We start from the raw sequence: 188,325 nt of genomic DNA, 5'->3' as shown, positions 1-188,325 counted from the left end.
TATTAAACTGTCTATTTTTAAGGGTACAGTTCATATGAAGACTTTCTTTCTACCTTATTAGTGACAGCCACAGTTTTCAGCCGAACCTGTCGTTCCACGTAACTGATCGCCACCTGTTGATTCAATAATTTCATCGGTAACCGTGTTAGAAATCGTATGCGAAACCATTTGCAAAATATCATTCACATCTTCTTGTGATTGCTTAAACTGTTGCACAACGGGAATCTCATCCATTTCTTTCATCATCGCATCAATTTTAGCTTCCACTTCTTTATGAGCTTCTGCTTTTCCGTAATGCTGAAGATTAACTGCTTGCTTTTGCAACGATTTAATCGAAGCAATCAGCGTACTTACTGACTGATTTCCATTGATTTGTGCTTCTGCTTTTTTAAAGAAATCTACTTCTTCAGTTGCTGCAATCATTTGTGCAAGTTCTTTTGCTTTATCAAGAATTTCGCTTTTACTATACTTCATCCTTCGATCACTCCTGCCGTCTCTTCTAGTAAATTGCCACGTAATGTCCACGTTTTGGCATCTGTAACATGTACTTTTACAATCGTTCCGATCAAATGCTTCGGTCCTCTGAAGTTGACGACTTTATTCGATGATGTATGGCCCGTGAGCACGTCTGGGTTCTTTTTACTTTCTCCTTCTACGAGCACTTCAACAACGGAATCGATGTAGGCTTCGTTTTTGGAAAGAGAAATTTCATTTAGTGTGGCATTTAAGCGCTGCAAACGTTCTTTTTTCACTTCTAATGGCACATTATCAATCATTTTTGCAGCTGGCGTGCCTTCACGCGGTGAATAAATAAATGTATAGGCGGCATCGTATTGTACTTCCTTCACAAGCGACAGCGTCTCTTCAAACTGCTCTTCTGTTTCATTAGGAAAACCAACGATAATGTCTGTTGTTAGCGCCGCATGTGGAATGGCTTGTTTGATCTTACCAACAAGCTCCATATAATGCTCTCGCGTATACTTTCGTGCCATTAACTTTAGAATTTCACTATTACCATGTTGCACTGGTAAATGAATGTGTTCAACAAGGTTGCCACCCTTTGCTAATACTTCAATTAAATGATCGTCAAAATCTCGTGGGTGACTCGTTGTAAAACGAACGCGCGGAATATCAATTTTGCGCATTTCATCCATTAAGTCGCCAAGACCATATTCCATATCTTCAAAATCTTTTCCATACGCATTCACATTTTGACCGAGTAATGTTACTTCTTGATAGCCATTGCGAGCGAGATGACGTACTTCTTCGATAATGTCTTCGGGACGACGACTGCGTTCTTTCCCACGCGTGTAAGGAACGATACAGTACGTACAAAACTTATCGCAACCGTACATAATATTTACCCAGCCTTGAATGTTCCCTTTACGAACACGCGGCAAGTTTTCTACGATATCGCCTTCTTTTGACCATACTTCCACGACCATTTCCTTTGAAAGGTACGCTTCTTTAATAATTTGTGGCAAACGATGAATGTTATGGGTACCAAAAATCATATCAACTTGATCATACGTTTGCAGTATTTTAGTAACAACAGACTCTTCTTGCGACATACAGCCACAAACGCCAATTAGTAAATCTGGTTTTTCTAATTTTAACGGCTTTAAATGGCCCAGTTCGCCAAACACTTTATTTTCTGCATTTTCACGAATCGCACACGTATTCAGAAGAATAACATTCGCCTCTTGAACGTCTGTCGTCGGTTCATAACCCATTTCTGTAAAAATTCCTGCCATCACTTCTGTATCATGCTCGTTCATTTGACAGCCGTATGTACGAATATAAAATTTCTTGCCAACACCGATTCGTTTTAAGTCTTCTTCCAAATCATAATCTTTTAAAATTTTAACCGCTTCTTTACCACGTTTTTTAGCATCTTTTAAAGAAGGTGGTTGATAGGTTGATTGAAAGTAAGACGCATAGTCCTTATGATCTTTCATATCTTTCACAGGAACATCTCCTGACTCTTTCATTGTACTTCCTCCCTTGCAAACAGCGAAACTAGAGGTATTCACTCATAACTTCAATATTATAACAAACTTTTTCACGCAATGGAAATGTTCCTTCCTCTACGAAACATAAAGTCCGCAAAAAAAAGCGACTCAATTTCTGAGCCGCTCTCTTTCTGTATTACATGAACTCGGAAACAAGCTCACTAAATGTGTCTTCATCCATTTTTAAATCTGCTTGAGATAAAGCATCTTTGCTATAACCATGCGCTAACTCTTGATACGACGGCTTTTGTGTGTCTTGATAAATAATCCCTTTAACAAGACCATCGTGCTCCATGAGTGTTTGCATCGCTTGAACACGATTAGAAGGATCATACCCTTCGATCGTCCCAAGACTTGTTAAATGTTCTTTAAACCAATCATACGTATTGATTTTATTATACGTAACACATGGTGAAAATACATTAATGAGTGAAAAGCCTTTATGCTGAATGCCCTGCTCTATAATGGACGTTAATTCTTTTAAATCGCTCGAAAAACTTTGAGCGACAAACGTAGCACCAGCTGTTAGTGCTAATTCCATAACATTAATCGCTGGTTCAATGGAACCTTCTGGCGTACTTTTCGTTTTAAAGCCTGTCGATGAACGTGGAGATGTTTGCCCTTTTGTTAGACCGTAAATCTGATTATCCATAACGATATACGTTACATCAATATTACGGCGAATCGCATGAACAGTATGACCCATCCCAATGGCAAAACCATCACCGTCACCACCTGAAGCGATCACCGTAAGATCACGATTTGCCATTTTCACCCCTTGAGCGATTGGGAGCGCACGGCCATGAATGCCGTGAAAACCGTACGATTTAATATAACCGGAAATTCGCCCGGAGCAACCAATCCCAGAAATAACGGCTAAATCGTCTGGCTCTAAACCAACGTTTGCTGCTGCCCGTTGGATGGAAGCTTGTACGGAGAAATCACCACAACCGGGACACCAGTTCGGTTTTACTGAGTTTCTAAAATCTTTAAACGTCGCCATTTAAACCAGCTCCTTGCATTTGTTAAAAATATCCGAAGGCAAGAACGGATTTCCGTCATATTTAAGCACACTTTCCATTTTGTCATGCGCCGCAATATTCATTTTAATAATGCTTGCTAATTGACCCGTTGCATTATTTTCAATAACAACGACTTTTTTCGCAGAAGCGACCAAGTCTGCCATTTCAGCGGTTGGAAATGGATGAATCAGACGAATGTGTGCATGATGAACTTTAAGACCCGTTGCTTCTAAACGCGGAATCGCTTCTTCAATAGCACCACGTGTCGAGTTAAAGCCGACGAGTAAAACGTCCGCCTCTTCATGTGGCGTATACGTCACGATTGGCGTATTAAAGGACAGCTGCTGCAATTTTTTCATGCGCTTATCCATTTGAGCTTGGCGATTGCTTGCTGCTTCAGAAGGCTTACCTGTTTCGTCATGTTCGACACCGGTAACGTGATGAATACCATTTTTCATGCCTGGTATGACGCGCGGTGAAATGCCTGTTTCATTTAATTCATAGCGTTTAAAGTACGAACCATCGTGATCTGGAAGTTCAACATTTTCTTGAAGCGCTCCACGACGAATTTCTACTTTACTATAATCAAGCGGTTCAACGGATTGTTTTCCTAACGATAACTGAAGATCGCTTAATAAAATAACAGGACATTGATACTCTTCGGCAATATTTAATGCTTCTACTGCATCATAAAATGCTTCCTCTGCTGTACTTGGAGCCATTACAACCTTTGGAATTTCTCCATGCGTACCATAGATCATCGCCATTAAGTCCGATTGCTCTTGCTTGGTTGGCAATCCTGTTGATGGTCCACCACGCTGTGTATCAACAACTACTAATGGTGTTTCTGTCATACCGGCTAGTCCGATTGCTTCCATCATAAGCGATAAACCTGGTCCTGCCGATGAAGTAATCGTTCGCACACCCGCATAGTTCGCACCAATAGCCATCGTACATGCAGCAATCTCATCTTCTGTTTGAATGACTGTACCACCGAATTTTGGTAGTTTCTTAATAAGATACTCCATAATTTCTGAAGCTGGCGTAATCGGATACGCCGCCATAAAGCGAACGCCTCCAGCAATAAAACCGAGCGCAATCGCATCATTACCAATCATAAACATACGTTTTTGACCGTCTGCTTCTTTTAATTGGAAGCCTTCTAATTCACCACCGGCTGCTTCTTTAAAGTATTCAGCGCCTTTTTTAATAGCTTCCATATTCTTTTCTACGACTTTCGCTCCTTTACGGGCAAAAATCTCTTCGACTACTTCTATGTAAGCATCTGTCGATAAATTTAAAACGGCACTCGTAGCACCAATGGCTACCATGTTTTTCATGAGAGACGTACCTAACTCATTAGCGATTTCTGTAAACGGTACAGAAAACAAAGCAACATCCGCATCTTCCGGAACAACGGGCTGAAACTTCGCATCACCAATAACAACGCCACCTGCACGTAATTCATGAATATTTACATCAATGGTCTCTTGATCAAATGCCACAAGAATATCAAGATCGTCTGAGATGGAACGCGTCTGCTGTGTGCTTACACGAATTTTATTGTTCGTATGACCACCTTTAATACGAGAAGAGAAATGACGATAACTATATAAATAATAGCCGAGACGATTTAACGCCATCGCAAAAATCTCACCGGTACTGTCAATTCCTTCTCCTTGCTGTCCACCAACTTTCCAAGAAAGCTGATCTATCATGAACTCCACCCCTTCTTTCATTATATCAACTAACAGCTTTCTTTGGTTTTTGTGTAAAACCAAAAAGATCATGTATAAAAATGCGCTCATTTCTAAGGAAATTAAGCGCTGCTGTACAATGCTGTATTATAAAGCTGTTACTTAAAAATATGTACTAAACGTCTACAATTCTAGACCTAAACCTTTAAAAAATCAAGCGAAATGGCAAATTCCTAGAAAACGCTCTACTGGTTCAATAGAAGGAATCTTTTAAAAAAGAAGAATCCATCCATCCTCTCACTGTAAAAAAACCTGTCTGCACTACGAGCAAACAGGCTTTTATACATTTAATGTCCATTAGCGTGGCTCAACAATAAGTTTAATCGCTGTACGTTCTTCTCCATCAATCATAATATCAGTAAAAGCAGGAATACAAATGAGGTCAACTCCACTCGGCGCTACAAATCCTCGCGCAATCGCTACTGCCTTTACGGCTTGGTTCAATGCACCGGCCCCAATTGCTTGTATTTCAGCCCCGCCACGTTCTCGAAGGACTCCGGCAAGTGCACCAGCTACAGAATTAGGGTTGGATTTTGCTGAAACTTTTAATATTTCCATTTCTTTGTACCTCCTTAGAGATCTGATACCCATTCTACTATATTCATTGAAAAGGGCCCGTATTCCTGCACCAAAGAAAAGATAACTGTCACAATCTACAAATTTATTTGCCCCTGCTTAATCGGACACTAGTCAAAGAATGGTTGATCGTCATTTATCAATATAGTAGAAATGTTTTTAGCAACTCCGGTGGCAGGATCACATTCTATTAGTACAGCACTTAACTGTTCCCGTCCTGAGGCTACTTCAAACCTAACAGGTAAGCTCGTTAAGAACTTCTTCATCACCGCTTCTCGGTCCATTCCTAAGATGCCATCATAGGGCCCTGTCATGCCAACATCTGTCAAATAAGCGGTTCCGTTTGGTAAAATGCGGCGATCATTCGTTTGAACGTGTGTGTGTGTACCCACAACCGCAGTTACTTTACCATCTAAAAACCAACCCATCGCTTGTTTTTCACTTGTTGCTTCTGCATGAAAATCAACAAAAATAATGGGCGTACGTTTCCGCATTTTTTCTACAAGTCTTTCAGCAGTTTCAAATGGACAATCAAGCGGTGGCAAAAATGTTCTTCCTTGTAAGTTGATAATCCCAACTTCTAGCTGATTCATTTTCAAAATAGCCGAGCCGTTCCCTGGTGTTCCTTTTGGGAAATTGGCCGGACGAACAAGTTGAGGTGTCGTATCAATGACTTCAAATACTTCACGATTATCCCATGCGTGGTTACCAAGCGTAATCGCTTGCGCGCCTGCTTCAAAAAAACCTTTGACGATTTTTCCGGTAATCCCTCTACCATGAGCAGCGTTTTCGCCGTTTACAATCGTTACGAGTGGCTGATATTTCTTTTTTAGTTTTGGCAAATACGTATCGATCATGTTACGGCCTGGAGCGCCTACAACGTCTCCAACAAATAATATTTTCATGTGGTTCTCCTTTATTTCTTCTCATAAAAACAAAATAAAGTGGTATAAACCACTTTATTTTGCGTACTCAACAGCTCGCGTTTCGCGAATCACTGTTACTTTAATATGTCCTGGGTAATCCAGTTCATTTTCGATTTTTTTCGTAATATCTCGAGCCAGTCGGTATGAAGCAACATCGTCTACAAGATCTGGTTTCACCATAATGCGAATCTCGCGACCTGCTTGAATAGCGAATGATTTTTCCACACCTTCAAACGATTCGGAAATCTCTTCAAGCTTTTCAAGACGACGAATGTATGTTTCAAGTGTTTCACGACGGGCACCTGGACGTGCTGCTGACAACGCATCCGCTGCTGCAACAAGTGTAGCAATGATTGACGTTGGTTCAGTATCACCATGATGCGAAGCAATCGCGTTAATAACAACCGGATGTTCTTTATACTTCGTTGCTAATTCCACACCGATGTCTACGTGACTTCCTTCTACTTCATGATCAATCGCTTTTCCAATATCATGTAGCAATCCGGCACGACGCGCTAAATGAACATCTTCACCAATTTCAGCGGCCATTAATCCTGATAAATAAGCGACTTCCATTGAATGTTTAAGAACGTTTTGACCATAGCTTGTACGATATTTCAGACGACCGAGAATCTTAATAAGATCCGGGTGAAGACCGTGAACACCAACCTCAAAGGTTGTTTGCTCACCTACTTCGCGAATGTATTCATCCACTTCACGGCGAGATTTCTCTACCATCTCTTCAATGCGAGCTGGGTGAATACGACCATCTTGAACGAGCTTGTCCAAAGCCATCCGCGCAATTTCGCGACGAATTGGATCAAAACCAGATAAGATTACCGCTTCCGGCGTATCATCAATAATCAAGTCAATGCCTGTTAACGTTTCAAGCGTACGAATATTACGTCCTTCGCGTCCGATAATGCGACCTTTCATTTCATCGTTTGGTAAGTTAACGACAGAAACAGTCGTTTCAGCAACGTGGTCAGCCGCACATCGTTGGATCGCAAGCGAAAGAATTTCTTTCGCCTTTTTATCTCCTTCTTCTTTCGCGCGATTTTCCATCTCTTTTACCATAATGGCCATTTCGTGGGAAACTTCATTTTCCACTTCTCCCATAATGATGAGTTTCGCTTCTTCACGCGTGAATCCAGAAATTCGCTCCAGTTCCTTTTGTTGCTCTTTAAGCAGCTCTTCCACTTTGCTTTCAATTTCTTCGATTTGTCGCTGTTTTTTGGTGAGAGACTCCTCACGTTTTTCTAGTGATTCCTCTTTTTTATCAAGGGTCTCGCTTTTTCTGTCAAGAATCTCTTCTTTTTGAACCAATCGTTGTTCTTGTCTTTGAAGCTCATTTCTGCGTTCTCGAATGTCACGCTCAGCTTCCGAACGAAGTTTATGAATATCATCCTTCGCTTCAAGGAGCGCTTCCTTCTTGCTCGCTTCACCGTCTCGCTTTGCATCTTCAATAATTTGAGATGCAGCGCTTTCCGCGCTTGAAATTTTTGCTTCGGCAATCTTCTTGCGGACAAGATATCCGACAACTGCACCGACACCAACTGAAAGCAAAATGGAGATGATTAAAATTGCGTTATCCATGTTTCCACCTCCTCTTGCTATCTGCATTTTTTACTGGGTCATAAGCATCAATCGTGTAACAAAGTGTTGTGCACAAGTCATGCCAATTTTTAATTCAGTAAGGTATCTTTTAATTTCATAAGAAATCAAAGGTTATCTTCATTTTATAAAGGAATACAGATGATGTCAAGAGTTGTCAAATTATCTATCATAAATGTTCCTTCAAAAATTGGCAAGTGTTATTTAACACCATATTTTAGCAAAAATCATCTTCTACGTTTCATTCTATTACTGAACGCCGTCAAGATCAGCTAAAAACGTCTACTCTTTATAGAAAAAAACGACCGTTTGATCAACGGTCGTTTCAGCACTATTCCGTTAGTTCTAGTGCTTGTTCTTCTGCTTTATCCGACGTTTCAACTTGATTTATTTCTTCGCCAAGTTGATAGTACGTACGAATTTGTGAAACGATTTCTTCAGCAATATCTCCGTTTTCCTTTAAAAATTGCTTAGAATTTTCTCGTCCTTGGCCGAGGCGATCCCCTTCGAACGAATACCAGGCACCGCTTTTTTGCACGATATCAATGTCAGAACCAATATCAAGAATTTCCCCTTCTCTTGAAATTCCTTCACCGTACATAATATCGACTTCTGCTTGTTTAAATGGCGGCGCTACTTTATTTTTAACAACCTTAATTCTTGTTTTATTACCGACCATGTCTGTTCCTTGCTTCAACGTCTCGGCACGGCGAACCTCTAAGCGCACCGAAGAATAGAATTTAAGCGCACGGCCACCTGGTGTTGTTTCAGGATTTCCAAACATAACACCAACTTTTTCACGAATTTGGTTAATAAAGACTGCGATCGTTTTTGATTTATTAATCGCACCAGAAAGTTTACGAAGAGCTTGTGACATTAAGCGCGCCTGCAAACCAACGTGCGAATCACCCATTTCACCTTCGATTTCGGCTTTTGGTACAAGTGCTGCTACAGAGTCAATAACTAAAATATCAACCGCTCCACTACGAACAAGTGCTTCAGCGATTTCTAAAGCTTGTTCGCCTGTATCTGGTTGTGATAAAAGAAGTTCATCAATATTAACGCCTAGCTTTTGTGCGTATACAGGATCGAGCGCGTGCTCTGCATCGATAAAGGCTGCTTGTCCACCATTACGTTGCACTTCGGCAATCGCATGAAGAGCGACCGTCGTTTTACCAGAAGATTCTGGTCCGTATACTTCAATTATGCGTCCTCTCGGATAGCCGCCTACCCCAAGCGCAATATCAAGTGCTAATGATCCACTTGAAATCGTCGACACTCGTTGTTCCGCTTGCTCCCCAAGCTTCATAATCGATCCTTTTCCGAACTGTTTCTCAATTTGGCGCAAGGCCATTTCTAAAGCCGCTTTGCGGTCGCTCATGAAATCACTCCTCAATAAATATATAGATATGCACGATGTACATGATGTATCTTTAATCTCATACGTCTATTCTACTTCTTTTTTGATCGTTTGCCAATCTTTTTTACGAACATTTATTCGATTTTTTATTGACCTTTTTTGACCATATCCATTAAATAAAACAACCCGTACTTAATGGTGCGTGCTCGAATGGCTTCACGAGAGCCTGAAATATGCACTTCATGAACCGTTGTTTTTTGATTTGTTGAGAGACCAATAAAAACCGTACCTACTTCTTTTCCTTCACTTTCTTGTGGCCCTGCAACGCCCGTAAAACTAATTCCAATATCTGCACCTGTTTTCGTACGCGCGCTTGCTGCCATAAGCTCCGCACACGCTGCACTCACAGCGCCTTCTGTTTTTAATAGAGAAGACGGAATATCAAGAAGAGCTTCTTTCATCTCATTGCTATAACTTACGAGGCTTCCTAAAAAGTAAGCCGAACTCCCATCAAGTGACGTCATCTCAGCTCCAAAGCCGCCTCCTGTTAAACTTTCCGCCGCGGCAACGGTTAAACCCTTCTGAACGAATAACTGAGCTGCTTCCTTCATTAAGGTCGTCTCATCATAGCCGTATAAAAACTCACCAACGCGTTCCGTAATTCGATGTTCCAACTGATCGAGTGCCAGCAACGCCTCTTTTTGATCATGAAACTTTGCCGATAATCGTAACGTTACTTCATGATTTCCCGCAAGAGGGGCAACCGTTGGATTTTGTTGTTCGTCAATAATATCTTGGAGCGTTGCTTCTAATAACGACTCCCCAATGCCGAAGAAACGGAGCACTCTTGACGTAATAGGAGCTGCTTCTGGTTGAAGCGCTGCTAAATAAGGAATGGCATAGTTTACAAACATCGGACCCATTTCTTTTGGCGGTCCCGGTAATAAAATATACGTAATGCCCTCTACTTGCAAGGCCATGCCAGGCGCCATGCCAAACTCATTTTTCAACACATGGCACCCATCTAATACGAGTGCTTGCTTACGATTATTTTCTGACATTTGTCGTTTCGAGCGCTTAAAATAGTCTTCAATGTGTTCCATGGCATCCTCATCATATGTTAGTGGTCTTCCTAACAAAGAAGCAATGGTTTCTTTCGTTAAATCATCTTTCGTCGGCCCAAGGCCTCCTGTAAAAATAATTACATTCGAGCGACGCTGTGCCGTTTTAATCGTCGCTGTTAATCTCGTGCTATTATCGCCCACTGCCGTATGATAAAAAACATTTACACCTAGAGTGGCTAACTCCTTCGAAATAAATTGGGCATTACTATTTACGATTTGTCCTAGTAATAATTCACTTCCAACAGCAATAATTTCAGCATTCATTTTGGTCCCTCCACTAAATTTTATACGTTAATAACAGGAAAAACAGGAGAAAAGGTTCTCCTGTTTTTCTGCTCATTTCGATGATAGCATAACTTCTTTATTTTTAATAAAATATTCCCACCCTGAATAGAGCGTAATAGCTGTTGCTAACCATAAAGCTATTTGGGCAAACGGGATCTGAATCCAAACAAACGGCATGTTATTCAACAGTAACGCTGAGATGGCCACAATTTGAATCCATGTTTTTATTTTTCCTAAATTGCTGGCAGCAATAATCGCACCTTCTGCTGCAGCCACTAAGCGGATGCCTGTGACAGCAAACTCGCGACTTAAAATAATGATTACCATCCACGCTGGTGCATACCCAATTTCAACCAACGCTACGAAGGCTGCTGTTACTAACAATTTATCCGCCAATGGATCCAAAAATTTCCCGAAATTCGTTACTAGATTTAGCTTGCGTGCATAATACCCATCGACCCAATCCGTACAGGAGGCAATAATGAAAATAATCGCCGCGACCAGTTGCGTAACCGGCAGAGAGGCGCCGAGTATATGAACCGTTCCCCAATGAAACGGGGCTAACAATACAATCATGAATACAGGAATAAGCAAAATCCGAGAAATGGTAATTTTATTAGGCAAATTCATTTTGTTTCCTCCAATTATGACACATCACGACTTTAATTCCCAGCAGTGTTGTTATTAATGACGATTCGTTGGTGAATGCCGCTATTGACGGAAGGCAGCGGATAAGAAAATGCTTGATCATTAATTGTCATTTTTGCATTATTGGTGGCGCCTATATTAATGGATACCTCTTTGTCTTTTGAGACGTCAAACTCAACCGAATCGCCTTTTTTATATGTTTTTACTGTTTTTTTCTGCCCTGTCGTGATTTCTAAATACACTGGACCTGTCATTTTAAACCCAACTACTAAGCTTTTACCTTTCGTAAAGTCATACGTTGTTACAATACCTTCAGTTCCTTTTTTTACAAGCTTTCCACTAGTGTCTTTCTTCTTGTCTTTCTGTTCTTGCTTGTCCTCTTGTTGCTTTTGATCTTTCTTTTTGTCTTGCGCTTTGAAATCTTTTGATTGTTCGACTTCCGCATGATTCGTTGTGTTATGTGGAGCTGAATTGCCATCATCACTGCCAAGCTTTACATACAAGAAATAAACAATAACACCAATAACAATAATACCAGCAATGATAAGGAGCTTCGGTAACCATTGCGCCAGTGCTGCACTGCCTTGTTGGTCGTTTTGTTTATCGCGTTCACTTCGCGGTACAAATTCTGTCGGTTCTTTTTCCGCTTCAGGGATGTCTTGTTTATACTGCTCAGCAATCTCATCATAAGACAAGTGAAGCGCTTCTACATATTGTTTAATAAATGCGCGCACATAAAAAGGTCCGGGCAAAACCCCATAATTCCCTTCTTCAATTGCTTGCAAATATCGCTTTTGAATTTTTGTTTTTGTTTGGAGCTCATCTAATGACAAGCCTTGTTCTTTTCGTTGTTCTTGCAAAAAATTCCCTAGTTCTGTCACGTTAACCACCTTCCACTCTTTTCACTCAATCAAATGCGGAAAATCCGACATCTTTTTCGATTACTTCGTATGTAATAGTTTCATTTGGATCGTTGCGCAGTTCGATGATGTAATCGAAATCATCTAACGTATATTCCGTTTGTTGCACAAAAACATCGGGATGTTCAATCACTTTTGCGGATGGAAGACGCATAATTTCACGAATTAATTGCCAATGTTTTTCATTGGATCGGCGAACAGATACAATTCCATCAATGATATATACATGATCAGAACTATATTCATCTTCTGCCATTTGCGTACGAATGGTTTGTCGTAACAATGTAGAAGAAATGAATACCCACTTTTTGCTTGCACACACACTTGACGCAACGATTGATTCTGTTTTACCAACGCGAGGCATCCCACGAATCCCAATCAGTTTATGACCTTCCACTTTATACAGTTCCGCTAAAAAATCAACGAGCAAACCAAGCTCGTCTCGAACGAATCGAAATGTTTTCTTATCATCTGCGTCTCTTTGTATGTATCGGCCATGCCTAACAGCGAGAATATCCCGTAGTTTTGGCTTACGGAACTTCGTAACAGTAATGTTATCCATCGATTGAAGGATGGATCGAAGTCGCTCGACTTTCTCTTGTTTGTCTACATTAAGAAGCAAGCCGCGCCTTCCATTATCTACTCCATTGATGGTGACGATATTAATGGCAAGCATACCAAGAAGAGAAGAAATATCGCCTAAAAGCCCGGGGCGGTTTTTATTAATTTCATACTCAAGATACCAATCTTGGTCCCCCATAGTCATTCCCCTTTCTTGATTGACCCGTCTTTTGAACCGCTTCATTAATTAATAATATCCGATTTCAATTTATTATGAAAGAAAAAATAGAAGGATGGCAAAAATAATTCGCCATCCTTCTTCGCTCTTTTACTTATGGGATTGAACAAGTTTGACCATCATATGGGCGATGGCATGCTTTTCTTCGTCGTTTGCAACGTTCCAAAGATCAGCAAGCACTTTTTCTTCCGCGTTTTTTGGTTCAACGTTTGTTGCCAAATAACCGCCGATTTCAGTCGCTAAATTAGAAACAGTAGCTTCATCCATTCCTTCACCTTGAGCATGATCTAAGCGATCATTTAAAAATTCTTTCCATTGCCCGAAGTTATCTAACACTGACATGCAATCTCCTCCTTAAAATGTGATACACCTATAATATTTCAAAAAGAGGCTTTGTTTATGCATACCGTGCTTAACTTTCTTTCAATTACCAACCACCATTTGCATCAAGAATATGACCATTAATATAGGAAGAATGCTGAGATAGTAAAAATAAAGCAATGGAAGAAATTTCATCAGGTTGTGCTAGGCGCCCCATCGGAATGTCTTGGGCAAGTTGCTGTAGCTCTTCGTCTGTAAAGTCAGCCATCATCTTCGTAGCGACTGCACCAGGGGCAATAGCGTTTACACGAATATTTGATGGGCCTACTTCTTTTGCTAAAGACTTAACGAAGGTGTTGATTCCACCCTTTGTTGTTGAATATACGACTTCACATGATGCGCCTCGCTCACCCCAAATAGAAGAAATAAACAAAATGGTACCAGCCTTTTTTTTAATCATCGCTGGAAGCAATTGTTTCGTTAGTAACATGGGACTGAGTAAATTAACGTGAAGGATTTTATTTACTTCATCATCACTCATATCTGGCAATAAACCGTAGTGCGCAATACCACTGTTATGAATGATCGCATCTATTGGCATATAAAGAGCGTTAACAAGGTCACTAACGCCTTTTAGCGAGGAAAAATCCGCGGCAACAACTTCCATTTCAATAGCATGTAGCGCAAGAAGCTCTTTTTTTAGCTCTTGTAGCGCATCTACTTGTGTATGCCCATGCATCACAAGGTTATAACCAGCTGCTGCAAGCGTTCTACATAAACTTTCCCCAATCCCACCGCTTGCACCCGTCACCAATACCCATTTCATATGTATACTCTCCTTCTCCATATGGAAAGCCACCTTGGTAAGAAGGTGGCTTTTTAGCTTACTGTTTTTTCTTCACTTGGCAAATTGTTAATTGGCTTTCTTGGAAGTGACTCGCTAACACTTCTTGCAACCCTTCAACACGCAAGCCTTCGAACGTTGGAATAACATCAAATAAATTCATATCATTAAATGCATAGCGCGTAAACTGATTTGCAATAAACTCCGGAGAATTTAATGCTCGTAAAAAGGCACCAATTTTCTTTTTTCGCACACGATCTAATGCTTGTTGTGAAAGCGGTTCTTTTTTAAATGTTTCCACCATCGTTGCTATTTGTTCCGCAAAACGATCTGGATCCGTTGTATCTCCACCAATCATCGAGAAGCCAAAACCGCTTTCTTCTGTATAATCAAAAGCAAATGATGGGTCAATTAACCCTTCACTGTAGAGTGTTTCATAATTTTTTGAGCTTTTGCCAAACATCATTTCAAGCAGGACATTAACCGATAGCTCATGCTGTAGCAATGCTTTTCCTTGGCGATTCGGCTGTGCTTCCTTATATCCCATATAACATTTCGGCGTTTGTACTGGCATATAAATGACATCTTTTTTCTTAGCAGGCGTCGATGGTTCTTCATCAAAAAAGCGCGTAACCGGCGGCTGATCGCTATAAGACTTGGCTTGTTGATTTTCTTCCACCATGCTCATTATTTCATTCGCGTCAACTGGACCTACAATAAAAAGCAACATATTACTTGGATGATAAAACGTATGATAGCATTCATACAAATCATCTTTTGTTATGTCTGTAATGGATGCTACCGTTCCTGCTATATCAATTTTAACAGGATGACGATGATACATATTGGCAATTAAACCAAAATACACACGCCAATCCGGATTATCATCATACATTCTAATTTCTTGAGCAATAATCCCTTTTTCTTTTTCTACAGTCTTTTCCGTAAAGTACGGAGCTTGCACAAAATCAATAAGCGTTTGTAAGTTTTTCTTTACATCATCCGTTGTGGAGAACAAATACGCTGTTCGATTAAAGGATGTAAACGCATTGGCAGATGCTCCTTGCTTACTAAAGTCTTGAAACACATCGCCATGTTCTTTTTCAAACAATTTATGTTCCAAAAAGTGAGCGACCCCGTCTGGTACCGTTACTTTTTCCTGTTTTCCTAACGGTATAAATTGCTGATCCACTGAACCATACTTTGTTGTAAACGTTGCATACGTTTTGTTAAATTCCGGTTTTTCTAAAATATATACATTCAACCCATTTGCTAATGTTTTAAAATGCAATGTTTCTTCTAATTGATCAAACTGAAGCTGCTTCAACTTTATTCTCCTCCTTTCCTTTTAAGAAATAAATCGTATCCAGCTGAACTTTCTTCGCCACTTCAACAATTTGCTTTTTCGTTACCGCTTCAATCCCATCAAGCCATTCTTCAATCGTACGTTTATGACGGGAAATAACCTCGTGATACAGGACTTCTACAAGACCCGTTGCATCATCAATTGTTTCTAGAATTTGATTGCGAATCATCGCTTTTGTTTGCGCTAGTTCTTGATCAGAAAAATCACCCGTCACGATGGCGCTTAACTGTTCACCAATAATTTTAACCGTTTGCGCATAGTTACCTGTCTCAATACCTGACATAACAAAAATGATACCTTTATGACTTTCAAAACGAGAGGCCGCGTAATAAGCTAAGCTTGCCTTTTCACGTACATTGATAAAAAGTTTTGAATGAGAAAAGCCTCCAAAAATACCATTGAATACTTGCAACGCTAAATAATCATCATCTTTATATGTTGTATGCGTTCGATAACCAATATGAAGCTTTCCTTGTTGTACTTCTTGCTCTTCGAAAATTTCTTTTACTTTTTCTACATTTCGCGAAGAAACTTCTGATTGAACGTGTTGCTCTCTACGTGCTAACGAAAAATGCTTTTTCGTTAGCGTTTGCAGTACCTCTTCTTCAAGATCACCAACTACATACAAATCAAATTCATCTTCAGCAAGAACGTTTTGATAATACGCATACAAAGAAGCTGGCGTTATTTCATCTAATGCTTGCTCGTCTCCGTAGACGTTAAATCGATACGGTTCATTTTCAAACATCAATTCTATTAGCCGTTTATTAGCATAGCGCATCTTATCATCATAAATGGATTGAATTTGTTGACGAAGCGATCGTTTTTCCTTAGACACTACATCGGCAAGGAATGCATCTTTCTCTTGAGCAGGATGTAAGACAACTTCAGAAAGTAAAGCAAATGCTTCCTCTAATAAGGGGGTACGATCACTTAAAAACTTTTCGTTCGCCACTTCCATGCGAAAGCTAATAATTTGATATTCACCTTTTTTTGATAAATCTACATGTAACGTAGCTCCATACAATTGGTCAAGAGCTTCGCGTAACAACTGTGCACTTGGATAACGTTTTGTGCCGCTTTGTAATACATACGGTAATAGCGCACGTTTAGTAACTTCTTCTTCGATGATGGGTCGTTTGACCTGAAGAGTAATAGAAGTGGTTTTATACTTTTTTGTCGGAATTGTATGTAAGGTAATGCCTGGTAATGATTGTACATGGTGTTGAACAAGCGCCATGAGTGTTCCTCCTCATCATTAAAAATCTATCCTAGTGTACCCACATTCCATAGTAAACATGTCTTTTCCTTCCTGTAAACTAAAACGATGCTAAAAAAAAGCGAGAAATAAAAAAAAAGCGCTCTCGACAAAGGGCGAGAGCAACTTTTTTTAGCATTAACGCTTTCCTTTTTCGTATGGTTTTCCAGATGCTTTTGGCGCATCTGCACGCCCTACAAAACCAGTTAGCGCAAGAATGGTTAATACATATGGCAAAACGAGAAGAATTGCATTTGGGATTTCTTTTAAATACGGAATTTGTTCTCCGGTAATACTTAAGCTCTGTGCTAAACCAAAGAACAAGGCCGCTCCCATAGCACCGAGTGGATGCCATTTCCCAAAAATCATCGCTGCTAGCGCCATAAACCCTTGTCCTGAAATCGTTGAGGCGCTAAAGTTTCCTGAAATCGTAGCGACGTAAATAGCACCACCAAGCCCAGCAAATGCACCACCTAAAATGACAGAAATATAGCGTGTTTTTATAACATTAATCCCCATTGTTTCCGCCGCCATTGGATGTTCACCGACAGAACGAATGCGTAAACCAAATGGTGTTTTATAAATAACAAACCAGACAATGACCGCTAACGCAACGGCAACAAAAGAAGTTACGTAAGCACTAGAAAATAACCAATCTCCTAATAAAGGAATCTTCGATAAAAAAGGAATATCGCCTTTATTAATACGCTCTTGAATATCAGGCGTTTGACCCGCGTCAAAAATCTTTTTCGTTAGGAAGACAGAAAGTCCAGCTGCTAAAAAGTTCAGCGCAACCCCACTAACTACTTGATCAGCTTTTAACGAAATACTTGCAATTGCGTGTGGAATGGCAAAAATCGCGCCAGCAACAATCGCTGCTACAAAACTCATCCAAGGAGAAGCAGCGCCTAAGCCCCATTCCTGTCCATAGTACGTAAAGAGAGCACCAATAAACGCTCCAAACATCATCAAGCCTTCAAGACCGATGTTAACAACTCCCGATCGCTCACTCAGCACACCGCCTAGTGACGTTAAAATAATGGGAGCTGCTGAAACAATTGCAGCAGGAATGATCAGGGCAAGGATTTGTAGAAAATCCATTATAGTTTACCCCCTTTAGTAAAACGGTTAGTCAGCCAGTGAACAAGATAGCTACATGCAACAAAGAAGATAATTAACGCAATGATGATTCCGACAAGTTCAGTCGGAACACCTGCTGCTGAAGACATTTCGAGCGCTCCTTGTTTCAATCCTCCGAATAAGAACGCGGCGACAATAATGCCGATCGAACCGTTCGCTCCAAGTAATGAAACGGCGATTCCGTCAAAACCAACTCCTGTAAAGGCGTTGTTAATCGACATGTACTGGAAAGTGCCTAACCCTTCCATCGTTCCTGCTACTCCTGCAAAAGCTCCTGAAATCGCCATTGCAAGGATGATGTTTTTCGAAACATTAATTCCAGCATATTGCGAGGCATGTTGGTTAAATCCAACAGCACGAAGCTCATAGCCTGTTGTTGTTTTCCATAAGATAAACCACATGATAACAGCAACAATAATAGCAACGATTAATCCATAGTGCATACGAGATCCTTCCGTTAGTTCTCCTAAGAAAGCAGAGCCTAACGAGGCAGACGATTTAATGTCCTTCGTTCGCTCACCAGGTTGCAATAAATACGCACGAATGATGCCATTTGTTCCATAAAGAGCAATATAGTTCATCATAATTGTCGTGATTACTTCATGGACTTTAAACTTGGCCTTTAATAGACCTGGAATCACACCCCAAATCGCACCAGCCAGGGCTCCTGCAAGGATCGCTAGCGGCAAATGAATAACCATCGGAGCATCTAATGAGATTCCCACATAAACAGACGCCAGCCAGCCTACAAGGACTTGTCCTTCTACCCCGATATTAAAGAGCCCTGTTCGAAAAGCAAAGGCAACCGCTAACCCCGATAAAATAAGCGGTGTTGCTGTTCGTACGGTTTCTCCTAAATTATAGCTATCTCCAAACACACCTGTAACGAGTGCACCGTAGGCAGCGATTGGATCATAGCCACTTACAAGCATTATAATGGCACCAATAATCAACCCTAAAATTACCGAAAATACAGGAACGAGTATTGGAAAGAAGCGCCCCTTCATCATTTTCATACTTTATCACCCGCTTTATCTTTCTTACCACCAGCCATTAATAGACCAAGTTCTTGTTCTGTTGTTTCTTTTGGATCGACAATGGCAACGATTTTCCCTTCATAAATAACGGCAATGCGATCGCTTACATGCATAATTTCATCTAGTTCAAAAGAAACGAGTAAGACCGCTTTGCCTTTATCACGCTCTTGAATGAGCTTAGAGTGAATAAATTCAATCGCTCCTACATCCAGTCCACGTGTCGGTTGCGCTGCAATCAAAAAGTCTGGACTGCGGTCCACTTCACGCGCAATAATCGCCTTCTGCTGATTGCCGCCTGAAAGTGCACGTGCCGGTGTATGAATACTTGGTGTTCGCACATCAAACTCATCAATTAATGCTTTTGCTTTATTATGAATCGTTTGAAATTTAAGAATTTTGTGTTTAGAAAACGGTTGTTGATAGTACGTTTGCAATACCATGTTCGTACCAATTGAGAAATCAAGAACGAGTCCATGTTTATGGCGATCTTGTGGAATGTGCCCTAATCCTGATTGCGTTACTTTTCGAGGTTTCTGGTTCGTAATATTTTCGCCGTTTAACGTAACCGTGCCGCTTTTTACTTTGTGAAGCCCTGTAATCGCTTCAAGTAACTCGGTTTGTCCATTTCCGTCTACCCCAGCTATTCCTAGAATCTCTCCACTTTTCACTTGAAGATTTAACTCATTAACGACTGGAACTTTTCGTGAATCTTCTACGACTAGATTCGTTATTTCTAAAACAGCACCTTTGGGTTGTGCCGGTTGCTTTTCGACTTTAAAATTAACTTCTCGTCCTACCATCATTTCCGCTAAATGGCGTGGACTTGAGCTAGCAACGTCAACAGTACCAATGCCGCGACCTCTTCGGATAACGGTACAGCGATCACATGCTTCCATAATCTCTTTCAATTTATGAGTGATTAAAATAATCGACTTACCTTCAGCAACTAACTTTTTTAAGATTTCCATAAGCTCATGAATTTCTTGTGGTGTTAACACCGCTGTCGGCTCATCAAATATTAAAATTTCAGCGCCGCGATATAATGTTTTTAAAATTTCAACACGCTGTTGCATACCAACAGAAATGTTTTCAATTTTCGCATATGGATCTACACGCAATCCGTATTGATCAGATAACTTCTGAATTTCTTTTGCTGCTTTTTTTAGGTCAATTCTACCGCCAGTCGTAATTTCGCGCCCTAAAATAATATTTTCGGTAACGGTAAAGTTTTCAACGAGCATAAAGTGTTGGTGAACCATGCCAATTCCTAGATTGTTAGCAATATTAGGATCAGTAATATCCACTTTCTCACCTTTAATGTAAATCTCACCTTGCTCTGGTTGATATAAACCGAATAAAACGTTCATTAATGTCGATTTACCTGCTCCATTTTCACCGAGCAGCGCATGAATTTCCCCTTTTTGTACTTGCAGCGTCACATTATCATTTGCGACAATGCCAGGAAATTCTTTGCGAATGTTTCTCATTTCAATGACATACTCCACGTATGCTTCACCCCTTATGAAATGCTAGCGTCAAAGGTATCCATGCCCTCCCTTGTCCGGGAGTCGGAAGTCTAACCTTTCTTGGCGTAAATAAAGGCTAGTACGTCAATACTAGCCTAAAAGTGTGGGCAAACCGCTAAATCACTCATAGCTGGTCGCTTACAGGCTCATTACCACCGCGTAAAAAGTCTGCTAACTGTTGACCTTACTACTACTGTATACAAAGAGATTTGCCCTGTTTGTATGACAAGATTGCAGTCAATACTAGCCATTATTCATTTTTTATTATTTTTTAAGCGTTTTCAAAAATTCTTCATACTCTTTATCGTCTTTTGGAACTTTTAATTCGCCATCTTTAATTTTTTTCTTGAACTCGTCCACTTTAGCAAGCGCATCTTTAGATACGTTTTCTTTGTGTGGCGCGATGGAAACCGCGTCTTTATCAAGACCAAATTCTACAACTTTTCCACCTGGGAAATGACCTTCTTTTGTATCTTTAGATACTTGTTGTACTGCGATGTCTACACGTTTAACCATAGATGTTAACGTTACACCTTGTGGTTGACCTTCTTCAAATTGATCGCGGTCCACACCAATTACCCATACTTTTTTGCCGTTTTTCGCACGGTTTTTTGCTTCTGTAAAGATCCCTTTTCCTGTTCCACCTGCTGCATGATAGATAATGTCTGCGCCTTTACCGTAGAACGTGTTTGCAATTGCCAATCCTTTTTCTGCTTTATTGAAGTCGCCTGCGTATTGAATCATGATTTCAGCTTTCGGGTTTGCCATTTTGACACCCGCTTTAAAACCGTTTTCAAATTTCTTAATCAGTGGGCTTTCTACACCGCCAACGAAACCAACTTTATTTGATTTTGTTTGCATACCAGCAATTAAGCCAACTAGGAAGCTTCCTTCGTTTTCTTTAAATACGATACTTGCAACGTTCTTTTTATCTACTACTGTATCAACGATTGCTAGCTTTCCTTTTGGTTGTTGATCCGCTACTTTTTTAATGTCATTTTCCATTAAAAAGCCAATGCCGTATACAATATCATATTTGTCACGAACGAGCTTGTTTAAGTTTGGTGCATAATCGCTCGGTGAGTTTGATTGAAGATATTTGAAATCGCTTCCACTTTTAAGTTTGTTATCTGCGCCGAATTTTTGTAAACCTTCCCATGCAGATTGGTTGAATGATTTATCGTCGACACCGCCTGTGTCGGTTACCATAGCCACTTTAAACTTTTTGTCATCCGCTGCCTTATCATCCTTACCACATGCTGTTAACAGCGTTCCTGCTGCCAATGCGAGACTTAGCATAACTCCAGTACGTTTCTTCAATTTCAGTTCCCCCTAATTTTTTTATGCAGATCGTGTCATGACGCTAGTTCTAAAGAATTCGGCACATCACCCCCTAAAAGTAGTCAACGCTATAAGCGTTTACGAACGACTGTGAAATTGAACTTATCCGCTCTAAAGTAATTGCAAGAATATAAAATCGGTTCATCGTGTTGATCGTAATGAACTTGTTTTAATACGAGTAAAGCTGCTTCTTCAGGACATTGCAATACTTCGGAGATGCGATCATGATAACCTAAAGGTTCAATATTTGTTACGGCATACATGATGCGCTTGCCAGCCTCTTTTTCTAACATTTCTAATAGTGAAACGTATTTATGTTGGACCCCTTCTGGCATAAGCGCTTCCGGTATATGATCGATACAGTAGACAACCGGTTCCCCATCCGCGGTCCTCACCCGTTCGATTACATGAAGCATTTCTTCATGATCCATATTGAATTTATTCTTTAACTCATCAACGGCTGGTATAGAAACAGACGATATAAAAACAGTGGCTGCTTTTTTTCCAGCTCGTTCAATCATTTCCGTTACGCTAAATAATTCTTCAATTCCAGATGAAAAAAGAGCTCGCGTCCGAACAAATGTCCCAACACCGTGTTTGCGGATGAGTACGTTTTCATCTTCAAGAATGCGAAGCGCTTCACGCAACGTTGCTCGACTAATACCGAGCTGTTTCGACAGTTCGAATTCAGACGGAAGCTTCTCTCCTTCTTCATACTTACCTTCTTCAATATCAGCTTTTAATTTTTCTATGACTTTTAAATATAAGAGACGATGGTCCGTCTTAATTGACACGTTTATCTTCACCTCAACAACCTACAAAAACTAAGTCTAAATACCCAGTTTTTTCGTTGTAATCTTTTTGTACTATGGATTTATCAGAATCGACATAAATATATCATTTTTTTTATGAGAAATAAATACTATTTTTATATATTTTTTTAATTGGTTAAATTAACCGAAAATTTAAAATCATCTGATGTCTTACTTCTTTTCATAAAACCCTTTGTTATCAAGGACTTTTTTGATTTTTCTAACATGTTGTCACGTTTTCAAACGCTCGCTGAATGAAAAGAGGACATGCTTTTCTAACAATAAAGCCACAGAACTTCAAACGAAGTGTTTGAAGTTCTGTGGCGATTGTTAATGATTTGATGCTTGCGAAGAATCTGGTAATGAAGTAATAAGAACCTCACGTGGCTTACTGCCTTCGTATGGTCCGATAATTCCTTTAGCTTCCATGGCATCGACTAAGCGCGCTGCTCTTGAATACCCTACGCGAAAGCGCCGTTGCAGCATGGACACCGAAGCCGTTTGCATGTCAACTACGAGCTTGACAGCATCGTCAAATAACTCATCTTCGTTCTCAGTTGCCATAACTGTAGGCTCATCGGTTGGAATCATTTCTTTTTGATATTGTGCTTTTTGCTGAGAAATGACAAAGTCCACTACTTTTTCGACTTCCTGATCGGATAAAAAAGCCCCTTGAATGCGGGTTGGTTTAGACGAACCAGATGGTAAAAATAACATATCTCCTCGTCCAAGAAGCTTTTCAGCGCCTCCCATATCTAAAATGGTTCGTGAATCGGTTTGTGAAGACACACTAAATGCAATTCTAGAAGGGATATTCGCTTTAATTATACCGGTAATAACATCAACACTTGGTCGTTGGGTGGCAATAATTAAATGAATTCCAGCGGCCCGTGCCATTTGTGCTAAACGTATGATTGCATCCTCTACATCACCGGAAGCGACCATCATAAGGTCAGCAAGCTCATCTACAATAACGACAATATAAGGCAGAGTAGGCTGCTTCCCTTCGTTTTCTTGATTATACCTGCGAATGCTATCGTTATAACCTTCAATATTTCGTGTGCCACTATGTGAAAATAAATCATACCGACGTTCCATTTCTGAAACAACCCGTTTGAGCGCTTGTGCCGCTTTTTTCGGTTCCGTAACAACCGGTGCTAATAAATGAGGCACACCATTGTAAACGTTTAGTTCTACCATTTTAGGATCAATCATCATCATTTTCACTTCATGAGGCTTTGCTTTCATAAGGATACTTGTAATAATGCCATTAATACAAACACTTTTACCGCTTCCCGTCGCACCAGCTACTAGTAAGTGAGGCATTTTTGATAATTCTGCTACGATGGGCTCACCCGAAATATCACGGCCTAATCCAATGGAAAGAGGGGTAGATTGCGTTTGAAATTGATTCGATTCTAACACTTCTCGCAATGTAACCATCGATACTTCTTGATTAGGTACCTCAATGCCTACAGCAGACTTTCCAGGAATAGGTGCTTCAATACGAATATCTTTAGCGGCAAGTGCAAGCGCGATATCATCGGCTAAGTTAACGATTTTACTCACCTTTACCCCAACATCAGGATACACTTCATACTTCGTAACCGCTGGACCGAGATGAACCTTTAACACTCGCGCTTTTACCCCAAAACTATCGAATGTTTTTTCCAGCTTTTTCGCATTGCTTTTACTTGAAGCATGCTGTCGTTCTTTATGTTGTCCTGTTGCTTTTGGACGCAATAATAACTCAAGAGATGGTAAATGATAATTCTCATTATGTTCGGCTTCTTCAAGAAACGTTGCCGCCGGGATGACCATTTCTTCGGGTGAGACCGCTTGCTCTTCTTCAAAACCCTTTGAACCAAACTTTAATTGCACAGCGGACTCCTCTTGCTGCATGTCATTGCGTGTAAAATCTTCAATAATCGGTTCATCGTAATCATGTGCCGTAATCACCTGTTCAGCAGGAGATTCTTCTTTCGCTCTGGTCGTTGATTTTGGTGTAGGTGGTTCTTTTTTTGCTTCTTTACGGGCTTTATTTACCTCTTGTAGTTTTTCATATGTAGTGGATAACCCTTTATTTAATCCTTGTGCAATGATAGAAATAACACCGGATAGTGATTTTCCCGTTACTAATATAACAGCCACAATCATGATAAAGAGTAAGATGACGGCAGATCCTTTTGTGCCAAATAAAAAATGAAAAGTGGCAAATCCAAGTGCGCCAATCATTCCGCCTCCTAAATCACCTGTACCTTGATGGGACAACGCGTTCCAATATAGCTCCCATGTATTGCGAAGCACAGAACGTTCCTGCCATTTTCCTGTTGCTGATAGCAATGAAAATAAACGCAAATGGCTAAATATGAGCATAGCGCCGTAAAATAAATAGACACCTGCTAAGCGTCGATTCCAAAGTGGAGGCGTAGCGCGCTTCCAAATTAAATAAATGGCAATAACTAGCGTTCCAACAAGCAATACACCGTACCATTCTCCACTAAAAAACCGTAAGAATTGTACAAAGGCAAGTCCAACTTTACCCATCTTTGCTAATGCAAGCAGCGTTAATGCTAAAAGCAACAGTCCCGCCAACTCAAAGCTTAGCTGCTCTTTCCAGGCGGATGCTTTCTTTTTGGCGCTTTTTTTATTTCGTTTCGCCATTCCCTCACCTCCGTCTTAAAACTAACGAAAGCAGCCACGAAATACGAGGCTGCTTTTCTTCTAGTATAGCATGATGTCCTATTCTTTTCTATTGCTTACTGAAAGGGAGGAAGAAATAATCGTACCCGGACAGCATGATGACAGTAAGTAATGAGCGGGATCGGTACTCATCACCCGAACAATTTGATAGTGGTCCGGTGATGTTTGAACGACTGTCACTGGGACCCCTTTATACGTCAACCACTGCTCTTGTTGTTGCTTACTCTCTGTTTGATCAGCAGGAAACAATACATCGTGTGGCATCATCGTATATAAAATCACTGAACCACCTCACTTGCATCATCGCGCTCTTTTTTATACGCTTCCATCAGTTCATTTAGCTTAGCAATCGCTTGGCCTACTCCTCCTACTTCGTTAATAAGACCGTAAGCGACCGCATCTTTCCCAATAACGTTTGTTCCAATGTCTCTCGTTAAATTTCCTTTTGAAAACATAAGTTCTTTGAATTTTTCTTCTGTAATGCCTGAATGACTCGTTACAAAGTTAATGACGCGTTCTTGCATCTTATCTAAATATTCAAATGTTTGTGGAACGCCAATGACGAGGCCCGTTAAACGGACTGGATGAATCGTCATAGTAGCGGTTTCAGCGATATAGGAATGGCGAGCAGACACTGCAATTGGAACGCCAATGGAATGGCCGCCTCCTAATACGAGCGAAACCGTTGGCTTTGATAAAGACGCAATCATTTCTGAAATAGCCAGTCCCGCTTCGACGTCGCCGCCAACGGTATTTAATATGATTAATAAGCCTTCGATTTTCGGATTTTGTTCAATAGCTACAAGCTGTGGAATTAAATGCTCATATTTCGTCGTCTTATTATTTGGCGGAAGCTGAACATGTCCTTCAATTTGGCCGACAATCGTTAAACAATGGATATTGGAGCCTTCCATTTGTGGAACATTCGTTTGACCGAGTGATTGCAGTTTTCCAATTAAACTATTCTGATCCGGTTGTTGCTCTTGATTTGGCTGTTTAGGCTCTTGTTCCTCATTGCCCATCTCATCTGGCATACATGAACCCCCTTTATACTTTCTTTTAGTATGAACGTGGGATTCTTTTTCATGCATTTGCTTCCAAATAGAAAAAGAAAAAACCTACATCTCTGTAGGTTTTCTCACATTAGATTTCCATAATAATCGGCATAATCATTGGACGACGACGCGTTTTTTCAAATAAATATTGACTGAGCGAATCACGCATATTGGACTTTAGTGACGACCAATCTTTTACCTTTTCTTGCATACATTTAGCTAACACTTCTTTAACAAGTGCATTTGCTTCTTGCAGAAGTTGCTCGCTTTCTCGTACATATACAAATCCACGCGAAATAATTTCGGGACCAGAAATTATTTGGTTACTGGCTTTGCTAATCGTTACAACGACAACGAGAATCCCATCCTGTGATAGCAATTTACGGTCGCGTAACACAATATTACCAATATCACCAACGCCAAGACCGTCTACTAACACATTGCCCGAAGGAACTTTTCCGAAACGTTTGGCGACACCATCCGTAAATTCAACGACTTCACCTTTTTCCACAATAAAAATATGATCTTCTGCTACGCCTACTTCAAGCGCTAAAGATTTGTGAGCCATTTGCATTTTAAACTCTCCATGCACTGGAATAAAATACTTTGGTTTCATGAGGCTCAGCATTAACTTTAGTTCTTCTTGACTACCATGCCCAGAGACGTGGACTTTTCGTTGACCAAAAATGACCTCCGCTCCAGTGCGCATTAATAAATCAACAATGCGTGCTACAGATCGTTCATTGCCCGGAATCGGTGTCGCTGCAATCACAATCGTATCACTATGACGAATCGCAATTTGTCTATGCGCTTTATGAGCCATTCTAGAAAGGGCCGCCATCTGCTCTCCTTGACTTCCCGTCGTTAAAATAGCAATGCGATCTTCTGCATAGTTATTCATTTGATCAATTGAAATAATACTATCTTTTTCAATGGTTAAGTAACCTAAATCAGAGGCAATTTCAACAACCTTTATCATGCTCCGCCCTGTAATCACTACTTTACGATTACTTTTTGCAGCTGCTGTAAAGATTTGTTGAACACGGTGAACATTCGAAGCAAACGACGCAATAATGACACGTCCTTTTGCTTGTGCGAATACCGAATCAATTTCATGACCAACTGATTTTTCAGAGCCTGTCATGCCAGGTCGTTCGGCATTTGTGCTATCGGATAATAAGCAGAGAACACCTTTATTAGCGAGCTTAGAAATTCGCGCAAAATCAGTATGTTTACCATCAATTGGTGATTGATCAATTTTAAAATCGCCCGTATTTACAACAATTCCCTGTGGCGTATGAACAGCAATTCCAACAGAATCAGGAATGCTATGGTTCGTACCGAAAAAGGATACTTTGTTCGCGCCAAACGGAAGGACCGTTTCTCGCGTAACAAGCACCGTTTTTGTGCTTCTATGAATGCCAGCTTCTTTTAGCTTAGCCTCTACAAGACCCAACGTTAGCTTCGTACCATACACAGGTACAGATAGTTGTTTTAAAATATAAGGAAGGCCGCCAATGTGGTCTTCATGAGCATGCGTAAGAAAAATCCCCTTCACGCGTTCTTCGTTTTGAACAAGATACGTTACGTCAGGAATGACAATATCAATTCCGAGCATTTCCTCTTGCGGAAACATGAGGCCTGCGTCTAGAACAAAAATGTCTTCGCCTGACTCTACAACGTACATGTTTTTGCCGATTTCTCCTACTCCGCCCAGTGCAAAAACTTTTACTTTATCCATATTTGGTTGTTTAGTTGTCAATGTAATAATCCTCCTAGTTGTAAGTGTTATGTATCTTATGTCGTTATCCGTTCACATCACTTAGTTATATTATAGCGTATGTTGGAAAGCGAATACAAGGAGAAGCACATTGTCATTATAAAAAAGAGCAGCCAATGGCTACCCTTTTTTCAGAGTCTGATGATCTCTTATCTTAGTCTGTTTACGCTTTTATTTTGAGTGTGTCTAATACCGTTGAAAGTGCGGTTCGTTGTTCTTGATTGAGTGGTAAAAGCGGCAAGCGGACACTGCCAACGTCTAAGCCACGCAGTTGCAAGGCTGTTTTTACAGGTGCAGGACTTGGTGCTTTAAATAGCTCATCCATTACCGGCAATAATTTACGGTGAAGCGCTGCTGCTTCTTTTACTTGACCTGACTCAAAGTGAGCAATCATAGCTTGCATCTCATCACCAATGACGTGTGAAGCAACGGATACAATTCCACTAGCTCCCACAGCAAGAGCAGGCAATGTTAGCCCGTCATCACCACTGTATAAGTTAAAATCTTCTGGCGTTTGTTCAATAATTTGACTCATATCTCCTAAGTTACCACCTGCTTCTTTTACCGCAATAACGTTAGGAAGCTTTGCGAGAGCTACAACTGTTTCTGGCGTCATGCTAACAACCGTGCGGCCGGGAACATTATACGCCATAATCGGTAGCGTAACTGCTTTTGCAATGGCTTGAAAATGAGCAATAATACCTTCTTGGCTTGGCTTATTATAATAAGGCGCAACGATCATAATCGCATCAACACCAGCTTGTTCTGCTTTTTGAGAAAGTTCAATCGATGCTTTCGTATTATTGCTACCAGTTCCTGCAATTACTGGCACACGCTTGTCTACTACCTTGACAGCATGTCGAAACAACGCGAGCTTCTCCTCATTAGAAAGGGTTGGAGACTCGCCTGTTGTTCCTGCAATCACAAGGCTATCAGAGCCGTGTTCAATTAAGTAATTAATCAGTTTCGTTGTTTTTTGAAAATCAATATTTCCTTTGCTATCAAACGGTGTCACCATTGCCGTACTTACTTTTCCAAAATGCATCATCATTCGCTCCTTCGATTCTTTAGTTTTCCTCACGTATTACAACGGTTGTGAAGGTTTTTTATTCAAGTCGAATACACGATGAAGCGCATTAACGGCATTCACCATATCCTCTTGTTTAACAAGCACCCAAATGGTCGTATGAGAGTCAGCAGATTGCAAAATATCGATATCTTCCTCAACGAGAGCCGCGACAATTTTTGAAGTAACGCCGGGTACGCCCGACATGCCCGCGCCAACAGCTGAAACTTTTGCACAATTTGGTGTAATTTCATACTGATAATCTAGGCGCTTTAAAACGTCTTCTGCATGAGCGGTTTTGTCTCCCATCACCGTGTAGTGAATACTTTTCGGTGAAATGTTAAAAAAGTCTACAGAAATTTGCTCGTGAGCCATCGCCTTAAATACATTATTATGCAGCTCATAATTAGAGTCTTGAGCCGTTACTTTAATTTGGGTCACGTTAGGAACGTGAGCAATCCCCGTAATAACATGCTCGGCTACGTCACTTCCTGCTCCACCTTTTCCAACAGCTGCTGTGACAAGTGTCCCAGGCAGTTCAGAATATGTGGAACGAATGCGCAAAGGAATCTTTGCTTGCATGGCAATTTCCACTGCACGCGGATGAATGACTTTAGCGCCTTGATAGGCCATATTACAAATCTCATTATACGTTACCGCCATTAACGGACGTGCGTCTTTTACAATGCGTGGATCGGCTGTCATGACGCCTTCTACGTCTGTGAAAATATCAATAAAATGAGCACCAAGAGCCGCACCAAGTGCTGATGCAGACGTATCGCTGCCTCCGCGACCTAGTGTTGTCGTGTCACCTAATTCATTTTCTCCTTGAAAGCCGGCAACGACAATAACATCATGTTCTTGTAACATTTGCACTAGACGCTCGCATTTCATCGCTGTAATCCGTGCATTCATATGGTCATTACTCGTTGTAAATCCTGCTTGCGCTCCTGTCATAGCTGATGCTGTCAGTGATTTACTTTGCAATAAATTTGAAAAAACGACCGAAGAAATCACTTCACCACAAGATAGCAGCAAGTCATATTCCCGCGATTGTAAAGTTTGACCAGATGTTTTCGTTAATCCTAACAACGTATCAGTTGCGTACGGATCGCCAACACGGCCCATCGCTGACACGACACATACAACTTTATATCCTTCTTTTACTGCACGAACAACGTGTTGCGCAGCCATTTCTCGGCTTGAACTGTCCTTTAAGGATGTGCCTCCGAATTTTTGGACAATGATTTTCATGAATATAGCACCTTCTTTAATTAGTTCAACAAACCTAACTTCACTAAACTTTCAGCAATTTGGACAGAATTCCAAGCAGCACCCTTTAATAAATTGTCAGATACAACCCATAGATGAAACGCATTTTCACGATCAAGATCTTTACGAATTCTTCCTACGAATACATCATTTTTTCCAACAGCATCAGCTGGCATCGGATAGATTTGAGAACTAGGATCATCCTGCAACGTAATTCCTTCTGACGATGCTAGTAACTGCTGTACGTCTTTTACAGAGGCGTGCCCTTTTTCTAGTTCTACATAAACCGATTCAGAATGACCTGTTTCAATAGGAAGTCGCACACATGTAGCAGCAACTTCTAAGTGCGGCATATGCATAATTTTCTTTGTTTCATTGATCATTTTCATTTCTTCAAACGTGTAGCCATTTTCTTGAAACTTATCAATTTGCGGTACAGCATTAAAGGCAATTTGATAGTGTTTTTCGTCGCTAGCACACGGTAAAATGTTTGGCGTAAACGGTTTTTCTTCAAGAATAGCCGCCGCTTGTGTTTTTAACTCATTAATGGCCTGTGCCCCTGCACCTGAAACGGCTTGATAAGTGGACACAACGACTTTTTTCAAACCATACTGCTCATGAAGTGGTTGCAGGGCAACGACCATTTGAATGGTTGAGCAGTTAGGGTTTGCGATGATTCCTTGATGATCGAGCAGATCCTTTTCATTTACTTCTGGAACGACTAAAGGAACATTTTCTGTCATACGAAAAGCGCTCGTATTATCAATAACAATTGCTCCACGCTTTACAGCTTCTGGCGCTAGTCTTTGAGATATAGCTCCTCCAGCAGAAAATAAGGCAACATCTACCCCTTCAAAAGCTTCTGGTACCGCTTCTTGTAACGTATACGTTTCACCTTTAAAAGTAACTGTTTTACCAGCGGATCGTGCACTTGCAAGAAGCGAAAGTTTGGAAATAGGGAAATTTCTTTCCTGTAATGTTTTTAACATCTGTTGTCCAACCGCTCCGGTAGCACCGACAACAGCTACATGATATCCTTGATTGCTCATTTGCTGTATCTCCTTTAACTTATAATCCATTATTCATATCACGACAGAAGGAGAAACGATATGGTTTCTCCTCTAAAGAGAACCACAGATGATGTGTTTCTCTCCTTTTACATATAAGGTTATTTCACATTTTAACATACTTCCAGCTTCATAGCCCTATTTTTCAGCAATCATTTTAATGAGAATCATACATTCGCAACACGGGCTGAAGTTGCTGTCCTTCAAGAGCGGCTTCAATTGTTTCTACTACATAAGCCATATGTGCAACGAGCGAATTTTGCTTTTTCACATGATCGTCTTGACCAAATGGTACAAAATAAACATTTTTTGTAGATAGCAGGCGCATGATGTTTACGCCATTTAATCCAAGGCCATCATTTGTAGAAATGGCAAGAACAACTGGACAAACATTACGCATCGTTGCCTTCGCTGCCATAAGCACAGGTGAATCCGTCATAGCATTGGCAAATTTGCTGATGGAGTTTCCTGTTAATGGCGCAATCACCATGCAATCGAGCGGTGTTTTCGGACCAAAAGGCTCCGCATCGACAATCGAATCAATCGGCTTGATGCCCGTTACATCTTCAATTTTTTGCAACCAATCTGCACCTTCTCCAAAGCGTGTATCTGTTTTAGCAACAGTATGCGTAACAAAAGGCGTTACTTTCGCCCCCTCATTAATAAGACGCTCAATCTGTGGATAGACGTCACCATACGTACAATGCGAACCCGTCAAACCAAAACCGATATGTTTTCCTTTAACGTTCATCTCGCTGTCTCCTTTCATCCAACATAAGCTGCGCTAAGACTTTTCCTAGTATTTGCCCGGCTGTTTTTGGCGCGACAATGCCAGGAAGTCCTGGTGCTAGTAAGGCTTTAATGCCCCGCTTTTCCGCATATTTAAAATCCGTTCCACCCGGTTTGGAGGCCAGATCAATAATAAGCGTATGAGGTGGCAACTTGGAAATCACTTTAGAAGTTAAAATCAATGATGGAATCGTATTAATGCACACATCCGTTGTCGTCATCTCTTTTTCCAACTGATCAAGGTGAAACGGCGTTAAACCCATTTCACTAATACGCGCAAGATGTTCAGGTCTACGTGCCCCTACTTTTACTTTCGCTCCAAGCGCAGCAAACGCTCTAGCCACGCTCACTCCTACTCTCCCAAAACCAAGAATAGCAGTCGTTGATTGATGAATGGTCGTATCCGTATTTTGAATGACCATCATAATCGTACCTTCAGCGGTAGGAATGCTATTGTAGATGGCTACATCGTCTCGTTCAAAAAGTTGAATATGCTTTCTGCCACTTTCTTTTATAATGCCATCTAAATAGTCGTTAGTGATCCCTGAAAACACACAGCAATGTTGCGGTGTTTGTTGTAATTGCTGCACTGTTAATTGAATTTTTTTATTCGAAAAAATCGTATCTATTTCACCATGAGGTCCCGTAGCATTTACCGGAAGAATGATAAAATCTAACCGAGAAAAGTTCACTTCCGTTATCTCTGTTTTTGAAGCACCTGTAAATCCATGATCTAATTGATCAAAACCAATAAGAATCAGGTTCGCATCAAGCTGAGATAACTTCCTTATGACTTCCAGCTGTCTTGCATCGCCTCCTATTACGGCGACTTGACAATCTGTTAACATAATTCAAGCCCCTTTCTTTCCACCGTAACAAACAGGGGATCATTCTTTACAGTCGCAACACCATGTTATGTAACGACGTTTGTTCTGGTGACTCCGAGTTATGTTCCCACTGTTTACTACCGCTTTACATAAGCAGTATATTCGTGACGGTTAGAAAATGATTGAAAGATTTTATAAAAATACGCCCGTTTTACCGAAATGCTTCTGATCGCTTTTTGCACAAAAAAAACGAATGAAAGCGCCATATTTCGCGCATTCATTCGTTTTTACACTATTGCAATCGTTTAGGTAGCTCGCCTGTTGGACTTACTAATGAGGCCGAACAAGGTGTACTAAAGATTTGTCGTGCTAATGCATTGACGGACTCAACGGTCACTTCATCAATTAATCCCGTCATTTCATCAAGTGTACGATGACGATTTAAAATCAATTCATTTTTACCGTTACGGCTCATACGACTATTCGTACTTTCCAAGCTTAGCATTAAACTTCCTTTAATTTGCTCTTTTGAATTTAGCAATTCTTTTTCGGTAATTCCATTGTCTTTCAGATCATTTACAATTTTTTCAATCGTATCATATAATTCATCAAGTTGATGAGGAGCCGTACCTCCATAAATGGTAAAAAGACCATTATCGCGGTAAGCTGAGTGGTAAGAAAAGACGGAATAGGCTAAACCACGCTGTTCCCGCACTTCTTGGAATAAACGACTACTCATGCTAGAACCGAAGATGTTATTTAAGACAACTAATGAAAAAGAGGACGGATCTTTCAACGCAATACCAGGATACCCAAGACATAGATGGGCTTGCTCTGTTTCTTTCACACGCGCAATACGACCACTTGTAAAAGTAGGTGCTTGTAGTGGTGCATCACTCGCTTCACCTTGATAGGAACCAAATAATTCTTCAATTTCTTTAATAAAAGAATCATCGACATTTCCTGCTACTGAAACAACAACATTTTCAGGTGTATAATGGTGAGACATATACTCACGCAATGCATCCCCATTGAACGTATGCAACGTCTCTTCTGTACCGAGAATAGGATAAGCTAACGGATGATCTGTAAAGCTAGCACGACTTAACATATCGTGTACGATGTCATCGGGTGTGTCTTCGTACATTTTAATTTCTTCTAGCACGACATTTTTTTCTTTTAATAATTCTTGCTCATCAAACGTTGAATGAAAAAACATATCGCTTAAAACATCTAACGCACGCGGCGCATGCGTATCTAATACTTTTGCATAGTAACACGTATACTCTTTTGACGTAAATGCATTCACTTGACCGCCAATGCTATCAAATGACTCAGCAATTTCTCGCGCACTTCTCGTTTTCGTTCCCTTAAAGAACATATGCTCTAGAAAATGCGAAACACCATTGGTTGCGGGCACTTCAAAACGAGACCCCGTGCCAATCCACACGCCAATAGCTACAGAACGAACGGTCGGGATCTTTTCCAATACGACGCGAACGCCGTTTGGACATGTATGTTTAATTATCAAACTTGTTTCCTCCTAGCTGTATCACTCAATCGATCAACATTCTTAGGAACAATATACCATTAACCTCTCTATCATACAACCATCTCTCATTTCGTTCGCAAACGCTTTTCATCCATTAATTGCGTTACCGTTCCAATGCTATATCCTTTCGCTTTTATTCCTGTAATCATGCGTTCCATTCCTTTAGCCGTAGCCTCCGTTGGGTGCATTAAAATCATGGCACCCGGGTGAACTTTTCGCAAAACGCGCCCTACCATTTCATCTGCTTGGGGTTTTCGCCAATCGACGGTATCAACACTCCATAAAATCGTCTTCATTCCTAAACTGTTCGCTACGTTTACAACCTCATCGCGAAAACTTCCACTCGGTGGAGCAAACCAAACCGGTGTATGAGCCGCCCCCAGTGTTGCCGTAATAACTTGGTTTGTATTTTCCAGTTCTTCAGTAATTCGTTGCTTTGTTAATTTTTTTAAATCAGGATGTGTATACGCATGATTACCAATCTCATGCTGTTCATCAACAATCATTTTTGCTAAGCTTGGATTCTTTTTCACCCATGAACCATCTAAGAAAAAAGTCGAGGTGACATGATGTTTTTTCATCGTTTCAAGCAACAGCGGTAAGTATTCATTGCCCCATGCCACATTAACGAGTAGAGATACCATTGGCTTTTGTGGATTTCCTTTGTAAATGGGCGCAGGTGGTAAGTCTTTGAGTGAAACAGCTGGTGATGTTTGTCGAAGCACAAGCTTCTTTTCATCAAAGGTTTGTTCTTTTTTCATGTTTTTATAGGATGCTTCAACATCAAGAGAAAGACCATTATAACCAGGTATCGCTTTCCAAACAGGATCAATCACTGCATTCGTTGGCGGTTTATTCATAAGAGACGCTTTTTCTTGCAACGTTTGATATAAATCATCTTTATCTTTCGGTTGATTCATAACAGCTATGGCGAGTGTTTGTTCTTTTAACTCCTTTACATAAGCCGATGTAAACGGATTGTAAATACTAACGGCTGCTATGATCATAAGCGAAGCTAGTCCGCCTTTAACGAGCCATGATTTTTTCATACGAGTCCCCTCCCCGTATCACTATATGTACTATCACATCTCATTAGACCGTAAAGGAAAAAACACAAAGAAAAAAATCCGCTCCATAGACGATTGTCTACGATTCGGATTTTTTTAATAACGCTTTTAGTTTTGTTCTTGTTGCTCTTGTTCTTTCTTTTGTTCTTTAAGAACAACTTTTCTTGAAAGATTGACACGCCCTTGATTGTCAATTTCCATTACTTTCACTTTAATCATATCACCAAGTTTTACAACATCTTCAACTTTTCCGATGCGTTCTTCGGCAAGTTCTGAAATGTGCACGAGTCCATCTTTACCGCTAAACAGTTCAACAAACGCGCCAAATTTTTCAATGCGTTTTACTTTACCGTCATAATATTCGCCAACTTGTACTTCACGAACGAGATCAGCAATGATTTTTTCCGCTTGCTCGTTCATTTGTTGGTTACTAGATGCAATAAAGACCGTACCATCTTGTTCAATGTCAATTTTAACGCCTGTTTCTTCGATGATTTTATTAATCACTTTACCGCTCGGTCCAATAACATCACGAATTTTATCCGGGTTAATTTTCATTGTTAAAATTTTCGGAGCATATGTTGAAAGTTCACGACGTGGCTCAGCTAACGTTTGCATCATCGAAGAAAGTATGTGCATACGTCCTTCTTTTGCTTGTGTTAACGCCTGTTCAAGTATGTCACGATTGATTCCAGAGATCTTAATGTCCATTTGAAGTGCTGTAACACCTTGATCTGTACCAGCCACTTTAAAGTCCATATCGCCAAGGTGATCTTCCATGCCTTGAATATCTGTTAATACAGTAACATCTTCTCCGTCGCTTACGAGTCCCATCGCAATACCAGCAACAGGCGCTTTAATTGGCACACCTGCATCCATCATCGCTAATGTACTTGCACAAATACTTGCTTGAGAAGTCGAACCGTTAGATTCTAACACTTCTGAAACGAGACGAATGGTATAAGGGAATGACTCTTCTGAAGGAATCACCGCTTCTAATGCTCGTTCCCCAAGGGCACCGTGACCAATCTCACGACGGCCTGGTCCACGCATAAAGCCTGTTTCACCAACACTAAATGGCGGGAAGTTATATTGATGCATAAAGCGCTTAGACTCTTCAACACCAAGACCATCAAGTACTTGCACATCGCCTAGTGCACCTAATGTACAAACGCTAAGTGCTTGTGTTTGTCCACGCGTAAACAATCCTGATCCGTGTGTACGAGCCAATATGCTTACGTCAGAAGCTAGCGGACGAATTTCATCGACTTTACGACCATCTGGACGAATTTTATCTTTAAGAATCAGACGACGTACTTCTTTTTTAATGAGGGATTGAAGTGCTTCTTTCGCTTCTTCTACACGCTCTTCGTCTTCTTCTTCGTATTTTTCTACAACGCGCTGTTTAAGCGCATCTAGTGCGTCTTGACGTTTCTGTTTTTCGATCACAGAGACAGCATTTTTTAAATCATCTTCAACAAATGTTTGTACCGCTTGCAAAAGTTCTGGATCTAATTCATGAAGTTGAATGGTCATTTTTTCTTGACCTACTTCAGCAACGATTTTCTCTTGAAAAGCAATTAACTTTTTAATTTCTTCATGCGCAAACATAATGGCTTCAAGCATGACTTCTTCAGGAACTTCTTTCGCTCCTGCTTCTACCATGTTAATTGCTGCTTTCGTACCAGCAACTACAAGGTGAATATCACTTTTTTCATTTTGTTCAATCGTTGGATTGACGATAAATTCATTGTCAATACGACCAACTGTTACACCAGCAATCGGTCCTTCAAATGGAATGTTTGAAATAGAAAGTGCAACAGATGAACCGATCATGGCTGCCATTTCAGATGAACAGTTTTGATCTACACTCATTACTGTACTTACAACTTGCACCTCATTACGGAAACCATCTGCAAATAACGGACGGATTGGACGGTCAATGAGACGGCTTGCAAGGATCGCTTTTTCACTCGGACGACCTTCACGTTTAATGAAGCCGCCAGGAATTTTCCCAACTGCATAAAGACGCTCTTCATAGTTGACCGTTAGAGGAAAAAAGCTTAAATTTTTTGGTTCTTTTGAAGCAACAGCTGTAGATAATACGGCTGTATCTCCGTAACGGACAAGGACTGCACCGTTTGCTTGCTTAGCAAAGCTACCGATTTCAAATGACAGTTCACGACCTGCCCAGTCCATAGAAAAAATACGTTTCTCTTGTTCCATTTCTTCTGGTACTCCTCTCAACAGTAAAGCAATTATTTATTCTTTTATTATATCCTAAACTCCGTCTTCCTAAAAAGAAAAACTAGTTTCATTTCCAAAATTAAGGAACGTTTTAAACTCCCCATTTATGTAATGGTTTATTTACAGAAAAAAAGCGGGAAAGAAATTCCCGCTTTTTCCGATTATCGACGTAGTCCAAGCTTGTTAATAAGCTCGCGATAACGTGTAATATCTTTGTTGCGCAAGTACGTTAATAAGTTACGGCGCTTACCTACCATTTTCAAAAGGCCACGACGAGAGTGGTGGTCTTTCTTATGCGTACGCAAATGGTCATTTAGAGAGTTAATGTTCTCTGTAAGGATAGCAATCTGAACCTCTGGAGATCCAGTATCAAGATCATGAGTTTTGTACTCGCTGATCAGTTCGTTTTTACGTTCTTGTGTAATAGCCATCCTGTTCACCTCCTTCATTTTCAATCCCCGACAACTGAGCATGCGTCGGTGAGTCGCAATGCCAAGCAACGGTTCTTTATGTCTGTACATTAAAGTACAATTATTACATTAACTCTTTTTCATCAAGAATGCAAGAAGAAGCTTGCGTTTTATGAAAAAAAGTTAGCGCAGTTTCTTTGTCTTTTCCAATTTGTTCAATGAGTTCTTCCACGCCATTAAATTTCTTTTCACTACGAATTCTCTGATGCCATGTAACTTCAACATGCTTGCCGTAAATGTTTTTTTGGAAATGAAACAAATGTACTTCAATGGACGGTTCTCGAACACCAGCAAAGGTAGGTTTCGTTCCGATGTTGGCCACGCCATGATACTCCGTACCATCGACGGTCGCTGACACTACGTATACCCCATTTGCAGGAATCATATAGCCGTCTGTTTCCCCGATATTAGCTGTTGGGAAGCCAAGTGACGTTCCTCGGCTTTCTCCATGAACGACGATACCTGTAATCGTATACGGACGTCCCAAGTACGAAGGTATGTCCGACACATCTCCATGTTGAAGTAAGGAGCGAATCAGTGTCGAACTTACTTTTTGTTCGTTCATTTCTAACTTTTCAATGACGGTTTGTGAAAAAGCCCCTGCTGCTTTTTCTGCCATCATCGCCATGTCCCCTTTACCGAATTGACCAAATCGATAATCAAATCCAGCGACAACATGATGAACGTTTAACCCAATTAAGTATTGGTCGATAAATTCTTCAGGAAGTAACGCTGCAAAAGACGGCGTAAACTCAACAACGTAAAAAAGATCCACGCCCATTTCTTCCAAGAGCTTTTTTTTCATCGCAAGCGGTGTAATGTATGAAACATGCGCTTGTTTCTTTCCTAAAACGACCGATGGGTGAGGATGAAAGCTCATAACGGCAGACACTGCATCTTCTTGCTTAGCAAGAGCAATCGCCGTATCGATGACTTTGCGATGTCCTTTATGGATGCCATCAAAATACCCAAGCGCCATGACCGTTCGAGGTTGTTCATGTTTCATCATTTGTAGAGGATGCGATAACGTTATAGTTTTCAAAAATCCACCTTCTAACTCTTTCCGTTAGTCAACGGCTAACACTTTTTCTGGTTTCATCATATCCGGCTTGTCTGGATGAACTTTATACAACGCCAAACATGTACCGTTTTTATTATAAACGCCAAACGGACTTTTTTGCACCTCTTTTGGTAGAGGCAATACCGAACCGTTACGCACTTTCGCTTCTGTTTCTTCATCCACCGTAATACGCCCAAAATGAGCAATTGCTGTTTCAAGTGGCAGTAATAACGCTTCTTTTTGATCTGCTGCTATTCTTTCTTCAATTTCTTCAAAAGTGAGGCAATCCTCCAGCTTAAAGGGACCTGAAGATGTTCTACGCAGGTGAGACATATGGGCAGGATAACCTAATGCTTTCCCCATATCAACTGCTAACGTACGAATGTACGTTCCTTTTGAACAAGATACAAAAAAAGAAAAGGTTGGATCCGGTCCAGGTAGATGAGACGCAGTTGTTGTTACAGACAATTCAAAAATAGTTGCTTGCCGGACTGGTCGCTCCACTTCTATCCCTTCACGAGCGTATTGATAAAGCTTTTTGCCATTTACTTTTACAGCCGAATACATTGGTGGTACTTGTTTAATTTCCCCTACGAACGAGGAAGCTACCCGCACTACATCTACAAGCTCAAGGCCCTCAGGTACAGATTGCTCTTCTACCTTTTCACCATGAGCGTCTTCTGTCGTTGTAGACCATCCAACCGTCACTTCTGCTTCATAAGCTTTCGGATAATCAGACATATATTGCGCCACTTTGGTCGCTCGGCCAATGCAAATTGGTAGGACTCCCGATACTTCTGGATCAAGTGTCCCAGTATGGCCTACCTTTTTTGTTTTCAATAACTTTCGTAACCGCGCCACACAATCATGCGACGTCATGCCTGCTGGTTTTAATAACGGTAAAATCCCTTGAAGCTGCTCCGCCATGTTTACATATACCACCCTTTATTTAACCTCATGAAAAAGAAAAGACAGACAAACCAATGCCTGTCTATCTTTGTTCTTGATCATCGTCCGGAGCTTTTAAGTCCGTAAGCAATGATTCGATTTTACTTCCGTATGCGATCGATTCATCGAATTTAAACGAAATTTCCGGTGTTTTACGCAAGCGAATGCGTTTACCAATTTCTGTACGAATAAACCCTGACGCTTTTGCTAATCCACGGAGTGTTTGTTCCTTTTGATCGTCATTTCCAAACACAGAAATATAGACTGTTGCTTGTTGAAGATCACCAGTTACTTCTACACCTGTTACTGTAACAAACCCAATACGGGGATCTTTTAGCTTGCGGCCGATAATATCGCCAAGCTCTTTTTTCATTTGTTCGCCAATACGATTGGAGCGAATGCCACTCATTGTCTGCACCCCGTTTCTTTCTAACTTATAACCACTCGATGTCTGCTCTTGTTACTTCAAGCTCAACAAAGCTACTAATAAATTTAACGGCTTTTTGAAGCTCTTGCTCAACGATCACTTTATCTTTAGAAATCGAAACAATACCAAGTTCTGCGCGTTGCCATAAATCATGATAATTCAATTCTGAGACAGCAAGGTTATGATGCTGTCTCAGTCTTTGAATGATTTTTTTTAGTAGCGAGCGCTTTTCTTTTAGTGAATGCGATTCGTAAATAAAGCACTCAACGGTGAGCAATCCAATCATGTACGAGCGATTTCTTCCATGATGTAGGCTTCAATTACATCGCCTTCTTTAATATCATTAAATTTCTCTAAAGTTATACCACACTCATAGCCTGTGTTAACTTCTTTTGCATCGTCTTTAAAACGTTTTAATGCGTCGATTTTTCCTTCGTAAATGACAACACCATCACGAATAAGACGAACGGTAGAATCACGTGTGACTTTACCTTCTGTAACGTAACAACCAGCAATTGTTCCTACTTTTGAAACTTTAAAGGTAGTACGAACTTCAACTTGACCGATTACTTTTTCAGCAAATTCTGGATCAAGCATTCCTTTCATTGCTGATTCAATTTCTTCAATTACGTTGTAGATAATGCGGTGTAAACGAACGTCTACTTTTTCCGCTTCTGCTGTACGTTTAGCGTTATTATCTGGACGAACGTTAAATCCGATAATGATTGCGTTAGATGCGGAGGCTAAAATAATATCAGACTCAGTAATCGCACCTACACCTGTATGAAGGATTTTAACTTTTACGCCTTCTACTTCGATTTTGCGAAGAGACCCAGCGAGTGCTTCCGCAGAACCTTGAACGTCAGCTTTAATGATGACATTAATTTCTTTAATGTCGCCTTCTTTAATTTGGTTGAATAGATCTTCCAAATTCAATTTAGAGCTTTCTTTACGTTGTGCTTCTTGTTGTTTTTTCGAACGAGCTTCACCAATTTGGCGGGCTTTTTTCTCATCAACAAACACCATGAATTGATCACCAGCTTGTGGCACTTCATTTAAGCCTGTAATTTCTACCGGCGTTGAAGGTCCTGCTGTTTTCACACGACGACCAAGGTCATTGACCATCGCACGCACGCGACCAAATGTGTTTCCGACAACGATCGGGTCCCCGACATTTAACGTTCCGTTTTGAACAAGAAGGGTTGCAACTGATCCACGACCTTTATCAAGCTCCGCTTCAATAACCGTTCCTTGTGCAGCACGATTCGGATTCGCTTTAAGTTCTTCCACTTCTGAAACTAACTGAATCATTTCAATCAAGTCATCGATTCCGTCGCCTTTTAACGCCGAAACGCTCACAAAGATTGTATCGCCGCCCCAATCTTCTGGAATCAGACCATGCTCCGTTAATTCTTGCATCACACGATCAGGATTCGCACTTTCTTTATCCATTTTGTTAACAGCTACGATAATAGGTACTTCAGCCGCTTTCGCATGGTTAATCGCTTCAACGGTTTGAGGCATAACGCCATCGTCAGCTGCAACGACAAGAATTGTAATATCCGTTACTTGTGCTCCACGCGCACGCATTGTCGTAAAGGCCGCATGTCCTGGTGTATCTAAGAAGGTAATTTTCTTACCCTTATCTTCAATTTGGTAAGCTCCGATATGCTGTGTAATTCCACCAGCTTCACTCGCTGTTACTTTCGTGTTACGAATGGAGTCAAGCAGCGTTGTTTTTCCGTGGTCAACGTGACCCATAATCGTAACAACTGGCGGACGAGTTTGTAAATCTTCCTCTTTATCTGCATTTTCATATGCTTCAAATTCAGTTTCATCGATGATGATTTCTTCTTCTACCTCTACGCCATAGTCGCCCGCAATGAGTTCAATGGATTCTTTATCAAGCTCTTGGTTAATCGTAGCCATTACCCCAAGAAACATAAGTTTTTTAATGATTTCAGATGGTTCTTTCGTTAGTTTTTTAGCCAGTTCACTAACGGTAAGCGTATCTGTAAATGTAATCTTCGTCGGCATTACTGGAGCCGGTTTCGGCTGTGGTGGTGCCGCTGGTGTTTTTGCACGATTGTTGTTGCGGTTGTTATTATTTTTGTTGTTTTTATTTCCTGCGTTGTTAGTGTTACGGTTTCCTGGTTTGCCACCTTTTTGGTTTGCTTTCCCCTGGTTACCACCTTTAGCTGGTGTTGCATTCGTCGTCTTTTTAGCTGTATCGTCTTTTTTTATTTTCATAGTATTCTCTTTTTTACTCTCTTTTTTATTTTCGGCTTTATTTACATTGGATGTGTTCTTTTTCTGTTCTATTGTCTGTTTCTCCTCTGGCTTTTGACTTTTGGGTTGATACGCGTCATTCAATCTACGGATAGCGTCTTCGTCGATCACGGACATGTGATTGGATACATCGACGTTCATTGTCTTAAGTTTATCAATAATATCCTTGCTTTGAACATTTTGTTTTTTTGCATATTCATATACGCGCATTTTACTCATATGTTCACCCCCGATTGGTTTAATCAAGCAAAGTTTTTAACTTTTTCGTAAACCCTTCATCGGTTACGGCTACGGCGACCCTATAATCTTTGCCGACGGCGTTTCCGAGGCTGTAGCGGTCTTCTACCCATTTCACCGGTACGTTGTAATACGTACACTTATCTGTCATTTTCTTTTTTGTATTGGAAGAAGCATCACTAGATACTAAAACAAGTCTTGCCTTTTGTCGTTGAATGGCTTTAATGACAAGCTCTTCTCCTGTAATGCACTTCCCCGCCCGATTTGCTAATCCTAGTAACGATTGCCATTTACTATTCATCCTTGTGATCGGCTTCCTTTTTCTAGCTGTTCAAAAACGGTATCTGGAACGGCTACTTTTAGCTGATTGCTTAAGCTTCCTTTCTTTTTTGCAAGAGTGAAGCAAGCTGTATCGTTGCATAAGTAAGCTCCTCTACCTGATTTTTTTCCAGTAAGATCAACGAAGACCTCTCCTTCAGGGGAGCGCACGACGCGAATTAGTTCTTTCTTTTCTTTCATTTCTTGGCAAGCAACACATTTCCGCATAGGAATTTTTCGGGTTTTCACCGGTCACACCACCCTAATTTCTTTACATGTCTTCTTTAACTTCTGAGTAGCTATGTGCTTCTTCCATTTCTTCTACTGCTTCGCCACCATGATATACGCCAGCTTCTTCAGCATCCGTTTGACTCTTAATATCAATCTTCCAACCTGTCAATTTCGCTGCTAGACGCGCATTTTGACCGCGTTTTCCAATGGCCAAGCTAAGTTGATAATCTGGAACGATGACTGTTGTCATTTTTTCTTCTTCATTAACGATCACTTCAAGAACTTTTGCCGGACTCAAAGCATTTGCTACGTAAACAACAGGGTCTTCAGACCAACGAACAATATCAATTTTTTCACCGTTTAGTTCGTTTACAATCGTTTGAACACGACCGCCTTTTTGACCTACACATGATCCAACTGGATCTACTTCTGGGTCTTGCGCATGAACGGCAATTTTTGAACGATCGCCCGCTTCACGAGCAATGGACTTCACTTCAACTGTTCCATCATAAATTTCAGGAACTTCAAGCTCAAACAAGCGCTTTAATAGGCCTGGGTGTGTTCTTGAAACGAGAATTTGTGGTCCTTTTGTTGTTTTTTCTACTTTCGTAATGAACACTTTAATTCTGTCATTTGTTGTATACTTTTCGCCAGGCATTTGCTCAGCAGCTGGCAATAATGCCTCAACGCGACCTAAATTCACATAAATGTAGCGATGATCTTGACGCTGAACAACACCGGTAATAATATCTTCTTCGCGGTCAATAAATTCTGAAAATATAATGCCTCGCTCTGCTTCTCGCACACGTTGCGTGACCACTTGTTTCGCTGTCTGTGCGGCAATACGACCAAAGTCGCGCGGCGTTACTTCTAGCTCTACAATATCTTCAAGTTCGTATTGTGGATTGATTTTTTGCGCTTCCTCAACAGATAGTTCTTGACGTGGATCTTCCACTGTTTCCACTACATTTTTCCGTGCATAAACACGAATGCTGCCTGTTGTTGTATTGAAGTCTACACGCACATTTTGTGCTTGGTGAAAGTTACGTTTATAAGCAGAAATTAGCGCCGCTTCAATTGCTTCAATCAAAACATCCTTGCTAATTCCTTTTTCTTTTTCTAAAAATGTCAGTGCATCTAATAGCTCGCTACTCATCCATCTTCTCCCCTTTATTCATTAAAACACAACGGCAAGTCTTGCACTTGCTACTTTGTTATATGGCAATTCGACGGTCGTTTGTCGTGTTTTCACTTTCATGTTCAGTGTCACAGTTTCACCATCAAATGCTACTAGGATGCCTTCGAATTCTTTTGCGCCATGAATAGGCTCATACATTTTCATATGAACGTTTTTGCCGACTGCTTTCGTCACATCTTCTGGTTTTTTCAAAGGACGCTCGACTCCTGGTGAAGAGACTTCTAAAAAGTAGGCTTGCTCAATGGGATCACTAGCATCCAACTGTTCACTTAAACGCTCACTTACCGTTCCACAGTCTTCAATATCTACGCCTGTTTCACTATCAATAAATACGCGGAGGAACCAGTTCTTACCTTCTTTTACAAACTCAATATCTACTAAGTCTAATTGTAAGTCCTCCACAATCGGAAGCACAAGCTTCTCAACAGCTTCCGTTACCTTGCTGCTCATAGGAATCCTCCCTTCAACGATCAATCCTTTTCCTAAACGAAACGAAAGAGTGGGTTTCCCCACTCTTTCCCTAGAAAGGTATTCATAAGTATTTCCAAATTTACTATATCATAATCTTTCCAACATTGCAACTGACCATCCAACTAGAAAAGAGAGAGCTGATTCGCCTCTGGCATGCCGGCTAAGCAGCCTTGTTCGTCTAGATAATCAATGATGGTTTTCGATAAACGCGCCCGTTGTTGGAGATCTTCTTTTGATAGAAATTCACCATCTTCACGCGCCTTTACAATATTAAGGGCAGCGTTCGTTCCTAAGCCAGCAATGGAGTTAAATGGCGGAATTAAACGGTCACCCTCCACTAAAAACTCACTAGCACTCGAACGATATAAATCTACTTTATCAAAAGCATAGCCACGCTCACACATTTCCAACGCTAATTCCAGAACGGTTTGCAAGTTTTTCTCTTTCGTTGATGCCTCTAACCCTTTTGAAGTAATCTCTTCTATTTTCGTGCGAATCGCTGCTGATCCTCGCGTCATGGAGGAAATATCAAAATCGTCAGCTCGGACCGTAAAGTACGCAGCATAAAATAAAATGGGGTAATGAACTTTAAAGAACGCAATCCGCACGGCCATGAGTACATAGGCTGCGGCATGGGCTTTCGGGAACATATATTTAATTTTTAAACACGAGCCAATATACCAATCTGGTACATTGTTCTTTTTCATTTCCTCGACCCATTCAGCAATTAACCCTTTCCCTTTACGAACACTTTCCATAATTTTAAAAGCTAATGAAGGTTCAAGGCCTTTATAAATTAAATACACCATAATATCATCACGACAACCGATTACGTCCTTCAGCTCACACGTACCATCGGCAATTAATTCATTGGCATTGTTTAGCCAGACATCTGTACCGTGAGACAAGCCAGAAATTTGCACGAGCTCTGAAAACGTACTTGGTTTCGTCTCTTCAAGCATTTGTCGCACAAATTTCGTACCAAACTCTGGAATACCGAGCGTCCCGGTTTTACACATAATTTGATCTTCTGTCACACCTAGTACGTCTGGACTTGAAAAGATTTTCATCACTTCTTGATCAGAAGCAGGGATTGTTTTCGGATCAATTCCACTCAAATCTTGAAGCATCCGAATAACAGTAGGATCATCGTGACCAAGAATATCAAGCTTTAACAAGTTATCATGGATAGAATGAAAGTCAAAATGCGTTGTGCGCCACTCTGACGTTTTATCATCAGCCGGAAATTGAATCGGGCAAAAATCATAAATATCCATATAATCTGGAACTACGATAATGCCCCCTGGATGCTGACCGGTTGTTCGTTTAACACCGGTACACCCAGATACTAAGCGATCAACTTCTGCAGATCGGAAATGAATGTTATGATCTGATCCATATCCTTTTACATAGCCATACGCAGTTTTTTCTGCCACGGTTCCGATCGTTCCAGCACGATACACGTACTCTTCTCCGAAAAGCTCTTTCGTATAATTATGAGCACGCGGTTGATATTCACCTGAAAAGTTCAAATCGATATCAGGTACTTTATCCCCTTTAAAGCCTAGGAACGTTTCAAATGGAATATCTTGACCATCTTTTACATACAAGATGCCACACTCTGGACATTCTTTATCCGGCAAGTCAAAGCCTGAACCAATCGAACCATCGTCAAAAAATGTCGATTGTTTACATTCTGGACAAACGTAATGTGGCGGTAGAGGATTCACTTCCGTTATTTCTGTCATCGTTGCCACAAAGGACGAACCGACCGATCCCCGTGAACCTACTAAGTAACCATCTATTAACGATTTTTTTACAAGTTTATGGGAAATTAAATAAATAACGGCAAAACCATGGCCAATGATACTATTTAATTCTTTTTCTAAGCGTTTCTCTACAATATCAGGTAGCTCTTCACCATAAATACTGCGCGCCATGCTATAACTCATATTACGTACATCTTCTTCTGCACCTGGAATTTTGGGCGTATACAAGTCATCTGGAATCGGCTTTACTTCCTCTATAAGAGAGGCTATTTTTTGCGTATTTTCCACAACGACTTTTTTCGCCTTTTCTTCTCCCAAGAAAGAAAAGCAAGCTAGCATTTCATCTGTGCTGCGAAAATGGACACTCGGTAACTGCTGTCGATTAAGCGGATTGGCTCCACCTTGACTAGAAATTAAGATTTTGCGATAGATGGCATCGTTTGGCTCTAAATAATGGACATTCCCTGTCGCTACAACAGGCTTACCTAATTTTTCGCCAAGCTTTACGATATTTTTTAGGATTTCCCGTAAAGCCATCTCATCTTGAATAAGCTCGCGCTCAATTAAATGATAGTAATTCGAAGGCGGTTGAATTTCAAGATAATCATAAAACTTCGCAATCTCTTCCACTTCTTGCGGTGCTTTTTGCATCATACCTTCAAATACTTCACCTTTATCACAACCAGAACCAATTAATAGCCCCTCGCGATATTTAGCAAGACGCGATCGCGGAATACGCGGCGTTCTATAGTAATAGTTCAGATGCGATTCTGATACGAGATGATAAAGGTTTTTTAAGCCTTGTTGTGTTTGCGCAAACAAGATGCAGTGAGAAGGTCGACTTCTCATATAGCCACCTTGTCCCATATTTTCATTTAATTGATCATGATATTCTACGCCTTTTTGGAACGCTTCTTTTAATAGCTTCCATAATAAGTAGCCTGTTGCTTCGGCATCATAAATAGCGCGGTGATGCTGTGTAAGTTCTATATCAAACTTCTTACATAACGTATTTAAGCGATGATTTTTTAATTCTGGCAGTATAAAGCGCGCCAGTTCTAGCGTATCAACGACTGGGTTTTTCGCCTCAGGAATACTACATTTTCGAAAGCCTTCATTCAAAAAGCCCATGTCAAAGCTTGCGTTATGCGCGACTAACGTATCATCACCAATAAACGTATGAAAGTCTTTTAAGACGTCTTCAATTTCCGGTGCATTTTGTACCATATCATCGGTAATGCCTGTCAAATTAATTGTCGTATCCGATAACGGTTCATGTGGATTAGCGAACGCTTCAAAACGGTCGATAATTTCACCGTTATGAATTTTTACAGCTGCAAGCTCTATAATTTTATTATAAACGGCCGAAAGACCCGTTGTTTCTACGTCAAATACAACATACGTTTCATCGCTTAACAAACGATGCTGCTCATTATAGGCAATTGGAACACCGTCATCGACTAGGTTTGCTTCTAATCCATATAACACTTTTATGCCGTTTTTCTTGCCGGCATTATACGCTTCTGGGAAAGATTGCACGACCGCATGATCGGTAATGGCTACCGCTTCATGCCCCCATTTTGCCGCTTGGGCAATCAAGCGCGAAGCACTGCTCACTGCATCCATTTGACTCATCGGTGTATGCAAGTGAAGTTCGACCCGTTTTTCCCCTTCTGGTGCCGTATCACTCCGCGTAATCGCCGCTACTTCATTGACATCGTTTGCTATCATTACAAGATCACGAACGAACGTATCGTTTTGAATGCCGCCACGTACTTTGACCCATAGGCCTTTTTTCACTGCATTTAAAATAGGCACATCTTCTTTATCACGTGAGAACATCTTAACCATAATAGAATCTGTATAATCGGTAATTTTAAAGGTTAATAACGTTCGACCACTGCGAAGTTCCCGTGTTTCAGCATCAAATACATAGCCTTGCACCGTAACGCGTCGCTCTTCATCTTGAATCGTTTCAATCGGAACAGGTTCATCTTGAATTTTATAACCAATCGTAACGGTTTCTGGCATCGCAGCGGCCACTTTTTGATCTTGTTTTTCTTTCTCAATAAGAGCCGCTAACACTTTATCGGCATCTTCTTGTTTTTTCTGCGCTACAAATTTCTGAAATGCTTCTTCGCTATGCTTAATTTCAAAATCAAACGAAATGCCTTGTAAGCCGAAGGAAGCATAAGAAGCAGGAATTGCACTCGCTAGTTTTCGTTTCATCAATAAGCCTTCTGCTTCATTACGCGCTGTTAAAATGAGTTTCTTACCTTCTACTTTTGGTGTTTGCTCTTGTAAAACTTGCGCTAATGAATGAGCAATCTCTTTAATGTTTTGGTAGCATAACGGCCAATAAGCGAGGATGTCTTCCTCATTAAACGTCGCTTGTTTTGACGTAATCGAAAACGAAACTTTTGCAATATGTTGAAAAGCTTGCTGTAACTTAGCAGTAAATAATTGATGTACATTTGCTGGCATGAGCTGTTGCACTAAAAAATAAAATTGCCAGCTGCGATCACTTTTATCAATTGCGAGTTTTTGAACGCTTCCTTCTTGAACGTATTTGCGAAGATCCTCGGGAAAACCGATTTGATCTAGCAATAATACAAAGCGTTCCCGTCTTACATGCTCGTCACGATTCATATGAAACCTCCTTGCAACAAGAAAGGGATGACTGTTAGTTACGTTAGTCATCCCTTGTTAAATTATTAAGCTAATGCTTTAAAATGACGTGCAAGTACTTCTGTTAACTGAGAAACAGACACTTCTTCCATCTCGCCAGTCTTGCGAATTTTCACTTCAACAATGCCTTCGCCCGCTTTCTTATCGACAGTAATTCGAACGGGAATCCCGTATAAATCAGCATCCGCAAATTTCACTCCGGCGCGTTCTTTGCGGTCATCATATAAACAATCATAACCTGCTTGTTGTAATTGTTCATACAATTGTTCACTCATTTGAGCTTGCTGATCGTCTTTGCTATTTGCAGCAATGACATGAAGATCAAATGGTGCCAGTGCGAGCGGCCAAATTAAGCCGCGCTCATCATTGTTTTCTTCAGCAACGGCTGCTAACGTACGCGATACCCCTATTCCATAGCATCCCATTGTCATTGTTTCACTTTTGCCGTTTTCATCCAGGAACGTCGCTTGTAACGGTTCACTGTATACTTTGCCAAGCTTAAAGACATGTCCTACTTCAATTCCTTTTGCAAAGACAATCGTACCTTGTCCGTCTGGAGAAGGGTCTCCTTCTTGAATAAAGCGTAAATCATCGTAACGTGAAGGAGTGAAATCTCTAGAAGGATTTACATTTATATAATGACCGCCTTCTTCATTTGCGCCTGCCACAGCATTAGCCATTACCTCTACTGCACGATCGGCGATGAGTGTAACGTCTTGTCCAAGTGCGATCGGACCAATGTTGCCTGGCTTACATTGTAAATAGCTTTCCGTTTGTTCGCTAGAAGCAAGTGTTACTTCTTTTGCCCCTAGAACATTTTTAACTTTAATATCATTTACTTCATGATCTCCTCGAACGAGAACAAGAACTGGTTTCTCATCTGCCATAAATAACACCGATTTAATGACGTTTTGTGCTTCCACTTGCAATGCTTGAGCAACCGCTTCAATCGTTTTAGCTTCACCGGTTTGAACTTTTTCTAGGTTTAGGGGTGACATAGCGCTTGCTTCATACGTAACGTGAACAGGTGCCATTTCAATGTTAGTAGCAAAGTCAGAGTCTGAAGAGTAGGCAATCGTATCTTCTCCAATTTCTGATAACACCATAAACTCATGGTTATCTTTACCACCAATTGCTCCTGAGTCAGCTAATACAGCACGGAAGTTTAGACCACAGCGTGAAAAGATGGCTTTATAGGCTTGTTTCATATCTTCATACGTTTCATCTAAACTAGCTTGGTTGCTATGAAAAGAATACGCATCTTTCATAATAAACTCACGACCTCGAAGTAAACCGAAGCGTGGACGTTTTTCATCGCGGAACTTAGTTTGGATTTGGAACACATTTAGCGGCAGTCGTTTATAAGACTTTACTTCATCTCGAAGCAAGCTTGTTACTACTTCTTCATGTGTTGGTCCAAGCGCAAACTCACGACCATTTCGGTCTTTTAGGCGCATAAGTTCTGGTCCATAATTGTACCAGCGACCAGACTCTTGCCATAGTTCAGCAAGTTGAAGCGATGGCATGAGCATTTCATTAGAGCCTGCCTTTTCCATTTCCTCTCTAACGATTGCTTCTACTTTATTTAAGACCTTTTTTCCTAATGGTAAAAAAGAATAGATTCCCGCCGCGTTTTGTCGAATATAACCTGCGCGTAATAAAAGCTGATGGCTTTTAATATCCGCATCCGCAGGCACTTCTCGTAAGGTCGGTGCGAATAACTTGCTCTGTTTCATTTCTCCACCTCAATTAATGATTAATTTTTATCTAGAAAAAATTTATGAATGTCATTCCATGTTACAACAAGCATGAGCAGCATGAGAAGAGCAAAACCGATAAAATGTACAATTCCTTCTTTTTGTGGATCAACCGGTTTTCTTCGTAATGCCTCAATGCCGAGAAAGAGTAGTCTTCCTCCATCTAAAGCAGGCAACGGTAACAGATTAAAGATTGCTAAATTGATACTAAGCGCAGCGGCCCAACGAAGCAACATCGGAATGCCACCTGCTGCCGCTTGATTCGTATATTCGTAAATTCCAACAGGACCCGATAGCTGTTTAAAGCCTTGCTTTCCTGTAATGAGCTCGCCTAAACCTTTGAAAATCATTTTAGTCATAAACCACGTTTGGTTTGCACCTTGCTTAATCGATTCTACTACAGAAAACTCCGTCGCTTCATACGCTCCGATAAAGCCTTCCTTCGTTCCCTTGCCTTCTATTTTTCGTTCACCTGGCGTAACCGGCAGCTTTAATTCTTTACCGTCACGCTCTACGTTAAACATTAGTTCTTCGCCTGGATTTTCCTTAATGATGGAGACTAATTCACTCCATTTAGAAACCTTTTGATCATTCACAGACAAGACACGATCGCCTTTTTGCAAGTGTGACTGTATCGCCGCGCCTTTTGGTGTCAAATCACCTAGCTTTGCTTCCTCGGTCGGAACACCACTAACGAGAAAGTAGCCAATCAAAATAACCACTGCAAGAATAATATTCATAAAAGGCCCTGCAAAAATAGCCAACGTACGTTGCGTTAGTGTTTTGGAACGAAATTGGCGATCATATGGAGCAATTTGCATCTCTTGATGATCCGCCACATAAATCGCTTTTGGATCAACGTTAAAAGTTAGACGTTCTCCATCTTCTGTTTCGTACCCTGTTAGCTCAAGTTTATGTTCAAGATCCGCACTTTCAATGGTAATGACTTTTTGAAGATCATACTTTTCTTTATGATTGACGACCATTTTTTGCACAGCACCCTGCTCATTGAAGATGAGTCCTACGCGATAACCAGGCTGTAGCTCGATTCCTTCTGGGTCTTCTCCAGCCATGCGAACAAATCCACCGAGAGGAAGTAGCCGAATTGTATACGTTGTTTCCCCTTTTTTAAAGGCATAAATTTTCGGTCCAAAGCCAATCGCGAATTCCCGACAAAGGATACCTGCTCGTTTCGCAAGTAATAAATGGCCGAGTTCATGAAAGAACACCAGTGCACCTAAGATGATGATAATGGCAATGACTGTATTCATAACTTTTTACCCACCTTTATGATAGTAGTGACTGAACATAACGCCTCGTTTCTTCATCCACTTTCGTAATTTCCTCTAGTGACGGTCGTTCAATCAAATCATGTGTTTCAAGTGCTTTTTCAATGAAAGCTTCTATGGCCAAAAAGGAGATCTTTCCTTCTAAGAAGAGTTGGACAGCGGCTTCATTTGCTGCATTCAAGACAGTTGTCATCGTGCCGCCTCGCTTACCTGCTTCGTATGCAAGCTTTAAACAAGTAAAGCGATCGTAATCCATTTTTGCAAAATGAAGTTGTCCATATTCCCAAAGATTTAATTTCTTAGCGCGCGGAATATGTAAACGGTCAGGGTACGTTAATGCATATTGAATCGGTACGCGCATATCTGGATTACCAAGATGGGCAATGGTACTTCCATCTACATATTCAACCATCGAATGAATAATGCTTTCTTTGTGCAAAACGACATCAATTTTTTCATAGGGCATCTGAAACAACCAGTGCGCTTCAATGACTTCTAATCCTTTGTTCATCATCGTAGCTGAATCAATGGTAATTTTCGCACCCATAGACCAGTTCGGGTGATTCAACGCTTGTTCTACTGTAACGCCTTCTAATTGTGGACGCGTGTACTCACGAAAACTACCGCCTGAAGCTGTTAAAATTAAACGCTCAACGTCTTCGCTTCGTTCACCGTTTAAACATTGAAAAATCGCTGAATGCTCACTATCTACCGGAAGTACAGCTACATTGTGTGCACGTGCCGCCTCCATAACAAGATGACCCGCTGTAACAAGTGTTTCTTTATTCGCTAGCGCAATCTGTTTTCCTGCCGCAATCGCTTGTAACGTCGGATGAAGGCCTACGCTCCCCATAACCGCATTCACGACTACATCAACAGAAGGATGCAAGGCAACTTCAATCAAGCCTTCTTGTCCGTAGACGAACGAAACCTCATTGCCAAACAACGTGCGAAGTTTAACAGCATCTTCCTTTGAAGAAACTGCTACAAGGGCGGGTTTAAATTTTCGAATGATCTCAATCCCTTTGTCAACATTCTTACCAAATGAAAGAGCTGTTAATACAAAATGCTCGGGATGAGCTTCAATGACATCTAATGTCTGTATACCAATAGAGCCTGTCGCTCCTAACAAACTAATACTTTTCATTGGACACTCCTTGTTTTCTGTTTCTCTATGAAAGCAAGTGAAGCACATGCAGCAATGGAAGCACAAATAACCAACTATCCATTCGATCTAATATACCACCATGACCTGGAAGGATATTCCCAGAATCTTTCACACCATAATGACGCTTAAATGCTGACTGTACTAAGTCACCAATTTGTCCAAATATACCAGCCATGAGTGCCATGACTAAAACGGTTAGCCATGAAAAGTGAATAAAATGAACAAAGTAGCAAACGAAGCCGACAACGAGACTGACAAAAATGCCACCTAATGCTCCTTCTATGGTTTTATTCGGACTAATAACAGGCCATAGCTTGCGTTTCCCGAAAGCTTTTCCGAAAAAATAAGCACCTGAATCTGCTCCCCAAATCATAAATAAGATAAAAAATAAAATACTTAATCCATGATCCATCATGCGTGTTTCATATACATAATAAAACCCATATCCTACATATAAGCTAGATAGCAGAACGAATCCTACACCATCAAAAGTAAATGAATTTTTTGAAGCTACCGTTACAAATAACAGTAACAATAGACCAATCATAAGGAATTCTGAAGTAGAAAGATGCAAAAAGACAACGTGTTTCCAATTTGAAGGAATGACAAAACCAATTGTTAATAAAAAGCCAATCAATCCTGGTGCAGAAAGCGCTGAAATACCTTTCATGCGGAGTAGCTCATAGACTCCAATCAGTGCAAGTGCAATAATAACAAGAGCAAATGGTAACTTTCCGTATACTGTAATTCCTATGAAAAAAGCTGCTGCAATAACGCCTGTAATAATACGCTGTTTCATAGATCCTCCTTTTATTATACACCGCCAAAGCGTCGGCCGCGATTTTGAAAGTCATAGATCGCTTGATTTAAATGTTCTCCTGAAAAATCCGGCCAATTAACATCCGTAAACCAAAACTCACTGTAGGCAAGCTGCCACAGCATAAAGTTACTTAAACGAACTTCACCGCTCGTTCGTATTAACAGGTCGGGATCTGGTAAGTGCGCTGTCATTAAGTAGCGCTGTATTAATGATTCATTAATATCAGCTGCTGAAAGCTCACCGTTTTGAACGTCCGTTGCAATGTGTTGTAAGGCGGAAGTAATTTCACTTCGACTTCCATAGTTTAAGGCAAAATTCAAAATAAGGCCTGTGTTTTCTTTCGTTTTCTCAATGGCTTCATCTACCGCCTTAACGGTATGTACTGGTAAGACTTCTTTATAGCCCATAATTTGAACTTGAACATTTTCTTCAATCAATTCCGGAAGAAAGCTACTGAGAAATTCCCCAGGTAACTTCATAAGAAAATCAACTTCATCACGCGGACGTTTCCAATTTTCGGTTGAAAACGCGTAAAGTGTTAACACTTTTACACCGAGGCGGCTTGCGTGCTTTACAATTTTCTTTACGACTTTCATTCCTTCATGATGACCCGCAATTCGAGGCAGTCCTCTTTTCCGCGCCCATCTCCCGTTTCCATCCATAATAATCGCTATATGAGCTGGTATCAATTCTTTGTTTACTTCAACTGCCGATTTATCATCTTTTTTCCAGAATGCGATTCTGTCAAGCATGGCAAAGCCCCCATTTAATCCAGACTTAACAAAAAAACCCCCTGTATAAAGAGGGCTTTTCTTATTTTATTTTACAAGGAAAGCAATTATACTTCCATAATTTCTTGTTCTTTATTTGTAGCCACTTGATCTACTTCGCTAATGTGCTTATCTGTTAGCTTTTGAACATCTTCTGTATAGCGGCGTAGTTCATCTTCGGTAATTTCACCGTCTTTTTCCGCTTTTTTCAATTCATCGTTTGCATCACGACGCACGTTACGCAAAGCAACCTTCGCTTCTTCACCGTATTTTTTAACGAGCTTTACTAGCTCTTTACGACGCTCTTCTGTTAACGCTGGAATAGCAATGCGGATGATTTGTCCATCATTCGATGTTGTTAATCCTAAATCGGATTTTTGAATGGCTTTTTCGATGTCACCAAGGACCGTTTTGTCATACGGTTGAATAACGAGTAAACGCGCTTCAGGAACCGTGATACCAGCCATTTGATTAAGTGGTGTTGCCGCACCATAATAATCTACTGTAATACGATCTAGCAGTGAAGGATTAGCACGTCCTGCACGAACAGACGTTAGTTCACGCTGAAATGCTGAAATTCCTTTTTTCATACGCTCTTGAGCATTTGCTAAAATTTCTTTTGCCATGATTATTTCCCCCTAATCGTCGTTCCGATGTCTTCGCCAAGAACAGCTCGTTTAATGTTGCCTTCTTCCATAATCGAGAAAACAACTAACGGTATATCATTATCCATACATAGTGACGATGCTGTTGTGTCCATTACAGCCAGACCATCTTTCAATAAATCGAGGTAGGAAAGACGATCATATTTAACGGCTGTCGCATCAATTGTCGGATCAGCTGAATAAACACCATCAACGTTATTTTTTGCCATTAAAATAACTTCCGCTTCAATTTCAGCGGCACGTAAGGCTGCGGTAGTATCTGTTGAGAAGTAAGGATTTCCTGTACCTGCTGCAAAAATAACCACGCGTTGTTTTTCAAGGTGACGAATTGCTTTTCTTCGAATATACGGTTCAGCTACTTGACGCATTTCGATAGAAGTCTGAACTCTCGTTTGAACCCCGATATTTTCTAGACTGTCTTGAAGCGCCAACGAGTTCATAACCGTAGCAAGCATGCCCATGTAATCAGCAGATGCGCGATCCATGCCCATTTCACTTCCGGTTTTGCCTCTCCACAGGTTTCCTCCGCCGACTACGACAGCAACCTCTACACCGAGGTCAGCAATGTCTTTTACTTGATTGGCAATCGAGTGGACAACCTCGGGGTCAATTCCGCTATCTTTACCGCCTGCAAGTGCTTCTCCGCTCAATTTTAGGACAACCCTTTTATATTTTGAAGTACTCATAATTCCCTCCGTATTCATCACCAATTGTGTAACGTTTCTTTTTTTTTTAAAAAGGGGAACACACTGTGCTCCCCGATTTGTTGTTCTACTTACTTTTTAACTTGAGACATAACTTCTTCTGCAAAGTTATCTTCGCGTTTTTCCATACCTTCGCCTACTTCATAACGAACGAATGCTTTCACAGTTCCACCTTTAGCTGCTACAAATTTACCAACTTTTTGGTCTGGATCTTTAATGAAAGATTGATCATTTAAGCAAATTTCTTCGAAGAACTTACCAAGACGACCTTCAACCATTTTTGCTACGATTTGCTCAGGTTTTCCTTCGTTAAGAGCTTGTTGCGTTAATACTTCACGCTCATGAGCTACTTCTTCTTCACCAACAGCGTCACGAGAAATGTAACGTGGGTTAACAGCTGCAACGTGCATTGCTACGTCTTTCGCAACTGCTTCGTCAGTTGTTCCTTCTACTACAGAAAGAACGCCGATGCGTCCGCCCATGTGTAGGTACGAACCAAATGCTGCATTGTCGTCTTTTTCTACTACTTGGAAACGACGAAGAGAGATTTTTTCTCCAATTTTAGCGATTGCGTTATTTAAGTATTCGTTAACTGTAACGCCTTCACCTTCAATTTTTGTTTCAAGTGCTTCTTCAACAGTTGCTACATTCACTGATAATAAGTGTTTGCCAATAACATCAATAAGTGAAATGAAGTTTTCGTTTTTTGCAACGAAGTCTGTTTCAGAGTTTACTTCAAGAATAACTGCTTTGTTTCCGTCTACAATTACAGAAGTAAGACCTTCTGCAGCAATACGGTCTGCTTTTTTCGCAGCTTTCGCAATTCCTTTTTCACGTAGGAAATCGATTGCTTTTTCCATATCACCATTCGTTTCTGTAAGTGCTTTTTTGCAATCCATCATACCTGCGCCTGTTTTTTCACGCAATTCTTTTACCATTTGAGCTGTAACTGCCATTGTAATTCCTCCTTTGATTTATGTAGCCATTGTGTGCTCATGAAAAAAGGGTGACAAAGGGTATATCCCCTCCATCACCCTTCTGTTTATATTGCTTATGCAGATGTTTCTTCGTCGTTTTTCACTTCTTGCTCTTCTCCGCCTTGGTTAGCTTCGATAATAGCATCAGCCATTTTACCAGTAAGAAGTTTAACTGCACGAATTGCATCATCGTTACCAGGGATCACGTGATCAACTTCGTCAGGATCACAGTTAGTATCCACGATCGCGATAATCGGAATGTTCAACTTGCGAGCTTCCGCTACAGCGATACGCTCTTTACGTGGGTCTACGATGAACAATGCATCAGGAAGACCATTCATGTCTTTAATACCGCCTAAGAATTTTTCAAGACGATCCATTTCCTTCTTAAGAATGATAACTTCTTTCTTAGGAAGAACATCGAATGTTCCATCTTCTTGCATTCTTTCAAGCTCTTTAAGACGGTTAATACGCTTGCGGATTGTTCCGAAGTTTGTAAGTGTTCCACCTAACCAACGTTGGTTGATGAAATACATGCCAGAACGTTCTGCTTCTTCTTTAACAGAGTCTTGTGCTTGTTTTTTTGTTCCAACGAAAAGAATTTTTCCACCGTTTCCAGCGATTTCTCTCATTACGTTGTAACATTCTTCAACTTTTTTAACTGTTTTTTGAAGATCGATGATGTAAATGCCGTTACGCTCTGTGAAGATGTAACGAGACATTTTTGGATTCCAGCGACGAGTCTGATGACCGAAGTGTACGCCGGCTTCCAATAGTTGTTTCATTGAAATGACTGCCATAATGGCACCTCCTGATGGTTTTTGTTTTCCTCCGCCTGCGTCTTCTTTAGCCGAAACTACATTTCTGTAGCACCGTCAGCTAAATCTACAGACGTGTGTGATTAACACCGAAAATAAATATACCATACATCTACAACAAGTAGCAAGAAAAAATATAATTGGTGAAAAAATGATGGATCTCTACATGCTTTTTTTCTAAGTTTGTGCCACTTTAAGTAAAAAGGCCACCTCGCCTTCGCCCTTTTGTAACAGTTGAGCGATTTCTAAAGCAGTATGCCCCTTTTTTGCCAAATGTAATACTTGTTCTTCGTATGATTTTTTAGGCGTTTCTACAAAATCGACGTCTGATGGACGGATCAGTGTTTTTAACGCGTCATTTTGATCTTTCATTTCTTCTATATAAAGAGCTAATAGTTCTTCCATTTCTTGTTTTACATGCACGTTATCGTTCACAACCGTATTGGTGATCGATTGCTTTTGCCATAATAAAATCAAGCAATATAAACAAATAAGATGCAAAATCCCGCTTAGGACAAGCCACATACAGACCTTCTCCTTTTTTTCTTTTCATGCATCATACGTATTTTTTTAAGACTTGACGCAAGCGAAATAGCGCTTTTGAATGAATTTGTGAAATGCGGGACGTGGATAAACTTAGCACACGACCTATTTCTGTAAAAGTAAGCTCTTCATAATAAAACAAGCTAACAACGAGTTGTTCTTTTTCCGTTAAGGTCATAATCATGTCGGCCAGTTCGGCATGAAGTTCTTTTTGAACCATTTCCGTTTCAGGAGCAATTGATTTTTTATCCTCAATTGTAAAAGAAGACTTATCTTTACTTTCTCCTTCTTTATTCTCTTCATCAATTGAAAGAATGTTAGCAAAGAAGCTTTCTGTTAAGATGGTGGTGACTTCATCTTCTGAAAAACCTGTTTCTTCAGCAACTTCCTCGGCCGTTACTGTACGTAAATTTTGTTGTTCTAACTGCTCTATCGCCGCTTCAATTCGTTTTGATTTTTCACGAAGGGAGCGTGGCAACCAATCTTCTTTGCGTAGACCATCGAGAATCGCTCCGCGAATACGAAAGGAAGCATATGTATCAAATTTCAAATCTCTAGACACTTCAAATTTTTCTAATGCATCAAGCAAACCATGCATTCCTAAACTTTTCAGCTCATCACGACTTATATTTTTAGGAAGACCCGAGGCAATTCGTTGGACATGGTATTGCACAAGGGGCATATAAAAGCGCAATAACGCATCGCCCGCTTCTGGATCTCGCTCTGTTAACCATTTATTCCATGTTGCTTGTTCTTTTTTAATTGAAGTAGAAGATATCATCCTACTCCCTCCTTTATCCGATAGCGCCGCTTTACAGTACGGTCGCTCCTTGATCTATCGTTTTTATAAACAGCTTTCCTGTTGCAGGTTGAAAAGCAATCGTACGACCATGATGACCTCCCGTATCTTCTGCCACAAGAGGAATCTTTAGCTTTTGAAGCTCTTTTTTTAAGGCCTCGACATTTCGCGGACCGATTCGCATATGATCTTGAGACGTAAACTGAAACATCTCTGCCCCACCTGCCATTTTTGCTTGCAGGCGCGACAATGTTGCACGTTGATCACAAAGCTGTTCAACGAGCGCTACAACGGCTGTATTTGCATATTTTCCTACTAATGTCGTTTGCCGAGAAGCGAGCGCAGCATGCGGTAACATAACATGCGCCATGCCCGCAATTTGCTGTGATAAATCATAAAGAACAATGCCCACACATGAGCCCAGTCCCATTGTTTGCACACAATGAGGCGACGTTACGATCGCCATTTCAGCCATTCCGATATTGATTGTATTAGACATCACGTGTGAACCTCATAAACATACGAGCAGCTTCGTTATTTCTGACCCGCGCTTCTCTAGATCCATTAGTAGCGCTCTGTTTAGGAGTAAGAAAAATCTGCATCATGAAGGGCATGTAACTCCTCCTGATTTAATACTTCTTCAAGATTTAATAAAACGAGCAAACGCTCCTCCCATTTAGCGACACCCGATAAATACTTGGCTGCCACCCCAGAGATCAGCTCAGGTGGTGCCACAATCTCTCGCAGTGGAAGGTCTATCACATCGTTCGCTGCATCCACAACAAGACCCACTTCTAACTCTTGGACAGAAACGATAATAATCCGCGTTTCATCTGTTACTTCGTTTTTTTCAAACAGAAATCGTTCACGTAAATCGATCACAGGTGTGACAACACCTCGTAAGTTGATGACTCCTTTAACAAAAGCCGGCGTTCTCGGAACGCGTGTAATAGGCAGCATGCGTTCAATCGAGCGTACCTGCTCAACATTTACGCCGTACTCTTCATTTCTTAATAAAAAAACGATAATTTTCATTTCATTTTCACTCATTGTAGACCTCCTCTTATTTCATTAATGAATTGGCGTCTAGAACGAGCGCCACTTGCCCATCTCCTAAGATTGTAGCTCCCGATATGGCAAATACACCGGATAAATAGTGACCCAATGACTTTAAGACAATTTCTTTTTGACCGATAAAAAAGTCAACAACAACACCAATCAATGAAGCACCTTTTTTTAGGATGACAACGAAAGAGCGTTGTGCAATCTTTTTTTGTAGGGATGAAGGTGAGAGAATATCTGTTAAGAAGAGCAACGGAATGATGGTTCCTCGATAATCCATCACTCGCTTATGATGAATACTGCGAATATCTTGATGCTCAATGAAGGCCGTCTCAATAACCGATGATAGTGGAATCGCATAAATTTGCTCATCAGAAACAACAAGCAGTGCGGAAAGGATGGAAAGCGTTAACGGTAGCTGAATAAAAAAATGCGTTCCTTCTCCTTGTTTGGAAACAAGTGACACAGCGCCTCCAAGCGATTCAATTTTCGATTTCACTGCGTCTAAACCAACCCCTCTTCCCGATACGTCAGAAACAACTTCTGCCGTTGAGAATCCTGGTGAAAATAATAATTGTGCAATTTCTTGCTCTGTCATGTCATCAGCGACTTTTTGGGTGACAATTCCTCGCTCAACAGCTCGTTTCGACACATGATCGTACCGCACACCCCCGCCATCATCTTTAATCTCAATAAAGACGTGATTGCCGCTATGATAGGCTTTTAAAGAAATGGTTCCATGCTCTTTTTTTCCTTGTTGTTGCCTAATGTGAGGTAATTCAATGCCATGATCCATGCTATTTCTTAATAAGTGAACGAGTGAATCGCCCAACTCATCAATGACCGTTCGATCCAACTCTGTACTTTCACCCTCTATCGTTAATTGCACTTTTTTCCCTAAATCTTTCGCTAAACTTCGAATCATTCTCGGAAAGCGATTAAAAACTTGCTCGATAGGTACCATCCGCATCGTTAGCACGATATCTTGCAAATCAGAGGAAATACGTGACATCCGTTCTACTGTTTCTTGTAACTCCACATGCTCTACATCAAGCGCAATTTTCTCAAGTCGGCCTCGATCAATAACAAGTTCTTCAAATAAATTCATTAAATGATCCAAGCGTTCCATGCTCACTCGAATTGTTTTAGTAGGGCTTGTTTTATCTCCTTTTTTCGGCGTTCCGTCACTTTGGGAATGCGGATGGACAACCATCGCCTTTATTTCAGAAATACTGTTTAGTCTGTTCTTAATCTCACTTTCTTTCTGCTTTGTACGATAAAGAAACGAGAGATCCTTCTCTTGAAATCGTCCTCCCATTGCTTCAAGAGGTGGATTCGCTTCAACAATGTACCCATCCTCTTCTAACGCCTGGACAATCATGTAAGCACGCACCGCTTTTAACGCACAATCATCACTTAAGGATACGCGCACGTCATATAACGTTTCTCCCTCACCTCGTTGAGAATCTGCGTGCTGAATGTTTACACTTTTTCTCAACGTTTCTTGAGGTTGAGCGGTTGCAATCTCTTCTAACATTGCGACAATTCCGGAAATATCGTGCGGGTTTTCGTGCCCTTCCTCTATGGAGCTGATCATATCTTCTAAAACATCACATGCAGTCAATAAACCATCTACTACTTCTTGTGACACGTCTAGCGCTTGGTTTAAAAGTGCATCTAAAATATTTTCTAGCGCATGTGTTAACGCGGTTAAATGTTCAAAGCCCATGGAAGCCGCCATTCCTTTTAGCGTGTGAGCTGAACGGAAAATTTCCTTAATAGTCTCCAAATCTTCAGGATTTTTCTCTAACAGCAATAGCTGATTATTTAGCCGTTGCACATGTTCCTTACTTTCTTCAATAAAAAGTGCTAAGTAAGCTTCATTTTCCACATTTACAGACTCCTCTCCCAAAAGCCTTCTTTCCCATTGCTTGTTAAGGTACTCTTATTTTTATCGGTAAAAAAAGGCTATTTCTTTAGACCAACTATTGTCTTTTATACACTTTTTTTACGTATTCCTCTTCATAGAAGGAGGCTGTTGTTTACATTGCTGCAAATAAAGAGAGACAATCGATGTATGAGAAGGTACAAATAAGTCTTCTGGTATGGAATGTCCATTCGTCATATACATTACAGGAAGCTTATGTAAAATCATCAGATTGAGCAGCAAACCTAGTGAGACCGTTTCATCCACCTTTGTAATCACCATCTGAAGGGGTTGCCTTCCTTGGTAAGCCTTTAAGACTTGTTTTACATCTTTATAGTTAGAAGTCATTGGAACTACTAAAATATTCGCGCTTTCTACTACCACGTCATCGCTCATATTGAACGTTTCATTCGGAAACAGCACAGCTTGCTCACTGTGCTGATCCACTAACACGAGATCATACGATGCAAATCGTTGGAGCGCCTTTTGTAGAAAGTCTTCAGAGTACGCAACTTGAAATGGAATGTGCAATGCATCACTATACACTTTTAATTGCTGAATGGCTCCTGCCCGCCTCGTATCGGTTGTAATGAGTGCCACGTTTGTACCTTTTGTTAAAACTTCGTGTGCAGCGATTTTCGCAATACACGTTGTTTTCCCACCTCCAGACGGTCCACTAAAAAATAAAAAGCGAGTTTTTGCTTGAAAACTTCGTACTTGATGATCTAATTGCTCCAAAAACCATTGAAAAAGCAAGTGTTCGATTGAATGTGAAGAGTCGCCTCTTACATATGGCAGTAAGACTCTTTCTATTTCGCAACAAAGCGACTGTGCTAATCCACTTTCTTCAAGTCGCACTAACCACTCCTTATAATCGTTCCACTGCTTCTCATTGACGGTTGCCGCTTCATGATCATCATCAACCAACACCGTTACCTCAACTTGCTTTTTTGTAAAAAAGCCGAGAAATCCTCCGTCATAAACGTCACGATTAAATAAAATAACTGCTTCGTTTCCTTCTTTACTCGCAATCGCTTCAAGCGCCTGTTGTATCGTAGTAGCTCTATATTTTTTTATGTTCATCGTTGTACCACACCTACTGATTGTACTTCCACATCTGGCTCCAATTCGTTATAAGAGAGAACGACAAGATGAGGTAAGTAGCGTTCTACTAGTTGTCTAACATACATCCTAACTGCTGGTGAACATAGTAAGATTGGCTCTGTCATCACACCGACATTGCGGCTTATTTCCTTCTCAATCGCCGCAAAGATTGCTTGTGAATCTCCCGGTTCTAACGTTAAATAATTTCCATAGTCTGTTTGCTGCACATGTTCTGCAATTAGTTTCTCTACTTCCGCTCCTAACGTTAATACCGGTAAGGACGCCCCTACTTTTGCATATTGTTGTGAAATTTGCCGAGAAAGCGCTTGACGTACATACTCTGTTAACAAATCAAGATCTTTGGATAATTTTCCAAAGTCTGCTAGCGTCTCAAAAATAACAAGTAAATTTTTAATGGAAATTTTTTCTTTTAATAGCTTCGCTAATACTTTTTGTATTTCTCCAATCGATAATGGATCAGGCGTCACTTCATCTATTAACGACGGATAGTGTTCTTTCATATAATCAAGCAGCTGCTTCGTTTCTTGTCGACCGAGAAGTTCATGAGCATGCCTACGAATAACTTCTGTTATGTGCGTCGATACAACAGATGGTGGATCAACTACGGTATAACCGAGCTGTTCAGCCTGCTCTTTTTTGCCCTCCTCTATCCATAAGGCATCGAGTCCGAAGGCAGGTTCAATAGCCGGTTCACCTTCAATACTGTCCTCATCAATACCTGAGCTAATGGCGAGAAAACGAGACAGCATTAATTTCCCTCTCGCCACTTCTGTTCCTTTAATTTTCATACAATATTCATTAGGTTGAAGTTGTATATTGTCGCGAATGCGCACAACAGGAACGACAATGCCAAGCTCTAAGGCTAATTGGCGACGAATCATCACGATGCGATCGAGGAGATCGCCTCCTTGTGAAGAATCAGCGAGTGGAATTAATCCATATCCAAATTGAAATTCGATAAGATCAACTTGCAATAACGGCATGACGCTATCAGGACTTTTCATCGGTTCAATCGCTATTTCCTTCTCCTCTTTCTCTTCCGCTTTTTTCTTAGCTGCTCCTCTTCGAAGTACATAACCACCGGCAGCAACTATTCCACCAATTGGAAGGGTAACGAGATCATTAATGGGCGTAAATAACCCTAGCGCGATAATGGTTCCACCGGCTACTACTAACATGTCTGGATACGCTAACAATTGTTTGGAAACGTCAAATCCTAAATTGCCTTCTGATGCAGCGCGTGTAACGATAATCCCGGTGGCTGTTGAAATAATTAGTGCAGGCACTTGAGAGACGAGCCCGTCTCCAACTGTTAATAACGTAAACGTTTGTGCGCTTTTTGCAAAATCAAAGCCCATTTGTGTGGTTCCGATAATGATGCCAAACAACATATTAATAAATACAATGACAATGCCAGCAATCGCATCACCTTTTACAAACTTACTCGCTCCGTCCATCGCTCCATAGAAATCAGACTCTCTCTCTACTTTGTTGCGTCGATGTCTTGCTTCTTGATCGGAAATCATCCCTGCATTTAAGTCGGCATCGATACTCATCTGTTTTCCAGGCATAGCATCCAACGTAAAGCGCGCCGCTACTTCAGAAACACGTTCCGATCCTTTTGTAATGACGATAAATTGAATGACTACGAGTATAAAGAAAACCACAATTCCGACTAATATATTTCCTCCGACAACGAACTCTCCGAATGTATGGACCACATTTCCCGCTTTTCCGTTTCCTAAAATGGACCTTGTCGTCGATACATTCAAACCGAGTCGAAATAACGTAACCAGAAGGAGCAACGAAGGAAATATTGAAAATTGAAGCGGCTCCTGCATATTCATTGCGATTAAGATAATGATGAGCGCCAGTGTAATATTAATGATGATAAAAAAATCAAGCATCCATGTTGGTAAGGGGATAATTAACATGACGATAATCATAATGACACCTAATAGCACGCTTAAATCTCTTGCTTTCATGTAACGCTTCTCTCCTCTTTCACCTTCATTACTTTTTCTTTTTCAATTGATACACGTACGCAAGAATTTCTGCCACCGCTTTAAAGAGATCTTCTGGGATGCTATCACCTATTTCTGTCTCTTTATATAACGTACGTGCCAGTTGGCGATTTTCTACTTGCGTTACATTGTGTGCTTTTGCAACTTCTTTCATTTTTTGAGCAACAAAATCTAGCCCTTTGGCGATCACATAGGGAGCGTCCCTTTTTGTTTCATCATATTTCAAGGCAATTGCATAATGCGTTGGATTCGTAATGATTACATCTGCACTAGGGAGATCTTGCATCATGCGTCGCATGGCAAGCTGACGCTGCTTTTCTTTCACCTTTGCCTTGATTTTTGGATCGCCTTCTATTTTTTTATGTTCATCTTTAATCTCTTGTTTGCTCATGCGAATGCTTTTCTCAAAATCAAATTTTTGATACATATAATCTAGTAAGGCTACGAGCAACATAAGAATGGAAGCAAATAACCCCATTTCAAAGATTAGTTCTCCGAAACTACTAAGTGAGGATTTTAAACTTACTTGCGAAAGCTTCATAAGTTCTTCTTTTTTTCGGTAAATAATGAAAAACGTTACGCCACCAATCACACTAATTTTCAGCATCGATTTGACTAATTCAACGAGTGCTCGCAATGAATAGATTTTTTTGGCACCTTGCAATGGATTTAAACGATTCCATTTCATCGAGATCGCCTCCATTGAAAAAAGCCAGCCTATTTGTAAATAATTAGCGAGAATACCAGCAACCATCACCATGACTAACACCGGTGCAATGGCTACTACTGCATCTTTAACAAGATTTGCAAATAGCAGATGAACATTTTCCTCCGTCGGCTGTAATACTAAACCTTTACTTAATAAAACCCGCAATAGATTCATCATCTTTTCAGCCATACTTTCACCGAATAATAGAAGTGCTAAAAAACTTGCTAACAACGTAGCTGCAGCATTAAGATCCGCGCTTTTGGCTACTTGTCCTTTTTTCTTCGTTTCTTCTCGTTTTTTCGGTGTTGCTTGTTCCGTTTTTTCTCCTGAAAAATAGTGAAGATCAAGTTGTAACCTCATGTAAGTTCTCCTGTAATAGTTGAAGCAAATGTCGCATTACACTCGCTGTTTCGCGACTTAACATGTGTATGCCAGAAAAAAAGAGGGGTAAGACCAATAATAAAATGACAAAGGCAACAAGAATTTTTAATGGCAAACCAATTACAAATACATTAATTTGCGGTACCGTTCTCGCTACAATACCTAATGCAAGGTCAACGAGAAAAAGCGTTCCGACAATGGGCATGGCCAATTGAAAAGCGATGAGAAACATGGCTGTGAAAACCGTAACCGCATAATTTGCCACTTCACCCGCTGAAAGGTCTACATGACCGCCAATGGGTACGAACTGATAGCTATAAAAGATGCCATCGAGTAACATGTAATGTCCATTCGTTATAAACAACAATAGCATGGCAAAATGATATAAATACTTCCCCATTAGCGGTGTTTGGATACCTGTTTGCGGATCAATCACTCCCGCAATGGCAAAACCCATTTGTAAATCCAGAAAACCTCCGATAATATGAACACCATATAATAGGAAGGAAGCAAGTAAACCGAGCAACATTCCAATCAATCCCTCCAAAAGGAGAGCAACGATGAAATGAAGCGATAGTGGAATGTGGGGTGCCCCCATCGTCATCACTACAATTACCGCTAGAAATCCTGCACCACCTAAGCGAAAGGTCACAGGGATCGTTCGATAGGAAAACACAGGCGCCGTTGCCAAAAAAACAGAAATACGTATAAAAACAAGCAATATAGCTGGTAGCGTTTCAATCATTCTTTTACGCTCCTACAAATCGTTCCAAGTTATTAAAAATATCATATGTAAATGTCACCATCTCGCTTAGCATCCATGGTCCAAAGAAGATCAACGCAATGAGCACAGCTGCTATTTTAGGAATAAAGGCAAGTGTTTGCTCTTGAATTTGCGTTGTAGCTTGAAAGATACTAACAAGCAAACCAACAACCAAAGCAAGCAACAAGAGCGGACCAGCAACCATCAGTGTGGTATATACACCTTTTTCCGCGATGGAGATAACCATTTCTGCATTCATCCAAACACCTTCTTATCCATAGCTTGATAGCAAGGATTTTACGATTAAATACCAGCCATCGACTAATATAAATAGCAGTAGCTTAAAAGGTAACGAGATCATAACGGGTGGCAACATCATCATGCCCATCCCCATTAAAATACTTGCTACGACCATATCAATAACGAGAAATGGCACAAAAATCATAAAACCCATTTGAAACGCTGACTTTAATTCACTAATGGCATAGGCCGGAACGAGCACACGCATCGGAATATCATTTACATGCGCTGGTTTTTTTGCTTTTGTATAGTTTAAAAAGAGCTCTAAATCTTTTTCTCTCGTATGCTTTGTCATAAATTCTTTTAACGGTTTAGCGCCTTTTTCATACGCCTGTTGTTGCGTAATCTTGCCGTCAATAAGTGGTTTTACAGCATCGTGATTTATTTGAGAAAACGTAGGGCCCATAATAAAAATCGTTAAGAATAATGCAATGCCGATCAGCACCTGGTTTGGAGGCATTTGTTGGGTGGCTAATGAAGTTCTTACAAAAGACAGCACAATCACAATGCGTGTAAAACACGTCATTAGCAGTAAAATGCTCGGTGCAACCGAAAGAATCGTCAATAAGAGTAATAGCTGAATCGTCGTTTCAGTAGAGCCACTAGCGCCGTTAAGGAAGTCAAGATTGATCTTTGGCAGTAGATTGTTCATGCGTTTTCCCTTCCTTTGACAGCTTTTGAACAAATGATGATCGCTCATCATTTATTTGCCGAAGACGTGTTTTTAGCTCTACAGAGAAGCGTGATGGTCCTTTTTTACCTTTGCGCCCAAAGAATGAATGAGGCCTCTCGGTTGTCGTTTGCGTACGATTTGGAGAGAGCAACCATTGCTCAACTTCTTGAGGATCTACTACTTCTTTTAACAACGTAATATTTTCACCTATACCGACGATAAAAACTGCTGAACCGACTTTCACTGCTTGGATGGACTTATTACCACCCAAACCTACACCGACCAACGTATTCATTCCTTGCTTTTCTTTAAAGCCTTTACTACGTTTTTTTAAAAACTTTAATACGCCATACAATAAACCAATTACAAAAATTAGTGCGGCAATTACTTTAAACATCGCTACAAAACCATTGCCGTAAAGATCTTTCGTTGACTGCTCTTCTAATGCTCCAGTCTGCTTGTCTTCTTTTTCCTTCGCATGATCTGTACATTCGTAAACGGTAAGACACGCTGCCTCTGCTTTTATGACAGCGCGCGGACTTACTACGCCTACACACACGATGAAAAGGCAAAGCAAGCTTATATACAGCTTGTTCTTTATCATCACCATCAGAACATTAGCTCAACGTTTTCGAAATCGCTTCAATTACGCGATCTGCCTGAAATGGCTTTACGATAAAATCCTTTGCTCCTGCTTGTATGGCATCAATCACCATAGACTGTTGCCCCATCGCTGAGCACATAATCACTTTAGCGTCAGAATGGTGCTTACGAATTTCCTTTAACGCCGCAATTCCATCCACTTCTGGCATTGTAATATCAAGAGTTACTAAGTCAGGCATTAGCTCTTTATATTTCTCAACAGCCTCAGCACCATCAGCGGCTTCTCCCACCACATGATAGCCATTTTTAATTAAAATATCCTTAATCATCATTCTCATAAAAGCTGCATCATCAACGACTAAAATACGTTTACTCATCCTTCTCTCTCCTCCAAAAAATCTATTTATTTTAAGTTCATTAAACGGGCTTTACGGCTCACAATTTCATTTACGCGCACGCCGAAATTCTCATCAATGACAACCACTTCTCCCTTAGCTACGAGCTTTTGATTGATTAAAATATCTACCGGCTCACCAGCTAACTTATCAAGCTCCACAATTGAACCTGGAGCCATTTCTAATATTTCTTGAATGGTACGACGTGTTCTTCCTAATTCGACGGTTAACTGCAATGGAATATCAAGCAGTCGTTCAATCGAAGGTTCTTGCTCCTGCACAACAACCGTTTCTTCATGAAACGGAGAAAATACAGCGGACTGAACGGCTACACTTTCTTTAGGCGGTAACTCGTGCGTTGTCGGCATAACAGCCTCAACTGTTGCAGCCGACTCCTGTCTTTGCAGCAGTCCTTTAACGAGCAGTTGCGCAAAATCTACTTTAATCAGTTGCATAATGCTTGAATCTACTAAACTACCAATTTTCAATCGAAAGGATACTTTAATAAGAATATCTTCATCTACAGGAAATGGAATATTCGCATTTAAATTCTCAATGGTAGGAGGCGAGATATCGACTTTCTTTTGAAAAATAGTCGAAAGGGATGTCGAAGCCGATCCCATCATTTGATTCATCGCTTCACCTACGGCGCTAAGTTGGAGTTCTCCGAATGTTTCAGCAGGATTCCTCCCATCTCCACCTAACATAAGATCTGCGATAATTTGTGCGTCCTTCGTTTCAATGACGAGTAAATTGGTTCCTTCTACTCCTTCAACGTACTCTACTTTGACAGCTACGTGAGGCGTTGGAAATTCTTCCTCTAAATTTTTCTTTTCAATAATAGAAACCATTGGCGTTGTAATTTGGACTTTTTGATGTAGCAATGCTGAAAGCGCTGTTGACGCACTACCAAAAGAAATGTTCCCTATTTCTCCGAGCGCATCTTGTTCCATTCCTGTTAAGTAATGTTCAATTCCTTCACTCACCGCTTCTTCTTTTGCAAGCAATGCATCAATTTCATCTTGAGATAGCATGCCTTATTCCTCCTTTAAATCAACAAGCATTTGCACAGCGAGCTGCCGGTTGACTCTTCCCGGCTGAGCCAGGAACTTTTTCTTTTCATCTACATACACAGAAAGCGGCGCAGTTAATTTTTGATCTAACAACAGCACGTCACCTTCTGTTAATTCCATAAGATCTTGAACAGTCATCGTAGAGCGACCTAATTCAGCAATTATTGCTAGATCTGAACGTTTAATTCGTTCTTGTATCCAATCTTGTTCTTCTGGCTCTAGCGTTTTCTTCTGATGCTGCATCCAATAATGAACCGATAGTTTTTGCATAACCGGTTCTAATACAACATGTGGTAAACAAACATTCATCATGCCACTTGTTTCGCCGATCGTTGTTGTTAATGAAATAACAACGACGGTTTCATTCGGAGAAACCATTTGTAAAAACTGTGGATTCACTTCAAAATCAAGCATTGTCGGCTCTATATCTACGACCGTACTCCACGCTTCTTGATAACTTGATAACGAGCCACGAAACAACTGTGAAAGGATGGTTGTTTCTATTTCTGTTAACGAAGCTACCTTATTGACACTCGTCCCATGCCCTCCTAATAAGCGGTCTAACATGCTATAGGCAATATTCGGATTTACTTCTATTAAAAGGCGTCCAGGTAAAGGCGCGGCTTCGAATAGATTTAAAATCGTCATCCTTGGGATCGAACGTATGAATTCTTCATAAGGCAATTGGTCGACTGAAGCAACAGATATTTGCACATAGGTTCGCAATTGAGCAGAAACATAGGTTGTTAATAAACGAGCAAAATTTTCATGTACGCGCGTAATACTTCTTACTTGATCTTTAGAAAAACGCAGCGCTCGCTTAAAGTCATACGTTCTTATACGTCGCTCGTTTTCTTCTTTTTTTAGCTCTTCTGCATCCATTTCACCGGTTGAAATCGCAGAAAGTAGCGCATCAATTTCATTTTGTGATAATACTTCTGTCATTTCTCTTCTCCTTGTGGGTTGTTACTTACTGAACAACCTTTTCAACCGTATACACTTTTTGAATGGAGCCTTTTTGCAGAAGTTGAGCTGTTTGTCGTTTTAAACGTTCTTCAAGCTTACTTATTCCTTGCTGTCCTTGAAGCTCTTTACGATTGAAAGCAGCTAATTCATAAATGACAAGATGATTTACTTGAAAAAGGCGTTGTTCTAGCTCTTCTTTCGCTTCCGCCGTATCTGTTTGGAATCGGAATTTTGTTTTAATATACGATTGGTCTTTTAGGTTTGTAATAATTTCCTTCGTCTCCACAGTTAGCTGGGCAAGATCCTCAGCCCCTGGATCGCTTCCATAGGCTTTCTCTTTCTCGTTAAAAAAGAGAAAATAAAGCATTGCGCCACTAGCGATAAGCACTGCAATAACTACTATAAACAAGCCATTTCGCTTTTTGGGGGGCATTGATTCTGCGCTCATTTACTTTCCTCCTTTTGGGGATGTAAGCAGGTCGAATAGGGAGAGGCTGTTTGATAGAATGTCATGACACGAGCTTTCACTTCTTCTGGTTTCTCTAAAACTACGAACTTCTTTCCCGATGTAAGCGTAATTGTCGTATCCGGAAACGCTTGAATATGTTCAATCCATACAGCATGTAATGTAAACGTTTCACCATTTAGTTTTGTTAATTCAATCATGACGTTGCCGGAATGAATCGTTGCCGTTCACTCCGGTCTCCTCACCTTCTTATCGTTTTAAATTAACAAGCTCTTGTAATATTTCATCAGACGTTGTAATAATTTTTGTATTTGACTGAAAAGCACGTTGCGCTACAATCATTTCCGTAAATTCTTCGGATAGATCTACGTTCGACATTTCGAGAGAAGCACTTATGAGTTTGCCCGCTCCACCACTTCCTGGGACTAATGCCGGAGAAGAATGTTCACCAGAATTAGGACCAATGCGATATAAGTTACTTCCTGTTTTTTCTAAGCCACCCGGATTTGGCACGGTGACAAGTCCCAGTTTTTGATCGCTCGTTGTACCCGTATCCGTCACAATAGTTACCGATCCATCTGATCCAATGCTATAACTTTTTGCTTCTTTTGGAATTTTGATTTCTGCACCGTCAACATCAAGTACGGCATACCCATCTGCTGTAACGAGTTTGCGCTCGTCACCGTCTGGCGTTAAGTAAAAATTACCCGCACGCGTTAAAAAGTTGCCTCCAGGTGACTGCACAAGAAAGTAACCATCTCCTTCAATTGCCACATCAAGCGGCCTGCCAGTCGTTTGTGGACTACCTTGTGTATCCACTGTATCAATCGTTGCAACGCCAGAGCCGAGGCCTACTTGCTTCGGATTCGTTCCGACCGTACCTTGTGCAAGTTGCTGACTGACTAAATCTTTAAAGGTTACTCTTCCTTTTTTAAAACCATAGGTATTGACGTTAGCAATGTTATTTCCAATCACATCTAATTTCGTTTGAAAATTTTTCATTCCGCTAATTCCTGAATACAGTGAACGTAACATCTCTTATCCCCCTCTTTGATTTACACCATATAAAAAAACAAAAACTACATCACTTGAAGAAGTTGATTGCGCTCAATAACGACATCATTTTTCAATTGCAGTTGTGTCGCGCCATTTTTAAATAACACACTTTTCACTTCACCTTCTGTAGGAGTGCCATTTTCTTTTTGATATTTGATCTGTTTGCCAATCAACGTGCTATCAGCCAATGCTTTCATCGATTGATTTAAATTCGTTAGCTGTTCTAATGAGGTAAATGTGGCCATTTGGGAAATAAATTGTTTATCGTCGATTGGGCTCGCTGGATCCTGATTTTTAAGCTGTACCATTAGTAGTTTCAGAAACTCATCTTTACCGAGAGTAGCTTTTGGAGCTGCTGTTTTCGTAGTTGGTAACAGTAAATCATTGTTAATGTTTATATTCATATGTCACTCTCCTCCTGTGTCGTTTCCATTAATACGTGTAAAAAATCAGTTTCCACCTTGCGTTCCTCTCGTTGCTCTTGGTTCTCTCGATGCTCTTGCTTGGAACGATGATCGTTAAATGGTTGCGGCGTTGTCCCCGTTTCTTCTTGAACGACAACTTCGGAAATCCTTGTACCGCTCTCTTGAAACGCCGACTTTAATACATGAATGTTGGCTTCTACTAGTTCTTTTGCGCCACTAGAAGTAGTGACAATCTTAGCGAACAATTTCCCGTTTTCTTTCATCATTTCTATTGAAAGGGTTCCGAGCGCTTCCGGTGTTAGCCTAATGCGAAGGGCCGTTAAAGGTTCGCCGATCTCAGCGTTCATGTGTTGTTGCATTGTCCATTGTTGTAGATCTCGAAGCACCGTGCGCAAAAGCGGGGATGATGAGGATTCATCCCTATTTATCCGACCTAGGGCTACACCTTCCATACTGAGAACGCGTGGCATTGAAAAGTCTGTTAACCTCTCATCACGCAGTGTCGATAGACCAGCCTTTTCTTGCAGTATTTTTTCCGAGAAAAATGGCTCTTGATCACTAGAAGATGTCAGCTGACCTGCTAAATCCACCGTAGTAGAGACCGCACCTATTCCTTTATTCTCTTGAGATGAAGCTCTGTTTACTTCGGTTTCACCCTTCATCATGGCTAAAAAGATACGTTGCTCATTCGTGACAGCCTTTTCAGTCATTACTGCTGGACCACTTAATGAACTAAAGGAACGCGAGAGGGCTTCGATGGAAAGCTTGTCGCGTAAACGAGACATAGATAACTGTTTTTCTTCGTTTGTTTCTTCGGAAATCACGCTATTTAGGTTATTTCCTCCCTCCATCTCCTTTACAAACCGAGGGAGACGTGCTTCTCGAAGCGCATCTAACATAATGGTTGCTTCTTGTTTTGGAGCTTGTAATCTGACCGTTTCTTGTTCCAAAAAGGTTCTTAGCATTTCGGATAATAAAACACCCTTCGCATTCTTCTCTTCGGTTCTCCCGCTTTGATCCATGAGCTGTGTCAAAGAACGTTGCATTTGCGTTAAAATGTCATTTACGGTCGACTCCTGACTGTGAACCATTTCTTGTCGCCATTGATTACCTCGCTCATAGCCACTGTATTGTTGGTGTAAGCCAGCAAGTAGCTGAAAAACGTGAAGCGCTTTTTCTTGAACAGCAGTTAACGGTTGATCATCGCTTGTTACAGGATTAGTATCACCTCCCTTTTGTGAGGAGAAAAATAAGGCGCTATACTCTTCAAAAGCTTGCATGCGTTCACCATCTGACAAGTGAGAAATTTCTTCCAACCACTCATTGCACGCTTCAATCACTCTTTGCGCTTCTTCCTCAAACGTTCCCGATTGCTCCTGCTCTTCCTCTTTTGAAGTAGCAGCCTGAAGTGAGCTATGAAAGGATGCTAGCAATGACGCGTTTTCTTCCTTTTTTGTCGTAACTGGTATCGCTTGTTTTCGAAAAAGCACTTCCACACCGTTTGCCAATTCCATGAGCTTTCCTCCTATTTCACTATTTTTTATTCATCATGGCTGTTAGCTTTGCTGCTTGTGTTGGCGACATTTTTTCTAATATGGCACTCGATACGTCATCATCTAACGTATGTAATACTTGTTTTACTTCTTTTAGTTTCATTTTTTCAAAGATAACCGCAGCTTTTTTGGGAGACATCGTCTCGTACCAGCTAGCTAGTTGCGTTGTATTTACGTGGGGTTCTTTTATGACTTTTTTCGTTTCTTTCTTTTTTTCTGATTGTAGCTGCTTTAGTTGCGTCTTCATTTTTTGTAATTCTTCGTCTTTACTAGTCATCGCTTGCTTCAATTGACTCACTGTTTTTTCACGCTCTGCATCTTTCTTCTTCCAATACGCCTCATTGTCTTTTGTCTCATCATGATCGTCTTGCGCTGTAACCGATGAAGAGAATAAAGGAACGTTTTTCTTAACGTCCTCCCACACATTCCAACCTAAGAAGGATAAAATCAAGCCTAATGAAAGGCAAAGGAACAGAAGTGAGAAGACAATGGAAAGAAGAAATCGACGAGCTACACCTTTCTTCTCCAAATAACCACTCCTTTTTATACGTTGATATAACGTCTTACGGCTACTTCATCACTTTCTTTCATTTCATAAAGACGAATGTGTTCTTTATGAACTTCTTCTCGTTTTTCTTTTAATTTTTCTAGTTTTTTCACGTCTGTTGTTTTTTCAACTAACCATTGCTGAGCCTCATTCATTTCTCTACGTGCATGTAATACGCGCTCATGTAAATCAGCAATTCGTTGTGATAAGGAAAGCAGAAAGCGTTGCGTTTGTTGCAATTCGTTAATAACGACTTTTTGACGAAACTGATGTGAAGAATGCTCTTCAATCCGCTCTCGTTGCTTTAATAATTGAAAAAGTGTTTGTGCTAGTTCTTCAAAGCGATCGACACTCGCCGCATAGCTCACTTCTGCTTGTTCTTTTTCACGAATTTTAAGTCTTAATAATTTTTCCATTTTAAATTCAAAGATCATGAACTTGTTTCTCCCCCAAACTCTTGAAGTAGACGATGAAGTGTCTCGTAAAAATCAGCAGGCTCATCTACACTTTGTTGTAAAAAAGAAATAATTTTTGGATGCTGTTTAATAGCGTGATCAACAGAAGCTGATGATCCTTTTTTATAAGCTCCAATGGTAATTAAATCTTCTGCCTCTAAATACGTAGCTAACAGCTTGCGAAGACTGGCGGCTGCCTCTTTATGCGTAGCGTCAATCAAGTCATTCATCACACGGCTAACGCTTTTTAATAGCGCAATGGCTGGAAATTGACCTTTATGGGCGAGGGAACGATCTAGTACGATATGACCATCTAAAATGCCGCGAACACTATCCGCAATGGGCTCATTCATATCATCTCCATCAACTAACACCGTATAAAATGCCGTAATGGATCCATGCTCACTCATCCCTGACCGCTCTAACAATTTAGGCAATAAAGCAAACACAGATGGTGTATACCCTTTTGTTGTAGGTGGTTCTCCTACAGCTAAGCCAATTTCTCGTTGCGCCATCGCAAAGCGTGTAACCGAATCCATCATCAGCATGACATTCATGCCACAATCTCTAAAATATTCAGCGATTGCTGTTGCTGTCATGGCTCCTTTTAGGCGCATAAGTGCTGGCTGATCTGACGTTGCGACAATTACAACAGACTTCTTGAGCCCTTCCTCTCCAAGATCTCTTTCAATAAAGTCCATTACTTCACGACCGCGTTCCCCGATTAAAGCAATTACATTGACGTCAGCCATTGAATTTCGTGCAATCATACCTAGTAACGTACTTTTCCCAACACCACTTCCAGCAAAAATACCCATTCTTTGACCTTTTCCAACAGTTAATGCACTATCAATAGAGCGAACACCAACAGACATAACCTCTTTAATTCTCGGTCTTGAAAGGGGATTTGGCGGTTCTTGATCTGTTGGGACGTTTACGAGCCCTTTTAATGAAACACCATCTAACGGCTTCCCTAATGCATCAATAACTTGACCAATTAAAGCGGGTCCAACACCAATAGAAACAGACTGACCGGTCGCCTCTACGAGACTACCTACTGCCATTTCTTTAATGGGTGCAAAAGGCATAAGCAATACGCGATCTTCATGAAAACCAACCACTTCTGCACTCACCTTTTTTTGGTGATTATCCCCAAGATGGATATAACAAAGATCACCAATGGAGGCACGCGGGCCAGATGATTCAATCGTTAACCCTACAACCTTTGTCACTCTGCCATAATATTTATAGCTATTACTTTTTTGTATAATTGTTTTTAATGCCGGCACGTTCATGGTTGTGCTCCTCAACATATTCTTGCAATTTTTCTTTCAGTTGTAGTAACTGGCGATCAAGCCCACCTTCAATCTTCCCACCGGGATATTCCACGTAAAAATCATTTCCTTGTAACTGTTCGTCTGGATAAAGCGATAAAGTATCTTTTTTCTCCAGCACACTTTCTAAATCTTCTTTTGCACAAAGCGTTGCTTCATACCAAGAAACCGGCACATACAAGCGAATAGCGTGATTCATTTTTAATTCCAATAAAAGTTGCTTCAGAACAGAAACGAATGTTTGCTCATCTTGTTCAAATGAGGCACCGACTACTTTTTGCGCTAACTCAACAGCAAGCTCTATAATTATCGGTGTCGCTTTTTCGATATGACTTTCATACTCTTTCTGTGCTAATTGTGTAAGCTTATTGACTTGTTGTAGTGCTTCATCATAATGCGCACGACCTTCCGCTTGTCCTTGGCTTACTCCTTCTTCATACGCCTGTTGTCGTGTTTCTTTACGTAATTGCTCTATTTCAATTTGCACTTGTTGTTTCTCATACTCCACTTCTGCTTGATGTTGCTTTTGCAACTCTTCTTTATATACATCTGCTTCTTTTTTTGCTTGAAGCGCTTCCTCCATCAAACGTGTAGAGCAGTCTTCTTCATCCGCTTGCGCAAACGCTGTTGCGTAGAGCAGTTGATGAAGATGAACAGGCTTAAAAGAAGCTGTATGATTAATTTCTGAGGCTTTAATAATTTTACACAATGACATCCTCTCCTCCACCTCGAGCGACAACAACTTCCCCCGCTTCTTCTAAGCGCCGAATAGTAGCCACAATTCGAGACTGTGCTTCTTCTACATCTTTCAAACGGACAGGTCCCATAAATTCCATCTCTTCTTGAAATGTTTCCACCATCCGCTCAGACATATTGCGAAATACAAGCGTTTTCACCTCTTCACTAGCAGCTTTAAGTGCTAGAATGAGATCTTCATTTTGTACTTCACGAATAACACGTTGAATCGCACGATGATCGAGAATTACAATATCTTCAAATACAAACATCCGCTTCTTAATTTCCTCTGCCAACTCCGGATCCTGAACTTCTAAAGCGTCCAAAATCGTTTTTTCCGTTGCTCGATCTACTCCGTTTAAGACGTCTACAACGGCTTCGACACCACCTGCTTGCGTAAAATCATTATGTACCGTAGCGGATAATTTTCTTTCTAGAATCCGTTCCACTTCGTTAATAATTTCTGGCGATGTTCGATCCATAACCGCAATTCGTCTAGCAACATCACCTTGCATTTCCGGAGGTAATTCAGAGAGAATTTGCCCTGATTGCGTTGCATCAAGATAAGACAAAATGAGGGCAATTGTTTGCGGATGCTCATCTTGGATAAAGCTAAGCACTTGGGCAGGATCGGCACGCCGAGCAAAATCAAACGGCCTTACTTGCAATGTAGAGGTTAAGCGATGAATAATATCCATAGCTTCTTCTTGACCGAGCGCCCGTTCTAACACCATTTTTGCGTAACCAATGCCTCCTTGCGTAATATAATCCTGTGCTAAGAGAAGTTGATAAAATTTACCGACAACCTCATCTTGAATGACTTTTTCAACTTTACGAATTTGCGAAATTTGCAATGTTAGTCTCTCTACTTCTTCTTCACTTAACTGTTTATATATTTGAGCAGCTGCCTCTGGACCAATGGAAATCATTAGCATAGCTGCTTTTTCTTTGCCTGTCATTTTCGTAGCTTTTGTCATGATTTCCCTCCTATTCTTCTGAAAGCCACGTTCGCAATAGCTTAGCAAATTCATCAGGTCGGTCTTTTGCTAGCTTTTCTAGCTGAGCCTTTTGCACATCACTTTCTTTTTCTTCTTGCTGAACCGTTTCGATTTGCTCCTCTTCATCAAGCCAACCATCCTCTTCGTCTTCATTGCGCTTTCGTTTTCTCCAAAGGATTAGAGCAATGATGACACCGAGCAGCAAGAGACCAGCTGAGATTAACATCCACAGTGGAATGGCTGTTTTTTCTTCTGCCTTGACTGGCTCTTCCTTATGGAAAGGCTTAGCAGAAACGAAGATTTTTTGACTAATATCGTTATCGCCTACTTTTGTTGCTGCATCCTTTGCAATGCTCGTCCGCACAATGTTACTTAACATTTGCGTAATATCTTCAATCGTTCCTTGTGGTAAAGAAGTTGGATCATTTGGTTTTGGTGGTTCCACCATGACTTGGATGCCTAAATCACGAATCGTGTAAGGACTTTTCGTAATTTCTTTATGAATACGATTCACTTCATAATTAATGCGATCCTCTGTTTTTTCTGAATCGCCACCTGCTTGATCAGTCCCTTGATACGTAGGAATGTCACTTTCTCCGGTCCCATCAATGCCTTTAGCTTTAGCTTGTGATCCGGTAAATGTTTCTCGCACCTTTTCTGCGCTTAACTTAATGCCTTCTATTTTTTTTGTATCAACTGGCTCAACTCTTTTTTCTTCTCTTTTCTCTTTTGTAAAATCGATATCAGCGGTCACTGTACTGATTACTTTATTGGGCCCAATTAACATAGAAAGCATTTGTTGCACCCGCATTTGCAAATCGTGTTCAATTTCCTGCTTTACGTTGCGCTGTGCTTCATACTGCGATAGATCCCCTTTTTGTTTTCCTTGATCTAAAGAAAATGAGTGGAAGTATTGATCAGAAATAACGATATTCTCTGTTGGTAAATTTGGTACACTTTTAGAAACAAGGTGGTACAAGGAGCGGACTTGACCGTCATCTAGTTTTGTTTCAGGTTTTAATGTTAAAACGACAGAGGCTGAGGACTGTTGTTTTTCTTGCTTAACGAATACGCCCTTTTCAGGTGTTGAAATCATGACCTTCGCATCATCAACCCCGCTAATATTTTTTATGAGCTTTTCAATCTCCGTTTGAGTTGCTTCTCGTTCTAACACATTAAACTCATTGTCTGTCATGCCAAATCCTTTGTTTTGTCCGAAAAAGGAATAATCAATGCTTCCGCTTTTTGGAATACCTTCAGAAGCAAGTGATACTTTTAACGCATCGACCTGTTCTTCTGGAACCGAAATAACTTTACCACCTTGCGATAATTCAGACGAAATCCCTTTACCGTCTAAATGACTTTTGATTTGACCTGCTTCCTGTGGTGACAGTTCTGTGTAGAGAGGAACTAGCTTTTCGCGCGACATGTATGAAATCACAAATGCCACTGTTAAAATGCCTAGGATGCCACACAACAGCAGCCATTTTTTCTTACGACTCCAAAGTTGAAAGGCATTATTCATTGCTCGTATTCTATTTTTTAAGTTCTCAATCATGATCTCCTCCACATGTTGTTCATGAGGTTACCCTCAAAAAAACAATTCAAAAACGAAATAATATAATGATTTCTATAGTTGTGTTCTCATAATCTCTTGATAGGCTTCTAAAACTTTATTCCTTACTTCAACGGCTGTTTGTAACGTTAAGTTTGCCTTTTCAGCTAATACCATTACCGAACTAATATCATCGGTTTTTCCTGTTAATAGCTGATTAGTCGCCTGATTAGAAGCTTGTTCATAGCCATTCGTTTCCTGAAGCATGTTCTGTAAGACCGTAGCAAATGAACCTTCGCTTTCTTTTACTTGTTGTATGTTCTCCGTTAGCGGTATTGACGCTACATTCGTTACACCTTGCACGCTCATTGTCATATGATCACTCTACCTTCCAATTTCTAATGCTTTCGCATACATAGCTTTTGAAGCGTTTAAAGCGGTAACATTTGCTTCATATGAACGTGATGCACTCATCAAATCGATCATCTCTTTAAGTGGATCTACATTCGGCATTAAAACATAGCCCTGCTCATTAGCATCTGGATGCGTGGGATTATATACCCGTTTAAATGGCGTACGATCATTGACGATTCCACGTACAACGACTCCTTCATGATTTATCGCCCCTGCTGTTGCCTGTTCATAAAAAGAAGCGAACGGTCGATTGCTTGCTTCTGCCACAACCATTTTCCGTTGATACGGAATCCATTTTCCGTTTACTCTCGTTCCTCGCGTTGTTTCAGCGTTCGCCATGTTACTCGACACAACATCCATTTTTAATCGTTGTGCCGTCAAGGCTGATGCTGAACTATTTAACGCATTAAAGATTCCCATTACTTACCTCCTTTTATGACGATTCTCATTCCATTCATTTTACTGTTTAGTAATTGAATCATCGCTTGGTTCATTAATTGATTTTTGGCTATTTCAGCCATTTCCTGATCAATGTCAACATTATTTCCATTATGATTCATAACGGTTGAGGTTTCTTTTCTAGTCACATACTGACCGTTCTCTCCCGAAAAGGAAAGATGACGGCGATCGCTACGGTAAGCTTGAAGCATCGAATGAAATTCCGATTGAAAACCTACGACTTTAGACTTATAATTGGGCGTATTAACATTGGCTATATTGGCTGCATTTGCCTGTTGCTGCAATGAAATACGCTGTAAACCTTTCTCCAGTTGCGGTATTACTCCATTTCCAAACATTTTTCATACCCCTTTTTTACTATAAATAAATTACCTTATGTACCATTTTCTGCTGTTATTCCATATTTTACGGTACTAAGCCAAAAAATGTCTATATTTTTTTGCACATTTAGACATTTTTCGATAAATGGTACTACTATTTTAATGGGTCTTTTGTACCTATATTCATTTTTATACAATAATAGTTATTAAGACCTAAGTACATGCATCTATTTTCTTGTCGTTCATGGTACAATCAAAACCACCAGTGGGAACTGGTGGTTTGCTCTGCGGCTAAAAGCCTCTCTTACCGGCCTCGGCCTTAAAGGCCCCCTGAGGAGGTCTCCCTTTTGCACCACATTCACTCACTAATTCTAAAGAATTTCCTTACTTCTTTTTATTTTTCTGTCCAGTGAACGGGTCGTACTCTTCAAATAACGTTAACTGATCTGTACGAAAGTCTTCTACGAGCTGATTTCGTATGTATTCTTGTATTTTCTTTTTATTTCGGCCCACGGTATCGACATAGAATCCTCGACACCAAAATTTGCGATTCCCATAGCGATATTTTAAATCCGCATGTCGATCGAAAATCATCAGGCTACTTTTTCCTTTCAAGTAACCCATAAATTGAGATACACTTCATTTAGGTGGGATGCTCAACAACATATGAATGTGGTCTTTACATGCATTGGCTTCATGAATGACCACTCCCTTGCGTTCACATAAATCTCGGATTATTTGACCGATACTCTTTCTATATTTTCCATATATAATTTGTCCTCTATATTTTGGTGCGAGTACGATGTGGTACTTACAATTCCATGTCGTGTGTGCTAAACTGTTCATGTCCTTCACAAGGACATACCTCCTTCTTTGATGAGTGAAGTGGTCGGGAAACCAACTTTAGCTTATGATGAAGTGAGGTTTTTTTAATACCACGCTTGAAGCTTTTTAGAACCCCCGGCATAGCCAGGGGTTTTCAATACATCAAAAAAAGAGCTGTGTCTCGAATCAGACACAGCTCCTCGTTATTCTCTTCTTAGCTTGTTTTTAACTTAGATAATTCTAGCAAGAATTTATCATTAAGTACTTTAATGTACGTTCCTTTCATACCTAGTGAACGAGATTCAATAACACCCGCACTTTCTAGTTTACGAAGGGCATTTACAATTACAGAACGCGTAATTCCTACGCGATCAGCTATTTTACTAGCTACAAGTAAACCTTCATTTCCTTCTAGCTCATCAAAAATATGTTCAATTGCTTCAAGTTCACTATAAGATAACGAGCTAATAGCCATTTGTACTACGGCTTTATTGCGCGCTTCTTCTTCGATTTCTTCTGCTTTTTCACGAAGAATTTCCATACCAACGACTGTTGCTCCATACTCTGCTAACAATAAATCATCATCATTAAAAGAGTTTGAGAGTCGAGATAAAATAAGTGTCCCTAAGCGCTCTCCACCACCAATAATAGGTACAATCGTTGTTAAGCCTGAAGAAAATAATTCTTTGTTTTCAATAGGAAATGCTGTATATTCACTGGCAATATCAAGATTTGAAGAAGTTTCCATTACGTTGAATAACCCTTTAGTATATTCAGTTGGAAATTGACGCTCTTCAAGCATTTTTTTCATGCGCTCATTCTCAATTTCTTGATTCAGTGAAATGCCTAATAATTTCCCCCTTCTGCTGACAACAAAGATATTTGCTTCAATTACATCACGAAGAGTTTCAGCCATTTCTTTAAAGTTAACCGGCTTTCCTCCTGATTGTTGAAGCATTGCGTTCAGCTTTCGTGTTTTTTCTAGTAAGTTCATTTCCCTTTTCCTCCTACAGAATATACTGACTCAGATCCTTGTTCTTAGCAATTGAAGCAAGTTTCTCTTCCACATATTCTGGTGTTATTTTAATTGTATCCATCGTTACATCAGGTGCTTCAAAAGATAGATCCTCCAACAAGCGTTCTAAAATAGTATGAAGTCTTCTCGCACCAATATTATCCGTTTCCTGATTAACTTGAAAAGCTAAAGTCGCAATCTTAGCTATAGCTTCGTCAGAAAATTCAAGATTTATACCTTCAGTCGCTAAAAGAGCTTGGTATTGCTTTAACAGCGCATTATCTGGCTCTACTAAAATTCTCGTAAAATCATGTACAGATAACTTTTCAAGCTCTACGCGAATTGGAAATCTTCCTTGTAGTTCTGGGATTAAATCAGACGGTTTTGCCATATGAAAAGCACCCGCAGAAATGAATAAAATATGATCTGTTTTGACCGAACCATATTTCGTCATAATGGTAGAACCTTCTACGATTGGCAAAATATCACGTTGCACGCCTTCGCGTGAAACGTCCGCACTTTGTTGTTGTTTTCCTGCAATCTTATCAATTTCATCGATAAAAATAATACCCTGTTGCTCCGCTTTATAAACAGCATCACTCGAGACTTCATCCATATCAATTAATTTAGCAGCCTCATCTTGCGTAAGTACTTTTCGCGCTTCGGAAACGGTTAACTTCCGACGCTTTTTCTTTTTAGGAACGAGACCTCCCAGTACATCTTGCATATTAACACCAAGCTGGTCAAGTCCAGAGCCTTGAAACATATCCATCATCGAATGATTCTGTTCCTCCACCTCTACTGTTACAAGATGGTTTTCCATTTCACCTAATGCTAGTTTATGAGCCATTTGTTTACGTTGCTGAGCAATCGTAGCATCATCTTCTTGATCGCCTTGGTTTTGGGAAGATGTATTGCCTGAACCGAAAAGCATTTCAAGTGGATTTTTCATAGAAGACTCTTTTTGCTTGCCTGGAACGAGCAATTCAATGAGACGCTTATTCGCATTCTCTTCCGCTTTATCCTTCACTTCAAGCATGCGTTGTTCTTTCACGAGCCGAATGGACGTTTCTACTAAATCTCGTACCATTGATTCTACGTCCCGACCGACATAGCCTACTTCTGTGAATTTTGTCGCTTCTACTTTAATGAAAGGAGCTTGAACGAGTTTAGCTAGCCTTCTCGCAATTTCTGTTTTACCGACCCCGGTCGGACCGATCATTAAAATGTTTTTAGGAGAAATTTCATCTCGTAATTTTTCATCAAGTAAGCTTCTTCGATGTCTGTTTCGTAACGCGACAGCGACCGCTTTTTTTGCTTCTTTTTGGCCAACAATATATTGATCCAGTTTCTCCACAATTTGTCTTGGTGTCAATTGAGTAGTCATCGCTATACACGCTCCTTATTATAGCTCTTCAAGAACAATTTGATCATTTGTGTATACACAGATTTCACCAGCAATCTCTAGTGCTGCTTTCGCGATTTCAGCAGCTGTTAAAGAAGGAGCATTCCGCTTAAGCGCACGCCCTGCTGCTAATGCAAAATTCCCTCCTGAACCGATCGCAAGTATGCCATCATCCGGCTCAATCACTTCTCCTGTACCCGAAATGAGTAAAAGGCTTTCACTATTCATTACGATTAACATCGCTTCTAGCTTTCGAAGCACTTGATCCGTTCGCCATTCTTTTGCTAACTCTACACTTGCGCGTGCTAAGTTACCACTATATTCTTCTAATTTTGCTTCAAACTTCTCATATAACGTAAAGGCATCAGCTACCGAACCTGCAAATCCTGCTAATACTTTACCACCATAAAGTCGTCTTACCTTCTTCGCTGAATGCTTCATTACTACTGTGTTGCCGAATGTTACTTGCCCATCACCGGACATGGCACATTTACCATTATGATGAACAGCAAAAATCGTTGTTGCATGAAATGAATGGGTCATTTTGAAAATCCCTCCTTACTCTCATTTATGCACGCGGATGCGTGTTAGTATAAATTTTTTTCAGGTGCTCTTTCGTCACATGCGTATAAATGCCCGTGGAGGAAAGATGAGAGTGCCCAAGTAGCTCCTGTACTGCGCGTAAATCTGCGCCTTCATTTAGCAAATGAGTCGCAAATGTATGGCGGAGAACGTGTGGGCTTATATGTATGGTTAATGTCGTCTGTTCAATTAGACGGTTTAAAATATTGCGCACAGAGCGATCAGTTAGTCTGCCACCGCGATGATTAAGAAACAACGCTTTCGTTGGTTGCTTCGCCTTACAGAGCAGCTCTTTTCTGCCGTTTGCAATATAACGCTCTAATGCTTCTAGCCCATAACTACCGATGGGGACATATCTTTCTTTTCTTCCTTTTCCTCGAACGAGGACGGTTTCAATAAAGAAGTCAACATCTTCCATATTCATCCCACAACATTCACTGACTCGAATTCCCGTTGCATACAACAATTCTAGAATCGCTTGATTCCGTTGGCCCAACGGAGTTGAGATGTCACTCACATCAAAGAGAAGACTGAGCTCCTCTTCGTATAAAAAATGAGGAAGACTTACTCCTTTTTTCGGCAGAGACACCGTAGCAAATGGATTATGATCCATTACTTGTTCTCTGTTTAAAAAACGATAGAAACTGCGCAGCGCTGAAATTTTCTTGGCAACTGTTTTTCGCGAATACCCAGCATCATGAAGGGTCGTTAAATAACGTCTAACCAAAAGATAAGAAACAGCAGCGAATCTGTCGATTGCCTGCTGTTTCATAAACGTTCTGAAATGAGAAATCGCTTGTTCGTAATTTCCCGTTGTATAGTGCGAGCTGTTTTTCTCGATTTGCAAATACTCGATAAACATCTTAAGTAAACGGTCATTACTTTCCACAGAATACACCTCACAAAGCCCCTAAATCGTAACATAGATTAGGGGCAATGACAAGTTATTTCACAATTTTGTTATAAAATTCTGAATTGTTTCTAACGCTCGATTCGCTAACGCTTCATAGCGCTCTTTTTTATTACGAATGCGTGTTTCAAGCGCTGGTAACAAACCAAAATTAGCATTCATTGGTTGGAAATTCTTTGCGTTTGCTGTCGTAATATAGCGTGCCATGCTTCCAATTGACGTTTCTTCTGGAAAGCTCAAAAGCTCTTCACCTTTAACAAAACGAGCCGCATTTAAACCAGCAATCAAACCTGAAGCAGCACTTTCAACGTACCCTTCGACGCCCGTCATTTGCCCTGCAAAAAACAAGTTTTCTCGCTCTTTGAATTGATACGTTTCTTTTAATAGTTTTGGAGAGTTAATGAACGTATTGCGATGCATAACACCATAGCGCACAATCTCAGCATTTTCAAGACCCGGGATGAGCTGTAGCACTTCTTTTTGTGGTCCCCATTTTAAGTGCGTTTGAAAACCTACTATATTATACAGTGTTCCTGCACTATTATCTTGACGAAGTTGAACGACCGCATACGGTTGTTTTCCTGTCTTTGGATCTTCTAAACCAACTGGCTTTAACGGACCAAATAACATCGTTTTTTTGCCGCGTGAGGCCATTACTTCAATCGGCATGCACCCTTCAAAGAAAATTTCTTTTTCAAATTCTTTAAGCGGTACCGTTTCAGCAGCGATTAACGCTTCATAAAATGTTGTAAACTCTTCTTCGGTCATCGGACAATTTAAGTAAGCAGCCTCACCTTTGTCATACCGTGATTTTAAATATACTTTATCCATATTAATGCTTTCTACATCAATAATGGGTGCTGCTGCATCATAAAAGTATAAATAATCTTCGGAAGTTAACGCGCGTAGTGATGCTGACAATCCTTCTGAAGTAAGCGGTCCTGTTGCAATAACAGTAGGCCCTTCAGGAAGTTCTGTCATCTCTTCTTCAAATACGGTGATATTGGGATGATTCTTTACTCGCTCTGTTACGAGACTTGCAAACTCATGTCGATCAACTGCCAACGCCCCACCAGCTGGAACGGCGCAATCATCGGCCGATGCGATAATGACAGAATTCAAATGGCGCATCTCTTCTTTTAGTACACCAACCGCATTTGTTAATGTGTTAGATCGCAGAGAGTTACTGCAAACAAGTTCTGCAAATTTATCCGTATGATGCGCTGGCGTTTGCTTTTTCGGACGCATTTCATACAAATGAACGTTTACTCCTGAATTGGCAATTTGCCAAGCCGCTTCACTTCCAGCGAGCCCGGCACCAATAACCGTTACAAAATCACTCATTATGCTTTATTTCTCCTTTATGCTTGCTCCTCAGCGTAGTCACATGAAATACACTGTACAACTTTGCCTTTTTTTGTCTTTTTCTCAACGAGTATTTTTCCGCACTTCGGACAAATTCTGCCAACCGGCTTATCCCAAGAAACAAATTCACACTCTGGATAACGGCTACAACCGTAAAAAATTCGTTTTTTCTTACTTTTCCGCTCTACGATGGTTCCTTCGTGACATTCCGGACACTCTACACCTGTATCTTTTACAATAGGTTTCGTGTTGCGGCACTCTGGGAAATTAGAGCATGCCATAAACTTGCCATAACGTCCCATTTTATAAACCATTTCATGGCCGCACAGCTCGCACTGCTCACCAGCTGGTTCATCTTTAATTTCTACTTCCTTCATCTCTTCTTCTGCAACAACGAGTTGTTTTTCAAAAGATTGATAAAACTCATCAATGACGTCATTCCATTGCTTATCGCCATCTTCAATTTCATCTAAATCCGTTTCCATTTGAGCAGTAAATTCAACATTGAATACTTCTGAGAAAAATTCAAGTGTTAATTCAAGAACAACTTCACCGAGTTCTGTCGGTTGGAATTTTTTATCATCCAACATAACATAGCCACGCTTTTGAATCGTATCAAGCGTCGGTGCATACGTAGAAGGACGACCAATGCCAAGCTCTTCCATCGACTTAACGAGACGAGCTTCGCTATAACGAGGAGGTGGTTGCGTAAAGTGTTGCGTAGGCTCCATCTCTTCATAAACGGCAGTTTTTCCTTCTTCTAAATCTGGCAATAGACGATCTTCATCTTTTTTGCCGTCATCATTTCCTTCAATATACACTTTCATGAATCCTGGAAATTTCACTTTTGAACCGTTCGCTCGGAATAGTACACCTTCGTTATTTAAATCGACCGTCATCGTATCAAGAACAGCTGGTGCCATTTGACTGGCAATGAATCGTTCCCAAATTAAGCGATATAATCGCAACTGGTCACGACTTAAAAATTCTTTTAACTCTTTTGGATGCTTAGATGCTGAGGAAGGACGAATGGCTTCATGTGCATCTTGCGCATTTTTTCCTTGTTTCTTTTCCGGACGTGGTGTTGTATTTACGAAGGCTTCACCATACTCCGCCGTAATAAACGACTTCGCTTCTTCCTTCGCTACATCGGAAATACGTGTTGAATCTGTTCTCATGTACGTAATTAAACCTACCGTACCTTCTTTACCAAGATCGATTCCTTCATACAGTTGCTGTGCGAGCATCATTGTTTTCTTCGCTCGGAAATTGAGCTTGCGTGCTGCTTCTTGTTGAAGGGACGATGTAATAAACGGAGGTGCTGGATTACGTTTTCGCTCTTTCTTTTGTACCGATTGAATCGTAAATGCCGTTCCCTTTAGTTTCTGCAGAACGTCTTTTACATCTTGTTCATTAGAAAGCTCACGTTTTTTGCCATCCACTCCGTAAAAATGAGCTTCAAAAGCTTCTTTTCCATACGTAAATGCCGCTTTAATTTTCCAATACTCTTCGGGAACAAATTGTTTAATTTCTTTTTCACGTTCCACAATCAAACGAAGTGCGACAGTTTGAACACGGCCTGCACTTAAGCCTTTTTTAACTTTTTTCCATAACAATGGGCTTATTTTATACCCAACGAGACGATCAAGAATCCGGCGCGCTTGTTGGGCATCTACTAAATCCATATTAATTTTACGAGGACGTTTAAAAGAATCTTTAATCGCATTTTTTGTAATTTCGTTAAAGACTACACGACAGTCTGATGTTAGATCGATATCTAGGCTATGCGCTAAGTGCCACGCAATGGCTTCTCCTTCACGATCGGGGTCAGATGCGAGAAAAATCTTTTTTGCTTTTTTTGCAGCGGTCTTTAATTCTTTTAACACTGGTCCTTTTCCGCGAATCGTTATATATTTCGGTTGAAAATTATCTTCAATTTCTACTCCCATTTGGCTACGAGGTAAATCTCTTACGTGCCCCATAGACGCTTTAACGACGTATTTTTTTCCTAAATACTTTTCAATCGTCTTTGCTTTCGCGGGAGATTCAACAATTACTAGGTATTCTTCCATTTTTCGTTTATCCCCCTTTAAGGGTTAATCAAATCTTCCCTATTATTAAATAGACTAGGAACGTTTGTCAAACCGTTTTCATCGTTCTTTGAAAAATTTGTTCTATTAATACTCCATTTTCGCCCAATCTTTCACAGTTAATTCATCAAGAATATCTTGAGCACCTAATACAAGCTTCGCCCCTTCTTGGATCAACCGATTTGTTCCGTGAGCATACTCATTTAAAAGCGACCCTGGTAAGGCAAACACGTCTCGTCCTTGCTCCATCGCTTGATCAGCAGTAATTAATGAGCCACTTTTTTCTTTGGCTTCCGTCACAAGCACGCCTCTTGATAGTCCACTAATGATTCGATTTCGCTGTGGAAAATGCCACTTTTGCGGTTGTACTAAATACGGATATTCTGTCACTAACACACCTTTGTGGGTAATGCGTAAAGCGAGCGCTTCATTTTGTTTCGGATACACGCATCCTAAACCAGAACCAAGTACTGCCATCGTACTGCCATCATTACGTACTGTCAATTCATGGGCTTGTGTGTCCATACCAATGGCTAACCCACTTACAATGACCCATCCGTCGTTAATAAGCGGTGTTACCACACGCTGAAGACTCAATTGTCCTTCGCGCGTTGGGTGCCTCGTTCCAACTACTCCAAGGGTATTTGGGTTGTTTAATACTTCTTGATTTCCTTTCGTGTAGAGCACCCATGGTGGATCATAAATTTGTTTTAAAAGGGGTGGATACTTCTCGTCTGTCATCGTATGTATATGAATATCATGCTTATGATAAAAATGCTGAATCTCTTTACTACATAAACGGTCACGATCGTGTATAAACGCATCGCTCGTTTCACGCTTCATTCCCGTAAGCTCCATCACGTCCGTCGAGGTTAACTGAAAAACGGTTTCTAATGACCCTAGCGCTACGAAATGATTCAACACTTTCCAAGTTACGCCCCGACAATGATGCAACAAAATGAGACGTTCCCTATCCATATAATCCTCCCATAAAGAAAAGTAAAGGCTACGCTTCTTTTTCTCTCATAGAATAAAAGACTTAAATGGCTCATTTCGATGAGAACGTTCCGTCTTCCTGCTTGTCGGCATAAAAAAAGAGCAACCTTAAAAAAAGCTCCCTAAAAAACGGGAGCTTTTGTAGTTTATACGTTTGCTTTATGTGTTTTACAAGAATCAAGTAACCCTTTTTCTGTTAAAACGGAAACAAGTGTTTCACCCATTACAGAAGGAGTTTCAGCTACTTTAATACCGCATGCTTCCATTGTTTTAATCTTTTCAGCAGCAGTACCTTTCCCACCAGAAATAATGGCACCAGCATGGCCCATACGTTTTCCTGGAGGTGCTGTTTGACCACCGATGAAGCCGACAACAGGTTTAGTCATGTTTGCTTTTACCCATTCAGCCGCTTCTTCTTCAGCTGTACCACCGATTTCTCCGATCATGATGACAGCATACGTATCTTCATCTTCATTGAAGGCTTTTAATACATCAATGAAGTCGGTTCCGTTTACTGGGTCGCCACCGATTCCAACAGCAGTAGATTGGCCAATGCCACGCTCTGTTAATTGGTGAACAGCTTCATACGTTAATGTTCCTGAACGAGAAACAACCCCAACATGACCTTTCGTATGAATGTAACCAGGCATAATACCAATTTTACATTCTTCCGGCGTAATCACACCTGGACAGTTTGGTCCAACAAGACGTGTTTTCTTGCCTTGCATATAGCGTCGTACATTTACCATATCCATTACAGGAATGCCTTCCGTAATACAAATCGCAAGATCCAGCTCAGCGTCTACAGCTTCTACGATTGAATCTGCTGCAAAAGCAGGTGGCACGTAGATTACAGATGCGTTAGCACCTGTTGCTTTTACTGCTTCTTGTACGGTATTAAATACTGGAACACCTTCAACTTCAGTGCCGCCTTTACCAGGAGTTACACCACCGACGATTTTTGTTCCGTATTCTAGCATTTGTTGTGTGTGGAAAAGACCCACTGATCCTGTAATCCCTTGCACGATGACCTTTGTGTCTTTATTAATAAAAATACTCATCTATTTCTCCACCCTTCTTTCTTATTTTCGGGGAACTTACTTTACTAATGCTACGATTTTTTCAGCACCATCTGCCATAGAATCAGCAGATGTGATATTTAAGCCAGACTCTTTTAGAATTTTCTTTCCAAGCTCAACATTTGTTCCTTCAAGACGAACAACAAGCGGTAAGTCTAGTCCTACTTGTTTCGTTGCTTCAACAACACCGGTAGCGATTACATCACACTTCATAATTCCACCGAAAATGTTAACGAAAATCCCTTTAACTTTTTTATCAGATAAGATGATTTTAAATGCTTCTGTTACTTTTTCAGCTGTTGCACCGCCACCTACATCAAGGAAGTTAGCAGGATCGCCGCTGTAATGTTTAATGATGTCCATCGTTGCCATTGCAAGACCCGCACCATTTACCATACATCCGATGTTGCCATCAAGAGCAATATAGCTTAAGTCATATTTAGAAGCTTCGATTTCTTTTGCATCTTCCTCTTCAAGGTCACGATATGCTACGATATCTTTTTGACGGTAAAGAGCATTAGAATCAAAGTTTAATTTCGCGTCAAGAGCCATTACATTGCCATCACCTGTAACAACAAGCGGGTTAATTTCAGCAATAGAGCAATCTTTTTCAACGAATGCTGTGTATAAGCTCATCATGAACTTCGCTGCTTTATTAACAAGTTCTTTTGGAATGTTAATGTTAAATGCTAAACGACGTGCTTGGAACGCTTGAAGACCGATTGCTGGATCAATTACTTCTTTAAAAATTTTCTCAGGTGTCTTCTCGGCAACCTCTTCAATTTCCGTTCCACCTTCTTCAGATCCCATCATAACAACGCTTGACGTTGCACGATCAAGAACGAGTCCGATATAATATTCTTTCTTAATGTCACAGCCTTCTTCAATAAGCAAGCGCTTAACTTGTTTACCTTCAGGACCTGTTTGATGTGTTACGAGAACTTTACCTAAAATTTCATTCGCATATGTACGAACTTCGTCAAGGTTTTTCGCTACTTTAACACCGCCGGCTTTACCGCGACCACCAGCATGGATTTGAGCTTTAACAACAGTAACAGCGCTTCCTAATTCTTTTGCAGCTTCAACTGCTTCTTCTACGGAATACGCTACTTTACCGTTCGGAACAGCCACACCGTATTTTCTTAGTACCTCTTTGCCTTGATACTCGTGGATATTCATTCTCCATCCTCCTATCATGTTCAAAACTAAACTACCGTTACCATTTTATATAATTGAAGCGGTGCTGTCTACCATTCTTCAGAAATAATGCAAACGCATTCAGAAAAAACGGTATTTTTCTCCATAAATTTAACAATATGTACTATTATTGGAATGATTATATGTTAAATCTCCAACAATTTTTCTATTTACTAACAATATAGGAGTTGTTTTACGAATCAAAAAAGGCGAACAACAGTTGAAAACGTCTCATCAGACGTCTTCAACCATGATTCGCCAGCATCTATGTTATGATTTAGCTTCTTTTTCTTGTTTTTCTTTTTGCTTTTGTGGCTCGTTTTTTCCTTGATGGCGATCACGCTCAACTACCGGCATGTACATGCCGAATTCTTCACCAATCTCCATTGTTTTGTTTTGTTTATTCATAGTCATCCTCCTCTTTACTTGTAGCATCTCCAAAGAAAGCAAGAACGACTCCTTATACGAGCGCACCTTGACGTACAGGAGCAAACGACTGTCGATGTTCAGAAATGCTTCCATACGTATGTAATGCCTCTAGATGATCTTTCGTACCATAACCCATATTTTTATGAAATTGATAGTGCGGATACTGTTCGTGTAATTTTTCCATATAGTGATCTCGTGTGACTTTAGCAATAACAGAAGCTGCGGCAATGCTAACGCTACGCGCATCTCCTTTAATAATCTTTGTTTGTGCAATCTCTGTTGGCAATACCATCGCATCAATGAGCAAATGATCGGGCGTTACTGCCAATTTCTGTACAGCCTCTAGCATCGCAAGCTTGGAAGCTTCGTATATGTTTACTTCATCAATAGTCTGTGCAGAAATGACGCCAACGCCAATAGCGATGGCTTGTTGCTGAATGATGTCATACAGAGACGCCCGTTTTTGGGCACTGAGCTGTTTTGAATCATTTAAGCCGGGTATGTATACGTCAGTCGGTAAAATAACAGCAGCAGCCACTACCGGTCCTGCAAGCGGCCCTCGACCTGCTTCATCAATACCCGCAATCATCGTATATCCTTCGTTACGAGTATCCTGCTCAAATTGTGTCATTTCTTTATATTTTGCGCGCAAGGCGATTGCTTTTGTTTGCTCTTTTTCAAACTGATCAACAAGTTTAGCGACACCAGCACGTTCATCGCTTCTTAATGCGTCCACAAACGTCGCCATTTCTTCCGTCATGCCTTGCAAAGCATGCAATTGCTCTCGAATCTCTTTAATCGTTCGTTTCATACAAATCTTCCTTTTCTTTAGTGTCCTTATGAACTAAAAAGACACGTCTCATTCCACGTGTCTTTTTGCTGCTACTGTAAAGGTAGCTCGTATGATAATCGTCCAAGCTTTTCAGCTCGTAAATCCCGCAAAATAATTTCTGCTGCTTTTTCATAGTCAATATAGCCGCCGCTCATTAAGCATCCTCGCTTGCGACCAATTTCATCAAAAAGAGCGAGCGGTTCCTCAGGAATATCTGCTAAATTATAACGTTCGCATAGGCGCTCGCTATAATGAACTTTTAAATACCCTAATGCATAGAGCACCACTTCTGTAAAATCAAGTAGCGTTTCTTTAATAGCCCCGGTTACCGCTAACTTTAAACCGATCTCTTGGTCTTCGAACTTAGGCCAAAGAATTCCTGGCGTATCTAAAAGTTCAAGGGACGTTCCTACTTTAATCCATTGCTGTTTTTTCGTAACGCCGGGTTTATCGCCTGTTACAGCAATGTTTTTTCCTGCAAGACGATTAATAAGCGTAGACTTTCCGACGTTCGGAATCCCTAGAATTAAGGCACGTACGGCACGAGGCTTTACGATTCCTTTTGCTTTCATTTTATCAAATTTTTCTTTAACAAGTTCTTTTGCTTTTGCTTCTATTTTATTAATGCCTTGCCCTGTCTTCGCATTTAACACGAGCACAGGAAGCCCTTTATTCTCAAAATAGTGAACCCATTGTTTTGTTGCTTCAGGATCCGCCATATCTGCTTTATTTAACAGAAGAAGACGCGGCTTGCCTGCCGTTATCTCATCAATCATCGGATTTCTAGATGCGAGAGGGATACGAGCGTCGACGAGTTCAAATACAACATCAATAAGCTTCAATTTTTCTGTTATTTCTCGTCTGGCTTTGGCCATATGACCTGGAAACCATTGAATTGTCATTCTTTCACCTACTGTCTTAATCGATCGTACTTATTTTTGAAAAAGGCCAAAATCTAAAGAGCGCTTTGCCGACAATATCACTTTGTTTAATCGTTCCAAACGTGCGGCTATCAGAGCTTCTTTGACGATTGTCACCTAACACAAACAGCTCACCTTTTGGAACTTTTTTAACGTGCGGTTGCGTTACTTCAAATAGGGTAAAATCTAACGTGAAGTTAGCTTTTTTCTCTTTTTCATACTTCGAACGGTAGTCATTTAAATACGTTTCTTTATAGGCTTTACCATTCACATAGAGCACGTCATTTTTGTATTCAACCGTATCTCCAGGTAACCCAATTACGCGCTTTATGTATTCTTTTTCTTGCGTTGAACCATCTTCTTGCGGTTCGTTGTGATTAAATACAATAATGTCAAACCGGTCAGGCGTTGACTGCTTTGAAACGACGAGGCGATCTCCGGTAAAAAATGTTGGTTGCATTGAAGGACCGCTTACAACAATTGGTGCAAAAAAAATGCCACGTACGATAGCTGCAATCGCCACCGCAATAACAAGTGCTTTAATCCATTCCCATGATTCTTTCTTCTTTTTTCCCGCCATACTCTTTCCTCGCATTCACTAGTATTCATCCCATAGCCTTTTTTCATATGTAAAAAGGAGCTTGCATATACGTCAAGCTCCTTTTTTGTGCAATTAGCGAATTTCTTTAATACGCGCTGCTTTACCGCGAAGTGCACGTAGGTAGTAAAGCTTCGCACGACGAACTTTACCGCGACGAACAACTTCAAGGTTCGCAATCTTTGGAGAGTGAAGCGGGAATACACGCTCAACTCCAACACCGTAAGAAATCTTACGAACAGTGAACGTTTCACTGATTCCAGTTCCGCGTTTTTTGATTACAACACCTTCAAACAACTGAATACGCTCACGAGTTCCCTCAACAACTTTCACGTGTACACGAACTGTGTCACCTGAACGGAATTTAGGAAGATCAGATTTCAATTGTTCTTTAGCGAGTTCTGCAATAATTTGTTGCATAGTTATTGCCTCCTTCCGACAGACGTTCTTGCCCACCTTAACGGGCAGCGGAGCATCTTAATAACTGGCCTAAGCCACAGCTTATATCATAGCATAGCCTACCATCCTAGGCAAGCACCTGTCTTAAAAAAATCAGCTATCTTTTTTCATATCATCAAGCCATTGTTGTTCACGTTCGCTGAGCTCTTTTCCTTCAAGTAAATCTGGTCGTCGTGTCAACGTTCGTTTCAGCGATTCTTTTCTACGCCATTCCTCAATATCTTGATGATGACCTGATAATAATACATCCGGCACTTTTAACCCTCGAAAATCACGCGGTCGGGTATACTGTGGATGCTCAAGCAGACCGGTAGAAAATGAATCGTGTACCGATGATTCTTCATTACCAAGCGAACCTTTTAACAAGCGGGTTACGCTATCCATAACGACCATCGCCCCTAATTCACCACCAGTTAAAATAAAGTCACCAATAGAAATTTCATCGGTTACAAGGTGTTCACGTATGCGCTCATCATAGCCCTCATAATGACCACAAACGAAAATTAAATGCTCTTCTTGTGCAAGTTCTTCTGCTTTCGCTTGCGTAAAACGTTCTCCTTGCGGACAGAGCAAGATCACTCTAGGTTTTGACGTTGGCTGCTCTTTCTTCAAATAATCAACGGCATCAAAGAGCGGTTGAGGCATTAAAACCATTCCTGCTCCTCCACCATATGGATAATCGTCCACGCGTTGATGCTTATTATCCGCAAACTGACGAAAATCTTCAATACGATAGGAGACGAGCTGTTTCTCTTGCACTTTTTTTAAGATTGAGGAACCTATAACGCCATGAAACATTTCAGGAAATAGCGTTAACACATCCATTTGCATCATTACAATAAACCGTCCATAAGATGAATCGTTACTTTCTTCGCTTCTACATCCACTTCTTTAACAACAGATGGAATATAAGGAATTAACAGATCTGGGCCTTGATTGTTTCGTTTAATTACCCAAACGTCATTGGCACCTGGCGAAAGAATTTCCTTAATCTTTCCAAGTTCTTCGCCTTCCTCCGTCCAGACCGTTGCTCCGATAATATCGTGATAGAAAAACTCACCTTCATCTAGCGCTACGGTTTCTTCTGCCGATACTTTTAATAGGAAGCCTTTAAACTTTTCTACATCGTTAATATTCGGATATCCTTCGAATTGTAACAAATGAAATTGCTTATGAAGGCGATGTGCAGAAATTGTTACAGGAACCATTCCATCTTCTAAATCTACATGCAATACATTTCCAACCTTATAGCGCTCTTCTGGAAAGTCCGTACGAGAAATCACACGCACTTCGCCACGAATGCCATGTGTGTTAACGATCTTTCCTACATTTAACCATTTTGGCATAGCTTTCACCTTGCTCCTTTTTAGGTCAATATTAAACAAAAAAAGGGCGAGGCTTCCCCTCATCCCTTTTTTATCATTCGTTGTTTTCACAGCTACGCTTTAAACGATCTCTAAGGCGATCTGTTTATTGTTATGCGCACCTGCTGCATTAACGACCGTACGAATTGCTTTCGCAACTCGCCCTTGCTTACCAATAACTTTGCCCATATCAATACTATGCACAGAGAGTTGGTAAACAAGTTTATTGCCGTCCATGTGTTCTGTCACACGAACTTCTTCTGGATGATCAACAAGAGCCTTTACAATCGTTTCGATTAACTCTGCAATCATAGTTTCACCCATTACTTTTGAAGTTTAGCGTTATGGAATTTCTCCATTAAACCTGCATCAGAGAATAGGTTACGAACTGTGTCAGATGGTTTCGCACCATCAAGCATCCACTTAAGCGCTTGCTCTTCGTTGATTTTCACTTCAGCTGGTTTTACAAGCGGGTTGTAATAACCAATTTCTTCGATGAAGCGACCATCACGTGGCGCGCGAGAATCTGCTACTACTACACGATAAAATGGAGCTTTCTTTTGCCCCATGCGTTTTAAACGAATTTTTACTGCCATTGTAAAAATGCACCTCCGAAAATTGTTCACACACAAATCAATATAATATAATAAACTCTCAGTTTTGTCAACTGAAAAATTCATCCTTTTTACATAAACGGAAACTTAAATCCGCCTTTTTTCTTACCCTTCATCATTCCGGACATTTGTTTCATCATTTTCTTCATGTCCTCGAATTGCTTGATTAAACGATTGACTTCTTGAACGGTTCTACCGCTACCATTTGCAATTCGTCGTTTACGTGACGCACTAATAATCTCAGGTTGTTCACGTTCAAGCTTTGTCATTGACTTAATAATCGCTTCCACGTGAGAAATTTGTTTCTCATCAATGGATACGTTTTTTAAGCCTTTCATTTTACCAGCGCCAGGCATCATGCCAAGCAACTGATCTAATGGCCCAAGGTTGCGCACTTGCCCCATTTGCTCCAGAAAATCATCAAAAGTAAACGACATATCGCGCATTTTCTTTTGAAGCTCTTTTGCTTTTTCTTCATCGACTGTCGTTTGCGCTTTTTCGATGAGTGTTAAAACATCACCCATACCAAGAATTCGAGAAGACATGCGATCAGGATGGAATGGTTCTAACGCATCCATCTTTTCACCCATACCCGCAAACTTAATCGGTAAATTGGTTACGGCTTTAATGGACAATGCGGCACCACCGCGTGTATCGCCATCAAGCTTTGTGAGCACAACTCCCGTTACGCCGAGCTTTTCATTAAAGCTCTCTGCGACATTCACAGCATCTTGCCCTGTCATCGAATCAACGACAAGTAAAATTTCATGCGGATTGGCAATTTCTTTTACTTGTTGGAGCTCTTCCATTAATACTTCATCAATATGAAGGCGTCCAGCTGTATCAATAATCACATAGTCATAATGCTCTGCTTTCGCTTTTTCGAGCGCTTTTGTAGCAATTTCAACAGGACTTACTTGATCACCCATTGAAAATACAGGAAGACTCAGTTGTTTTCCTAACGTCTCCAATTGCTGAATAGCAGCGGGACGATAAATATCAGCGGCTACTAACAACGGTTGGCGGTTCAGCTTTTTACGCAAATGATTGGCAAGCTTGCCCGTCGTTGTTGTTTTCCCAGCTCCTTGAAGACCTACCATCATAATAACTGTCGGTGGCTTTGTGCCTACAGCAAGTTTACTTTGCTCGCCACCTAACAACGTTGTTAATTCGTCATGAACGACTTTAACGACTTGTTGCCCCGGCGTGAGGCTTTTCAGTACTTCTTGCCCTACTGCTCGTTCAGTTACTTTTTTAATGAAGTCTTTTACAACTCGAAAGTTAACATCCGCTTCGAGGAGAGCGAGGCGCACTTCACGCATCATTTCCTTTACATCCGCTTCGGTTACTTTCCCTTTTCCACGGATTCTTTGAAGGGTGCTTTGCAGTCGGTCAGCCAAACCTTCGAATGCCATAGTTCTCGCCCCCTATTCCATTTTTTCAAGGCGTTCAATAATTTCTAACGCAGCATGATCACTTGGCTGTAGCTGTTGTTTCAGCGCCACAAGTAATTGCTCACGTTCTTGAAATTTTGAAAACAAACCAAGCTTATCTTCATACTCTTCCAACATCGCCTCGGTCCGTTTAATATTGTCATAAACAGCTTGTCGGCTGACGCTATATTGTTCGGCAATTTCCCCAAGAGAAAAGTCATCGAGATAATACAAAGTCATATAGTTTTTCTGTTTGGAGGTTAGCAGTGATTGATAAAAATCAAACAAATAATTAACCCTTGTTGTTTTATCAAGCACAAAATCACCCCTTGTTAAGTGAAAAGCCTTTACATTAGATTATAGTACACGCTACCGTTCGTAATGTCAAGTTTTTTTCTTAACAGAACCCTTCTACTAGAAGGAACGGAAGAAGCACGTTACTCTGCTTCTTCCTCTTCCATATTCATAAACAACCCATACACAAATTGCTCTGGATCAAATGCTTGGAGATCATCAATTTTTTCACCGAGCCCTACAAATTTCACTGGAATATCAAGCTCATGACGAATGCCAAGGACAATACCACCTTTAGCTGTTCCGTCTAGCTTTGTTAACACGAGCCCTGTAACGTTGGTTGCTTGGGAGAAGATTTTTGCTTGACTCATTGCATTTTGACCTGTAGTCGCATCAACAACGAGCAACACTTCATGAGGAGCGCCTGGCACTTCCCGTTCGATGACGCGTTTCACTTTTTCAAGTTCATTCATTAAGTTTACTTTATTTTGCAAACGGCCTGCCGTATCGCAAAGAAGAACGTCAACTCCTCTTGATTTTGCCGCTTTTACACTATCGAAAATAACGGCGGCAGGATCGGCTCCTTCTTGGTGTTTAATAACATCCACACCCGCTCGTTCACCCCAAACTTCTAGCTGATCAATGGCTCCTGCACGAAAGGTATCGCCGGCTGCTAGCAATACTGATTTCCCTTGTTGCTTTAATTGATGCGCAAGTTTTCCAATGGTTGTTGTTTTTCCTACACCGTTTACACCAACAACAAGAATAACGGTCATTTGACCATTTTGAAGAGCGAGCGCTCCTTCTTCATCATCTTTACGCAACATCGCTGCTAACGTTTCTGAGATGGCGGATTTTAACTCCATCGTATCTTGAATATTTCGAGTTCGTGCGATGTCTTTTAATTGATCAATCAATTCCATGACGGTGTGTACGCCAACGTCGGCACTAATTAAAATTTCTTCTAATTCCTCAAAAAACTCTTCGTCCACTTTTCGATAACGCTTTACAAGATCGTTTACTTTCGTAGAAAAAGAATTTCTTGTTTTCTCAAGACCCGTTTTAAACTTTTCTGTCACCGCATCGGTTTGTGCTGTGAATTTTTCTTTTAATCGTTTTAAAAAGCTCATAGTGCCTCCTTATAGGTAACCTGTCTACTTTATGCTTCAACGAGTTCTGTCGTTTCTTCCAATTTCACTGAAACTAGTTTAGATACACCAGATTCTTGCATCGTTACACCATACAGTACATCCGCTTCTTCCATTGTCCCTTTACGATGGGTAACAACGATAAACTGCGTATGAGAACTAAACGAGCGTAAAAAGCTAGCATAGCGACCTACATTCGCATCATCTAAAGCAGCTTCAACCTCATCTAAAATACAAAACGGAACCGGTCGTACTTTTAAGATTGCAAATAATAAAGCAATCGCGGTAAGTGCTCGTTCACCACCGGATAGTAGCGCTAAATGTTGTAACTTTTTGCCTGGTGGTTGTGCCAAAATATCCACACCCGTAAGAAGTAGCTGCGTAGGATCGGTGAGCGATAAATCAGCACGACCGCCACCAAATAACTCTTTAAACACAGTGCCGAAATGATAGCGGATATTTTCAAACGTTTCTTCAAACCGCTTTTGCATTTCCTCATCCATTTCACCAATTACACCATGCAACGTTTCTTTCGCCTTCACTAAATCTTCTTGCTGCTCTTTCAAAAAGGAGAATCGTTCAAAAACACGCTCATACTCTTCAATGGCTCCTAAATTCACAATCCCCAATTCTTCAATAGCTAGCTTAATTAACCGTACTTTTTTCCGTGACTCATCTGGTTGTTCGAGCGCAGGATAGTTTGCTTTAGCTGCCTCAAAGGATAACGCATATTCCGAACGCAAATGATGCAAGCGATTATCGAGTTCCACGTCAAGCCGGTTCACTTGTACTTCCTCAGTCGTCAAGTTTTCTCTAATGTGGCGCAGGATTCGTTGCGATTCTTTTAACGTCGCTTCCGCTTGTTCTACCTGTGTATACAAGAGCTGACGATCGCGGCGGCGCTCTGTAATAAGTTGGATAATTCGCGCCTTATCTTCCCGCTTGGTTGCAATATGCGTATCAACTGCCTCTTCACCAGAAGAGCGATTGTTCATTTCTTCTTCTAACAACCAATAGTCTTGTTCATAATCCGTTAATCGTAATTGAGTTTCTTGTAAGTCTTGCTGCAAACGTTCAAGCGTTTCTTTTTGATGAGCAACTTGTTGTTCTTTTTCAGCTATTTTTATTTTTAAAGCCGTCGCCAACTGCTGCGTTTCTTCTTTTGTTACCTGTTGATTTTTCTTTTCTTTTTCTAACGTTTGTATCGTATGTTCAAGTGTCTTCGCTTCTTCCACTCGCTCCTGTAGAGTAACTTCAAGCATAGCAACTCGCTTTGTGATGGATGACTGTTCTTCAATATAGTCTGTTTTTTCGCGATCATAAAGCGTTAGTCGTTCATTTAAATTTTGCTCTTCTAACTCCACTTCTCGAAGCTTTCCTTTTAGTGATTGTTGAGCTAGTCGGCTGTTTTCTCCCTCGGCGCGAAGATGTTCTAAGTCAGCATCGCACTCGGCAATGGCCTCTTTTTGCTCGCGCACACGTTGCTCAATGACAAGCGTTTGAGCTTCCATTTTCACGAGTTTTGTTGTTGTTTCTTCCAATTCTCGCTGCCTCGAAAGAAGAGAATTTGATTTTTGACGAAGGCTACCACCTGTCATGGAGCCACCCGCACTAACAACATCTCCTTCAAGCGTTACAATTCGGTAGCGATAGCGAATCAGACGAGCAAGCTCATTCGCTCCTTCAATCGTGTTAGCAATGATAATATGACCGAGAAGGTTACCAATGATGGCGGCATACTTCTCATCATAAGTTACTGCCTGTGCTGCTATATTAACAAAGGCAGGGTGAGAAGCAATCATTGTTTGATCAGACGCCGGTATAGATCGTCCCTTAATGACTGAGCGTGGTAAAAATGTAGCCCTACCTAGTTTTTTCTTCTTTAAAAACTGAATGGCTGCGACCGCATCTTTTTCTGTCGAAGTGACAACATGTTGCATCGAACCGCCTAACGCCGTTTCAAGCGCTGTTTCCATATCTTTTGATACGGTGATAAGCTCGGCAACCGCACCTTCAATACCGTTTAACGCACGATCTTTTTCTTTTAAAACTTCTTTAACACCTTGAACGAACCCTTGATACTCTTCTTGCATCGATTCAAGCCATTCTTTTTTAGATTTAAACTGTTGGATAAATTGATAGGCTTTATAGAGCTCTGCTTGCAATGATTCTTGCTTCTTCTGAAGTGATTCCAGCTCTTCGCGTTTTTTTGCATAAGCTGCTATCGCATCATCGACTTGTGCCTTAGAAATCTCAACCTCTCCTAGAAGCTGTTGCTTTTTCGCTTGAACAGTCGTTCGCTTCGCTGCATACTGTTCATGCTCATCATCTAGACGACCGGATTTAAACTGTTGTTGATGCTTCTGATCAGACAAATAGCGAATTTCATTTCGAACCGATGCTTGCTCATTTAAGTTTTCAAAATAGTCGCCTTTAAGACGTTCCATTTCCGCTTCGATATCAAGCTCTAAAAGCGCTAGTCGCTGTTCTTCTTCTTGTAAGCTTGCCTTTAAAGAAGAAAGCTCCTGTTTGTGTGAAGCAAACTTCTCTCGTTCTAGTGTTTCTTCTTCTTGTAACACCGTACGTTTGCTTTTATATTGCTGCACTTGTTGCAATAGCGTTTCTTTATTATGATGATAATTTTTCTTGCGCTCTTTTAATACTTCGCGTTTTCCTTCAAGCTTTTCAAGTTCTTCACTCGCTACTAGCAGCGATTGCTGCAATTCGTCGAGCGACTCGTCAAGCGCCTGAATATTTCCACGCGTTTGTCGAAGGACCTTTTCTTCGCTCGTTACTTTCTCTTCCAAACGGGCATCTTTTTTGCGTAATTCATCTAAAGTGCGTGATTGTGTTTCCCATTTCGTATGCAACTCTTCAATTTCATAAACCGTTAACGCTACTTCATGCTGTTGAAGCTCTTCCTTCTTTTCGAGATAGTCTTTAGCAATTGATGCTTGAATTTCCAGCGGCTCTACTTGACCTTCTAATTCGAAGAGAATATCTTCTACGCGATTTAAGTTTTCTTGCGTTTCATGTAGCTTTTGTTCTGCTTTATGCTTTCTAGTCTTATACTTCAATACACCAGCAGCTTCTTCAAAAATCTTGCGACGGTCTTCTGCTTTACTGCTTAAAATCTCATCTATTTTACCTTGTCCGATAATAGAATACGCTTCTCGACCTAAACCTGAATCCATAAACAAATCAACGATGTCCTTTAATCGACACTGTTGTTTATTTAGCAAATACTCACTATCACCTGAGCGATATACGCGACGTGTTACGCTAATTTCATTGTATTCAAGCGGGAGGTGTTGATCCTCATTATCGAGCGTGAGCGTAACTTCCGCTACATTTAGCGGTTTGCGTCCTTCGCTTCCAGAGAAAATAATATCCTCCATCTTCGCGCCGCGTAGTGATTTAGCAGATTGCTCACCGAGAACCCATCTGACTGCATCTGCAATATTACTTTTTCCGCTCCCATTCGGCCCAACAACTGCAGTGACGCCCGGGACAAACTCAATACCAATAGCATCTGCAAACGATTTAAAGCCTGCAACATCTAATCGTTTGAGGAACATCTAAAAATCCCCCTTATGTATTCTTAACTAATTTATTTTACCATACATCTCCGTACAAATAGCTTCTTTTATGCTACAATTATGAAAGATTGCGTAAAAGAAAGGGTGCTCATATTGAACTTAACTTCCCCGAGCCAGGAAAACATTGAACATATGATTGAAGCGATGAAAAAGAAGCTTCAACTCGTTAATAGCGGTCTTATTCAAGGCAGTGATTATAGCCTACAGCAATATGACGATTTAAAAGAACTTTTTGATATGGTTATGAAAATGCCAAGCTTTAGCGTCCGTGATATGGAAGAAATCGTTTCTGAATTAGGCGCATTAAAAAAATAAGCATGAACAGGAAAAACACCCTAATACAAGGGTGTTTTTTTACTGTTTGACTATTTTACCAAGCGCTTCTTGAGCAGCATGTTGCTCCGCCTCTTTCTTAGAACGGCCAAAACCAACACCACAGCCTTCTTGGTTCAACTTCACTTCAGAAACGAATTCTCGATTATGCGCAGGCCCTTTTTCTTGTATAATCGCATAATCAATTGTCCCAAGCCCTTCGCGTTGGACATACTCTTGTAGCTGACTTTTAAAATCCATCACATGAGAAAAAGCACCTTCATTGATTCGGGGATGAACATGAATTTCTAAAAACGCTTTAACAGCGTCAATTCCTTTATCCAAGTAAAGTGCACCAATAAAGGCTTCAAACACATCCGCTAACAGCGCTGGGCGTGTGCGACCACCCGTGTTTTCTTCCCCTTTACCAAGGAGCACATAATCACCAAAATGAAGTTCATTCGCCAAAAGAACGAGCGATGGTTCGCAAACGATGGCCGCTCGAAGCTTTGTTAATTCTCCTTCACTCATAGTAGGATATTTCTTGTAAAGAAATTGAGAAATTGTGAGTTCAAGAACCGCGTCACCTAAAAATTCAAGACGTTCATTGTCTTCATATGGGCGCCCTCGATGCTCATTCACATATGATGAATGGGTAAATGCTTGAACAAGTAGTTTTTCATCTACAAAATACAAAGAGATTTTTTCTTGTAAGGGAGCTACTTTTTGAATGCGCACCTTTTCATCCATCTGCTTGCGAGCAGAATGCTTAAACCGGTGTCTAGAAAATTTTTTCGAATTCGTATATTGCTTTTTTGAACCTTTCATTATTGCCTCCCGCAAACATTTAGAGGATAAGAGCTGCATTTGTTTGCTAATAGTTTAAAGTCCCGCATCACAATGTACGGGACTTTACGCTCTTCATTTACCATTAGTTCTTGCTGTTTATGTAATTAACAACGTCACCAACCGTTGCAATTTTTTCAGCATCTTCATCGGAAATTTCTAAATCAAATTCGTCTTCAAGCTCCATAACAAGCTCAACGACATCTAAGGAGTCTGCTCCAAGATCTTCTTTAAAAGAAGCTTCAAGCTTAACCTCTGCAGCGTCTACACCTAGACGATCGACGACAATTTGAGAAACTCTTTCTAATACGTCTGACATGTGTATTCACCTCCTTTCAATAATATATACTATTTCTAAAGAAAAAAAAAGATAAAAAAGAAAGAATCCAAAAAGTTACTTCACAGAAAGCAATACACTGCTTTTCTGCAGAAATTACATAACCATACCACCGTCTACATGAATGGTTTGTCCCGTAATATAGCCGCTTCCTTCACCAGCAAGAAAGGCAACTAAAGCCGCAATCTCTTGCGCTTCTCCAAAGCGCGCTAGAGGAATTCCTTTTAACATTTCTTCTTTCACTTGATCTTCTAAAACCTCTGTCATGTCTGTTGCAATAAAGCCAGGTGCGACTGCATTCACCGTAATGTTACGACTGGAAAGTTCTTTCGCCGTAGATTTCGTAAGACCAATAACTCCCGCTTTTGCTGCTACATAGTTCGCTTGACCAGGGTTTCCAGACACACCAACAATGGAAGAGATATTAATAATTCTTCCTTTACGCTGTTTCATCATTTGACGGGTAACCGCCTTTGTGCAAAGGAACACTCCTTTTAAGTTTGTGTCAATGACAGAATCCCATTCTTCTTCTTTCATGCGCATCATTAAGTTGTCTTTCGTAATTCCAGCGTTATTCACCAAAATATCTAACGAACCAAATTCACTAATAACCGCTTTTACCATATTCGTTACGGACTCACTGTTCGCAACATCCGCTTGAATCGCTATCGCTTGCTGGCCGAGCGCTCTTATTTCTTCAACTACTTCTTGCGCCTTTGCTTCACTGCCTGCGTAGTTAACTGCTACGTTGGCACCTTGCTTTGCTAACTCAAGGGCAATTGCTTTTCCTATTCCTCTAGATGCTCCGGTAACGAGGGCTGTTTTTCCATTTAACATACGCTATTATTCCCCTTTCAGTTTTTCCAGTGCTGCAGCAATTGATGCTTCATCACTAACCGCGATCACATTTGCGCGACGATGTACTTTTTTCACAAGACCGCTTAACACTTTTCCTGGTCCAATTTCAATAAATGTTTCCACGCCTAGGGCAAGCAATTCACGAACAGTCTCTTCCCAGCGTACGGGTGAATACATTTGTTTTACAAGTAAATCTTTTATCTCTGTCGCAGATGTTGCTGCCTCTGCTGTTACATTTGTGATTACAGGAATAAGAGCGTCTTGAATAGTAATCTGCTCCAACACTCCCGCCATTTTTACAGCAGCGGGTTCCATTAACGCAGAATGAAAGGGTCCACTCACTTGAAGAGGAATCACTTTTGCACCTTGTTCTTTTGCTAATGCGGCTGCATCCTGTACGCCTTTAGCTGTTCCTGAGATTACAATTTGCCCCGGGCAATTCAAGTTAGCAACTTGAACCACTTCACCTTGCTCACTCACAGATGTTGTTATAGCTTCAACCGTTGCTTGATCCATGCCAAGAATGGCGCTCATAGCACCAACGCCAGTGGGAACAGCTTCTTCCATGAATAAGCCGCGTTCACGTACGGCATGAACGGCATCTTCAAACGATAAACTGCCACTTGCCACAAGCGCAGAATATTCACCTAAACTATGACCAGCTGTGTAATCTGCCTGTATACCATGCTTGTTTAAAACAGCGAGGGTAGCAATGCTTGTTGTTAACAAGGCAGGTTGTGTATTTTCAGTACGTTTTAACTCTTCTTCAGGTCCATTCATAATGAGAGAAGATAGAGAAAAACCTAGCACTTCGTCTCCTTTTGTAAAGATGGCTTTTGCTTCTGGGTGTTGTTCCATTAGTTCCTGACCCATACCTACTACCTGTGAGCCTTGACCTGGGAATAAAAAAGCGATTTTACTCATTACAATTCCTCCTTTAACGAATTCTCAATTTCTTTCATTTTTCGTTCGATAATGACAACAACTTCTTTTTCTACCATTGTTTTCGTTTGGCGAATCGCACTGAAAATAGCATGTTCATCGGATGAACCATGCGCCTTGATTACAGGAGCGGCTAGACCAAATAACCCAGCCCCACCATACTCAGAGTAATCTAGCTTTGTTTTCAATCCTTTTAAGCGTGGTTTTAAAACGGCAGCAGCAAGTTTACTAATCGTCGTTGCTGTTAGTTGTTCTTTTAACATAGACATGACTGTAAGAGCTGTTCCTTCAATGGTTTTTAAGACAACATTGCCAGAAAAACCATCGCAAACAACGACATCAGCCACACTATTTAATAAATCGCGACCTTCTACATTGCCAACAAAATGAATTGGCGCTTGCTCAAGCAAATTAAATGCTGCTTTATAAAGGGCATTTCCTTTTTCACTCTCTGTTCCAACGTTTAGTAGCCCTACACGAGGAGAAGCAATGCCTCTCACTTGCTGCGCATATGTACTTCCGATAATGGCATATTGAAGAAGGTGCTCAGGCTTTGCGTCCATATTAGCACCAACATCTAACAATAAAAAGCCTTGGCCATCTGCTGTTGGCAATGTTGGTGATAAGGCGGGCCGATCGACACCTTTAATACGCCCTACTGTAAAAAGGCCAGCAGCCATTAAAGCACCCGTATTTCCTGCTGATATACAGGCATCCGCTCGTCCTTCTTTTACTTCTTGAGCAGCGAGTACCATCGACGCTTTCTTTTTGCGTCTTGCAGCTTTCACCGGTTCATCTTCGCTCGTAATCTGTTCATCTGTATGAAGAATGGTAATCGCGGTGCCTTCGGGAAGATACGGTTTAATCTTCGCTTCATCGCCTACTAATGTAATCTGAACATCTTTAAAAATTTCTAGCGCTTTTAACGCCCCTTTTACTGGTGCTTCTGGCGCATGATCGCCACCCATTGCATCAATTGCAATCCTCATGTTGCTGGTCCTCCTTTATTCTCCGGTGGAACGATACATGATAAATTCCCCGGAAAATACCGCTTCTTTATCGACATAACTAGTAACTTCAACTGTCGTTCGCGCTTCCTCAATCGAGACAACGCGCGCTTTAGCGATGACTCGTTCTCCTTCTTTTACTTGTCGTGTAAAGCGAATATTCGCACTTGCTGTAAGCGCCAGTTCATCGTTAATAACGGCAACCGCCAATGAGTTCGCTTGAGCAAATAAGTGGTGACCTCGCGCAATTTTCGTTCTTGAAAACACATGTTCTCGCTGAATATCTAATATCGAAATCGCAGCTTCATCAAGCTGAAGGTCAATCATTTCTCCGATGACTTCTTCAAGCGGAAGTGCCTTGACCGTATCTAACTGTTGCTGTGCTACATGTTTAATGCGTTCTCTCAGTTCTGGAATAGACAGTTCCAGTCGATCTAATCGAATGGTTTGTACACTGACTCCAAACCGCTTGGCAAGCTCTTCATCTGTAATAAAAGGCGTACCTTCAATTGTCGACTGCAATAGTTTCTGTCGTTCTTGCTTGTTTCGTTTCATCCTATCCACCGTCCAAAATTCGCCTTATTAAGCATCAGCTTCTTGGATAGTGTGCCTTTTTTAAGAGCTGGTACTAATAGTAGTATATAATAGCTGCTCCTTCTTTTCAAGAAAGTGATTAATCCAAACGTTCAGGATCAAATACACCTTCGTCTTCCAAGTACGATTTTAATGGCTCAAACGACGCGTCATAATACAGTTCTGTCCCATTGACAAGACGAGCAGCATCGTTTCGCGCCACTTCTAGCACGCGATAATCATGTACAACATCTGCCACTTTAAAATCTGGTAAGCCGCTTTGTTTATTACCAAAAAAGTCACCTGGTCCTCGAAGTTCTAAGTCCTTTTGTGATAAAACAAACCCATCTGAGGTTTCTGTCATGATTCTCATGCGTTCTTTACCATCTTGAGATTTCGCATCTGAAATGAGAATGCAATATGATTGTTCACTTCCTCGACCAACGCGCCCTCGTAACTGATGAAGCTGCGAAAGGCCAAAGCGTTCAGCATCATAAATGACCATCATCGTTGCATTCGGGACGTTTACGCCGACTTCAACTACAGTTGTTGAAACGAGAAGCTGACAGGCATTCGTTGCAAACTCTCTCATGACTTCTTCTTTTTCTGCTGAAGTTAAGCGTCCATGCATTAAACCAACCTTATACTGCTTAAAATAATGCTGCAGCTGCGCATGAACATCAATCGCATTTTGGACATCCAATTTATCAGACTCTTCAATGAGGGGACAAATCACATAAGCTTGTCGTCCTTGATCTAATTCTTTTTGCACAAAACCAAGAACACGGTCAAGCATATGATGCTTCGCCCAGTAGGTTTCAATGACTTTTCGACCTGCTGGCATTTCATCAATCACCGATACATCCATATCACCAAAAACAGAAATTGCCAATGTTCGCGGAATGGGTGTGGCCGTCATAAATAACACATCAGGGTTTTCCCCTTTTTCTCGAAGCACCCGACGTTGTTTAACACCGAAGCGATGCTGTTCATCCGTAATCACAAGACCTAATCTTTTAAAAACGACTTCCTCTTGAATCAACGCATGCGTCCCTATAAGCACATCAATCTCTCCATCGGCAAGACGGGAGAGAATGTCTTTTCTGCGCTTCCCTTTTACAGAGCTCGTGAGGAGCGCTACACTTAGTCCACAAGAAGACAGCATGCTTTCTAACGACTGAAAATGCTGCTCGGCTAAAATTTCTGTTGGCACCATGAGCGCCCCTTGTGTAGAAGCTTCTACGGCCGCGTATAAGGCAATGGCTGCTACAACCGTTTTACCTGATCCTACATCTCCTTGCAACAGGCGATTCATTCGATAGTTTGACGTTAAATCTTTTAAAATTTCATCCGTGACACGCCGTTGTGCCGACGTTAACGGGAAGGGTAATGATGCTATAAAAGACTCTACTTTCTCTTTCGCAAAATGCAGTCCTTTTCCTTCTGATTGCTCACGATTTATTTTACGAAACATTTGCATTTTTAACTGAAATAACAAAAGCTCTTCATAGACCATTCGTCGACGTGCATGTTTTAAATGTTGATAGCTTTGCGGAAAATGCATATTGTATAAGGCTTGATTAATTGGTAACAGTTTATACATTTCTCGTAGGGATTCTGGTACTTTGTCTGTCAGATTATTGCCATACGACAGAAAGGCGTTTTTAATGAACCGTCGCAACTGCTTTACACCTAAACGCCCTCTAACCGTATAAACAGGGTCAATGCTTTCATCTTTGGGCTGAATGCCAAATTTCACCTCATTAACAGTAAGTGTCATTTTATGAACGTCCCATTTTCCTGTTAATGTTACTGTTTGACCGATAGAAAGCTGGTTTTTAACATAATGCTGATTAAAAAAAACGGCCGTAATTAAATAGCGTCCAACAAGCACTCGAACAGAAAGCTTTGATTTTTTCTTCGGAAAATAGCGGAGAGAAGGTTCACTATGAACCTTCCCCTCCACGGTTGCTCTCTCTTCATGTTTTACTTCACTTAAATCCTTTAAGGAGTGATCGTCATAACGGAACGGCAAATAATTCAGAAGGTCATGTACCGAAAGAATCCCCATACTTCTAAGCTCTTCTGCTTTACTATCTCCTACTCCATTTACATCTGTAACACTCAATTGCTCTAATTTCATTTTTTATCTAACGGGATCCCAAAGATTTTCGCTTCTAACGCTCGTCCAGTTGGGGTTGCCGCTAAACCTCCTTGTGCGGTTTCCTTTAATGCTGTCGGCATGGTTTGCCCAATACGATACATGGCATCAATAACTTCATCACAGGGAATGCGACTTTCAATACCTGCAAGTGCCATATCTGCCGCTACGAGCGCATTGCTCGCCCCCATAGCATTTCGCTTAACACAAGGTACTTCAACAAGACCTGCAACGGGATCACAAACGAGTCCTAACATATTTTTCAGTGCGATTGCCATTGCCTGTGCACTTTGTTCAGGCGTGCCTCCAGCCATTTCAACAATGGCTGCCGCCGCCATGCCTGTTGCTGAGCCTACTTCTGCTTGGCAGCCTCCAGCTGCGCCAGAAATAGATGCATTATTTGCAACAACAAACCCAAATGCGCCGGAAGCAAATAAAAATTCAATCATTTGCTCTCGCGTGGGATGAAGTTTGTTTTTTAATGCAAATAATACGCCCGGTACGACCCCTGCAGACCCGGCAGTGGGCGTCGCACAAATCGTGCCCATTGCAGCGTTTACTTCGTTGGTTGCAATCGCTTTGCTAACGGCATCCAGCACAAATTCTCCTGTTAAACTTTTCCCGCTCTTCATATAAGCTTGTAAACGAATGGCGTCTCCACCAGTTAAACCAGAATGTGACTTCACTTCTTCTGTCACTCCACGTTCGACAGCTTCCTCCATGACGCGCAAATTACGATCCATTTGCGCAATAATTTCTTCACGTGAGCGCCCTGTAAATTCCATTTCTTGTGCAATCATTACATCTGATATTTTACAGTTTTGCGTTTGCGCAAGCTCAACTAATTCTGCCACATTGCGAAACATAGCCTTCTTCCTTTCTTAATCGTTTATTTTTACAACTTGTTGGACAATAGGAAGTTCTTCAATTTCATCAACAATGCTCGTCTCTACAAGTTGATCTACTTCAATAATCATAAGTGCTTCTTGACCTTTTTCTTTTCTTGACACTTGCATATGACCAATATTAATTTCATGCTTGGCAAGAACATTAGCCACGCCAGCTATCGCCCCGTAACGGTCATTATGCACAATTAAAAGAGCTGGATAATCTCCGCTTAATATTAACCCAAAGCCATTCAGTTCGACAATTTCAATCTTTCCGCCACCTATGGAAATTCCGACAAGTTCAATCGTTCCTCGCTCATCACCTAAAACAATGCGCGCCGTATTAGGATGATCCGTTAACGCATCTTCTTCTTTCATCGTAACGGCAATTCCTTCATTTTCCGCAATTGTAAGCGCATCCACGATCCGCGTATCAAACGTATCGAAGTCTAAAATCCCCCCGACAATTGCCACATCTGTGCCGTGACCTTTGTACGTTTTTGCAAAAGAACCATAAAAGGAGATCTTTGCAAAAGCAGGCTTTCTTCCAAATAATTGTCGAGCCACTCGTCCAATGCGAGCTGCACCCGCTGTATGTGAACTAGATGGGCCAATCATAATCGGTCCAATAATATCAAAAACACTTTTATATTTCATTACTATTTCCCTCCGCTAAAAAGAAAGACATAAAAATATTCCCTCCATTACTGTAACACAATTACACAGCAATAGAGAGAATAAATTTACTTACTCAACAGCAAGAATATATGGATACAACGGTTGTCCACCTTCATACACTTCCACTTCAACATCAGGGTACGTTTCTTCCATAAAAACAAGGAGTTGCTCTACTTCTTGTTTCGTTGCGTCTTCACCTGTTAACAACGTCACAATTTCAGAATCTTCATCGAGCATTTGCGCTAGTAAAGCCTGTACGGTGCCGTCCTTTTGTGCGAGTGACGTTACGATTTTTCCGTTTAAGATGCCAATAAAGTCACCCTTTGTAACGGTTACTCCATCAATCGTAGTATCTCTCACTGCCGAGGTTACTTGACCAGATTTAACACTGGAAAGCGCATTGGTCATCCGTTGCTCATTTTCTTCAAGCGTTGCCGCTGTTTGGAAGGCAAGCAATGCCGCCATCCCTTGTGGGACATTTTTCGAGCGAATGATCGCCGTTTTTTGTTGCACAACGGTTGCTGCCTGCTCTGCCGCCATAATAATATTGCTATTATTCGGTAAAATAATGACTTCTTCTGCATTAGCTTCTTCAATAGCTTTTACGATATCTTCCGTACTTGGATTCATCGTTTGGCCACCTTCAATGACTGATGTTGCGCCAAGCGATTGTAGCAGTGATTTTACTCCTGCTCCCATTGCTACGGTTACAATGCCATAGCGACTTTTTTCTGTTGACGGCGGCGAAGCGACCGGCTTATCTCGTTCTTCATTTAGAATAGCCGTATGCTGTTCACGCATATTTTCAATTTTAATATTTACGAGACTCCCAAATTGCTGAGCAAGTGTTAACATGTCCCCGGGCGCCTCTGTATGAATATGAACTTTGACTAATCCTTCATCCGCAACAACAAGTAACGAATCGCCATGCTGATCTAACTCTTGTCGAAACGCCATTTCTTGGAAAGGCGAAGTTTGAAGCTTTTCCTTCTCTAACTTCACCATAAATTCTGTACAATAGCCATAGTGAATATCTTCAGTTTTCATATGTGCTTGCGCCTTATGATGTTCCGCATTAACAAGGTCGCTCATCGATGGCGCTTGCAGTGACACGTCCGGAAGCGCTTTTCCTTCTAGCGCTAATAAAAATCCTTCATAAACAGTTAATAGCCCTTGGCCACCCGAATCAACAACACCGACTTCTTTAAGTACAGGTAAAAGCTCTGGCGTATGATCTAGGGCAATTTTCGCTTCCTTAACGACTTCATTCATCACATATAAAATATCGTTACTACTTTTTGTTGCTTTTGCTGCCGCTTTCGCCGCTTCTTTAGCAACGGTTAAAATGGTTCCTTCAACAGGCTTCATCACCGCTTTGTATGCCGTTTCCACTCCATTTTCTAATGCTTTTGCTAATTGCGCTGCATTAACTTCCACCTTTGTTTCAACGGATTTCGCAAAACCACGAAACAACTGTGAAAGAATAACACCTGAATTCCCTCTTGCTCCCATAAGTAATCCACGTGAAAAAGCTTGTGCTACTTTACCTATTTCAGTATGAACATGTTGCTTTACTTCTTTTGCACCAGAAGTAATTGTTAAGTTCATATTTGTACCTGTATCTCCGTCAGGAACAGGAAATACGTTCAACGCATCGATCATGGCTGCATGTTTCGATAAGTTGGCCGCTCCTTTTTCCACCATTTCTGCGAACTTTTTACCATCTAACTTCGTTAAAGACACGAACCGTTCCTCCTAACTAAAGGCTAGTTACTCTTACACCTTGGATAAAAATATTGACTGAATCAACAGAAAGTCCAAGCATTTGATCCAAAGTATACTTCACTTTTGTTTGAACATTATGAGCAACTTCAGAAATCTTCGTCCCATAACTAACGATAATAAACATATCGATATGTATGCCATCTTCCGTTTGGCGAACAACGATGCCACGAGAAAAATTATCGCGTCCTAACAATTCCGTTAAACCATCTTTTAACTGCTTTTTTGATGCCATTCCAACGATTCCGTAGCAATCAATGGCCGCTCCACCTGCAATCGTCGCGATGACCTCAGTCGAAATGTCAATGTTGCCATATTTATTCTTCATCTCAATGGACATGCTTGTTTCCTCCTTTTTCTTCCTTCAATTATAGTTAGCCTTCATTTTACTATATTATTTTCTTTTTTGGAAGGATTACCGAATGACGTCTAAAAACACCGTCAAGCAAATTTACTTGAAAACCTAAAAATCTTAGGTTGCTTTTCTACTCCCATCATGCTACTATAGGTTAGTATTGAACATACGACTGAACTAATACAGTTTCACGGTTATAAAGGAGGTACTAACTATGTCACGCAAATGTTATATTACTGGCAAAAGCCCAAAAACGGGAAATAAACGTTCACACGCTATGAACAAGTCTAAAAAAAGCTGGGGCGTTAACGTTCAAAAAGTCCGCATTTTGGTTGACGGCAAACCGAAACGTGTCTACGTGTCTGCACGTGCCCTTAAATCTGGTAAAGTTGAACGCGTTTAATACCTACTAAAAACAACGGGATTTTCCGTTGTTTTTTTATTCCTTAAAAAGGCTAAAAAGCATCGAACCGATGCTTTTTAGCCTTTTTGTTCATCCTTTTTTAAATGAACCTAAAACTGCGCGAACAAAACCTCCTAAAAACTTAGGCAGTTTAATGGTGTAGAATTTCATCATACCCCTCCTCCAGGCCCTATAAAAAAATAAAAGCAACTTTCTATAAAAGAATACTCATGAAAAAAGAGGATCCATGCGGCCTGTTGCGTAAAGACTGTAATCATGGTTCTTTATGAACATTCTTATGCGGTTTCGGTATGAATAAGTACAGTTATTTACAAGCTCTTTATTTTTTACCCAAAGAAGGAACGATCAAAAAAGAAACACAAAAAAGCGCCCCACCATTTCTGTTAGAAAGGGGAGCGCTTGTGTGAGGATCACAATTAGCCGCGAATGGCAGCAATCGCTTCTTTTAAGTTGGCCTTGCCGTAAATAGCGGAGCCTGCCACAAGAACATTGGCGCCTGCTTGCTCGCACAAACGAGCCGTTTCTTCATTAACGCCACCGTCTACTTCAATTTCAAAGTCTAAGCCTTTTTCTACTTTTAAGGCAGCAAGAGCTTCCATTTTTGTTAACACTTCATGAATAAATGTTTGTCCACCAAATCCAGGGTTCACGGACATTACAAGCACTAAATCAACGTCTGCAAGAATATGACGAATTGATTCAATACTCGTTGCTGGATTTAAAACAACGCCTGCTTTTTTTCCATGTTCTTTAATTAAATGAATTGTGCGATGTAGGTGCGGACAAGCTTCTACATGCACAGAAATGATATCTGCGCCCGCTTTTGCAAAGGCAGGAATATACTGATCCGGATTTTCAATCATTAAATGAACATCGAACGTCGCGTCCGTTAATGGACGAATCGCTTCAACTACTAGTGGACCAATTGTAATATTGGGCACAAAATGGCCATCCATCACATCAATATGAATATAATCGGCTCCGTTTTCAACGACTGCTACGACATCCTCTCCTAATTTTGAAAAATCAGCTGAAAGAATGGATGGTGCAACTTTAATCATACTAGTACCTCCGTTTTTGATCTTTAATCTCTTGTAAAAATTCTAAATAATGCTTATAGCGAAACGTTGGAATTTCCCCATGTTCTACCGCCTCTTTAATTGCACATTTCGGCTCAGAGCTATGCGTACACCCACGAAATTTACAATCCGCAAGTCGACTGTTCATTTCGGGAAAATAAAAGGATAATTCTTCAATTTCTATATCAACAAAATCTAGCGAACTAAATCCTGGTGTATCTGCTACTAAACCTTCTTCAAAAGGTAACAGTTCCACATGTCTTGTCGTATGCTTTCCACGACCAAGATGATCAGAAATATCATTCGTCTCTAGTTTAAGGTCTGGCATTAAAGCATTCAACAATGACGACTTACCGACACCAGATTGCCCTGCAAATACACTCGTTCGTTCTTTAAATACTGGCTTAATTTCATTCATACCTTCTAATGACTTAGCAGATGTAGCAATCACTTCATAGCCTAACCGTTGATAGTCTTCAATGTACGATAGCATTTCGGTTTGTTGCTTTTCATCTTGAACGAGGTCCATTTTCGTTATACAAATAACCGGTGTAATCCCATTGGCCTCAATATGAACGAGAAAGCGATCCAATAGTGTCGTAGAAAACGTTGGTCGCACAGCTGAGAACACGAGAACCGCCTGATCCACATTAGAGATCGGCGGCCGGTTTAATTCATTTTTCCGTTCTTTAATATCTAGAATATAGCCATCAGTCGGACTTGTAGATTCATACTGAACCCAGTCACCCACAAGGGGGGTAATTTTCTTTTTGCGAAAATTCCCCCGACCACGACATTGAAAAACGTCACCGTCTGAAAGAACGTAATAAAAACCAGCGACTGACTTTATAATTCTACCTTCAGTCTTATTCATCTTTGTCTCCTTTGAACTTACCATCTTTCGCCTCTTTGTACGTAAAAGTTTTCGACGTTTGTTCTTTTCCATTTACATAGACCGTATAGGAAGCATCGCGATCGGATGAAACCGTAAGTGGAACCATGTAGACTTTCGTTTTTGAAATCTTTTCGTCCACAAACACGCCTTCTTCTTTTTTCGCATCACTAAAGACAATTTTTACATGGAAATTCTTATCTTCATCACCTTTAGCAACTTCAACCGTTATTTTGTTATTAAAGGTAATGGGTTTATCTTTTGGACCTTGATGATCATCATCGTCTTTTTCTTTTCCTTTAGAAATGACGAAGGTGACGGTACTACCTTTGGCAACACTGCTGTAAGGCGTTGGGTTTTGCGAAATAACTTTACCTTTATCAACCGAATCCGAATACGCTTCTTTAAAGGAAGCTTTCAAACCTTCTTGCTCACTATATTTTTTAACATCTTCTTTTGTATTTCCAACTAAATTATCTAAACGCACAGTCGAAGGTCCTTTGCTTACCCGCAGAATCACTTGGGCTTCCGCAGGATTCACTTTTTCCCCTTTTTCAGGTGTTTGTGAAACAACTTCTCCTTCTGGCGTATCTTCCGAATCAACAGGTACCGTTTCTACTTTTTCATAACCTTTTTCATTTAAAAGATCTTTCGCACCTTTTTCGTTCATACCTGTCACATCAATCATTTCAACTTTTTGAATCCCTTTTGAAACGTATAAAATAATGGTGCTACCCTCTTTTACCGTTGCTTGTCCATCAGGATCTTGTTGCACTATCTTCCCTTGATCCTCTTTATCGCTATAGCGATCTCGACGCTCTACTTTTAATTTTAATTTTGTTAGAGAATCAAATGCATCTTCGTAGCGCATATGAACAACATTTGGCACGGTGACATCTTTTACTTTAAATAAATCAGGCATCATGAAAGCAGCAGCGGTTCCACCACCAATTAATAACAGTAATAAAAAGATAAGGATGCCCCACTTTTTACGCCGTTTTCGCTCGACCGAGGAAGGTTCTTTTGCTGGAGAACTCTCTTTTACTGGCTGTACAGGTTCTGGTTTAGCTGTCGTTGGTACTTTGACAGGCGGCATAACACGCGTGGCATCTTTTTCTTCGTCAAAATCATGCCAACGTTGTTCATGCAACCGATGAGGTGACAAAGCGGTATCTAAGTCATCCATCATTTCAAGAGCACTTTCATAACGATAGGCCGGATTTTTAGTGAGAGCTTTCAAAATGACATTTTCCACACTTTGTGGGATACCAGGATTGAACTTCCTTGGCTCTGGTACTTCTTCTTGCAAATGCTTCAATGCCACTGAGACGGGAGACTCTCCTGTAAAAGGAACTCTACCTGTTAGCATTTCAAATAAAACAATGCCGAGGGAATAAATATCCGATTTAGCATTGGCGACGCCACCACGTGCTTGCTCAGGTGAAAAATAGTGAACAGATCCAAGTACCGAATTGGTATGCGTAATTGTTGCGGAAGTGATCGCCAAAGCAATACCAAAATCAGTAACTTTTGCGACCCCTTCCTCATTAATTAAAATATTATGAGGTTTAATATCGCGATGGATAATGCCATAATCATGAGCAATGACCATCCCTGAAGCGATTTCACGAATGATTCGAATCGATTCCTCTACGGACAGTACTCCGTGCTCTTTAATATATTGCTTTAACGTTTTGCCTTTTACATATTCCATTACAATGTAATAGACATGGTCTTCTTCACCAACATCAAAAATGCTAACAATATGGGGGTGTGATAAACTTGTAGCCGCTTCTGCTTCACGTCTAAATCGTTTAATAAATTCTTCATCACCCGAAAACTCAGAACGAAGAATTTTTACCGCAACGTCACGATCTAAAATAAGGTCTTTCGCTCGATAAACAATGGCCATTCCGCCATCGCCAATGACCTCTAGAAGCTTATAACGATCACCGATGCGCTTTCCAATCATGTAGCAAACTCCTTCGAAGGAAGACGATAGGCGACAATACCAATCGTAATATTGTCTTCTCCTCCTGCTTCATTCGCAAGTTGAATGAGCTGATCCGCTTGCTGATCAAGAGAGAGCGTTTCATCTTGTATAATCGTTTCCATCATCTGTTTACTTACTTTATTCGAAAGCCCATCAGAACACAATAAAATGTGGTCTCCTTCCCCCCATGAGATGCTTTCAATATCCACATCAATGTCCATTTCGGTTCCTAAAGCGCGCAAGATCACATTTTTACGCGGATGATTTTCAGCTTCGTCTTCTGTTAATTGCCCAGAACGAACAAGTTCATTAACGAGCGTATGATCTTCCGTTTTTAACGTTAGCTTGTTTTCACTATAATAATAGACGCGACTGTCTCCAATATGCATAAACGTGACAAAAGATGGCGTACATAAGGCACCAGCGAGCGTTGTACCCATGCCACTACAATCTGTATGTGTTTGGGCGTATTCATAAAGCGCTTTATTTGCCTCAGAAACTGTTTTTACTAACCATTCCTCTGCTTTGATCGGCTTTTCCAACACATCATCCGTTATACTTGACCATGCGGTCTCAAAGTGCTGTATAGCTTTTAAGCTCGCTACATCACCTGCTTTATGGCCTCCCATACCGTCTGCAATAAGGGCAAGAAAGTGCTCACCTTTCGTGAACACTCCCCCGCTATCTTCGTTGTGTTGGCGCACCTTGCCTTTATCTGTTTTTAATGCGAACTGCATTCCGTCACCTCGTCTCTTCTTGACGCTCCTTCGCTCGAAGCTGTCCACAAGCCGCATCGATATCATGCCCTTGCTCTCTACGAACCGTAGCGTTCACTCCGCGTTTCTTTAACGTATCTAAGAACTTAAAGATTTGTTTTTTCGGTGTTCGAACATAGTCACGCTCTGGTACGTAGTTGACTGGAATTAAGTTGACGTGACATTTCACTGATTTAATAAGAGTAGCAAGTTCTTCTGCATGCTCTACTTGGTCGTTTACGCCGCCAAATAGCCCGTATTCAAAACTAACACGACGTCCCGTTTTTTGAGTATAATAACGAATAGAATCCATAAGCTCGTTCATCGGGTACAAACGGTTTACAGGCATTAATTTGCTACGAATTTCAGCATTTGGTGCATGAAGAGAAACCGCAAAATTAATTTGAAGTCCTTCATCGGCAAACTTATAAATATACGGAACAATTCCACTCGTAGAGACCGTAATATGACGAGCGCCAATATTTAGTCCTTGATCGTGGTTAATAATTCGTAAGAACGTCATAAGTCCCTCGTAATTATCAAACGGCTCACCAATTCCCATAATAACGACAGAATCAACCCGTTCTTCCGTTTCATCTAATGCTCGTTGCACTTGCAATACTTGAGCAACAATTTCACCCGCATGTAAGTTACGCTTTAACCCGCCGAGCGTAGATGCACAAAATGTACAACCTAAACGACAGCCTACTTGCGTTGTAACACATACACTATTTCCATAATCATGTCGCATTAACACGGTTTCAATAGAGTAACCATCTTGCAATTCAAATAAAAACTTAATTGTTCCGTCTGATGACTCCTGACGTGTCACTTCCTTCATCGGTTCAATATGAAACGAGGCTGCCATTTTTTCACGAAGCCCTTTTGGCAAGTTCGACATATCTTCAAACGAAGTAACCCGTTTTTCATAAAGCCAATCAAAAATTTGTGCTGCTCGGAACTTTGGTTCTTTAATATCTACTAACCAATTTTGCAAATCACTTAGTTCCATTGAGAAAATGGAAGATTTGATTGCTGGATTTTTTTGTTTATCACTTAAAGGTTTTAACATTGTGTTCCACCACCAGTTGTATTTGTTTTCGTAAAGCACGCAAGGTAAAAACCATCGCTGTTAAAATAGTGGGGAAGAATTTGTACTTGAGCTTCTTCAGGATCCATATATGGCTTTACCACTTCTGGCATACGTGCTTGGAAAGATTGATCCCATGTAAATTCAGGATGCGTTGCTAAAAATTGCTGCGCCACTTCTTGATTTTCTTCGTGATCAACCGTACACGTACTATACACTAACGTACCGCCAGGCTTTAATAGCGTCGCAACGCTGTTCAGTATTTCCATTTGAATCGTTGAAATTCGATGGATATCTTCCTCTTTTTTAGACCATTTTAAATCCGGTTTCTTGCGAATCACCCCAAACCCCGTACAAGGAGCATCTACTAAAATACGATCGAAAGAGGCCGGCGGAAAATGTTCTGGTGCTTTTCGACTGTCCATCGCTTTCGTTTCAATATTTGTTAAATGTAGGCGTTTCGCCTGCTCTTCAATGAGCTTTACCTTATGCTTGTGTAAATCCAATGCAACAACAGATCCTGAATTGTTTAGTAATTCGGCAATATGTGTTGTTTTTCCTCCAGGAGCTGCACATGCATCAAGAATCGTTTCTGATTCCTTTGGTCCAAGGCCACGTGCTACGAGCATTGAACTTTCGTCTTGTATTGTAACATACCCTTGTGAAAAAGATTGAGTTTGAGACAGACTTCCTTTTTCCAATTGAATCGCTTCGGGAGCAAGTTCACCTTCAACGGTCATTACACCTTCTGTTTGCAAGCGCTTTTGCAGCTCTTCCCGACTGCCTTTTTGAACATTCACTCGACCTGTAACAGAAGAAGGAGTAATACTTGAAGCAGCCATTTTCTCTGCTTCTTCTCGTCCGTATTGTGCCACCCATCGTTTCATAAGCCATGTTGGTAGGCTATAACGGAGCGCCAGGCGCTCATCCTCATCGCGGACAAGATCAAGTGACGGCACACCTTGGCGTTGAACTTTGCGAAGCACGCCATTTACAAGCCCTGAAATTCCTTTATGTCCTCGCTTTTTCGCAATTTCTACCGCTTCATTTAATATGGCGTGATCAGGAATTTTATCCAAAAAGATCATTTGATATAGAGAGACTCGCAATAAAACGAGTACCCATGGCTCTAATTTGTGCAAGCCTTTTGCAATGAATGGCGTTAAATAATAATCAAGCGTATTTTTTCGTTGTGTCGTTCCATAAACAAGCTCTGTTAAAAGACCCACATCTTTCGCGTTCAATTGCGAAGAGGAGATCGCCTGATGAAGTAACAAATTACTATATGCTTGATTTTGTTCAATTTTTAATAATACGTCAACGGCTGTATTGCGAACATTATTTTTCAAGGTCATCACCTAATGCGATTCCCAATAAATCTTGAGCGCCTTGTAAAAATTGTGAAGCAGCCATTCGTTTTTTTCCTGACGGTTGTAAGTCAGTAATGAAAATTCCTGTATCATTTCCTGTTTTGACGAGGAAACCTTGTTTCGTTACCTCAACAATCGTTCCTGGTTCACCTTGCTTGTTAGTGGTTCTTTTTTCTCCCCACCAAATTTTCAGCGGTTTCCCATTCCACGTTGTATAGGCTACTGGCCACGGATGAAGACCGCGAATTTGATTGTAAATGGCTTCTCCTGTATTCGCCCAATCAATTCGTTCTTTTTCCCTACTTATATTGAACGCATACGTTACCTTATCTTCCTCTTGCTTTTGCGGTGTTAGTTTTCCCTCAATAAGCGCTGGAATCGTTTCTGAGAGCAACATTGCCCCTGCTTCACTTAATTTATCAAACATACTTGCTGTATGGTCCTCTTCTGTAATGGGAACTGTTACTTGCGTTAAAATATCACCTGCATCTAACTGATCTACCATATACATAATCGTTACACCTGTTTCTTTTTTGCCATCCATAATCGCTTGATGAATTGGTGCTCCGCCGCGATAATCTGGAAGAAGTGATGCATGTACGTTAATACAACCATACTGCGGTGCCTCTAGCACTTCTGTAGGTAATATTTGACCGTATGCAGCCGTAACAATTAAGTCTGGTTTTAAGGTAAGAATAGCTTCAAATTCTTGACGCAATTTAACTGGTTGTAGCACCGGAATGCCGTGTGCTAGCGCTTCTTCTTTGACAGGTGTTGGCTTGATCTCTTTCTTTCGACCTTGTGGTTTATCCGGTTGGGTAACTGCTGCTACAACATCATAGCCATCCTTAACTAGCTGGCGCAATACCGGGACCGAAAAATCTGGAGTTCCCATAAATACAATTCTCATAAAATGATTCCTACCTTTCAAAAAACATGTCTCATTAATCGATATCATTATGCTTCTTACATCATTTGCTGCGCGTTCATATCAACAGAAATGTGCAAGCCTTCTTTATCCATTAGCGGTTGAAAATGCTGTAATAATTCTTGAATGATACGACTTAACGCTGGTTCATTTTTGTATTTTATCATGACCTGATACCGATATCTATCTTTGATCCGGGCAATTGGTGACACGACTGGACCTAAAATGAGCGTCCTTTCAGAGAGTCGCTCTCGCAAATACCCAGCGCACTTCTCACTAGCATCCACCACTTTTAATACATCAGGATGAGAGAACGATAATAACGTTAAATAATAATAGGGTGGGTACCGATGACTTTGACGCACAGCCATTTCTTCTTTATAAAAAGTATGATAGTCATGCTTACTTGCAAGCTCAATACTATAATGGCCCACCGTATAGCTTTGAATAACCACTTCACCTTCTAGCTCATGACGGCCGGCACGACCGCTCACTTGGGTAAGCAATTGAAACGTTTTTTCAGATGCTCTGAAGTCAGGCAAGTGCAACATCGTATCAGCAGCTAGGACACCAACGAGTGTTACTTTTGGAAAATCAAGTCCTTTGGCAATCATTTGTGTGCCTAATAAAATATCAGCCTTGCCTTCTCCAAACTGAGAAAGAAGCTTTTCATGACTGCCCTTTCGACTCGTTGTATCCACATCCATTCGAATAACACGCGCCTCAGGTAATAGCTTGGCCAATTCTTCTTCGACTTTTTGTGTTCCAGTACCAAAAAAACGAATATACGAGCTCTCACAAGAAGGACAATTAGTAGGCATTTCTTCAGCATACCCACAATAGTGACAGCGCAACGTATGATGTTTCTTATGATACGTTAACGAAATATCACAATGTGGACATTCACCAACATACCCACAATCTCTACATAAAATAAACGAAGAATAGCCTCTTCGATTTAAGAAAAGCACAGATTGTTCGCCCTTTTGCAAACGATCTTGTAATTTTGCAAACAAGTCTTCAGAAAACATCGAACGATTTCCATTCCGAAGTTCTTCACGCATATCGACGATTTCTACCGCAGGAAGTTCACGGCTATTCACACGCTCTAAGAGCTCACAAAGTGTATATACACCTTTTTGTGCACGAGCATACGTTTCAAGCGACGGTGTCGCACTCCCTAAAATTACAGGACAGTGATTCATAAGTCCTCTGTGAATGGCGACATCACGGGCATGATAGCGTGGATTTTCTTCTTGCTTGTAGCTAGACTCGTGTTCTTCATCGATAATAATAAGGCCGAGATTTTCAAAAGGAGCAAACACAGCAGAACGAGCGCCAACAACGACCGAAACTTCTTTTCGCTGAATTTTGCGCCACTCATCGTATTTTTCTCCCGCCGATAAGCCGCTGTGCATAACGGCCACTCTTGAACCAAAGCGCCCTTTAAACCGCAAAACCATTTGCGGAGTAAGCGATATTTCAGGAACGAGTACAATGGCTTCTTTTCCCTTTTGCAAAACGGCCTCAATGGTTTGTAAATACACCTCTGTTTTACCGCTACCAGTCACTCCGTGTAACAAAAACGTTTCATGACGTTCTTCTTCAACAGCAGCTACCATAGGTCGCATACTCTCTTCTTGTTGAGCGGTTAACGTTAAAGGCGTTGTTTTTTTAAATTCTCGACCAGCAAACGGATCTCGATATAATTCTTGGTCGATCACCACTACGGCTCCTTTTTTTTCGAGCGCTGTGACCGTTGAGCGGCTGGCGTCAAACATGGTTAAAAGGTCGCTTTGCACAACACCTTCCCGCTCATTCATCACATAGTGTAACACTTCTTTTTGTTTTAACGCTTGGGGCGGCAGGGCTGCTAGAAGTGTCTGCAGCGCTCCAACGGATTGGTTCGGATAAACAACTTTTATTTTCTTTTTTGTCACTTTATCATTCATCTTATAAATAACTTCAAGTGTTCCAGCAGTTACGAGTTTTTGAAAAACAGGTAGCAGTTCTGGCTCTGTTGTCACGATCTCATCATAGGGAATGTGCGTTCGATGATTAAACCATCGCATCACTTGAGAAGGAAGCGATGAAAGGTGCTGTTCTTGTGACAACGCAAATTCTTTTTTATAGGTCGCTTTTAGAGCTGACGGAATCATCGCTTGAAAAGCTGTAATTAAAAAACAAAGCGTTTCTTCACTTAACCACTGCCCAAGTGAAAGAAGTTCTGATGTTAAAACCGGTACAGGATCTAACAGTTCCTGCAACCGCTTTAACTTAGAGACCGTTGCATCTTTAGTGATTGAAAGTATAAATCCTTGTAACTTCCGAGGACCAAATGGCACAGCAACTCTCATACCAGGTTGTGCGGACGCTTCTAGCGTCTTCGGTATGAGATAATCAAATGTTTTATTCACGTTGGATGCCGGAATATCCACAATAACTTTTGCGATCATCGTCCCATCAAATCCATCGCTACTTCTAAAATTTCATACGCTACTTTTTCTTTAGCCAGTAGTGGAAAGGCTTGTTTACTGCCATCTTTTTTATAAATAATAATTTCATTTGTATCTACGCTAAAGCCCGATCCTTCTTGGGCCACATTATTGGCAACAATCATATCTAAATTTTTTCGTTCTAATTTATCTTTGGCATAATGCTCTACATCTTGCGTTTCAGCAGCAAAACCAACAAGAAGTTGGTGCTGTTTCCGTTTGCCTAGCTCTGCTAAAATATCAGTTGTTTTTTCAAGCTCAACAGTCCACTCGTCTTGTTTCTTTTTCATTTTTTGAGACAAAACACGTTTTGGCTTGTAATCTGCTACAGCCGCTGCTTTTACAACTACATCTTGGTTGTCATAGCGTGTTAAAACCGCCTCTAACATTTCAGCTGTTGATTCCACAGGCAGAAACGTTACGCCTGGTGGAGGGGTAAGCGCGGTCGGTCCACTCACAAGCGTCACATTAGCGCCTAGTGCAACGGCTGCTTTTGCAATGGCATAGCCCATTTTTCCAGAAGAATAATTGGTAAAATAACGAACAGGATCAACCGGTTCTCGCGTTGGTCCAGCGGTAATTAATACGTTCTTACCTTGTAACGGTTTACTGTGCTCTTTTTCTTGAAAAAAGGCTTCTATAGCGGCAATAATTTCCTCTGGCTCTGCTAAACGACCTTTTCCAACATACCCACACGCTAATAATCCTTCATTCGGTTCAATAAACCGACAACCAAACTGAGCTAACTTCTCTAAATTCTGTTGTACAGCTTTGTGCTGATACATGTTTACGTTCATAGCTGGCGCAATCATGACGGGTGCTTGTGTAGCCAGTAGCGTTGTGGTTACAACATCATCAGCAATACCATTTGCTAATTTTCCAATCACATTAGCCGTAGCGGGAGCCACAACAACAACATCTGCCCAATCAGCTAAATCTATATGAGCGACGACCTCAGGATTGCGCTCTTCAAACGTATCTGTATACACTTCGTTACGCGATAACGTTTGTAGTGTTAATGGCGTGATGAAGGCTTGTGAGGATGCCGTCATTGCTACCTTTACTTCGTATCCACGCTGATAGAGCTGACTTGCGATCGTTGCCGCTTTATAAGCAGCGATCCCTCCTGTTACGCACAGCAAGATTTTTTTTGAATCACGTACCAAAGAAATCTCCTCCTATCAATGAATGGCCGAGCCCATTTATTGTTTAGTAACAGTAGAAAAAAATAACAACCTATTATGATAGGTTGTTACGTTTTTTTACTCTTTCTCAGCCTTTTTAGGTGATAAGTAGCCTGCATAAATTTCTTCAAGCGCTTTACCGACATATTTATGAGAAACCGGTTTTTCTACGATTGCGTTATTGCTTTTTTGAATTTCACGGGCACGCCTTGAAGAGAGCGTTACAAGTGAATATTTAGAATCAATTTTATCCATTAATGCATCAATTGAAGGGTATAGCATAGGTTATTCATCTCCTAATAATGATTTATAACGATTGGTCACACGGTCCACTTTACAATGCTCAGATGTGATAATCGCTTGAATACGATCACAAGCACAATCTACTTGGTCATTAACAACAGAATAATCATAGTGTTGCATCATTTCGATTTCTTCTCGTGCAACGTTCATACGATTGTTAATTAATTCTTCTGTTTCTGTTCCACGACCGACAATACGATTACGCAACTCTTCTAAGCTTGGTGGTGTTAAGAAAATAAATACCCCTTCAGGAAAGACGTCACGAACTTGCAAGGCACCCTGCACTTCAATTTCTAAAATAACGTCACGACCTTGATCGAGTGTTTCATTTACATATTGGATCGGTGTTCCATAATAATTACCAACATATTCTGCCCACTCTAACAGCTCATTGTTAGCAATCATCGTTTGAAACTCTTCTTTACTTTTAAAGTAATAATCGACTCCGTTCACTTCACCTTCACGTGGTTGACGTGTTGTAGCCGAAACCGAATACTGTATATCCATATCTTTGCCACGCAATGCTTTGCAAACCGTTCCCTTTCCGACACCTGATGGGCCAGAAAGCACGAACAATATGCCTCTTTCTCGTTCCATACGAACCTCCACTTAACTTTCTTCTGTTCCCTCTTCAATAGAGAGTAATCGCTGCGCCACTGTTTCCGGCTGAACGGCGGAAAGCACCACATGATCGCTATCAGTAATAATAACAGCTCGCGTTCGACGCCCATACGTTGCATCAATCAACATATTCGAATCGCGCGCCATCGTTATAAGCCGCTTAATTGGGGCTGACTCCGGACTAACAACGGAAATAATTCTGTGTGCTGCTACAATGTTTCCATAACCAATATTTATTAGTTTCATGTCTATAACCGCTCCTAACGTTGGTAGTTCTATTCTAGCCAGAACGAGCAAGATCATAATCATTTATGTACAAAATAATCCAATGATGGATGTGTCCGTACCCAGCACATTTATACCATTTTAACATAGTTCTTCGTTATTCTAAACAATTTTAGCAATCGATACAACCCTAAGCGCAAAAAAACGGTAAATTCCAACGTTTAGATGCTTTTGGTACGTATTTTTGAACGCTTCATAAAAAAAAACGATGACACCTTTTCCAATGATTTGGTGTCATCGCTTGTAGAGTTTTTTATTTCCGTTTAAACGCTTGAAAACCCGTTAAGGCAAACGTCGGAATAGCTGCCATCCCTAAAACGAGTAGCCAATCTCTAAACGATAAGGAAACCGTGTGAAAAATCGGCTGCAATGAATCAACGTACATCACGACGAGCAATAACCCGATCGAAGAAAGCACCGCTAATACTAAGGCAACATTTCCAAACGGATTGCGGTGCAGAATTGATCGCTCACTTCGACAATCAAAAACGTGGATCAACTGCGCCATAACAAGCGTTGAAAAAGCAATCGTCTGTGCTTTTATTAAATGATCAGGATGCTCATGAAGAGCTGTCCAAAAGGCAAGAATAGTGACCGCGCCAATTAAAAAACCGCGCGATACAACTTTCCATCCTAATCCTCGAGCAAATACGCCTTCATTCGGCTTGCGTGGTGGACGCTTCATTACATTATCTTCTGCAGAGTCAATGCCAAGAGCCATGGCTGGTAAGCCATCGGTTACGAGGTTTACCCATAAGATTTGAATGGGTAAAAGCGGCATCGGCATCGATAAAATCATGGCAAATAACATCACGAGAATTTCACCCACATTGGAAGCGAGTAAATAGCGAATAAATTTTCGAATGTTTTCATAGATATTTCGACCTTCTTCAATGGCGGCACGAATGGTCGAAAAATTATCATCACTTAATACGAGAGAAGAAGCTTCTTTCGCCACATCAGTCCCTGTAATGCCCATTGCAATTCCAATGTTGGCAGATTTGATGGCAGGGGCATCATTTACACCGTCTCCTGTCATTGCCACGATGTGCCCTTTCTTTTGCAAAGCTTTAACAATGCGTAATTTATGCTCGGGAGATACACGACTATATACGTAAATATCTTCAATTTGCCGTATTAGCTCATCATCTGACAGCGCCGATAGACTTGCTCCGTCAATGACCTTTCCACCCGGTGGAATCATATCAAGTTGCCTAGCGATTGCACTTGCGGTAACGGCGTGATCACCTGTAATCATAATTGTTTTTATGCCCGCTTCTTGACAGCGATGGATACTTCCCTTTACTTCTTCTCTTGGCGGATCCATCATGCCTTGCAGCCCGACAAAGGTTAAGTGATTTTCAACAAGGGCGCCAGCAACCGCATCTTGTGGCCCAAGCGGTTTGTAGGCAACTGCAATTGTGCGGAGCGCTTGACTACCAAGCGTCATAATCGCTTCTTTAATGGTCTCAACATGCGTTTGTTTGATGAGTTGACGGCGTCCATCCCACACCGTATGGCCACATTTTTCTAGCAGTACATCCGGCGCTCCTTTACAGACGAGAAAGCGATCATTTTTTTCATTTGTAACGATGACACTCATCATTTTCCTAGTAGAATCAAATGGAATTTCATCAATAATTCGATACGAGCGCAGCAAATCTTCTTTAACTATGCCAGCTTTAGCCGCACTAATAACGAGCGCAGCTTCTGTCGGGTCGCCAGTAACTTGTCCTTTTTTTCCTAGCTCTGCATGATTACAAAGTAAGCCATACATTAAGAGCTCCATTACGGTAGGAGAATGAGTTGGATTTGTCTTTTGACCATTTCTTACGAATTGCCCCTTCGTATCAACACCATTGCCCGTAACATTCCAAAAGCTACCCTCTGCCCACAATTGAGTGACCGTCATTTTATTTTGAGTTAGCGTTCCTGTTTTATCAGAACAAATAACGGTTGCACAACCGAGTGTTTCAACGGAAGGTAACTTGCGCACAATCGCCCGACGGCGAATCATTTTTTGGACACCGATGGCTAGAGCAATAGTAACAATCGCTGGCAAACCTTCAGGGATAGCAGCCACCGCTAGAGAAACGCCAGCTAAGATCATACTGTACACATCATGGCCACGGTACACACCTACTAATACGACTAAAACCGTAAGAATTAAAGCGAGTACGATTAAAATCTTTCCAAGCTGCTCTAATTTCATTTGTAAAGGCGTTGCCAATGTTTCAGCACTTTGCAGAAGATGAGCAATTTTCCCCATTTCTGTTTTCATACCTGTGGCAACAACCATACCTTTTCCTGATCCGCGCGTAACCATCGTTCCCATAAAAGCCATGTTTTTTTGATCGCCTAAGGCTAGGGCACTTTGTGGCATCGCCGAAGTCTGTTTTTGGACTGGAAGTGATTCCCCAGTTAGCGCTGATTCTTCGATAAAGAGACCGGAGCTAGTAATTAATCGTAGATCCGCACTGACACGATCTCCCGCACCTAAGGAGATGACATCACCAGGCACAAGCTCAGACGCAGGCATCGTTGTCCATTGACCGTCTCGTAACACTGTTGCGGTTGGAGCAGATAGCTTGCGCAATGCTGACAATGACTTTTCTGCTTTTCGTTCTTGAATAAAGCCTAAAATACCATTCATAATGACGATTAAAATAATAGCAATGGCATCCAGATATTCACCGAGAAGTCCGGATAATAAGGTGGCCGCTAACAATACAAGCACCATAAAATCCTTAAATTGGGCAATGAACACAGAGAGGGCTGATGCTTTCTTTGCTTCTTGTAATTGATTCGCTCCATATAGCTTTTGCCTGTCTTTGCTTGCATTCGTACTTAACCCCTCACTTAGCGAACTACCGAGGGTTTGCTCTACCTTTTCTTTAGATACTTCATACCAGTTCATCGTTCCACCTCTGCTCTTGTGAGTTATAAAACCATTTATATGCCGGCCTGTCCTAAAAAATGCTATACTATGAAAAAGTGCGTGCATTCAAAAAAAGAAGTGTCTTAAGACAACTTCTATTGAATCCCTCGAGTTTTTCATAGATATGAGGTGTAAGAATGAGTTTTGACGGAATTGTACTAAAAGCTGTAACCGAGGAATTACAAAGTAAACTTCTTAATGGAAAAATCACAAAAATCTATCAACCGGATCAAACAGATTTGTTGTTTGCAATTAGAGCAGGTGGCAAAACAGTTAAACTACTTCTTTCTGCTAACTCTTCTTTTGGGCGTGTGCAGCTCACAGAAAAAAGTTACGATAATCCACAAAACCCTCCGATGTTTTGCATGTTGCTTCGCAAACATCTAGAAGGAGCAATTATTGAAAATATTGAACAAATAGGGTTAGAGCGCGTTCTTCATATTACCGTTAAAAAGCGCGATGAAATTGGAGACCTTGCCTACAAAACTTTAATCATTGAAATTATGGGACGACATAGCAACATTGTATTAATAGAAAATAAAACCGGTACGATTCACGACTGCATTAAACATATTCCACCATCTGTCAATCGCTATCGGACGTTGTTACCTGGTCAGCTCTATAAAGCGCCTCCACCACAAGACAAACGCAATCCCCTTCTAGAAACGTCAGAGGGCTTTACACAAAGCATGAGCTGGAATGAAGGTAAATTAGAGCAACAAATCGTCCAACGCTATAGCGGCCTTTCTCCTCTTATTGCTAAAGAAATAGTGCACCAAGCAGGATTAACCACAAAAGAAGCCCTTGTGCAGGCATTTATGACAACGATGGAACAAATCTCACAGCTTCACTATACGTTTGAAATGACCCTTACAGGTGCAAAGGACACGTTTTATGTGCTTCCGCTAGGTCATCTAACGGGCGATAAGAAAACATTTGCTACAGCTAGCGAAATGCTTGATCGGTTCTATTACGGAAAAGCCGAGCGCGACAAAGTAAAACAACAAGCTGCTGACTTAGAACGTTTGCTTCATAACGAGCATGATAAGCTTGTAAAAAAACAAAAAAAATTGCAGCAAGCGCTAGAAAATACGGAACAAGCAGAGCATTACAAAGTGCTTGGTGAACTATTAACCGCACATCTTTATATGGCTCAAAAAGGACAGTCCTCGCTGTCGGTCGTTAACTACTATGAAGAAGATGCACCAACCATGGAAATTCCTTTACAAGTGCATAAAAGCCCATCTGAAAATGCGCAAGCTTATTTTAAGAAATATAGTAAGCTTAAAAATTCCATATCGTATATTAACGAACAGCTTCATATTGCTTCTGTGGAAGAAACGTATTTTGACAGTCTTATTCAGCAAATGGAGTCGGCTAGTTTACGAGACATTGCTGGCATTCGCGAAGAACTCGAAGAACAAGGCTATCTCAAACGCAAGAAACAAAATCACAAACAAAAAAAGCCTGATAAACCAGAACTTGAAACGTATATTTCTTCTGAAGATCATCTGATTTTTGTTGGAAAAAACAATAAACAAAATGATTATTTAACCTTCAAAGTAGGTCGTCAAAATGAAACATGGCTGCATACGAAAGACATTCCTGGTTCACATGTTGTCATTAAAGCAGAGGACTTTGGTGAACAAACTTTAAAAGAAGCAGCTAGCTTAGCCGCCTTTTTTAGTAAAGCGCGCCAGTCTAGCTCTGTACCCGTTGACTATACACGCATTCGCCATGTAAAAAAACCATCGGGTGCGAAGCCCGGTTTTGTGACGTATGATCATCAACAAACCATTTATGTAACACCAAACGAAGATACGTTACCCGCTAAAAAATAAAAACAAAAAAGAGGCTACTCACTTCATGGTGAGCAGCCTCTTTTTATCGTTTCTTTGCATACGTAATCATGGCTAATCCTTCTAACACGGAGTGATGTTCAACGTCCTGCGCGCCTTCTTGTTGCAGCAGTAAACGTAATCCCTCCTCATCATAACGATGTCTTTTGGTTGATACATTGGCCCATTTTAGCATTGTTGTTTGTTCAAAGCCTGTAATTCCATGGTTTTTGCAATACTGGAACGCTTCCTGTTGACTCATTTTTACCGAAGGATTCAACATAGCAATGGCTCCACCTTGTTTCGTTACACGCAACATTTCCCTAATACCTTCTTGTGGAACTGGTAGTAAAAACATCACACATGTCGACACTACAAGATCAAACTGTTGGGAGGAAAAGGGAAGCTGACACGCATCACCTACTATAAATTCACTCTTCTGACTATACTCATGATAGAAAAAATTTTGTTGACTTGCTTTTATCATTTCTGTTGATAAATCAAGCCCGGTCAAGGAAGCTGCTTCGTCTGCGCCGCGAAGCAACAAGCGTCCTGTGCCACAACCGACATCGAGCACATCTTGATCTTGCCACGACCCCGTTTTCTCCTTTAACGTATCATGAATTGCGCCAAGCCACTTCGTTCGCGCCATCCCATCAAAAAAAGCAACCAGTTCATTAAACTCTGCACCGACCATTTTTCGCACCGTTGCTACCGTCCTCTCTTAACCCATTACACGTGTTGAAGCCATCCGGTAGGATCATCTCGCCAGGAAAGAAGCGCTGCGTGCTGTTCCTTCGTTAACGTTCCTTCTTCACGTGCTGTCTCTATTAATGTACTGTAATCCGAGAGCGTTTGCACGTTCATTTTAGCATCTTGCAAGCGTTCTTTGCCTGTTTGCAATTCATACGTAAAGATGGCGATGATGCCAAGAACTTCACAGCCTGCCTCTTGTAGTGCAGCAACGGCCTTTAATACACTGCCTCCAGTTGAAATTAAATCTTCAACAACAACGACTTTCATTCCTGTTGTTACGCTGCCTTCTATTTGTTTACCTTTACCATGTTCCTTTGCACTGCTGCGCACATAGCACATTGGTAATTGCAGTGCATCAGCTAATAAAGCCGCATGCGGAATGCCTGCCGTCGCTGTGCCGGCAATCATCTCAGCGCTCGGAAAATGCGTTTTTACTAGCGAAGAAAAACCGTCAACAATGGACGTTCGTACGTCTGGGTAAGAAAGCGTTAGCCGATTGTCACAATAGATGGGCGAGCGGATGCCAGAACTCCACGTATAAGGCTCTTCCACTGACAGGGAAACCGCACCAATCGAAAGCAATTGTTTAGCAATGTGTTGTTTCATTATGAGCACTCCAATCTTGTAAAATTCTTTCATAAACAGCAACAGGTTCATGGCTTTCGGTAATTGAACGACCTACGACGATATAATCAGCACCTAATGCTTTTGCTTCTTTCGGTTGGGTCACGCGCTGTTGATCATGATGCGCATCACCGGCTAGTCGAATGCCAGGCGTTACCGTTAAAAATGACGACCCACATACTTGTTTAATGTGCGGAACCTCGAGCGGTGAGCAAACAACACCATCCAATCCACTTTCGTGAGCTAAAGAAGCATAATGACCGATACAATCTTGCATCGGTGTTGCAATTAATAACTCGTCAGAGAGCATAGCGCTCGTTGTACTCGTTAATTGGGTGACAGCGATACAGTGCGGACGCTTTTTAGAAGCGCCCTCTTCCAAGCCTGCAAGCGCTGCTTTCATCATCGCCACGCCACCGGCTGCGTGCACATTTACCATATCTACGTCTAGAGCTGCTAGACGCTTCATCGCTTTATAGACAGTCGTTGGAATATCATGAAGCTTCAAATCAAGAAAAACCGAAAACTGTTGCTCTTTTAGTGCAGCGATTAGTGCTGGACCTTCTTCATAGAACAGCTCCATACCTACTTTCACCCATAGATCTTTGCCTTTAAAGTTCTCAAGAAAAGATTGAGCACTGCGAAGATTCGCAAAATCTAGCGCGACAATAACGGGACTTCCCATTCTTTAAAACTCCCTTCTACCAACTCTGTTATACTCTCTATCTTCATTTTATCTAGCCACGCCTCCAAGTCGTTAATGATCGTTGGACACGCAAAAGGATCCACAAAATTGGCAGTTCCAACCGCCACAGCAGAAGCACCCGCTAGCATAAATTCAATCACATCTTGTGCACTCGTCACGCCACCCATGCCGATAATTGGAATGGAGACACATTGTGCCACTTCATAAATCATGCGAAGTGCTACCGGTTTAATGGCTGGTCCAGACAAGCCACCTGTTTTATTAGCTAGCACAGGTTTTCTCGTTTTCCAATCCATAACCATCCCGACTAGCGTATTAATCATGGATAACCCATCCGCTCCTGCCGCTTCAACAGCTTGTGCCATCTCAGTAATGCTTGTAACGTTCGGTGACAATTTTACATACACTGGTTTTTTAGAGGCATCTTTTACTTTTCTCGTTAAAGAGGCGGCTGTGCGTGCATCTGTACCAAACTGAATGCCGCCCTCTTTTACATTAGGACAAGAAATATTCAGTTCAATGGCCGCTATTTGTTCTTGTTGTGATAACTTTCGTGCTACCTCGACATACTCCTCTTCACTTTTGCCTGCCACATTAGCAATCAGTGGTACCTGATACCTCTTTAAAGGTGGTAACTCCTTTGCAATAATCTGATCGACTCCTGGGTTTTGTAAGCCGATACTGTTTAGCATGCCGCTATGCGTTTCAGCTACGCGCGGCGTTTCATTGCCAAAACGCGGTTCTTTTGTAGCCGACTTTAACACGATCGCACCGAGCAGGGATAAGTCATAAAAGCTAGCAAATTCTTTTCCAAAACCAAAGCATCCGGAAGCGGGCATAATTGGATTTTTCATCGAAAGGCCTGGTAATTCAAGCGAAAGTCTGGTCATATCATCACCTCGCCAATTTTAAATACGGGGCCGTCACTACATACTTTGACATAATCAGTGCTAGCTCCGTTTGGAACGTGACAAACGCACGCAAAGCATGCACCAATGCCGCAACCCATCCGTTCCTCTAAGGAAATGTATCCTTTAACACCTTGTTGTTGTAGCGCTCGTAACATCACGTTCGGTCCACATGCATACAAACCGTCATACGTGATGAGCTGTTGCGTTAACACGTCTGTTACAAACCCTTTTGTACCTGCGCTTCCATCAACCGTTGAAACATACACCTCACCAAGCGATCGAAAGGCCTCTTCATAAAAAATATCAGCAGCACTTGCAAAGCCAAGGATCGAGATGACGGATACGCCTTGTTGTTGCAGCTGCTTTCCTAAGTAATAGAGAGGAGGAACGCCAATTCCCCCACCAATTAACAAAGCCGTTTGTCCAGATGCTACTTCATTCGTTGGAAACCCACTTCCTAATGGACCTAGTAAATCTAGTAGATCACCCGGTTTCTTTTTACTTAAAAGACTCGTACCTCTTCCTTCTTTGCGATATAGCATCGTGACGGTTTGTTTTTGTTGATCAACATCACAAATAGAGATGGGACGACGCAACAGGGGCTCTAGTTCCTCACTTACTTTTACGTGAAGAAACTGGCCAGGAGCCGTCATGTATCGTACGATCTGACCTGTTACAACAAGCTCATAAATAGCCGGAGCGATTTCTCGTTGCGAAACAATTTGAACACATTCTTTTTTCATCGCACTTCACATTCTTTCGCAAAGGCTGGCATTTGTTGTGCGCTAAAGGTCATCGACTCTAATACTTCTAACAAGGCTTCTGTCGTATCCAGGCTCGTTAAACAAACGACACCATTTTCAGAGGATTCACGACGAATTCTAAAGCCATCGCGCGCTGGTGTTTTTCCTTTCGTTAACGTATTCACAACAAATTGCGCTTCTCCTTGCGTAATCACATCTAGTAAATTCCGTTCGGAGCTTCCTATTTTTTGAACGATTTGGACAGGAATGTTTTCTTCTCTCAGTCGATTAGCAGTGCCCTCAGTAGCAATAATCGTATACCCGATGGCGTAGAAACGTTTCATGAGCGCTAACGCTTCTTCTTTATCTTTATCTGCGATTGTAAACAAGACGGAGCCATAGGCAGGGATGTTCATTCCCGAAGCAACGAGCCCTTTATACAGCGCTTTTTGTAGCGTTTGATCTCTTCCCATCACTTCACCCGTAGATTTCATCTCTGGGCTTAAATACGTATCAACACGGCGAAGCTTCGCAAACGAGAACACCGGTACTTTAACAAACACATCGTCCGGTTCTGGTGCACAGCCTGTTTCATAGCCAAAGGAGCGCAACGTCTCTCCTAAAATAATTTTTGTTGCTAGATTAGCCATTGGAATGCCCGTAATTTTGCTTAGGAATGGAACCGTGCGACTTGAGCGCGGATTTACTTCTAGCACGTAAATTTCATTACCGTGAAGCACATATTGGATGTTTAATAGCCCTACAATACCTAGTCCGCGAGCGATCGTTACGGTTCGTTCGGTAATACGCGCTTTTTGCTCTCGTGTTAGTTTTTGCGGTGGATATACAGCAATTGAATCGCCCGAATGGACACCAGCGCGTTCGATATGTTCCATAATTCCTGGTATTAACACATCTACTCCATCACAAATGGCATCTACTTCGATTTCTTTTCCTTCCAAATAACGATCGATTAGTACCGGATGATCTGGATTTACTTTAACGGCATTTTCCATATAGTGAAGCAATTCTGCTTCTTTATAAACAATTTCCATCGCACGACCACCTAGTACATACGATGGGCGCACAAGAACTGGATAGCCGATGTTGCTAGCAATTCGCTGTGCCTCTTGTACAGAATAAGCGGTGGCTCCTTGTGGTTGTGGCACATGTAATTCATTCATACAGCGTTCAAACTGTTGACGATCTTCAGCTGTATCCATCGCTTCTAACGAAGTGCCTAACAGCGGTACTCCACGTTCAGCAAGCGCACTTGCTAGATTAATAGCGGTTTGACCACCAAACTGAACGATGACGCCTTTTGGTTTTTCTAAGGAAACGACATGCATAACATCTTCCACCGTTAATGGTTCAAAATAAAGCTTGTCAGATGTACTAAAATCGGTTGATACCGTCTCCGGGTTGTTGTTAATGATGATCGCTTCATAGCCGGCTTCTTGAATGGCCCATACCGTATGAACAGTCGCATAATCAAATTCAATGCCTTGCCCGATGCGAATAGGCCCCGATCCAAGCACAATCACACTTTCCCGAGAAGATGCGCATGACTCATTTTCTTCGCCGTACGTGCTATAGAAGTATGGTGTATGTGATTCAAATTCTGCTGCGCACGTATCGACCATTTTATAAATAGGAACAATGCCATGTTGCATGCGTTCCTCATATACCTCTCTTTCTGATACCCCCCATGCTTCTGCAATCCAACGGTCACTAAATCCTTTTTGCTTTGCTTTTTGCAACAGCTCGGCATGATGAGGAGCGGCGAGAAGCTGCTGTTCAAGCGCAATGATCTGCTGCAGCTTTTCTAAGAAAAACAGATCGATTTTCGTTCGTTCCCATATGTCGTTCACTGTCATGCCTAAGCGAAAGGCATGAGCAACGTGAAACAGTCGTTCATCATCCGCTTCTACAAGTAACGTTTGCAGTTCAGTTACTGTTGGCTTTTTGTGTGGTAATTCTAGATGATCACATTTCGTCTCCAATGAACGCACTGCTTTTAAGAGCGATTCTTCAAAGTTCCGACCGATGGCCATCACCTCACCGGTCGCTTTCATTTGTGTGCCTAGTCTTCGGTTTGCGCCTTCAAATTTATCAAACGGCCACCGTGGTATTTTCGTAACAATATAGTCAAGCGCTGGTTCAAAACTTGCATAAGTGGATCCTGTCACTGGGTTTTTTAATTCATCTAACGTATAGCCGACCGCAATTTTGGCAGCGATTTTCGCGATTGGATAGCCCGTTGCTTTAGAAGCCAATGCCGAGGACCGGCTCACTCGCGGATTCACTTCAATGATGTAATATTGATCACTATCCGGATCAAGCGCTAGTTGAACGTTGCATCCTCCTTCAATCTTCAAGGCTGAAATAATGTTTAAGGACGCATTGCGCAGTCGTTGATAATCGCGATCTGTTAACGTTTGGCTCGGTGCGACTACGATGGAATCCCCAGTGTGAATGCCGACTGGATCGATGTTTTCCATATTGCATACGACGATGCACGTATCGTTGCGATCACGCATAACTTCATATTCAATTTCCTTAAAGCCTGCAATGCTTTTTTCTAAAAGAATTTGTGATACCGGACTCGCATGTAAACCACTTGCTACCGTTTCTTGCAGCTCTTCTACATTCGTAGCAATTCCGCCACCTGTTCCTCCCAGTGTAAAAGCAGGACGAATAATAACAGGAAAGCCAATCTGTTCTGTAAAAGCGACCGCTTCTTCATAAGAATGAACAATCTCACTTTGTGGTACAGGTTCATGTAATTCGTTCATCAGGCTGCGAAATAACTCACGATCCTCCGCTTGTTCAATGCTCTGTAACGTTGTTCCAAGAAGCTCGACGTTACATTCTTGCAGAATGCCACTCTCATGAAGTTCAACTGCCAAGTTTAGCCCGGTTTGACCACCTAGCGTTGCTAATAAGCCATCTGGACGCTCCTGACGAATAATGCGACTCACAAAGGGAACTGTTAATGGTTCAATAAATACTTTATCCGCCATCGTTGGATCGGTCATAATCGTAGCCGGATTCGAATTGACGAGAATGACTTCATATCCTTCTTCTTTTAGCGCCTGACATGCTTGTGTTCCTGCATAATCAAACTCCGCCGCTTGCCCAATCACAATCGGACCCGAACCAATTACTAAAATTTTCTTTATATCTGTACGTTTAGGCATTGTTCATTCTCCTCTCTTTTTTCCGCTTCCATAAGGCTTTGAAACTGTTCAAATAGTAGATTTGCATCCATTGGACCTGGAGAAGCTTCCGGATGATATTGGACAGAAAAAGCACGTTTCGTTTTGTGCGCTAAGCCTTCAACTGTTTCATCATTTACCGCTTCATGCGTCAGAAGTAGCTCTGTTGTTGACAACGACTCTTTACGAACGGCATAGCCATGATTTTGAGCCGTCATTGTAATTTTACCTGTTGCAATTTCACGCACTGGGTGATTGGAACCTCGATGGCCAAACGTTAACTTTTCTGTATTGCCCCCACAAGCCAGTGCTAATAGTTGATGACCTAAACAAATACCGAAAAGTGGAATATTTTGCTCTAGTATGGCGTTAATCATAGGCAGTGCTTCTGGCACATCTTTTGGATCTCCTGGTCCATTGCTTAACAACACACCGTCGGGATTTAGTAACAAGATGCTCTCCGCTGTCACATTGTATGGAACGACAATAACGTCTAAACCACGTTTTGATAGTTCGCGAAGAATGCCACTTTTTACACCATAATCAACTACAACGACGCGCTTGCCTGTATTGGGCATATGATACGGTGTGCTTGTTGACACTGTCGCTACATGATGGTGGTTCGTAGCACTTTGTTGCAGCTGTTGTAATTGTTCTTCAATGTTTGATAACTCGCCTGTAATGAATTTCCCTCGCAATGTACCATAGCGGCGAATGAGACGTGTAAGCTTACGTGTATCAATGCCTGACAGTCCAGGAATTTGTTTGACTTTCAATAACTCATCCAACGTGCCCATGCTCTCATGATGACTTGGCAGCGGGCAATGTTCATGGACAATCAAGCCATGAACAGCTGGAGAGATCGATTCAAAATCTTTTCGATTCACTCCATAATTACCGATTAGTGGGTAGGTAAGCGTAACGATTTGTCCGCAATACGAAGGATCAGATAAAATTTCTTGATACCCTGTCATTCCTGTATTAAAGACGACCTCTCCTGCTCTGTCGTATTCACTACCAAAACCACTTCCTGTAAACATCGTGCCATCTTCTAGCAGTAATGTGCGTTTCATATCGCAACCCCCTCTTTTTTATAAACAATCGTTCCTGCTACAATTGTTAACTGCGGCCAGCCTTTACAACGCCACCCAGCAAACGGTGTGTTTTTTCCTTTTGATGCAAACGTTGTAGGATCAATGGTTTCTTCTGCTTGCAAGTCAATGACCGTCACATCCGCAACAGCCCCAATTGTAAGCGTGCCATATGGAAGTTGAAATGCTTTTGCCGGTGAGGATGTAAAGCCGTCTACTAATTGTTGCAACGAGATTTTCCCTTGTAGAACAAGATGTGTGTATAGAAGAGGAAAAGCCGTTTCTAAACCAGTAATTCCAAATGGCGCTAACGTCATATCTTGTTGTTTTTCTTCTTCTGTATGTGGCGCATGATCGGTCGCTAAAAAATCAATAACACCTGTTTTAAATGCTTCAAGCAATGCGTCTCGATCTTCTTTTGAACGCAGCGGCGGATTCATTTTAAAAAGGGGATCAGCGCTTGGAATATCCTCTTCACATAACAACAGATGATGCGGTGTTACTTCTGCTGTTACAGCAATACCGCTAGCTTTAGCATCTTTTATCACACGAATGGATTCTTTCGTACTGACGTGACAAACGTGATAACGCGCTCCAGAAGCTTCAGCGAGTAGAACGTCTCGCGCAATTTGCACAGCTTCACATACGGAAGGAATGCCTGGTAAATCATGCGTTTTTGAAAAGGTCCCTTCATGAACACAACCTTTTTGAATAAGCGTATTCTCCTCGCAATGAGCAACAATAACGGCCTCCTGTTCTTTGGCAGCCTTCATGGCTTGCAACATCATATGAGCAGACTGAATACCGACCCCATCATCGGTAAAAGCAAAGGCTCCGCTTTTCTTTAGCGCTTGAAAGTTTGTTAATTCCTTCCCAGCCTGTCGAACGGTAATTGATCCATAAGGAAGGACACGAACGTGGGCATCCTTTGCGATCACTTCGGTCAATTGCTGCATATACAATGGCGAATCTGGAACTGGACGTGTATTTGGCATGGCAGCGATGGTGGTAAATCCACCTTTGGCAGCTGCCTTCGTTCCGGTAGCAATCGTTTCTTTCTGTTCACCACCCGGCTCTCGTAGATGAACATGTAAATCTACCATCCCTGGAATGATTAATTGATTACGAACGGATATAACTTCATGACCTTCTCTGCTAAGATGCGTTCCCATCTTCGTGATCATGCCTTCTTCCATTAAAAGATCTACTTGTTGCATTCCATTGTTCCCGTCTAACACGTTACCTTCCACTAATAGAATACCCATCGACTTTTTCCTCCTTTTGCTGTTCCAATGCCCATTTTAGGACGGCCATACGAACGTATACACCGTTATTCATTTGCTTAAAAATACGTGAGCGGCTGCATTCAACGAGCTCATGCGCAATCTCTACCCCGCGATTGACAGGGGCGGGGTGCATAATAATGCTCGTTGGCTTCATTTTCTTTTCTCGCTCTACTGTTAAACCGTATCGTTGATGATAAGCGGCCGTCGTTACTGTACTTTTCTCCTGATGGCGCTCATGCTGAATGCGCAGCAGCATGAGTACATCTGCTTTTTCAACAGCTTCATCCATCGTCATGTAAGGCTCATCGTTATGTTGAAACCATTCTTCGGGTCCTGAAAAATAAACGTTGGCACCCATTCGTTTTAATAAAGACGCATTGGACCTGGCGACGCGACTATGCCGAATATCGCCGGCAATAACGACCGTTAATCCTTGAAGTACGATAAATTCTTGTTGAATGGTTAAGAGGTCGAGCAACGATTGCGTCGGATGATGACCGCATCCATCTCCTGCATTTATTATGGGGATTTGGATGTTTTCAACAAGGTCTTCAAAATACCGATCTTGCTGATGACGAATGACTACGGCGTTCGCACCGATTGCTTCTAATGTTTTCACACTGTCATACAGCGTTTCTCCTTTTTGCGTACTTGACATGGAGGCTTCAAATTGTAAAACTTCTAATCCTAATTTTCGTTCTGCTGCTTCAAAGCTCATTTTCGTTCGCGTACTCGGTTCAAAAAATAAGTTAGCAATAAACGTTTGTGCCGCTGGTGCCCATTGCTCTCCTTTTGCAAACATCGTAGCATCGTGCAATAGTTGCTCTATTTCCCAAGTTGATAAGTCGTCTACACTTCGTAAATGCTTCAAAGACAGTCAGCTCCTTTTTTTATGTATCGTAGATAAAAAAACGCCCTGATCTCATCGGTTTGATGTCAGGGCGCAGCCTAACAAAGGAAGCGAAAATGCTTCTCCTTTGTTACGCACACTCACCCTTGGAAGTCTCTCGTACTTCTTTAAAAGGTGAAACTTATTTGGTTATGAAGCAACCGAACGCTTTTTCGCCTCTGTTTCAAGTAGTGATGGTGCAGCAGCTTCTCTTCCTGGTAAAATGAGGTTCAATGTCACCCCTAGCACTGTAGACAGCGCCATACCAGACAGTTCTAACGTTTTTGTAAAGTGTAGCGCTGCGCCACCAATGCCTGTTACTAAAATAACAGAAGCGATGACTAAGTTGCGTTTGTTGCCGAAGTCCACTTTATTGTCAATTAACATCCGCAAGCCTGATGAGGCAATTATTCCAAACAGTAAAATGGATACACCACCCATGACTGCGGTAGGAACAGAGCTAATAAGCGCTGTAATTTTGCCTGAGAAGCCGAATAAGATTGCAGCTACAGCAGCTCCGCCGATCACAAATACAGAGAATACGCGGGTGATCGCAAGCACCCCAATGTTTTCACCATAGGTCGTTACTGGTGGGCCACCTATTAAAGACCCAATGACAATCCCTGCTCCATCTCCCAGGATGGAGCGATGCAGGCCAGGCTGCTCAATGAAATTTTGCCCAACCACTTTACTTAAAACGAGTTGATGGCCTAAATGTTCGGCGATCGTTACAATAGCGACTGGCATCATAATAAGAGCGACAGAGCCTGTAATGCTTGGTGAATAGTCCACATAAGGAATTAAGAAGTGCGGCATGCTGAAAAAATGAGCCGCAGCAACTTTTGATAAATCAACCATTCCTTGCGACATTGCATAACAATAACCTGTGATAATGCCGATCAGTATGGGAATGATGGAAAAAATTCCTTTTAGATACATCATACAGAGAATTGTAGCGCCAAGAGTGACCAGTGCGACGGTAAAATGGGCTAAGCTATAGTGCTGTGTCAACGGATCATTCATCGCATTATTGATAGCTGTTCGTGATAAGCCAAGACCGATTACAATAATGACCGGTCCAACGACGATTGGTGGCATAATTTTCATAAGCCATGAAAGCCCTGTTGTTTTTATAAGGAGGGCTACTACACCGTAGACGAGACCGACAAGAAAGGATCCCATCATTGCTGCCTCTGGTCCACCGAAAGCTTTTACCGCTAAAATCGGTGATATAAAGGCGAAGGAAGATCCAAGGTACGCTGGTATCCGTCCTTTTGTGATCACAATGTAAGCAAGTGTTGATAACCCACTTGAAACGAGCGCCACCCCCGGATCAAGGTGTACTAAAAAGGGGACAAGTACGGTTGCACCGAACATCGCAAATAAATGTTGTAAGCTGAGCGTGACCCACTGTAATGGCTTTGGTACGTCCCGTACAGCGAGTATTGCGTTTTCATGTTGTTTTTGTTTTTCCATAAAAAAATACCTCCTTTGCCGCAAAGGAGGTTACATTAAGCAGACCTGTACATAGCAAAGCACTGTGCACAGATTTGCGACCTCCCTTGCAAGCCTCTCTGGACTTTATTTAAAGGGATTACTTATTCACTTACTCTTATACTTGTTCATGAATGGACACTTCATCAATTCCATCCACTTCTAGAACCGAAGCTGAAATAATTTCAACGTGGGATGTTGGTACATTTTTACCAACATAATCCGCTCGAATGGGCAATTCACGATGACCGCGATCGATCAGGACTGCTAATTGAATGGATCCTGGCCTTCCTAGATCAACCAGTGCATCCATTGCCGCCCGCACCGTTCTTCCTGTAAATAATACATCATCGATAAGAATAACTTTTTTATTCGCAATGTCCGTTGGAATGCTCGTTCCTTTAACATCTGGTTCGTGATTATGTGTTTTTAATTTTAAATCATCACGATACAGCGTAATATCAATGTCCCCAACCGCGACCGATTTTCCTTCAATACTTTCAATCCTAGCAGCTAATCGTTTCGCTAAATGCTCGCCTCTTGTTTTAATGCCTACAAGCACGAGATCTTCAATTCCTTTATTGCGTTCAATAATTTCATGAGAGATTCGCGTTAATGCGCGCATCACCGCTTTTTCATCCATGATGACTGCTTTTTTCATTGTTCTCACCTCGCTACAAAAAAATCCTCTCGCCGGAGACGAGAGGAAACAAAACAGTGCTCACACTGTTTACCGTTTTCCTTCTCAGTCTCACGGGACTGTCGTTAAAGGATCATGTTTAATTACAAGTAGTATGCCAAACGTTAGCTAACTTGTCAACCTATTTATTTCTTAGTTGCTCAAGCAACGTTTCCATATCAGATGGTAACGGTACTTCAAATTCCATATATTCACCGGTACGAGGATGATCAAATCCTAACACACCAGCATGTAATGCTTGTCCGTTAATGTCTAATGTCTTTTTTGGTCCATACTTCGGATCGCCAGCAAGTGGGAATCCAATATATTTTAAATGCACACGAATTTGATGAGTACGCCCTGTTTCCAACTGACATTCAACGAACGTAAAATCAGGAAAACGTTCTAAAACACGAAAATGTGTAATAGCGTCTCGACTATTTTCATCCGTTACAGTCATGCGCTGACGATCACTTTTATCGCGACCAATAGGCGCATCTATCGTTCCGCGATCATGAGGCATGTTGCCATGTACAATCGCTTTGTATTTACGAGTGGTCGTTTTTGCTTTCAATTGATTGACGAGTGATTCATGTGCCATATCATTTTTAGCAACCATTAATAATCCTGTCGTATCTTTATCGATGCGATGGACAATGCCTGGACGAAGTACACCATTAATTCCTGATAAATCACGGCAGTGGGCCATTAAGCCGTTTACGAGTGTTCCTGAATAATTCCCTGGGGCTGGATGAACAACCATGCCACGTGGCTTGTTCACAACAAGAACATCCCCATCTTCGTAAACGATTTCCAGATTCATTTCCTCTGGTTCAACATCTAACGTAACAGGATCTGGTACAATAATCGTTACGACTTCACCTGCACTTACTTTATAATTTGTTTTTATTTGTTTACCGTCTACAGTAATTGCGCCTTCTTTAATCCACGTTTGTACTTGGGAACGAGACCATTGTGGACGATAGGACGTTACGACTTTATCAATACGTTCTCCTTGTGCTTGCTCTTCTATTCTAACTTCGATGTGCTCCATTCACGTTCTCCTTCTTTTGCTTGCTATCCATAATGACATAGATAAATAATAGTATTACACCAACTACAAGGGCCGAATCTGCAATATTAAAAATAGGATAGTGATAAGCACCTAATCGTATGTCCATAAAGTCAACAACTTCTTTTCTCACGATACGATCTAAGAAATTACCAATTGCCCCACCAAGCACGAGTCCTAGTGCTATTTTTAATAATGGCTGACCATTACGTTGTTTTTGCATGTAGTATACTAACACAGCAATGACGACTAACGTAATGATGATAAAAAACCACATTTGATTTTGCAAAATACCAAATGCAGCACCTCGGTTACGATGAGACGTAATGTAAAAAACATTTTCAATCACTGTGCGACTTTCTCCATAATGCATGTTTTTAACAATCCACCATTTGGATGCCTGATCAATGGCCAGCACTAAAAGTGCAATCAGGTAATAGATCACGATTTTTCCTCCGATTCCTTAGTTAGTCTTCTAAAATTTTAGCATAGCGAGCGTAGAAAGCACAATGTAAGAAATAAAATAAATGGCTTAACAGCAAAAGAAGCCCTTCTTTTAAGACAAGAAGTGGCTTCTTTTGACATTTATGATTGCTTTTGCTCTGTCCATAGGTGATGGAACGGACATTTCGAGAGACGCTGTTCATCATCACGTAAAAAGTATTGCTTCCATTCATGGTTATCGCTATTTCCATACTGATTTAAGTCCGGATGAATGGGCGCATGATCATAGGCGACAAGTCGTTCTCGAATATGCTTTGACATTTTCTCCGCTCGTTTTTTATTTTCATTAAATTGAGTAAGCACCCATCGCGGTGTTAAAGCAAACATTAAATATGGAAAATAACGACTTTGTCGCATTTCATGCAACGGGGTCGCACAGTAAACAAAATAAGGTTCTTGCCCAAAACAAAACTCCCACGCATGATGATGTGGATCATGGGGAATAGCTTCTGGCCATGGTACTTCATCCAGAGAAGTCGTCTCTTCGAGCAAACGCCAAAATGTCTCTTCATACGCCTCGATTGAATTCTCCTTACCTGGGCCACAAAAAACAATAAGCGCCGCGTAGTTCCCCGTTTCTCGCGCGATAGCATTGTATTCGGTCAGCAACTGAGCAAATTGTGTTCCCATCGTTTCTAGAGAGGCATGCTCTATAAAGCCAAAGCGAAGCTCATTGGCTAACAGCCCTTGTATGGCAGGTACACATGGAAACTTTTCTTGTTTATGAAGCATTTTATTTACAAACGCTTCATAAGCGTCTACCTGCCAGTTTGCTCGTAACATTTTAACAGATTCATTATCATACAAAACACTCATGCTTCTCCTCCTCATTGCCCTAAACTATGGGAATGAGCGAAAAAACGTGAATGTCCTTCAAAAAAAATCTCATGATCAGCTTGGTCCTGATCATGAGATTTGCTAGCTAGCTTTTATAATTTTTCAACAACCTCTGCACAAGATGCGCAAAGTGTTGGATGCTTCTGGTCTGTACCAACGTCAGACGTAACAGTCCAGCAACGTTCACACGTTTCACCTTCTGCTTGTTTCACTACAACATGTAAATGCTCAAATGCTTGTGCATCGCTTGGTGCGTCTGCTTTCACACCACCGACTGTCGCTTCTGAAACAATGAGTGTTTTATTAAGATCCGCAATAGATTCAAGTAATGCTTTGACGTCTGCATCACCATAAAGGGTAACGGATGCCGTTAACGACTTACCAATCACCTTTTCATTACGAGCTTGTTCAAGTGCCTTCAATACTTCATCACGCAGATTCATAAAGACATCCCATTTTTGTAGCAATGCTTCTTCCCCATCATAGCTTACAGCCACTGGTAAATTACTTAGCTGTACGCTTTCTTCTTCTACACCCGGAATGTGCTGCCATACTTCATCAGATGTATGCGCTAAGATTGGCGCAACGAGCTTTGTAATAGCAACTAACGCTTGATATAACACTGTTTGAATATTACGGCGCTTAGGGTCATCCTCAGCTTGAATGTATAACGTATCTTTCGCAATATCCATATAAAATGAGGATAAATCAATGGTACAGAACGTATGAATCGCTGTGTATACTGATAAAAATTGATACTCATCGTAGGCTGTTTTGACACGGTCAATTAATTTATTCAATTTTACAATCATATATTGATCAAGCTCACCTAGGTTCTCATACGAAACACTATGTTTTGCTGGATCAAAACCGTGCAAGTTACCAAGCAAGAAACGAAGCGTGTTACGAATTTTACGATACACTTCTGCGACTTGTTTTAAAATATCATCAGAAACACGAACATCTGCTTGATAATCAACGGAAGAAACCCACAGACGAAGAATATCTGCGCCTAGTTGATTCATTACTTTAATTGGATCCATTACATTACCAACAGACTTACTCATTTTTCTACCTTCACCATCAAGAACAAATCCATGACTTAAAACCGTCTTATAAGGTGCTTTACCTGTAATAGCAACCGATGTAGAAAGAGACGAGTTAAACCATCCACGGTATTGATCAGATCCTTCTAGATAAAGATCTGCTGGGCGGGTTAAGTCTTCGCGCTCTTCAAGCACGCTCCAATGGGACGAACCAGAGTCGAACCATACGTCCATAATATCCGTTTCTTTAGAGAAACGACCGTTTGGACTATGACTAGACGTAAATCCTTCTGGAAGAAGATCTTTCGCTTCACGTTCAAACCAAATGTTCGATCCGTGTTCACGGAACAATTGCACGACATGATTGATTGTCTCCTCTGTCATGATTGCTTCACCGTCTTCACCATAAAAGACAGGAATTGGAACACCCCACGCACGTTGGCGCGAAATACACCAATCTTCACGATCTTTCATCATGTTAAAGAGGCGCGTTTCTCCCCAATGAGGAATCCATTTTACATCGGCAATTGCCTGCAAAATGTCATCACGCATGCCTTTAATAGAAGCGAACCATTGCGCCGTTGCGCGGAAAATAACTGGTTTTTTTGTGCGCCAATCATGTGGATACGAGTGCGTAATAAAGCTTAGCTTGAGTAAAGCGCCTGCTTCTGTTAGTTGCTCTGTAATTGGCTTATTTGCTTCATCATAAAACAAGCCTTCAAAGCCTGGTGCTTCTTTCGTCATTACGCCACGATCATCCACTGGGCAAAGAACGTCAAGTCCATATCGTTTTCCGACTAAAAAGTCATCTTCCCCGTGTCCTGGTGCCGTATGAACACATCCCGTACCGGCATCCGTTGTAACATGATCACCCAGCATGACAAGTGAATCTCTTTCATAAAGCGGGTGACTCGCAACAATATGTTCTAGCTCTTGACCTTTCATCTGCGCAACAACAGAAACGTCCTTCCACTCTAATTCTTTCGTAAGCGTTTCTACAAGCGCCTCGGCAACAAGCAGTTTACGTCCATCTGCATTGACAACCACATAGTCAAGATCAGGATGAACAGAAATTCCTAAGTTAGCTGGAATGGTCCACGGAGTTGTTGTCCAAATAACAATGCTAACATCCTCTTGCAATACGCCTTTTCCTTCTTTTACAGGAAAAGCAACATAAATCGAAGCTGATCGCTTATCATGATATTCAATTTCTGCTTCCGCAAGCGCTGATTCCGAAGAAGGAGACCAATAAACAGGTTTCAATCCTTTGTAAATATAGCCTTTTTTCACCATCTCACCAAACACTTCAATTTGACGAGCTTCAAAGCTTTTATCTAGTGTAATGTAAGGATTTTCCCAATCTCCACGAACGCCAAGACGTTTAAATTGCGTGCGCTGACGATCGACTTGCGTTAACGCATATTCTTCACAACGTTTTCTAAATTCAGCAACAGACATTTCTTTACGTTTCACTTTTCCGCTTTTCGTAAGTGCTGTTTCAATCGGCAAACCATGTGTATCCCAACCTGGTACATAAGGTGCATGAAAACCTGCCATTGATTTATAGCGAACAATCATATCTTTTAAGATTTTATTTTCAGCATGTCCAACATGAATGTCACCATTTGCATACGGAGGACCATCATGAAGAATGAATGTTGGACGTCCTTTCGTATGGTTTTGAACTTTCTCATAAATGTTTAATTCTTCCCACTTTTGTTGAATATCAGGTTCACGTTGTGGTAAATTTCCTCGCATAGGAAATTCTGTTTTCGGCATAAGCAATGTGTCTTTGTAATTCATTAATACCCCTCCTGTATATAACTAACGGTGTCCCGTCAAGATCCATAAAAAAAAGCCTTCTCATCCAAGAAAGGGACGAGAAGGCTACCCGCGGTACCACCCTAATAGGCTCTTCATTAACAGTAAAGAACCCGCTTTACTATTCGTATCGTGAATACACGCTAAGCTTACTATTACGATCGTTCAGCTTAGAAACTCCAGGATGATGTTCCGGACAGGGTCGTTTGCTAGTCTTACACCATCACTAGCTCGCTAAAAAAAAACGATTCCTTGCCATACTGTTCCCTTCATCGTTTTAACTTATAATTTTATTCTGTATAGAATTATATGCTTTTTCAGACCTTATCGTCAAGCGGTCTATTTAACCTCTAACTCATAGCCCTCAGGGAGCTCAACGGGCTGAAGCACTTCCCATTCATCGTTTTTCAACATTTCTAGTTGCGCTTCAATCAACATGCGAAAACGTGTGCGATACACATTGGCTTGTTTTTTTATCTCTTCAATATCCATTGATACTTTACGCGACTTCGAAAGCGCTTCGTTAATGATGCGATCCGCATTTTTTTCTGCTTCTTTCACAATTAAACGTGCTTCTTTCGTCGCATTACGCTTCACTTCTTCTCCCGTTTCTTGGGCAATCAGAATGGATTTATTTAACGTGTCTTCGATATTTTTGAAGTAATCTAACTTCTCTTCCAATTTGGCTACTGTTTCTTCTAGCCCCTGTTTTTCACGGATGACGGACTCATAGTCTTTGATCACCTTATCGAGAAATTCGTTCACTTCATCTTCATTATAACCGCGAAATCCTCTCGTAAACTCCTTGTTATGAATATCTAATGGTGTTAAAGGCATTTCAGCCACCTCCGCTAATGATGCTTTTTCTTTCTTTCATTGTTTCGACAACAGCTGGTGCTTTCCTGCATCATCTGTCAAAATTATTGTAAGATTCCATACGTAATGCGCCATTTATCTTTTTTCGTTTTGTCACCGACGTGAAGTAACTTGCTACGCCCAAATCCACGCAGAGATATATAATCACCTTGCTGTAAAGGAAAAGAAGGATCTTCAACTTTCCGCCAATTCACTTTCACTTTAGAAGAGGTAATGAATGGCGCAGCCTTACTCCGAGATAGCCCGTACACTTCTGCAATCATCACATCAAGGCGAAGAGATGAAACTGTCCCTGCTTTTTCTACATAGCGTTCTTCAGGATGTAAATAAGCGCCTTCCTCTACGAGCTGGAGCGTCACGCTTGTTCGGCCTATTTTCGTAACATTCATAGCTATAAAATCTTTTATTTCATTGGCGACGGTCACTTGAAGGCGATCTTGACTATGAACGATATCACCAAACTTGCTTCGTTTAACGCCAATATTCATTAATGCACCTAACACATCACGATGTTCTAGTGAAGAAAATTTCGTAGGATATTGAATTTCAAAAACTGATAGTTCAAAATCACTAGGCTTTGGCTCTAAGTAGGCGTGATGAATGAGCGCACGTCTTCGTTCTGAATGAGAAGAACCTCCCCAAAAAGACAGGGAGGAATCTGCATCTTTCCCGATAATACTCGTTGCTATATCTTGTTCTCGCGGATCGAGAAAATCCGTTAATTTGACGGAGAAACGTTCTTCTACCTCATTTTTCCATTGAAGCACCTGATCGATAAATGGATACTCATCTTTACGAAAATGTTGATATAAATTCATGGTAAGCTCTCTTCCTTATGAATAAAACAATTTTAGAATGACCGTTCCTAGTCCAGATGTTGCGAGGCGCAGTACAAACAGCGCAACAATTGGCGATATATCAATCATACCTAACGGAGGAATGATTTTCCGGAATGGCGTTAAGTATGGTTCTACTAATCGACTTAACAATCTCCCGAAAGCAGAGTTTTGAATATTCGGTACCCAACTCATAAATATGTAGGCGATAATCATGTATGTGTAAATTTGGACAATAACAGAAATCGTTTTATAAATTTCAAATGCGACCAATAAAGTCAACTCCTTTACTATTCTCCATGTTGCATTTCTGAAATCGAGCCTGAGACGTCAACATTTTCAGGTGTACATAAAAACGTATTCGGCCCTAACTTTTGAATATCACCACCAAGTGCATAGACTGTTCCACTTAAAAAGTCGACAATGCGTTTCGCTTGATCATGTGAAATTCGTTGCAAGTTCATAACAACCGAGCGTCTATTCTTTAACTGATCAGCAATATCTTGTGCTTCTGCGTAGACACGCGGCTCAATCAACACCACTTTTGATTGTTGCTGAATGCTTTGTAAACTTACGATATTTTGTTTTCCTTTACGATCATCTACCATGTCTTCATCGTACGATTGGGTCGGCGCTTCTGTCGTTTCTTCGTAGACATATTCATCTTCATCAAGGTCAAAAAAACGCTTGAATCGATTTTTAATGCTCATGAATTGTCCCTCCTAAAATTCTTTTCCGACCAGGCTGGTGCCAATTCTAACGAAGGTTGCTCCTTCCTGGACCGCAATCTCGTAATCATTTGACATTCCCATCGATAGTTCTGTACAAGGAGCAAATGAGAACTGCTTGTCCTGCACTTCTTGCTGTAATGTTTTCATTGAAGCAAACACAGTATGAAGCAAGTTTTGATCGTCAGTGAAGGGGGCCATTGTCATTAAGCCTACAATGCGAATCGAAGGATATTCCTTCATGCTTTCAATGAATGACAAAAGCTCTTGTGGTGAAATGCCATGCTTTGATTCTTCTCCAGATACATTGACTTGTACCATACAATCAATCACGCGGTCAGCGCGCTTTTGAATCTCTTTGGCAAGCGAGGCGCGATCAAGTGAATGAATACAATCCACAAATGGAAGAATTTCCTTTACCTTTCGAGTCTGTAAGCTTCCTATGAAGTGCCATGTAATTCCTTCTGGTAAGGCTTCGTATTTCGTTGCTAGGCCTTCAGGACGATTTTCTCCGATATGTTGCACACCAGCACTGACCGCTTGGATCGCAGTTTCAGTACTAACATACTTCGTAACAGCAATGATTTTCACGTCCTCTGGATTTCGCTTTTTTTCTTGACAAATCGTTGTAATTCTTTCTTTTATATGCTGTAAATTTTGTTTAATATCCACACCTTACTCCTTTCAAGCATAACCGATGTAACTCATCATTCTTCCTGCCTGTCCTTGCTCTTTTCGGTGAGAAAAAAACAAATCATTTTGACAGCTCGTACAATACGTTGATACGTGAATGTTGTCTTCTTTTATGCCAGCAGACAGTAGAATATGACGGTTCATTTCTTTTAAGTCTAACTGATAAGTGTCTTCTGACGTTTCTTCATAAATAAGCGCAGGTGTTAGGATAGAAGCTGCCGCTTTCATTTGTTCGATAACATAGTTATTCACTTCGTAACAACAGCGACCAATGGACGGCCCAATGACGACCGTAATGTCATCGCTAGCTACCTGTTCTTTTTCTACCCATAGTTCCACCATTTTAGCACCAATTTTGGCCGCTGTTCCCTTCCAACCGGCATGAGCAAGTCCGACGAGTCCATTCTTTTTACTAATAAAAAAAAGAGGTACACAATCAGCATACAAAGAGGTTAGCAATATGGAAGGATCCGATGTATACAGACCGTCTGTACGGGCAAGGGCACTTTGTAAATCTTTTGCGCCTCGTCCCGCATGCTCTTTCGTTACCTTTTGAATCGTCGCTTCATGCACTTGCTCTGAACCAACCCAACGTGATAACGGGACTGAGATTGCCTCACTAATCAACGTGCGATTACGCACCACGTCTAGCGGATCATCGCCCACATGAAAGCCAGCATTTAGCGATTCATACGGCGGGACACTAACCCCGCCGGTCCGTGAAGTAATTCCAATGGTCAACCCTACTGGCACCATTTTCTCTTGCACTGAAAACACGATGCCTTGTTGAATAAATGGTTCCGCATTCAAGGTCGCACCTCTCCTTTTTCCACTAGTCATGATGCTTTTATTTTATCACATGTCGTGCAAGCCGTATAATTGTATTTACTTTTTCAGTTGATCAAATGGCTCTTTCATATATTCAGCAACTTCTTGGCCATCGTTATGTCTTACTAAAATGACATCTGTGCCTATTTTTACAATGTTACGCCAAGGAATAACGATGTCGCTTTCTCGTGAAAAAAAACCTAGCATTTTTCCTGCGCCTGGTATAATCAATGAATCAATTTTTCCTGTCGTTACGTTAATTTCAAGATCGGCTATATGTCCTAATTTCTTTCCATTCGCCACATTTACGACATCTTTTACTTGAAAATCCGAAATTTTCATCCTTCCATCCCGCCCTTCTATGACTACTATATGAATCCTTCTCGCATTTCATGTACAACAAACAACCCGCCGATTGGGCGGGTTGTTGCAATAGCTTCTGTGAGTAAGCTATGTATCAAAAATACAAGATTAACTGCTTTGAATATTTTTATTCATTTGCGAAATAGCTGCTTTTTCAAGACGAGATACTTGCGCTTGGGAGATGCCAATTTCATCGGCGACTTCCATCTGCGTTTTCCCTTGAAAGAAGCGCATCGTTAAAATCATTTTTTCGCGTTCATTTAAACGGCGCATTGCTTCTTTTAACGCAATTTCTTCAATCCATTGGAAATCCTTCGCTTTATCATCACTAATTTGATCCATTACATAAATAGGATCGCCACCATCATTATAAATAGGTTCAAACAAAGAAACAGGATCCTGAATGGCATCAAGAGCAAAAACAACTTCTTCTTTTGGCACCTCTAGAGCATCGGCAATTTGCTGCGCTGTTGGTTCGCGAGAAAGTTTACTCATTAGTTGATCACGCACCTGCAACGCCTTATAGGCGATATCTCGCAATGATCGCGACACGCGAATTGGATTATTATCTCGTAAATATCTGCGAATTTCCCCAATGATCATTGGGACAGCATACGTTGAAAACTTTACATTTTGCCCAAGATCAAAATTGTCGATGGATTTCATTAGCCCAATACAGCCAACTTGAAAAAGATCATCAACATATTCACCTCGGTTATTAAAGCGCTGAATCACACTTAGCACAAGTCGTAAGTTTCCATTTACAAGCGTTTCTCGAGCGCTAATATCTCCACTTTGCATTTTTGCAAATAGCTCCCGCATTTCGGGGTTTTTCAATACTGGAAGTTTAGATGTGTCTACTCCGCAGATTTCTACTTTATTTCGGCTCAATGGATTTTCCTCCTACCGGGAGTGTATTGTAAACTTCAGTATCTCCTCGGCAGGAAATTTTATGCAGAGTTGCAGTTCTTTGCGATAGCTATAATGATCAAGAGAAGTTGGTAGCAAACCGTTTCTAATGATTAAAAATTCTTTTTAAAAGCACAACGTCATACCATTTTATTAAACTCTTTTTGTAGTCGTTTAATGATTCTTTTTTCAAGGCGTGAAATATAGGATTGTGAGATCCCAAGCATATCTGCTACATCTTTTTGTGTCTTTTCTTCGCCGCCGGATAAACCAAACCTAAGCTCCATAATTTGTTTTTCACGATCATTTAACGTAAATAACGCCTTAAGTAACAATTTCCGATCAACATTTGCTTCTAGTCTGCGCGTTATAATGTCCTCATCTGTCCCTAAAACGTCCGATAACAATAATTCATTGCCGTCCCAATCGACATTTAACGGTTCATCAAAAGATACTTCCGAACGCGTTTTATTATTGCGACGCAAGTACATTAAGATTTCATTTTCTATACATCGTGAAGCATAGGTCGCTAATTTAATCTTTTTTTCTGGATTAAAGGTATTAACTGCTTTAATTAAGCCAATCGTGCCAATGCTAATTAAATCCTCAATGTTGATACCCGTATTTTCAAACTTACGGGCGATATACACAACTAAACGAAGATTGCGTTCAATTAATAGTGACTTTGTTGCAGGATCACCAGAAGGTAACTTTTCTAGCAATAGTGCTTCTTCTTCTTTTGAAAGGGGCGGTGGTAATGCCTCATGCCCCCCAATATAGTGAATTTCTTCCGTTTTAATGCCAAGCTTCACCAATAGTTTGTACCACATAAGAGTTAGCTTAAGACGCCATGTTTTCATCATTCACTGCTCCTCTCAAATTTTGTTTTCTTACGAAGCCACAATTTGTTCTATGCCGTTTGCAATGACTTCTGGATGGACGATGCAACTAAAATGACCTTCGTTTGATAAAGCGGTATACGTTAAACCAACAAGTACTTTTTCACAAACAAACGTCCCATGATTTCCGGAAACAATAATTTTATCGGGTTTTATGCTTGCTAAAAATGCATGCTCTTTCCCAACTGCACGATAGGGTACGATACGAAAACGCGAAACCCAATTGGATTCCTCATCTGAAGAGAAAGTATGAATGTTTTTTGCGAAATCAAGCACTTCTTTAGGAAAATAGTTTTCGTGAGCCGTTAGATCAAGAATCATAACCGGTACTTTCGTTATAGGATCATGTAGTTTATTTCCGCTGTCAATCAGACCTGTTGCTTCAATTTGGCAATCATCAATGATGACAGTAACATTGACAGTTTCCGAATAATGAATCTTTTGTACCTTGATGTCATCGACCCTTTTCTTTGAAAATAGCCACAGAAGAGGAAAACCAATTACAACAAAAGCCCAGCTAAGTACATCGCCACTTCCTGACGGATTAGCGGCTAACACACCACCAGGAATGAGAAGGTCTTGTTGCAAGAAATAGTGAAGCGCAAACAGTCCTCCCCCCGTCACAAAGGTAACAAAGTAAAACATCGCTACATTTTTAAAGAAAAAGGAAAAATTACGAAAACCGAATGCAATCATCATAATCAGCATGGAAAACATAAATTTAACGAGTGGATGATACATGTTAATAGCAAGTGGCATAAAGAGTAGTACGACGTAGAAAGATCCAATAGCCGCTCCCGCTATGACACGCCTTTTTTTAATATTTCGTTTAAGAATAAGACCGGTGAGCATAATTAATAAAAAATCAATACAAAAATTAAGAAACCAAATGACATCCAAGTATATCGTCACTTGTTTTCTCCTTTCTATTAGATTTTCACTTAGTATAAGGCAACATAGGAAGGAAGTCTGTCAGTTCATGAGACAAGAATGCCAATTATTTTCAGAAATTTTGTCATTTTTTAAAGAGAAAATCTTTCCTTCACAAGAAATAACAACGAATCTCAATGTTAGTAAGCATAGAGGTTTGTCGAAAATCTCTCCATGCTTATTTCTTTTAACGGCTACTAGTTGTTAAAAAAAAAACACCTTCCCAATGCGGAAAGGTGTTTGTACGTATTGCTTGTTGTTATCGACGACGGTTGCGGTTACGATTGCGAAGAAAAGTAGGAATATCTAACGTATCAGCATCTGGTGGTGTAGCTGGAGCTGCTGGACGAGGAGATTCATTTGTTGTTTCTTCACGATGATTCATTCCTGTTGACGATGTTTTTTGTGGCTGTTGTTGCTGAAATTTAGGACGTTGTGCTTGAACTTGCGCTTGCATCGCTTGCACATTGTCTTTTTCATCAAAACCCGTGGCAATGACAGTAACTAAAATTTCATCTTTCAGATCTTCATTAATAACAGATCCAAAAATCATATTCACTTCTGGATCAGATGCAGAAGATACGATGTCTGCTGCTTCATTTACTTCGTATAAACTTAAGTTTGTTCCACCTGTAATGTTCATAAGAACACCTTTAGCGCCGTCAATTGACGTTTCTAAGAGTGGTGAAGAAATTGCTTTACGCGCCGCTTCCGCTGCACGGTTTTCCCCAGTAGCAATACCGATTCCCATAAGTGCTGAACCTTTTTCAGTCATAATCGTTTTTACATCAGCAAAATCAAGGTTGATTAATCCCGGTACAGCAATGAGGTCGGAAATCCCTTGCACACCTTGGCGAAGTACGTTATCAGCTTCACGGAATGCTTCAAGCATTGGTGTATTTTTATCGACAATTTCTAGTAGACGATCATTTGGAATGACGATTAACGTATCTACTTTCTCTTTAAATACGGAAATGCCGCCAATGGCTTGCGTAGAACGTTTACGACCTTCAAACGTGAAAGGACGCGTCACAACTCCAACTGTAAGAGCACCCATTTCTTTCGCAATTTCTGCAATGACTGGAGCAGCTCCTGTTCCTGTTCCGCCACCCATACCTGCAGTCACGAATACCATATCTGCGCCGCGTAGTGCTTCTTCAACTTGTTCACGGCTTTCTTCGGCAGCTTTCTTTCCGATTTCAGGGTTAGCTCCTGCACCAAGCCCACGTGTTAATTTTGAACCGATTTGCATTTTCACTGGTGCTTTTGATAGATTAAGAGCTTGTGCATCTGTATTCACACAAATAAACTCTACTCCTTGTACACCGTGTTCAATCATACGGTTAACAGCGTTACTTCCTCCGCCGCCAACACCAATTACTTTAATCGTTGCTAACGAATCCATATTCATATCAAACTCTAACATGAGCGTTCCTCCTAATGACTAGTTAACCCTGTCTCTTATTCAAAAAATAACCCGAACCAGTTTTTCACTTTTGATTTCATGCTACCTTCAGGCTTTTCAGCTTGCTTAGCCGGCTGTTGTTGTTGTTGTGATTGCTTCTTTCTAGGTTGTACTTCCGTTCCGTCTGTAAGAGCAGCAGCCACTTCTTTTCCTTGCACCTTAATGTTGCGATAGGTAAATTGAATCAAGCCGACGCCTGTCGTATATTGGGGTTCGCGAACACCAATATAGTCCGGTAAAGAGACCCTAACGTTATTTTGGAAGATTTCCTGGGCAAGGTCAAGTAAACCAGGCATAGAAGCTGCACCACCGGTAATAACAAAACCACCCGGAAGGTCAGAAAATCCTCTTCTTACTAATTCATCATAAGCCAGTTCTAACATTTCTGCTAGTCTAGCTTCTATAATTAATGCTAGTTCATATTGACTAACCTCTTGTTCAGACGAAGCTCCTATTTGCGAAACGGTAAATGTTTCGTCTTTTGACGCATGATCAACAAACGCATGTCCATGCTTTAGCTTAATCTTCTCTGCATCTTCAGCTGTTGTACGAAGGCCAATCGAAATGTCTTTCGAAATATATTCTCCTCCGACAGGAAGAACCTCCGTCATTTGCATAATACCTTGTTCAAACACGGAAACGGTTGTTGAACCGCCCCCTATATCAATGAGCGCTGCACCTAAATCTATTTCATCACTAGAAAGGGCGATGGATGCTGTTGCCATCGGTTCAAGTGCAATGTCTGCTACTTGAAGACCCGCGCGTTCCACACATCTTAATAAATTATGTAGTATCGTTTTGGAACCTGTTACGATGGTGCCTTCCATTTCGAGTCGTACACCTAACATTCCTCGTGGATCAATAATTTCATCGGTTCCATCCACGATAAATTGACTCGGAATTACATCAATGATTTCACGTTCTGGTGGGATCGACACAACTTGAGCGGCATCAATTACACGCGCAATATCTTCATCTCCAATTTCTCGATCATCACTAGAAACGGCGACAACCCCATGACACGGTTGCAATTGAATATGATTACCTTTTACGCCTACGATTACGGCATTAATGGGTATGCCTAACATACGTTCTGCCTGTTCAACGGCTTTTTTTATGGAACGAACGGTTTCATCAATGTCCACGATGGACCCTTTTTTAATTCCTGCTGATTTTGAATGACCTACACCAATTACATTAAAGGATTCACTGGTCATTTCTCCAATGATAACTTTAATATTGGATGTACCGATGTCTAAACTTACATAGATCTCATTGCTGTTCATTCTTTGGCACCTCCTCTAAGATTATATCTCCGTCATATACTATTCGTCGATCCGCTATGTAATTATATCGGTATACGAGTGGGTTAATTAAGGAATAAATTCCACAAATAAGGAATATTCCCTCTTTTTTTTTCACTTTTTTTCATATTTTTAACTGTTTTTTCGTGCATTGTCCCATTTTGATATAACGAGTCTACGGATAACAGCTATATTATTAAACAATCTGACGCCAAAAGCAAAGATTGCGGCTAAATATAAATCAATGCCAAGATAAACGCCTAAAAAGGCAAGTCCTGCGGCTAATACAATATTAAAGAAAAAGCCAGTAATAAATACTTTATCGTCAAAGTCACCTTTTACATGGGCTTTTACACCGCCAACAATTGTATCTAGCGCCGCTAGTACGGCAATTGATAGATAGTTAGAGTACTCAGGAGGAATGCGAATTTCCGATAAAAAGCCAAGTACAAGTCCCACAATTAGCGATAGTGCAGCCAGCCACATTATGAGTCCTCCTTTACTTGTTTCATATACTTCACAGGAATAGGCCCATGATAAGCAGGCAGCGTTAGCTTTTGGACTTCTCTTGCATCAATGAGAAGATCTTGCTTTACAAAAGCTTCAGCAGCCTGTGAACTTAATATTTTTTCCTTGAGTTGAGCTGGCTCGTCTGTTAGTACTTTTAATGTAATAGGAAAGCTTGCAATCGGTTCATTGTTCACGTATGTTTGCCCATTGACTTCTCGGATGGGAGAAATGGAAATGATTCGCTGTCCGCTTATGGAAACATTTTTTGCTTTGTATCGATTCAATTCATTCATGAGTTTTCGGACATTTTCTGGGTTTACTTTTGGTGCTTCCCCGCTACTAAATGGTTCGATTGTAATGAATATTCCTTGTCCGCTAACAGAGGTTAAACCAGCATCCTTTTTTGCATCCTTTAAAGCTCGTTCCACCGCTTGCACACTTTTTATTTTTTTGGATTGAGAATAATCATCCAGCAGTGCCTCGTATTTCTTAATTTCAGCGTTCAACTCTTGTTGTTTTTGCTTCTCTTTTTCTAGGCTTGTCCTTACTTGCCAAATATCTCTCGTATCACGTGTAATGGGATTATTAGACGTGTTATATTGTATGGCAAGCATCATGCCTACGATCAGCGCGGCACCCGATAAAACAATCGTTTTTCTTTTTTTCAACACACTCATCCTTCATTGTGTAAATGGGCATCCATCGTTATGTCATCTCGACCAAACAGTTGAACTTTAATTCCGTCTTCTTCAAGTTGCGGCAACAAAGAAAGGCGTAACGCCTTTTCTAGCGTATTTTTATTGCCTATCGCACTCACGATAAAAGGTGCCGGGAATTGGTGACCATCAATTGAGACAACAGGGCCAATACACGTAACATAACTATGACTTGTAATACGTTGTCCGTTGACCGCAACCGCTTCAGCACCTGAAACGAGCAATTCATAAATGACAGCGCGAATGTGTTGTTCATGAACTATGTATTGATTCGGGTCACTGCTTTGCGGAATGAACGTTGTGTCTTTGAGGGATACTTCAAGTCCTTCTCCCTTTACCTTTACCCCACCGACGACTTTTCGTAACCTATTCAATTCCTCAACTACGTAATGAGATTGTTTTTTTTCATGAACTAGCTTATTTTCTTCTGCTTGCGCTTGAACACGTACATGTTGCAGACGATCCGTTAAAGAATGGTTGATGCGTTGCACGTGCAATAAGTCGTTGCGCAATTGATCTTCTTGCTGCCACTCTTTCACCGAAGGATGTTTTTCACTTTCTTGCTTCGTATATTGGTACGAGTACGCAAGAATAAACCCCGTAATGAGCGTGATTACAGAAAAAAGAGCTATTTTCTTTCTCGGCTTTCCGCTCATTTTTTCTGTACCTCCTCCTTGCTATATTCCTTAAAGTATGTACTTACATCCATATTAATAACACCTTTACGATGTGGCCCTAGTTGCTGAACAATGGACGGATAAGAGTCCATTTTCTTAGCTAGCGCATGAATCGTAGCTTTCACTTCATAGCCGTCAGACATAAACATTTCTACTTTGAAATTTTTTTCTTGTTCATTGGAAGGTAACTGAATCTCTGAAATACGTTGATAAATACTATTTGGTAATTTACTGAGCTCTTTCGCAAGAGGAAGAAGCTGTTTCTCAGATTGATATGAGCTTACAATCGGTTCACCAGTCGGTAAACTTTTTCCTTTCATTGCTCGTAATAGTTTACCACTTTCTAAGAGTGGATAATAACGGCCTTTTTTTTGAACATAAGCCGCTTTCCGATATTCTTTAACCGTAACGACAAGCGTGTTATAAAAAGCTTTCTTTACTTCAACGGAAGCAATTGCCTTGTTTTTCAATATATTGTCTTCAATCTCTTGTTTCGACAAATTTAAAAAAGCAGAATGACGATCAATATGAGCGGTTGCCAAAATTTCTTTTTCCGAAATGGTGCGATTGCCTGTAATCTCTATTTTCTTCACATCACTTAAACTCGATTGAAAATAAACGATGACAAGCATCAGTATGAAAAAAAAGGACAAGTACATAATTATACGCCTATTCGCTTTTTGTTTACGCTGCGCTTTCAGCTTAGGAATCCGGTCTTCAATCGTAACAATTTTCTCCTTGTCCATGTTCCCTTCCCCCGTATTCTCACACTCATTTCCCCTTTATATACGAAAGAGGAAGGAAAACAGCGAGTGCTGTCTTCCTTCTCTAAGAAGTTGATCCGTGTGATTGTATGATACATAAAATTATATCATATTTTTCAAAAAAGATTGTGGTAATTTTTAGTTTTTTCTTCCGATGATTTCCACTTCGGTTTCTATGTTCACACCGTGACGTTCTTTAATTTCTTTTTGAATAAGCGCAATTAAATCTAATACGTCTTGCGCTTTAGCATTTCCTGTATTCACAATAAAGTTAGCATGCATTTCAGAAATTTGCGCGCCACCAACAGAAGTTCCTTTTAAGCCTGAAGATTCAATAAGTTGACCGGCATAGTGTGGTAGTGGGTTACGAAACACACTGCCACAACAAGGGAAATTCCAAGGTTGCGTATTGCGACGGTAATCTTTATTTTTCTTTAACTCTTGCATAATTTCTTCTTTATTCCCTTGCTTTAAATCAAGAACTGCCTCTACACAAATACCACCGTTGCTTTGTAAAATGGATGTTCGATATGAAAAGTCCATTTCCTCTTTCGTAAACCATCTTAAATCTCCGTTTGGCATAAGCACGAGTGCCTTCTTTAAAATGCACGACATGTCTGCGCCGTGAGCACCAGCGTTCATAAAGACCGCACCGCCAACTGAGCCTGGAATTCCTGCGGAAAATTCAAGACCTGAATACCCTTTACGTGAAAGAACCGTCGCTAACTTCACTAGCGAATACCCAGCACCAACTGTAAATTCATCGCCTTCTTCATAAAGGTGATCCAACCCATCACCTAGTTTGATTACGACGCCTTCGATCCCACCATCTGCTACAAGTAAATTGGAACCACGTCCGATGGCGCGAAAAGGAACCTTCGCTGCAGTAATTAGCTTCATTGCCTTTTCCAATGATTCTGTACTATTAGGCTCAAAAAAAAGGTCAGCTGGACCGCCAATTTTTAATGTAGTATGGTTCTTTAACGGTTCGTTCACAAGAACTTTACCAAGTCCTTCACTTCTAAGTTGCTCTGCTAAAGTGTTCACCGTATTAATTCCTCCTGTATTCTCTACTTTACTTATTTTTTTATGGAAAGTTCTTCAATCAAGCGAACAATCGTTGCGGCTGCTTCAGGCATACCAAGTTTTTTCGCTGCACGATGCATCGCTAACCAATGTTCTTGGTTCGTAAGAATACGATCCACCTCTTGCAACAACTTCTCACCGCTCATTTCGTTTTCTAAAATAACAGCAGCTGCTCCCGGTGCTTCTAACGCCCGTGCATTTTTCTCTTGATGGTTATTGGTCACATAAGGACTCGGTATTAAAATACTAGGAATTCCTAGTGCCGTCAATTCCGCAATAGACGTTGCGCCGGCACGTGCTACAACTAAATCAACACCCGCAAGTACTTCGGGCATATTGTGAACAAAGGGAACGATGGTTACATTGCTAGGACTACCAGAAGCTTGTACAGCTTGCTGAACATTTTCATAATGAACATCACCTGTAACATACACAAACTGATACTCTTTTCTTCCAGCTTCCTGTAATACTTGTAAGAAAGCTTCATTAATAGGACGAGCGCCACGACTTCCTCCAACGATTAAAACCGTTTTCTTTACGGGATCAAGTCCTAGTGATTCTCTTCCCTTCGCACCGCTTTTTCCAAGTACTTCGGATGCTCGTGGATTACCTGTTAATACGACTTTATCACTTGGAAAGAAACTGGCACTTTCCTGAAAAGATAACGCGATTTTTTTTACATAACGACTTAGAAATTTATTAGTAAGACCCGGGACACTGTTTTGCTCATGAATAATGGATGGAATACCTAAACGGCTCGCCGCATAAACGACCGGCCCACACACGTATCCACCTGTGCCAATAACGACGTCCGGTTGAAACTCTTTGATCATTTTTTTACACTGAGCAACCCCTTTTAAAAATCGCATCAGGGTTTTTATATTATCGAGCGATAAACTTCGTTTAAATCCTGTAATATGAATACTTTTAAAGGGAATTCCTTCACGAGGGACAAGATCACTTTCCAGTCCTTTCTCCGTACCAATATACAGTATTTCCGCATTTGGATCGACTTTCTTAATTTCTTTTGCAATGGATAGCGCAGGATAAATATGACCACCTGTGCCGCCCCCACTTAATACAACCTTCATAGTGCACCTCCACTAAACAACATAGTAACATAAGAGAACCCTGTCGCATGATACGCTGACAGGGCTGACTAATACTTTCGTAACAATCTTCACTAAAATCCCCGGTTAACAAGGCTAATACTACCATTTTAGCGCTTGCTGTGTTGATCTCTTATAACTTTGAAACTGCATAGCTTACTCATCGCGCGTATCGGCTAATGTTTAATAAAACACCTAGCGAGGCAAGCATCAGCGTTAAAGACGAACCGCCATAACTGATTAATGGTAAGGTAATACCCGTTACAGGGATAAGTCCTGTTACGACACCAACATTGATCATGACTTGAATGGCTACCATGCCTACGATTCCTACGGCAAGAAAGCTGCCGAATAAGTCAGGTGCTCCAATCGCAATTCGAATCCCTCTCCAAAGTATAATGCAAAATAGAAACAACACAAGCGCTCCACCAATAAATCCTAGTTCTTCTGACAAAATCGCAAAGATAAAATCCGTTTGAGGCTCTGGCAAATAGCCAAATTTCTGCCGACTTTGTCCAAGACCAAGCCCCATAAGACCACCAGGTCCTAATGCATACAGCGATTGAATAATTTGAAACCCGCTACCAAGCTGATCGCTCCATGGATCTAAAAACGATGTAATCCGTTTGATTCGATAAGGCGCTGACGCAATGAGAGCGACAAATCCACCAATGCCGGCAAGACCGAGCCATGTAAAATGAGAAATGCGTGCCCCGGCTACAAAAATAATCACGATGCTTGTTCCAACCATAACCGAACCAGTACCTAAATCCGGCTGTAACATAATCATACCAAAAGCCGTCATGACAAGCGCTAGCACTGGGAGCAATCCCTTCTTAAACAAGGTAATCTTTTTTTGATTTTCTGCTAAATGCTTCGCTAGAAAGGTGATCATCGCCAGTTTCATAAATTCCGAAGGCTGAATGGAAAAAGCACCCACGCCAATCCAGCTTCGCGCTCCCCCACGAACCATGCCAATGCCTGGAATAAGCACGGCAATTAAGAGGATAAAACAAATGATGAGAAGCAGCTTTGACCATTTTCTCCATGTCATATAATTAACATTCATGAGAAAAAGCATCGCAGCCACACCTACCCCTGCAAAAAGAAGCTGTCTTTTAGCAAAGAAAAAACCATCATCAAACCTTACAAGTGCCCAATCCGCACTAGCGCTATATACCATTAACACACCAATGGTTAAAAGGCCTACGGTCGCAGCAATGAGAATCAAATCAGGTGCAGATCGTGTCGAAGGCAAAGAAAACACCTCAGCTTTTTAGGATTTGCTTACTCCTAAGCATGTACAAACTTTTCACTTAAGTTTATGCACAGCGCTGATAAAAATGTCTCCTCTTTGTTCAAAAGTTTTATACTGATCCCAGCTTGCACAAGCAGGAGATAAAAGAATGATATCTCCTTCATTTGAAGCTTCATAAGCAAGTGGTACAGCTTCCGCTACGTCATGAGCCATCATAATGGTTGGTACGCCGGCATCCTTTGCAGCGCGCGCAAGTTTTGGAGCAGACTCTCCAAATAAAATTAGTGTTTTCACTGATTTCAATTGTGGAATAAGCTCGTCAAATTCATTACCACGATCCAAGCCGCCAGCTAATAAAATAATCTCTTGTTCAAAAGCACTAATAGCTGCTTGTGTTGCAAGAATATTCGTTGCTTTAGAATCATTATAGAATTTACGTCCAGCAATCATTTCAACAAATTGAAGGCGATGTTTTACGCCAGTAAAACTTGTTAACACGGCTACAATTTGCTCTTTTTTGGCTCCGCCTAATAAAGCGGCACAAACAGCAGCTAAAATATTTTCTTTATTATGCTTACCAGGAAGAACAATTTCTCGTTCAGAAATAACTTTTTCCCCTTTAAAATAAAGCACTCCGTCTTTTATGCAACCACCTGTCGGACAATCTTGTGTCGTCGAAAAAGGCACTTTCACACCTTGTGTTCCTTTCACGAGCGAAACTACCTTCTCATCGTCGGCATTATAAACCGCAAAATCGGTACTTTTTTGATTCGCAAAAATCCGTCCCTTAGCCTTTGCATATTCATCGAGGGTACCATGATAATCAAGATGCGCTTCAAAAATATTTAATAAGACAGCAATTTTAGGTGCATAATGAATTGTTCCCATTAATTGAAAACTTGAAAGTTCAGCAATTAAGAGATCATCTTTCGTAGATGCATCTGCCACTTCTGATAACACCGTTCCAATGTTCCCCGCAACAATCGGTGTGCGGCCGCTGTCTTTCATCATCTCTCCGATTAACGTTGTTGTGGTCGTTTTACCATTCGATCCTGTAATGGCAATGGTTTCTGCTTCCGCTACTTCTCCAGCGATTTCCACTTCTGTAATTACAGGAATGTCCCGCTTAACAGCTTCTGCTATGAGCGGATTGCTATAGGGAATTCCAGGATTTTTAACAACATAATCGAGCGACGTATTTAATAAAGATAAAGGATGTTCTCCGCAAACGACATCAAAGCCTTCCGCTACTAATGACTGCGCTTGTGGATTTTCTTCTAGCGGCGTGCGGTCATTCACAACGACATGAGCGCCATAGGAAGTGAGAAGCTTTGCTGCTGCAAAGCCACTTTTCGCTAAGCCTACTACGAGTACATGTTTTCCTTTATATGTTTGATTACGATCCATACTACATCCACACCTCTAAATAAATTCCCAATGCTGCAAATAATAAGCCTACAATCCAAAACGTAACAACAACACGCCATTCTGACCAACCACTTAATTCAAAGTGATGGTGAATGGGACTCATTTTGAAAATTCGCTTACCTCTCGTTTTAAAAGAAGCTACTTGCAACATGACTGATAATGTTTCAATGACGAACACACCGCCAATAATGACGAGTACTAATTCCATCTTTGTAATAATAGCAATGGCACTAATGGCGCCTCCTAGAGCTAACGATCCTGTATCACCCATAAACACTTTAGCTGGATGAGCATTAAAGACGAGGAAGCCTAAGACAGCACCAACGACAGCTACTGCAAATAAGGCTGTTGAATAAGCTTGAACATTCGTTGCTAATACTGCAAATGCTCCAAAAGCAATCGCTGCCGTCCCCGATAAAAGGCCATCAAGGCCATCTGTTAAGTTAACAGCATTTGATCCCCCAATGAGCATAAACACGACGAGCACCGGGTAGAACCATCCAATATCAAATGAAATCTTCGTCCCAGGTACATGAAGATCGGTAGAGAAACCTGTTTGAACAAGTACAATATAAAAAATAGCTGCTATGATTAATTGCCCTAAAAGCTTTTGTTTGGATGTAAGCCCTAAATTTCTTTTTTTCACTACTTTAATAAAATCATCTAAAAAGCCAAGTACACCAAAGCCAACCGTAACGAGCAACAACAAATATGTTTCTGTTTTTAGTCCGTAAAACTTATAGGACATAATGAGCGTGGAAAGCGTTAGTGCTACGATAATAATAATTCCGCCCATTGTTGGTGTTCCTGATTTTTTTTGATGCGATTGTGGCCCCTCTTCTCGAATACTTTGACCGAATTTCAATCTTCTTAAAAAGGGGATAAAAAACGGTGAACTAAGTACGGCAATGAGAAAAGAAGCGAGAAGTGTGATTAATAATGTCCGTTCAATCATTTTCCTGCCTCCTGAATATCCTTCTTAAATCCTGTAATAATCGTTTCTAATGCTAGTCCGCGTGATGCTTTAAATAAGACGACAGTTTGGTCTGATAAGGAAGCAAGAATGGCGTCTTTTGCGTCCTCTTTAACAGAAAAGAGCGAAACATTGATCGGCTTTTGTAACTTCTTCACTTCTTCTCCAATCCAACGACCTTTTTCACCAATAACAATTACATCGGTAATCGGCTCAGAAATGCTTTGAGCTACACTGCGGTGCATAGCTTCTTCATCTGGTCCTAATTCATACATGTCTCCAAGAACGACGACTTTGCGCTCATAGTTCTTTAATTCTTTAATGGCACTGATCGCCGCTTTCATACTCGTTGGACTCGCATTGTAGGCATCATTAATGAGAAGAGAACCATGAAGGCCTTCATATTTTTCAAGACGCATCCCTGTCATTTTTAAATGCTTTAAGCCTTCGTTAATCGCGCTATCTTCTATGTTTAAATAATGACCTACCGCAATCGCATACGTAGCATTCTTCACATTATGCGTACCGAGCATTGGCAAATAATAGGTCGTTCCTTCTCCTTCTATTCCGAATGAGAACCCGTTTTCATCCCCTTGTTGATCTACGATGGTCATTGTGTTTTCTTCACCATAACCGCATGAGAGGACATTGGTCGCTTTCACATGTTGAAGCAACGGTTCGTCTCCGTCCAAAATGAGAAGCCCGCTTTCTTTTAATCCATCTTTAATTTCTAACTTAGCTTGGGCAATTCCTTCTCGACTGCCTAAAAATTCAATGTGTGATTCTCCAATGTTCGTAATGATGGCTAAATCCGGTTGCGCTAGCTTACTAAGCAACGATATTTCACCAAAATGATTCATACCCATTTCTAAAATAATGACTTCTGTTCCTTCATCCATGGAAAGAATCGTAAGCGGTAAACCAATATGATTGTTGTAATTACCTTGTGTTTTATGCGTCTTAAAGGTAGTGGCTACAACGGCTTCAATCATATCTTTCGTCGAAGTTTTACCGTTTGAACCCGTCACGCCAATGACAACTGGCTTTACTTTATTTAAATATAGTTTTGCGAGCTGCTGCAATGCCTCGATTGTATCGCGTACAATTATTAGCGGAAAGTCTGCTGGCAAATCAGAAGGGATGGGTGTACCTTCTGCCCATAATGAAGCAATTGCTCCATTCTCCATTGCTTGCAGAACAAAGCGATGACCATCAAAACGGTCGCCTTTAATCGGCACGTACAAAGCATTGGGTAAAGATTCACGCGAATCTTTTGTAATGCCTTGGATAACGTGTTGATCTACCGTTCCTCTCGTACTGATGGCAATTGCCGCACATTCTTTTAATTCCATTCTCATTACTTTTTCGCTCCAATCGCTTTGGCAGCTTCGACACGATCGTCGAAATCAAAAACATCTTTTCCAATGATTTGATAGGTTTCATGACCTTTGCCTGCAATTAAAATAATATCAAGTGGCGTAGCTTGTGAAACAGCATATTCTATCGCTTCTCGACGATCAGGAATGACCACAACATTATCGTTTGCAGTGCCTGCCTTCATTTCATCCAAAATTGCCTGTGGATCTTCCGTTCGCGGATTATCCGAAGTGAAAATAGCTACATCTGAATGCTCAGAAGCAATTTGTGCCATTAGTGGACGTTTTGTGCGATCGCGATCGCCTCCACAACCTGCAATACAAATAATATTTCCTTCTGCAAACTCTTTAACAGTTAACAGTGCATTTTCTAAACTATCCGGTGTATGTGCGTAATCGACAATAACCGTAAATTCTTGACCGGCATCAACCGTTTCAAAACGACCGTCCACACCTTTTACACTTTCCATCGTCTCTATAACCGAATCGATGCCAATTCCAGATACTAACGAAGCCGAAATGGCAGCCAGAACGTTATAAACAGAAAATTTACCAACAAGCTTCAATGAAACCTCGCGTTCTTCAAACGGTGTAACGAGCGTAAATGTCGTGCCACGACCAGTAATTTTAATATTTTTAGCCGTAACGTCACAATCGGTATCAATACCATACGTTATAATTTGCGCAGCTGTCATTTTAGCAAAGTGCTCCGATGCCGAATCATCTCCATTCAGCACAGCTACTTTTGGCTTGGCGCTTCCATATGTATTGCCTAGCTGAGAAAAAAGCAATCCTTTTGCGCGCATATACGTCATCATATCTCCGTGATAATCCAAATGATCTTGCGTTAAATTTGTAAAAACGGCAACATCATAATCACAACCACGCACTCTTCCCATATCAAGTGCATGAGAAGAAACTTCCATCACAGCCGCTTCAACACCCTCTTCTGTCATCTCATGAAATGCTTTTTGAAGAAATAACGATTCAGGCGTCGTATTGTTCACTTTATGATGAACACCATTGATCATGACACCGATCGTGCCAATCATACCTACCTTCTTCTCTGCGTCTGCAAATACTTGTTGTATTAAGTGAGACGTTGTTGTTTTTCCATTTGTACCAGTTACACCAATTAAGTGCAGCTTCTCTGTTGGATAGCCATAAAAGGCATTAGCTAAAACAGCCATTGCTCTTTTCGTATCACGCACTTGAATTACAGGCACATTTACAATGTGCGGAAGTGGCTTTTGTGCCAAAATGGCTGAAGCGCCATTTTCAACAGCTTGTGCCGCATAATGATGGCCATCTACCGTAAAACCTTCAATACAAATGAATAAACTACCCGGGGTAGCTGCTCTTGAATCCATTTCTATAGAAGTAATGTCAATGTCCGCTTCTTGATTCATTGTATAGTGTAGTAGATGATTGAGTAATTCCTTTAATCTCACAGTATCAAGACCTTTCCAAATATGTGTTCTCATCAGAAAAAGAAGCCAAGGCGATGCGCCTGGCTAATAGCATTCCTATCTATTTTAATCCTACCCACCCGGTTTGTCACCCAAAAATAGGCGAATTACTGAACCAGGCTTTAATTTCACACCAGGAGCAGGCGCTTGCTTTACAATGTATTCCCCTTTTCCTGACGTTTTCACGTTTAATTCATACATCATATCTTGAAGCTTATCAACAGGAACACCGACCAAATTAGGCACTTCAATCATGTCTACATCTGGCCATTGTTTCTTTTTCTCTATTTGATTTTTCCGTTTTTCAATCCCCATTGCTCGCAAGCTATCATCCATCATTTTTCCGACGATTGGAGCTGCGACCGTACCACCAAATTGAACCGTATTTTTCGGATTATCGATGGCAACATACACGACAAGCTGTGGATCATCCGCTGGCGCAATTCCGATAAATGAAACAATATGATTGTTTTGTAGGTATTTGCCATCCTTTGCTTTCTGAGCCGTTCCTGTTTTGCCGCCTACTCGATATCCGTCCACATAGGCATTGCGACCGGTTCCTTGAGCAACAACCATTTCTAGTGCATGGCGAACTTGTTTCGATGTTTCTTCTGAAATCACTTTGCGCTTAAGTTTGGGTGATTGAATTGAAATTGGTTTACCCGTGACAGGATCATCAATTTCTTTTGCAATATAAGGTTCGTACAAGTAACCACCATTTACAGCCGCCGATACAGCAGCAACTTGTTGAATTGGCGTAACGGACACCCCTTGACCAAAGGCGGTTGTTGCCAATTCAAGTGGCCCCACTTTATTTTCATTAAATAAAATGCCCGTTGCCTCCCCTTGAAGATCGATGCCTGTCTTCTGACCAAATCCAAAGTTCCTTATATAAGAAAACAGCTTTTCTTTTCCTAATCGTTGCCCTAAAATAACGAAGCCTGGGTTACATGAATTTTGTACCCCTTCTAAAAAAGACTGACTTCCATGACCTGAACGGCGCCAACAGCGTAGTTTTCGGCCGCCTACTTCAATAGACCCCGGATCGTTGAAATGATCTCTTTCCAGATCTACTTTCTTTTCCTCGATTGCTGAGGCTAGTGTAATAATTTTAAACGTAGAACCTGGTTCATAGTTCGCCCATACTGGCAAGTTACGATTATATACTTCCGGGGAAACACGTCGGTAGTCTTCTGGATTAAAATCAGGGCGACTCGACATACCGAGTATTTCTCCTGTACTAGGATTCATTGCAATAGCAACTGCTCCATCAGGATTATATTTTGCTTGTGCAATATCAAGTTCTCGCTCGATAATCGTTTGTACTTTTGAGTCGATCGTAAGCTTTAGATTATTCCCATTGCTTGGTCGCTCATAATCATCTGACAGAGAAGGCATCCGTTTTCCACGTGCGTCCGAAAAAAAGGAAACATGGCCTTTTTTCCCGCTAAGCTGTTTATCATAATATTGCTCTAAGCCTGTTAAACCTTGGTTATCAATTCCTGCAAAGCCAAGAACATGGGATAAATAGCTACCATACGGATAGTGTCGTTTACTATCTTCTGCTATAAATACACCCGCTAAATTTAAGGCCCGTACTTGATTGGCTTTTTCATTGCTAATTTTACGGCCACCTTGATCCATGCGAATAATCATCGATTTTTTGGTGATTTTTTTATAGACATCCTGTTCTTTCACATCCAGAATAGAAGCGAGTTGCTTGGATGTTTGGACAGGATCTTTAATTTGTTTTGGAATAACAAAAACAGTCGGAGCACTAATATTCGTTGCAAGTGGTACACCATTGCGATCTAAAATTTCTCCGCGCTGAGGTTCAAAAGGGATATTTCGACTCCAAGAATCTAATGCTTTCCCCGTTAACCACCCACCGATTACAAATTGAACATATCCTAATCTTGCAGCAATGATAAAAAAGATACAGACTCCAGCAATCAAGACAAAAATTAACCGCCTGCGTACGGTTACATTTGAAACGCGCACATCGATTCCTCCTCCGGCATGGCTCGTTTCACTATATGCTTGTACGCAGGCGGTTAGAACGAGCTACACTCGTCTACGGCCTATCTTCTTTTTTTGGTTTTTTATTCTGACTTAAGTCAACATCATCCATTGACGGCTCCGCAAACGTAACGGCTAAATCATCGTTTGCTTTTAATCGCATGCCCTTTTGTAGACTCTGACTGTTGGCAAAGCCGGTACCTTTTACCGAAATTTTCAGGTTCAGCATTTTAGCAAGCTTTAGTACATCCGCCTTTGACCATCCCGTCACATCAGGCATTTGTACATTGCCACTTGTTTTTAACAGTACTCGTTCACCAGGCAGTACATTTGATTTTGCTTCTGGTAATTGCGCCTCAATTGTCGCGCCACTTCCAAGTACGACTGGACGCATTTTTGCTTTTTCTAACGCTTTTGAAACAGCTTCATGATTACTTCCAATGAAGGATGACAGCATCACTGAGCTGTCTTTTTCTTTTTGTTCTTTGTCAGTACCATCAGGTTCCACTTCCATATATTGAAGCCCATTTTTCATCACGGAGGTGAAAATATCGGACACAGGTGCCGAACCAAGCTGACCAGCCTCCAGTTGAGGACGAATGACGCCCACGTACATTAATAACTTCGGATCATCTTTTGGCGCCATACCCATAAATGAAAATACATTTTGTCCTGAACCGCTTGCATATCGCCCTGTCTCTTTATCAACAATTTGTGCGGTTCCCGTTTTACCGGCTACTGAATATCCTTTTATTTGGAAAGGTTTCCCTGTCCCTTTCGTTACAACTTTTTCTAAAATATTTCGCTCTTGTTTCGCTGTTTCTTCAGAAATTGGTGTACCAGCTACTTCAGGTTGATGACTTAACAATGTTTTTTTCGTGGAAGGATCTACAACTTTATTAATCACAAATGGACGCATCATCTTCCCACCATTTGCAATAGCCGTAGCGCCTTGAATTTGTTGAATAGGTGTTACGGTTGTTCCTTGACCAAATGCGGTTGTTAACTTTTCAATTTCATAGTTATAAAGAATTTTACCGGCCTTTTCATTTGGTAAATCAATGCCTGTTGGGCGATCTAAGCCGAATTTCTTTAAATAACTATAAAATCGATCATATCCTAGCTTTTCTCGAGCAAGCTTAGAAAATAGCACATTGGAAGAATTCTCGACCCCTTCATCAAAGGTAATCGTTCCCCAACCTACTTTATTGTGATCAGAGATGGGGCGATTGTGTGGGATTTTATATTGCCCCGACTTATACGTTTCATTTCCATTGTATACTTTCTCTTGAATAGCAGCCGCTAACGTGAAAATCTTCATCGTTGAACCTGGCTCATAGGGATATGAAATAGCCGTATTCGTAAAATCTTTAATTTCTCGCTTGTTTGGATTGAAGGACGGACGATCACTCATCGCTAGAATTTTTCCTGTTTTCGGATCGGCAACAATCCCGATCATTGCCTGTGGATGGTATTTATCATCGGCTTTTGTCATCGCTTGCTCTAATAGCGTTTGTATCTTTTCATCAAGCGTTAAATAAACGTTTGCCCCATCTTTAGGTTTTTTCATTTGCTCTTGTGGATTCGGAAGTTCTATACCCTTCGTATCACTTTTAAACGTTAAACTTCCATTCGATTCTTTTAAATATTTATCCAATGTTTTTTCTAAACCAAGCACACCTGAAATGTTGTTTTTATTATCTTCATTCGTATAGCCAATGACATGTGAAGCAAAATTATCATTTGGATAGTAGCGTTTCGTTTCTGGAATAAAATCAATTCCTTGAATATCCATTTTTTCGATTTTTTCTTTATCTTTATTTGAAATTTTACGCCCACCCGGCAATTGCACTTGATAGCGCCCTTTTTTACTAAGTGATTTTTCAATTTCACTTTCGTCCGCAGCTAACACCCCCGCTAGCTGACTGGCTGCACGAGCAGGATCTTTAATATGTGCCGGATCTTTTGGATCTAAGACGGCAATTACCGTATACGATGGAATATCTTCTGCAATTGGATTACCGTTTCGATCAAAAATGGTCCCTCTCGTTGCTTCTAACACTTTATGCCGTGTCCATTTATGTTCTGCATACGCCTTTAAATCGACGTCTTGCACTTGTTTTCCATAGGCAATATAAAAAAAACGCCCTGCCAATATGAAAAAGAGCAGGACGAACCCTAATAAAATTGTTCCTGCTCCCCAATTGAATTTAAATTTTTTGTCCATAACCGTCTCCTAGATTACAGTATATCCTTAATGCTTCACACGTTTCTTATCAAAGCTCATTCCTTCTTTTTTGGCCATTTCGATAATACGTGAAGGGTTGCTCAATTCCTTTTTCTGGCTTTCTAAGTCTTTTGTACGACGTTCAATTTCATTAACATTCGATTGTTCCGCTTTAATGCTTGCATTAATTTTATAAATGGTTGCATATTTGGAAATGAACATCGTCGCCCCTGCCATAAGAAGAAGGGCTGCGGCAATCCAAATGACTTTTTCCCCTTTTGTAATCCTTGATCCTCTTGTACCCGTAACTTTTTGAGGTTGCTTAACATATGTTTTTTGAGGTTCTTGCGATGGTTTTCTTTGTGGTTGATATGCTAAATTACTCACCCCGAAACGCTCCTTTACTTTTGTTTTTCTGCTACGCGCAGTTTCGCTGACCGTGACCTTCGATTAGCTGCGATCTCTTCTTCATCGGGTAAAATCGGCTTTCTTGTAACATTTTTAAGCAATGGTTGATATTCTTCTGGAATGACTGGCAGTCCTGGCGGTAAATCTGGCGTGCTACTATGCTTCTTAATGATCGTTTTACAAGCACGATCCTCAAGCGAATGGAAGGTAATTACGCTAATTCTTCCTCCCTTTTTCAAAAGAGAAATACCATCTTCAAGCGCTTCTTCAAAAGCATTTAATTCATCATTGACAGCAATGCGAATAGCTTGAAATGTTCGTTTTGCGGGGTGTCCTCCTGCGCGCCGTGCAGGGGCTGGAATCGCATCTTTAATCAATTCTACAAGTTCCCCAGTCGTTTCAATCGGTCGCTTTTGACGGGCAGCTTCTATTTTTCTTGTAATTTGCTTTGCGAATTTTTCTTCTCCGTATTGAAAAATAATCTTTACTAGTTTTTCATAAGGCCAGTCGTTTACAATGTCTCGAGCCGTTAACGGTGCGTCTTGATTCATTCTCATATCTAACGGTGCATCATGCTGATAACTAAATCCGCGATCGGCTTCATCTAATTGAGGGGAAGAAACACCTAAATCAAATAAAACGCCATCAATTTCCTGAATTCCTCGAGCTTGTAACTCTTCCTTCAAATAACGGAAATTACTTTTAATAATCGTATAGAGCCCCTCGTATTCCTGCAATTGTAAACGAGCATGTGCAATGGCGTGATCATCTTGATCAAAGGCAAATAGATGTCCCGTCGTTAATTGAGATGCAATTAACTTGCTGTGTCCTGCTCCTCCTAATGTACAATCAACGTAAATGCCATCAGGTTTTACATTTAATGCATGAACGGCTTCTTCTTTTAAAACAGTAATGTGGTCAAACATGGTGTAATCCTTTCTCGAGTAAAGTCTCTTTCGTACGTGTTACAACTCAAAATCCATTAAACTTTCAGCAATTTCTCCAAATGATGCTTCTGATAGAGAGAAATAATCTTCCCAAATGGACTTGTTCCAAATTTCAATTCTATTCGATACCCCTATCACTACGCAATCTTTTTCTAACTTTGCATAGTCTCTTAACTGCGAAGCTACATTTACTCTACCCTGTTTGTCCAGCTGACATTCGGCAGCACCGGAAAAGAAGAAACGGGTGAAGGCTCTAGCGTCTTTTTTCGTAAATGGCAATTGTTTAAGCTTTTGCTCAATGATCTGCCACTCTTCAAGGGGATAGCCAAACACGCACTGATCCATCCCTCTTGTAAGAATAAAGGTTGTCCCAAGTTCTTCTCGAAACTTGGCAGGGACAATCATTCGTCCTTTTTCATCGATGGTATGATAATATTCACCCATGAACATGGACTCATCCCCCCACTTTCAACCCTTACTCTACCACAACGCCCCACTTTTCACCACTAACAAACTATTCGCTAGCAAAAAAAAGAATCCTGCTGTCGGGCAGGATTTTTTTCACCTTATCGTCTAAAGAAAAAAACGATGAAGTTTATGCTTTTTCGTTAAGAGGTCGTTACAGAAACTACTTTATGCAGGCCATTAAACGCATAGGTTTGGGAGGCTAGATCTTTAACAAATGTTGGGCCGTATGTGTTCATATAATAAAAAACGTTCCATACCCGTTCTTGCAGCTGATTATTGGGATAAAGAGCTAGCGCTAACTGATCATAACGCGCAAGTGGATCTTTATATTGTTTTTTCATCTTTTGTTCCATCTTTTTTTGCAAATAATGAACTTCTTTCGTAATACGATTCACATTAATTTCTGAAAGTTGTTCTAATGATGGATCAATTTCAATAGCCAATTGTGCTAATTGAGCATGAGCACTTTGAATGGCACGTATTGTTTCTTCACCAATGCTTTGTATGTCATGTGGCTTATTTTGTTCATACCAGCGTTGTTTAGCTTGCGCTGTTCCTTTTTGAATGACATCTTCAAGAGGTAACTGCACATCTTGTAATAATTTTTCACTTTTTTGAGAGACAATCGTCATCGATAGACGCGGAACGAGCGGAGGCATCGTAAACGAAAAGATAGAAAAGACATCTTTTAATGCTGACCAATAGGCAATTTCTCCTGAACCTGCAACAAAGGCAAGTACCGGAAACATAAAGTCCTGCATAAGTGGTCTAGAAACGACATTATTACTAAAGCATTCAGGACGTTCCTCTGCTAAAGCTAGTAGCTCTTCCGATGTAAAGGAAATGGATCCGTCTTTCGTTTCAAAGCGATCTTCTCCGTTTCGGAATAATAGAAGTCGCTCTTTCTCATGGTAAAAAAAGAGATGCGCATTCCCTTCTTGTTGCTCAACTGGATGGTCAAATCCTAATTGGGAAAGACGATCCAAGCCTCGATTAAACGCGGTATCTAGCTTTTGATTTTCGCTAATTAGCCTTTTCGTCATCGTTTTTTGTAATCGTTTAAATCCTGGCTCTCCAGAGTCAACAAGAATGAGCCCAAACTCACCGAACAATTCTGTTAACAATTGGGCAAATGATGAAACTACATGTTTAGCATGAAGCAGGTTTTCTTTCAATGACGTCATCAGTTCATTCGTATACGCTGTTTCACCAAAGTTCGCAAATACCGTCTCAAGCCAATCTACCGCTTTTTTCCCGTTCCATTCCATTAGAGTAGCGGACGTTTTATAAGGACTTGGCTGTGGCAACGCTAGCTTTTTTGTTTGCTGATTGCTTTCAACAAACACATGATTAATTTCTTCGTAATCATGATCTTCACCCGCCATCCAGAAAACGGGAACGACCGGAATGCCAAGACGCTCTTCTTGAAGCTTAGCAAATTGGAGAATACTAATGCATTTATGAATGGTAAGCAGTGGTCCCGTTAGCAAGCCCGCTTGTTGTCCTCCGATGACAGCTACACTTTTTGGATCACGAAGCTTACGAATATTTTCTAACGTTTTTGCTGAACAAGCATATTGGAAATTATAATCGCTAAGATAGTTCACTAGCTCGTCCCGCTGAAATTCGCGAGTAGCTAAATGGGAAACACGTTTCATTAACGATTGATGATGAAAGGTTGGATAATCATATAATGATGCTGTCTTTTGATCCTCCGCATAATAGCTCGCCGCAATTCGATTTTTATCGTGAAGATGAAATTCATCTATCCTCATACTTGTACGTCCTTTCTTTATGTATACAGTTGCTCATTGAGTATAGCAAATATCTCCTTTATATCCCAAAAGAAATGCTTTATGGCTTGAATAAGCCTCTCTATACGCTTATGTACGAATAGTAAAATCCATGACATCTTTACGGAATTACTAGCTCTTTTGCTTTAATGGCGTGATAGACAAACGAAGTATAAGGAACAGGAAGATTTTGGGCTTCTGCTTGCTTAATAAGATAACCACTAATAGCTTCTATTTCTGTAGGCGTTCCATTTTCAATATCCTTGAGCATTGAAGAACGATTGCGCTTCGTCCCTTCACAAATGTTCCATAAGTAGGCTAGATCTTTCTCACGATCGCTTCTGTTTAATACACTTCTTGCTTCTTCAAATAACATAAGCGCTAACGTCCGTAAAGATTCATTATGTAGTAAAGCACCATTTTCCACTTCAAACAAGGCCGTTAACGGGTTAATTACAGCATTGGCTAGTAATTTTTCTTCCATTGTATGACGAGCATTTTCCGAAAACACAGCGTCTAAAATCGGATGTTGTAAATACCGTTGTACGTCTTGGTTGTTTCCTTTAACAAAGAAAAGGCGCAGTGCTCCTTTACCAGTTTGCTGTACGTCTGTTTCTGAGATCCGGAGCGCACCGTGTTCCACTACACCAGCCATCACAACCGACTGCGGTAATTGTTCAATGCTCGATAGATGTCCCATGCCATTTTGTAGAAAAAGAGGTATGGCATGACGCACCATTGCACTTTGTTTTAAGAAGGCTAGGACTGATGATAATTGATGTTGCTTCACACAGATCACAACAAGATCGGCTTCTTCCTTTAAGTCGGGAAATTTACGGGCATGCAAGGGGTAGTATCTTTCATTTTTACCAAAATAATGACACTTCACACCTCGTTTCATAATTGCATTGGCTTGTTCTTCTGTTCTCGTATAAAGCGTTACGTTGCTTCCCATTTCGGTTAACATTGATGCCATGAGCAGCCCAATTGCCCCTCCACCAATAACGGCAACCTTCATTCACACTCACCTCATTCATATAAAAGAAAGTTAGATTTACAGACACCCTATCTCTTCACTCTTATAGTACACCAAACCTAAAAGAAGCACACGCTGCTACTCATTTTAGTAACAGCGTGTGCTCAAGGTATTATACAGGATAAACAGGGTGCTTGCGCTCACTGAATACCATTTCTTTCGTTTCTAATAAATGAAGTCGTTGCTCCAATGTTTGTCTTAAGTTTTGCGGTTCCACAATATCATCAATAATAAGCTCTGATGCTAGTTTATATACATCAATATGTTCTTTATATTCTTGATGTTTTTGTTGAACAAACTGGACACGCTCTTTAGGATCTGCAATTTCATTGATTTTATTAGAGTAAACTGCATTTACAGCCGCTTCTGGACCCATGACTGCAATTTGAGCAGTTGGCAAGGCAATACAGCAATCCGGTTCAAATGCCGGACCAGCCATTGCGTATAAGCCAGCTCCATACGCTTTTCGAACGATGACCGAAAGCTTTGGAACTGTTACATCGCTCATGGCCGCAATCAGTTTAGCTCCATGACGAATAATACCCGCGCGTTCTACTTTTGTTCCAATCATGAAGCCTGGAACGTCGGCTAAAAAGATGACAGGAATATTAAACGCATCACATAATGTAATAAACTTAGCTGCTTTATCAGCTGAATCTACGAACAATACGCCACCTTTTACTTTTGGTTGGTTCGCAATTAAACCAACCGGACGGCCGTTTATGCGTGCTAATCCTGTAATCAACTCTGCCGCAAATAGTTTTTTAATTTCAAAGAAACTATCTTCGTCACAAAGCGCGCCTATAAACTCATACATATCAAATGGTACATTTTGATTTTCAGGAACGATTGCTTCAATTGGACGACCTGCTAGTGGTAGCTTTGCTTCTGTTATAGCTGGCTTTTCTTTATAGTTTCCAGGAAAATACGTTAAGTATTTACGCGCTTGCGCAATCGCTTCTTGTTCATCAGCTGCTAGTAGATCGCCACAGCCACTAACCGAACAATGCATGCGCGCGCCGCCCATTTCTTCGAGCGTTACTTTTTCCCCAATTACTTTTTCCGCCATCCGCGGTGAGCCAAGATACATCGAAGCATTTTGATCTACCATAATGACGATATCACAAAAAGCCGGGATGTAGGCACCACCCGCAGCAGATGGTCCAAATAATAAGCATACTTGCGGAACCATCCCTGACATTTTCACTTGATTATAAAAGATTCTTCCTGCGCCGCGACGGTTTGGAAACATATCAATTTGGTCGGTAATACGCGCGCCAGCAGAGTCTACTAAATACATCATTGGCACTTTTAAGCGTTGCGCCGTTTCTTGAATGCGTATGATTTTTTCTACCGTTCGCGCACCCCATGAACCAGCTTTTACCGTGGAATCATTCGCCATCGCACAGACTGTTTGTCCATTCACTTTACCAATGGCCGTAATGACACCATCGGCAGGTAAATCGCCAGCTTGCGCGTTAGCAAATAAGCCATCTTCTTGTGTAACACTGTCTTTATCAAATAATAGTAAAAGACGATCTCGAGCGAACATCTTATGTTGCGCTGCATTTTTTTCATGATATTTTGCTGCACCGCCACTTTTAATTTTCGCTACGGCCTCTTCATATTTAGATTGTGCATTCGCTGTTTTTGTTGTCGATTCCATGTTAACCTCCATCTTCCTTTAGAGTGAGCGCTCGTTCGGCGCTGCATTATGCTAAAACGACTAGTACGTCTCCTTCATTAACGAAGTCACCAGCTTCAACTTTAATTTCAGCTACTGATCCTGCCATTTCTGCTTCCATTGGAATTTCCATTTTCATCGACTCAAGGACGATGACAGTTTGTCCTGCTGCTACTTCATCTCCTACAGCTACTGCAATATTCCATACTGTTCCTGCCATCGATGCTGTTACTTGCTTCATCTCGTTCCACTCCTACACATCAGTTATTGTTTCGTTACTGTACTACCTTTACTTAAAAAACCGGTATGATAATTTCCTTCTATAAAATCTTGGTCTTGCAAAACGGTCGCAAACAAAGGAGCGTTCGTTTTTATACCTTCTGCTTCAAAGGAAGCAAAAAAGGCAGTCGCTCGCTGTAAGCAGCGCTCTCTATTGGAATCGCTTACAATAATCTTCGCAATCATTGGATCATAAAAAGGGGATACCGTATTGCCCTCTTCATAACCGCTATCCACACGAATTCCTTCGCCTGTTGGGAATACCAACTTCTCCATCTTACCAGGTGATGGCAAAAATTTCACGGGATCTTCGGCATATAAACGAAATTCCATGCTATGACCTTTTTGCATCACTTCTTCTTGCATGAGCGGTAGCGCCTTTCCGCGAGCAACTTCGATTTGCCAAGCCACTAAATCAAGACCAGTCGTCATTTCCGTTACCGGATGTTCTACTTGTAGTCGTGTATTCATTTCTAGGAAATAAAATTCGCCTGTTTCACTAACGATAAATTCAACCGTACCTGCATTGCTATAAAGAACAGATTTGGCAGCTGTAACGGCTGCTTCTCCCATTTTTTGTCGAAGCTCTGCACTTAAATACGGTGACGGTGATTCTTCAATTACTTTTTGATGACGACGTTGCACTGAGCAATCGCGTTCAAAAAGATGAATCACATTTCCATGGCGATCACCAAATACTTGAATTTCAATATGGCGAGCTGGACTGATATATTTTTCAATAAACATTGTATCGTTGCCAAAATACATTTTCGCACGTTGTTGACTAGAGGCAAATTGTTTTCGTAACGTAGCCTCATCATCACAGCGAACCATGCCAATTCCACCGCCACCAGCACTTGCCTTTAGCATAACTGGATAACCAATATTGCTAGCAATTGTTGCTGCTTCGTCTACATCAGCAATCGGATCTATTGTTCCTGGAACAATGGGTACGCCTGCTTGGTCCATCGTTTTACGGGCTTCTACCTTATCCCCCATTTTTTCGACCACGTCCCATGATGGCCCGATAAATGTAATACCTAACGCTTCAACTTTCTTTACAAACTCACTGTTCTCAGATAAAAAGCCATACCCTGGATGAACGGCATCCACCGCTTCTTCTTGGGCAATTTCAAGTAAACGTTCTTGATTTAAATACGATTTAGCAACCGGCGGTTCACCTATATGGTAAGCCTTATCCGCTTCGCGGACGTAAGGAAGGTTTTTGTCAGCTTCTGAATAAACGGCAATGGTCTGGATACCCATTTCTTTGCATGTTTTAATAATACGGCTGGCAATTTCTCCGCGGTTCGCAATTAATATTTTCTTCACTTGTCTTTCCTCCCTTCGCTGTCTCAAGTTGTTATATTCGACAAAAAACCCCGTTTTCCTTCTGAAATCGATAACAAAATGAATATTTCTTTTTTAAAGAATTTTTCGCCATCTTAAGGTATACTAGTAAGAAAGAAGATTAACAGAGCTACAGAGGGGGAAGTCTGATGAACACAACACACACCTACACCGTTAAACGACTCGTCATCAACTACAAAACACTCGAAGAATTCAAACAATTCAAAGCCTATGGCATTCAAGAATTATCGATGCTTGAAGATTTACAAGATAACATCATTGAAAATGATAGTGAATCACCATTTTACGGCATTTATTTTGGAGACAAACTCGTGGCTCGCATGAGTTTATATCGTATAGAATCACAGTATGATCGCTATTTTAATCCATCTCAAGATTATTATGAGTTATGGAAATTAGAAGTGTTACCACAATTCCAAGGCAAAGGCTATGGCAAAACGCTTGTACAATTTGCTCAGTCCTTAAATTTACCGATTAAAACAAACGGTCGTCAACAATCAAGTGGTTTTTGGGAAAAAATGGACTTCGAAGCAGTTACGTATAACGAAGAACGCGATCGCGGAGAAAATCCATACGTTTGGTATCCAAGCGGCGTTTCAGAACAAACACTATAAATAAAAAGAGAAGGCGCAGCAAATGTGCCTTCTCTTTTTATTTATTTCTCTCGTTTCATTCCCTCAATGGCAAACGAGACATGATGATTAGAAGCTCCATCTACAAGTCTCCTTGCTCGCTCAATAATTTCCAATAAGCCTTTATACTCTTCACACATCATCGTATAGTCATGCTGTAGCGCTTGCAGACGCTCTTCATAATCTTTGTTTTGTTGGGCAAGTCCCTCAAGCTTTTTCTGCACTGAAGAGGCTGTTCGCATTTCTTCTGCTTGTTTATAATTTTTTAAAAAGAGAATCACTTCATCAAGCGAGGAAAGAGCAGGCACTGCTTCTTTTTCCACATAACTATGTGCGGTTAACGCTGCATTTCCACGACCACTCTTTGCCTTTGTACGCTCTTTCCTTTTCTTTTTTGCCTCGGCAATATCTCTCTCATGCTGCTTTCGTATGAGAGAGTTCCAGCGAAACCCACAAGCAGCCGACGTTCGCGAAAGCCTCTCTCCTACTTCCTCAAACGCTGCTAATTGTGTACTTCCCTCTTTAATATGCCGAATGACAACGCTTGCAAGTAGTTGATCTTCTTCTTGATTCCAAGCATCTTGACGAACAACTGTCAAAACAATCCCTCCCATTTTTTATGTCTTTTTTTACATAGTTATGCCATTGCTAGATAAGATAGACTTTGTTCTATCAATCCTGTGACATTTCTATTTCAAAAAGACCGCAAAAGGATGGTTTTATGTTAAGAAATTCGCTACAGCCTGATGATGCACATCGCTTTCCCAAAGGGTAGCGCAGCGCCGAATTTCCTGCTCCACGCGGCTGTTAATAGCTTGCTGATCTAAACTATCTATGTAATTTCGTTTATAAGTCATCAATACTTCTTTTGGTAAAGCAAGATATCGTTGTAAATAGCGGCTCACTTCTTCATTCACAGAAGCACTTTTTATGACATATTGAATAAATCCTTTTTGATGGGCTTGAACAGCTGTTATTTTTTGAGCAGATAATAACAAGTCAAGCGCCTCTATTTTTGTAATTCGCTCAAATAAGTAGGTCGCACCACCCCAACCTGTTGTTATTCCTAAGTTCCCTTGAATAAAGCCTATTTTGGCATCTGCGGTTGCCACTCTAAAATCGCATGCTGCCGCTAACTCACAGCCTCCTCCAACTGCCGTACCATTTAACAAGGCCACTGTTGGCTTAGGAAAGAAAAAGAGACTCCGTAGCACCTCACCCATTCTAGAGAGCATGTCATACGCTTCATGAGCTGTTTGTAAGTTTTGAAAGGCTTTTACATCTCCACCAGCGCAAAAAGCGTCTTGACCACTTCCCGTAATGAGCAACATCTTTACCGAATCATCTTCTTTCGCTTTTATAAGGTGGTGTTTTAATAAAGCAATAACATCAAAATCTACGGCATTTCTTTGTTGCGGTCTGTTAAGTGTCAGCCAGGCTATTTCATTTTTTACTGTATAGTGTACTTTTGTCATGCTGTACCCTCCGTTCACAGTTACATTCGTGAAAACTCAAAAAAATCCTTTGTAACTCACTAGCAAAAGGCCTTTCAGAAAAAAAAAAAAAAAAAAAAAAAAAAGGGAAAAGCTCTTTTTTTTTTTTTTTTTTTTTTTTTTTTTTTTTTTTTTTTTTAAAACCCAACCACCGCCTAAT

Annotated in this window: 183 protein-coding genes, 1 pseudogene and 1 other annotated feature; of the genes and pseudogenes, 4 read left to right on the top strand and 180 right to left on the bottom strand. The window is 40.9% G+C overall.

What is annotated here, in order from left to right; translation table 11 throughout:
* Positions 1-57: 57 nt before the first annotated feature.
* From A374_RS12695 to smc, 105 genes and pseudogenes are all read right to left on the bottom strand, one after another.
* Positions 58-474 carry a YlbF/YmcA family competence regulator gene (locus A374_RS12695; protein ID WP_007202618.1) on the bottom strand — a complete coding sequence of 139 codons (417 nt, stop codon included), beginning with the start codon at positions 472-474 and terminating at the stop codon, positions 58-60.
* Positions 471-1,958 carry a tRNA (N6-isopentenyl adenosine(37)-C2)-methylthiotransferase MiaB gene (gene miaB, locus A374_RS12690; RefSeq protein ID WP_420794949.1) on the bottom strand — a complete coding sequence of 496 codons (1,488 nt, stop codon included), beginning with the start codon at positions 1,956-1,958 and terminating at the stop codon, positions 471-473. The genes A374_RS12695 and miaB overlap by 4 nt, the downstream gene beginning before the upstream one ends.
* Positions 1,959-2,148: 190 nt before the next feature.
* Positions 2,149-3,015: a 2-oxoacid:ferredoxin oxidoreductase subunit beta gene (locus tag A374_RS12685; protein WP_007202616.1), complete on the bottom strand. Its 867-nt coding sequence runs from the start codon at positions 3,013-3,015 to the stop codon at positions 2,149-2,151.
* Positions 3,016-4,752: a 2-oxoacid:acceptor oxidoreductase subunit alpha gene (locus A374_RS12680; protein ID WP_007202615.1), complete on the bottom strand. Its 1,737-nt coding sequence runs from the start codon at positions 4,750-4,752 to the stop codon at positions 3,016-3,018.
* A 336-nt stretch (positions 4,753-5,088) separates the two neighbouring features.
* Positions 5,089-5,349 (bottom strand): stage V sporulation protein SpoVS, encoded by a 261-nt coding sequence (gene spoVS, locus A374_RS12675; protein ID WP_007202614.1) that lies wholly within the window; start codon positions 5,347-5,349, stop codon positions 5,089-5,091.
* 128 nt (positions 5,350-5,477) lie between these two features.
* A complete protein-coding gene (locus A374_RS12670; RefSeq protein WP_007202613.1) occupies positions 5,478-6,272 on the bottom strand; it encodes a TIGR00282 family metallophosphoesterase in 795 nt (264 codons plus the stop codon).
* A gap of 54 nt (positions 6,273-6,326) precedes the next feature.
* Positions 6,327-7,889 (bottom strand): ribonuclease Y, encoded by a 1,563-nt coding sequence (gene rny, locus A374_RS12665; RefSeq protein WP_007202612.1) that lies wholly within the window; start codon positions 7,887-7,889, stop codon positions 6,327-6,329.
* A gap of 349 nt (positions 7,890-8,238) precedes the next feature.
* Positions 8,239-9,288, bottom strand: a complete 1,050-nt coding sequence (gene recA / locus A374_RS12660; RefSeq protein ID WP_007202611.1) for a recombinase RecA — start codon at positions 9,286-9,288, stop codon at positions 8,239-8,241.
* Positions 9,289-9,413: 125 nt separating this feature from the next.
* Entirely contained in the window at positions 9,414-10,655 is a 1,242-nt protein-coding gene (locus A374_RS12655; protein WP_007202610.1) for a competence/damage-inducible protein A, read from the bottom strand.
* A 72-nt stretch (positions 10,656-10,727) separates the two neighbouring features.
* Positions 10,728-11,306, bottom strand: coding sequence for a CDP-diacylglycerol--glycerol-3-phosphate 3-phosphatidyltransferase (gene pgsA, locus A374_RS12650; protein ID WP_007202609.1), 579 nt, complete (start codon positions 11,304-11,306; stop codon positions 10,728-10,730).
* 32 nt (positions 11,307-11,338) lie between these two features.
* Positions 11,339-12,205, bottom strand: a complete 867-nt coding sequence (locus A374_RS12645; RefSeq protein WP_007202608.1) for a helix-turn-helix domain-containing protein — start codon at positions 12,203-12,205, stop codon at positions 11,339-11,341.
* A 25-nt stretch (positions 12,206-12,230) separates the two neighbouring features.
* Positions 12,231-13,004, bottom strand: a complete 774-nt coding sequence (locus tag A374_RS12640; RefSeq protein ID WP_007202607.1) for a DUF3388 domain-containing protein — start codon at positions 13,002-13,004, stop codon at positions 12,231-12,233.
* 129 nt (positions 13,005-13,133) lie between these two features.
* Complete coding sequence (locus tag A374_RS12635; RefSeq protein WP_007202606.1) at positions 13,134-13,385, bottom strand: DUF3243 domain-containing protein; 252 nt, start codon at positions 13,383-13,385, stop codon at positions 13,134-13,136.
* Between the two features lie 85 nt (positions 13,386-13,470).
* Entirely contained in the window at positions 13,471-14,190 is a 720-nt protein-coding gene (gene ymfI / locus A374_RS12630) for an elongation factor P 5-aminopentanone reductase (protein WP_007202605.1), read from the bottom strand.
* A gap of 58 nt (positions 14,191-14,248) precedes the next feature.
* Complete coding sequence (gene yfmH / locus A374_RS12625; RefSeq protein WP_007202604.1) at positions 14,249-15,535, bottom strand: EF-P 5-aminopentanol modification-associated protein YfmH; 1,287 nt, start codon at positions 15,533-15,535, stop codon at positions 14,249-14,251.
* Complete coding sequence (yfmF, locus tag A374_RS12620; RefSeq protein ID WP_007202603.1) at positions 15,516-16,814, bottom strand: EF-P 5-aminopentanol modification-associated protein YfmF; 1,299 nt, start codon at positions 16,812-16,814, stop codon at positions 15,516-15,518. Before yfmF ends, yfmH begins: the two co-directional genes overlap by 20 nt.
* 156 nt (positions 16,815-16,970) lie before the next feature.
* The gene (locus A374_RS12615) at positions 16,971-17,933 is read right to left on the bottom strand and encodes an ABC transporter permease (RefSeq protein ID WP_007202602.1); all 963 of its coding nucleotides are present in this window, start codon (positions 17,931-17,933) and stop codon (positions 16,971-16,973) included.
* The gene (locus tag A374_RS12610; protein ID WP_007202601.1) at positions 17,933-18,982 is read right to left on the bottom strand and encodes an ABC transporter permease; all 1,050 of its coding nucleotides are present in this window, start codon (positions 18,980-18,982) and stop codon (positions 17,933-17,935) included. The genes A374_RS12615 and A374_RS12610 overlap by 1 nt, the downstream gene beginning before the upstream one ends.
* A 2-nt stretch (positions 18,983-18,984) precedes the next feature.
* Positions 18,985-20,514 carry an ABC transporter ATP-binding protein gene (locus tag A374_RS12605; protein ID WP_007202600.1) on the bottom strand — a complete coding sequence of 510 codons (1,530 nt, stop codon included), beginning with the start codon at positions 20,512-20,514 and terminating at the stop codon, positions 18,985-18,987.
* Between the two features lie 285 nt (positions 20,515-20,799).
* Complete coding sequence (locus tag A374_RS12600) at positions 20,800-21,855, bottom strand: BMP family lipoprotein (protein WP_007202599.1); 1,056 nt, start codon at positions 21,853-21,855, stop codon at positions 20,800-20,802.
* A gap of 89 nt (positions 21,856-21,944) precedes the next feature.
* The gene (locus A374_RS12595) at positions 21,945-22,670 is read right to left on the bottom strand and encodes a GntR family transcriptional regulator (protein ID WP_007202598.1); all 726 of its coding nucleotides are present in this window, start codon (positions 22,668-22,670) and stop codon (positions 21,945-21,947) included.
* Between the two features lie 348 nt (positions 22,671-23,018).
* The gene (locus tag A374_RS12590; RefSeq protein ID WP_007202597.1) at positions 23,019-25,352 is read right to left on the bottom strand and encodes a DNA translocase FtsK; all 2,334 of its coding nucleotides are present in this window, start codon (positions 25,350-25,352) and stop codon (positions 23,019-23,021) included.
* Positions 25,353-25,430: 78 nt separating this feature from the next.
* A complete protein-coding gene (locus A374_RS12585) occupies positions 25,431-25,673 on the bottom strand; it encodes a YlzJ-like family protein (protein ID WP_007202596.1) in 243 nt (80 codons plus the stop codon).
* The gene (locus A374_RS12580; RefSeq protein ID WP_156793217.1) at positions 25,670-26,413 is read right to left on the bottom strand and encodes a ClpP family protease; all 744 of its coding nucleotides are present in this window, start codon (positions 26,411-26,413) and stop codon (positions 25,670-25,672) included. The genes A374_RS12585 and A374_RS12580 overlap by 4 nt, the downstream gene beginning before the upstream one ends.
* A 121-nt stretch (positions 26,414-26,534) precedes the next feature.
* A complete protein-coding gene (locus tag A374_RS12575; RefSeq protein ID WP_040340579.1) occupies positions 26,535-28,187 on the bottom strand; it encodes a ribonuclease J in 1,653 nt (550 codons plus the stop codon).
* A gap of 202 nt (positions 28,188-28,389) precedes the next feature.
* Positions 28,390-29,274, bottom strand: coding sequence for a 4-hydroxy-tetrahydrodipicolinate synthase (gene dapA / locus A374_RS12570; RefSeq protein WP_007202593.1), 885 nt, complete (start codon positions 29,272-29,274; stop codon positions 28,390-28,392).
* 36 nt (positions 29,275-29,310) lie between these two features.
* Positions 29,311-30,546 carry an aspartate kinase gene (gene dapG / locus A374_RS12565; protein ID WP_007202592.1) on the bottom strand — a complete coding sequence of 412 codons (1,236 nt, stop codon included), beginning with the start codon at positions 30,544-30,546 and terminating at the stop codon, positions 29,311-29,313.
* A gap of 20 nt (positions 30,547-30,566) precedes the next feature.
* Complete coding sequence (asd, locus tag A374_RS12560) at positions 30,567-31,613, bottom strand: aspartate-semialdehyde dehydrogenase (RefSeq protein ID WP_007202591.1); 1,047 nt, start codon at positions 31,611-31,613, stop codon at positions 30,567-30,569.
* A gap of 175 nt (positions 31,614-31,788) precedes the next feature.
* The gene (gene dpaB, locus A374_RS12555; RefSeq protein ID WP_007202590.1) at positions 31,789-32,382 is read right to left on the bottom strand and encodes a dipicolinate synthase subunit B; all 594 of its coding nucleotides are present in this window, start codon (positions 32,380-32,382) and stop codon (positions 31,789-31,791) included.
* Entirely contained in the window at positions 32,372-33,268 is an 897-nt protein-coding gene (gene dpaA, locus A374_RS12550; RefSeq protein ID WP_007202589.1) for a dipicolinic acid synthetase subunit A, read from the bottom strand. Before dpaA ends, dpaB begins: the two co-directional genes overlap by 11 nt.
* A 271-nt stretch (positions 33,269-33,539) precedes the next feature.
* Complete coding sequence (locus A374_RS12545; protein ID WP_007202588.1) at positions 33,540-34,778, bottom strand: M16 family metallopeptidase; 1,239 nt, start codon at positions 34,776-34,778, stop codon at positions 33,540-33,542.
* An 86-nt stretch (positions 34,779-34,864) separates the two neighbouring features.
* Positions 34,865-35,848, bottom strand: coding sequence for a polysaccharide deacetylase family protein (locus A374_RS12540; protein ID WP_007202587.1), 984 nt, complete (start codon positions 35,846-35,848; stop codon positions 34,865-34,867).
* Between the two features lie 126 nt (positions 35,849-35,974).
* A complete protein-coding gene (pnp, locus tag A374_RS12535; RefSeq protein WP_007202586.1) occupies positions 35,975-38,092 on the bottom strand; it encodes a polyribonucleotide nucleotidyltransferase in 2,118 nt (705 codons plus the stop codon).
* 182 nt (positions 38,093-38,274) lie between these two features.
* A complete protein-coding gene (gene rpsO, locus A374_RS12530; protein ID WP_007202585.1) occupies positions 38,275-38,544 on the bottom strand; it encodes a 30S ribosomal protein S15 in 270 nt (89 codons plus the stop codon).
* A gap of 103 nt (positions 38,545-38,647) precedes the next feature.
* Complete coding sequence (gene ribF / locus A374_RS12525; RefSeq protein ID WP_007202584.1) at positions 38,648-39,625, bottom strand: bifunctional riboflavin kinase/FAD synthetase; 978 nt, start codon at positions 39,623-39,625, stop codon at positions 38,648-38,650.
* Positions 39,626-39,649: 24 nt separating this feature from the next.
* Positions 39,650-40,570 carry a tRNA pseudouridine(55) synthase TruB gene (truB, locus tag A374_RS12520; protein ID WP_007202583.1) on the bottom strand — a complete coding sequence of 307 codons (921 nt, stop codon included), beginning with the start codon at positions 40,568-40,570 and terminating at the stop codon, positions 39,650-39,652.
* Positions 40,571-40,634: 64 nt separating this feature from the next.
* Positions 40,635-41,000: a 30S ribosome-binding factor RbfA gene (rbfA, locus tag A374_RS12515; RefSeq protein ID WP_007202582.1), complete on the bottom strand. Its 366-nt coding sequence runs from the start codon at positions 40,998-41,000 to the stop codon at positions 40,635-40,637.
* A 25-nt stretch (positions 41,001-41,025) separates the two neighbouring features.
* The gene (locus tag A374_RS12510; protein WP_007202581.1) at positions 41,026-41,304 is read right to left on the bottom strand and encodes a DUF503 domain-containing protein; all 279 of its coding nucleotides are present in this window, start codon (positions 41,302-41,304) and stop codon (positions 41,026-41,028) included.
* Positions 41,301-43,526, bottom strand: coding sequence for a translation initiation factor IF-2 (gene infB, locus A374_RS12505; RefSeq protein ID WP_007202580.1), 2,226 nt, complete (start codon positions 43,524-43,526; stop codon positions 41,301-41,303). The genes A374_RS12510 and infB overlap by 4 nt, the downstream gene beginning before the upstream one ends.
* Positions 43,527-43,545: 19 nt before the next feature.
* On the bottom strand, positions 43,546-43,845 hold the full coding sequence (locus A374_RS12500; protein WP_007202579.1) for a YlxQ family RNA-binding protein: 300 nt from the start codon (positions 43,843-43,845) through the stop codon (positions 43,546-43,548).
* The gene (rnpM, locus tag A374_RS12495; protein ID WP_007202578.1) at positions 43,842-44,111 is read right to left on the bottom strand and encodes an RNase P modulator RnpM; all 270 of its coding nucleotides are present in this window, start codon (positions 44,109-44,111) and stop codon (positions 43,842-43,844) included. Before rnpM ends, A374_RS12500 begins: the two co-directional genes overlap by 4 nt.
* Positions 44,112-44,133: 22 nt before the next feature.
* Positions 44,134-45,249: a transcription termination factor NusA gene (gene nusA / locus A374_RS12490; RefSeq protein WP_007202577.1), complete on the bottom strand. Its 1,116-nt coding sequence runs from the start codon at positions 45,247-45,249 to the stop codon at positions 44,134-44,136.
* Between the two features lie 21 nt (positions 45,250-45,270).
* Positions 45,271-45,741: a ribosome maturation factor RimP gene (gene rimP / locus A374_RS12485; RefSeq protein ID WP_007202576.1), complete on the bottom strand. Its 471-nt coding sequence runs from the start codon at positions 45,739-45,741 to the stop codon at positions 45,271-45,273.
* Positions 45,742-45,884: 143 nt separating this feature from the next.
* Positions 45,885-50,180 carry a PolC-type DNA polymerase III gene (locus tag A374_RS12480; RefSeq protein WP_007202575.1) on the bottom strand — a complete coding sequence of 1,432 codons (4,296 nt, stop codon included), beginning with the start codon at positions 50,178-50,180 and terminating at the stop codon, positions 45,885-45,887.
* Positions 50,181-50,245: 65 nt separating this feature from the next.
* A complete protein-coding gene (locus tag A374_RS12475) occupies positions 50,246-51,955 on the bottom strand; it encodes a proline--tRNA ligase (RefSeq protein WP_007202574.1) in 1,710 nt (569 codons plus the stop codon).
* 20 nt (positions 51,956-51,975) lie between these two features.
* Entirely contained in the window at positions 51,976-53,247 is a 1,272-nt protein-coding gene (gene rseP, locus A374_RS12470; protein ID WP_007202573.1) for an RIP metalloprotease RseP, read from the bottom strand.
* A gap of 16 nt (positions 53,248-53,263) precedes the next feature.
* Positions 53,264-54,412 (bottom strand): 1-deoxy-D-xylulose-5-phosphate reductoisomerase, encoded by a 1,149-nt coding sequence (gene dxr / locus A374_RS12465; RefSeq protein WP_007202572.1) that lies wholly within the window; start codon positions 54,410-54,412, stop codon positions 53,264-53,266.
* A gap of 25 nt (positions 54,413-54,437) precedes the next feature.
* Positions 54,438-55,232 carry a phosphatidate cytidylyltransferase gene (locus tag A374_RS12460; protein WP_007202571.1) on the bottom strand — a complete coding sequence of 265 codons (795 nt, stop codon included), beginning with the start codon at positions 55,230-55,232 and terminating at the stop codon, positions 54,438-54,440.
* A 14-nt stretch (positions 55,233-55,246) separates the two neighbouring features.
* The gene (gene uppS, locus A374_RS12455) at positions 55,247-56,005 is read right to left on the bottom strand and encodes an undecaprenyl pyrophosphate synthase (protein WP_007202570.1); all 759 of its coding nucleotides are present in this window, start codon (positions 56,003-56,005) and stop codon (positions 55,247-55,249) included.
* Between the two features lie 86 nt (positions 56,006-56,091).
* Positions 56,092-56,649, bottom strand: coding sequence for a ribosome recycling factor (gene frr / locus A374_RS12450; protein WP_007202569.1), 558 nt, complete (start codon positions 56,647-56,649; stop codon positions 56,092-56,094).
* Between the two features lie 2 nt (positions 56,650-56,651).
* Entirely contained in the window at positions 56,652-57,374 is a 723-nt protein-coding gene (gene pyrH, locus A374_RS12445) for a UMP kinase (RefSeq protein WP_007202568.1), read from the bottom strand.
* An 89-nt stretch (positions 57,375-57,463) separates the two neighbouring features.
* Positions 57,464-58,348 (bottom strand): translation elongation factor Ts, encoded by an 885-nt coding sequence (gene tsf / locus A374_RS12440; RefSeq protein WP_007202567.1) that lies wholly within the window; start codon positions 58,346-58,348, stop codon positions 57,464-57,466.
* A gap of 95 nt (positions 58,349-58,443) precedes the next feature.
* Positions 58,444-59,169 carry a 30S ribosomal protein S2 gene (gene rpsB / locus A374_RS12435; protein ID WP_007202566.1) on the bottom strand — a complete coding sequence of 242 codons (726 nt, stop codon included), beginning with the start codon at positions 59,167-59,169 and terminating at the stop codon, positions 58,444-58,446.
* A gap of 195 nt (positions 59,170-59,364) precedes the next feature.
* Positions 59,365-59,712 carry a DUF6115 domain-containing protein gene (locus tag A374_RS12430; RefSeq protein WP_007202565.1) on the bottom strand — a complete coding sequence of 116 codons (348 nt, stop codon included), beginning with the start codon at positions 59,710-59,712 and terminating at the stop codon, positions 59,365-59,367.
* A 31-nt stretch (positions 59,713-59,743) separates the two neighbouring features.
* Positions 59,744-60,511, bottom strand: a complete 768-nt coding sequence (locus A374_RS12425; RefSeq protein ID WP_007202564.1) for a FliA/WhiG family RNA polymerase sigma factor — start codon at positions 60,509-60,511, stop codon at positions 59,744-59,746.
* Between the two features lie 31 nt (positions 60,512-60,542).
* Entirely contained in the window at positions 60,543-61,028 is a 486-nt protein-coding gene (locus tag A374_RS12420) for a chemotaxis protein CheD (RefSeq protein WP_007202563.1), read from the bottom strand.
* 80 nt (positions 61,029-61,108) lie between these two features.
* Complete coding sequence (locus A374_RS12415) at positions 61,109-61,579, bottom strand: chemotaxis protein CheW (RefSeq protein ID WP_007202562.1); 471 nt, start codon at positions 61,577-61,579, stop codon at positions 61,109-61,111.
* Between the two features lie 13 nt (positions 61,580-61,592).
* Entirely contained in the window at positions 61,593-63,482 is a 1,890-nt protein-coding gene (locus A374_RS12410) for a chemotaxis protein CheA (RefSeq protein WP_007202561.1), read from the bottom strand.
* A gap of 117 nt (positions 63,483-63,599) precedes the next feature.
* Positions 63,600-64,601: a flagellar biosynthesis protein FlhF gene (locus A374_RS12405; RefSeq protein ID WP_007202560.1), complete on the bottom strand. Its 1,002-nt coding sequence runs from the start codon at positions 64,599-64,601 to the stop codon at positions 63,600-63,602.
* The gene (gene flhA, locus A374_RS12400) at positions 64,598-66,628 is read right to left on the bottom strand and encodes a flagellar biosynthesis protein FlhA (protein WP_007202559.1); all 2,031 of its coding nucleotides are present in this window, start codon (positions 66,626-66,628) and stop codon (positions 64,598-64,600) included. The genes A374_RS12405 and flhA overlap by 4 nt, the downstream gene beginning before the upstream one ends.
* Positions 66,629-66,656: 28 nt before the next feature.
* Positions 66,657-67,736, bottom strand: a complete 1,080-nt coding sequence (flhB, locus tag A374_RS12395) for a flagellar biosynthesis protein FlhB (protein ID WP_007202558.1) — start codon at positions 67,734-67,736, stop codon at positions 66,657-66,659.
* Positions 67,720-68,502, bottom strand: a complete 783-nt coding sequence (fliR, locus tag A374_RS12390) for a flagellar biosynthetic protein FliR (RefSeq protein ID WP_007202557.1) — start codon at positions 68,500-68,502, stop codon at positions 67,720-67,722. The genes flhB and fliR overlap by 17 nt, the downstream gene beginning before the upstream one ends.
* A gap of 4 nt (positions 68,503-68,506) precedes the next feature.
* On the bottom strand, positions 68,507-68,779 hold the full coding sequence (gene fliQ / locus A374_RS12385; protein WP_007202556.1) for a flagellar biosynthesis protein FliQ: 273 nt from the start codon (positions 68,777-68,779) through the stop codon (positions 68,507-68,509).
* A gap of 12 nt (positions 68,780-68,791) precedes the next feature.
* Positions 68,792-69,472, bottom strand: a complete 681-nt coding sequence (gene fliP / locus A374_RS12380) for a flagellar type III secretion system pore protein FliP (protein WP_007202555.1) — start codon at positions 69,470-69,472, stop codon at positions 68,792-68,794.
* Positions 69,441-70,103, bottom strand: coding sequence for a flagellar biosynthetic protein FliO (locus A374_RS19565; RefSeq protein WP_007202554.1), 663 nt, complete (start codon positions 70,101-70,103; stop codon positions 69,441-69,443). Before A374_RS19565 ends, fliP begins: the two co-directional genes overlap by 32 nt.
* 7 nt (positions 70,104-70,110) lie before the next feature.
* On the bottom strand, positions 70,111-70,473 hold the full coding sequence (locus A374_RS12370; protein ID WP_007202553.1) for a response regulator: 363 nt from the start codon (positions 70,471-70,473) through the stop codon (positions 70,111-70,113).
* Positions 70,474-70,499: 26 nt separating this feature from the next.
* Complete coding sequence (fliY, locus tag A374_RS12365; RefSeq protein WP_007202552.1) at positions 70,500-71,525, bottom strand: flagellar motor switch phosphatase FliY; 1,026 nt, start codon at positions 71,523-71,525, stop codon at positions 70,500-70,502.
* A 3-nt stretch (positions 71,526-71,528) separates the two neighbouring features.
* Positions 71,529-72,509: a flagellar motor switch protein FliM gene (fliM, locus tag A374_RS12360; RefSeq protein ID WP_007202551.1), complete on the bottom strand. Its 981-nt coding sequence runs from the start codon at positions 72,507-72,509 to the stop codon at positions 71,529-71,531.
* Positions 72,510-72,534: 25 nt separating this feature from the next.
* Positions 72,535-72,978, bottom strand: coding sequence for a flagellar basal body-associated FliL family protein (locus A374_RS12355; protein ID WP_007202550.1), 444 nt, complete (start codon positions 72,976-72,978; stop codon positions 72,535-72,537).
* Complete coding sequence (locus A374_RS12350; RefSeq protein ID WP_007202549.1) at positions 72,975-73,196, bottom strand: flagellar FlbD family protein; 222 nt, start codon at positions 73,194-73,196, stop codon at positions 72,975-72,977. Before A374_RS12350 ends, A374_RS12355 begins: the two co-directional genes overlap by 4 nt.
* Before the next feature lie 49 nt (positions 73,197-73,245).
* Positions 73,246-74,031 (bottom strand): flagellar basal body rod protein FlgG, encoded by a 786-nt coding sequence (gene flgG, locus A374_RS12345; RefSeq protein ID WP_007202548.1) that lies wholly within the window; start codon positions 74,029-74,031, stop codon positions 73,246-73,248.
* A gap of 44 nt (positions 74,032-74,075) precedes the next feature.
* A complete protein-coding gene (flgD, locus tag A374_RS12340) occupies positions 74,076-74,456 on the bottom strand; it encodes a flagellar hook assembly protein FlgD (protein ID WP_007202547.1) in 381 nt (126 codons plus the stop codon).
* Positions 74,453-75,991: a flagellar hook-length control protein FliK gene (locus A374_RS12335; RefSeq protein ID WP_007202546.1), complete on the bottom strand. Its 1,539-nt coding sequence runs from the start codon at positions 75,989-75,991 to the stop codon at positions 74,453-74,455. The genes flgD and A374_RS12335 overlap by 4 nt, the downstream gene beginning before the upstream one ends.
* Before the next feature lie 19 nt (positions 75,992-76,010).
* Complete coding sequence (locus tag A374_RS12330; protein ID WP_007202545.1) at positions 76,011-76,559, bottom strand: MotE family protein; 549 nt, start codon at positions 76,557-76,559, stop codon at positions 76,011-76,013.
* 14 nt (positions 76,560-76,573) lie between these two features.
* Positions 76,574-77,011 (bottom strand): flagellar export protein FliJ, encoded by a 438-nt coding sequence (gene fliJ, locus A374_RS12325; RefSeq protein WP_007202544.1) that lies wholly within the window; start codon positions 77,009-77,011, stop codon positions 76,574-76,576.
* Complete coding sequence (gene fliI / locus A374_RS12320) at positions 77,008-78,327, bottom strand: flagellar protein export ATPase FliI (protein WP_007202543.1); 1,320 nt, start codon at positions 78,325-78,327, stop codon at positions 77,008-77,010. Before fliI ends, fliJ begins: the two co-directional genes overlap by 4 nt.
* On the bottom strand, positions 78,287-79,081 hold the full coding sequence (fliH, locus tag A374_RS12315; protein WP_007202542.1) for a flagellar assembly protein FliH: 795 nt from the start codon (positions 79,079-79,081) through the stop codon (positions 78,287-78,289). Before fliH ends, fliI begins: the two co-directional genes overlap by 41 nt.
* On the bottom strand, positions 79,068-80,078 hold the full coding sequence (gene fliG, locus A374_RS12310; protein ID WP_007202541.1) for a flagellar motor switch protein FliG: 1,011 nt from the start codon (positions 80,076-80,078) through the stop codon (positions 79,068-79,070). Before fliG ends, fliH begins: the two co-directional genes overlap by 14 nt.
* A 10-nt stretch (positions 80,079-80,088) precedes the next feature.
* Positions 80,089-81,657, bottom strand: coding sequence for a flagellar basal-body MS-ring/collar protein FliF (gene fliF / locus A374_RS12305; protein WP_007202540.1), 1,569 nt, complete (start codon positions 81,655-81,657; stop codon positions 80,089-80,091).
* 72 nt (positions 81,658-81,729) lie between these two features.
* Positions 81,730-82,029: a flagellar hook-basal body complex protein FliE gene (fliE, locus tag A374_RS12300; protein ID WP_007202539.1), complete on the bottom strand. Its 300-nt coding sequence runs from the start codon at positions 82,027-82,029 to the stop codon at positions 81,730-81,732.
* 9 nt (positions 82,030-82,038) lie between these two features.
* Positions 82,039-82,488 carry a flagellar basal body rod protein FlgC gene (gene flgC, locus A374_RS12295; RefSeq protein WP_007202538.1) on the bottom strand — a complete coding sequence of 150 codons (450 nt, stop codon included), beginning with the start codon at positions 82,486-82,488 and terminating at the stop codon, positions 82,039-82,041.
* A complete protein-coding gene (gene flgB / locus A374_RS12290) occupies positions 82,488-82,865 on the bottom strand; it encodes a flagellar basal body rod protein FlgB (RefSeq protein WP_007202537.1) in 378 nt (125 codons plus the stop codon). Before flgB ends, flgC begins: the two co-directional genes overlap by 1 nt.
* A gap of 366 nt (positions 82,866-83,231) precedes the next feature.
* Positions 83,232-83,693: pseudogene (gene tnpA / locus A374_RS12285) on the bottom strand (IS200/IS605 family transposase).
* 193 nt (positions 83,694-83,886) lie between these two features.
* Complete coding sequence (gene codY / locus A374_RS12280) at positions 83,887-84,666, bottom strand: GTP-sensing pleiotropic transcriptional regulator CodY (RefSeq protein ID WP_007202536.1); 780 nt, start codon at positions 84,664-84,666, stop codon at positions 83,887-83,889.
* 13 nt (positions 84,667-84,679) lie between these two features.
* Positions 84,680-86,074, bottom strand: a complete 1,395-nt coding sequence (hslU, locus tag A374_RS12275) for an ATP-dependent protease ATPase subunit HslU (protein WP_007202535.1) — start codon at positions 86,072-86,074, stop codon at positions 84,680-84,682.
* An 18-nt stretch (positions 86,075-86,092) separates the two neighbouring features.
* Entirely contained in the window at positions 86,093-86,635 is a 543-nt protein-coding gene (hslV, locus tag A374_RS12270) for an ATP-dependent protease subunit HslV (protein ID WP_007202534.1), read from the bottom strand.
* Between the two features lie 25 nt (positions 86,636-86,660).
* Positions 86,661-87,563, bottom strand: a complete 903-nt coding sequence (gene xerC, locus A374_RS12265; protein ID WP_007202533.1) for a tyrosine recombinase XerC — start codon at positions 87,561-87,563, stop codon at positions 86,661-86,663.
* A gap of 60 nt (positions 87,564-87,623) precedes the next feature.
* The gene (gene trmFO / locus A374_RS12260; RefSeq protein WP_007202532.1) at positions 87,624-88,928 is read right to left on the bottom strand and encodes an FADH(2)-oxidizing methylenetetrahydrofolate--tRNA-(uracil(54)-C(5))-methyltransferase TrmFO; all 1,305 of its coding nucleotides are present in this window, start codon (positions 88,926-88,928) and stop codon (positions 87,624-87,626) included.
* A 17-nt stretch (positions 88,929-88,945) separates the two neighbouring features.
* The gene (topA, locus tag A374_RS12255) at positions 88,946-91,021 is read right to left on the bottom strand and encodes a type I DNA topoisomerase (protein WP_007202531.1); all 2,076 of its coding nucleotides are present in this window, start codon (positions 91,019-91,021) and stop codon (positions 88,946-88,948) included.
* Positions 91,022-91,126: 105 nt separating this feature from the next.
* Complete coding sequence (dprA, locus tag A374_RS12250; RefSeq protein ID WP_007202530.1) at positions 91,127-92,017, bottom strand: DNA-processing protein DprA; 891 nt, start codon at positions 92,015-92,017, stop codon at positions 91,127-91,129.
* A gap of 164 nt (positions 92,018-92,181) precedes the next feature.
* Positions 92,182-93,096: a succinate--CoA ligase subunit alpha gene (sucD, locus tag A374_RS12245; protein WP_007202529.1), complete on the bottom strand. Its 915-nt coding sequence runs from the start codon at positions 93,094-93,096 to the stop codon at positions 92,182-92,184.
* A gap of 36 nt (positions 93,097-93,132) precedes the next feature.
* Positions 93,133-94,293, bottom strand: a complete 1,161-nt coding sequence (sucC, locus tag A374_RS12240; RefSeq protein ID WP_007202528.1) for an ADP-forming succinate--CoA ligase subunit beta — start codon at positions 94,291-94,293, stop codon at positions 93,133-93,135.
* A gap of 288 nt (positions 94,294-94,581) precedes the next feature.
* Positions 94,582-94,719, bottom strand: coding sequence for a hypothetical protein (locus tag A374_RS20655; RefSeq protein WP_156793216.1), 138 nt, complete (start codon positions 94,717-94,719; stop codon positions 94,582-94,584).
* A gap of 52 nt (positions 94,720-94,771) precedes the next feature.
* The gene (locus A374_RS12235; protein ID WP_007202527.1) at positions 94,772-95,551 is read right to left on the bottom strand and encodes a ribonuclease HII; all 780 of its coding nucleotides are present in this window, start codon (positions 95,549-95,551) and stop codon (positions 94,772-94,774) included.
* A gap of 71 nt (positions 95,552-95,622) precedes the next feature.
* Positions 95,623-96,474 carry a ribosome biogenesis GTPase YlqF gene (gene ylqF / locus A374_RS12230; RefSeq protein ID WP_007202526.1) on the bottom strand — a complete coding sequence of 284 codons (852 nt, stop codon included), beginning with the start codon at positions 96,472-96,474 and terminating at the stop codon, positions 95,623-95,625.
* 16 nt (positions 96,475-96,490) lie between these two features.
* Positions 96,491-97,072 (bottom strand): signal peptidase I, encoded by a 582-nt coding sequence (gene lepB / locus A374_RS12225; protein WP_007202525.1) that lies wholly within the window; start codon positions 97,070-97,072, stop codon positions 96,491-96,493.
* Positions 97,073-97,165: 93 nt separating this feature from the next.
* Positions 97,166-97,510, bottom strand: a complete 345-nt coding sequence (rplS, locus tag A374_RS12220; protein WP_007202524.1) for a 50S ribosomal protein L19 — start codon at positions 97,508-97,510, stop codon at positions 97,166-97,168.
* 132 nt (positions 97,511-97,642) lie between these two features.
* Positions 97,643-98,380 (bottom strand): tRNA (guanosine(37)-N1)-methyltransferase TrmD, encoded by a 738-nt coding sequence (trmD, locus tag A374_RS12215; RefSeq protein WP_007202523.1) that lies wholly within the window; start codon positions 98,378-98,380, stop codon positions 97,643-97,645.
* A gap of 2 nt (positions 98,381-98,382) precedes the next feature.
* The gene (gene rimM, locus A374_RS12210; protein ID WP_007202522.1) at positions 98,383-98,895 is read right to left on the bottom strand and encodes a ribosome maturation factor RimM; all 513 of its coding nucleotides are present in this window, start codon (positions 98,893-98,895) and stop codon (positions 98,383-98,385) included.
* Between the two features lie 99 nt (positions 98,896-98,994).
* On the bottom strand, positions 98,995-99,222 hold the full coding sequence (locus A374_RS12205) for a KH domain-containing protein (RefSeq protein ID WP_040340573.1): 228 nt from the start codon (positions 99,220-99,222) through the stop codon (positions 98,995-98,997).
* A gap of 14 nt (positions 99,223-99,236) precedes the next feature.
* Positions 99,237-99,509 (bottom strand): 30S ribosomal protein S16, encoded by a 273-nt coding sequence (gene rpsP / locus A374_RS12200; RefSeq protein WP_007202520.1) that lies wholly within the window; start codon positions 99,507-99,509, stop codon positions 99,237-99,239.
* A gap of 89 nt (positions 99,510-99,598) precedes the next feature.
* Positions 99,599-100,942: a signal recognition particle protein gene (gene ffh, locus A374_RS12195; protein ID WP_007202519.1), complete on the bottom strand. Its 1,344-nt coding sequence runs from the start codon at positions 100,940-100,942 to the stop codon at positions 99,599-99,601.
* Between the two features lie 12 nt (positions 100,943-100,954).
* Positions 100,955-101,278 carry a putative DNA-binding protein gene (locus tag A374_RS12190; protein ID WP_007202518.1) on the bottom strand — a complete coding sequence of 108 codons (324 nt, stop codon included), beginning with the start codon at positions 101,276-101,278 and terminating at the stop codon, positions 100,955-100,957.
* Positions 101,279-101,397: 119 nt separating this feature from the next.
* Positions 101,398-102,384, bottom strand: coding sequence for a signal recognition particle-docking protein FtsY (ftsY, locus tag A374_RS12185; RefSeq protein WP_007202517.1), 987 nt, complete (start codon positions 102,382-102,384; stop codon positions 101,398-101,400).
* Positions 102,385-102,413: 29 nt separating this feature from the next.
* Positions 102,414-105,980, bottom strand: a complete 3,567-nt coding sequence (gene smc / locus A374_RS12180) for a chromosome segregation protein SMC (RefSeq protein ID WP_007202516.1) — start codon at positions 105,978-105,980, stop codon at positions 102,414-102,416.
* Between the two features lie 105 nt (positions 105,981-106,085).
* Here smc and A374_RS12175 point away from each other — a divergent pair, with 105 nt between their 5' ends.
* Positions 106,086-106,316, top strand: a complete 231-nt coding sequence (locus tag A374_RS12175; RefSeq protein ID WP_238535176.1) for a DUF1128 domain-containing protein — start codon at positions 106,086-106,088, stop codon at positions 106,314-106,316.
* A gap of 39 nt (positions 106,317-106,355) precedes the next feature.
* Here A374_RS12175 and rnc read toward each other — a convergent pair whose 3' ends face one another.
* The 11 genes from rnc to A374_RS12120 all read right to left on the bottom strand — a co-directional run bounded on the left by rnc (position 106,356) and on the right by A374_RS12120 (position 116,724).
* The gene (rnc, locus tag A374_RS12170; RefSeq protein WP_040340572.1) at positions 106,356-107,063 is read right to left on the bottom strand and encodes a ribonuclease III; all 708 of its coding nucleotides are present in this window, start codon (positions 107,061-107,063) and stop codon (positions 106,356-106,358) included.
* Between the two features lie 181 nt (positions 107,064-107,244).
* Entirely contained in the window at positions 107,245-107,478 is a 234-nt protein-coding gene (acpP, locus tag A374_RS12165; RefSeq protein WP_007202513.1) for an acyl carrier protein, read from the bottom strand.
* A 114-nt stretch (positions 107,479-107,592) separates the two neighbouring features.
* Positions 107,593-108,333 carry a 3-oxoacyl-[acyl-carrier-protein] reductase gene (gene fabG, locus A374_RS12160; protein ID WP_007202512.1) on the bottom strand — a complete coding sequence of 247 codons (741 nt, stop codon included), beginning with the start codon at positions 108,331-108,333 and terminating at the stop codon, positions 107,593-107,595.
* A gap of 6 nt (positions 108,334-108,339) precedes the next feature.
* Positions 108,340-109,278, bottom strand: a complete 939-nt coding sequence (fabD, locus tag A374_RS12155; protein ID WP_007202511.1) for an ACP S-malonyltransferase — start codon at positions 109,276-109,278, stop codon at positions 108,340-108,342.
* A complete protein-coding gene (plsX, locus tag A374_RS12150) occupies positions 109,278-110,285 on the bottom strand; it encodes a phosphate acyltransferase PlsX (protein ID WP_007202510.1) in 1,008 nt (335 codons plus the stop codon). Before plsX ends, fabD begins: the two co-directional genes overlap by 1 nt.
* A gap of 15 nt (positions 110,286-110,300) precedes the next feature.
* On the bottom strand, positions 110,301-110,858 hold the full coding sequence (gene fapR, locus A374_RS12145) for a transcription factor FapR (RefSeq protein WP_007202509.1): 558 nt from the start codon (positions 110,856-110,858) through the stop codon (positions 110,301-110,303).
* Between the two features lie 118 nt (positions 110,859-110,976).
* Positions 110,977-113,019, bottom strand: a complete 2,043-nt coding sequence (recG, locus tag A374_RS12140; protein WP_007202508.1) for an ATP-dependent DNA helicase RecG — start codon at positions 113,017-113,019, stop codon at positions 110,977-110,979.
* Entirely contained in the window at positions 113,016-113,903 is an 888-nt protein-coding gene (gene sdaAA, locus A374_RS12135; RefSeq protein ID WP_007202507.1) for an L-serine ammonia-lyase, iron-sulfur-dependent, subunit alpha, read from the bottom strand. The genes recG and sdaAA overlap by 4 nt, the downstream gene beginning before the upstream one ends.
* Positions 113,904-113,918: 15 nt before the next feature.
* Positions 113,919-114,581 carry an L-serine ammonia-lyase, iron-sulfur-dependent subunit beta gene (gene sdaAB / locus A374_RS12130; protein ID WP_007202506.1) on the bottom strand — a complete coding sequence of 221 codons (663 nt, stop codon included), beginning with the start codon at positions 114,579-114,581 and terminating at the stop codon, positions 113,919-113,921.
* Between the two features lie 90 nt (positions 114,582-114,671).
* Complete coding sequence (locus A374_RS12125; RefSeq protein ID WP_007202505.1) at positions 114,672-116,345, bottom strand: DAK2 domain-containing protein; 1,674 nt, start codon at positions 116,343-116,345, stop codon at positions 114,672-114,674.
* Positions 116,346-116,361: 16 nt separating this feature from the next.
* Positions 116,362-116,724, bottom strand: a complete 363-nt coding sequence (locus A374_RS12120; protein ID WP_007202504.1) for an Asp23/Gls24 family envelope stress response protein — start codon at positions 116,722-116,724, stop codon at positions 116,362-116,364.
* A gap of 229 nt (positions 116,725-116,953) precedes the next feature.
* Between A374_RS12120 and rpmB the strand changes: the two genes are divergently transcribed.
* Complete coding sequence (gene rpmB, locus A374_RS12115) at positions 116,954-117,142, top strand: 50S ribosomal protein L28 (protein WP_007202503.1); 189 nt, start codon at positions 116,954-116,956, stop codon at positions 117,140-117,142.
* A gap of 90 nt (positions 117,143-117,232) precedes the next feature.
* On the opposite strand, the gene spoVM is transcribed toward rpmB, so the two are convergent.
* The 14 genes from spoVM to A374_RS12045 all read right to left on the bottom strand — a co-directional run bounded on the left by spoVM (position 117,233) and on the right by A374_RS12045 (position 133,075).
* On the bottom strand, positions 117,233-117,313 hold the full coding sequence (gene spoVM / locus A374_RS12110; RefSeq protein WP_007202502.1) for a stage V sporulation protein SpoVM: 81 nt from the start codon (positions 117,311-117,313) through the stop codon (positions 117,233-117,235).
* 266 nt (positions 117,314-117,579) lie between these two features.
* The gene (rpe, locus tag A374_RS12105; RefSeq protein WP_007202501.1) at positions 117,580-118,224 is read right to left on the bottom strand and encodes a ribulose-phosphate 3-epimerase; all 645 of its coding nucleotides are present in this window, start codon (positions 118,222-118,224) and stop codon (positions 117,580-117,582) included.
* Position 118,225: 1 nt separating this feature from the next.
* The gene (gene rsgA, locus A374_RS12100; RefSeq protein WP_007202500.1) at positions 118,226-119,116 is read right to left on the bottom strand and encodes a ribosome small subunit-dependent GTPase A; all 891 of its coding nucleotides are present in this window, start codon (positions 119,114-119,116) and stop codon (positions 118,226-118,228) included.
* A complete protein-coding gene (gene pknB, locus A374_RS12095) occupies positions 119,109-121,106 on the bottom strand; it encodes a Stk1 family PASTA domain-containing Ser/Thr kinase (RefSeq protein ID WP_007202499.1) in 1,998 nt (665 codons plus the stop codon). Before pknB ends, rsgA begins: the two co-directional genes overlap by 8 nt.
* Positions 121,103-121,864, bottom strand: a complete 762-nt coding sequence (locus A374_RS12090) for a Stp1/IreP family PP2C-type Ser/Thr phosphatase (protein WP_007202498.1) — start codon at positions 121,862-121,864, stop codon at positions 121,103-121,105. Before A374_RS12090 ends, pknB begins: the two co-directional genes overlap by 4 nt.
* 4 nt (positions 121,865-121,868) lie before the next feature.
* On the bottom strand, positions 121,869-122,954 hold the full coding sequence (rlmN, locus tag A374_RS12085) for a dual-specificity RNA methyltransferase RlmN (RefSeq protein ID WP_007202497.1): 1,086 nt from the start codon (positions 122,952-122,954) through the stop codon (positions 121,869-121,871).
* Entirely contained in the window at positions 122,948-124,321 is a 1,374-nt protein-coding gene (gene rsmB / locus A374_RS12080; RefSeq protein WP_007202496.1) for a 16S rRNA (cytosine(967)-C(5))-methyltransferase RsmB, read from the bottom strand. The genes rlmN and rsmB overlap by 7 nt, the downstream gene beginning before the upstream one ends.
* Positions 124,311-125,252: a methionyl-tRNA formyltransferase gene (gene fmt, locus A374_RS12075; RefSeq protein ID WP_040340567.1), complete on the bottom strand. Its 942-nt coding sequence runs from the start codon at positions 125,250-125,252 to the stop codon at positions 124,311-124,313. The genes rsmB and fmt overlap by 11 nt, the downstream gene beginning before the upstream one ends.
* Before the next feature lie 56 nt (positions 125,253-125,308).
* Positions 125,309-127,726 (bottom strand): primosomal protein N', encoded by a 2,418-nt coding sequence (gene priA / locus A374_RS12070; RefSeq protein WP_007202494.1) that lies wholly within the window; start codon positions 127,724-127,726, stop codon positions 125,309-125,311.
* Positions 127,723-128,931 (bottom strand): bifunctional phosphopantothenoylcysteine decarboxylase/phosphopantothenate--cysteine ligase CoaBC, encoded by a 1,209-nt coding sequence (gene coaBC, locus A374_RS12065; protein WP_007202493.1) that lies wholly within the window; start codon positions 128,929-128,931, stop codon positions 127,723-127,725. Before coaBC ends, priA begins: the two co-directional genes overlap by 4 nt.
* 96 nt (positions 128,932-129,027) lie before the next feature.
* Positions 129,028-129,231 (bottom strand): DNA-directed RNA polymerase subunit omega, encoded by a 204-nt coding sequence (gene rpoZ, locus A374_RS12060; RefSeq protein WP_007202492.1) that lies wholly within the window; start codon positions 129,229-129,231, stop codon positions 129,028-129,030.
* 3 nt (positions 129,232-129,234) lie between these two features.
* On the bottom strand, positions 129,235-129,849 hold the full coding sequence (gene gmk, locus A374_RS12055; protein WP_007202491.1) for a guanylate kinase: 615 nt from the start codon (positions 129,847-129,849) through the stop codon (positions 129,235-129,237).
* Between the two features lie 12 nt (positions 129,850-129,861).
* On the bottom strand, positions 129,862-130,125 hold the full coding sequence (gene remA, locus A374_RS12050) for an extracellular matrix/biofilm regulator RemA (protein WP_040340571.1): 264 nt from the start codon (positions 130,123-130,125) through the stop codon (positions 129,862-129,864).
* Positions 130,126-130,411: 286 nt separating this feature from the next.
* A complete protein-coding gene (locus A374_RS12045; protein WP_007202489.1) occupies positions 130,412-133,075 on the bottom strand; it encodes a cation-translocating P-type ATPase in 2,664 nt (887 codons plus the stop codon).
* 158 nt (positions 133,076-133,233) lie between these two features.
* On the opposite strand from A374_RS12045, the gene A374_RS12040 reads away from it, so the two are divergent.
* Positions 133,234-134,937, top strand: coding sequence for an Rqc2 family fibronectin-binding protein (locus tag A374_RS12040; RefSeq protein WP_007202488.1), 1,704 nt, complete (start codon positions 133,234-133,236; stop codon positions 134,935-134,937).
* Between the two features lie 43 nt (positions 134,938-134,980).
* Here the strand turns inward: A374_RS12040 and A374_RS12035 are convergent, their stop codons facing one another.
* The 48 genes from A374_RS12035 to A374_RS11800 all read right to left on the bottom strand — a co-directional run bounded on the left by A374_RS12035 (position 134,981) and on the right by A374_RS11800 (position 186,001).
* Positions 134,981-135,631: a class I SAM-dependent methyltransferase gene (locus A374_RS12035; protein WP_238535175.1), complete on the bottom strand. Its 651-nt coding sequence runs from the start codon at positions 135,629-135,631 to the stop codon at positions 134,981-134,983.
* A gap of 35 nt (positions 135,632-135,666) precedes the next feature.
* Positions 135,667-136,296: an orotate phosphoribosyltransferase gene (gene pyrE, locus A374_RS12030; protein WP_007202486.1), complete on the bottom strand. Its 630-nt coding sequence runs from the start codon at positions 136,294-136,296 to the stop codon at positions 135,667-135,669.
* Positions 136,277-136,999 (bottom strand): orotidine-5'-phosphate decarboxylase, encoded by a 723-nt coding sequence (gene pyrF, locus A374_RS12025; RefSeq protein ID WP_007202485.1) that lies wholly within the window; start codon positions 136,997-136,999, stop codon positions 136,277-136,279. Before pyrF ends, pyrE begins: the two co-directional genes overlap by 20 nt.
* Positions 136,972-137,910, bottom strand: a complete 939-nt coding sequence (locus A374_RS12020) for a dihydroorotate dehydrogenase (protein ID WP_007202484.1) — start codon at positions 137,908-137,910, stop codon at positions 136,972-136,974. The genes pyrF and A374_RS12020 overlap by 28 nt, the downstream gene beginning before the upstream one ends.
* Positions 137,907-138,674 carry a dihydroorotate dehydrogenase electron transfer subunit gene (locus A374_RS12015; protein ID WP_007202483.1) on the bottom strand — a complete coding sequence of 256 codons (768 nt, stop codon included), beginning with the start codon at positions 138,672-138,674 and terminating at the stop codon, positions 137,907-137,909. Before A374_RS12015 ends, A374_RS12020 begins: the two co-directional genes overlap by 4 nt.
* Positions 138,671-141,874: a carbamoyl-phosphate synthase large subunit gene (gene carB / locus A374_RS12010; RefSeq protein ID WP_040340566.1), complete on the bottom strand. Its 3,204-nt coding sequence runs from the start codon at positions 141,872-141,874 to the stop codon at positions 138,671-138,673. Before carB ends, A374_RS12015 begins: the two co-directional genes overlap by 4 nt.
* Positions 141,853-142,965, bottom strand: a complete 1,113-nt coding sequence (locus A374_RS12005; RefSeq protein WP_007202481.1) for a carbamoyl phosphate synthase small subunit — start codon at positions 142,963-142,965, stop codon at positions 141,853-141,855. Before A374_RS12005 ends, carB begins: the two co-directional genes overlap by 22 nt.
* Positions 142,962-144,248 carry a dihydroorotase gene (locus A374_RS12000; RefSeq protein WP_050979747.1) on the bottom strand — a complete coding sequence of 429 codons (1,287 nt, stop codon included), beginning with the start codon at positions 144,246-144,248 and terminating at the stop codon, positions 142,962-142,964. Before A374_RS12000 ends, A374_RS12005 begins: the two co-directional genes overlap by 4 nt.
* Positions 144,223-145,140: an aspartate carbamoyltransferase catalytic subunit gene (locus A374_RS11995; protein WP_007202479.1), complete on the bottom strand. Its 918-nt coding sequence runs from the start codon at positions 145,138-145,140 to the stop codon at positions 144,223-144,225. The genes A374_RS12000 and A374_RS11995 overlap by 26 nt, the downstream gene beginning before the upstream one ends.
* Positions 145,141-145,308: 168 nt before the next feature.
* Complete coding sequence (locus A374_RS11990) at positions 145,309-146,634, bottom strand: solute carrier family 23 protein (RefSeq protein WP_007202478.1); 1,326 nt, start codon at positions 146,632-146,634, stop codon at positions 145,309-145,311.
* 136 nt (positions 146,635-146,770) lie between these two features.
* Positions 146,771-147,313 (bottom strand): bifunctional pyr operon transcriptional regulator/uracil phosphoribosyltransferase PyrR, encoded by a 543-nt coding sequence (pyrR, locus tag A374_RS11985; protein ID WP_007202477.1) that lies wholly within the window; start codon positions 147,311-147,313, stop codon positions 146,771-146,773.
* A 160-nt stretch (positions 147,314-147,473) separates the two neighbouring features.
* On the bottom strand, positions 147,474-148,385 hold the full coding sequence (locus A374_RS11980; RefSeq protein ID WP_007202476.1) for an RluA family pseudouridine synthase: 912 nt from the start codon (positions 148,383-148,385) through the stop codon (positions 147,474-147,476).
* A complete protein-coding gene (gene lspA, locus A374_RS11975) occupies positions 148,366-148,848 on the bottom strand; it encodes a signal peptidase II (RefSeq protein ID WP_007202475.1) in 483 nt (160 codons plus the stop codon). The genes A374_RS11980 and lspA overlap by 20 nt, the downstream gene beginning before the upstream one ends.
* Before the next feature lie 140 nt (positions 148,849-148,988).
* On the bottom strand, positions 148,989-149,723 hold the full coding sequence (locus A374_RS11970) for a YqcI/YcgG family protein (protein WP_007202474.1): 735 nt from the start codon (positions 149,721-149,723) through the stop codon (positions 148,989-148,991).
* A gap of 113 nt (positions 149,724-149,836) precedes the next feature.
* A complete protein-coding gene (ileS, locus tag A374_RS11965; protein WP_007202473.1) occupies positions 149,837-152,593 on the bottom strand; it encodes an isoleucine--tRNA ligase in 2,757 nt (918 codons plus the stop codon).
* A gap of 68 nt (positions 152,594-152,661) precedes the next feature.
* Positions 152,662-152,893 (bottom strand) — a binding site (T-box leader).
* A gap of 57 nt (positions 152,894-152,950) precedes the next feature.
* Positions 152,951-153,448 (bottom strand): DivIVA domain-containing protein, encoded by a 498-nt coding sequence (locus A374_RS11960; protein WP_007202472.1) that lies wholly within the window; start codon positions 153,446-153,448, stop codon positions 152,951-152,953.
* Positions 153,449-153,531: 83 nt separating this feature from the next.
* Complete coding sequence (locus A374_RS11955; RefSeq protein ID WP_007202471.1) at positions 153,532-154,305, bottom strand: YlmH family RNA-binding protein; 774 nt, start codon at positions 154,303-154,305, stop codon at positions 153,532-153,534.
* 15 nt (positions 154,306-154,320) lie between these two features.
* The gene (locus A374_RS11950) at positions 154,321-154,596 is read right to left on the bottom strand and encodes a YggT family protein (protein WP_007202470.1); all 276 of its coding nucleotides are present in this window, start codon (positions 154,594-154,596) and stop codon (positions 154,321-154,323) included.
* A 17-nt stretch (positions 154,597-154,613) separates the two neighbouring features.
* Positions 154,614-155,033 (bottom strand): cell division protein SepF, encoded by a 420-nt coding sequence (locus A374_RS11945; protein WP_007202469.1) that lies wholly within the window; start codon positions 155,031-155,033, stop codon positions 154,614-154,616.
* Between the two features lie 12 nt (positions 155,034-155,045).
* Complete coding sequence (locus A374_RS11940) at positions 155,046-155,723, bottom strand: YggS family pyridoxal phosphate-dependent enzyme (protein WP_007202468.1); 678 nt, start codon at positions 155,721-155,723, stop codon at positions 155,046-155,048.
* Positions 155,724-155,735: 12 nt separating this feature from the next.
* Positions 155,736-156,554, bottom strand: coding sequence for a peptidoglycan editing factor PgeF (pgeF, locus tag A374_RS11935; protein WP_007202467.1), 819 nt, complete (start codon positions 156,552-156,554; stop codon positions 155,736-155,738).
* Between the two features lie 75 nt (positions 156,555-156,629).
* Entirely contained in the window at positions 156,630-156,914 is a 285-nt protein-coding gene (locus A374_RS11930; RefSeq protein WP_007202466.1) for a YlmC/YmxH family sporulation protein, read from the bottom strand.
* A 129-nt stretch (positions 156,915-157,043) separates the two neighbouring features.
* A complete protein-coding gene (sigG, locus tag A374_RS11925) occupies positions 157,044-157,826 on the bottom strand; it encodes an RNA polymerase sporulation sigma factor SigG (RefSeq protein WP_007202465.1) in 783 nt (260 codons plus the stop codon).
* A gap of 158 nt (positions 157,827-157,984) precedes the next feature.
* Positions 157,985-158,704 carry an RNA polymerase sporulation sigma factor SigE gene (gene sigE / locus A374_RS11920; protein ID WP_007202464.1) on the bottom strand — a complete coding sequence of 240 codons (720 nt, stop codon included), beginning with the start codon at positions 158,702-158,704 and terminating at the stop codon, positions 157,985-157,987.
* Positions 158,705-158,734: 30 nt separating this feature from the next.
* A complete protein-coding gene (spoIIGA, locus tag A374_RS11915; RefSeq protein ID WP_007202463.1) occupies positions 158,735-159,655 on the bottom strand; it encodes a sigma-E processing peptidase SpoIIGA in 921 nt (306 codons plus the stop codon).
* A gap of 277 nt (positions 159,656-159,932) precedes the next feature.
* A complete protein-coding gene (gene ftsZ, locus A374_RS11910) occupies positions 159,933-161,099 on the bottom strand; it encodes a cell division protein FtsZ (RefSeq protein ID WP_007202462.1) in 1,167 nt (388 codons plus the stop codon).
* Positions 161,100-161,134: 35 nt separating this feature from the next.
* Entirely contained in the window at positions 161,135-162,424 is a 1,290-nt protein-coding gene (gene ftsA / locus A374_RS11905; protein ID WP_007202461.1) for a cell division protein FtsA, read from the bottom strand.
* 150 nt (positions 162,425-162,574) lie between these two features.
* Positions 162,575-162,928, bottom strand: coding sequence for a small basic family protein (locus A374_RS11900; protein ID WP_007202460.1), 354 nt, complete (start codon positions 162,926-162,928; stop codon positions 162,575-162,577).
* Positions 162,928-163,620, bottom strand: a complete 693-nt coding sequence (locus tag A374_RS11895; RefSeq protein WP_162098298.1) for a DUF881 domain-containing protein — start codon at positions 163,618-163,620, stop codon at positions 162,928-162,930. The genes A374_RS11900 and A374_RS11895 overlap by 1 nt, the downstream gene beginning before the upstream one ends.
* A gap of 5 nt (positions 163,621-163,625) precedes the next feature.
* Positions 163,626-164,324: a DUF881 domain-containing protein gene (locus A374_RS11890; protein WP_007202458.1), complete on the bottom strand. Its 699-nt coding sequence runs from the start codon at positions 164,322-164,324 to the stop codon at positions 163,626-163,628.
* Positions 164,321-165,091, bottom strand: coding sequence for a cell division protein FtsQ/DivIB (locus tag A374_RS11885; RefSeq protein ID WP_007202457.1), 771 nt, complete (start codon positions 165,089-165,091; stop codon positions 164,321-164,323). The genes A374_RS11890 and A374_RS11885 overlap by 4 nt, the downstream gene beginning before the upstream one ends.
* A 156-nt stretch (positions 165,092-165,247) precedes the next feature.
* A complete protein-coding gene (gene murB, locus A374_RS11880) occupies positions 165,248-166,156 on the bottom strand; it encodes a UDP-N-acetylmuramate dehydrogenase (protein WP_007202456.1) in 909 nt (302 codons plus the stop codon).
* 32 nt (positions 166,157-166,188) lie between these two features.
* On the bottom strand, positions 166,189-167,286 hold the full coding sequence (gene murG / locus A374_RS11875) for an undecaprenyldiphospho-muramoylpentapeptide beta-N-acetylglucosaminyltransferase (RefSeq protein ID WP_007202455.1): 1,098 nt from the start codon (positions 167,284-167,286) through the stop codon (positions 166,189-166,191).
* Positions 167,287-167,464: 178 nt separating this feature from the next.
* Positions 167,465-168,562, bottom strand: a complete 1,098-nt coding sequence (gene spoVE, locus A374_RS11870; protein WP_007202454.1) for a stage V sporulation protein E — start codon at positions 168,560-168,562, stop codon at positions 167,465-167,467.
* 54 nt (positions 168,563-168,616) lie between these two features.
* On the bottom strand, positions 168,617-169,969 hold the full coding sequence (murD, locus tag A374_RS11865) for a UDP-N-acetylmuramoyl-L-alanine--D-glutamate ligase (RefSeq protein ID WP_007202453.1): 1,353 nt from the start codon (positions 169,967-169,969) through the stop codon (positions 168,617-168,619).
* Position 169,970: 1 nt separating this feature from the next.
* Positions 169,971-170,945: a phospho-N-acetylmuramoyl-pentapeptide-transferase gene (gene mraY / locus A374_RS11860; RefSeq protein ID WP_007202452.1), complete on the bottom strand. Its 975-nt coding sequence runs from the start codon at positions 170,943-170,945 to the stop codon at positions 169,971-169,973.
* The gene (locus A374_RS11855) at positions 170,942-172,321 is read right to left on the bottom strand and encodes a UDP-N-acetylmuramoyl-tripeptide--D-alanyl-D-alanine ligase (protein WP_007202451.1); all 1,380 of its coding nucleotides are present in this window, start codon (positions 172,319-172,321) and stop codon (positions 170,942-170,944) included. The genes mraY and A374_RS11855 overlap by 4 nt, the downstream gene beginning before the upstream one ends.
* On the bottom strand, positions 172,321-173,790 hold the full coding sequence (locus tag A374_RS11850; protein ID WP_007202450.1) for a UDP-N-acetylmuramoyl-L-alanyl-D-glutamate--2,6-diaminopimelate ligase: 1,470 nt from the start codon (positions 173,788-173,790) through the stop codon (positions 172,321-172,323). Before A374_RS11850 ends, A374_RS11855 begins: the two co-directional genes overlap by 1 nt.
* A gap of 90 nt (positions 173,791-173,880) precedes the next feature.
* Positions 173,881-175,809 carry a stage V sporulation protein D gene (locus A374_RS11845; RefSeq protein WP_007202449.1) on the bottom strand — a complete coding sequence of 643 codons (1,929 nt, stop codon included), beginning with the start codon at positions 175,807-175,809 and terminating at the stop codon, positions 173,881-173,883.
* 73 nt (positions 175,810-175,882) lie between these two features.
* Positions 175,883-178,054: a penicillin-binding protein gene (locus tag A374_RS11840; RefSeq protein ID WP_007202448.1), complete on the bottom strand. Its 2,172-nt coding sequence runs from the start codon at positions 178,052-178,054 to the stop codon at positions 175,883-175,885.
* Positions 178,055-178,081: 27 nt separating this feature from the next.
* Complete coding sequence (gene ftsL / locus A374_RS11835; protein ID WP_007202447.1) at positions 178,082-178,441, bottom strand: cell division protein FtsL; 360 nt, start codon at positions 178,439-178,441, stop codon at positions 178,082-178,084.
* Between the two features lie 14 nt (positions 178,442-178,455).
* Positions 178,456-179,388 carry a 16S rRNA (cytosine(1402)-N(4))-methyltransferase RsmH gene (rsmH, locus tag A374_RS11830; protein ID WP_007202446.1) on the bottom strand — a complete coding sequence of 311 codons (933 nt, stop codon included), beginning with the start codon at positions 179,386-179,388 and terminating at the stop codon, positions 178,456-178,458.
* Positions 179,389-179,427: 39 nt separating this feature from the next.
* Positions 179,428-179,859 (bottom strand): division/cell wall cluster transcriptional repressor MraZ, encoded by a 432-nt coding sequence (gene mraZ / locus A374_RS11825; protein WP_007202445.1) that lies wholly within the window; start codon positions 179,857-179,859, stop codon positions 179,428-179,430.
* A gap of 158 nt (positions 179,860-180,017) precedes the next feature.
* A complete protein-coding gene (bshC, locus tag A374_RS11820; RefSeq protein ID WP_007202444.1) occupies positions 180,018-181,652 on the bottom strand; it encodes a bacillithiol biosynthesis cysteine-adding enzyme BshC in 1,635 nt (544 codons plus the stop codon).
* 139 nt (positions 181,653-181,791) lie between these two features.
* Positions 181,792-182,688 (bottom strand): 2-dehydropantoate 2-reductase, encoded by an 897-nt coding sequence (locus A374_RS11815; protein ID WP_007202443.1) that lies wholly within the window; start codon positions 182,686-182,688, stop codon positions 181,792-181,794.
* A gap of 130 nt (positions 182,689-182,818) precedes the next feature.
* Positions 182,819-184,372: an acyl-CoA carboxylase subunit beta gene (locus tag A374_RS11810; RefSeq protein ID WP_007202442.1), complete on the bottom strand. Its 1,554-nt coding sequence runs from the start codon at positions 184,370-184,372 to the stop codon at positions 182,819-182,821.
* A 46-nt stretch (positions 184,373-184,418) separates the two neighbouring features.
* Positions 184,419-184,631, bottom strand: a complete 213-nt coding sequence (locus A374_RS11805) for an acetyl-CoA carboxylase biotin carboxyl carrier protein subunit (protein ID WP_007202441.1) — start codon at positions 184,629-184,631, stop codon at positions 184,419-184,421.
* 23 nt (positions 184,632-184,654) lie between these two features.
* A complete protein-coding gene (locus A374_RS11800; RefSeq protein WP_007202440.1) occupies positions 184,655-186,001 on the bottom strand; it encodes an acetyl-CoA carboxylase biotin carboxylase subunit in 1,347 nt (448 codons plus the stop codon).
* A gap of 167 nt (positions 186,002-186,168) precedes the next feature.
* Here A374_RS11800 and A374_RS11795 point away from each other — a divergent pair, with 167 nt between their 5' ends.
* Complete coding sequence (locus A374_RS11795; protein WP_007202439.1) at positions 186,169-186,654, top strand: N-acetyltransferase; 486 nt, start codon at positions 186,169-186,171, stop codon at positions 186,652-186,654.
* A gap of 41 nt (positions 186,655-186,695) precedes the next feature.
* Here A374_RS11795 and A374_RS11790 read toward each other — a convergent pair whose 3' ends face one another.
* Together A374_RS11790 and A374_RS11785 are read right to left on the bottom strand one after the other, a co-directional pair.
* The gene (locus A374_RS11790) at positions 186,696-187,271 is read right to left on the bottom strand and encodes an RsfA family transcriptional regulator (RefSeq protein WP_007202438.1); all 576 of its coding nucleotides are present in this window, start codon (positions 187,269-187,271) and stop codon (positions 186,696-186,698) included.
* 120 nt (positions 187,272-187,391) lie between these two features.
* A complete protein-coding gene (locus A374_RS11785; RefSeq protein WP_007202437.1) occupies positions 187,392-188,147 on the bottom strand; it encodes an enoyl-CoA hydratase/isomerase family protein in 756 nt (251 codons plus the stop codon).
* Positions 188,148-188,325 lie beyond the last annotated feature (178 nt).

This window comes from Fictibacillus macauensis ZFHKF-1 (assembly GCF_000269865.1).
GTDB classification, from domain to species: Bacteria; Bacillota; Bacilli; order Bacillales; family Fictibacillaceae; genus Fictibacillus_C; species Fictibacillus_C macauensis.
The sequence above is the reverse complement of the archived record's forward strand: the minus strand, read 5'-3'. Positions and strand labels throughout refer to the sequence as shown.

Excerpts from the sequence above, each read along its gene's own strand:
- A374_RS12695 (WP_007202618.1), bottom strand. The coding sequence starts at position 474 with ATGAAGTATAGTAAAAGCGAAATTCTTGATAAAGCAAAAGAACTTGCA.
- miaB (WP_420794949.1), bottom strand. The coding sequence starts at position 1,958 with ATGAAAGATCATAAGGACTATGCGTCTTACTTTCAATCAACCTATCAA.
- A374_RS12685 (WP_007202616.1), bottom strand. The coding sequence starts at position 3,015 with ATGGCGACGTTTAAAGATTTTAGAAACTCAGTAAAACCGAACTGGTGT.
- A374_RS12680 (WP_007202615.1), bottom strand. The coding sequence starts at position 4,752 with ATGATAGATCAGCTTTCTTGGAAAGTTGGTGGACAGCAAGGAGAAGGA.
- spoVS (WP_007202614.1), bottom strand. The coding sequence starts at position 5,349 with ATGGAAATATTAAAAGTTTCAGCAAAATCCAACCCTAATTCTGTAGCT.
- A374_RS12670 (WP_007202613.1), bottom strand. The coding sequence starts at position 6,272 with ATGAAAATATTATTTGTTGGAGACGTTGTAGGCGCTCCAGGCCGTAAC.
- rny (WP_007202612.1), bottom strand. The coding sequence starts at position 7,889 with ATGGATAACGCAATTTTAATCATCTCCATTTTGCTTTCAGTTGGTGTC.
- recA (WP_007202611.1), bottom strand. The coding sequence starts at position 9,288 with ATGAGCGACCGCAAAGCGGCTTTAGAAATGGCCTTGCGCCAAATTGAG.
- A374_RS12655 (WP_007202610.1), bottom strand. The coding sequence starts at position 10,655 with ATGAATGCTGAAATTATTGCTGTTGGAAGTGAATTATTACTAGGACAA.
- pgsA (WP_007202609.1), bottom strand. The coding sequence starts at position 11,306 with ATGAATTTGCCTAATAAAATTACCATTTCTCGGATTTTGCTTATTCCT.
- A374_RS12640 (WP_007202607.1), bottom strand. The coding sequence starts at position 13,004 with ATGGGGGACCAAGATTGGTATCTTGAGTATGAAATTAATAAAAACCGC.
- A374_RS12635 (WP_007202606.1), bottom strand. The coding sequence starts at position 13,385 with ATGTCAGTGTTAGATAACTTCGGGCAATGGAAAGAATTTTTAAATGAT.
- ymfI (WP_007202605.1), bottom strand. The coding sequence starts at position 14,190 with ATGAAATGGGTATTGGTGACGGGTGCAAGCGGTGGGATTGGGGAAAGT.
- yfmF (WP_007202603.1), bottom strand. The coding sequence starts at position 16,814 with ATGGCGCTTGTTCAACACCATGTACAATCATTACCAGGCATTACCTTA.
- A374_RS12615 (WP_007202602.1), bottom strand. The coding sequence starts at position 17,933 with ATGGATTTTCTACAAATCCTTGCCCTGATCATTCCTGCTGCAATTGTT.
- A374_RS12610 (WP_007202601.1), bottom strand. The coding sequence starts at position 18,982 with ATGATGAAGGGGCGCTTCTTTCCAATACTCGTTCCTGTATTTTCGGTA.
- A374_RS12590 (WP_007202597.1), bottom strand. The coding sequence starts at position 25,352 with ATGGCGAAACGAAATAAAAAAAGCGCCAAAAAGAAAGCATCCGCCTGG.
- A374_RS12580 (WP_156793217.1), bottom strand. The coding sequence starts at position 26,413 with ATGGGCAATGAGGAACAAGAGCCTAAACAGCCAAATCAAGAGCAACAA.
- A374_RS12575 (WP_040340579.1), bottom strand. The coding sequence starts at position 28,187 with ATGGATAAAGTAAAAGTTTTTGCACTGGGCGGAGTAGGAGAAATCGGC.
- dapA (WP_007202593.1), bottom strand. The coding sequence starts at position 29,274 with ATGATGCATTTTGGAAAAGTAAGTACGGCAATGGTGACACCGTTTGAT.
- dapG (WP_007202592.1), bottom strand. The coding sequence starts at position 30,546 with ATGAAAATCATTGTCCAAAAATTCGGAGGCACATCCTTAAAGGACAGT.
- asd (WP_007202591.1), bottom strand. The coding sequence starts at position 31,613 with ATGAGCAATCAAGGATATCATGTAGCTGTTGTCGGTGCTACCGGAGCG.
- dpaB (WP_007202590.1), bottom strand. The coding sequence starts at position 32,382 with ATGAACGTTAAAGGAAAACATATCGGTTTTGGTTTGACGGGTTCGCAT.
- dpaA (WP_007202589.1), bottom strand. The coding sequence starts at position 33,268 with ATGTTAACAGATTGTCAAGTCGCCGTAATAGGAGGCGATGCAAGACAG.
- A374_RS12540 (WP_007202587.1), bottom strand. The coding sequence starts at position 35,848 with ATGAAAAAATCATGGCTCGTTAAAGGCGGACTAGCTTCGCTTATGATC.
- pnp (WP_007202586.1), bottom strand. The coding sequence starts at position 38,092 with ATGGAACAAGAGAAACGTATTTTTTCTATGGACTGGGCAGGTCGTGAA.
- rpsO (WP_007202585.1), bottom strand. The coding sequence starts at position 38,544 with ATGGCTATTACACAAGAACGTAAAAACGAACTGATCAGCGAGTACAAA.
- truB (WP_007202583.1), bottom strand. The coding sequence starts at position 40,570 with ATGGCGGAGCAGCTTCAAGGGATTTTACCGTTATTAAAACCAGCAGGC.
- rbfA (WP_007202582.1), bottom strand. The coding sequence starts at position 41,000 with ATGAGTGGCATTCGCTCCAATCGTATTGGCGAACAAATGAAAAAAGAG.
- A374_RS12510 (WP_007202581.1), bottom strand. The coding sequence starts at position 41,304 with ATGATTGGATTGCTCACCGTTGAGTGCTTTATTTACGAATCGCATTCA.
- infB (WP_007202580.1), bottom strand. The coding sequence starts at position 43,526 with ATGAGTAAAATGCGCGTATATGAATATGCAAAAAAACAAAATGTTCAA.
- A374_RS12500 (WP_007202579.1), bottom strand. The coding sequence starts at position 43,845 with ATGAATAGTAAATGGCAATCGTTACTAGGATTAGCAAATCGGGCGGGG.
- nusA (WP_007202577.1), bottom strand. The coding sequence starts at position 45,249 with ATGAGTAGCGAGCTATTAGATGCACTGACATTTTTAGAAAAAGAAAAA.
- rimP (WP_007202576.1), bottom strand. The coding sequence starts at position 45,741 with ATGAGCAGCAAGGTAACGGAAGCTGTTGAGAAGCTTGTGCTTCCGATT.
- A374_RS12480 (WP_007202575.1), bottom strand. The coding sequence starts at position 50,180 with ATGAATCGTGACGAGCATGTAAGACGGGAACGCTTTGTATTATTGCTA.
- A374_RS12475 (WP_007202574.1), bottom strand. The coding sequence starts at position 51,955 with ATGAAACAGAGCAAGTTATTCGCACCGACCTTACGAGAAGTGCCTGCG.
- rseP (WP_007202573.1), bottom strand. The coding sequence starts at position 53,247 with ATGAATACAGTCATTGCCATTATCATCATCTTAGGTGCACTGGTGTTC.
- dxr (WP_007202572.1), bottom strand. The coding sequence starts at position 54,412 with ATGAAAAGTATTAGTTTGTTAGGAGCGACAGGCTCTATTGGTATACAG.
- A374_RS12460 (WP_007202571.1), bottom strand. The coding sequence starts at position 55,232 with ATGAAACAGCGTATTATTACAGGCGTTATTGCAGCAGCTTTTTTCATA.
- uppS (WP_007202570.1), bottom strand. The coding sequence starts at position 56,005 with ATGCTTGACAGAATCGCATTCTGGAAAAAAGATGATAAATCGGCAGTT.
- frr (WP_007202569.1), bottom strand. The coding sequence starts at position 56,649 with ATGGCAAAAGAAATTTTAGCAAATGCTCAAGAGCGTATGAAAAAAGGA.
- pyrH (WP_007202568.1), bottom strand. The coding sequence starts at position 57,374 with ATGAGTACTTCAAAATATAAAAGGGTTGTCCTAAAATTGAGCGGAGAA.
- tsf (WP_007202567.1), bottom strand. The coding sequence starts at position 58,348 with ATGGCAGTTACAGCTCAAATGGTAAAAGAATTGCGTGAAAAAACAGGC.
- rpsB (WP_007202566.1), bottom strand. The coding sequence starts at position 59,169 with ATGGCAGTCATTTCAATGAAACAACTATTGGAAGCCGGCGTACACTTC.
- A374_RS12430 (WP_007202565.1), bottom strand. The coding sequence starts at position 59,712 with ATGTGGCTTGTCCTAAGCGGGATTTTGCATCTTATTTGTTTATATTGC.
- A374_RS12425 (WP_007202564.1), bottom strand. The coding sequence starts at position 60,511 with ATGATATCTTCTACTTCAATTAAAAAAGAACAAGCAACATGGAATAAA.
- A374_RS12420 (WP_007202563.1), bottom strand. The coding sequence starts at position 61,028 with ATGTCTAATACAATCAATATCGGAATGGCTGAAATGGCGATCGTAACG.
- A374_RS12415 (WP_007202562.1), bottom strand. The coding sequence starts at position 61,579 with ATGAGTGAAAATGAAATGAAAATTATCGTTTTTTTATTAAGAAATGAA.
- A374_RS12405 (WP_007202560.1), bottom strand. The coding sequence starts at position 64,601 with ATGAACATAAAAAAATATAGAGCTACTACGATACAACAGGCGCTTGAA.
- flhA (WP_007202559.1), bottom strand. The coding sequence starts at position 66,628 with ATGAAAGCAAGAGATTTAAGCGTGCTATTAGGTGTCATTATGATTATC.
- flhB (WP_007202558.1), bottom strand. The coding sequence starts at position 67,736 with ATGAGGTTACAACTTGATCTTCACTATTTTTCAGGAGAAAAAACGGAA.
- fliR (WP_007202557.1), bottom strand. The coding sequence starts at position 68,502 with ATGATTGAAACGCTACCAGCTATATTGCTTGTTTTTATACGTATTTCT.
- fliQ (WP_007202556.1), bottom strand. The coding sequence starts at position 68,779 with ATGAATGCAGAAATGGTTATCTCCATCGCGGAAAAAGGTGTATATACC.
- fliP (WP_007202555.1), bottom strand. The coding sequence starts at position 69,472 with ATGAACAATCTACTGCCAAAGATCAATCTTGACTTCCTTAACGGCGCT.
- A374_RS19565 (WP_007202554.1), bottom strand. The coding sequence starts at position 70,103 with ATGGTGATGATAAAGAACAAGCTGTATATAAGCTTGCTTTGCCTTTTC.
- A374_RS12370 (WP_007202553.1), bottom strand. The coding sequence starts at position 70,473 with ATGAGTAAACGTATTTTAGTCGTTGATGATGCAGCTTTTATGAGAATG.
- fliY (WP_007202552.1), bottom strand. The coding sequence starts at position 71,525 with ATGCTATCTCAAGATGAAATTGATGCATTGCTTGCAAAAGAAGAAGCG.
- fliM (WP_007202551.1), bottom strand. The coding sequence starts at position 72,509 with ATGACAGAAGTATTATCACAAAATGAAATTGATGCGCTACTTTCTGCG.
- A374_RS12355 (WP_007202550.1), bottom strand. The coding sequence starts at position 72,978 with ATGAGCGCAGAATCAATGCCCCCCAAAAAGCGAAATGGCTTGTTTATA.
- A374_RS12350 (WP_007202549.1), bottom strand. The coding sequence starts at position 73,196 with ATGATTGAATTAACAAAACTAAATGGTGAAACGTTTACATTACATGCT.
- flgG (WP_007202548.1), bottom strand. The coding sequence starts at position 74,031 with ATGTTACGTTCACTGTATTCAGGAATTAGCGGAATGAAAAATTTTCAA.
- flgD (WP_007202547.1), bottom strand. The coding sequence starts at position 74,456 with ATGAATATAAACATTAACAATGATTTACTGTTACCAACTACGAAAACA.
- A374_RS12335 (WP_007202546.1), bottom strand. The coding sequence starts at position 75,991 with ATGGAATTGGCAAACGGTGTGGAAGTGCTTTTTCGAAAACAAGCGATA.
- fliJ (WP_007202544.1), bottom strand. The coding sequence starts at position 77,011 with ATGATCTTTGAATTTAAAATGGAAAAATTATTAAGACTTAAAATTCGT.
- fliI (WP_007202543.1), bottom strand. The coding sequence starts at position 78,327 with ATGAACGTGCCGGCATTAAAAACAATTATACAAAAAAGTAATAGCTAT.
- fliH (WP_007202542.1), bottom strand. The coding sequence starts at position 79,081 with ATGTCATTGTGTAAAATTATTAAAGCCTCAGAAATTAATCATACAGCT.
- fliG (WP_007202541.1), bottom strand. The coding sequence starts at position 80,078 with ATGACAAAAGCTACGAAAATGACAGGCAAAGAAAAAGCAGCTATGCTA.
- fliF (WP_007202540.1), bottom strand. The coding sequence starts at position 81,657 with ATGATTGAGAACTTAAAAAATAGAATACGAGCAATGAATAATGCCTTT.
- fliE (WP_007202539.1), bottom strand. The coding sequence starts at position 82,029 with ATGACAATGAGCGTGCAAGGTGTAACGAATGTAGCGTCAATACCGCTA.
- flgC (WP_007202538.1), bottom strand. The coding sequence starts at position 82,488 with ATGGGAATCTTTAATGCGTTAAATAGTTCAGCATCAGCCTTGACGGCA.
- flgB (WP_007202537.1), bottom strand. The coding sequence starts at position 82,865 with ATGTTTGGAAATGGAGTAATACCGCAACTGGAGAAAGGTTTACAGCGT.
- codY (WP_007202536.1), bottom strand. The coding sequence starts at position 84,666 with ATGAACTTACTAGAAAAAACACGAAAGCTGAACGCAATGCTTCAACAA.
- hslU (WP_007202535.1), bottom strand. The coding sequence starts at position 86,074 with ATGACTACTCAATTGACACCAAGACAAATTGTGGAGAAACTGGATCAA.
- hslV (WP_007202534.1), bottom strand. The coding sequence starts at position 86,635 with ATGACCCATTCATTTCATGCAACAACGATTTTTGCTGTTCATCATAAT.
- trmFO (WP_007202532.1), bottom strand. The coding sequence starts at position 88,928 with ATGAGTGATTTTGTAACGGTTATTGGTGCCGGGCTCGCTGGAAGTGAA.
- topA (WP_007202531.1), bottom strand. The coding sequence starts at position 91,021 with ATGGAAGAATACCTAGTAATTGTTGAATCTCCCGCGAAAGCAAAGACG.
- dprA (WP_007202530.1), bottom strand. The coding sequence starts at position 92,017 with ATGGATAGGGAACGTCTCATTTTGTTGCATCATTGTCGGGGCGTAACT.
- sucD (WP_007202529.1), bottom strand. The coding sequence starts at position 93,096 with ATGAGTATTTTTATTAATAAAGACACAAAGGTCATCGTGCAAGGGATT.
- sucC (WP_007202528.1), bottom strand. The coding sequence starts at position 94,293 with ATGAATATCCACGAGTATCAAGGCAAAGAGGTACTAAGAAAATACGGT.
- A374_RS20655 (WP_156793216.1), bottom strand. The coding sequence starts at position 94,719 with ATGAATAAACAAAACAAAACAATGGAGATTGGTGAAGAATTCGGCATG.
- A374_RS12235 (WP_007202527.1), bottom strand. The coding sequence starts at position 95,551 with ATGAAACGAACGATTAAAGAGATTCGAGAGCAATTGCATGCTTTGCAA.
- ylqF (WP_007202526.1), bottom strand. The coding sequence starts at position 96,474 with ATGACAATTCAATGGTTTCCAGGTCATATGGCCAAAGCCAGACGAGAA.
- lepB (WP_007202525.1), bottom strand. The coding sequence starts at position 97,072 with ATGGCGGGAAAAAAGAAGAAAGAATCATGGGAATGGATTAAAGCACTT.
- rplS (WP_007202524.1), bottom strand. The coding sequence starts at position 97,510 with ATGCAACAAATTATTGCAGAACTCGCTAAAGAACAATTGAAATCTGAT.
- trmD (WP_007202523.1), bottom strand. The coding sequence starts at position 98,380 with ATGCAAATGGATGTGTTAACGCTATTTCCTGAAATGTTTCATGGCGTT.
- rimM (WP_007202522.1), bottom strand. The coding sequence starts at position 98,895 with ATGCCAAAATGGTTAAATGTAGGAAAGATCGTTAACACACATGGCATT.
- rpsP (WP_007202520.1), bottom strand. The coding sequence starts at position 99,509 with ATGGCAGTAAAAATTCGTTTAAAACGCATGGGGCAAAAGAAAGCTCCA.
- ffh (WP_007202519.1), bottom strand. The coding sequence starts at position 100,942 with ATGGCATTCGAAGGTTTGGCTGACCGACTGCAAAGCACCCTTCAAAGA.
- ftsY (WP_007202517.1), bottom strand. The coding sequence starts at position 102,384 with ATGAGCTTTTTAAAACGATTAAAAGAAAAATTCACAGCACAAACCGAT.
- smc (WP_007202516.1), bottom strand. The coding sequence starts at position 105,980 with ATGTTCCTCAAACGATTAGATGTTGCAGGCTTTAAATCGTTTGCAGAT.
- rnc (WP_040340572.1), bottom strand. The coding sequence starts at position 107,063 with ATGGATGAAAAGGTGCGCATTCAAAAAGTAGCTCCCTTACAAGAAAAA.
- acpP (WP_007202513.1), bottom strand. The coding sequence starts at position 107,478 with ATGTCAGACGTATTAGAAAGAGTTTCTCAAATTGTCGTCGATCGTCTA.
- fabG (WP_007202512.1), bottom strand. The coding sequence starts at position 108,333 with ATGTTAAATGGAAAAACAGCCCTCGTTACCGGAGCATCTAGAGGAATA.
- fabD (WP_007202511.1), bottom strand. The coding sequence starts at position 109,278 with ATGAGTAAAATCGCTTTTTTATTCCCAGGTCAAGGCTCACAGGTAGTA.
- plsX (WP_007202510.1), bottom strand. The coding sequence starts at position 110,285 with ATGAGGATTGCAATTGATGCAATGGGTGGCGATCATGCGCCAGAAGCA.
- fapR (WP_007202509.1), bottom strand. The coding sequence starts at position 110,858 with ATGAAACGAAACAAGCAAGAACGACAGAAACTATTGCAGTCGACAATT.
- recG (WP_007202508.1), bottom strand. The coding sequence starts at position 113,019 with ATGAAATTAGAGCAATTGAGTGTTACAGATGTAAATGGAGTAGGAGAT.
- sdaAA (WP_007202507.1), bottom strand. The coding sequence starts at position 113,903 with ATGTTTCGCAATGTGGCAGAATTAGTTGAGCTTGCGCAAACGCAAAAC.
- sdaAB (WP_007202506.1), bottom strand. The coding sequence starts at position 114,581 with ATGAAATATAAAAGTGTTTTTGATATTATTGGACCGATTATGATTGGC.
- A374_RS12120 (WP_007202504.1), bottom strand. The coding sequence starts at position 116,724 with ATGTCCATTGAGATGAAGAATAAATATGGCAACATTGACATTTCGACT.
- rpmB (WP_007202503.1), top strand. The coding sequence starts at position 116,954 with ATGTCACGCAAATGTTATATTACTGGCAAAAGCCCAAAAACGGGAAAT.
- spoVM (WP_007202502.1), bottom strand. The coding sequence starts at position 117,313 with ATGAAATTCTACACCATTAAACTGCCTAAGTTTTTAGGAGGTTTTGTT.
- rpe (WP_007202501.1), bottom strand. The coding sequence starts at position 118,224 with ATGATTAAAGTTGCACCATCCATTCTTTCAGCTGATTTTTCAAAATTA.
- rsgA (WP_007202500.1), bottom strand. The coding sequence starts at position 119,116 with ATGAATAAGACTGAAGGTAGAATTATAAAGTCAGTCGCTGGTTTTTAT.
- pknB (WP_007202499.1), bottom strand. The coding sequence starts at position 121,106 with ATGATTGGAAAGCGCATCGGTGATCGTTATAAGCTTCTAGAGGTCATT.
- A374_RS12090 (WP_007202498.1), bottom strand. The coding sequence starts at position 121,864 with ATGCAGTTCGCATTAAAAACAGATAAAGGCAAGGTGCGCCAACACAAC.
- rlmN (WP_007202497.1), bottom strand. The coding sequence starts at position 122,954 with ATGTTAAAACCTTTAAGTGATAAACAAAAAAATCCAGCAATCAAATCT.
- fmt (WP_040340567.1), bottom strand. The coding sequence starts at position 125,252 with ATGAGAATTGTATTTATGGGAACTCCAGATTTTTCGGTCCCGGTATTG.
- priA (WP_007202494.1), bottom strand. The coding sequence starts at position 127,726 with ATGATCGCAAAAGTTATTGTGGATATTCCGGCATCCAACGTGAATAAA.
- rpoZ (WP_007202492.1), bottom strand. The coding sequence starts at position 129,231 with ATGCTATACCCTTCAATTGATGCATTAATGGATAAAATTGATTCTAAA.
- gmk (WP_007202491.1), bottom strand. The coding sequence starts at position 129,849 with ATGGAACGAGAAAGAGGCATATTGTTCGTGCTTTCTGGCCCATCAGGT.
- A374_RS12045 (WP_007202489.1), bottom strand. The coding sequence starts at position 133,075 with ATGAACTGGTATGAAGTATCTAAAGAAAAGGTAGAGCAAACCCTCGGT.
- A374_RS12040 (WP_007202488.1), top strand. The coding sequence starts at position 133,234 with ATGAGTTTTGACGGAATTGTACTAAAAGCTGTAACCGAGGAATTACAA.
- A374_RS12035 (WP_238535175.1), bottom strand. The coding sequence starts at position 135,631 with ATGGTCGGTGCAGAGTTTAATGAACTGGTTGCTTTTTTTGATGGGATG.
- pyrE (WP_007202486.1), bottom strand. The coding sequence starts at position 136,296 with ATGAAACAACACATTGCTAAACAATTGCTTTCGATTGGTGCGGTTTCC.
- pyrF (WP_007202485.1), bottom strand. The coding sequence starts at position 136,999 with ATGGGAAGTCCCGTTATTGTCGCGCTAGATTTTGCGAATCTTCGCAGT.
- A374_RS12020 (WP_007202484.1), bottom strand. The coding sequence starts at position 137,910 with ATGACCAGACTTTCGCTTGAATTACCAGGCCTTTCGATGAAAAATCCA.
- A374_RS12015 (WP_007202483.1), bottom strand. The coding sequence starts at position 138,674 with ATGAAAAAAGAATGTGTTCAAATTGTTTCGCAACGAGAAATCGCTCCG.
- carB (WP_040340566.1), bottom strand. The coding sequence starts at position 141,874 with ATGCCTAAACGTACAGATATAAAGAAAATTTTAGTAATTGGTTCGGGT.
- A374_RS12005 (WP_007202481.1), bottom strand. The coding sequence starts at position 142,965 with ATGAAACGCACATTACTGCTAGAAGATGGCACGATGTTTACAGGAAGT.
- A374_RS12000 (WP_050979747.1), bottom strand. The coding sequence starts at position 144,248 with ATGGGTATTCTATTAGTGGAAGGTAACGTGTTAGACGGGAACAATGGA.
- A374_RS11990 (WP_007202478.1), bottom strand. The coding sequence starts at position 146,634 with ATGGAAAAACAAAAACAACATGAAAACGCAATACTCGCTGTACGGGAC.
- pyrR (WP_007202477.1), bottom strand. The coding sequence starts at position 147,313 with ATGAAAAAAGCAGTCATCATGGATGAAAAAGCGGTGATGCGCGCATTA.
- A374_RS11980 (WP_007202476.1), bottom strand. The coding sequence starts at position 148,385 with ATGGAGCACATCGAAGTTAGAATAGAAGAGCAAGCACAAGGAGAACGT.
- A374_RS11970 (WP_007202474.1), bottom strand. The coding sequence starts at position 149,723 with ATGAGTGTTTTGTATGATAATGAATCTGTTAAAATGTTACGAGCAAAC.
- ileS (WP_007202473.1), bottom strand. The coding sequence starts at position 152,593 with ATGAATTACAAAGACACATTGCTTATGCCGAAAACAGAATTTCCTATG.
- A374_RS11960 (WP_007202472.1), bottom strand. The coding sequence starts at position 153,448 with ATGCCTTTAACACCATTAGATATTCATAACAAGGAGTTTACGAGAGGA.
- A374_RS11955 (WP_007202471.1), bottom strand. The coding sequence starts at position 154,305 with ATGAATTTATATCAACATTTTCGTAAAGATGAGTATCCATTTATCGAT.
- A374_RS11945 (WP_007202469.1), bottom strand. The coding sequence starts at position 155,033 with ATGAGCATTAAAAATCGATTCAAGCGTTTTTTTGACCTTGATGAAGAT.
- A374_RS11930 (WP_007202466.1), bottom strand. The coding sequence starts at position 156,914 with ATGAAAATTTCGGATTTTCAAGTAAAAGATGTCGTAAATGTGGCGAAT.
- sigE (WP_007202464.1), bottom strand. The coding sequence starts at position 158,704 with ATGAAAACATGGCGTCTTAAGCTAACTCTTATGTGGTACAAACTATTG.
- ftsZ (WP_007202462.1), bottom strand. The coding sequence starts at position 161,099 with ATGTTAGAGTTTGATATGAATATGGATTCGTTAGCAACGATTAAAGTA.
- ftsA (WP_007202461.1), bottom strand. The coding sequence starts at position 162,424 with ATGAACAGCAATGAGATCTATGTAAGTTTAGACATCGGTACATCCAAT.
- A374_RS11900 (WP_007202460.1), bottom strand. The coding sequence starts at position 162,928 with ATGTGGCTGGCTGCACTATCGCTAATTGTGGGACTTGTACTTGGCTTT.
- A374_RS11890 (WP_007202458.1), bottom strand. The coding sequence starts at position 164,324 with ATGAGCGGAAAGCCGAGAAAGAAAATAGCTCTTTTTTCTGTAATCACG.
- A374_RS11885 (WP_007202457.1), bottom strand. The coding sequence starts at position 165,091 with ATGGACAAGGAGAAAATTGTTACGATTGAAGACCGGATTCCTAAGCTG.
- murG (WP_007202455.1), bottom strand. The coding sequence starts at position 167,286 with ATGAAGGTTGTATTAAGTGGGGGCGGCACAGGTGGTCATATTTATCCT.
- murD (WP_007202453.1), bottom strand. The coding sequence starts at position 169,969 with ATGGATCGTAATCAAACATATAAAGGAAAACATGTACTCGTAGTAGGC.
- mraY (WP_007202452.1), bottom strand. The coding sequence starts at position 170,945 with ATGATTGAACGGACATTATTAATCACACTTCTCGCTTCTTTTCTCATT.
- A374_RS11855 (WP_007202451.1), bottom strand. The coding sequence starts at position 172,321 with ATGAGAATGGAATTAAAAGAATGTGCGGCAATTGCCATCAGTACGAGA.
- A374_RS11840 (WP_007202448.1), bottom strand. The coding sequence starts at position 178,054 with ATGGACAAAAAATTTAAATTCAATTGGGGAGCAGGAACAATTTTATTA.
- rsmH (WP_007202446.1), bottom strand. The coding sequence starts at position 179,388 with ATGTTTGACCACATTACTGTTTTAAAAGAAGAAGCCGTTCATGCATTA.
- mraZ (WP_007202445.1), bottom strand. The coding sequence starts at position 179,859 with ATGTTCATGGGTGAATATTATCATACCATCGATGAAAAAGGACGAATG.
- bshC (WP_007202444.1), bottom strand. The coding sequence starts at position 181,652 with ATGAGGATAGATGAATTTCATCTTCACGATAAAAATCGAATTGCGGCG.
- A374_RS11815 (WP_007202443.1), bottom strand. The coding sequence starts at position 182,688 with ATGAAGGTTGCCGTTATTGGTGGAGGGGCAATTGGGCTGCTCATGGCA.
- A374_RS11810 (WP_007202442.1), bottom strand. The coding sequence starts at position 184,372 with ATGGAATCGACAACAAAAACAGCGAATGCACAATCTAAATATGAAGAG.
- A374_RS11805 (WP_007202441.1), bottom strand. The coding sequence starts at position 184,631 with ATGAAGCAAGTAACAGCATCGATGGCAGGAACAGTATGGAATATTGCA.
- A374_RS11795 (WP_007202439.1), top strand. The coding sequence starts at position 186,169 with ATGAACACAACACACACCTACACCGTTAAACGACTCGTCATCAACTAC.
- A374_RS11785 (WP_007202437.1), bottom strand. The coding sequence starts at position 188,147 with ATGACAAAAGTACACTATACAGTAAAAAATGAAATAGCCTGGCTGACA.